Annotated in this window: 242 protein-coding genes, 3 pseudogenes, 2 riboswitches and 2 other annotated features (2 of these 249 only partly in view); of the genes and pseudogenes, 183 read left to right on the top strand and 62 right to left on the bottom strand. The window is 32.4% G+C overall.

Annotation, left to right across the window (positions count from 1 at the left end):
* From ACJDUG_RS00295 to ACJDUG_RS00315, 5 genes and pseudogenes are all read left to right on the top strand, one after another.
* Window positions 1-544: the 3' end of an efflux RND transporter periplasmic adaptor subunit gene (locus ACJDUG_RS00295; protein WP_406767880.1), read on the top strand. The gene continues 671 nt to the left of window position 1, outside the view; the window shows 544 of its 1,215 coding nt (coding positions 672-1,215); its start codon lies off the left edge, out of view; its stop codon occupies window positions 542-544.
* Between the two features lie 82 nt (window positions 545-626).
* On the top strand, window positions 627-1,070 hold the full coding sequence (locus ACJDUG_RS00300; RefSeq protein WP_406768668.1) for an ABC transporter ATP-binding protein: 444 nt from the start codon (window positions 627-629) through the stop codon (window positions 1,068-1,070).
* A pseudogene (locus ACJDUG_RS00305) lies at window positions 1,016-1,480 on the top strand (ABC transporter permease); the annotation flags it as partial. The gene ACJDUG_RS00300 and the pseudogene ACJDUG_RS00305, both read left to right, overlap by 55 nt.
* A gap of 96 nt (window positions 1,481-1,576) precedes the next feature.
* The gene (locus ACJDUG_RS00310) at window positions 1,577-2,542 is read left to right on the top strand and encodes a glycosyltransferase family 2 protein (RefSeq protein WP_406767881.1); all 966 of its coding nucleotides are present in this window, start codon (window positions 1,577-1,579) and stop codon (window positions 2,540-2,542) included.
* An 89-nt stretch (window positions 2,543-2,631) separates the two neighbouring features.
* Window positions 2,632-4,332, top strand: coding sequence for a methyl-accepting chemotaxis protein (locus ACJDUG_RS00315; RefSeq protein WP_406767882.1), 1,701 nt, complete (start codon window positions 2,632-2,634; stop codon window positions 4,330-4,332).
* 114 nt (window positions 4,333-4,446) lie between these two features.
* Here the strand turns inward: ACJDUG_RS00315 and ACJDUG_RS00320 are convergent, their stop codons facing one another.
* Window positions 4,447-5,592: an amidase domain-containing protein gene (locus tag ACJDUG_RS00320; protein WP_406768669.1), complete on the bottom strand. Its 1,146-nt coding sequence runs from the start codon at window positions 5,590-5,592 to the stop codon at window positions 4,447-4,449.
* Window positions 5,593-5,965: 373 nt separating this feature from the next.
* Between ACJDUG_RS00320 and ACJDUG_RS00325 the strand changes: the two genes are divergently transcribed.
* The 7 genes from ACJDUG_RS00325 (at window position 5,966) to ACJDUG_RS00355 (ending at window position 13,600) form a co-directional block, all read left to right on the top strand.
* Window positions 5,966-7,447, top strand: coding sequence for an efflux RND transporter periplasmic adaptor subunit (locus tag ACJDUG_RS00325; protein ID WP_406767883.1), 1,482 nt, complete (start codon window positions 5,966-5,968; stop codon window positions 7,445-7,447).
* 116 nt (window positions 7,448-7,563) lie between these two features.
* Complete coding sequence (locus ACJDUG_RS00330) at window positions 7,564-8,277, top strand: ABC transporter ATP-binding protein (protein WP_406767884.1); 714 nt, start codon at window positions 7,564-7,566, stop codon at window positions 8,275-8,277.
* Complete coding sequence (locus ACJDUG_RS00335) at window positions 8,274-9,467, top strand: ABC transporter permease (protein ID WP_406767885.1); 1,194 nt, start codon at window positions 8,274-8,276, stop codon at window positions 9,465-9,467. Before ACJDUG_RS00330 ends, ACJDUG_RS00335 begins: the two co-directional genes overlap by 4 nt.
* Window positions 9,468-9,589: 122 nt before the next feature.
* Window positions 9,590-10,288 (top strand): response regulator transcription factor, encoded by a 699-nt coding sequence (locus ACJDUG_RS00340; protein ID WP_406767886.1) that lies wholly within the window; start codon window positions 9,590-9,592, stop codon window positions 10,286-10,288.
* Window positions 10,266-11,792: an ATP-binding protein gene (locus tag ACJDUG_RS00345; RefSeq protein ID WP_406767887.1), complete on the top strand. Its 1,527-nt coding sequence runs from the start codon at window positions 10,266-10,268 to the stop codon at window positions 11,790-11,792. Before ACJDUG_RS00340 ends, ACJDUG_RS00345 begins: the two co-directional genes overlap by 23 nt.
* A 127-nt stretch (window positions 11,793-11,919) precedes the next feature.
* Window positions 11,920-12,903, top strand: coding sequence for a serine hydrolase (locus ACJDUG_RS00350; RefSeq protein ID WP_406767888.1), 984 nt, complete (start codon window positions 11,920-11,922; stop codon window positions 12,901-12,903).
* A gap of 16 nt (window positions 12,904-12,919) precedes the next feature.
* Window positions 12,920-13,600: a hypothetical protein gene (locus ACJDUG_RS00355; protein WP_406767889.1), complete on the top strand. Its 681-nt coding sequence runs from the start codon at window positions 12,920-12,922 to the stop codon at window positions 13,598-13,600.
* Window positions 13,601-13,783: 183 nt separating this feature from the next.
* On the opposite strand, the gene ACJDUG_RS00360 is transcribed toward ACJDUG_RS00355, so the two are convergent.
* Genes ACJDUG_RS00360 through ACJDUG_RS00370 form a run of 3 tightly spaced genes read right to left on the bottom strand, consistent with a single transcriptional unit; the run spans window position 13,784 to window position 16,017 of the window.
* Window positions 13,784-14,527, bottom strand: coding sequence for an amino acid ABC transporter ATP-binding protein (locus ACJDUG_RS00360; RefSeq protein WP_406768670.1), 744 nt, complete (start codon window positions 14,525-14,527; stop codon window positions 13,784-13,786).
* 17 nt (window positions 14,528-14,544) lie between these two features.
* A complete protein-coding gene (locus tag ACJDUG_RS00365) occupies window positions 14,545-15,186 on the bottom strand; it encodes an amino acid ABC transporter permease (RefSeq protein ID WP_406767890.1) in 642 nt (213 codons plus the stop codon).
* Between the two features lie 15 nt (window positions 15,187-15,201).
* Window positions 15,202-16,017, bottom strand: a complete 816-nt coding sequence (locus ACJDUG_RS00370; RefSeq protein ID WP_406767891.1) for an amino acid ABC transporter substrate-binding protein — start codon at window positions 16,015-16,017, stop codon at window positions 15,202-15,204.
* Window positions 16,018-16,171: 154 nt separating this feature from the next.
* Window positions 16,172-16,431: a binding site (T-box leader), on the bottom strand.
* Between the two features lie 182 nt (window positions 16,432-16,613).
* Here ACJDUG_RS00370 and ACJDUG_RS00375 point away from each other — a divergent pair.
* Both ACJDUG_RS00375 and ACJDUG_RS00380 read left to right on the top strand, forming a co-directional pair.
* Window positions 16,614-16,994, top strand: a complete 381-nt coding sequence (locus ACJDUG_RS00375; RefSeq protein ID WP_406767892.1) for a cytochrome b5 domain-containing protein — start codon at window positions 16,614-16,616, stop codon at window positions 16,992-16,994.
* 151 nt (window positions 16,995-17,145) lie between these two features.
* A complete protein-coding gene (locus ACJDUG_RS00380; RefSeq protein WP_406767893.1) occupies window positions 17,146-17,724 on the top strand; it encodes a UbiX family flavin prenyltransferase in 579 nt (192 codons plus the stop codon).
* A 30-nt stretch (window positions 17,725-17,754) separates the two neighbouring features.
* Here the strand turns inward: ACJDUG_RS00380 and ACJDUG_RS00385 are convergent, their stop codons facing one another.
* The 3 genes from ACJDUG_RS00385 to ftsH all read right to left on the bottom strand — a co-directional run bounded on the left by ACJDUG_RS00385 (window position 17,755) and on the right by ftsH (window position 22,841).
* The gene (locus tag ACJDUG_RS00385) at window positions 17,755-18,690 is read right to left on the bottom strand and encodes a polysaccharide deacetylase family protein (RefSeq protein ID WP_406767894.1); all 936 of its coding nucleotides are present in this window, start codon (window positions 18,688-18,690) and stop codon (window positions 17,755-17,757) included.
* Between the two features lie 193 nt (window positions 18,691-18,883).
* Window positions 18,884-21,019 carry a HelD family protein gene (locus ACJDUG_RS00390; RefSeq protein WP_406767896.1) on the bottom strand — a complete coding sequence of 712 codons (2,136 nt, stop codon included), beginning with the start codon at window positions 21,017-21,019 and terminating at the stop codon, window positions 18,884-18,886.
* Window positions 21,009-22,841: an ATP-dependent zinc metalloprotease FtsH gene (ftsH, locus tag ACJDUG_RS00395; protein ID WP_406767897.1), complete on the bottom strand. Its 1,833-nt coding sequence runs from the start codon at window positions 22,839-22,841 to the stop codon at window positions 21,009-21,011. Before ftsH ends, ACJDUG_RS00390 begins: the two co-directional genes overlap by 11 nt.
* 621 nt (window positions 22,842-23,462) lie before the next feature.
* On the opposite strand from ftsH, the gene thrS (ACJDUG_RS00400) reads away from it, so the two are divergent.
* The 5 genes from thrS (ACJDUG_RS00400) (at window position 23,463) to ACJDUG_RS00420 (ending at window position 29,318) form a co-directional block, all read left to right on the top strand.
* Complete coding sequence (gene thrS / locus ACJDUG_RS00400; protein WP_406767898.1) at window positions 23,463-25,400, top strand: threonine--tRNA ligase; 1,938 nt, start codon at window positions 23,463-23,465, stop codon at window positions 25,398-25,400.
* 448 nt (window positions 25,401-25,848) lie between these two features.
* On the top strand, window positions 25,849-26,460 hold the full coding sequence (locus ACJDUG_RS00405; protein WP_406767899.1) for a hypothetical protein: 612 nt from the start codon (window positions 25,849-25,851) through the stop codon (window positions 26,458-26,460).
* 23 nt (window positions 26,461-26,483) lie between these two features.
* Window positions 26,484-27,863 (top strand): VanW family protein, encoded by a 1,380-nt coding sequence (locus ACJDUG_RS00410; protein ID WP_406767900.1) that lies wholly within the window; start codon window positions 26,484-26,486, stop codon window positions 27,861-27,863.
* 89 nt (window positions 27,864-27,952) lie between these two features.
* Window positions 27,953-28,477 carry a hypothetical protein gene (locus tag ACJDUG_RS00415; RefSeq protein WP_406767901.1) on the top strand — a complete coding sequence of 175 codons (525 nt, stop codon included), beginning with the start codon at window positions 27,953-27,955 and terminating at the stop codon, window positions 28,475-28,477.
* 154 nt (window positions 28,478-28,631) lie between these two features.
* The gene (locus ACJDUG_RS00420; RefSeq protein ID WP_406767902.1) at window positions 28,632-29,318 is read left to right on the top strand and encodes a DUF624 domain-containing protein; all 687 of its coding nucleotides are present in this window, start codon (window positions 28,632-28,634) and stop codon (window positions 29,316-29,318) included.
* Between the two features lie 76 nt (window positions 29,319-29,394).
* On the opposite strand, the gene ACJDUG_RS00425 is transcribed toward ACJDUG_RS00420, so the two are convergent.
* The gene (locus ACJDUG_RS00425) at window positions 29,395-30,141 is read right to left on the bottom strand and encodes a 3'-5' exonuclease (protein WP_406767903.1); all 747 of its coding nucleotides are present in this window, start codon (window positions 30,139-30,141) and stop codon (window positions 29,395-29,397) included.
* Window positions 30,142-30,347: 206 nt separating this feature from the next.
* Between ACJDUG_RS00425 and ACJDUG_RS00430 the strand changes: the two genes are divergently transcribed.
* A complete protein-coding gene (locus tag ACJDUG_RS00430; RefSeq protein ID WP_406767904.1) occupies window positions 30,348-31,466 on the top strand; it encodes a ribose-phosphate pyrophosphokinase in 1,119 nt (372 codons plus the stop codon).
* A 125-nt stretch (window positions 31,467-31,591) separates the two neighbouring features.
* Here ACJDUG_RS00430 and ACJDUG_RS00435 read toward each other — a convergent pair whose 3' ends face one another.
* The 3 genes from ACJDUG_RS00435 to ACJDUG_RS00445 form a co-directional block, all read right to left on the bottom strand.
* Window positions 31,592-31,993, bottom strand: a complete 402-nt coding sequence (locus ACJDUG_RS00435) for a hypothetical protein (protein WP_406767905.1) — start codon at window positions 31,991-31,993, stop codon at window positions 31,592-31,594.
* Between the two features lie 255 nt (window positions 31,994-32,248).
* Window positions 32,249-33,088, bottom strand: a complete 840-nt coding sequence (locus tag ACJDUG_RS00440) for a CAP domain-containing protein (RefSeq protein WP_406767906.1) — start codon at window positions 33,086-33,088, stop codon at window positions 32,249-32,251.
* A 150-nt stretch (window positions 33,089-33,238) separates the two neighbouring features.
* The gene (locus tag ACJDUG_RS00445) at window positions 33,239-34,453 is read right to left on the bottom strand and encodes an alanyl-tRNA editing protein (RefSeq protein ID WP_406767907.1); all 1,215 of its coding nucleotides are present in this window, start codon (window positions 34,451-34,453) and stop codon (window positions 33,239-33,241) included.
* Between the two features lie 253 nt (window positions 34,454-34,706).
* On the opposite strand from ACJDUG_RS00445, the gene ACJDUG_RS00450 reads away from it, so the two are divergent.
* The 3 genes from ACJDUG_RS00450 to ACJDUG_RS00460 are packed head-to-tail and all read left to right on the top strand — an operon-like array spanning window position 34,707 to window position 36,815.
* On the top strand, window positions 34,707-35,699 hold the full coding sequence (locus ACJDUG_RS00450) for a D-cysteine desulfhydrase family protein (protein WP_406767908.1): 993 nt from the start codon (window positions 34,707-34,709) through the stop codon (window positions 35,697-35,699).
* The gene (locus tag ACJDUG_RS00455) at window positions 35,683-35,811 is read left to right on the top strand and encodes a hypothetical protein (RefSeq protein WP_406767909.1); all 129 of its coding nucleotides are present in this window, start codon (window positions 35,683-35,685) and stop codon (window positions 35,809-35,811) included. Before ACJDUG_RS00450 ends, ACJDUG_RS00455 begins: the two co-directional genes overlap by 17 nt.
* A 20-nt stretch (window positions 35,812-35,831) precedes the next feature.
* On the top strand, window positions 35,832-36,815 hold the full coding sequence (locus tag ACJDUG_RS00460; RefSeq protein WP_406767910.1) for a Gfo/Idh/MocA family protein: 984 nt from the start codon (window positions 35,832-35,834) through the stop codon (window positions 36,813-36,815).
* A 123-nt stretch (window positions 36,816-36,938) separates the two neighbouring features.
* Here the strand turns inward: ACJDUG_RS00460 and ACJDUG_RS00465 are convergent, their stop codons facing one another.
* Complete coding sequence (locus ACJDUG_RS00465) at window positions 36,939-38,300, bottom strand: 8-oxoguanine deaminase (RefSeq protein ID WP_406767911.1); 1,362 nt, start codon at window positions 38,298-38,300, stop codon at window positions 36,939-36,941.
* A gap of 190 nt (window positions 38,301-38,490) precedes the next feature.
* Entirely contained in the window at window positions 38,491-39,165 is a 675-nt protein-coding gene (locus ACJDUG_RS00470) for a uracil-DNA glycosylase (protein WP_406767912.1), read from the bottom strand.
* 717 nt (window positions 39,166-39,882) lie between these two features.
* On the opposite strand from ACJDUG_RS00470, the gene ACJDUG_RS00475 reads away from it, so the two are divergent.
* Together ACJDUG_RS00475 and thrS (ACJDUG_RS00480) are read left to right on the top strand one after the other, a co-directional pair.
* Window positions 39,883-40,155: a CD3324 family protein gene (locus ACJDUG_RS00475; protein WP_406767913.1), complete on the top strand. Its 273-nt coding sequence runs from the start codon at window positions 39,883-39,885 to the stop codon at window positions 40,153-40,155.
* A 126-nt stretch (window positions 40,156-40,281) separates the two neighbouring features.
* Window positions 40,282-40,511, top strand: a binding site (T-box leader).
* 214 nt (window positions 40,512-40,725) lie between these two features.
* On the top strand, window positions 40,726-42,492 hold the full coding sequence (gene thrS, locus ACJDUG_RS00480) for a threonine--tRNA ligase (RefSeq protein WP_406767914.1): 1,767 nt from the start codon (window positions 40,726-40,728) through the stop codon (window positions 42,490-42,492).
* A 74-nt stretch (window positions 42,493-42,566) separates the two neighbouring features.
* On the opposite strand, the gene ACJDUG_RS00485 is transcribed toward thrS (ACJDUG_RS00480), so the two are convergent.
* Window positions 42,567-43,799, bottom strand: a complete 1,233-nt coding sequence (locus ACJDUG_RS00485) for an MFS transporter (protein WP_406767915.1) — start codon at window positions 43,797-43,799, stop codon at window positions 42,567-42,569.
* 204 nt (window positions 43,800-44,003) lie between these two features.
* Between ACJDUG_RS00485 and ACJDUG_RS00490 the strand changes: the two genes are divergently transcribed.
* Window positions 44,004-44,504, top strand: coding sequence for a YybS family protein (locus tag ACJDUG_RS00490; protein ID WP_406767916.1), 501 nt, complete (start codon window positions 44,004-44,006; stop codon window positions 44,502-44,504).
* Between the two features lie 186 nt (window positions 44,505-44,690).
* Here the strand turns inward: ACJDUG_RS00490 and rfbB are convergent, their stop codons facing one another.
* A complete protein-coding gene (rfbB, locus tag ACJDUG_RS00495; protein WP_406767917.1) occupies window positions 44,691-45,743 on the bottom strand; it encodes a dTDP-glucose 4,6-dehydratase in 1,053 nt (350 codons plus the stop codon).
* On the bottom strand, window positions 45,744-46,637 hold the full coding sequence (rfbA, locus tag ACJDUG_RS00500; RefSeq protein ID WP_406767918.1) for a glucose-1-phosphate thymidylyltransferase RfbA: 894 nt from the start codon (window positions 46,635-46,637) through the stop codon (window positions 45,744-45,746).
* A gap of 227 nt (window positions 46,638-46,864) precedes the next feature.
* Here rfbA and ACJDUG_RS00505 point away from each other — a divergent pair, with 227 nt between their 5' ends.
* A complete protein-coding gene (locus ACJDUG_RS00505; protein WP_406767919.1) occupies window positions 46,865-48,430 on the top strand; it encodes a class I SAM-dependent methyltransferase in 1,566 nt (521 codons plus the stop codon).
* 211 nt (window positions 48,431-48,641) lie between these two features.
* On the opposite strand, the gene ACJDUG_RS00510 is transcribed toward ACJDUG_RS00505, so the two are convergent.
* Both ACJDUG_RS00510 and ACJDUG_RS00515 read right to left on the bottom strand, forming a co-directional pair.
* Window positions 48,642-49,301, bottom strand: a complete 660-nt coding sequence (locus ACJDUG_RS00510; RefSeq protein WP_406767920.1) for an acetyltransferase — start codon at window positions 49,299-49,301, stop codon at window positions 48,642-48,644.
* Window positions 49,302-49,343: 42 nt separating this feature from the next.
* Window positions 49,344-50,420 carry a DegT/DnrJ/EryC1/StrS family aminotransferase gene (locus tag ACJDUG_RS00515; RefSeq protein WP_406767921.1) on the bottom strand — a complete coding sequence of 359 codons (1,077 nt, stop codon included), beginning with the start codon at window positions 50,418-50,420 and terminating at the stop codon, window positions 49,344-49,346.
* 320 nt (window positions 50,421-50,740) lie between these two features.
* Between ACJDUG_RS00515 and ACJDUG_RS00520 the strand changes: the two genes are divergently transcribed.
* From ACJDUG_RS00520 to ACJDUG_RS00540, 5 genes are all read left to right on the top strand, one after another.
* Entirely contained in the window at window positions 50,741-51,910 is a 1,170-nt protein-coding gene (locus ACJDUG_RS00520; RefSeq protein WP_406767922.1) for an iron-containing alcohol dehydrogenase, read from the top strand.
* A gap of 94 nt (window positions 51,911-52,004) precedes the next feature.
* Complete coding sequence (namA, locus tag ACJDUG_RS00525) at window positions 52,005-53,045, top strand: NADPH dehydrogenase NamA (RefSeq protein WP_406767923.1); 1,041 nt, start codon at window positions 52,005-52,007, stop codon at window positions 53,043-53,045.
* A gap of 203 nt (window positions 53,046-53,248) precedes the next feature.
* Entirely contained in the window at window positions 53,249-54,319 is a 1,071-nt protein-coding gene (locus ACJDUG_RS00530) for an HD-GYP domain-containing protein (protein WP_406767924.1), read from the top strand.
* A 296-nt stretch (window positions 54,320-54,615) separates the two neighbouring features.
* A complete protein-coding gene (locus tag ACJDUG_RS00535) occupies window positions 54,616-54,762 on the top strand; it encodes a hypothetical protein (RefSeq protein WP_406767925.1) in 147 nt (48 codons plus the stop codon).
* Between the two features lie 227 nt (window positions 54,763-54,989).
* Window positions 54,990-55,078: riboswitch (cyclic di-GMP riboswitch) on the top strand.
* A 138-nt stretch (window positions 55,079-55,216) separates the two neighbouring features.
* Window positions 55,217-56,197: a hypothetical protein gene (locus ACJDUG_RS00540; RefSeq protein WP_406767926.1), complete on the top strand. Its 981-nt coding sequence runs from the start codon at window positions 55,217-55,219 to the stop codon at window positions 56,195-56,197.
* Between the two features lie 134 nt (window positions 56,198-56,331).
* On the opposite strand, the gene ACJDUG_RS00545 is transcribed toward ACJDUG_RS00540, so the two are convergent.
* Window positions 56,332-56,916, bottom strand: coding sequence for a hypothetical protein (locus ACJDUG_RS00545; RefSeq protein WP_406767927.1), 585 nt, complete (start codon window positions 56,914-56,916; stop codon window positions 56,332-56,334).
* 15 nt (window positions 56,917-56,931) lie between these two features.
* A complete protein-coding gene (locus tag ACJDUG_RS00550) occupies window positions 56,932-57,237 on the bottom strand; it encodes a hypothetical protein (RefSeq protein WP_406767928.1) in 306 nt (101 codons plus the stop codon).
* Between the two features lie 173 nt (window positions 57,238-57,410).
* Here ACJDUG_RS00550 and ACJDUG_RS00555 point away from each other — a divergent pair, with 173 nt between their 5' ends.
* The 4 genes from ACJDUG_RS00555 to ACJDUG_RS00570 all read left to right on the top strand — a co-directional run bounded on the left by ACJDUG_RS00555 (window position 57,411) and on the right by ACJDUG_RS00570 (window position 63,486).
* Window positions 57,411-58,109, top strand: coding sequence for a response regulator transcription factor (locus ACJDUG_RS00555; protein ID WP_406767929.1), 699 nt, complete (start codon window positions 57,411-57,413; stop codon window positions 58,107-58,109).
* 14 nt (window positions 58,110-58,123) lie between these two features.
* Window positions 58,124-59,569, top strand: coding sequence for a sensor histidine kinase (locus ACJDUG_RS00560; RefSeq protein ID WP_406767930.1), 1,446 nt, complete (start codon window positions 58,124-58,126; stop codon window positions 59,567-59,569).
* A gap of 191 nt (window positions 59,570-59,760) precedes the next feature.
* Window positions 59,761-59,846, top strand: a riboswitch (cyclic di-GMP riboswitch).
* A 154-nt stretch (window positions 59,847-60,000) separates the two neighbouring features.
* Window positions 60,001-61,860 carry an LPXTG cell wall anchor domain-containing protein gene (locus tag ACJDUG_RS00565; RefSeq protein WP_406767931.1) on the top strand — a complete coding sequence of 620 codons (1,860 nt, stop codon included), beginning with the start codon at window positions 60,001-60,003 and terminating at the stop codon, window positions 61,858-61,860.
* A 234-nt stretch (window positions 61,861-62,094) separates the two neighbouring features.
* On the top strand, window positions 62,095-63,486 hold the full coding sequence (locus ACJDUG_RS00570) for a L,D-transpeptidase family protein (RefSeq protein WP_406767932.1): 1,392 nt from the start codon (window positions 62,095-62,097) through the stop codon (window positions 63,484-63,486).
* A 177-nt stretch (window positions 63,487-63,663) separates the two neighbouring features.
* Here ACJDUG_RS00570 and ACJDUG_RS00575 read toward each other — a convergent pair whose 3' ends face one another.
* The 3 genes from ACJDUG_RS00575 to ACJDUG_RS00585 form a co-directional block, all read right to left on the bottom strand.
* Window positions 63,664-64,404 (bottom strand): VCBS repeat-containing protein, encoded by a 741-nt coding sequence (locus ACJDUG_RS00575; protein ID WP_406767933.1) that lies wholly within the window; start codon window positions 64,402-64,404, stop codon window positions 63,664-63,666.
* Window positions 64,405-64,575: 171 nt separating this feature from the next.
* Window positions 64,576-65,898: a hypothetical protein gene (locus ACJDUG_RS00580; protein ID WP_406767934.1), complete on the bottom strand. Its 1,323-nt coding sequence runs from the start codon at window positions 65,896-65,898 to the stop codon at window positions 64,576-64,578.
* Window positions 65,891-66,415 carry a sigma-70 family RNA polymerase sigma factor gene (locus tag ACJDUG_RS00585; RefSeq protein WP_406767935.1) on the bottom strand — a complete coding sequence of 175 codons (525 nt, stop codon included), beginning with the start codon at window positions 66,413-66,415 and terminating at the stop codon, window positions 65,891-65,893. The genes ACJDUG_RS00580 and ACJDUG_RS00585 overlap by 8 nt, the downstream gene beginning before the upstream one ends.
* 299 nt (window positions 66,416-66,714) lie before the next feature.
* Between ACJDUG_RS00585 and ACJDUG_RS00590 the strand changes: the two genes are divergently transcribed.
* From ACJDUG_RS00590 to ACJDUG_RS00610, 5 genes are all read left to right on the top strand, one after another.
* Window positions 66,715-67,953, top strand: a complete 1,239-nt coding sequence (locus ACJDUG_RS00590) for a C40 family peptidase (RefSeq protein WP_406767936.1) — start codon at window positions 66,715-66,717, stop codon at window positions 67,951-67,953.
* A 292-nt stretch (window positions 67,954-68,245) separates the two neighbouring features.
* Entirely contained in the window at window positions 68,246-69,724 is a 1,479-nt protein-coding gene (locus ACJDUG_RS00595) for a SpoIIE family protein phosphatase (RefSeq protein ID WP_406767937.1), read from the top strand.
* Between the two features lie 16 nt (window positions 69,725-69,740).
* Window positions 69,741-70,136, top strand: coding sequence for an ATP-binding protein (locus ACJDUG_RS00600; RefSeq protein ID WP_406767938.1), 396 nt, complete (start codon window positions 69,741-69,743; stop codon window positions 70,134-70,136).
* 16 nt (window positions 70,137-70,152) lie between these two features.
* Window positions 70,153-72,171, top strand: a complete 2,019-nt coding sequence (locus ACJDUG_RS00605; RefSeq protein WP_406767939.1) for a methyl-accepting chemotaxis protein — start codon at window positions 70,153-70,155, stop codon at window positions 72,169-72,171.
* Complete coding sequence (locus ACJDUG_RS00610; RefSeq protein ID WP_406767940.1) at window positions 72,161-72,439, top strand: STAS domain-containing protein; 279 nt, start codon at window positions 72,161-72,163, stop codon at window positions 72,437-72,439. The genes ACJDUG_RS00605 and ACJDUG_RS00610 overlap by 11 nt, the downstream gene beginning before the upstream one ends.
* A gap of 386 nt (window positions 72,440-72,825) precedes the next feature.
* Here the strand turns inward: ACJDUG_RS00610 and bcaP are convergent, their stop codons facing one another.
* The gene (bcaP, locus tag ACJDUG_RS00615; RefSeq protein WP_406768671.1) at window positions 72,826-74,226 is read right to left on the bottom strand and encodes a branched-chain amino acid transporter BcaP; all 1,401 of its coding nucleotides are present in this window, start codon (window positions 74,224-74,226) and stop codon (window positions 72,826-72,828) included.
* A 321-nt stretch (window positions 74,227-74,547) separates the two neighbouring features.
* Between bcaP and ACJDUG_RS00620 the strand changes: the two genes are divergently transcribed.
* Genes ACJDUG_RS00620 through ACJDUG_RS00635 form a run of 4 tightly spaced genes read left to right on the top strand, consistent with a single transcriptional unit; the run spans window position 74,548 to window position 82,410 of the window.
* Window positions 74,548-75,258 carry a hypothetical protein gene (locus tag ACJDUG_RS00620; protein ID WP_406767941.1) on the top strand — a complete coding sequence of 237 codons (711 nt, stop codon included), beginning with the start codon at window positions 74,548-74,550 and terminating at the stop codon, window positions 75,256-75,258.
* Entirely contained in the window at window positions 75,258-77,312 is a 2,055-nt protein-coding gene (locus ACJDUG_RS00625) for an oxygen-binding di-iron domain-containing protein (protein WP_406767942.1), read from the top strand. Before ACJDUG_RS00620 ends, ACJDUG_RS00625 begins: the two co-directional genes overlap by 1 nt.
* A complete protein-coding gene (locus ACJDUG_RS00630) occupies window positions 77,309-80,230 on the top strand; it encodes a glycosyltransferase (RefSeq protein WP_406767943.1) in 2,922 nt (973 codons plus the stop codon). The genes ACJDUG_RS00625 and ACJDUG_RS00630 overlap by 4 nt, the downstream gene beginning before the upstream one ends.
* A 5-nt stretch (window positions 80,231-80,235) precedes the next feature.
* On the top strand, window positions 80,236-82,410 hold the full coding sequence (locus ACJDUG_RS00635; protein WP_406767944.1) for a family 2 glycosyl transferase: 2,175 nt from the start codon (window positions 80,236-80,238) through the stop codon (window positions 82,408-82,410).
* Window positions 82,411-82,585: 175 nt separating this feature from the next.
* Here the strand turns inward: ACJDUG_RS00635 and ACJDUG_RS00640 are convergent, their stop codons facing one another.
* Both ACJDUG_RS00640 and ACJDUG_RS00645 read right to left on the bottom strand, forming a co-directional pair.
* The gene (locus ACJDUG_RS00640) at window positions 82,586-83,371 is read right to left on the bottom strand and encodes an ABC transporter permease (protein WP_406767945.1); all 786 of its coding nucleotides are present in this window, start codon (window positions 83,369-83,371) and stop codon (window positions 82,586-82,588) included.
* Entirely contained in the window at window positions 83,361-84,134 is a 774-nt protein-coding gene (locus tag ACJDUG_RS00645) for an ABC transporter ATP-binding protein (RefSeq protein ID WP_406767946.1), read from the bottom strand. Before ACJDUG_RS00645 ends, ACJDUG_RS00640 begins: the two co-directional genes overlap by 11 nt.
* Before the next feature lie 164 nt (window positions 84,135-84,298).
* Here ACJDUG_RS00645 and ACJDUG_RS00650 point away from each other — a divergent pair, with 164 nt between their 5' ends.
* From ACJDUG_RS00650 to ACJDUG_RS00665, 4 genes are read left to right on the top strand one after another with little or no spacing between them, the layout of a single operon-like run.
* A complete protein-coding gene (locus tag ACJDUG_RS00650) occupies window positions 84,299-84,811 on the top strand; it encodes an RNA polymerase sigma factor (RefSeq protein ID WP_406768672.1) in 513 nt (170 codons plus the stop codon).
* On the top strand, window positions 84,808-85,260 hold the full coding sequence (locus ACJDUG_RS00655) for a hypothetical protein (RefSeq protein ID WP_406767947.1): 453 nt from the start codon (window positions 84,808-84,810) through the stop codon (window positions 85,258-85,260). The genes ACJDUG_RS00650 and ACJDUG_RS00655 overlap by 4 nt, the downstream gene beginning before the upstream one ends.
* A complete protein-coding gene (locus ACJDUG_RS00660) occupies window positions 85,241-85,765 on the top strand; it encodes a hypothetical protein (protein WP_406767948.1) in 525 nt (174 codons plus the stop codon). Before ACJDUG_RS00655 ends, ACJDUG_RS00660 begins: the two co-directional genes overlap by 20 nt.
* On the top strand, window positions 85,758-86,063 hold the full coding sequence (locus ACJDUG_RS00665) for a hypothetical protein (RefSeq protein WP_406767949.1): 306 nt from the start codon (window positions 85,758-85,760) through the stop codon (window positions 86,061-86,063). The genes ACJDUG_RS00660 and ACJDUG_RS00665 overlap by 8 nt, the downstream gene beginning before the upstream one ends.
* A gap of 198 nt (window positions 86,064-86,261) precedes the next feature.
* On the opposite strand, the gene ACJDUG_RS00670 is transcribed toward ACJDUG_RS00665, so the two are convergent.
* From ACJDUG_RS00670 to ACJDUG_RS00685, 4 genes are read right to left on the bottom strand one after another with little or no spacing between them, the layout of a single operon-like run.
* Entirely contained in the window at window positions 86,262-87,077 is an 816-nt protein-coding gene (locus ACJDUG_RS00670; protein ID WP_406767950.1) for an ABC transporter substrate-binding protein, read from the bottom strand.
* Window positions 87,058-88,725: a recombinase family protein gene (locus ACJDUG_RS00675; protein ID WP_406768673.1), complete on the bottom strand. Its 1,668-nt coding sequence runs from the start codon at window positions 88,723-88,725 to the stop codon at window positions 87,058-87,060. The genes ACJDUG_RS00670 and ACJDUG_RS00675 overlap by 20 nt, the downstream gene beginning before the upstream one ends.
* A gap of 18 nt (window positions 88,726-88,743) precedes the next feature.
* Window positions 88,744-89,169, bottom strand: a complete 426-nt coding sequence (locus ACJDUG_RS00680; protein WP_406767951.1) for an ImmA/IrrE family metallo-endopeptidase — start codon at window positions 89,167-89,169, stop codon at window positions 88,744-88,746.
* Between the two features lie 26 nt (window positions 89,170-89,195).
* Window positions 89,196-89,570, bottom strand: a complete 375-nt coding sequence (locus ACJDUG_RS00685; RefSeq protein WP_406767952.1) for a helix-turn-helix domain-containing protein — start codon at window positions 89,568-89,570, stop codon at window positions 89,196-89,198.
* A gap of 274 nt (window positions 89,571-89,844) precedes the next feature.
* Here ACJDUG_RS00685 and ACJDUG_RS00690 point away from each other — a divergent pair, with 274 nt between their 5' ends.
* From ACJDUG_RS00690 to ACJDUG_RS00940, 51 genes and pseudogenes are all read left to right on the top strand, one after another.
* The gene (locus ACJDUG_RS00690; RefSeq protein WP_406767953.1) at window positions 89,845-90,069 is read left to right on the top strand and encodes a helix-turn-helix transcriptional regulator; all 225 of its coding nucleotides are present in this window, start codon (window positions 89,845-89,847) and stop codon (window positions 90,067-90,069) included.
* A 118-nt stretch (window positions 90,070-90,187) separates the two neighbouring features.
* Window positions 90,188-90,361 (top strand): hypothetical protein, encoded by a 174-nt coding sequence (locus ACJDUG_RS00695; protein ID WP_406767954.1) that lies wholly within the window; start codon window positions 90,188-90,190, stop codon window positions 90,359-90,361.
* Window positions 90,362-90,470: 109 nt separating this feature from the next.
* Complete coding sequence (locus tag ACJDUG_RS00700; protein ID WP_406767955.1) at window positions 90,471-90,602, top strand: hypothetical protein; 132 nt, start codon at window positions 90,471-90,473, stop codon at window positions 90,600-90,602.
* Window positions 90,603-90,607: 5 nt separating this feature from the next.
* Entirely contained in the window at window positions 90,608-90,736 is a 129-nt protein-coding gene (locus tag ACJDUG_RS00705; protein WP_406767956.1) for an aspartyl-phosphate phosphatase Spo0E family protein, read from the top strand.
* A 59-nt stretch (window positions 90,737-90,795) separates the two neighbouring features.
* Window positions 90,796-90,939: a hypothetical protein gene (locus ACJDUG_RS00710; protein ID WP_406767957.1), complete on the top strand. Its 144-nt coding sequence runs from the start codon at window positions 90,796-90,798 to the stop codon at window positions 90,937-90,939.
* Window positions 90,929-91,180, top strand: a complete 252-nt coding sequence (locus ACJDUG_RS00715; protein WP_406767958.1) for a hypothetical protein — start codon at window positions 90,929-90,931, stop codon at window positions 91,178-91,180. The genes ACJDUG_RS00710 and ACJDUG_RS00715 overlap by 11 nt, the downstream gene beginning before the upstream one ends.
* A complete protein-coding gene (locus tag ACJDUG_RS00720) occupies window positions 91,181-91,624 on the top strand; it encodes a hypothetical protein (protein WP_406767959.1) in 444 nt (147 codons plus the stop codon).
* Window positions 91,625-91,627: 3 nt separating this feature from the next.
* Complete coding sequence (locus tag ACJDUG_RS00725) at window positions 91,628-92,044, top strand: hypothetical protein (RefSeq protein ID WP_406767960.1); 417 nt, start codon at window positions 91,628-91,630, stop codon at window positions 92,042-92,044.
* The gene (locus ACJDUG_RS00730; protein ID WP_406767961.1) at window positions 92,044-93,189 is read left to right on the top strand and encodes a DUF2800 domain-containing protein; all 1,146 of its coding nucleotides are present in this window, start codon (window positions 92,044-92,046) and stop codon (window positions 93,187-93,189) included. Before ACJDUG_RS00725 ends, ACJDUG_RS00730 begins: the two co-directional genes overlap by 1 nt.
* Before the next feature lie 197 nt (window positions 93,190-93,386).
* Window positions 93,387-93,947 carry a DUF2815 family protein gene (locus tag ACJDUG_RS00735; protein ID WP_406768674.1) on the top strand — a complete coding sequence of 187 codons (561 nt, stop codon included), beginning with the start codon at window positions 93,387-93,389 and terminating at the stop codon, window positions 93,945-93,947.
* Between the two features lie 4 nt (window positions 93,948-93,951).
* The gene (locus tag ACJDUG_RS00740) at window positions 93,952-95,913 is read left to right on the top strand and encodes a DNA polymerase (RefSeq protein WP_406767962.1); all 1,962 of its coding nucleotides are present in this window, start codon (window positions 93,952-93,954) and stop codon (window positions 95,911-95,913) included.
* A gap of 14 nt (window positions 95,914-95,927) precedes the next feature.
* Window positions 95,928-96,689, top strand: a complete 762-nt coding sequence (locus ACJDUG_RS00745) for a hypothetical protein (protein ID WP_406767963.1) — start codon at window positions 95,928-95,930, stop codon at window positions 96,687-96,689.
* A gap of 19 nt (window positions 96,690-96,708) precedes the next feature.
* Window positions 96,709-97,740 (top strand): nucleoid-associated protein, encoded by a 1,032-nt coding sequence (locus tag ACJDUG_RS00750; RefSeq protein WP_406767964.1) that lies wholly within the window; start codon window positions 96,709-96,711, stop codon window positions 97,738-97,740.
* A gap of 27 nt (window positions 97,741-97,767) precedes the next feature.
* Entirely contained in the window at window positions 97,768-100,212 is a 2,445-nt protein-coding gene (locus tag ACJDUG_RS00755; RefSeq protein ID WP_406767965.1) for a virulence-associated E family protein, read from the top strand.
* Window positions 100,213-100,465: 253 nt separating this feature from the next.
* Window positions 100,466-100,744 carry a VRR-NUC domain-containing protein gene (locus ACJDUG_RS00760; protein WP_406767966.1) on the top strand — a complete coding sequence of 93 codons (279 nt, stop codon included), beginning with the start codon at window positions 100,466-100,468 and terminating at the stop codon, window positions 100,742-100,744.
* Window positions 100,741-101,397 (top strand): HNH endonuclease, encoded by a 657-nt coding sequence (locus ACJDUG_RS00765; protein ID WP_406767967.1) that lies wholly within the window; start codon window positions 100,741-100,743, stop codon window positions 101,395-101,397. Before ACJDUG_RS00760 ends, ACJDUG_RS00765 begins: the two co-directional genes overlap by 4 nt.
* A gap of 15 nt (window positions 101,398-101,412) precedes the next feature.
* Window positions 101,413-102,776, top strand: a pseudogene (locus ACJDUG_RS00770) (SNF2-related protein).
* A gap of 43 nt (window positions 102,777-102,819) precedes the next feature.
* Window positions 102,820-103,011: a hypothetical protein gene (locus ACJDUG_RS00775; RefSeq protein ID WP_406767968.1), complete on the top strand. Its 192-nt coding sequence runs from the start codon at window positions 102,820-102,822 to the stop codon at window positions 103,009-103,011.
* Window positions 103,012-103,052: 41 nt separating this feature from the next.
* Window positions 103,053-103,388: a dUTP diphosphatase gene (locus ACJDUG_RS00780; RefSeq protein WP_406767969.1), complete on the top strand. Its 336-nt coding sequence runs from the start codon at window positions 103,053-103,055 to the stop codon at window positions 103,386-103,388.
* Window positions 103,389-103,483: 95 nt separating this feature from the next.
* Window positions 103,484-103,906, top strand: coding sequence for a DUF1492 domain-containing protein (locus ACJDUG_RS00785; protein WP_406767970.1), 423 nt, complete (start codon window positions 103,484-103,486; stop codon window positions 103,904-103,906).
* 204 nt (window positions 103,907-104,110) lie between these two features.
* Window positions 104,111-104,317 (top strand): hypothetical protein, encoded by a 207-nt coding sequence (locus tag ACJDUG_RS00790; protein WP_406767971.1) that lies wholly within the window; start codon window positions 104,111-104,113, stop codon window positions 104,315-104,317.
* 52 nt (window positions 104,318-104,369) lie between these two features.
* Window positions 104,370-104,531 (top strand): PDDEXK family nuclease, encoded by a 162-nt coding sequence (locus ACJDUG_RS00795; protein ID WP_406767972.1) that lies wholly within the window; start codon window positions 104,370-104,372, stop codon window positions 104,529-104,531.
* An 85-nt stretch (window positions 104,532-104,616) separates the two neighbouring features.
* Window positions 104,617-105,399 carry a hypothetical protein gene (locus ACJDUG_RS00800; protein WP_406767973.1) on the top strand — a complete coding sequence of 261 codons (783 nt, stop codon included), beginning with the start codon at window positions 104,617-104,619 and terminating at the stop codon, window positions 105,397-105,399.
* A gap of 61 nt (window positions 105,400-105,460) precedes the next feature.
* On the top strand, window positions 105,461-105,973 hold the full coding sequence (locus tag ACJDUG_RS00805) for a terminase small subunit (protein ID WP_406767974.1): 513 nt from the start codon (window positions 105,461-105,463) through the stop codon (window positions 105,971-105,973).
* A 2-nt stretch (window positions 105,974-105,975) separates the two neighbouring features.
* The gene (locus ACJDUG_RS00810; protein ID WP_406767975.1) at window positions 105,976-107,328 is read left to right on the top strand and encodes a terminase; all 1,353 of its coding nucleotides are present in this window, start codon (window positions 105,976-105,978) and stop codon (window positions 107,326-107,328) included.
* 1 nt (window position 107,329) lies between these two features.
* Entirely contained in the window at window positions 107,330-108,844 is a 1,515-nt protein-coding gene (locus ACJDUG_RS00815; RefSeq protein WP_406767976.1) for a capsid protein, read from the top strand.
* A complete protein-coding gene (locus ACJDUG_RS00820) occupies window positions 108,828-110,588 on the top strand; it encodes a phage minor capsid protein (protein WP_406767977.1) in 1,761 nt (586 codons plus the stop codon). Before ACJDUG_RS00815 ends, ACJDUG_RS00820 begins: the two co-directional genes overlap by 17 nt.
* Entirely contained in the window at window positions 110,588-110,821 is a 234-nt protein-coding gene (locus ACJDUG_RS00825; RefSeq protein ID WP_406767978.1) for a hypothetical protein, read from the top strand. The genes ACJDUG_RS00820 and ACJDUG_RS00825 overlap by 1 nt, the downstream gene beginning before the upstream one ends.
* A 162-nt stretch (window positions 110,822-110,983) precedes the next feature.
* The gene (locus ACJDUG_RS00830) at window positions 110,984-111,292 is read left to right on the top strand and encodes a hypothetical protein (protein WP_406767979.1); all 309 of its coding nucleotides are present in this window, start codon (window positions 110,984-110,986) and stop codon (window positions 111,290-111,292) included.
* A gap of 115 nt (window positions 111,293-111,407) precedes the next feature.
* Entirely contained in the window at window positions 111,408-111,983 is a 576-nt protein-coding gene (locus ACJDUG_RS00835; RefSeq protein WP_406767980.1) for a phage scaffolding protein, read from the top strand.
* A gap of 14 nt (window positions 111,984-111,997) precedes the next feature.
* A complete protein-coding gene (locus tag ACJDUG_RS00840) occupies window positions 111,998-112,903 on the top strand; it encodes a capsid protein (protein ID WP_406767981.1) in 906 nt (301 codons plus the stop codon).
* Between the two features lie 10 nt (window positions 112,904-112,913).
* Window positions 112,914-113,144 (top strand): hypothetical protein, encoded by a 231-nt coding sequence (locus ACJDUG_RS00845; protein WP_406767983.1) that lies wholly within the window; start codon window positions 112,914-112,916, stop codon window positions 113,142-113,144.
* A gap of 36 nt (window positions 113,145-113,180) precedes the next feature.
* Complete coding sequence (locus ACJDUG_RS00850; protein WP_406767984.1) at window positions 113,181-113,534, top strand: head-tail connector protein; 354 nt, start codon at window positions 113,181-113,183, stop codon at window positions 113,532-113,534.
* A gap of 2 nt (window positions 113,535-113,536) precedes the next feature.
* Complete coding sequence (locus ACJDUG_RS00855) at window positions 113,537-113,860, top strand: hypothetical protein (RefSeq protein WP_406767985.1); 324 nt, start codon at window positions 113,537-113,539, stop codon at window positions 113,858-113,860.
* Complete coding sequence (locus ACJDUG_RS00860; protein WP_406767986.1) at window positions 113,857-114,240, top strand: hypothetical protein; 384 nt, start codon at window positions 113,857-113,859, stop codon at window positions 114,238-114,240. The genes ACJDUG_RS00855 and ACJDUG_RS00860 overlap by 4 nt, the downstream gene beginning before the upstream one ends.
* Entirely contained in the window at window positions 114,237-114,623 is a 387-nt protein-coding gene (locus tag ACJDUG_RS00865) for a phage tail terminator protein (RefSeq protein WP_406767987.1), read from the top strand. The genes ACJDUG_RS00860 and ACJDUG_RS00865 overlap by 4 nt, the downstream gene beginning before the upstream one ends.
* A gap of 10 nt (window positions 114,624-114,633) precedes the next feature.
* Window positions 114,634-115,086: a phage tail tube protein gene (locus ACJDUG_RS00870; RefSeq protein ID WP_406767988.1), complete on the top strand. Its 453-nt coding sequence runs from the start codon at window positions 114,634-114,636 to the stop codon at window positions 115,084-115,086.
* 14 nt (window positions 115,087-115,100) lie between these two features.
* Complete coding sequence (locus ACJDUG_RS00875; protein ID WP_406767989.1) at window positions 115,101-115,445, top strand: hypothetical protein; 345 nt, start codon at window positions 115,101-115,103, stop codon at window positions 115,443-115,445.
* Window positions 115,446-115,482: 37 nt separating this feature from the next.
* Window positions 115,483-115,782, top strand: a complete 300-nt coding sequence (locus ACJDUG_RS00880; protein ID WP_406768675.1) for a Gp15 family bacteriophage protein — start codon at window positions 115,483-115,485, stop codon at window positions 115,780-115,782.
* 43 nt (window positions 115,783-115,825) lie between these two features.
* The gene (locus ACJDUG_RS00885; RefSeq protein ID WP_406767990.1) at window positions 115,826-118,762 is read left to right on the top strand and encodes a hypothetical protein; all 2,937 of its coding nucleotides are present in this window, start codon (window positions 115,826-115,828) and stop codon (window positions 118,760-118,762) included.
* Window positions 118,763-118,772: 10 nt separating this feature from the next.
* Window positions 118,773-119,123 carry a DUF6711 family protein gene (locus ACJDUG_RS00890; protein ID WP_406767991.1) on the top strand — a complete coding sequence of 117 codons (351 nt, stop codon included), beginning with the start codon at window positions 118,773-118,775 and terminating at the stop codon, window positions 119,121-119,123.
* Window positions 119,124-119,138: 15 nt separating this feature from the next.
* A complete protein-coding gene (locus ACJDUG_RS00895) occupies window positions 119,139-119,384 on the top strand; it encodes a hypothetical protein (protein WP_406767992.1) in 246 nt (81 codons plus the stop codon).
* 19 nt (window positions 119,385-119,403) lie between these two features.
* On the top strand, window positions 119,404-119,778 hold the full coding sequence (locus ACJDUG_RS00900) for a hypothetical protein (protein ID WP_406767993.1): 375 nt from the start codon (window positions 119,404-119,406) through the stop codon (window positions 119,776-119,778).
* Window positions 119,779-119,808: 30 nt separating this feature from the next.
* The gene (locus tag ACJDUG_RS00905; protein WP_406767994.1) at window positions 119,809-123,705 is read left to right on the top strand and encodes a hypothetical protein; all 3,897 of its coding nucleotides are present in this window, start codon (window positions 119,809-119,811) and stop codon (window positions 123,703-123,705) included.
* Window positions 123,706-123,715: 10 nt separating this feature from the next.
* On the top strand, window positions 123,716-124,111 hold the full coding sequence (locus ACJDUG_RS00910; protein WP_406767995.1) for a hypothetical protein: 396 nt from the start codon (window positions 123,716-123,718) through the stop codon (window positions 124,109-124,111).
* 99 nt (window positions 124,112-124,210) lie between these two features.
* Window positions 124,211-124,411, top strand: a complete 201-nt coding sequence (locus ACJDUG_RS00915) for a hypothetical protein (protein ID WP_406767996.1) — start codon at window positions 124,211-124,213, stop codon at window positions 124,409-124,411.
* A gap of 37 nt (window positions 124,412-124,448) precedes the next feature.
* Window positions 124,449-124,703: a hemolysin XhlA family protein gene (locus tag ACJDUG_RS00920; protein WP_406767997.1), complete on the top strand. Its 255-nt coding sequence runs from the start codon at window positions 124,449-124,451 to the stop codon at window positions 124,701-124,703.
* Window positions 124,704-124,713: 10 nt separating this feature from the next.
* The gene (locus ACJDUG_RS00925; protein WP_406767998.1) at window positions 124,714-125,427 is read left to right on the top strand and encodes a peptidoglycan recognition protein family protein; all 714 of its coding nucleotides are present in this window, start codon (window positions 124,714-124,716) and stop codon (window positions 125,425-125,427) included.
* 14 nt (window positions 125,428-125,441) lie between these two features.
* Window positions 125,442-125,789, top strand: a complete 348-nt coding sequence (locus tag ACJDUG_RS00930; RefSeq protein ID WP_406767999.1) for a hypothetical protein — start codon at window positions 125,442-125,444, stop codon at window positions 125,787-125,789.
* Window positions 125,790-125,926: 137 nt separating this feature from the next.
* Entirely contained in the window at window positions 125,927-126,451 is a 525-nt protein-coding gene (locus tag ACJDUG_RS00935; protein WP_406768676.1) for a DUF4352 domain-containing protein, read from the top strand.
* A gap of 102 nt (window positions 126,452-126,553) precedes the next feature.
* The gene (locus ACJDUG_RS00940; RefSeq protein ID WP_406768000.1) at window positions 126,554-126,817 is read left to right on the top strand and encodes a hypothetical protein; all 264 of its coding nucleotides are present in this window, start codon (window positions 126,554-126,556) and stop codon (window positions 126,815-126,817) included.
* 30 nt (window positions 126,818-126,847) lie between these two features.
* On the opposite strand, the gene ACJDUG_RS00945 is transcribed toward ACJDUG_RS00940, so the two are convergent.
* From ACJDUG_RS00945 to ACJDUG_RS00955, 3 genes are all read right to left on the bottom strand, one after another.
* On the bottom strand, window positions 126,848-127,072 hold the full coding sequence (locus ACJDUG_RS00945; RefSeq protein WP_406768677.1) for a helix-turn-helix domain-containing protein: 225 nt from the start codon (window positions 127,070-127,072) through the stop codon (window positions 126,848-126,850).
* Between the two features lie 167 nt (window positions 127,073-127,239).
* Complete coding sequence (locus ACJDUG_RS00950) at window positions 127,240-127,473, bottom strand: helix-turn-helix domain-containing protein (protein WP_406768001.1); 234 nt, start codon at window positions 127,471-127,473, stop codon at window positions 127,240-127,242.
* 263 nt (window positions 127,474-127,736) lie between these two features.
* Window positions 127,737-127,976 (bottom strand): ABC transporter substrate-binding protein, encoded by a 240-nt coding sequence (locus ACJDUG_RS00955; protein ID WP_406768002.1) that lies wholly within the window; start codon window positions 127,974-127,976, stop codon window positions 127,737-127,739.
* Window positions 127,977-128,269: 293 nt separating this feature from the next.
* Here ACJDUG_RS00955 and ACJDUG_RS00960 point away from each other — a divergent pair, with 293 nt between their 5' ends.
* From ACJDUG_RS00960 to ACJDUG_RS01005, 10 genes are all read left to right on the top strand, one after another.
* Window positions 128,270-129,088: an alpha/beta fold hydrolase gene (locus ACJDUG_RS00960; RefSeq protein ID WP_406768003.1), complete on the top strand. Its 819-nt coding sequence runs from the start codon at window positions 128,270-128,272 to the stop codon at window positions 129,086-129,088.
* Between the two features lie 21 nt (window positions 129,089-129,109).
* Window positions 129,110-129,493: a hypothetical protein gene (locus ACJDUG_RS00965; protein ID WP_406768004.1), complete on the top strand. Its 384-nt coding sequence runs from the start codon at window positions 129,110-129,112 to the stop codon at window positions 129,491-129,493.
* Between the two features lie 102 nt (window positions 129,494-129,595).
* Window positions 129,596-129,805, top strand: coding sequence for a hypothetical protein (locus tag ACJDUG_RS00970; RefSeq protein WP_406768005.1), 210 nt, complete (start codon window positions 129,596-129,598; stop codon window positions 129,803-129,805).
* A 114-nt stretch (window positions 129,806-129,919) separates the two neighbouring features.
* The gene (locus ACJDUG_RS00975) at window positions 129,920-130,126 is read left to right on the top strand and encodes a hypothetical protein (protein ID WP_406768006.1); all 207 of its coding nucleotides are present in this window, start codon (window positions 129,920-129,922) and stop codon (window positions 130,124-130,126) included.
* A gap of 120 nt (window positions 130,127-130,246) precedes the next feature.
* A complete protein-coding gene (locus tag ACJDUG_RS00980; RefSeq protein WP_406768007.1) occupies window positions 130,247-130,690 on the top strand; it encodes a DUF4362 domain-containing protein in 444 nt (147 codons plus the stop codon).
* A 50-nt stretch (window positions 130,691-130,740) separates the two neighbouring features.
* Window positions 130,741-131,625, top strand: coding sequence for a hypothetical protein (locus ACJDUG_RS00985; RefSeq protein ID WP_406768008.1), 885 nt, complete (start codon window positions 130,741-130,743; stop codon window positions 131,623-131,625).
* A 200-nt stretch (window positions 131,626-131,825) separates the two neighbouring features.
* Entirely contained in the window at window positions 131,826-132,320 is a 495-nt protein-coding gene (locus ACJDUG_RS00990; RefSeq protein ID WP_406768009.1) for a hypothetical protein, read from the top strand.
* 16 nt (window positions 132,321-132,336) lie between these two features.
* On the top strand, window positions 132,337-132,486 hold the full coding sequence (locus ACJDUG_RS00995; RefSeq protein ID WP_406768010.1) for a hypothetical protein: 150 nt from the start codon (window positions 132,337-132,339) through the stop codon (window positions 132,484-132,486).
* Between the two features lie 155 nt (window positions 132,487-132,641).
* On the top strand, window positions 132,642-133,619 hold the full coding sequence (locus tag ACJDUG_RS01000) for a hypothetical protein (protein WP_406768011.1): 978 nt from the start codon (window positions 132,642-132,644) through the stop codon (window positions 133,617-133,619).
* 131 nt (window positions 133,620-133,750) lie between these two features.
* The gene (locus tag ACJDUG_RS01005) at window positions 133,751-134,530 is read left to right on the top strand and encodes a class I SAM-dependent methyltransferase (protein ID WP_406768012.1); all 780 of its coding nucleotides are present in this window, start codon (window positions 133,751-133,753) and stop codon (window positions 134,528-134,530) included.
* A gap of 116 nt (window positions 134,531-134,646) precedes the next feature.
* Here the strand turns inward: ACJDUG_RS01005 and ACJDUG_RS01010 are convergent, their stop codons facing one another.
* Window positions 134,647-134,952 carry a cytochrome b5 domain-containing protein gene (locus ACJDUG_RS01010; protein ID WP_406768013.1) on the bottom strand — a complete coding sequence of 102 codons (306 nt, stop codon included), beginning with the start codon at window positions 134,950-134,952 and terminating at the stop codon, window positions 134,647-134,649.
* Window positions 134,953-135,160: 208 nt separating this feature from the next.
* Here ACJDUG_RS01010 and ACJDUG_RS01015 point away from each other — a divergent pair, with 208 nt between their 5' ends.
* Genes ACJDUG_RS01015 through ACJDUG_RS01030 form a run of 4 tightly spaced genes read left to right on the top strand, consistent with a single transcriptional unit; the run spans window position 135,161 to window position 138,138 of the window.
* Window positions 135,161-135,979 (top strand): hydrogenase small subunit, encoded by an 819-nt coding sequence (locus tag ACJDUG_RS01015; protein ID WP_406768678.1) that lies wholly within the window; start codon window positions 135,161-135,163, stop codon window positions 135,977-135,979.
* 26 nt (window positions 135,980-136,005) lie between these two features.
* Window positions 136,006-137,418: a nickel-dependent hydrogenase large subunit gene (locus tag ACJDUG_RS01020; RefSeq protein WP_406768014.1), complete on the top strand. Its 1,413-nt coding sequence runs from the start codon at window positions 136,006-136,008 to the stop codon at window positions 137,416-137,418.
* The gene (locus ACJDUG_RS01025; protein WP_406768015.1) at window positions 137,409-137,897 is read left to right on the top strand and encodes a hydrogenase maturation protease; all 489 of its coding nucleotides are present in this window, start codon (window positions 137,409-137,411) and stop codon (window positions 137,895-137,897) included. Before ACJDUG_RS01020 ends, ACJDUG_RS01025 begins: the two co-directional genes overlap by 10 nt.
* A complete protein-coding gene (locus tag ACJDUG_RS01030; protein ID WP_406768016.1) occupies window positions 137,887-138,138 on the top strand; it encodes a DUF2935 domain-containing protein in 252 nt (83 codons plus the stop codon). The genes ACJDUG_RS01025 and ACJDUG_RS01030 overlap by 11 nt, the downstream gene beginning before the upstream one ends.
* 23 nt (window positions 138,139-138,161) lie before the next feature.
* Here the strand turns inward: ACJDUG_RS01030 and ACJDUG_RS01035 are convergent, their stop codons facing one another.
* Window positions 138,162-139,343, bottom strand: a complete 1,182-nt coding sequence (locus tag ACJDUG_RS01035) for an amidohydrolase (RefSeq protein ID WP_406768017.1) — start codon at window positions 139,341-139,343, stop codon at window positions 138,162-138,164.
* A gap of 247 nt (window positions 139,344-139,590) precedes the next feature.
* On the opposite strand from ACJDUG_RS01035, the gene ACJDUG_RS01040 reads away from it, so the two are divergent.
* The 7 genes from ACJDUG_RS01040 (at window position 139,591) to ACJDUG_RS01070 (ending at window position 145,138) form a co-directional block, all read left to right on the top strand.
* Complete coding sequence (locus tag ACJDUG_RS01040; protein ID WP_406768018.1) at window positions 139,591-140,262, top strand: response regulator transcription factor; 672 nt, start codon at window positions 139,591-139,593, stop codon at window positions 140,260-140,262.
* A gap of 1 nt (window position 140,263) precedes the next feature.
* On the top strand, window positions 140,264-141,277 hold the full coding sequence (locus ACJDUG_RS01045; protein ID WP_406768019.1) for a sensor histidine kinase: 1,014 nt from the start codon (window positions 140,264-140,266) through the stop codon (window positions 141,275-141,277).
* Between the two features lie 242 nt (window positions 141,278-141,519).
* Complete coding sequence (locus tag ACJDUG_RS01050; protein WP_406768020.1) at window positions 141,520-142,128, top strand: hypothetical protein; 609 nt, start codon at window positions 141,520-141,522, stop codon at window positions 142,126-142,128.
* A gap of 540 nt (window positions 142,129-142,668) precedes the next feature.
* On the top strand, window positions 142,669-143,175 hold the full coding sequence (locus ACJDUG_RS01055; protein WP_406768021.1) for a hypothetical protein: 507 nt from the start codon (window positions 142,669-142,671) through the stop codon (window positions 143,173-143,175).
* Between the two features lie 92 nt (window positions 143,176-143,267).
* Window positions 143,268-144,080, top strand: a complete 813-nt coding sequence (locus tag ACJDUG_RS01060) for an alpha/beta fold hydrolase (protein WP_406768022.1) — start codon at window positions 143,268-143,270, stop codon at window positions 144,078-144,080.
* Window positions 144,081-144,457: 377 nt separating this feature from the next.
* Complete coding sequence (locus ACJDUG_RS01065) at window positions 144,458-144,625, top strand: hypothetical protein (protein ID WP_406768023.1); 168 nt, start codon at window positions 144,458-144,460, stop codon at window positions 144,623-144,625.
* Between the two features lie 327 nt (window positions 144,626-144,952).
* Window positions 144,953-145,138, top strand: coding sequence for a DUF4177 domain-containing protein (locus ACJDUG_RS01070; protein ID WP_406768024.1), 186 nt, complete (start codon window positions 144,953-144,955; stop codon window positions 145,136-145,138).
* 218 nt (window positions 145,139-145,356) lie between these two features.
* On the opposite strand, the gene ACJDUG_RS01075 is transcribed toward ACJDUG_RS01070, so the two are convergent.
* Window positions 145,357-145,755, bottom strand: coding sequence for a hypothetical protein (locus tag ACJDUG_RS01075; RefSeq protein ID WP_406768025.1), 399 nt, complete (start codon window positions 145,753-145,755; stop codon window positions 145,357-145,359).
* A 732-nt stretch (window positions 145,756-146,487) separates the two neighbouring features.
* On the opposite strand from ACJDUG_RS01075, the gene ACJDUG_RS01080 reads away from it, so the two are divergent.
* Entirely contained in the window at window positions 146,488-147,255 is a 768-nt protein-coding gene (locus tag ACJDUG_RS01080) for an ABC transporter ATP-binding protein (RefSeq protein WP_406768026.1), read from the top strand.
* Window positions 147,248-149,221 carry an ABC transporter permease gene (locus ACJDUG_RS01085; RefSeq protein ID WP_406768027.1) on the top strand — a complete coding sequence of 658 codons (1,974 nt, stop codon included), beginning with the start codon at window positions 147,248-147,250 and terminating at the stop codon, window positions 149,219-149,221. Before ACJDUG_RS01080 ends, ACJDUG_RS01085 begins: the two co-directional genes overlap by 8 nt.
* Window positions 149,222-149,328: 107 nt before the next feature.
* Here ACJDUG_RS01085 and ACJDUG_RS01090 read toward each other — a convergent pair whose 3' ends face one another.
* From ACJDUG_RS01090 to ACJDUG_RS01100, 3 genes are all read right to left on the bottom strand, one after another.
* On the bottom strand, window positions 149,329-150,492 hold the full coding sequence (locus ACJDUG_RS01090; protein WP_406768028.1) for a MerR family transcriptional regulator: 1,164 nt from the start codon (window positions 150,490-150,492) through the stop codon (window positions 149,329-149,331).
* A gap of 257 nt (window positions 150,493-150,749) precedes the next feature.
* A complete protein-coding gene (locus ACJDUG_RS01095; RefSeq protein WP_406768029.1) occupies window positions 150,750-151,865 on the bottom strand; it encodes a tetratricopeptide repeat protein in 1,116 nt (371 codons plus the stop codon).
* Window positions 151,866-151,954: 89 nt separating this feature from the next.
* On the bottom strand, window positions 151,955-152,719 hold the full coding sequence (locus ACJDUG_RS01100) for a SagB/ThcOx family dehydrogenase (protein WP_406768030.1): 765 nt from the start codon (window positions 152,717-152,719) through the stop codon (window positions 151,955-151,957).
* Window positions 152,720-152,920: 201 nt separating this feature from the next.
* Between ACJDUG_RS01100 and ACJDUG_RS01105 the strand changes: the two genes are divergently transcribed.
* The 4 genes from ACJDUG_RS01105 (at window position 152,921) to ACJDUG_RS01120 (ending at window position 156,960) form a co-directional block, all read left to right on the top strand.
* Window positions 152,921-153,418 (top strand): cupin domain-containing protein, encoded by a 498-nt coding sequence (locus ACJDUG_RS01105; RefSeq protein WP_406768031.1) that lies wholly within the window; start codon window positions 152,921-152,923, stop codon window positions 153,416-153,418.
* Between the two features lie 176 nt (window positions 153,419-153,594).
* Window positions 153,595-154,398, top strand: a complete 804-nt coding sequence (locus tag ACJDUG_RS01110; RefSeq protein ID WP_406768032.1) for a hypothetical protein — start codon at window positions 153,595-153,597, stop codon at window positions 154,396-154,398.
* A gap of 12 nt (window positions 154,399-154,410) precedes the next feature.
* Window positions 154,411-155,541 carry an ATP-binding protein gene (locus ACJDUG_RS01115; RefSeq protein WP_406768033.1) on the top strand — a complete coding sequence of 377 codons (1,131 nt, stop codon included), beginning with the start codon at window positions 154,411-154,413 and terminating at the stop codon, window positions 155,539-155,541.
* A 3-nt stretch (window positions 155,542-155,544) separates the two neighbouring features.
* Entirely contained in the window at window positions 155,545-156,960 is a 1,416-nt protein-coding gene (locus tag ACJDUG_RS01120) for a vWA domain-containing protein (RefSeq protein ID WP_406768034.1), read from the top strand.
* Between the two features lie 135 nt (window positions 156,961-157,095).
* Here the strand turns inward: ACJDUG_RS01120 and ACJDUG_RS01125 are convergent, their stop codons facing one another.
* Window positions 157,096-158,031, bottom strand: a complete 936-nt coding sequence (locus ACJDUG_RS01125) for a metallophosphoesterase (protein ID WP_406768035.1) — start codon at window positions 158,029-158,031, stop codon at window positions 157,096-157,098.
* A gap of 182 nt (window positions 158,032-158,213) precedes the next feature.
* Between ACJDUG_RS01125 and ACJDUG_RS01130 the strand changes: the two genes are divergently transcribed.
* The 9 genes from ACJDUG_RS01130 to ACJDUG_RS01170 all read left to right on the top strand — a co-directional run bounded on the left by ACJDUG_RS01130 (window position 158,214) and on the right by ACJDUG_RS01170 (window position 168,308).
* Window positions 158,214-159,572, top strand: a complete 1,359-nt coding sequence (locus ACJDUG_RS01130) for a transglutaminase-like domain-containing protein (protein WP_406768036.1) — start codon at window positions 158,214-158,216, stop codon at window positions 159,570-159,572.
* Between the two features lie 142 nt (window positions 159,573-159,714).
* The gene (locus ACJDUG_RS01135) at window positions 159,715-160,245 is read left to right on the top strand and encodes a DUF2569 domain-containing protein (protein ID WP_406768037.1); all 531 of its coding nucleotides are present in this window, start codon (window positions 159,715-159,717) and stop codon (window positions 160,243-160,245) included.
* A gap of 24 nt (window positions 160,246-160,269) precedes the next feature.
* Window positions 160,270-160,896, top strand: a complete 627-nt coding sequence (locus ACJDUG_RS01140) for a metalloprotease family protein (protein ID WP_406768038.1) — start codon at window positions 160,270-160,272, stop codon at window positions 160,894-160,896.
* A gap of 63 nt (window positions 160,897-160,959) precedes the next feature.
* On the top strand, window positions 160,960-161,358 hold the full coding sequence (locus ACJDUG_RS01145) for a (deoxy)nucleoside triphosphate pyrophosphohydrolase (protein WP_406768039.1): 399 nt from the start codon (window positions 160,960-160,962) through the stop codon (window positions 161,356-161,358).
* A gap of 203 nt (window positions 161,359-161,561) precedes the next feature.
* Window positions 161,562-162,815 (top strand): sensor domain-containing protein, encoded by a 1,254-nt coding sequence (locus tag ACJDUG_RS01150; RefSeq protein ID WP_406768040.1) that lies wholly within the window; start codon window positions 161,562-161,564, stop codon window positions 162,813-162,815.
* An 831-nt stretch (window positions 162,816-163,646) separates the two neighbouring features.
* Complete coding sequence (locus tag ACJDUG_RS01155) at window positions 163,647-164,696, top strand: hypothetical protein (protein ID WP_406768041.1); 1,050 nt, start codon at window positions 163,647-163,649, stop codon at window positions 164,694-164,696.
* A 20-nt stretch (window positions 164,697-164,716) separates the two neighbouring features.
* Window positions 164,717-165,406, top strand: a complete 690-nt coding sequence (locus ACJDUG_RS01160; protein ID WP_406768042.1) for a hypothetical protein — start codon at window positions 164,717-164,719, stop codon at window positions 165,404-165,406.
* Window positions 165,407-165,966: 560 nt separating this feature from the next.
* Entirely contained in the window at window positions 165,967-167,082 is a 1,116-nt protein-coding gene (locus tag ACJDUG_RS01165) for a DNA cytosine methyltransferase (RefSeq protein ID WP_406768043.1), read from the top strand.
* Window positions 167,079-168,308 (top strand): DNA cytosine methyltransferase, encoded by a 1,230-nt coding sequence (locus ACJDUG_RS01170; protein WP_406768044.1) that lies wholly within the window; start codon window positions 167,079-167,081, stop codon window positions 168,306-168,308. The genes ACJDUG_RS01165 and ACJDUG_RS01170 overlap by 4 nt, the downstream gene beginning before the upstream one ends.
* Before the next feature lie 105 nt (window positions 168,309-168,413).
* Here the strand turns inward: ACJDUG_RS01170 and ACJDUG_RS01175 are convergent, their stop codons facing one another.
* Window positions 168,414-169,439: an HNH endonuclease gene (locus tag ACJDUG_RS01175; protein ID WP_406768045.1), complete on the bottom strand. Its 1,026-nt coding sequence runs from the start codon at window positions 169,437-169,439 to the stop codon at window positions 168,414-168,416.
* 237 nt (window positions 169,440-169,676) lie between these two features.
* Here ACJDUG_RS01175 and ACJDUG_RS01180 point away from each other — a divergent pair, with 237 nt between their 5' ends.
* The 11 genes and pseudogenes from ACJDUG_RS01180 (at window position 169,677) to ACJDUG_RS01225 (ending at window position 177,533) form a co-directional block, all read left to right on the top strand.
* Window positions 169,677-169,823, top strand: a complete 147-nt coding sequence (locus tag ACJDUG_RS01180; RefSeq protein ID WP_406768046.1) for a hypothetical protein — start codon at window positions 169,677-169,679, stop codon at window positions 169,821-169,823.
* A gap of 93 nt (window positions 169,824-169,916) precedes the next feature.
* Window positions 169,917-170,399: a hypothetical protein gene (locus tag ACJDUG_RS17860; protein WP_479723025.1), complete on the top strand. Its 483-nt coding sequence runs from the start codon at window positions 169,917-169,919 to the stop codon at window positions 170,397-170,399.
* 55 nt (window positions 170,400-170,454) lie between these two features.
* Window positions 170,455-171,420: a Mu transposase domain-containing protein gene (locus tag ACJDUG_RS17865; protein ID WP_479723026.1), complete on the top strand. Its 966-nt coding sequence runs from the start codon at window positions 170,455-170,457 to the stop codon at window positions 171,418-171,420.
* Entirely contained in the window at window positions 171,420-172,151 is a 732-nt protein-coding gene (gene istB, locus ACJDUG_RS01190) for an IS21-like element helper ATPase IstB (protein WP_406768047.1), read from the top strand. The genes ACJDUG_RS17865 and istB overlap by 1 nt, the downstream gene beginning before the upstream one ends.
* A gap of 38 nt (window positions 172,152-172,189) precedes the next feature.
* Window positions 172,190-172,387 (top strand): hypothetical protein, encoded by a 198-nt coding sequence (locus tag ACJDUG_RS01195; RefSeq protein ID WP_406768048.1) that lies wholly within the window; start codon window positions 172,190-172,192, stop codon window positions 172,385-172,387.
* An 82-nt stretch (window positions 172,388-172,469) separates the two neighbouring features.
* A pseudogene (locus ACJDUG_RS01200) lies at window positions 172,470-172,916 on the top strand (IS3 family transposase); the annotation flags it as partial.
* Window positions 172,917-173,193: 277 nt separating this feature from the next.
* Window positions 173,194-173,391, top strand: coding sequence for a cold-shock protein (locus ACJDUG_RS01205; RefSeq protein WP_406768049.1), 198 nt, complete (start codon window positions 173,194-173,196; stop codon window positions 173,389-173,391).
* Between the two features lie 139 nt (window positions 173,392-173,530).
* The gene (locus ACJDUG_RS01210; protein ID WP_406768679.1) at window positions 173,531-174,784 is read left to right on the top strand and encodes a DEAD/DEAH box helicase; all 1,254 of its coding nucleotides are present in this window, start codon (window positions 173,531-173,533) and stop codon (window positions 174,782-174,784) included.
* Window positions 174,785-175,188: 404 nt separating this feature from the next.
* Complete coding sequence (locus ACJDUG_RS01215; RefSeq protein WP_406768050.1) at window positions 175,189-175,674, top strand: RNA polymerase sigma factor; 486 nt, start codon at window positions 175,189-175,191, stop codon at window positions 175,672-175,674.
* A 4-nt stretch (window positions 175,675-175,678) separates the two neighbouring features.
* A complete protein-coding gene (locus ACJDUG_RS01220) occupies window positions 175,679-177,193 on the top strand; it encodes a hypothetical protein (protein WP_406768051.1) in 1,515 nt (504 codons plus the stop codon).
* Between the two features lie 73 nt (window positions 177,194-177,266).
* Window positions 177,267-177,533 carry a YkuS family protein gene (locus ACJDUG_RS01225; protein WP_406768052.1) on the top strand — a complete coding sequence of 89 codons (267 nt, stop codon included), beginning with the start codon at window positions 177,267-177,269 and terminating at the stop codon, window positions 177,531-177,533.
* 219 nt (window positions 177,534-177,752) lie between these two features.
* On the opposite strand, the gene ACJDUG_RS01230 is transcribed toward ACJDUG_RS01225, so the two are convergent.
* Window positions 177,753-178,115: a flavodoxin family protein gene (locus ACJDUG_RS01230; protein WP_406768053.1), complete on the bottom strand. Its 363-nt coding sequence runs from the start codon at window positions 178,113-178,115 to the stop codon at window positions 177,753-177,755.
* A 216-nt stretch (window positions 178,116-178,331) separates the two neighbouring features.
* On the opposite strand from ACJDUG_RS01230, the gene ACJDUG_RS01235 reads away from it, so the two are divergent.
* Window positions 178,332-178,781 carry an OsmC family protein gene (locus tag ACJDUG_RS01235; RefSeq protein WP_406768054.1) on the top strand — a complete coding sequence of 150 codons (450 nt, stop codon included), beginning with the start codon at window positions 178,332-178,334 and terminating at the stop codon, window positions 178,779-178,781.
* Between the two features lie 203 nt (window positions 178,782-178,984).
* On the top strand, window positions 178,985-180,007 hold the full coding sequence (splB, locus tag ACJDUG_RS01240) for a spore photoproduct lyase (RefSeq protein WP_406768680.1): 1,023 nt from the start codon (window positions 178,985-178,987) through the stop codon (window positions 180,005-180,007).
* A 150-nt stretch (window positions 180,008-180,157) separates the two neighbouring features.
* On the opposite strand, the gene ACJDUG_RS01245 is transcribed toward splB, so the two are convergent.
* Together ACJDUG_RS01245 and ACJDUG_RS01250 are read right to left on the bottom strand one after the other, a co-directional pair.
* Window positions 180,158-180,280 (bottom strand): ATP-binding cassette domain-containing protein, encoded by a 123-nt coding sequence (locus ACJDUG_RS01245; protein WP_406768055.1) that lies wholly within the window; start codon window positions 180,278-180,280, stop codon window positions 180,158-180,160.
* Between the two features lie 11 nt (window positions 180,281-180,291).
* A complete protein-coding gene (locus tag ACJDUG_RS01250; RefSeq protein ID WP_406768056.1) occupies window positions 180,292-180,432 on the bottom strand; it encodes a hypothetical protein in 141 nt (46 codons plus the stop codon).
* Between the two features lie 97 nt (window positions 180,433-180,529).
* Here ACJDUG_RS01250 and ACJDUG_RS01255 point away from each other — a divergent pair, with 97 nt between their 5' ends.
* The 5 genes from ACJDUG_RS01255 (at window position 180,530) to ACJDUG_RS01275 (ending at window position 184,910) form a co-directional block, all read left to right on the top strand.
* Window positions 180,530-181,336, top strand: coding sequence for a DUF1189 domain-containing protein (locus ACJDUG_RS01255; protein WP_406768057.1), 807 nt, complete (start codon window positions 180,530-180,532; stop codon window positions 181,334-181,336).
* Between the two features lie 180 nt (window positions 181,337-181,516).
* Entirely contained in the window at window positions 181,517-182,059 is a 543-nt protein-coding gene (locus ACJDUG_RS01260; protein WP_406768058.1) for a GNAT family N-acetyltransferase, read from the top strand.
* A 149-nt stretch (window positions 182,060-182,208) separates the two neighbouring features.
* On the top strand, window positions 182,209-182,592 hold the full coding sequence (locus tag ACJDUG_RS01265; RefSeq protein WP_406768059.1) for a DUF2750 domain-containing protein: 384 nt from the start codon (window positions 182,209-182,211) through the stop codon (window positions 182,590-182,592).
* A 171-nt stretch (window positions 182,593-182,763) separates the two neighbouring features.
* Window positions 182,764-183,114 carry a DUF2200 domain-containing protein gene (locus ACJDUG_RS01270; protein ID WP_406768060.1) on the top strand — a complete coding sequence of 117 codons (351 nt, stop codon included), beginning with the start codon at window positions 182,764-182,766 and terminating at the stop codon, window positions 183,112-183,114.
* Window positions 183,115-183,392: 278 nt separating this feature from the next.
* Complete coding sequence (locus tag ACJDUG_RS01275; RefSeq protein ID WP_406768061.1) at window positions 183,393-184,910, top strand: phosphohexomutase domain-containing protein; 1,518 nt, start codon at window positions 183,393-183,395, stop codon at window positions 184,908-184,910.
* A 40-nt stretch (window positions 184,911-184,950) separates the two neighbouring features.
* Here the strand turns inward: ACJDUG_RS01275 and ACJDUG_RS01280 are convergent, their stop codons facing one another.
* Window positions 184,951-186,150, bottom strand: coding sequence for an MFS transporter (locus tag ACJDUG_RS01280; protein ID WP_406768062.1), 1,200 nt, complete (start codon window positions 186,148-186,150; stop codon window positions 184,951-184,953).
* A gap of 281 nt (window positions 186,151-186,431) precedes the next feature.
* Between ACJDUG_RS01280 and cooS the strand changes: the two genes are divergently transcribed.
* Complete coding sequence (cooS, locus tag ACJDUG_RS01285; protein ID WP_406768063.1) at window positions 186,432-188,351, top strand: anaerobic carbon-monoxide dehydrogenase catalytic subunit; 1,920 nt, start codon at window positions 186,432-186,434, stop codon at window positions 188,349-188,351.
* A 408-nt stretch (window positions 188,352-188,759) separates the two neighbouring features.
* Window positions 188,760-189,632: a DUF1002 domain-containing protein gene (locus ACJDUG_RS01290; RefSeq protein ID WP_406768064.1), complete on the top strand. Its 873-nt coding sequence runs from the start codon at window positions 188,760-188,762 to the stop codon at window positions 189,630-189,632.
* Between the two features lie 143 nt (window positions 189,633-189,775).
* On the opposite strand, the gene ACJDUG_RS01295 is transcribed toward ACJDUG_RS01290, so the two are convergent.
* Together ACJDUG_RS01295 and ACJDUG_RS01300 are read right to left on the bottom strand one after the other, a co-directional pair.
* Window positions 189,776-190,195, bottom strand: a complete 420-nt coding sequence (locus tag ACJDUG_RS01295) for a DUF1523 domain-containing protein (RefSeq protein ID WP_406768065.1) — start codon at window positions 190,193-190,195, stop codon at window positions 189,776-189,778.
* A 142-nt stretch (window positions 190,196-190,337) separates the two neighbouring features.
* Entirely contained in the window at window positions 190,338-191,447 is a 1,110-nt protein-coding gene (locus ACJDUG_RS01300) for an MGDG synthase family glycosyltransferase (protein ID WP_406768066.1), read from the bottom strand.
* 320 nt (window positions 191,448-191,767) lie between these two features.
* Between ACJDUG_RS01300 and ACJDUG_RS01305 the strand changes: the two genes are divergently transcribed.
* From ACJDUG_RS01305 to ACJDUG_RS01320, 4 genes are all read left to right on the top strand, one after another.
* Window positions 191,768-193,165 carry an MFS transporter gene (locus ACJDUG_RS01305; protein ID WP_406768067.1) on the top strand — a complete coding sequence of 466 codons (1,398 nt, stop codon included), beginning with the start codon at window positions 191,768-191,770 and terminating at the stop codon, window positions 193,163-193,165.
* Window positions 193,166-193,313: 148 nt separating this feature from the next.
* Window positions 193,314-193,865 (top strand): VanZ family protein, encoded by a 552-nt coding sequence (locus tag ACJDUG_RS01310; RefSeq protein ID WP_406768068.1) that lies wholly within the window; start codon window positions 193,314-193,316, stop codon window positions 193,863-193,865.
* A 218-nt stretch (window positions 193,866-194,083) separates the two neighbouring features.
* Complete coding sequence (locus ACJDUG_RS01315) at window positions 194,084-194,908, top strand: class I SAM-dependent methyltransferase (RefSeq protein ID WP_406768069.1); 825 nt, start codon at window positions 194,084-194,086, stop codon at window positions 194,906-194,908.
* A gap of 107 nt (window positions 194,909-195,015) precedes the next feature.
* Window positions 195,016-195,261 carry a DUF4180 domain-containing protein gene (locus ACJDUG_RS01320; protein WP_406768070.1) on the top strand — a complete coding sequence of 82 codons (246 nt, stop codon included), beginning with the start codon at window positions 195,016-195,018 and terminating at the stop codon, window positions 195,259-195,261.
* On the opposite strand, the gene ACJDUG_RS01325 is transcribed toward ACJDUG_RS01320, so the two are convergent.
* The 3 genes from ACJDUG_RS01325 to ACJDUG_RS01335 form a co-directional block, all read right to left on the bottom strand.
* Entirely contained in the window at window positions 195,253-195,453 is a 201-nt protein-coding gene (locus tag ACJDUG_RS01325) for a hypothetical protein (protein WP_406768071.1), read from the bottom strand. The genes ACJDUG_RS01320 and ACJDUG_RS01325 overlap by 9 nt on opposite strands.
* A gap of 115 nt (window positions 195,454-195,568) precedes the next feature.
* Window positions 195,569-196,030 carry a phage tail protein gene (locus ACJDUG_RS01330; RefSeq protein WP_406768072.1) on the bottom strand — a complete coding sequence of 154 codons (462 nt, stop codon included), beginning with the start codon at window positions 196,028-196,030 and terminating at the stop codon, window positions 195,569-195,571.
* Window positions 196,031-196,126: 96 nt separating this feature from the next.
* Window positions 196,127-196,606 (bottom strand): GyrI-like domain-containing protein, encoded by a 480-nt coding sequence (locus tag ACJDUG_RS01335; RefSeq protein WP_406768073.1) that lies wholly within the window; start codon window positions 196,604-196,606, stop codon window positions 196,127-196,129.
* Between the two features lie 112 nt (window positions 196,607-196,718).
* On the opposite strand from ACJDUG_RS01335, the gene ACJDUG_RS01340 reads away from it, so the two are divergent.
* The 11 genes from ACJDUG_RS01340 to ACJDUG_RS01390 all read left to right on the top strand — a co-directional run bounded on the left by ACJDUG_RS01340 (window position 196,719) and on the right by ACJDUG_RS01390 (window position 207,832).
* Window positions 196,719-197,690 (top strand): helix-turn-helix transcriptional regulator, encoded by a 972-nt coding sequence (locus tag ACJDUG_RS01340; RefSeq protein WP_406768074.1) that lies wholly within the window; start codon window positions 196,719-196,721, stop codon window positions 197,688-197,690.
* An 82-nt stretch (window positions 197,691-197,772) separates the two neighbouring features.
* Window positions 197,773-198,678 carry a PhzF family isomerase gene (locus ACJDUG_RS01345; RefSeq protein ID WP_406768075.1) on the top strand — a complete coding sequence of 302 codons (906 nt, stop codon included), beginning with the start codon at window positions 197,773-197,775 and terminating at the stop codon, window positions 198,676-198,678.
* Between the two features lie 387 nt (window positions 198,679-199,065).
* Entirely contained in the window at window positions 199,066-199,590 is a 525-nt protein-coding gene (locus ACJDUG_RS01350) for an RNA polymerase sigma factor (protein WP_406768076.1), read from the top strand.
* Between the two features lies 1 nt (window position 199,591).
* Window positions 199,592-200,983 carry a DUF4179 domain-containing protein gene (locus ACJDUG_RS01355; protein ID WP_406768077.1) on the top strand — a complete coding sequence of 464 codons (1,392 nt, stop codon included), beginning with the start codon at window positions 199,592-199,594 and terminating at the stop codon, window positions 200,981-200,983.
* Between the two features lie 52 nt (window positions 200,984-201,035).
* Entirely contained in the window at window positions 201,036-201,260 is a 225-nt protein-coding gene (locus tag ACJDUG_RS01360) for a VanZ family protein (RefSeq protein WP_406768078.1), read from the top strand.
* Window positions 201,261-201,552: 292 nt separating this feature from the next.
* Window positions 201,553-202,392, top strand: coding sequence for a class I SAM-dependent methyltransferase (locus tag ACJDUG_RS01365; protein ID WP_406768079.1), 840 nt, complete (start codon window positions 201,553-201,555; stop codon window positions 202,390-202,392).
* A gap of 112 nt (window positions 202,393-202,504) precedes the next feature.
* Window positions 202,505-202,879, top strand: coding sequence for a BlaI/MecI/CopY family transcriptional regulator (locus tag ACJDUG_RS01370; RefSeq protein WP_406768080.1), 375 nt, complete (start codon window positions 202,505-202,507; stop codon window positions 202,877-202,879).
* 11 nt (window positions 202,880-202,890) lie between these two features.
* On the top strand, window positions 202,891-204,810 hold the full coding sequence (locus ACJDUG_RS01375) for a M56 family metallopeptidase (protein WP_406768081.1): 1,920 nt from the start codon (window positions 202,891-202,893) through the stop codon (window positions 204,808-204,810).
* Window positions 204,811-204,957: 147 nt separating this feature from the next.
* Window positions 204,958-205,464 carry a hypothetical protein gene (locus ACJDUG_RS01380; protein ID WP_406768082.1) on the top strand — a complete coding sequence of 169 codons (507 nt, stop codon included), beginning with the start codon at window positions 204,958-204,960 and terminating at the stop codon, window positions 205,462-205,464.
* 270 nt (window positions 205,465-205,734) lie between these two features.
* Window positions 205,735-207,084: an MATE family efflux transporter gene (locus tag ACJDUG_RS01385; RefSeq protein WP_406768681.1), complete on the top strand. Its 1,350-nt coding sequence runs from the start codon at window positions 205,735-205,737 to the stop codon at window positions 207,082-207,084.
* A 112-nt stretch (window positions 207,085-207,196) separates the two neighbouring features.
* Window positions 207,197-207,832, top strand: coding sequence for an oxygen-binding di-iron domain-containing protein (locus tag ACJDUG_RS01390; RefSeq protein ID WP_406768083.1), 636 nt, complete (start codon window positions 207,197-207,199; stop codon window positions 207,830-207,832).
* A gap of 148 nt (window positions 207,833-207,980) precedes the next feature.
* On the opposite strand, the gene ACJDUG_RS01395 is transcribed toward ACJDUG_RS01390, so the two are convergent.
* The 6 genes from ACJDUG_RS01395 to ACJDUG_RS01420 form a co-directional block, all read right to left on the bottom strand.
* Window positions 207,981-209,948, bottom strand: a complete 1,968-nt coding sequence (locus ACJDUG_RS01395; RefSeq protein WP_406768084.1) for a CoA-disulfide reductase — start codon at window positions 209,946-209,948, stop codon at window positions 207,981-207,983.
* Window positions 209,949-210,095: 147 nt separating this feature from the next.
* Window positions 210,096-210,563, bottom strand: a complete 468-nt coding sequence (locus ACJDUG_RS01400) for a 4Fe-4S binding protein (protein ID WP_406768682.1) — start codon at window positions 210,561-210,563, stop codon at window positions 210,096-210,098.
* Between the two features lie 118 nt (window positions 210,564-210,681).
* The gene (gene htpX, locus ACJDUG_RS01405) at window positions 210,682-211,590 is read right to left on the bottom strand and encodes a zinc metalloprotease HtpX (protein ID WP_406768085.1); all 909 of its coding nucleotides are present in this window, start codon (window positions 211,588-211,590) and stop codon (window positions 210,682-210,684) included.
* 17 nt (window positions 211,591-211,607) lie between these two features.
* Window positions 211,608-212,150 (bottom strand): LemA family protein, encoded by a 543-nt coding sequence (locus tag ACJDUG_RS01410; RefSeq protein WP_406768086.1) that lies wholly within the window; start codon window positions 212,148-212,150, stop codon window positions 211,608-211,610.
* Between the two features lie 130 nt (window positions 212,151-212,280).
* Complete coding sequence (gene rsmH, locus ACJDUG_RS01415; RefSeq protein WP_406768087.1) at window positions 212,281-213,345, bottom strand: 16S rRNA (cytosine(1402)-N(4))-methyltransferase RsmH; 1,065 nt, start codon at window positions 213,343-213,345, stop codon at window positions 212,281-212,283.
* A gap of 101 nt (window positions 213,346-213,446) precedes the next feature.
* Window positions 213,447-214,322, bottom strand: a complete 876-nt coding sequence (locus ACJDUG_RS01420) for a PHP domain-containing protein (protein WP_406768088.1) — start codon at window positions 214,320-214,322, stop codon at window positions 213,447-213,449.
* A 233-nt stretch (window positions 214,323-214,555) separates the two neighbouring features.
* On the opposite strand from ACJDUG_RS01420, the gene ACJDUG_RS01425 reads away from it, so the two are divergent.
* From ACJDUG_RS01425 to ACJDUG_RS01460, 8 genes are all read left to right on the top strand, one after another.
* On the top strand, window positions 214,556-215,440 hold the full coding sequence (locus ACJDUG_RS01425; protein ID WP_406768089.1) for a hypothetical protein: 885 nt from the start codon (window positions 214,556-214,558) through the stop codon (window positions 215,438-215,440).
* Window positions 215,441-215,568: 128 nt separating this feature from the next.
* On the top strand, window positions 215,569-216,402 hold the full coding sequence (locus ACJDUG_RS01430) for a methyl-accepting chemotaxis protein (protein WP_406768090.1): 834 nt from the start codon (window positions 215,569-215,571) through the stop codon (window positions 216,400-216,402).
* 216 nt (window positions 216,403-216,618) lie between these two features.
* Window positions 216,619-216,948: a PadR family transcriptional regulator gene (locus tag ACJDUG_RS01435; protein WP_406768091.1), complete on the top strand. Its 330-nt coding sequence runs from the start codon at window positions 216,619-216,621 to the stop codon at window positions 216,946-216,948.
* Window positions 216,948-217,655 (top strand): hypothetical protein, encoded by a 708-nt coding sequence (locus tag ACJDUG_RS01440; protein WP_406768092.1) that lies wholly within the window; start codon window positions 216,948-216,950, stop codon window positions 217,653-217,655. The genes ACJDUG_RS01435 and ACJDUG_RS01440 overlap by 1 nt, the downstream gene beginning before the upstream one ends.
* 226 nt (window positions 217,656-217,881) lie before the next feature.
* Window positions 217,882-218,346 (top strand): LytTR family DNA-binding domain-containing protein, encoded by a 465-nt coding sequence (locus ACJDUG_RS01445; RefSeq protein WP_406768093.1) that lies wholly within the window; start codon window positions 217,882-217,884, stop codon window positions 218,344-218,346.
* Complete coding sequence (locus ACJDUG_RS01450; RefSeq protein WP_406768094.1) at window positions 218,336-219,040, top strand: LiaF transmembrane domain-containing protein; 705 nt, start codon at window positions 218,336-218,338, stop codon at window positions 219,038-219,040. Before ACJDUG_RS01445 ends, ACJDUG_RS01450 begins: the two co-directional genes overlap by 11 nt.
* 16 nt (window positions 219,041-219,056) lie before the next feature.
* Window positions 219,057-220,007, top strand: a complete 951-nt coding sequence (locus tag ACJDUG_RS01455; protein WP_406768683.1) for an ATP-binding cassette domain-containing protein — start codon at window positions 219,057-219,059, stop codon at window positions 220,005-220,007.
* Window positions 220,000-220,770 carry an ABC transporter permease gene (locus ACJDUG_RS01460; protein ID WP_406768095.1) on the top strand — a complete coding sequence of 257 codons (771 nt, stop codon included), beginning with the start codon at window positions 220,000-220,002 and terminating at the stop codon, window positions 220,768-220,770. The genes ACJDUG_RS01455 and ACJDUG_RS01460 overlap by 8 nt, the downstream gene beginning before the upstream one ends.
* Before the next feature lie 69 nt (window positions 220,771-220,839).
* Here ACJDUG_RS01460 and ACJDUG_RS01465 read toward each other — a convergent pair whose 3' ends face one another.
* The 6 genes from ACJDUG_RS01465 to ACJDUG_RS01490 form a co-directional block, all read right to left on the bottom strand.
* Window positions 220,840-221,271 (bottom strand): hypothetical protein, encoded by a 432-nt coding sequence (locus ACJDUG_RS01465; RefSeq protein WP_406768096.1) that lies wholly within the window; start codon window positions 221,269-221,271, stop codon window positions 220,840-220,842.
* A 138-nt stretch (window positions 221,272-221,409) separates the two neighbouring features.
* On the bottom strand, window positions 221,410-222,708 hold the full coding sequence (locus ACJDUG_RS01470) for a LysM peptidoglycan-binding domain-containing protein (protein WP_406768097.1): 1,299 nt from the start codon (window positions 222,706-222,708) through the stop codon (window positions 221,410-221,412).
* A 78-nt stretch (window positions 222,709-222,786) separates the two neighbouring features.
* Window positions 222,787-223,581, bottom strand: coding sequence for a sulfite exporter TauE/SafE family protein (locus ACJDUG_RS01475; protein WP_406768098.1), 795 nt, complete (start codon window positions 223,579-223,581; stop codon window positions 222,787-222,789).
* Between the two features lie 25 nt (window positions 223,582-223,606).
* Window positions 223,607-224,173: a TetR/AcrR family transcriptional regulator gene (locus ACJDUG_RS01480; protein WP_406768099.1), complete on the bottom strand. Its 567-nt coding sequence runs from the start codon at window positions 224,171-224,173 to the stop codon at window positions 223,607-223,609.
* Between the two features lie 291 nt (window positions 224,174-224,464).
* Entirely contained in the window at window positions 224,465-225,112 is a 648-nt protein-coding gene (locus ACJDUG_RS01485) for an MBL fold metallo-hydrolase (protein ID WP_406768100.1), read from the bottom strand.
* A gap of 12 nt (window positions 225,113-225,124) precedes the next feature.
* Window positions 225,125-226,315, bottom strand: coding sequence for a multidrug efflux MFS transporter (locus ACJDUG_RS01490; protein WP_406768101.1), 1,191 nt, complete (start codon window positions 226,313-226,315; stop codon window positions 225,125-225,127).
* A gap of 185 nt (window positions 226,316-226,500) precedes the next feature.
* On the opposite strand from ACJDUG_RS01490, the gene ACJDUG_RS01495 reads away from it, so the two are divergent.
* From ACJDUG_RS01495 to ACJDUG_RS01510, 4 genes are all read left to right on the top strand, one after another.
* Window positions 226,501-227,061 (top strand): TetR/AcrR family transcriptional regulator, encoded by a 561-nt coding sequence (locus ACJDUG_RS01495; RefSeq protein ID WP_406768102.1) that lies wholly within the window; start codon window positions 226,501-226,503, stop codon window positions 227,059-227,061.
* A 79-nt stretch (window positions 227,062-227,140) separates the two neighbouring features.
* On the top strand, window positions 227,141-227,662 hold the full coding sequence (locus ACJDUG_RS01500; RefSeq protein WP_406768103.1) for a GNAT family N-acetyltransferase: 522 nt from the start codon (window positions 227,141-227,143) through the stop codon (window positions 227,660-227,662).
* A 292-nt stretch (window positions 227,663-227,954) separates the two neighbouring features.
* Window positions 227,955-229,595 (top strand): hypothetical protein, encoded by a 1,641-nt coding sequence (locus ACJDUG_RS01505; RefSeq protein ID WP_406768104.1) that lies wholly within the window; start codon window positions 227,955-227,957, stop codon window positions 229,593-229,595.
* Between the two features lie 231 nt (window positions 229,596-229,826).
* Window positions 229,827-230,686, top strand: the start of a protein-coding gene (locus ACJDUG_RS01510) for an alpha-mannosidase (protein ID WP_406768105.1). It continues 2,305 nt past the right edge of the window; 860 of the gene's 3,165 nt are visible here — the first part of the coding sequence; it begins with the start codon at window positions 229,827-229,829; the stop codon falls past the right edge of the window.

The following is a 230,686-nucleotide window of genomic DNA, read 5'->3' on the forward strand; positions in this document are numbered from 1 at the left end:
ATCCTTTGAGGGAACAGTGGAATCAATTGCTCAGACGGGTACTCCATCAAATAATGTTACAACCTATGATGTGGTGGCAGCCATTAAAAATCCTGCAGGAATAAAGCTTGGTATGAATGCAAATGTTACTATTTCAGTTGAAAGTAAAGATAATGCGCTAGTAATACCTGCAGATGCCTTAGTTGAAAATAATGGGCAAAAATTTGTTAGGTTAGTAAGCAATAACAGCTCAGCAGCTGTAACCAACGGTAATGCAAATTCACAAAATAGTCAAAGCAGTAATTTAACTTCAATAAAGACTGGACTTGAAACTGAAAACTATATAGAAGTAACTGATGGATTAAAAGATGGAGATAAGGTTCAAATAAAATTAATACAAGCAAGTACTTCAAATAGCAATAATAAAGGCAATGCGGTTGGAGGTTTCGGAGGAGACATGGGTGATTTTGGGGGACCTCAAGGCGGAAATGGCGGTCCAATGCCTCAAGGCAGCAATGGGGGTAACGGAACACAGGGCAGCAATAGCAGCGGTGCTAAAAATTAAGGTGTTTGGAGGTGTGGATATGGAGGATGGTTTTATTAATAAAGATATTATTACCATGACTAATATTGAGAAAGTATATAAAATGGGAAGCAGTACCTATAAAGCATTAGATGGTGTTACCTTAAACATTAGTAAAGGAGAGTATGCAGCTATTGTAGGGCCCTCTGGTGCTGGGAAGTCAACTCTTATGAATATAATTGGCTGCTTGGATAAACCTACAAATGGGGAATATATTTTAGATGGATTAAATACAAACTGCAGTGATAATAAACTAGCAGAAATAAGAAATAAAAAAATTGGTTTTATATTTCAAAATTATAATCTGCTCCCAAAACTTAATGTTTTTCAAAATATTGAACTGCCGCTATTATATTTAGGCTACTCTAGCAGCAAGATAAAGGAAAAGGTATTAAGGGCCATTGAAAAAGTAGATCTTGAATCACATATAAAGCATAAGCCTTCAGAGCTGACAGCACTACAAACACCAGAAGTTACTATAGAGTTATGGATCAAACTAGTATATTAGACACAGCAACGTCAACAACTCAGAGCATGACTTCCATGCTAGCTGGAATTGCAGCAATTTCACTAATTGTAGGTGGTATAGGCATAATGAATATTATGCTTGTTTCAGTAGTGGAAAGAACTAGAGAGATAGGAACAAGAAAAGCAATTGGAGCAAAGCGAAGAAATATACTTTTGCAATTTTTAATTGAAGCAGCAAGTGTAAGTGGACTTGGTGGGATAATAGGAGTTTTATTTGGATATTTAGGTTCCTATGTAGGACAGCGATTTTTTAATACAACAATATTGATTTCAGGCAATATAGTAATAGTTGCATTTTTATTCTCTGTAATAGTAGGGGTAATATTTGGAATATATCCCTCTAATAAGGCTTCGAAGCTAAATCCCATAGATGCGTTAAGATTTGAATAATACTAGCAGCATCCATATAACTTATTACATAAGTCATATGGATGCTACTTAATTATAAATAAATTGGGAATAATATCAATGAGGTGGTGTGTTAGTATGATTAATAAAATATATTCTTTAATAGTTCCACTTTATAATGAAGAGCTTGTTATTAATGAAAGTTACAGAAGATTAAAAGTAGTATTGGATGAGACCCATGAGGATTATGAAATTATTTTTGTAAATGATGGCAGCAAGGATTTAACTAAAAAAATGGTAGAAGACATATGTAAAAAAGATGGGAAAATAAAGCTTGTTAATTTTTCAAGAAATTTTGGACATCAGGCTGCAATTACAGCAGGTATGAATATGGCAGCTGGTAAAGCAATAATAGTTATTGATGCAGATCTTCAAGACCCACCAGAGGTTATATTGCAGATGATTGAGAAGTGGAAGGAGGGGTATGAGGTAGTCTATGGTAAGAGAGCTAAAAGGGAGGGAGAAAGCTTCTTAAAAAAGCTTACTGCTAAAGGATTTTATAGAATCTTGAGAAGTATGACTAGTATTGATATTCCTGTTGATACAGGTGATTTTAGACTTATAGACAGAAAGGTATGCAATGCCTTAAATTCACTTCCTGAAAAAAACAGATATGTTAGAGGACTTGTGAGCTGGGTTGGATTTAAACAGAGCTCAGTAGAATTTATAAGGCAAGAAAGATTTGCAGGAGAAACTAAGTATCCTCTTAAAAAGATGATGAAATTAGCATTCGATGGAATTACCTCCTTTTCAAACAAGCCACTTATAGTAGGCAGCTATTTTGGAGGAATTATATTTTCAATAGGAATAATTTCAGCCTTTGGTGTATTAATAAGGGCTTTAATTAATAAGGTGAATCCTATAAACATATATTTTATGTTTGCAATAAGCTTAACAATGTTTGGCCTTGTTTTCATATCTCTCGGAATGATGGGGGAGTATATTGGAAGAATGTTTGATGAAAGCAAAAATAGGCCTTTATACATAATAGATGATATTGTTAACTATGAAGAAAAACCTCAAATATATGAAGTTATCAGCTAATATTTAAATGTGACTTCAATTAGCAAATATATGCAAATTACTACTATATATGCTATAATAGATTAATAATTTGGATAATTGGGGGCGCAATGATGAAATCATTGAAGAATTTGAAAATTACCACTAGTTTTAAAATTATAAGTATATTTGCAGCAGTTTTATTAATAGTAATAGGGGCAGTGGGCTATTGGAGTATGAAAACTATTAATGACAATTTAAAATATGTATTGGATAATAATTTAGTGCCTGTAAGTATGACAGGTAATATGAGAAGTGACTTTCTAAAGATAGACTTAGAAGTAAGCAAGGCAGCATTAGGAGCGTTAGATATTAATACTTCCTCAACAGTAGATATGTATAAAAAGGATATGGAGAATTCTGAAAAAGAATATAGAAAAATAAATATTTCTAGTTTTGAAAAGACTAAGCTAGATGAACTAGATGGTTTCGAAAAGAGTTTTTTTGATATTTGGGATAATGTTGTAGTGCAAACAGGTAATTCTGAAAAGCTTAATGAATCTGATAGCTCTCATTTAGCAGACATAAGCACGAAAATTGAAACCTTACTGCAGAATTTAGCACAATATAATGAAAACCAAGCTAATACTAAAAGAACTGAAAGTATTGCGGCCTATAAAAGTGGTTTATACACTATGTTAGCCATAATAATAGCGGCATTTATTATGTTCCTCGTTATAGCTTATATAGTTATTAAGATGGTTCAAATGGCATCAAAGAATATGATATCTACTTTAGAAGCTGTATCAACCGGTGACTTTACCGTTCATATAGATGAATTTAGTAATAATGAATTCGGAATAATGAAAAAAACACTTAGAAAGACCTTAGATGGTGTTTCGAATATGATAAAAACCATACAAGATAAAATAACTTTATTGGATCAGGGTGCAATAAAGTTAAGTTCAGTTTCTGATGAAATGTCATTGTCTTCAAGGAATGTGGCTGCTGCTATTGGCGAGGTGGCTAGTGGTACCAGCTCACAAGCTGATGATTTAATGGAAGTATCAAAAGTATTATATGACTTTGGAAATCAGCTTGATAACATAGTTCATTCTATAGGGAATGTTGATAATAATTCAAGAAAAATAAATGAAATGACTAAAAGCGGCAATAATAATATGGTTAATTTGACACTTTCAATCGAAAATATCAGCAGTACATTTAATTCCTTTATAAATGGAATTATGAACTTGAATCAAAACATAAATAAGGTAAACGAGATTACTGGGTTAATAAATGGTATTGCAGAGCAGACTAACCTCTTAGCACTTAATGCTTCCATAGAGGCAGCAAGAGCAGGAGAGGCGGGAAAGGGGTTTGCAGTTGTTGCGGATGAAATAAGAAAACTTGCTGAACAAAGCAAAGTATCTTCTGATAACATAAGCCAATTAATTTCTGGAGTATCACAGGAAAGCAGTAATATTAAGAACAGTGCTTATACAGTAAATGATGAATTCAAACACCAAATGACATTAATAAATACTGCAGTTAAAACTTATGAAGAAATTTTAATGGCAATAAATGAGGTTATTATACAAATAGAAGAGGTTAATACTTCAGCCCAAAGCTTAAATGGCGGGAAAGATAATATTATAAATAGATTGGATGCGGTATCAACAGTTGCACAAGAAGTATCTGCTTCTTCTGAAGAAATTTCTGCATCAACTGAAGAGATGGAAGCCTCATCAGATGAGGTGGCAAATACCTCTAAACAGTTAAATGAAATGGCAAAAACTATTATAAATGAAGTAAGTAAATTCAAGTTATAATTAAAAAATGTTGTGTTTTTAGTTAAATAAATAAAAACACAACATTTTTGTTTAATTTATAAAATTAATAGCTATTACTTTATATACTAGAATAAAGACAAACAATTACATTTACTATCCGTTTATGTGGATTAATAAAAATCTAATCTTTTTATCTCCCCAGCCAAGATCCCAAGGCACGTGATATCTATCTGTGGTATGGGAATTTACCAAGGGATAGCCATGGCAATCAAAACCTGTGACTATTGCAAAATGATCTATATTACCTCTGCCTTTTTCATAGCAAATTAAATCGCCTATCTGAAGCTTGGTGATTGCGGGCGTGGCACCGTTTTGTGAGGTGGTAAGCTCTTTAAAGGTACCTATCTTAATTAAACTTCCCTTACCAGAATAAATGAGATAATTCTTAAACGCATCCGCATTTACCCACGCACTAGAATGAGGAACCCAGCCTCCGCTTAAAGGTAGACCTCCGCCGTTTTTATCTCCTAGTGCCTGGGAAACAAAATTAGTGCAGTCCCCACCAATTCCATTATAATCGTTATATTTTTTATTATATTTAAAATTATTTCCGCTGCCCCATGCAGCACCGCAGTACTTGTCAGCGTAGGCCGCTGCATTTTGTCTGTCATAATATTTTCTATTACTAAAAGAGAATAGATCTTTAGATAATAGTGAGAATTTATTAAAGGAGATTGCAGAGCTAGGTAATTCAATAGTGTAGGATTGGAGTGCATCTTCAAAGCAGTCAGTATACCAATCGTTATAAATGACCCAAGCACCGTTTTTATTAATAAGGCTCACTGTATGTCTTATGCCGACTCCAAAAGAATTAACAGGGGAAGCCTCATCATTATTATAAACATAGTCAAATTTATAGGACTCTTCTAATGCTATTTTGATAATATTTCCTCTTGGATAAATCTTTTTAATCCTAACATAAGATTCCACATTACCAAAGGTTATTTCTCTTTCATTTGCCCAATCATTAAGATATTTAATTCTTTTAGTTTCATGTTCCAGCGCCCATTTGCCATATTTTTGAGAGGTATCAAATAATTCTTTAACAGGAGACAAGTCTCCAGAGACAAAGGCAGAGGAGCGAATAGCATATATTCTCTCAACTTCAGCTTTAATCTGCTTATCATCAATAGATGGCTTTAAGGGCTCAGCTCTTACAGCTTCATATCTAATATTAAAAGTTGTTGTAAGTAATAATGAAAACAAAATTATCATTAAAATTTTATTTCTAACTTTTATACCAATTATCAAGCAAAACAACTCCTTTAAGTAAAGTAAATTCCAAAGATCCTATTGGAGATATTATTTAAGTAGTTTTAGTGTATCCAAACTTTCAAAGAAAATTGTATTGATTTTAAAAAAATTAAATTTGGGGACGGTTAATTCCTTTCACGTTTTTGGAGACGGTTAATGCCTTTCTGAATTTTAAATATAATTTTATAATAATAAAAGCAAAGGCAACTTAGTAATTAACCGTCCCCAAGTTTCTTCATAAATTGTTAACAATATTGCCACTAAAAAAACATTAAGGGGCAATAAAATAATTACATTGCAATAAGATATTAATTTTGGAATCATAAATCATATATTTTAATCAAATGGGAGGAACAATATGAAAAGTAAGTTAATTAAAACTATAATAGCGTGTGTTATAGTTGCTTGTGTAGGCTTTGGAGGCTATTATGGCTACAATAAATTTATTGCAGCAAAACCAGTTAAAGCTGCAAGTCAGTATTTAACTTTAAATGCTAAGACAATGAATATGCAGGTAAATATTCAAGGAACTGGAGCTGCATATGCAGCAGTATCTAAGGATATAATGGCTAATAATAATGGAACCTTAAAGGATTTAAATGTAAAGATAGGGGATACGGTAGCGGCTGGAGCAAAACTTTTTACTTCAGACAGCGATGATTTGAGGAAGAGTGTTACTTCAGCACAAAATAATTTAAATAAACAAAATCTAACTCTGGCAAGCGACAAGCAAGCTTTGACAAATGCTCAAGCAGCTGTTACAGCAGCAGCTAATACTACGGATTCAAGTTCTAATGACAAAAATGCATCACAAAATGGAGGGCAAAGTAATCAAAATCCTCAGGACTCTGTTACAAGTGCTCAAAATAAAGTATCTATGGATCAATTAGGTCTAACTGATGCCCAAAGTCAATTAAGCTATGCTAACGAACAATTAAGTAAAGCCGTAGTTACTGCTCCAATAGGAGGTGTAATTACAGCTGTAAATAATTCAAATGGTGATTCTGTACAACCTGGTAAGGCAGTGGTTTCAATAGTTGATATGAACTCACTTAAGATAAAAGTTCAGGTAGATGAACTTGACATAGATAAGGTTAAACTAGGACAAAAGGCACAAATTAACTTTGATGCTATTAAAGATAAAACCTTTGATGGTACAGTAGAAACAATTGCTCAGACAGGAACTAGTAATAATAATGTAACTACCTATGATGTTATTGTTGATATTACAGATCCAACTGGAATTAAAATTGGAATGAATGCAAATGTAAGTATTCAAGTTGATAGTAAGGATAATGCACTTGTTGTTCCATCTGAGGCTGTAATTGATAGAAATGGACAAAAATTTGTTATGGTTCCTTCAAGCAGCACAACTTCCAATGCAGGATCTTCAAATAATAATTCAAATACTCAAAACAACACTGGAAATAATGGACAATCAACAAATGGGAATAATGGACAATCAACAAACGGAAGTAACGGGCAACCAGCTGGAAGCAATGGGCAGCAAAGAAGCAGCGGTCAGAATAGAAGAACAGGAACAGGCAACAGCAGTTATGGCGCAACAAGTGGTGGTAAATTAGTAAGAGTACAAACTGGTCTTGAAAATGAAAACTATGTTGAAATTACAGAAGGTTTAAATGATGGAGATAAGGTCCTTATACAATTGCCTCAAACAAGCTCAAGTACTAACAGTTCAAGTAAAAATGGTTTAGGCGGCAGCTTCGGTGGCGGTGGCTTAGGCGGAGGTAATTTCGGCGGTGGTACCTTCATTAGACAAGGCAGCGGCGGTGGCGGAAACAATGCTGCAGGCGGAAATAATGCTGCAAAAGGAGACTAGAACAAATAAGGAATACAGGTAAAAGTCCTAAATGGACTTTTACGGGTAACCTAGCCGATGGAAATCGGCTGGTATAGGTTACCCAGTATACAGAATAAGGAATACAGGAGGGTCCTATGGCTGAGAATTCAAATAAAGAAATAATTAAAATGACCAATATAGAAAAAGCTTACAACATGGGCAGCAGTACCTTCAAAGCACTAGATGGAGTTGACCTAAGTATTTCTAAGGGGGAATACGTGGCTATTGTCGGACCATCTGGGGCTGGTAAGTCAACTCTTATGAATATTATTGGCTGTTTAGATACCCCTACCAATGGAGAATATATATTGGACGGGTTAAATACAAAATGCAGCGATAATAAATTAGCAGAAATAAGAAATAAGAAAATTGGCTTTATATTTCAAAATTACAATCTGCTGCCTAAATTAAATATATTAGAAAATGTTGAATTACCACTTATGTATCTAGGTTATCCCAATAAAGAAATAAGAGAAAAGGCAAAGGCCGCACTTGAAAAGGTTGGTTTAACCACTCATTTAAAGCATAAACCCTCTGAGCTTTCAGGAGGTCAAATGCAAAGAGTTGCCATAGCAAGAGCACTTGCAACTGAACCACAAATAATACTTGCAGATGAGCCAACAGGAGCCTTAGATAGTAAAACTGGTAAAGAAGTATTACAAATGTTAAAGGATTTAAATAAAGAAGGTAATACTATAGTTATGATAACACATGATAAGGAAATAGCTGCAGAAGCAAAAAGAATGATTACTGTTAAGGATGGAATTATAACCTCGGACACTTTATCAGTGAGTGAGGTGGGAGCATGAAATTTAGTAGACTAGTAAAGATGGCATTATCCTCTGTATGGAACAATAAAATGAGATCCTTTCTTACAATGCTTGGTATAATTATAGGTATATCCTCTGTAATTATATTAGTTGGAATGGGTCAGGGAACTCAAAAACAGATAAGTGATCAAATAGAAAAATTAGGAACAAATTTAATTACAGTAACTATTACTGGAAGAAGAACTGCCTCAATTTCAGATTCAGAACTTGCAGATTTAAAGACTCAGCCTGGCATAAAGGAAATAGCACCGCAGTTAAGTTCAGGCAGTGTAAATATTAAAGCAGGAGATAAAAGTGCAACAACTTCCTTGGAAGCTTCTACACCTAATTATTCTGAAATAAGAAAAATTAATGTAGCTTCTGGCAGGTTTATAAATCAAAGAGATGAAGATAATAGATTTAAGGTTGCTGTAATAGGACCTGAAACTGCACAAAATATTTTTGGTAATACAAATGTTGTTGGAAATACTATGTATATAAATGGAATCCAATTTACTATTGTTGGTGTTTTAGAATCTCAAGGTACCTCAGCTATGGGTTCAAGCGATGATAGAATTATAGTTCCCCTTTCTACAGGAGAAAGATTACTTCAAACAACAAAAATTAGTAACTATTATATAGAGGCAGAGAGTAAGGATACAGTGGATGAGGCAATGTCATATTTAACTTTATTCTTAAATAATAAATATAAAATTAGTAATGATAATAGTGTAAATTCAAGAAACTATTATAGAGTAATGAATCAAACAAGTATTTTAGATACTGCAAATGCTACCAATCAAAGTATGACAGCAATGCTGGGCGGTATAGCAGCAATATCACTGCTAGTTGGTGGTATTGGTATAATGAATATAATGCTTGTATCAGTTATTGAAAGAACAAGAGAAATTGGAATTAGAAAGGCAATTGGGGCAAAGAGAAGAACTGTTCTTCTGCAATTCTTAATTGAAGCAGCAAGTATAAGCAGCTTAGGAGGTATACTTGGAGTTCTCCTTGGATACTTAGGCTCCTATTTTGGACCAAAGCTTTTTGGCAAAGTAATATTAATGTCGAATAGTATCGTAATAGAAGCCTTTATTTTTTCAGTAGTAGTAGGTATAATTTTTGGTATATACCCTGCAAATAAGGCTTCCAAATTAAACCCAATCGATGCCTTAAGATTTGAATAAGTAATGATAAACACGGAATATAGGTTAAGCACCGAAGACGCTGAAGGGTATGTAGATATATTACTTTAAGAGTTTTGTGTAATAGGCTATATTTCGTGTTTTATTTTAAGGAGATTTTGAAAATGAAAGAAAAAATTTTGGTTGTAGATGATGAAGATAGAATGAGAAAGCTTATATGCGCTTATTTAATAAAAGAAGGCTATGAAACAATAGAGGCAGAAAATGGTGCTCAGGCACTTAATCTATTTAAAAGCCATAGTATACAACTTGTTATATTAGATGTAATGATGCCAGTAATGGATGGTTTTACAACCTGCAGGGAGCTTAGAAAGACTTCAAATGTACCAATTATTTTTTTAACTGCAAAGGCAGAAGACGAAGATAAATTAATTGGTTTTGAACTTGGAACAGATCATTATATATCAAAACCCTTTAATATGAAGCTGCTGCTCGCAAAGGTGAAATCACTGCTTAATAGAACTTATTATTCAGACACTCAACCTAAGAAGGAACATTTTTTTGATGGATTATCTATAGATGAGCTCTCTCATAAAGTATCCATAGATGGTTCTACTCTAAGTTTATCACCGAAAGAATATGACTTATTACTATATTTCGTAAACAATAAGGGAATAGTTTTAACCAGAGAAAAAATTTTAGATTATATCTGGGGTGTAGATTTTTATGGGGATTATAGAACAGTGGACAGTCATATAAAAAGACTAAGAGAAAAGCTTGGTGAAAAAGCTTCTTTAATTTCAACAGTAAGAGGCACAGGATATATTTTTGAGGGAAAACATGATGAAAAGAACTTTAATTAGTATAAGAAATAAAATCACAAATAATATGAGCATAACAAAGAAATTATTTGCAATAACAGCTCTTATTTTTGCAATATTTATTATTGGTACCCTGCTTATTCAATCTCTTTTCTTTGAGAGATTTTATGTATACAGGAAAAAAACTGATTTAGCAGTAACTATAGATAGGTTTAAAACAGAATACGACAAAACTAAAAGCGATGATGAATCAGCTCAATTAATTGATGAATATGAGACTAATGGAAATATAAAAATAGTTATTTTAGATAGCTCAAATAGGCTAAAATTTTTAACAAAAAGTTCTGAAATTAGAACAGACTTAAGTAAAACAAGAGAATTAACTCAATTTATCCAAGCCTTTGCAAGTGATAATGGAATGGTTGCAAACTTAAAGCAGAGTAATGGCTCCATTACAGAGATGCCACGTACCATAGACGGAACGGTAAAAGACATATTTTATATAACAGCAGATAAAGAGAAGAATGAAGTTATATTTGCTGTAACCTCCTTGCAGCCTGTTAATGAAGCTGTTTCAGTTATTAAAGATTTATATGGTTACTTTTGCATAGGAGCTATTTTTATAATTGTAATTCTCTCTTTAATATACTCTAATATGATTGCAAAACCCCTTGTAAAGATAAATAAAGTGGCAACTAAGATGGCCAATTTAGACTTCAATGAAAAGTGTGAAGTTAAAAGCAAGGATGAAATTGGCAATGTTGCTGCTTCACTTAACTTTCTCTCTGAAAATTTAGGTAATGCATTGACATCCCTTAAAGAAGCTAATGCAAAACTTGAAAAAGATATTGAAATGGAAAGAAATTTGGAGAAAATGAGAAAGGAATTTGTTGCCTCAGTATCTCATGAACTCAAAACTCCAATAACACTCATAGATGGCTATGCTGTTGGCTTAAAAGATAATATATTCGAAGATGAAGATAAGGACTATTATCTTGATATTATTATAGACGAAACAGAAAAAATGGGAAATTTGGTGTCCGAAATGCTTGATTTATCCCATTTAGAATCGGGAAGCTTTAAGCTTTCAAAACAAAAATTTAATATTACAGAGCTTATTAAACTCACCTTGAATAAATATGAAGCAATCTTAGATGAAAAAGAAATTTCTGTAGAAATAAACCTTGCTGAAGAAGTAATAGTTTTTGCAGATTGGAATAGAATGGAACAGGTGCTTACCAATTATATTACTAACGCTATAAGGCATGTTGAAGATAAGGGTCATATTTATATAAACACAAAAGAAGAAGAAAAGGATATATCAATTGGAATTGAGAATACTGGCTCTAATATTCCGGAAGAAGATTTACCTAAGCTTTGGGATAGATTCTATAAGGTAGATAAATCAAGGAATAGAAAACTAGGGGGCACTGGTATAGGACTTTCTATAGTTAAAAATATACTGCTTCATCATGGTTATAGTTTTGGAGCTAAAAATACAGATCTAGGAGTGATGTTTTATTTTAAAGTTCCAAAAGATATTTAATTATATTATATATGATGTTTACAATTTATTTACCTTATTGTGATACGTCTGTCATATGATTTAAATAATATAAAGTTGAAGCAAACATCTACAATTTTTACTTAAGCATTATAGGAGCGATGGGTTTATGGGGAAAATTAAATATTTAAAATGTCTGGGTATATACTTTTTTATTATTACCTTAATATATACTCAGACTGCATGTTCAGATAATAAGCTTGCAACTGACAGTTCAAGTGTAATTAAGGATAATGTTTCCACTTCAAATGGACAAACTATTAATGAAACAAATACTAATAATGATGATAATGACATTATGATAATGGAAAAAAAGGCACTGCTTGTAAGCTTAAATGAAAAGTCTGTTGAGTTTGAAAAAATGAGAACAGAGCTTGAAAATAATATTAAAGACTATTTAGGAAAAAATATCAGCAAGGTTGGCTTGTCCTATTATGATATTAATTCTGGTAAAGAAATAGTAATAAATGGGGATAAAACCTTTTTAGCAGCTAGTACTATCAAAGTTCAAATGAATATGATACTGGATGATATGATTCAAAATGGTACGGTGAAGGAAAACGAAAGCATACAGTACACAGAGGACAGCTTTGAAGAAGGAACAGGAATACTGCAGTCTCAGGATTTATCAAAGCCAATTTCTTTATCACTATTAAGTGATTATTCTATAATTTACTCAGATAATATTGCTACAAACATGATCATTAAAAGAATTAATTACTATAATATGAGAAATTTGATTGATGCAAAACTTGGACATGCAACAGATAAATCTGGTAACTTTATTACGGCTAATGATGAAACAACGTTATTAAAACAACTATATGAAAATGTAAATAATAACTCTTATTATTCTAAAATTATTGATGACATGAAAAATACAGAATTCCATGATAGATTAGATTTTTATTTGCCGCACAATATTGTTGCTCATAAAGTGGGTAACTATGACAGCTATGTAAATGATGTAGGCATAATCTATACTAAAAATCCTTATATTTTAAGTATTTACACCAATAACTTGGACAATGCTAATGAAGTTATTGCTCACATTTCGAAAATGATTTATGATTCTCAGGTAAATTTTAATTAAAAGGCGGAGGCTTAAAATGAAAAAAACAATTAGTTTAATAGCAATATTAATTTTAATTGCATCTTTATTGTTTGGATGTAAGGCACAGACCGTTGACAACCAAAATAACAATTCTAACCAAAATAGTACAGCTCAAAATGGTCAAAATCAAGGTAATTTTAATGGAAGAGGCCAGTTTCAAATGGCTGATTTATCAGGACAAGTAGTAAGTATAAAAGGAAATGCAGTAACAATTAAGGTAATAAAGCAGCCTCAGTTTACGCAGCAAAACGGAAATAACAATAATGGAAATAATGGTAACGGTAATAATAGTAACAATAATAACAATAACAATAATAACAACAACAATAATAATGGTAATAACAACAATTTTAATTCCAATAATGGGAACGGTAATAATCAAGGCCAAAGACCGAGAAGACAGCTGGAGTTTACAGGTGAAACAAAAACTATAACAATTCCTGATGGAACTTCAATTACTATAATGGTAAGGGGAAATCAAGGTAGACAAACAGAGCAGTTAAAGGTTTCTGACATAAAGGCTAATGATATCTTACAAATTTGGTATGCCGATAAGAATAAAGGCACCATTTCTAAAGTATCAGTGCAGGAATACAGCGTAAATGGCAATGGAGGAAATGGAAGTAACAGCAATAGCAACAATAACAGCGGCAATCAAAATAGTAGTTCAACATAATTAAATTTATATGAGTGCTTAAAACTTTAAGATTAAACAATTAATGAACATCAGATACTTAAAAACGCGGAAAGAATTTTTAATTTCTTCCGCGTTTTTCCGTGAATATTGCCTGCACAGTGTTAAAGATTACAATAGAGAGTCTGTGAATACTATTTACAATCCTATAATTTGAAATAGGCATTAATTAAAAATAAATTTTTTAATTCTCTCATTTCCCAAATTATTAAAGAAAGCATCCTTTTGACCTTCCTCAATAATTTCACCATTTTCCATAAAAATAATTCTATCTGCCACTCTTTCAGCAAACTTCATATCATGAGTTATAATGAGTACCGCCATGCTATCATTTGCTAGATTCTCAATTGATTTTGCTACACTTTCTGTAAGCTCAGGGTCGAGTGCAGAGGTTGGCTCATCAAAGCACATTACTTTAGGACTAAGTGCACAAGCTCTAGCTATAGCAACCCTCTGTTTTTCACCACCAGAAAGCTCACAAGGATAGGAGTTTACACGATCTTTAAGACCTAGGCTGCTTAATAATTCTACGGCTTTCTCTTTTGCTTCCTTTTTTGAAACTTTATAGGCGTTTATTGGTGCTTCTATAACATTTTCTAGGGCAGATTTTTGAGGAAACAAGTTGTAACTTTGAAAGACCATGCCAAGATTCTTAATCACATCACGTACATTTTTCTTCTTAGGATATAAGCTTTTATTATTCTCATCCTTACATAGAAACTTTCCGTCTATTTCTATAGATCCACTGTCAGATCTTTCAAGGCCATTTATACATCTTAAAAGAGTAGTCTTTCCTGCACCAGAGGGGCCGATTATTGCTAGTATTTCTCCTTCTCTTAATTCTAAATTTATATTCTTTAACACCTGATTTTGTTTAAAGCTTTTATTTAAGTTATCTACTTTTAAAATCATAATTGTCACACTCCCTAGTTATAGTATGAGTACTTTTCTTCAAATACTTTAAAGAATTTTGTTAAGACAGCTGTTATTACAAGATAAAATATACCAACTACAATTAAGGGAGTTAAGGTAGCATCTCTGTTTGATGCAATTTTACCTGCGCGAAGCAGCTCTCCAAGTCCAACTACATAAACCAAGGAGGTATCTTTTACTAAGGTTATAACCTCATTAGAAATTGGAGGTAGAGTCCTTTTAATAACTTGAGGGAGAATAATTCTAATAAAGGTTTTAAACCTAGTAAGCCCTAAAACTTCGGCAGCTTCATATTGTCCTTTGTCTATTCCCTCAATGCCGCTTCTAAAAATTTCTGCAAAATAAGCACTATAATTTAATACAAATGCTATAATTGCAGCTGTATATCTATCAAAGGTAATACCGACTACAGGCAGACCAAAGAATATAAATATTAATTGCAAAAGCAGAGGGGTTCCCCTCATAACCCAAATATATAGCTGCACTATTTTATTTAAAATCTGCAGCTTAGATATCCTTGTAATTGACACTATCACACCTAAGGGGATAGACAGTAAAGCTGTTATTAAAAATATTTGCATTGTTGTATTGAGTCCATCAAGCATGGAAGGTATTAAATTATAAATATAGTCCACTTGTAATCACCTTCCTTATTTTACAATATTAGAACCAAACCACTTTTTTGATATTTCTACGCTGGTTCCATCTTTCTTCATATTTTCTAATTCACTATTAACTTTATTGACTATCTCACTATCAGCTTTTCTAATTCCCACAGCATACTGCTCCTTACCAAAGTCCTCTTGAAGTACTTTATATTTTTCTATACCTCTTTCCTTCATATAGTATCTGGCTAAAACCTCATCAGCTACTACTGCATCTACTCTGCCTGCCTCTAAGTCCATAAAGGCTTCATTATTTGTATCAAATAGTACTGGCTTTCCTGAATTTAGGGATTTTAAGACCTCTGGCTCTTTGTTTAATGCATCTAAGGAGCTTGACCCATTTTGAACAGCAACTTTTTTACCTTGAAGATCCTTTTTACTTTGTATATTTGAACTTGCCAGAGTTATAATAAGCTGTCTATTTTCTAAATAGGGATTAGTAAAGGAAACCTTTTGCTTTCTCTCATCAGTTATTGAATATCCATTCCATATTAAGTCAATGTTTCCTGAATTAAGTTCTGTTTCTTTCATGGACCAATCAATGGATTGGAACTTAACATTTATACCAATTCTCTTAAATACTTCTTTAGCTAAATCTACGTCAAAGCCTACAATGTCTCCTTTGGTATCTTTAAAACCCATAGGTGCAAAGGTATCATCAAGGCCAACAACCACATAGCCTTTAGTCTTTAATTTTGAAAAGGAATCCACATTACTTGTCATATTTTTTGAACATCCTGAAAATATTGTTATGCCAAATACAAATAGAATTATTAAAACTACGAAATTTTTTGTTTTCATTATTTTATCTCTCCTTAACATTTTGTGATTTAAGCTTTGTGCATTAGCTGCAGCATATAAACTTATTATGAAAAATAGCTAACTCCTTTTTATTTCATAAATTTGCAGCGCTACAATTTTAAGAAATAAAAAAACTCTCGTCCTCTAGCTTTTGCTAGAGGACGAGAGTAATACTCACGTGGTTCCACCTCAATTTATTAATATCTCACAATATTAACCTCTTCGAGTACGACAATATATGCTTATACTCTAGCACTATAACGGGTGCAGGTAATCCGGAGGCAGTCTACTTCCTGTAGGGTTCGATGCTCAGCTCAAAGATGTGTTCAAAATATACTCTAATGTCCTTCTCACCAACCAGGAGCTCTCTGTAATAGAAAATATATTTTTACTCTTTCTTATCAATGCTATTATTTCTATAATTTATTATATTAGTATTGTAACGTGATAAAGTAAATTTGTCAACCAATTTTATAAAGGAGAAATCTAATTTATTTACAATTTGAAAATAAATTCACCTTTAAATTGACATAATTTAAAGGTATATTGATAATAAATATTATTCGATGATAATAATTATTAAAGGAGTGAAAGTTATGAAAAAAGTATTTATTTTTGGTATATTAAGCTTTATGCTAATTATAAGCGGATGTTCAAATAAGAATTCAGAGGTACAAAGCACGGTTAATCCAAATGCTAGTACTAAAAGTAGTACAAATTCTGTAACAAATTCAAATTCATCAGTAAACAAGGAATTCACTTTAGCTGAATTATCAAAGTATAATGGTCAAAATGGGAACCCAGCTTATGTTGCAGTTGATGGGGTAGTTTACGATGTAACTAATGCAAAGGGCTGGAGAAATGGCAAACATGTAGGTGGTGTTACCGCTGGAAAAGATTTGTCAAAAGAAATAGAACAGTCTCCACATGGAAAAGATGTTCTACAAGGACTTCCGGTTGTAGGAAAACTTAAATAATATTAATTTTTTATAGGATAGTATTACATACTGAAATCTGGAGCTAATATTGTATTTTATTCATGTATTGTTATACTATTAGTAGGAATTATTAAATTTAAGCTATACGGTAAAATACAATGCAGATTAATTATTCATAAGGAGAAACTAGATGCGTATTATTGTTGGAATAACTGGAGCAAGTGGAGTAATACTGGGATATCATTTGTTAAAGGCATTAAAAGCATATCCAGAGTGTGAAACTCATTTAATAATAACAGATGGTGCAAAACGGACTTTTAAAATGGAAACACATATAAACATATCAGAAGTTGAAGCTTTGGCAGATGTTGTACATGATAATAGTAACCTTGGAGCAAGTATCGCTAGTGGTTCCTTTAAAACAGATGGAATGACAGTAATTCCTTGCAGTATGAAAACATTGTCGGGAATCGCCACGGGCTATGCTGATAATTTATTAATAAGGGCTGCAGATGTGTGCTTAAAGGAAAATAGACGTATTGTATTGGTACCAAGGGAAATGCCTTTTGGGAAGGTGCATATTAAAAATTTGAAAGAAGCTTCTGACTTAGGCTGTGTTATCATGCCTCCAGTTTTAACCTTCTATAATTCTGCGGAAACTGTTGAAGAGCAAATTAGTCATATAATTGGTAAAATCTTAATGCAGTTTGGGCTAGACTATGAGAATTTTGTTGTGTGGAAGGGTGACGAATTTAATAAAGAGCAGTAAAGTTAAGTGCCGCCCCTTAACCCTTTAAAGTTAGTGGGAGGCACTATTTACTAAACTTTTAAAATTATTCATATCATATTTATTGCTTACGTAAAGTCTATGAAGCTTAAATAAACCATTTGATTTATTAGCAGTTCCTGTTATAGTTGAGAATGCCATTTTATAGCCAACATCTTCAACTATTTTTAGAGTATCATTATTAAATTTCCCATAGGGATAAGCAATATATGGAACTTCTCTTCCTAGAACCTTTTCAAGAGCAGCTTTTGAGTCTTTAAGTTGACTTAATTGAACATCATAAGTTAATTTGTTTAATTCAGGATGGGATACTGTATGCGACTCAATTTCCATACCAGACTTATCCATTTCCTGAAGCTCTAAACTTGTTAAGTACCTATTATCGGTGTCTATACAAGAAGTAATCATAAATACTGTTGCCTTAAGATTAAATTCTTTAATTACAGGAAGAGCATTTGTATAATTATCAACATAGCCATCATCCAGGGTAATAATTATGGGTTTCTTAGGCAGTTCGCTGCCATTAACTAGATGATCGTATAATTCATTAAGGGTTAGAGTGGTAAAGCCATTATCCTTAAGATACTTCATTTGAAGCCTAAATTTGTCTTTTGGTATTCTAAGTTCATTGCCCTTCTCATAAGCTATGGAATGATACATTAAAACAGGGATATCCCTTGACTTTCCTTCCCCTTTAACTGCTTCCAGAATCTTTATTTTTTCGGCTTGGAGTTTCTCGTCTTCTGCCTTTTTAGCCTCTTCAGTCTTCTTAGCTTCGTAAAGCTTTCTTTGATTCTCAGCTTCTTTTTCCTTTTCAGCTTGTGCCGCGGCCTGGGCCCTTGCTTTCTCTGAGGAATGTTTAATTGAATAAAAACCTAATGAACTTATTAAAAGGATTATAACAAAGATAATTGCGGATAGTACATATTTTCTACTATGTTTTCTCATAAAATATCCTCACTTTTAGAAATATGTAGTAAATAATAAAATTATAGCATAATTTGTATATGAATAATATACATGAAATATAAAAAATGTGATATGGATGTGGCAAGGACGTTTCTCGGACGTCCCATTGCCACATTAAAAAAGGTTAAAGCAAAATATAAAAATATTTGCTTTAACCTTATTATTTTAATTTTTAAATTTTATATACTAACAATTCATGTAATGCTCTAGTTGCCATTACATAATTAAGCTTGCTGTCACTTAAATTTTCATTATCCTTAATTAAAATAACGGCATCAAATTCTAAACCCTTAGCAAAGTAGGAGGGGATAACAACAGTCCCACCGTTATAAATTAAATCTTCTTCATCTAAGAGTTTAATGTAATCCTTTGATTTAAGACTTTTTCCTATCTTCTCAGTTTCCTCCATATCTCTACAAAGGACAGCAATATTTTCATATTCTTTAGCTTTAAGAGTTTGGAGGGCCTTATCAATAGCTTCGATTAAGTCATCTTCGTTATTAAAGCTTTTTTCTATTACTTTTTCACCATTTCTTACCAAAGGTGCTATTCTGTTATCACCTATAAATTTATTAGCATATTCCATTATCTCCTTAGTGGATCTATAACTCTTATACAAGTTAAAGTATTCAATATTAAGAGAGGGTAGAATCTTATGAAGGCCAAGCATTGGAGAAGTTCCATCAAGTGGTATAAGCCTTTGATTACTATCACCTACAATAGTAAGAGAATTGCACCTTGTAAGCTCTTTAATAACAAAGAACTGAATAGGGCTGTAGTCTTGTGCCTCATCTATAACTACATGCTTTATTTCTTCTTTTAAAGTTAAACCTTCTAGTTTTAATTTAAGATATAAAATTGGGGCTAAATCGTCTTGGGTAAGCTCTTTATCTTCATTTATTTCATTATAAAGCTCTATACAAGAAGGGTTATTAAGCCATTTCATTTCCTTTTTAGCCCTCATAACTTCATTAACTGCTTCTCTAATATTATTTATTCTAGCCATATTAAGAGAGGTTTCAAATAGCTCAAGTTCAGCCTTGGACATACTTCTGATATTTTCCTTATATTCACGCTGAATTGTTCTTATTCTATCATCTCTTAGCTCTTTAAGCTTTGAAAAAATAATTCTTTTTATTTTTTTAGAACGCCTGAAAAGAGGCATGGATTTATAATGAAAATTAAACAGCTTATCAATTTCTTTTATGTCAACTGCGGTTTTATCAAAGTAATTTACAGCTTTATAACTAAATAAGCTTAAGTCTAGCTTATTAGAAAACACATTAAGAGTATTTAAGTAATCTAATGAAGTTTTTCTGCGTACATCTGTAATAAAATCCACATCTTCTTTTAAGATCTTTTCCATGTAGGTTTTAAAATCCATTACAGTGGGAGTATCTAAAATTTTCATAGCAAAATTTCTAAAGGTTGTTTGTCTTACTCCTACTTCACCCAGACTTGGAAGCACTGTACCAATATACTCCATGAAAATACTGTTTGGGCCAAGTATAAGCACCTTATCTTGCAGTGTATCTCTGTGATTATAAAGTAAATATGAGATCCTATGAAGAGCAACAGTAGTTTTTCCGCTTCCTGCAACACCATCTACTACAATTGTTTTATCCTTAGGTTGTCTAATTAGCTGGTCTTGCTCTTCTTGAATGGTCATTATAATATCTCTTAATTTCGCAGAGGTATTGGAGCTTAATACTAACTGGAGTATGTCATCTTTAACATCTAAAGCTGAGTCAAATAGGCCTACCAGTTTAGATTTCTTAATAACAAATTGTCTTTTAAGCTTAATATCTACTGTTATGTTGCCTGCTGGGGCATTATAGGAATTCTCCCCAAGCCTATTAGCGTAGAAAAGAGCCGAAACAGGGGCTCTCCAATCAACTATTACAGGTTCATATTCTCCTTCAGGAGTCATACCAAATCTGCCTACATAAATTATTTCCTTATCATCTTCATCAGCTTCATTAAAATCAACTCTTCCGAAATATGGAGAAGCAGATAGTATGTTAAGTTCCTTTAATCTGGAATCAATATTTTTAAAGGACTCCTCTTTAACATATCTTTCATGATCAAAGTATTCAATAAGTTTATCTTCATCATCTCGATATTCTTCAATTGTCTTTTTTCTGTAATCTTCTATATAATTAGTAACATCTTTCCTTTTATTAATGTAGACTAATATTTCTTTATTAATTAAATCTATTACATCTGAAAGCTTTGTGCTTTCTAGGTTAAACTGTAATTCCTTTTGAAACTCAAGTTCTTTTTCTAGTGTAAATTCATTATTCTCCAATAATATCGCCTTCCTTAAGAACATTACTTTCTCTTACCATTTCCATAAATTCATCGCCCATTAAGGTTTCTTTATCTAGAAGCCTTTCTGATATTTTAGTCATAAGCTCTCTATTTTCCTTAAGTACGTTTATTGCTTTTTCATGAGCTTCTTTAATTATTTTTAAAGTTTCCTCATCAATAATTGAAGCAGTTTCTTCACTGCAATTTTTAACTGGTCTTCCATCTAAGTATCTGCTAGATTGAGATTCTAAGCCCATCATGTCGAAGCGGTCGGTCATTCCATACATACTAACCATGCTTCTAGCAGTCTGGGTAGCTTTTTCAATATCATTTGAGGCTCCTGTTGAAATTGAGTTAAACTCTACTTCTTCAGCCGCTCTTCCACCTAATAAAATTGAGATTTCATTAAAGAGCTCTTCCTTTGTTAAAAGGTACTTTTCTTCCTCAGGAAGCTGCATAGTGTAACCAAGAGCTCCCATAGTTCTAGGAACTATTGTGATTTTATGCACTGGATCTGTACCCTTTAAAAGAGCTGCAACTAATGCGTGGCCAACTTCGTGGAAGGCAACAGTCTTTTTCTCCTTTGCAGATAGAATTCTATCCTTTTTCTCTTTACCGGCTATTATAACTTCAATGGATTCTTCTAAATCTTCTTGAGCAATTTCTTTTCTTGAATGCTTTACAGCTCTTAGTGCAGCTTCATTAACTATATTAGCAAGATCTGCTCCAACAGCACCAGGAGTTGCCTTTGCAACAGACATAGTATCTAAATCAGGAGAGGACTTTACAGCTTTTAAATGTACTTTAATTATAGCTTCTCTTCCTTTTAAATCTGGTCTATCCACAATAACTCTTCTGTCAAATCTTCCTGGCCTTAAAAGAGCTTTATCTAAGATTTCTGGTCTATTAGTTGCAGCAAGTATTACAACGCCTTTAGAGGAATCAAAACCATCCATTTCAGCAAGAAGCTGATTTAAGGTTTGCTCTCTTTCATCATTGCCACTTAAGTTTCCATCTCTGCTTTTACCTATAGCATCTATCTCATCGATAAAAACTATACATGGGGCCTTCTCTTCTGCCTGTTTAAAAAGGTCTCTTACTCTTGAAGCACCCATACCAACAAACATCTCCACAAATTCAGATCCGGACATAGAAAAGAAAGGTACTTTGGCTTCCCCGGCTACTGCCTTGGCAAGAAGTGTTTTACCTGTTCCCGGAGGGCCAACTAATAGTGCACCCTTAGGAAGTTTTGCACCAATTTCGGAATATTTTTGAGGGTTATGAAGAAAATCTACAATCTCTACAAGAGATTCTTTTGCCTCTTCTTGACCTGCTACATCTGCAAAGGTTTTGCCAGTTTCGTTTTCTGCATAAAGCTTTGCTGTGTTTTTGCCAAAGGACATAACTCCACTGCCCATTTTCTTATCCAATCTTCCAAAAAGCAGCCTTCCAATAAAGGTAAATAAAACTATTGGCAGAATCCAATTGAACAAAAGGTTCTTCATTGGGTTATTATCAGGAACTGAGGCACCAAAAATTACTCCTGCAGCATTTAATTTATCTACTAGTTGAGGGTCATTCATATTACCAGTATAAAGTATTTTTTTACTTTCACCTGCATCAGGTTTTGGTATTATTACAAGTTTATCCGCAGATACCTGAACCTCTTCTACTTTTTTATCTGTAAGCATTTTTAAAAAATCATTATATTTTATGGACTGTGTCTGCATACTTCCTAGTACGTAATTTGCAATCATTAATAATATTGCTGCCCCAAGTATATAATAGGTAGCATACTTGAATTTTTTATTATCGAACATTTCATCCTCCTATAATGTTAAGCAGTGATTACCCTAATTTATTATTTTTAAGGAGTTTTTTTCTCTTAACTTTTAAAATAATAATCTATTATAAGTATCAGATTTAAAATTATATCATACTACAAATTATAAACCAAAAGCTACAACTTTAGATATAGAGTTAATAAAATATTAATAATAAAATTAAAGTTTATTGACATTACTTCTTATAATGGTATAATATTTTTAATAAAATATGTAAAACTATGATGAGAAGAGTAAGCTGTTTGAATTTGCAGAGAGAGGATATACTTGCTGAAAGTATCCTTAAAGGAAGATTGCCGAAGACCACCTCAGAGTGACTTTAATTAAGTCCGGTAATGCGTTATAATTTGTCAAGTGGTTTATATTATAGAATGGCAATTTTAACCTTATACATTGTTGATATAAAATTAGGAAGCTTAAACCCTATTTTATGTAACAGCAGTTAACTTTAGGAATTGAAATTCTAATAAACAATTTGGGTGGAACCGCGGGAGAATTTATACTCTCGTCCCATTTTCTATTGAATTTGGGACGAGAGTTTTTATTTTATGAAGTTTTGTTAATAATAAAAATTATATTGAGGAAGGAGAAATATATATGATAAAGATTAAATTAAAAGATGGCTCAGTAAAGGAATATGAAGCTGGTGTATCAGTTTTTGAAGTTGCAAAGGACTTAAGCGAGGGACTTGCAAGAGTAGCTACAGCAGGAAGCGTAAATGGAAAAACAGTGGATTTACGTTTCAACCTAAATGAGGACTCAGAAGTAAACATATTGACCTTTAATGATGAAGAGGGTAGAAAAGCCTTCAGACATACAACTACTCATATATTAGCACAAGCTGTAACAAGACTGTTTCCTGGAACTAAGCTTGCAATAGGACCTGCTATAGATGATGGTTTCTACTATGATTTTGATAAGGAAGGTTCCTTTTCAGCTGAAGATTTAGAGAGATTAGAAGAGGAAATGAAAAGAATCGTTAAGGAAGAGCTTGACATAGAGCGTTTCGAACTTCCAAGAGAGGAAGCAATTAAGCTAATGGAAGAGAAAGGGGAAAGTTATAAGGTAGAGCTTATAAATGATTTGCCGAAAGACTCAATTATTTCCTTTTATAAAATGGGAGAATTTGTAGATCTTTGTGCTGGTCCTCATTTAATGAATACAAAATATGTTAAGGCCTTTAAATTAACTCAAGTTGCTGGAGCATATTGGAGAGGCAGCGAAAAGAATAAAATGCTTACCCGTATTTATGGAACTGCCTTCACAAAGAAGAATGAATTAGAAGAACATTTAGCAAAAATAGAGGATGCTAAAAAGAGAGATCATAATAAGCTTGGTAGAGAATTAGAATTATTTACAACAGTAGATATTATAGGCCAAGGTCTTCCTCTTTTAATGCCTAAGGGGGCAAAGGTAGTTCAGCTTCTGCAAAGATTTGTTGAGGATGAAGAGGAAAGAAGGGGATACCTTTTAACTAAAACTCCATTTATGGCGAAGAGTGATTTATATAAGGTTTCTGGACATTGGGACCACTATAAAGATGGAATGTTTGTGCTAGGTGATGAGGAAAAAGATGAAGAAGTAATGGCACTAAGGCCAATGACTTGCCCATTCCAATTCCAAATTTATAACTCAAGACAAAGAAGCTACAGAGATTTGCCACTTAGATATGGTGAAACTTCTACTCTATTTAGAAATGAGTCCTCTGGAGAAATGCACGGACTAATAAGGGTAAGACAGTTTACAATTTCAGAAGGCCATTTAATTGTTAGACCAGATCAGCTTGAAGATGAATTTAAAGGTGTTGTTGATTTAATTAACTTTATGCTTGATACCTTGGGAATTAAAGAGGAAATCACTTATAGATTCAGCAAGTGGGACCCAAATAATAAAGAAAAATATATAGATGATCCTGTAGCCTGGGAAGCGACACAGGTTGAAATGAAGAAGATACTTGATGACTTAGGTTTAGATTATGAAGAGGCAATTGGTGAGGCAGCCTTCTATGGTCCAAAGCTAGATCTTCAATTTAAAAACGTTCATGGAAAAGAAGATACAATTATTACAGTACAGATAGATTTCTCACTTGCACACAGGTTTGAGATGACTTATGTAGACAAGGATGGAGAAAAGAAGTATCCATATGTTATTCATAGAACTTCTATAGGCTGCTATGAAAGAACTTTAGCAATGCTTATTGAAAAATATGCAGGAGCCTTCCCAACTTGGCTTGCACCAGTTCAGGTTAAAGTACTTCCAATATCAGAGAAGTATCATGACTATGTAGAAAAGGTAGATAAAGCACTTAAGCTTAAGGGTATTAGAGTCGAGCCAGACTACAGAGCTGAAAAAATTGGTTATAAAATAAGAGAAGCAAGAATGGAAAGAGTTCCTTATATGCTTATCGTTGGAGAAAAGGAAGCAGCAGATAATACAGTATCCGTTAGAAGTCGTAAGAATGACGATGAAGGTGCAGTAGATTTACAACAATTCATTGATAGAATTGTTAAGGAAATAGAAACTAAAGAAAAATAAATAACTTTAAGGCAGCTAATTTTTATATGCTTCTGATATGATAAACAGTTAAAATAATAAATGCTATTTATCATAAGTAGGAGCATATAATTTATTAGTTGTTTTTTTTTACGAAAAGACTCAATATTTTAGATAATTTGACGATATATATATTGTATTATAAAATTCTGATTTGTAAATTTTTTCTAAATTTAATGATGTATTAATTGGATGTGATTAATATGTTCTATTTATTAATGTTTTTATTTTTAATAGTTTTTTTCATTGCTAATATGCTAATTTGTAAATTTGTCATAAAATTAATTCAGTCCTATTTAAATAAAAGAAAATATAAATTAACCTACAAGTTTAATGTGACTTTAATTTATCTTCTTATATTTTCCGTAGGATGTGTTTTGGGAGCAGGAATACTTTTTAAAATTTTATAAAGGTTATAGGGGGAAATGTTATGTCAATGATGTCTGTTTTTGAAAAACTAAATTTGTTTGAAAAGGATGATGATGAAGCTGTTAATAAAAATGAAGAACAAGAAATTAATAGCGTAAGTATAAATGAGAATGAGCTTGAGAAATCATCTGATTATCAGTTGGAAATTAAGGAGATTGAAAATAATAACACTATGGCACAAAAGAAAAAACATGAGAGAAACATGACAATAAATGAAATATATTCAATATACAATTTAGAAAATAGTAATATAAATACTATTTTTATGCTTGGAAATTTTATAAATGCACTTCCCGAAAACCTGCCATTTGAAATTAAAAAGAAAACAGTTATGAATATTATTAGTGCATCTAACACTGATTTGAATAAACTAATGTCTGACGGAGAAAAAAGAATAAATGTTCTTAAGCAATTTTCAGATGATTTTTATTCTACTATTGAAGGGGATATTTCAAACTTACATACAGAAATTAAGAAACTCTCAGAGCTTATAGATAAGCATAAAGAGCAGATAAATATTAGAACAAATATGCTAGAAGAACAAAATCATGCAATTAAATATGAGGCACAAAAGATTAACGGTATTATAGACTTTTTTAGAAATGGCGATTAATCACTAGTCTAGAGGGGTAGTCTATGGACATAAAGAAAATTAATGTAAGAAAAGTCTTTATTATAATATTGCTTGAATTTATACTAAGCAGCACAGGAATTTTAGCTGGATATGGCTATAAGTTATATGAAGAGAATAAAAAATGGGATATGCTTCTATATCCAGGAATTAAAATTGAGGGCATAGATGTAGGCGGCAAATCTAAAGAGGAAAGTATAAATATAATTAGGGCTAAACTTTCGGAATCAGTTCTTAGTAAAAAAAGTATTTTACAGACCAGTAATAAAACCTTTGAAATAGAGAACTCAAAAATAATTGATAAATTTAATATTGAAGAGGCAGTTACAGAGGCTCTGGAATTTCCAAAGAGTATGGATCCTTTAAAAAAGCATTATTTAATTAAAAATGGTGTTCAAAAAGAATATACAATTGATGCTACCTATAATAAAAATGAAATAAATAATTTAATGAAGACTATTGAAAAGGAAGTTAACAAGGACCCCATTAATGCCAGTATTATTATAGATCCTACTGATACAAAAATTACTTATTATGAAGGGAAAGAGGGCATTAAGGTTAAAGCAGCAGAGCTTGAAAATAGTATAAAAGACTCCTTACTTGATAAAACTAACGAAGGCTCAAGTATAAAAATTCCAACTGCAGAGGTAATGCCAACTATTACATCTGATAATTTAACGAATATAAATAGCGTAATATCCTCTTTTATCACATACTATGCTGAATCTTCATATCAACGGTCAAATAATATTAAATTAGCAGCAAGCCTTATTAATGGGAAAATCTTAATGCCTGGAGAAACCTTCAGCTTTAATGATACAGTAGGGGAAAGAACTAAAGAAAGAGGCTTTCTAGAAGCTCCTGTTATAGTTGATAATAAGGTGGAATCAGGTTTTGGTGGTGGAATATGTCAAGTTTCATCAACTTTATACAATGCAGTATTATTGGCAGGTATGAATGCCACAGAAAGAACCCATCATACCTTACCATCAACTTATGTAAAACTTGGGATGGATGCCACGGTTGATTGGAATAACATAGATTTTAAGTTTAAAAATACACTGGAATATCCACTTTTAATTGATATGAGTGCAAAGAATGGAGTTTTAAAGGTGAGTCTTTTTTCAAATTCTGAAGTCTCAAAGAAAAAATACTTATTAAAAAATGATATATATGAAACCATTAATTCTAGGACAACCTTAGTAAGTGACTCAAATTTAGCCATAGGCAGCAATAAGGTCCTTCAAAATTCTTATACAGGTTTTAAGGTTAAAGTAATAAGAAGTACCTATGATAATGGGAAACTGGTTTTCTCTGAAGTTATTTCAAACGATTATTATTCTCCTGTTAATGGAGTTATTAAAGTAGGAGCTAAAGCTAATTAGAATATTTAATTAAAATATTATTTAGCAATATACCTTTTTACAAAATAATTCATATTATAGTATTAGTGAAATTATTTTGGAGGTAAATTATGCGAAATAATTATTGGTTAAATGAATATGACGGAAATTACTTACCTTACTATTGCCCATATTGCCAATCAAGTCAATTTGCTTATGACAGATTTTATGATGAGGATTTTTATACTGAATACAGTGATAACAACTATAGGGATTATGAGCCGACAGAGGATTATTTAGTAAGATACCCTATTTACGGAGGAGAAAATTATAGAAGCAGAAATGAAATTGAAGATACGGCTAAATCTGTCTTTTTGGATATAAGTAAGGATTTAACGCTTATTGAAAATATGCCAATTGCAAAAGAATTAATGCATTATATAATACTTGTTATAGGAGACTACATCAATAAGAATCATGAAAAATTCTTTGGACCTATAGAGAAAAAAATTTCCGAAATAGCTACAGCCTTAAGAAAAGATTTATATTGGATTTTTGATATTTTAGCATTTTTCGGAGTATCACCTGAAACTGCAGTAAGCTTTGTAGAAAATGTAGTCAGTAAGTTTCTAAGAGCTCTTATACCACAAAGTTGAGAAGGCCAAAAGTCACCCATGTGGTGTTAATTTAGTAGTATATTTTTTAAAGAAGTTATCATGAATTTATGATAACTTCTTTTTTTAAAAGGGAAATTAAGTATATTTGTAGAATATAAAAGTTATCTAGTTGTTTTAAGGAGAGTGCTTTTACATGTCCGAAAAAAAAGAGTTTGGAGATGGATTTATATTTATTTTAGGAAATTATGTATGGTGGTTTTTTGCAGCAAATATTTATTTTCTATTAGTTAATATGCCATTTATTTTCATAAGTTTAATTTCTGCTCAGATTGGTGTTTCAGGAGCAAATTTGTTATCTATAATTTGCTTACTGCCTATAGGACCAGCACTAGCTGCACTTTTCAGTATAATGGGCAAGCTAATAAGAGAGAAAGACATAGATGTAACTAAGGACTTTTTTAGAGCCTATAAGACAAATTTTCTAGAAGCATTATTTTTTTGGGTTATAATAGTGTTTATTCTTTCAGCCATATATATTGATATAACAGTATTAAAGACATCACAGACTTTTAATATAATATTTATTGTATTGGGATTTACTATAGTATCACAAGCCTTTTACATTTTTCCTTTTATATCCCGTTTTTATTTAAGAAAAATAGATGTGGTTAAACTGGCTTTTATATATTCAATTAAAAAAATTCATTTAACCATATTAAATTGGATATTATTAGCTCTGTTATCTATACTTATTACCGTAATTCCAATAATATTTATTATCTTTATCTGTAGTATTTATGCATACATAGTTATGTATTTTCAAAAGGAAATATTAAATGAAATTGAAGAGAAATTCTTAAATAGTAAGGAAGAAGTATAATAAAAAACTGTTAGTAATAAAGCTTGAATACCAATTATTTATTTATGGGGGAGGTTCAAAGAATTACTGACAGTTTTTACTTTTGAAATTGATTGGTTTTTCCCATCATATAGGCAAGTTTTATAATAGATTTCTCTTCCTTTGACATCTCTCTATTATACATTTTCTCAAATTGCATATAAAGCTTAATAAAATCAATTTTGCTGTTAGCTTTTTTAAGTTTAATAGTAGGTTTATTAAGATCATAAAACTTAGGAATTATAGCCTCATCATTAATTTTTCTGAAAACCTTTGATGTATATTTAGCATCGCTAAGGGCATCATGGAAGTTATTATTAATTGGGATATGCAGAAGCTCAACTGCATTTTTTAGCCCCATTAATACACCTTTTGGACAATTAAAATATTTAGATGCATATTTTTGAAGATCTATATATTCTTTAGGAAGTATTGAGATATCAAAGTTATGGTACGCATAATTTCGATAAAGTTCCTTAATATCTGCCTTTCCCCATACGCACAAAATACAGCTTCCTTTTCCTATAAATTGTACAAAGTCTTTATAAACAATGCTGTGTGAAGGAGCCCTTCTTAAAGTTTCTTCAGTAATGCCAGTAATTTCACTGATAAAAGGGCTGAGACAAGAATATATTTCTGGTTTAATAAAACTATTATAGGTGGATATTTTCTTGAGATTTTCATCAAGTTTTACTGCTCCAATTTGAATTATTTCAAAAGGGCAAAAAGGGTTGTTTGATCCTTTAGGATCTTTAGCAGAGTTATAATGTTGATTAAATTCCAAATCAAAAACTATATAGTTCATTTATAGTACCTCTTATATGAATATATTATATATTATGTCAAAAATATTACATATTAGTATATACTCCATTATATTTTTACAATAAATTTAATAAATATTTAATTAAATGTTGTAATATTAATGAGGATTTATTACAATTATTTATGGTAGTAAAGGTTATCAATTATAAAATATATTTTATCACATATAAGGAGGTCCACGGGAAGATGAATTTATTAAATTCAATGCCTTATGGCCAATTAGGAATAATAGCACTAGAAAGCTGCAAGGAACTAGGAACGAAAATTGATCAATATTTGCTGCAAAAGCGTGAAAACATGAAAAGTTGCCCAAAAACGTTTCTAATTTCTACAGATGAGATAAGGTTTTCTAATGGAGAAGGTAAGGTTAGGCTTGAAGAGACTGTAAGGGGTAAAGATATATATATTTTATGTGACGTTGGAAATTATAGCTGTACCTATGAAATGTATGGATTTATAAATCACAAAGGACCTGATGAACATTTTCAGGATATTAAAAGAGTTGTCTCTGCTATAGGTGGAAAAGCAAGAAGAGTAACAGTTATAATGCCTATGCTGTATGAAGGAAGACAGCACAAGAGAAAAGGAAGAGAATCATTGGATTGTGCAATAGCACTACAAGAACTGGAAAGATTGGGGGTCAGGGATATCTATACATTTGATGTTCATGATCCAAATGTTCAAAACGCTGTACCATTATTAACCTTTGAAAATTTATATCCTACTTATGAAATAGTAAAAGCATTTTTTAATAATGAAGATATAGAAATTGACAAGTCAAAGATGCTTACAATCAGTCCAGATACGGGTGCAATGGATAGAGCAATTTATTATTCCAGTGTTCTAGGTTTAGACATCGGTCTTTTCTATAAAAGGCGTGATTATACTTCAGTTATAAAAGGGAAAAATCCTATTGTACAACATGAATACATTGGAAGAGATGTTGAAGGCATGGATGTTCTAATTGTTGATGATATGATTGCCTCTGGAGAATCAGTATTCGATATTGCAAAAGAGTTAAAGAAACGTAAAGCAAATCGGATATTTGTTGCTACAACCTTTGCGCTATTTACTGAAGGAGTTGAAAAATTCAATGAATATTTTGAAACAGGAGTAATAGATCGTGTTTATTCAACAAATTTGACCTATATTTCACCTGAAGCTAAAGGAGCAGATTGGTTTAGAGAAGTTGATATGTCTGATTTTCTTTCAACTGTCATAGATTATATTAATAATGATAAGTCTATTAGTCCATTAGTTGATGCTACTTACGGTATAAAGCAGCTTGTAAGTCATTCTCTTTAAATTTATTATAAAACTTGTATTATAAATAAGACAAGTTTATTGCTTAAAAGGTAAAAGTATTTAGTGTGCACTTATTATAATTGAAAAAGCGACATATTTCCTAGGAAATGTGTCGCTTTAAATTTCTACCACCCGCTGCTTCCAACAGAATTATGAACAAATGCAGCAATTTTACATACTGGTATATCTACAATTGCACCAAGTGTATTTCCATTACAATCAAATCTGTTATTTATTCCTCTATCCGTATTTCTATCCATATTTCTTTCAGTTTCGCATTCATCAAATGAGAAAACATTATTATCAGATTGATTTCTGTTATTTCTTCTGTCTACATCACAGCAGCTTCCTAGTGCGCAGCCAGGAGCTGAGCCTATTTGAATTATTAATCTAACGAAGTCTTCATTTACAGAAGCAAGAATTCCTGTAAAACCACGACCTGATTCTCCACCACTAGTAGTAAAAATTGTTACAGTTTGTCCAATATGACGAGCTAAGTTACGTGCAATATCTAATCTGCTAGGCATTTCAAATATTCCCCTTTCATATATAAAATATTAGGACCCTTGTCCTGCTATATAATATGAAGTTTACTTGAAATTGTTACAAGATTAGTATGGTAAAGGGATGTTTGGTTTTGACACTTATACATAAAGTGTGAATATGAAAATATAAAATATGTAAAATAAGCAGAAGCTCATAGTGTAAGAATAGCCACAAAGCCTTAGTGTTGTTCATCTAAATGTCAACACTTGGTTTTGTGGCTAATTTTAATTTATTGATTATTTAGGCTTACTTACGAACATTTGTGAAAACATATTTCCATAAGGGCCGCCGCTTTTTATTCCTATTCCTATATGCGTATATGCTGGATTAAGAATATTTTGTCTGTGTCCAGGTGAGTTCATAAGTGCATTTTCAGCATTTTGTACGCTTTGATTACCGGCTATATTTTCTCCAGCCTCAACATAATTAATCCCAAAAGCCTTAAGCATATCAAATGGACTGCCATACTTTGGAGAATTATGGCTGAAATAATTATTATCTATCATATCTTGAGCCTTTATTCTAGCAACATTAGTAACTTGCATATCCGCCTGCAGTGGTGCTACGTTATTTTGGGATCTAGCTTGATTTATTAAATTCAGCATCTGCTGCTCGGAAGCTGTAAGTGTACTAGAATTGTTTTGTGTTGTAGGAGTTTTAGGTGCTGTGGAAGCAGTGGCATTGCCTTGTGATGCCTGAGGTGCTCCACCAGATGTATTAGGGGCATTTTTAGCCGCATTGCCTTCTACTACTACTGGCTTAGCATCTTGATTATGCACAAAACCTATTTGATTATTAGGTTGTTTTACAGCATACCAATCTGAAACCTGACTTACTACATCTAATGTACTATTCTTAGCAGGAGTGGAAACTACAGGGGAGTTAGTAGAACATCCGCTTCTAACATTTGAATTATCTGCAGTTAATTTTACTGTTTTCACATTTCCTGTTTCATAAGCAGAAGATTCAACACCTTGGATAGGCTGTGCATTCTTCTTTTGTTGCTGCTGTGTAGTACATGAAGTACTTAAAACTAAGGATGATGCTATTAAAAAAGTAAGAAACTTTTTACCCACAAAAAATTACCTCCTTATTAAACTGATAATATTTTTTACAATATTAATATTTGTTTAAATCAAAGCTTTTATAAGTGAAAGTTTTGTGAGTAAAACCATTTCTTAAGATTTAATCCAATTTATCGCAGTAAACAGGAGTATATTTATATATTACATATTAGAAGTCAATGTATTTTTGATTTTTGAAAACGCGTAATCTATAGAAGACTCAAGATTACTTATGCTTTTTCCGCCGCCCTGTGCAGAAAAAGGACTGCCGCCGCCTTTACCATCTATTAAACTAATTGCATCTTTTAGTAAATCATTCATATAAATTTTTTTGAAATTTTTAGAACACATAAATAAAAGATTTGCAATAGCTTCGGATTTTATCCCGAATAGAACTATAACATTTTCATAAGATACAAGTTTTGAGGCAAGTAAATTTACATATTTCATATCAGAATTTGCATATATGTTTTTTATAATTTTTATATTATTAATAACATCACAGGTATTAAGTATATTTTGTACTTCAAAATCTGCAATTTGTGATTTTAAATTTTTATTTTCAGCCATTAAGCTATTTATATCATTAGATATAGTATTTACCTTAATTAAAGCTTCATCCTCATTACAGTTTAATGTCTTGCAAATTTTGTTTGAAAACTTATATCTTTTAATTGCTTCCATAATGGCTCTTTTTCCACAAATAAATTCTAAGCGCATATTCCCCTTGTATTTTTCCTTTTTAAGAATTTTAATTACTTGAATTTCAAGAGCTGATTTAGGATGAACTCCGCAGCAAGCAGTTAAATCAACATCTTCGATTTTAACAATTCTGATCTGCTCATTATCAATATTAGGAACTTTTCGAAGGGATAACTTTTTTAGTTCAGATTTTGTTGGAAATAGAAACTCAACTTTTTTATCATCAAAAATATAATTATTAGCTAAATCTTCAACTTTTTCCAAGTCCTCATCACTTAGCAGCTTATCCAAATCTATAGTACAAATATCTTTTCCTAAATGAAAACCTACTGTATTACAACCAAAGGCTTCTATAAAAGCAGCAGAAAGGACATGCTGTCCTAAATGCTGCTGCATGCCGTCAAATCTAAAGACCCAATTAATGCTGCATTTAGCTTTATGTATTTTTATAGGTCTTTTATCCGAAACATGATATATGATACCATCTTTTTCATATACATAGGAAATAATGCTATCCTCAATTCTTCCTATGTCTGAGGGCTGACCGCCTCCTCCTGGGAAAAAGGCAGTTTTGTCAAGTTCAATATGAAATTCCTTATCTTTTTCAATAATATTTATTATTTCTGCTGTAAATTCTCTTATATATTGATTTTCATAGTAAAGTTTCTGAGTCATAATAATTCTCCTTTTAATTAGTGTGGCACGGGGGCGTTACTTCTACTACGATACTTTAAAATGATCCACAAGCGATACCACCATGGCTTAATTGAATTAATAATATCATATTGATGGTAATATTATCAATGAGAGACATCCAATTGTCTATTGTATGGAAAAATAGAAGGTGATAGTATTTATATTATAGGTAAATAATATAAAGCTAGTCTATATTTATTTACATGCAAAATACTGATTGGAGGAATTAATCATGGAAATACCCGAAAAATTAAGCCTTGCTAACCTGCCCACAAAAGTTGAAAGACTGGAGAGGCTTACAAGTATTCTTGGAGGCCCAAATATATTTATAAAAAGAGATGATCAAACTGGTACAGAAGTATCAGGTAATAAAATAAGAAAGCTGGAATTTGTGGTTAAGGAAGCTATTGATAAGGGCTGTAATATGCTTATAACTTGCGGAGGAATTCAATCAAATCATGCTAGAGCAACTGCAGCTGTTGCAGCAAGATTGGGACTTAAATCGTGTTTAGTATTGAGAGGAACTGAAGAGCTATCTCAAGATGGAAACTACTTTTTAGATAAGCTTTTAGGAGCAGACATTAGATTTGTATCTCCTGAGGATTATAGAAATAGAAGATTTGAAATTATGAATAATATTAAAGAAGAACTTGAGATTAAAGGCTTTAAACCTTATATAATTCCGGAAGGAGCTTCAAATGGAATAGGCTCCTTTGGTTACTTTAAGGCAATGGAGGAAATAATTCAGCAGGAAAAAGAAATGGACATACACTTTGATATGATAGTTTCTGCTGTTGGATCAGGGGGAACTTATGCTGGACAATTTCTTGCAAATAGAATGTTAAACAATAAAACAGACATTTGCGGCGTTAATGTTTGTGACAATGAGGAATATTTTAAAAATAGGATATATGAAATAGTGCAGGAAGGCTTGGGCTATTTAGATTGTGACATTAATTTTTTAAAAGATGAAATTCACATTATTGACGGATATGTTGGAAGGGGATATGCTTTAAGCAGACCTGAGGAACTGGATTTTATATATGATTTAGCTAAGCTTGAAGGCATAATTTTGGATCCTGTTTATACAGGCAAAGCGATGTATGGGTTAACTCAGGAGATAAAGAAGGGCAGTTTTAATCACTGCAAAAATATTTTATTCATTCATACTGGCGGTTTGTTTGGATTGTTCCCACAGAAGGATTTGTTTGAATTTCAAGGGTAGTGTGGCTTGGTTATGGCAGAAGAAACCTCCACAGATCACATTACAAATTAGTGATAAAATTAGTAAAAAGGACAATGTTTTAGATAGTGAAGCTACAGCGAAACATTGGTAGGTGTGGAAATGGGTGGTAGAATGATTAACTTTGGTATAATTGGTACAAATAAAATAACTGATATATTTATAAAAGGTGCTGACTTGGTAGAGGAGTTTAAATTAAATGCTGTTTATTCAAGAGCTTTTGAAACAGCAAAGGTTTTTGCTGAAAAATATGAAGTAACAAATATATTTACTAGTTTAGAGGAAATGGCAAAAGATGAATGTATAGATGCAGTTTATATAGCAAGCCCTAATTCCTTTCATGCAGAACAGGCTATACTATTTTTAAATAAAGGGAAGCATGTTTTATGTGAGAAACCCATAGCTTCTAATGTTGCAGAATTAGAATTGATGATTGCAGCAGCTAAAGCAAATAATGTATTGCTAATGGAGGCAATGAAAACTAGCTTCTTGCCTAATTTTAAGGTTATACAAGATAGTATACATAAGCTTGGGAAAATAAGAAGATTTATGTTTAACTACTGCCAGTACTCCTCTAGGTACGATGCCCATAAAGAAGGAAAACCTGTTAATACCTTTAACCCCGCATTTTCTAATGGATCAATCATGGATATAGGTGTATATTGCATACATCCTGCAGTAAGGTTATTTGGTATGCCAATAGATATAAAAGCTACAGCTTTAAAGCTTTCATCTGGTGTAGATGGGCAGGGAACTTTAACTTTTGTGTATGAAGAAATGGATGGAGTTATTATACATTCAAAAATAGCTAACTCATATATTCCCTGCGAAATACAAGGTGAAAATGGTTCAATGATAATTGATAGAATAAACAATCCGGAAAAAGTTCAGATAAGGTATAAAAGCGGAGAGTCAGAAGAATTATCAGTGCAGCAAATAGAAGATAATATGTATTATGAAGCAAAAGAATTTATTGAGTTAATTAAAAATAGCAAAGTAGAATCGGAAATTAATTCCCACAAAATATCGCTTAATGTAATGAAACTTATAGAAGATGCCAGAAAACAAACAGAAATAGTATTTCCAGCAGATAAATAGTTATCTGTTTAAAGCAAAATAAACTGAATATAAAATGAAAAAAAATAAACCCTTGTACTAATTTATATTAGGCAAGGGCTTCTTTATTGGTATAGAATGAACATACTTATTCCGGCTGAGAGTTTACCTATTTCTTTGCATTTCAACTATGTCCTTTGCAATTTTATTAGCACTTTTATATACTTCATTTGAATTTATAGTAAGGAGCCCTCCGTCCTTTGAAACTATTTTGCCGTTAACTATGGTCATTTTAGTGAAGCTGGAATTTCCAAGGCAAACTAGTGATACTAAGGGATCGTGACAGCCAGCATACTCAATTTTATTAAGATCAAATAAGATAATATCAGCTGCTTTACCAATATCTAATCTTCCAGTATCCTGCCTTCCAAGTACATCTGCTCCGCCTCTTGTAGCCACCTTTAATATTTCATAAGCATTTAGGCCATTAACTCCATATTTTAAATGATTTAATAAATAGGCTCTTCGAACTTCCTCCCACATATTTGAGCCATCATTGCTTGCACTTCCATCTACCGCTATGCTAAGCTTTCCGCCAGCTTTAACAATATCCGTAGTTCTGCAAATGCCGCTGTTTAGCTTCATATTTGAGGAAGGACAATGTGCTATACCAGAGCCATTTAGAGCATTTATTTCCCTGTCGCTTAAGTATATACCGTGAGCAAACCATACATCAGGACCTACCCATTCAAGATCTTCCATAAGCTCAAAAGGTCTTCTTCCGTATCTTTCAAGGCAGAAATTTTCCTCATCAATGGTTTCTGCAAGATGGGTGTGCATCATAACTCCAAGCTTCCTTGCTAAATTTTTAGTTTCAACCATTAAGTCTTTGGTAACTGAGAAAGGAGAGCATGGTGCAAAGGCTACTCTGGTCATTGCATAATCATTGGGATTATGATACTTACTTACAAGCCTTTCACAATCTTCTAATATTTCACTTTCAGTTTGAACAACAGACATTGGAGGAAGCCCACCTTGGTCCCTTCCTAGGGACATGGAACCCCTTGTGGCATGAAACCTAATTCCTATTTCTGCTGCAGCCTTGATTTGGTCGTCAATTAAAGTACTTGTTTGATTACTAGGAAAAACATAATGATGATCAGAGGTAAGCGTACAGCCTGTCCTAAGAAGCTCGCCAAAGCCAACCATTGCTCCATAGTAAACAGCTTCAGGAGTAATGTTCTTCCAAAACTCATAAAGTCCAATAAGCCAAGGGAAAAGAGGCTGTTCTTGAACTTCTTTTATGCCTCTAAATAAGGTCTGATATAAATGATGATGTGTGTTTACAAAACCGGGAAGTGCAATAAGACCTGTACAATCAATAACCTCACAATCATCAGGTACTGATAAGCCCTTACCAATAGCTGTGATTTTTGAGTCTTTGATGAGAATACTGCATTCTTCAAGTATTTCTTCTTTTTCATTAAAGGTATAAATGCAGTTAATGTTTTTTAATAGCGTGTTCATCTTTGTTACCCCCTAAAAATATATTATTGAGTATTTATAGTGGTTAACTCGACACTTCATACAGAGAAATGAAAAATTCAAATTATTAAGAAATGTATGCATTAATATTATATCAATTAAAGAGTGGTTTTTCTATACTATTTAAATAACTAAAGGGAAGTTCTTATGGCTGAATCAACCCCCTGTACTTTTATATATTTTCTATCTGCCAATCTATAGGTTTCTTTCCTATTGAAGTAAGAAACTTATTAGCCTTAGAAAATGGCTTGCTTCCAAAGAAGCCTCTGTGAGCTGATAGTGGACTTGGATGAACAGATTTTATAATATAATGCCTTGGATTATTTATTATATTTAGTTTAGATTGAGCATTACTTCCCCATAATATGAAAACAATAGGGTCTTCTCGATCATTTAATAAACTGATTATTTTATCAGTAAAATACTCCCAGCCCATGTTATGGTGGGAATTTGCCTGGCCCTCCCTAACTGTTAATGCAGTATTAAGAAGCATAACTCCTTGATCAGACCACTTCTTTAAGTAGCCGTTATTAGGTATAAAACAGCCTAAGTCACTATTAAGCTCCTTATAGATATTCATAAGAGAAGGAGGGGCAGGAACACCTGGTTTTACTGAAAAGCTTAAACCATGAGCCTGATTTGCGCCGTGGTAAGGGTCTTGTCCCAATATTACCACCTTTACATCCTTATAATTTGTATAATGCAGAGCGTTAAAAATATCATACATATTAGGATATATAGTTTTTGTCCTATATTCATTTATTAAAAACTGTCTAAGGTTTAAATAGTACTCTTTTTTAAATTCATTTTCTAATAAGTTGTTCCAATCATTTATTAATACTTGCATTTTTATCACCCAAATAGATTATACCATAAAAAAACACTTAAATTGTTAATGGAAAAAACAACTATAATCAATCTTTACCTTGAGATTAAAAGGATATTTATGGGATAATAAACTTGACCGGTCAATATGGTAGAAAAGGGGATGATAAGTTTGATCATATTTAAGAGGTGGCTTAAAGCCTAGAACAATAGGGTAGGCGTAACAATTAATAATTGTTACGTGCATAATAAGGAATACGAGGGGAGGGCAAAGCCTCCTCTTTAAATAAAGAAACAATTGAGGTGATATTTATGGTTGACATGGACTATGAATTTCTATATTATATAATTACAGGTAAAATATACAAGAAACAAATTCAGGTGAAGGGAGGGGTTAGTAATGATGTTAAGAAAAGAGGTTTACGATTATTAACTAAATATTGGAGAAAATAATAACCATCATCTGAGTTTTCATAGATAAATAGTTATATGAAAGTAGCAGGAGGATGTCCTGTTTTTTTTATTGTATTTTTTAAAGTATAAAATCCCGCAGATGGTTAGTTTCTGCGGGATTTTTATATATTTTTTTAAATTAATAATAAATATACAGATCTAAACTATTAATAATTGTTTAGATTTAATAATGAATACAAGGAGGCGTAGTAATGATAATGATTAATCAAGTATTAAGTGAAGTCGTTAACAGAGCAGTAGTAGAGGTAAATAGGAGGGCAAAAAATTGCAATATAAAAATGGAAAGGAAATATTACCATCGGAGTTATTGAGGGAACTTCAAAAGTATATACAGGGAGAATTTATTTATATACCAACCTTGGAAGCTAAAAGAAAGGGTTGGGGTGAAAATAATGGTACTAGAGAAATTATTAATAAAAGAAACCTTGAAATTTATAAACTTTATAAAAACGGATATACCATTGACTTATTAATGGTTACTTTTAATTTATCTGAAGATAGCATTAGGAAGATAATATGTAGAATCAATAAAGGATAATAAACGGGACGTCTAAACAATGTGGTGCTTATGCATTAGCGTATAAACGTCTCTTCAGCTAATAATTATTTGAAAATTATAAAAAGAGATTGACATTTTAAATTTACAGTCATATAATAACCATAAAGAAAGACAATGATGAGGAAAAGTAAATAAATTACTATTTTACAGAGAAAGAAGTTCATCGGCTGAAAGACTTCTAAAAATAAGTGTTGTTGAAAACCACCTCTGAGTTGATTGCTGAAGTCCTTATAGACATAAGCATATCCGCAGCCAGCGTTAATGGTATTAAGTGACAGTGATAGTGTTTTTAATTGCTGTAATTTGGGTGGAATCGCGATAAACTCGTCCTAAGTATGGGAGGAGTTTTTTTATTACATTTAAATTATAGCAAGGATTTGTTTACTATACCTGTAATTTGGGTGGAACCGCGAGAATACTCGTCCCATGTTTATGCATGAGACGAGTTTTTTATTTAAAAAAACACATCCATATATGGGATAAGCTGCAAGGCTACAGTAGTAACACTATAGATATTAATATTCTTATAAATAAAAGGAGGTAAAAATTATGTTAAAGGTAATTTTAAAAGATGGAAGTGTAATTAATGCAAATAAAGATGAAGGAAGAAGGGCACTAAGACATACAGCTTCACATATATTAGCTCAAGCAGTAAAAAGATTATACCCAGAAGCTAAGCTTGCTATTGGACCTGCAATAGATACTGGATTCTACTATGATTTTGATATAGATAAGCCTTTTACTCAGGAAATGCTGGAAAAAATAGAAGAAGAAATGAAGAAGATAATTAAAGATGACTTGAAACTAGAAAGATCCGTTATGTCAAGAAAAGAAGCGCTAAAGCTTATGAAAGATAAAGATGAAGCTTATAAGGTTGAGCTTATTAATGACTTACCAGAAGAGGAAGAGCTGTCCTTCTTTAGACAGGGTGATTTTATAGATTTATGTGCAGGCCCTCATGTACTCTCCACTGGGAAGGTTAAAGCTATAAAGCTTTTATCTGTTGCTGGTGCCTACTGGAGAGGCAGTGAGAAGAATAAAATGCTTCAAAGAATATATGGAACTGCCTTCTCCAAAAAGAGTGAGTTAGATGAATATTTAAATATGCTTGAAGAAGCTAAAAAGAGAGATCACAGAAAGCTTGGCAAGGAGCTTAAGCTGTTTGCACTTATGGAGGAAGGCCCAGGATTTCCGTTCTTCCTTCCAAAGGGTATGATTTTGAAAAATATTCTAATAGATTATTGGAGGGAGCTTCACAAAAGAGCTAACTATGTAGAAATTGAAACTCCAATAATTTTAAATAGACAGCTTTGGGAAACTTCCGGACATTGGGATCATTACAAAGAAAACATGTACACTGTTAACATTGATGAAGAAGAATATGCAATAAAACCGATGAATTGCCCTGGTGGAATGCTGGTTTATAAATCAGAAACACACTCCTACAGAGACCTTCCAATAAGAGCCGGGGAATTAGGAAGAGTTCACAGACATGAGCTTTCAGGAGCACTTCATGGACTTATGAGAGTAAGGGCCTTTACCCAGGATGATGCTCACATATTTATGATTCCGGAGCAGATTAAAGACGAAATTAAAGGAGTAGTAAAGCTTATTGATGAGGTCTATAGAAGATTTGGTTTTAAGTATAACGTAGAGCTTTCAACAAGGCCGGAAAATTCTATGGGAACTAATGAAGAATGGAATATGGCAGAAAGTGCTCTTAAGGGTGCCTTAGAAGACATAGGAATGCCTTTTAAAATAAACCCAGGGGATGGAGCCTTCTATGGACCAAAGATAGATTTCCACCTTCAAGATAGTATAGGAAGGACTTGGCAGTGTGGAACAATACAGCTTGACTTCCAGCTTCCCCAACGTTTTGATTTAAATTATATTGGCAGTGATGGAGAAAAGCACAGACCCATAGTGATCCATAGAGTCATATTTGGAAGCATTGAGCGCTTCATAGGAATATTAATAGAACATTTTGCAGGAAAATTCCCAACTTGGCTAGCTCCAGTGCAAGTTAAGGTGCTACCAATTTCTGATAAGTATAACTCTTATGCAGAAAGTGTATTGAAGATACTAAGAGATAAGGGAATTAGGGTTGAAATTGATGATAGAGCTGAAAAGATTGGCTTTAAAATAAGAGAAACTAGGAATGAAAGAGTTCCTTACATGATTATTTTAGGAGAAAAGGAACAGGCAGAAGGAACTATTACAGTAAGAAAAAGAGATGCTGGTGAGCAAAGCAGTGTTGTGCTTTATGAGTTTATTTCAGACATTAGAGAAGAAATAGATAATAAGCTGCTTAAATAATTATAATCAAATGGCATCCAGATAAGTTATTACTTATTTACAAGTAATAACTTATCTGGATGCCATTAACTTACCTATTCTTCTAATGCAAAGTTTCTTTCCTTAGCGGGCTCCTTCAATTTGATACAAATTATAACTGTTACAAGCATTAAAAGTATTAGTACATTCATTGGAAGGGTCATGGAATCTGTTTTAGTGGATTTAAGGGCATCCATACCAAATATAAAAATTATACCTGAAATTTGACCCATCATCATAAGTATACCGCTTGAGGTTCCTTCAGGAGCTGGATAGGCAATTTCAGCTCCATATTGAAAACCTAAGGGTGCACAGCTGAGCATAAAGAAACCAAGGCTAAAGGCAGAAATAAGAACAACAGGATAGCTTGTTGCATAGGTTATGCCTATAAGACCAGGAATAGAGCCTGTAATAGCTAATATAATAAAACCTACTCTATTATGAAGCTTATCAGAAAGCAGTGGAATTATAGCTGATCCGATAACTCCGCTTAAAACCATGCTTCCACCTATAATTCCTGCCTGAATTGATGTAAAACCGCGAGGTTTAAGTATATTTTCAATCCAAGTTGAAAGGCCGTTAAATACTCCAAGACCTATAAAAAATATAATCATTAGGAATATAAATTCTTTGTTTGTAAGCATTTGCTTTAACCCTTGAAAAACCAAGGATCTTTCCTCTTCCTCTGGTTTGCATTGAGGCGTCGGAGGATTTTCCCTTGCAAAGCCTATAAAAAGTACAGCTGAAATTAAAGATATTATTCCATAATAAAGCAGCATTCTTGGAATATTGCTGCCTATAATTAGGTAGGGTGTTAGAACAAGGCCTGCAATTAAACCTAGGTAACCAGCAAGCCAAGCTAATCCTGATGCTGTACCCCTTTCTTCAATAGGAAACCATCTAGCAGCAACTTTAGTAACTGCATTTTCTATAAATGGTTGTCCAATTGCAATGCCTATTTGAAATATTAATACAAAGGTATAATTTGAAGGAAAAAGTCCCCTGAGAAGGCCAAATACACCTGTTAAAATTGAACCTATTCCAACAGATATATGAAAGCCATAGGTATCTATAAGCCAAGAAGCAGGTATAGAAGCAAATATGTATACAATCATAAATACCATAGAAAGAATTCCTATGCTAAGCTCAGAAACCTTAAAATAAGCAGCTGCATCAGTAGTGATGGCAGCAAAGGTTATCCATAATAGCTGCTGCACAGCCATCATGAGCATGAACATAAAAAGAACTACCCATCTGTATTTGTAGGTTACAAGCTCTTTATTTTCCATTATAAAGCCTCCTAAAAATTAAATAATTGCATATATAAATATTATCACCTGTTTACAAGCCGTGCAATTATAAGTAAGTACATATTCTTTTTTAATAGCATATCTTGTTTAATATCATATACTATAAAGAACAGTACTCAACTTAAAAGCGTTTATAAACTGCATTTCTGCTGCAGCCAATAATTAAGAAGAAGGAGGGAAACCATGAGTAATACAAAAACTGTTGTAGTTGGCGCATTATTCGCAGTTTTAGCAGCTTTGTTTCAAGTAATTCCTGTTTTTCTTTCAGAGTTATTTGTTATTTTAACTATCCTTAGTGCAGTTCCAATTTATATTGTTTCTAGGTTAAATCCTCAAGTTGGACTATTATCTTATTTCACAGCTAGTTTACTTATTATGCTTATAAGTACCCATGAAGGAATATTCTTCTTATGTACTAATGGAATTATAGGAATATCACTTGGAGCATGCAGCTACTATACAAAGAAGAAGACAATTATTTGGCTTATAAGTTCTGTAGTCCTAACCATTACCTTAAGTTTTATGAATTACATCATAGGCATATCTATTTTTGGTATAAATATTCCTGGTGGAATAATTATTCAATTAGCCATATTATTTATATTTTCAGTAGTCTATAACATTTTTTATTATAGCTTTTCAAACTTTATTTTTAAATTGATTAAAAAGCTTAAAATCTATTGAAGAAGGTTCTTTGAATTTGGGAAATCCAAAATATATTAAGCTGGTTTTCATTAATTCTCTTATTTCTACCATAATAAAACAGCTTCCTATGATATTTTTATTTCAACATAGAAAGCTGTTTTTACAGACTCTTTTTAGTTTAGGGTTTTATTAGCCCTAATTTAATTAAAGTTTATGAGGTTACTACTATTTTTCATACATATTATTGTAATAATTTTCGTACTCACCAGTGGTAATGTTATTGATCCAATCTTTATTATTTAAATACCATTCAATTGTGTTTTGTATTCCTAATTCAAAGGGAGTTTCAGGATACCAACCTAATTCATCTTTTATCTTTGTTGGATCTATTCCGTATCTTTTATCATGACCTTTTCTGTCTTCAACATAAGTTATTAGTTTTTCTGTTATTTCTTTGTCCACTTTTTTGCTCAAGTAATTTATAATAGTTCTAACTATTTGTAAATTAGTTCTTTCGTTGTGTCCACCAACATTATAAACTTCACCTACTGTACCACTATTTATAACAATATCTATTGCGCTGCAGTGATCTTCTACATATAGCCAATCCCTTATATTCATTCCGTTGCCGTATATTGGTAAGCATTTATGGTTTAAGCAATTGTTTATTAGTAAAGGTATTAATTTTTCTGGGAATTGGTATGGTCCATAATTGTTTGAACATCTAGTTATATTTACAGGCATTTTATAGGTGTCAAAATAAGCTTTCACCATTAAATCTGCAGCTGCTTTGCTAGAAGAATATGGGCTATGCGGATCTAGTGGTGTATTTTCAAGAAAGTACCCGCTTTCACCAAGTGATCCATATACTTCATCCGTAGATACTTGTACAAACTTTTTACCTTGTTTAAAGACACCTTGTACTTCCCATGCATTCTTAGCTGCATTTAAGAGATTTACTGTTCCTAAAATATTTGTCCTAGCAAAGATCTCAGGTTCTTTTATACTTCTATCTACATGTGATTCTGCTGCAAAGTTTACTACATAGTCAATGTCATTTTCTGAAAATAAATTTTCTATTAACGCTTTATCACATATATCTCCTTGAATAAACATATAGCTTGGACTATTTTCAACATCTATTAAATTTTCTAAATTTCCTGCATAGGTTAGTTTATCTATATTTATAATTTTTATATCCGAATATTTATTTAACAAGTAATGAACAAAGTTAGAACCTATAAATCCAGCCCCGCCTGTTACTAAATAGGTTTTCATTTATAACTGCTCCTTTTTACATATTAAATCATTTTCTGCAATCTGCAATAAATACTTACCATATTCTGTTTTTATATAAGGCTCTGCTAATTTTAAAAGCTGCTCCTTATTTATAAAACCTTTCTTATAAGCTACCGCTTCAATACAGGCTATATATAAACCTTGTCTTGATTGAATTGTTTCTACAAAATTAGCTGCATCTAAAAGACTTTTGTGAGTTCCTGTATCAAGCCATGCAAATCCACTTCCTAAAAGCTCTACGCTTAAGTTTCCTCTTCTTAAATATTCATCATTTACAGCAGTTATCTCTAGTTCACCTCTTGCAGAGGGCTTAATATTTTTAGCTATATCAACTACGTTATTATCATAGAAATACAGCCCTGGAACAGCATAATTTGATTTTGGCTTTTCTGGCTTTTCTTCAATTGATACTACATTGTTATATTCATCAAATTCAACAATACCAAACTCAGTTGGATTGTCTACATGGTATCCAAAAATAATTGCGCCCTCTTCTTTATTTACTACTCTCTTTAGTATCTCTGGGAAATCATAACCATAGAAGAAGTTGTCTCCTAAAATTAAGGCTACTTTATCCTTAGCTATAAACTCTTCTCCAATAATAAAAGCGTCTGCAAGTCCTCTTGGATATTCCTGTATGGCATACTGTAATTTTAGACCTATATCACTTCTATCGCCAAGTAATTCTTTAAAAGTACCTATATCTCTAGGTGTTGAAATAATTAATATTTCATTTATACCTGCAAGCATTAGCACGGATAATGGATAGTATATCATTGGTTTATCATATACAGGGAGTATTTGCTTTGATATAACTTTTGTTACTGGATATAGTCTTGTTCCGGACCCACCAGCTAAAATAATACCTTTCATTTTTACCTCCTTATAAATTTTTGATTTTGCCTAATAATCAATGACTTTGATATACATATCAGCTCTAAATTTTGTCAATTTAAGATATTCAAATAGGACAAGCTTTGTGCCCTAGCATTAAATAAAGCTAGTAGAATTTTTAATTAAATCAACATATTATAAAGCGACAATAAAGGTTAACAAGTAGAATTAAGAAAATAAAAGAAAACAGGAGAGAGTGAAGGAATATGAAATGGGAATATAGTTTGTTTAACAGAGTCAAAGATATTCATAGCCGATTTTTATTTAATGGAATTGTAGAGGATGACTCATTAGCAATATGTTATATTATGTCATACTTGGCATATTACTTTAAACTAAAAAATTACGTTGAGATTGGAGTGCATAATGGTAGGATTCTTTTTTCTGTAGCTCAGACAATAAAGGATACTCAAGGAAAAGCTTATGGCATTGACCCCTATACCATTGATAAGGTGGAAGAACACCACACGGATAAAAAATTAAATAAAAAGGAAAATAAAATTTTTAAGACCATAGATTTTGAAGCCATTTATGCTAAGGTTTTAAGGGATACTGAGGCATTAGAACTTTCTAAGGTTGTTAAAATTATAAGAAAAACTTCAAAAAAAGCTGCTGAATACTTCAAAAGTAATGAAATAGATATGCTTCATATTGACGGTAACCATGATTACCAAAGTGTTCAGTCAGATTATAATATTTATTCGCCACTAATAAGAGAGGGTGGAATTATTGTATTTAATTGCATAAACTTGGATTCTGTAAAACGCTGTTATGATCAATATAAAAATAAATATAAAATATTACTGGAAACAAATAATTTCGGCATTCTGATGAAAAATCATAAAAATGTAAAAGGTGAAGCTGATATACCCCGAAAATTAGAGAATCTATATTTTAGATTGCTTGAGACAGAGAATAGAACAAAAGAGGATAAAATTACAGTAAATGTAGGGGTATTGGCATATAACCATGAAAATTATATAGCTCAATGCCTCAATTCAATAATAAAACAAAAAGGTGATTTCAACTTAAACATTATTATAAGTGAAGATAAATCCCATGATGGAACTGCAAAGATTGTTGAAGACTATATTAAAAATGTGAAAGCTAACAAAAACGTAACTTTTGAATTTTTTAAAGGTAAAGAAAATTTAGGAATGGTAGAAAATTTAAGAAGATTGTTAAAAGCTTGTAGAAAAAGCATGTATACTGCGTTAATGGATGGTGATGATTATTGGGATGATGAGAACAAATTACAAACTCATATAGAATTTATGGAAAGTCACCCCCAGTGTTCTATTTCATTTGATGATATAATATTTTTTGATGAAGTAGAAAATAAATATAACTTCTATAATATACAGCAGCAAATTAAAGGTGACATCTTTAATACAACGGATATAACAAGTGTAAATTTTATTGGTAATATCTCCTGTTGTTTTTATTATAGTAAGTATTTTGACCAAATTCCTAATGAATTTTATAAAATGTTTGTTGGAGATTGGATGTTAAATATTCAATTTTCAATGTTTGGAGAAATAGGACATGTCAAAGAAGCAATGACCATATACAGAAAGCATGTACAGGGTATTTGGAACGGAATGACTGAAGAGGATAAGAACAAAAAAACCATAGAATTAATTGATGCTTACAACAAATTTTTAGATTACGCCTATAATGAACAATTTACAAATATACGTGATTTTTGTGATTCAAAATCAGGTAATAGATATTTGGAACCTCTTATGTACAGGCCTAGTAGACTTGAATAATTTACACTTTAACGATAATTAACAAAATGTGATTATTAATAGCATCTCATCACAAAGCTATTAACGAAATTACTCCTAGAATACTATTAGAAGTAATATACAATAATACTATGGATATTTTTATAATCTGTACTTTCACTAAAGGGATTGCCTTTAAATGATTTGTAAGTCGTTTAAGGGCAACCCCTTTTAAGTTTCATAAGCTTTAATTTTATAAATATTTTTCCCCAGCGATTCTGCCTCGAATTACTTTAGCAGGATTACCATATGCTACAACGTAATTAGGAATATCTTTTACCACATTGGCTCCAGCTCCTATTATAGTATGCTCTCCAATTGTAATTCCATGAATCACTTTCGCACCTAAGGAAACAGCTGTAAAGGAACCTATTTTAACATTTCCACCAATAGTTGAACCAGGAGCTAAACTTGAATAATTTAGCATTTTACTGTTATGATCTAAGGATGAATTATTATTTATTATGCAAAAATCACCTACTGTTGCCTCACTACTTATAGTAGTATTTGCCATTACCACTGTGCCTTTTCCTATTAATACATTCCTGGCTATTTGTGCAGAAGGGTGAATTACCTTAATAAAGTTAAACTCTGGCATATCATGTGAAATTTTATTAGAAACAATATATCGAGTGAAATTATCTCCAATTGCAATAACGCCGCCCTCTATTTTATGAGCTTTTATTAAATTTTGTAAATCTTCTTCTTTTCCAATTACTTTATATCCGAAGGAGCTAGAACCCACTTCCTTAAATCTATCAATAAGTCCAATAATTTTATACTTATTTTCTCTTTCGATACAATCAATTACAACTTTTGCATGTCCAGAAGAACCAATAACGATAATATTCAAAACAAACATCTCCTAAAGTGGTATGGAGTATCTTTTTTATAGCTAGTCCATTTTATTTATAATACTTATAATATTTTTTTGTACCGTATCTTCTAGAGAATCATACAGAGGCAAGCAAAGGATTCTGCTTGAAATAAACTCTGAATTGGGTGCCATTTGAGTTTTATCTTTTATATAAGGTAAATTATTTAAGGATGGATAGAAATATCTTCTTGGATAAATATTATCATTTGTAAGAGCTGCTTTTACTTTTAGTAAGCTTTCTTCATCTTTAAATACTATGGGAAAATAGCAGTAATTTAAGCTGCTATTAATATTATGCTCTTGTGTAACCACATTTTTACTTAAATAGTTCATGTAGTTTTCATATACTTTTTTTCTATTTTCAAATATTTTGTCTATATCATCCAATACACATAATCCCATGGCAGCTTCAAATTCATTCATCCTTCCGTTAATACCAACCTCAGTTATATGCTCCTCATCACTTATTCCAAAATTAATCAATCTTCTAGCCTTGTCATAAATTTCATCATCGTTTATTACAAGTGCACCACCTTCAATGGTATGGAAAACTTTAGTGGCATGAAAACTAAGGGTAGAAATATCTCCATAGTTTAATAAACTGTTTCCCTTGTATTTAACTCCAAAAGCATGGGCTGCATCATAAATTACTTTTAGATTAAATTTTCTTGCTATTTCATCAATTTTTTCTATATCACAGGCATTTCCAAATACATGAACAGGAATTATAGCTGAAGTATTTTTTGATATCTTCTCTTCGATTTTTTTATAATCTATATTAAAGGTGCCTTTATCTATATCTGCAAAAACTGGAGTAATACCTTGCCATACTTGACTACTAGTAGTTGCAACAAAAGAAAAAGGTGTAGTAATTGCTTCACCTTTTAATTCCAAAAGATTATAAGCAATTTGAAGGGCTATTGTTCCATTTGAAACTAAAAGTATATGCTTTATTCCTAAATATTTTTCCAACCTATTCTGTAGTTCTTTAACTAATGGACCATTATTGGTAACATGACCAAGCTTGAATATTTTTTCTAGATATGCTTCATATTTCTTTAGTTCAGGAAGGTAAATTTTCGTTACATTAATCATTTTTTCTCTCTCCTATATTATTTAATTTTGGGGACAAGCTTTTGTATTATAGTATGTAAAAGCTGAGATTTTGCTTATGAAAGATTAAAATAAAAAAACAAGGAATATAAGTATAGATTCTAAGATGAATAATAAGTGGGTTATTATTTTCAATATTAATGGCATACATTTATTTAAACTTTATAAAAATAATATTTTATAAATTAAATGCAAATTATATTCTGTTGTGTAATAATATATTTAAGTATTACTAATAATTTTTAGTAAGTACTTATTTTTATCAATTAGCATTAAATTAAAATAAATTAGGAGGAATTTAAATGAACAATTTCACATTTTTAATCTCAACCAAAATTATTTTTGGAAAAGATACTGAAAGTCTGGTTGGAAGTGAAGTGAAAAAGTATTCCAATAGAGTGCTATTGTGTACTGGCGGCGGAAGTATTAAAAAAAGTGGACTATACTATAAAGTAATTAGGTCTTTAAAAGAAAATGAAATTGAATATATAGAGTTATCAGGAATTCAGGCAAATCCAAGATTGAGCCTTGTTTATGAAGGTATAAAGCTGTGCAGTGAAAATAAGCTTGATTTTATTTTAGGAGTAGGCGGAGGAAGTGTAATAGACACCGCCAAGGCAATTGCCGTAGGGGCTCCATATGAGGGAGACGTGTGGGATTTTTATTCAATGAAAAAGATACCTGAAAAAGCACTTCCTGTTGGTGATATTTTAACTATTCCTGCTACTGGAACAGAAGCAAGTATTAGCTCTGTTATTACCAATGAGGATGGCATGTATAAAAGAGGACTAAACACTGAACTAATCAGACCTGTATTTTCAATACTAAATCCTGAATTAACCTTTACACTTCCAGATTATCAGACAGCCTGCGGTGCTTGTGATATGATGGCTCATACAATGGAAAGGTATTTTACAAATGTAGAAAACGTGGATTTAACTGATAGACTTTGTGAGGCTATATTAAAAACCATAATAAATAATACACCTATAGCACTAAAAGACAGATCAAATTACGCTGCAAGAGCTGAAATTATGTGGGCTGGAACAAATGCTCATAACGGATTAGTAGACCCTGGAAGAATAGGAGATTGGGCATCTCATGGAATTGAGCATGAATTAAGTGCCTTATATGATATTGCACATGGAGCAGGTCTTTCCATAGTTTTTCCTGCATGGATGAAATATGTTTACAAACATAATATAAATAGATTTGTGCAATTTGCAGTTAGGGTATGGGATGTAGATCTATCTTTTGAATCCAGTGAAGCAATTGCCTTAGAGGGTATAAACAGAATGATGGAATTCTTTAAGAAAATTGGACTTCCAGTTACCTTAAGTGATGCCAATATACCAGAAGATAAAATTGAGGAAATGGCTGATAAATGTACAAATAGTGATACAAAAACTGTTGGTAACTTTGTAAAATTAAATAAACAGGACATAATAAATATATACAGTTTAGCAAAATAAGAACATGTTCTCTAAAGGACTTTACCGTTATAAATTTTAAATAGCAGGGAAAGTCCTTTAATTACTAAGTAGTTACAAGGAAGGAGACAAATAAATGTCAAAATTATTTTCGGAATATAATCTAAAAAATATGAATTTGAAAAATAGAATTATAATGGCACCTATGTGCATGGACAGTGCAGATAATTATGGGAATGTAAGCTCCTGGCATTATCATCATTATGTAACTAGAGCGGTAGGTGGTACAGGACTTATTATTCTTGAAGCAACTGCAGTAGAAAGCAGGGGAAGAATAACTGATAGGGATCTAGGTATATGGCAGGATTCACATATAAAGCCTTTAAAGGAAATTGTAGAGGAATGTAAAAGGCATGGTGCAAAAATGGGTATACAGCTAGCTCATGCTGGAAGAAAGTGTGAAGTATGTGAAGAAGCTATTATAGCCCCAAGCTCTATAGCCTTTAATGAAAAATACAAAACACCAATAGAAATGAGCAAGGATGATATAAAAAGGGTAATAAGTTCTTTTAAGGATGGAGCCAGAAGAGCTAGAGAGGCAGGTTTTGATGTAATAGAAATTCATGGAGCTCATGGATACTTAATAAATGAATTTATGTCTGGTTTAACTAACAAAAGAACAGATGAATATGGCGGCAGTAAAGAAAACAGAGCTAGGTTCTTAATAGAAGTTATAAAAGCAGTAAGAGAAGAATGGCCTATGAAAATGCCATTAATATTGAGGGTTTCAGCTGAAGAATATGCAGAAGGTGGCAATAAACCTGAGGATACAGCTGAAATTATTAACTTTGCTAAGAAAGCTGGAATAGATATTATTAACGTTAGCTCAGGAGGAGTAGTGCAGGCTCATATAAATACATATCCTGGCTATCAAATAGGCTTTGCTGAGGAGATAAAAAAACACGTAAGCTTACCCGTTATTGCTGGGGGCCTTGTTACAAGTCCTCTAATGGCAGAGGAAATTCTACAAAATAAAAGGGCTGATTTAGTATATTTTGGACGAGAGTTGTTACGTAACCCATATTGGCCGTTAATTTCAGCTAAAGAGCTACAAGATGATGTAGCTTGGCCAGTTCAATATGAAAGAAGTAAAGAAGTAAGAAAAGGAGGTTTCTAATTTAAATAGAGATTAAGCTGTATATTTTAGCAGTTAAAGATTAATTTTTATTATTAATTTGCTAATTTAATTACATTTTGCGAAATTTAGGGAAAAATAATAAAAACCTTTGACAAAATATTCTATTATTAGACAAAGGATATATGATTTTTCTATAGAATTGTATAAGTAATATTATGTATTAACTATGGAAGGTGTCATATATGGTAAAAGGGAAGCAGCTATTGTATGTCCATGAATTAACTCCAGGAATGATTTTGTCTAAGGAAATAAAAGCTAATGATAAGCTTTTAATTGCGGAGGGAACAATTGTAACCCAATATGCAATAAACAAACTGAAAGAATATTATATAGACAAAAAAATTGAAGTGTACTATGGAGACTCTGGGGCTGAGCAGGATTACGAGAAAGATACTGATAGAATTAGAACTATTGAGGAAGTTCAAGAAAGTCTGGAGGAACTTACCTTCGATGTGGAAAATATTTATGAGGATATGGAAAATTTAAAAGTAACAAGTTTAGAAGAAATAAGAAAATTTGCAGTAAAAATTCAAAGTGAGTTGAAATCAGTAAACTCAGTAATTAAAAATATTGTATTATATGGCAGTGGAAAAGATACTATTTACAAACATAGTGTTAATGTAACCGCTTTAAGTACAATTCTTGGCAAATGGATAGGGTTGAGTGGCAGTGATCTTAACCTTCTTACATATTCTTCAATCCTACATGATTTTGGTAAAGTTAAAATAGATAAAGGTATTTTAAATAAACCTGGAAATTTAACTCAAAAAGAGTTTAATGTAATTAAAAAGCATCCAACAATAGGTTATAACTATATAAAGGAGATACCTTTTTTAGATAAGTCTGTAAGCTATGGCGTGCTTATGCACCATGAACGGAATGATGGCTCAGGATATCCACTAGGTTTAAAGGAAGAAAATATTCATCAGTTTGCAAAAATAATTGCTATAGCAGACACCTTTGATGCTGTAAATTCCGATAGGATTTATAAAAATAGCAAGGGACCTTTCGAAGCACTTGAAATAATTAAGAAGGAAAGTCTAGGAAGGCTTGATTATGAGTATAGTAATATTTTCTTAAATCATGTGGCAAATTATTATATAGGAGAAATGGCAGTATTAAATTCGGAGAAGATTTGCAAAATAATAAAAATAGATGTAAATGATTTAACAAGACCTCTGCTTTTGGACAACTCCGGATTTCTAGATTTGAAGCATCATAAAGAATTAACAGTTGAGAAATTGGTTTTATAATTAACAAATATAAAGACATTCCAAATTTTATTGGAGTGTCTTTTATATTTTGTTTTTGTTATGCAAATAAATCATTAGTTTCATGGGGCTATATACAATGCTTGTATACCATACCCCCCTATATCATATAAATAAACAATTAACTATCATGTGAAAATGCTAACAATGCTAGCGCGTGAAACATTGTTAAATCAATATTTAACCTGTTAATGTTTTATTTATAGTATCTTTTTTATCTTTCTGTAGTATAATATACGTATAAGAGGTATGGGTAAAACAAAACGGGAGGTGTTGTGATGAATATTTTAATGTATGTTATCAGTAAGGAGTATAGGGATAAATTAAAACAAGATTTTAATAAAGATTTATCCAATAAATTAGAGCAGGAAGTAATTCAAAATGAATTTATTTACAAGAAGGTTTTAGAAGGTAATTTGAATTAACTTAAAATTTAAGCCCATAGATCTTAAATATGACTATGGGCTTCTTTTTACTTAATTATTAAGACATTATTCAATTAATAATGTCATTTTTTTTATAATTATTACAAGTTTATTAATGTACCACCTAAAAAATACAAATTATTTCGTATAATTATTATTAGATATATTGATTTCTCATTTAATATAGAATATAATGGTAATAACTTAATATAAATCAATTATTTTATATTAGTAAATAGCAAATCCATCGAAAGGTGGAGACGCAAAGCCGTGAGTCTAAAGCAAATTTATTTGCCATGATAGTCAGGTTGCCAAAAATATAGGGTAACAGTTGTATCTTTAAGATAGGCACTGTTCTGCCTGTCTTTTTTTAATGTAAAAGTTACTTGTAGCTTGAGAAGTTAAAAATGCTGTTATCTAAAAACAAAATGTTTTATTAATTGAGAGGTGCAGTATGGTAAAAAAGTGGAGTTTAGAAGAACAAAAGTATTTATCTGAAAATTGGGGACAAGTTGATCTTAGAGTTATTATGGAGGTTCTAGATAGAAGCTATGACAGCGTAGTTAGAAAAGCTCAAAGATTAGAGCTAGATACAAATAAATATCTCAAAGAGAATTTAACCAATAGGTGGTCTGAGCAGGAAGAAAATGTACTTAATAATTTTTATCAGGTTAAACCAATGAATGAATTAATGTTATTACTACCCAATAGAACAAGGGAGAGCATAATTAAAAAGGCTAAACAATTAGGCCTTAATTGTGAGAATCGGCATTGGCTTACAGAAGAAGTAACATATTTAGAAGAAAAATGGGGCGTAATGACAATAGAAAATATTGCAAAGAAGCTTGCCAGAACTAAAAATGCTGTTTTACTAAAAGCCCACAAAATAGGACTTAGGGAGCAGATAATTGCAAATGGCGAATATCTAACTCCAAAGGATATTTCTAACATTTTAGCTGTTGGAACAAGAACTGTTTATAATTGGATGGATAAAGATTATTTAAAATATAAGAGATTTAGAATAAATTCAATAAAAAAATATCAAATATCAATAGATAACTTTAAACTTTTTATAGAGGAACACGAAGATAAATGGAATACTAGAACAGCAGATATTAAATTTATTACATCGTGCTATACCACTTTCAGAGACATAGCAAATACTAAAGTACCAGAATGGTTGCTGCAAAAAATTAATGTAGACAAGCAAAAGAAACTTCCCTCATGCCGAAAGCAGTGGACAATTAAGGAAGAGAATAGGGTAAAGTCAATGATTAATGGAGGCAAAACCTGTAAGGAAATAGCACTATTATTAAATAGAAGCTTTTATTCAGTACAAGATAAAATAAGCAGCAAAAGGCATGAATATTTTCAAGGCAATAATATAACATCATCAAATTTAAAGGAAATGGACCAAATTTTAATAGGTGGATAAAGATTTACATAAAGTTGGTTACTATAAGCAGCCTTAGGTTGATAAACAAACTCTCACATAATAAATGAAGATAAAAGGGGGATTTTGCAAACTATTTTAAAGATAGTTTGCAAAATCCCCCTTTTATTTATACATTATGCACCTGCTGTAGAGGATTGAGCTGAGCTATTTGCAGAAGCACTTTGAAATAAGCTTAATAAGGAATCTAAATCAGAACTTAAATTAGTAAGTTTACTAATTCTTGTGTTTTGAATACTTATTACTTTATCTAAATCAGAAGCTGCTGCATCATATTTTTTGCCTTGCACGTCTGATTTAAATTGAGTAAAGGCTTGTTTCATGGTGCCATTGGTAGCTTGTAAGGTGGACATATCATTTTGAATTAATTTAAGTTGTGCTTCAATTTTACTTAAATCATCAGAAGTTAATTGTTTTTTACTTTGTTTAATATTATTAATGGCCGCTTTTACAGCGGCTCTTTTATCAGTTACTGTTTTTCTAAGTCCTTGAATGGTCTCATGATTTTTCTTTATTGTATCTTTTTTCTGAAGCATATTCGCTTTAAATTGCTGTCTTTCCTGAACTAACTGAAGGTGCTGCTGTTGTTTAATAAGTCCATCACCAAATGTAGTGCTTGTTCCTTGTGCATGAACAGCCATAGGCATTATAAGAGCTGCTGAAATCAATGATGAAATTACCTTAAGTTTTAATTTTTTCATTTTAAAAACATCTCCTTAATTTATATTATTTATTATTGACTCTGTTGTATTTATATCCGAACTATTATCTAGGCCATTTAAGGTGCTATCTAAATTATCTATCATATTAGAGGCTTTCTCCATTTCTTTATTTGTTGATGAGGCAGCATCAGCTGATCCACGCGCCGCATTAACATCTGCTGAAGTAGTATTATTATTTTGAACATGGCTTTGAGTAGTGGGTTTTGCATTATTTGCTGCAGTTGTTAATGTACCGCTTCTTTCACAGCCAGCAGCTAAGAAACATATAAGCATTAAGGTTATTAATAAAATCTTTTTCAATAATATCCCTCCTGTATTCCTAATTCTCCTTACAAATAAAGTTTACCATTTTAATATAGGTTAAATCTCCGATAAAATGTGGCAGAATTGTGGCAAGCTTTTAGCAGTTATATTACATATCAAAAGCAAATGTTATAATATATTGTAAGTTGTTTATATGAGGTGAAAATGACATGGAACAAAAACTTATATATATAGCAGATGATGAAATCAAGATTCAAGAATTAATAAAAATGTTTTTAGTTAAGGAAGGCTACGGAGTGGAAGCATTTACGAGTGGAGAGGAGCTTTTAAAGGCATTTAAGGAAAGAGCTGCTGACATGCTTCTTCTGGATATTATGATGCCAGGAATAGATGGACTTTCTGTCTGCACTCAAATACGAAAGGAAAGCAACGTACCAATTATTATAATTTCCGCAAAGGACGGAGAATCTGATAAGATTGCTGGATTAATGCTGGGCAGTGATGACTATATGACTAAACCCTTTAGTCCAGTAGAACTAGTTTTAAGAGTAAAAAGTATATTTAAGAGAATGGAATTTGAGAAAACTAGAGAGAGTAATTCAGAATTAATAAACATAATAGATGTAACTATTTATACTGAAGGCAGATATGCGGTTTGTAATGATCATGATTTAAAGCTTACTTCAATGGAATTTAATTTATTTCTTTATTTAGTGAAGAATATAAATAAGGCAGTATCTAGAGAAGAACTCCTAAATAAAGTTTGGGGCTTTGATATGGAAGTAGATACGCGTGCAACTGATGATATGGTAAAAAGAATAAGAAGGAAGCTTAATAATGAAGGTGCTGCACTTAAAATAGAAACCTTGTGGGGCTATGGGTTCATGATTTCTGGTAAACAGGAATAGGAAGGGTTAAATATATGAATAATTCTAAAAAAACTATTAGGAAAAGTATATTTTTATCACATATATCCATTATTATAATATTGGTAATTTTAACTTCCATAGTATTTAATATATGCATTAATATTTATGTAAGGTATCAAACAAGGAATCAACTTTTATCTGCTGCTCAAATTATTCAGAAATCATTAAACACCCAGCTTATAGGCAGTACAAAGGATAATACTTCTACTGATGAAAAAACAGAACTAAACTCTCTATTAAAAATAAATAGAATACTAAGACAAACCCAAACCTTTCTTGACATAAAATATGCAGTGGTAAACGTAAATAATAAGGTGATCTTTCCAAGGAATTTAGTAAGTGAAGAGGCGAATATATTAAATATTGACATACTACCTTCCTTAGGTAAGAAAAATATTTTAGGCAGTGGGCTGAAAAAGAATAGAATAGAATACTTTAGTGCTTCCAATATAAAGTATGCGGCGCTAATACATCCCTTTGCTTCAGAAAATAAAAAATCATTAGGAAATTTAATACTCTATTCAGATATGAAAAATAGTAATCAGCTTATACTTTCAATTAATATAATACTTTTTTCCATAATGCTTGTTGCTGCAATTATTGCATTGATAATTTCAAATACTGTATCTAAAAAGATTTCTAAACCAATTTCTCTTTTAAATGAAAATGCCAAGAAAATAGGTGACAGAGATTATAAAATTGTACCTGAAAAATATGAGGATAATGAAATAGGAGAATTGGCAGAGACAATGAAAGCAATGGCAGAAAAGCTTGCAGCTTATGACTCTACCATGAAGACCTTCATGCAAAATGCCTCACATGAACTTCGTACACCATTAATGTCAATACAAGGGTACGCAGAAGGAATAAAGCTTGGAGTAATAGAAGATACAAATAGTGCAGCTGATGTGATAATTGATGAGAGCAAAAGGCTAACGAATATTGTGGAGGAACTTCTATATTTATCTAAGCTAGATTCCATGCAGGAGGCTTTTAACCTTGAAGCCTTAAATACTGAAGACCTTCTTAAGGACTGTATAGATAGAGTAAAGGGGATTGCCCTGAAAAATGGTGTGAACATAAGACTAACTTCTAAGGATAAAGATTTAGTGATTATGGCGGATGAGGAGAAATTATCAAGAGCTATAATTAATATATTGGGAAATTGCTTGAGATATTCTAGAAAAGAAATTAGTGTAAGTCTTGAAAGTTTAGGTAACAGTATTAGTATAATCATAAAAGATGATGGGCCGGGCTTTGATGCGCAGGAATTAAAGAATATCTTTGACAGATTTTATAAGGGAAAAGGAGGTAAACATGGACTTGGACTTGCAATTACAAAGAGTATAATAGAAAAACATAATGGAAGGGTTACAGCTGAAAATAACAGCAGGTCAGGAGCATGTTTTAAAGTTATTTTACCTAAAGTAGTTGAATAAAGACCTAAATAGATTTAGTTAAATAATTTTGTTAATGGAGCTTGCAGAAGAGAAATAAACTTTTACTGTAGGTTCCTTTTTGATTTCATATATTATAGGTATGGTAAAATATTACTTCACAATATTGCTATATCTTGATATAATTTTAAATATAACTACATAATCTATCATAAATTGTTAAAATAAGGTACCATAGATAAAGGCAAACCTATTGAAAGATAGAGACGCAAAGCCACGGGCCTAAAGTTTATTAAGCTAAGGCAGCCGGGTTACCTAAATAGTATAGTTTACGCTTTTACTTATCTAACACCATGTATTAATATTGCAGTTAGGTATATCTATGGATTTGTTTGGAGGTGTATACCTGAGAGAAAATAGTGTCCATAGCTATATTTTATTATTAATTTTATTAATACAAGGGGGAATAAAAGATGGGGAAAAGAAAGTTACTAAGTGCTGTTACTGCAGTACTGTTTTTGCTTCAATTGATTTTTGGAGCTGGGTTTACAGGGAAGGTTAAGGCTGAAACAGCTAGCTCTTCTCTTCCAACGTTTATGGATGTTAGAAAAGAAACATTGGGCTTTGCTTATCAATATAAAAATAAGACAATTGTTAATAATACAGTAATTGTTGACAACAATATTAAATTCTTTGTTGAAGAGAACGGCCAAAAACATATAATTTCTGAAGACTTTAATCTTATAAGGCATTTAACTTACATAGGTGTATACAATGATAATGCTTATGTAGCTTCAAATAAAGACGATTCAAGCCAGCCATATGCAATATATAAGGCGAATTTAAATACCTATAAGATGGAACTTGTAAAAAATGTACCTATCTACGGTGATGGAAAAGCATACATTACAGATTACAAAATAGATGCAAATGGAGTATTCTGGTTTGCAGCACAGCAAAACAATATTCCAATCTATGATGCAAATGGAAGAATTATAGATTATAATACAAAATACATAATATATAATGATAAGGGATTTTCCCATGAGGAACTTGTTCTTCAAAAGGGATCTTCTTCATATAACACATATGGTAAGCTTCAGCAAGGCTTAGACGGAAGTATGTGGTTTTTTAAATCCCTTACGCTTGGTGCCGATAATAAAGTATATAAAATCTTAAAGGATAACACAATTAAGGAATATTCAATAAATAGTACAAATCATATTGAGGCAATTTATCCTGGAGCAAATAATACATTACTTGTATACACTCAAGAAATTTCTCCCGTTAACGATGCTGTAGTAAAAAAGGTTGTTCAAAAGTATTCAGTTAACGATAATGGTCTTAGCCTCCTGAAAGAATATGATGTATCTGCAAAACAATTTTTTGCATCAGGTGACATCAATGGGAACATGTGGATTGACATAGATGGGGTTGTTTCAAAGCTGGAGGACCAAGGTTTTGTAGATAAGTATATTGTTAATAGTGGTATGATGGGCCTTAATGTGTATGATGATCAGCATTTAGTTACATGTGGTATTGTAGGATTTGGTTATACACCAATATCTATAGATCAAGCTTTGCCAGGAGCTCCAACACTAGGAGATACTACTTCAGCAGCGCCTGCTTCAGAAAAATTCACTACAAGTATTAATGGCAAAGATGCCATCATAACATTAAATTCAAGTAAAATATCTAAGAATGCTGTAAATGAAATAACACCAGTTATACCTACAGTTGTACAAACTATAGAAGCTAAAATTGATGCTGCTTCTATAAATGGTGGGACAGGAAGCATAAAGCTTAATACTAATAATGTTATAGTCAACCTTCCATTTTTTGCTATAGATTTTAATGGATTAAGTCAAGGTGACTTTGTTAATTTAAAACAAAATTTAGTTGTAGGGGATGCTGCTTTAAATTCACTTAAAAGCATAGGAAAAATATTTGATTTTAGCCTTTCTGCATATAAACAAGACAGTACGAAAATAAAGGATATACATGCATTTAAAAGTGGAAATGCTAATATATCAGTAAAACTGTCTAAAGATGAAGTTAAGGGCTTAGATATTACAAAACTAGCTGCTTTCTACTATAACGAAAATACAAAGCAGTGGGAAAAAGTTGGAGGAAGCTATAATAAAGATACAATGACCTTTACCTTTGAGACTAGTCACTTTAGTAAGTTTACTATTGCTGAAGTAAATGGTTTACTTCCTCAGACAGGATCAGTAATAAATTTTAATAATTTAATGCTGCTAGCTTTTACATTTATAATAATTGGAGGCATTATGTTCTTTAGAAAAGATAAAGCAGTAAAAGCAGGTAATTAATAAAAGTAGAGTCTAATCTGTCAAAAAACCTAGAGAAAATTCTCTAGGTTTTTTAATTATTACTTAAATATTAACAATGGTTTTAAAAATAAATATTGCCTCATAAAATGAATTATGGGCTTTGCATTAAATAAAGGAAGTAATTCGTCTATATAATTAAAGAGCTTATAAATAATACATATGCATGGACAACCATTAATTGTTCAAGGCTAGTAATTCATAGGGGCTGGTATTATGGAAAAGGAAAAACAAGAACCTAAACCAAGAAAAATTTTATTGGTCATTTTAATTCCTCTTTGCTCTTTACTAATAATATATTTTGGAATAACTTTATACTTTATAAACCATTATTACTATGGTTCCTCCATTAACTGCATCAATGTTTCAGGAAAAACTGTAGAAGAAGTAAAAAGTGAAATGTCATCAAAGCTTCAAGATTTTACCTTGGAACTGAAAGAGAGAGGTGGAGCAAAAGAAGTAATAAGTGCAGTAGATATAGACTTAGGGTATACTTCAGAGGAGGAATTTAAGAAATTAAAGGATAAACAAAGTGCATTTAAATGGATTACTGCATTTAGTAATAAAAAAGCTAATGAAATTACTGTTGGTGTTACCTTTGATAGAGAATTATTAAAAAAGCAGCTTGATAAGCTTAACTGTCTTAATAACAGTAATATTGTTGAACCTAAGAATCCTAGCTTTAAGTATACAGACAGTGGGTATATTATTGTACCTGAAACCTTAGGAAATAAAATTAATAAAGATGTATTATATACTGAAGTTGAAAAAGTAATTTCAAAGGAAGGGACTTATTTAGATTTAGAAGCTATAAATTGTTATGTAAATCCACAATATACTTCAAAATCTGAAAAAGTAATTGAGACTAAAAATATTCTTAATAAATATGCAGCCTCCAAAATCACCTATAATATTGGAGATAAAAATGAAATAGTAGATGGAACAATAATAAATAAGTGGCTTAGTGTAGATGAAAACTTTACTGTTAGTCTTGATGAGGTAAAGGCAAAGAGTTATTTAACTGGACTCCTTAATAAGTATAATACCATTGGGAAAACAAGAAATTTTCCTACTACATCAGGAAAAACAATAAAGATTAGCGGAGGGGATTATGGTTATGCCATTAATACTGTAGCAGAAACGCAGGACTTTATTGCTGCAATAAAAGAAGGAAAAATTTTAACAAAAGAACCTAAATATTCTCAAACAACTTTTTCAGCTATTACAAGTGATATTGGAAACACCTATGTTGAAATAGATATGACAAATCAGCATCTATGGTTTTATAAAAAAGGCTCTCTTATGGCCCAGGGAGATATCGTTACTGGAAACGTTAATGCAGGGCACAAAACACCTTCAGGTATCTACAGGTTAAAATACAAACAAAAGGGTGCTGTTTTAAGAGGCCCGGATTATGCTGCACCTGTTACCTACTGGATGCCCTTTAACGGAGGAATTGGTTTACATGATGCCAGCTGGAGAAGCAGATTTGGGGGGAATATATATAAAACAGATGGCTCTCATGGCTGTGTAAATCTTCCCTTCAGCTTAGCCAAGACCATATTTGAAAACATCGACCCCGGAACTCCGGTGGTATGTTTCTATTAGGGACGGTTAATGACTTTCATCACTTTTACTTGTGTTACTTGGGGACGGTTAACATTTTATTGTACTTCTTAGTTGAATGTACATTGTTGTTAACCGTCCCCTTCTAGAGTGAAAATTGTTCTTAACCGTCCCCATTGGCACCATTGACATTGGACCCATAGGATAATAAATATTAAGTTAATATAGAGAGATTAAATTAGTACCAGGTATAGCAGCAAATATTCTTGAGGATACAAAATTATGGCCATCCCAAGTCAAAAAGTTTTGAATATAGCCTAAGGTATCACTGTTAGTAGTACCTATAATACGCTGAAAAGCAAGCAAATCAAAAGAATTACTTCTTTCATTATTTACAACAGGGATTAAGGCACCTATAGCAAGTACTTCTCCTTGAATAGGTTTCTTTAACCTGCCGTCTTCGTTATAATATAGAGATAAATAATCATAGCCTTTATAGCTAATGTCTAGTACAAAAAGTTTATTTAGCAGTACATTGGCTACATGGACTTTGTAGAAATCAGCATAATCAACTTTATATATATACTCCTTATTGTAACTGTCAAAGTTAAATATCTCCTGAAGATTATTATTCTTAAAAGAATAAATATAAAAGAATCCATAGCCGCCGCTGCCGCCTGCATCAATACTTACCTTTATATCATCAACCTTATCTTTAGTAAAGTCACCAAGAAACAAGCTTGCATTATACCCTGAATTAAACTCAGGAGTAATGGTTTCTCTTTGTTTTGTAGACCCATCCTCAATTACAACTGTAATATTATCAGCAAAAATTCCTTTAGAGCCATCAGGCTTGCTGCCAAATAGGGAAACCTTATCAGGAATGCCATCACCAGTTACATCTCCAAGCTTCATGTCCAGTAAATATAACCTTGGGGGAAAAGGATTTACAATACTCATTTTGTACCTTCCTGTATATTATTTATTATAAAAATATTATATGATGGCTCAATTTGTTATGCTAATAATTTTAACTTTAAGCACTACATGCTTATTTTAGCCCCTTAAATAGTTAACCTATTTAAGGGGCTTTTAAATGCATATTTTTTTAATAATGCCATAGACTTTCTCCTAAAACTGAAATTTCCATGGTCCTTTTAATATTGTATTAAATTCTGAAAGCTTTAAATTTATGCTTTCATCCTTTGGTTTAACTTCAAATTCAAAATAGTTTACAGTTCTATTATCACGGTTTAAGTTCCAGCTATAGCCCATGCTTCTATTGGAGTTAATTGCTTCTATTTTTAACTCACTTAAATTTTCTGCCTTGCTAGAATCAAAATTTGTATCTACATAAACTCTTATATGATTATCAGTTCGTACTACATTTTTTACAGTGAGAGTATAACCATTTATATTAAATTTCTTATTTACTTCAAGCTGGCCTTCCTTTGGTATAGGAAGCCTAATGCTTTTATTTATTTTATAGGTCAAGTTTACTTCAGGTATTTCAACTGTATAGTTTTTGGCATCACTCTTTGGTACAAAATAAAACTCTGACAAAGGTGGTGAATATTGCTGAGGATATTGTAAGTCATAAATTCTTCCTAAGTTATCCTTTAAGGTTATATCCAGCTTTCCATAATTATCAAGGTCAATTTGCTGCCCATAAGCTTCTACAACCCTGTTTTCTGAAGGATGCTGTACTAAGTTGAATGTAATCTTACCATCTTCATTTCCGGCCACCAAGGTTATACCTAGATTGTTCTTAATATCCGTTGGACCCATAGCTGCATAATTTTCAAAGCTTTTAGCTGGGCTTAAAGTAATGTGTATATTACTTTTGTCAGGTAAAATAATGCTAAAGCTATTCATATCCTCAGGTATATTATTTAAACTTAAGCCTCCGTTCCATATATCTGAGCTGATGGAGAGAGAGTATCCTAGCTTATTATAGCTTTTTCCTTTATCATCAGTAATAAATATATTTTTAAAATCTTCAAATCCCATGTGCTTATTACCTTCCATACCAATTGATAAGAAATTTCTATCTCTTACAGATGATTTCACAACTATTTCTCCACCATTATAGCTTAACTTAACTGGCCTAGGCAGCACATAAAGTTCCCATCCCTGATTTTGCTCTACCTTTCCAACTCCAGGAATAAAGTAAAGCTTTTTAACTATTTCAGCTACAACCTTTTGCCCTGAAGGAGTATAACCTGTGAAAATAAGGAGTGCTGCTACTGAAGCTGCAATAAACACTTTACTTAACTTGAAAATTCTTTTTCTTGGAGTTTTATTAAGCCTTCTTACAACATTATTCTTAATTCTATTTATCTGCTTATCACTTAATTCTTCCTCTTTAAAGTCAAGGCCTTGAATAAGCTTCATACTATCTTTCTCTGAAAGGCTGCTCATAAAATCAAATATATCCTTATCTTCTCTACTCATTTATACTCCTCCCTTCCATAAGGCCTAATATTTCTCTCAATTTCTTCTTTCCTCTCCAAAGTCTGTTGTCAACAGCCTGTCTGCTAAGGCTCATATAACTGCATATATATTCAATGCTCTGTTCCATAAAGTATCTTCTTAAAAACACCTCTTTGTCTATGGAATTAAAAGACATAATTGCTTCAATAATTTCATCTTTTTTTTCCTTAAACAAAAGGTTTTCTTCAATAGCTTCATTAGAAGAAAGCTGTAATTCTTCAAAATCAACAATCTTATTTTTCTTCAAGAGCGCCTTCTTAATATTTAAAGCCTTGTACTTGCAAAGTATTAAAAGCCATGTTTTCATGCTTCCTCTGCTTTCATCAAACTTATCTATGTTGTCCCAAGCCTCTATAAAAACATCCTGAACACATTCCTCAATGTCCTGCTCTGAGCCTGTATCAATAAGGATGCTTTTAGCTACCCCATAGACAGAGCCCATATATAAAGCCATGAGCCTTTCAATATCTGGTTTCACAGTATAATTCCCCCCAGCATAACCATCCCAAATTCTTCTTCATATATTACTACAATTTAAATTATAGATTTCTCCCATAGAATAACAACTTTTTTTAAATATAATTAGATGAAAGTTATCTGGCGTTAATAATCAGTAGTTTTAGCCTTAGATATCTCACTATGGTCTATAGTAAATTCTGTAAAAAATAAAAGTTTGTAAAGATTATACTTAATTTTATCCATAATAATCCGATAATAGAAAGTAGATGGAAATAATAAAGTTGAAAAACCTGAAAGAGATCGATGGGAGTTGTGGGAATGAAATTTACAAATAAAGTAACAAGTATAATATTATCTACAGCTGTGATAATAACTTCGAGTACAACCGTATTTGCTGATCCAACAGTTGATTCTCTTAATAACCAAAAACAGCAGCTAGAGAATCAAAAGAAGCAAGATAACTCGAATATGCAGAAAAGCCAATTAAATGCTGATAGTGCTCAAAAGGATATAAATAATCTTAATACACAGATTCAGATGTTAGATTCTAAAATAGAAAGTCTTAATCGGACTATAGAAGATACAAAGACAAAAATAACTGCTAAAGAAGCAGATATACAAACAGCTCAAAAGAATTATGATGAAGCTGAAGAAGAGCTTAAAGATGAACAGGACTTATTCAATAAAAGAATGAGGGCTATGTATATAGCAGGAGATGATCAATATATAAGTATTCTGTTATCATCAAAAGATATCAACGATTTTCTTTCAAAGGCACAAGCTATTGTGTCAATAATTAATTTTGATAATAAATTAATAAAAGATTTTCAAGATAAAAAAGAAAAAATTAAGTCTGCAGAAGCTACCTTAATGAAGGATAAAGATGAACTAACGACATATAAGAAGGAAAATGAAAGCAAATTAGCTGAAGTTCGAAGTAATATTGAAAATCAAAGGCAGTTAGTAGCAGAGGCAAAAAGTAGACAAGCTTATTATATTAGTCAAATAAGCGAATATAGAAATAAGGTTGCAGCGGAAGAGAAGCAAGTTCAAGATACAATTAAAAAATTACAAGCCTTAGCTCAGTCTCAACCGCAAAATAATGGAGTAGGAGTACCAGCAGCCCCAAATGCAATAGTAGCTTATGCTTATACCTTTCTAGGAGATCCTTATGTTTGGTCTGCAGAAGGTGAAATTCTTACTCAAGCAGTTATAAATGAGTATAAAAATACTGATCATGATTTAACTGGTATGGAAGGATATATAGGTAGACAATCCTTTGATTGTTCAGGCCTTATGCAGTATGTATACGCACATTTTGGAATACATATCAGCAGAACTACTTACACACAAATTAATGAAGGAACCCCTGTGAGCAGAAATAATCTACAGCCAGGTGATCTGATATTCTTTGGAACCTATAGTGATCCTCACCATGTTGGGATGTACGTAGGAAATAACTGCTATATACAAGCACCATATAGCGGAGATGTAGTAAGGGTAAGTTCTTTAGATAATGCAGATCAATATCTATGTGCTAGAAGAATATTAAAATAACAATAAGTTAGGAAGCTGCATGTAGTGCGGCAATGCCAATAAAGTAAAATGCCAGACACAGACTTTTATAAAGGTTATGTCTGGCTTTATATTACCCATGATAGTTGTTGCAAAATTCGAAAAATTGTGGAAAATGTATGAACTATGATGAATATTGTCAAATAATATGATAATATGATAATATGATAATATTAGATAATGTTGGATAATGTTAGATATTAATTAATAAATTGGAATCAGAACCGTAGTTTTTTTAATTAGTAGCTAATATTAGTGATAGGGGTGAAGCTAATTGAAGGCTGCTAATTCTTACAATGAACTTAAAGAATATGATTTAAATGTAATTATGGAGACTAGTAATTTTAATTACGCTGTACTCTTGAATGGAATATTAAAAGGTATAACAGATATAATCGGCGTGTACAAGCCTGATGGAACAATAATGTTTTACAACGATGTGGGGTATGCCTTTTTCAACACCACTCATGAGCAAGTTGTAGGTAAAAAGTGCTTTGAAAGCTTAGGTAGATCCTGCAGGTGCAAAGTTTGCACAACTGAAATGGCTTTAAAAACTAGAAGTTTAGTGAGAATAGAAAAATACATTCCTGAGCTTGATAAATACATGGATTGCAGATGTAACCCTGTCATTGATAGAGATGGGAAAGTAGTTCTTGTTGTTGAACAGCTAAGAGATATTACTGAAAGAAGAAAGCTGGAAAATGCAGTTAAGGAAAGCGAAGAAAGATACAAAAAGATTGTTGAACTTTCTCCTGATGGAATAGTTATTATAAGCGAAGACAAGGTAGTGTTAGCCAATAATGCTGCTGCAAAAATTTTGGGACAATCTATAGAAGAAATAATAAATAAAGATGTAGCTCAATATGTTGCACCTGACTATATACATATATTAAAGGAAAGAATGAAGCAGATTCTTGAGAAAGAAATTTCTATAAACCAATTTGATTATAAGCTGCTTAATTTGGACGGAAGCACAATTGATATACAGGTTTCTTCAAGCTTTTTGATTCATGGGGGTAAGCCATCTATACAATGTGTACTTCGTAACATTACTGATTTTAAAAAACAGCTAAATAATGCATCTAAGATCCAAAGACAGTCGCTTATAAAGGAGTTTCCTATAGCAAATAAAGCTCTTATGGAAACAATTTATTTACCTGCTAAAACTGTCAGTGGGGATAATTATTGTATTTATGAAATAAATGAGAACTTTGCCATAGGAATTATATATGACGTTAGTGGAAAAGGAATTACAGCAGCTCTCAATGTTTCAGCCTTTAACGTGCTTTTTAATGAGGCAATAATAAAATATAAAAATCCAATGGACATTTTAGTATATCTTAATCAAAAAGCATCGGATTACTTAGGTGAAAACTATGTTGCTGCTAACTGTTTCAGCTTTGATTTTATTAGAAAAGAAGCTGTTATTGTAGGGGCAGGGGTTAGTAGGTTTGCATTCTCTAAAAAAAATCAGTATTTGAAAGAGAAGATAGTTAAGGGTGCATTTATTGGAATGTTTCCCAATAGTAAATTTGATGAAATGAGAATTAGCTTTGACAAAGGAGATAGGTTTTGTTTCTTTACTGATGGTTTTGATGAACTCTTTGACAGCAAAGATGGTATATTGAATTTACCAAATGCAGAGACCTTAGAAAAACTTAAACAGGAGATAGATAACAATCTATTGAGTAAGTCCCTCATAGTAGAAAATGTAATGGACGATTGTACTTTATTAGCAATAGAAATTATATAAGAAGGTGATATTAGATATGGGTAAAAGCGGAAGCTATGTATTATACGGAGTATCAGAAAGAGATAAGATAATAAGTGATATAGTTGACAGCCTTGGAGCAGAGGATTCATGCTTTGATTTACGATTAATATTAACAGAAGGGCTTACAAATGCGTATAAACATGGAAATGAAGAAAATCCAGAACTACCAATTTACTTAAGATATTTTTACGAACCTGAAATTGTTACCTTTGAAATTGAAGACTCAGGAACTGCTTGTGGTGAAATAAAAATTATTGAGGAAATATCAAGCGAGAACCTTTTGGAGGATAGCGGCAGAGGCCTATTCTTGATTAAGTGCTACTGCGATGAGGTAAAGATGATAAACAATATTTTAATTATGCAAAAACATTTATATAAATCAGCAGTATGAATATAGGGGGTAAATCATGAGAATAAGTTTGAAAGCTAAGCTATCACTAATATTTTTCTTGTTAATATCTATACCTTTAGTATCACTTGGGGTATTTTCTTATTTTAAATCTTCTGGGGCTCTGCAGAGCATATCAGAACAAAATTTAAATAAAGCTACAAGTCTGACAGCAGAGAGCATAGTGGGTTCAATAAAATCGGTGAACGATTCTTTAGAGTTTATAAGTTTAAGTGACTCTTTAGTTACAGTGTTAGAAAATCCTAACGAAGAAAATAAAATAAAGGCATTTAAATATATATCACAGATTCAAAAGAATAAAAACAGTGAGATAGAAACTCTTCTTGTTGTGAACAAGACTGGAAAGTCTATTATGACTAATGAGAAACAAAATGATGATACAGATTTAAGTGATAGAGAATATGTTCAAAAGGCTCTTAAAGGTACTTCAGCTCAGAGTGATGTTATTACTTCGAAGATTACTGGGAATACAGTAGTTGGAGTTGCTTTTCCTGTTATGAAGGATAACAAATTATTAGGGGTTGTTGTTGGAACCATTAAGTTTGAAACTATATCTCAACATGCTGCAGAAATAAAAGTTGGTGAAAGTGGTTACGCATATATGTTAAATAAGGATGGAGTATTTATTTACCATCCTGATTCACAAAAGGTACTAAAAGAAAATTTCTTTAATACAAATGATAAAAATATACAAGTTATTGTAGAAGGCATGAAGTCTGGAAAAGCAGGTTCAGGCGAATATACATACGAGGGTGTGCGGAAATTTGTTGCTTATGCGTCTGTGAATGGATGGATATTAGCAACAACTGCAAATTACGATGAACTAATGAGTTCAGCTATAAATATTAGGAATTATACCATATACATAACATTAGGAGCTATTTTTGTAGCTATGATTATTGCTTATTTCTTAACTACAAATAATATAATCAAGCCAATTAAAAATTTGGAAGAATTAATGTCCAAGGCAGGAGATGGGGACTTAACAGTAAAATCTCATATTAGTACAAAGGATGAGATTCAGGTATTAGGCGAATCTTTTAATAAGATGATAGAAAGTCAGGTTAATATAATTAAGAAGGTTAGCTCTGCATCACAGGAGTTATCAGCTTCCTCAGAAGAAATGGCGGCATCTTCGGAAGAAATAACTGCATCAGTAGAGACCGTAACTGCTAGTATTCAGGGAGTTGCTGCTGATACTGAAAAGCAAAAGGATACTATCTTAGATACTTCTCAGGTACTGGTTCAGCTATCGAGTTTAATTCAAATTGCACAAAATAAAGCTTTTACAACGAGTGATAATGCTACAAGAACTGTAGAAGCAGCCAATGCAGGAAGAAATAAAGTTAAGGAAACAGTGTCAGCTATAAACACTATAAGTAGAACTACAGATGAAACTGAGAATATACTTAAGTCAGTAGAAGAGCTATCTAAAAAAGTTGAAGGAATAACTACTACTATAAATTCTATATCGAGTCAAACAAATCTCCTGGCCTTAAATGCAGCAATTGAAGCAGCAAGAGCTGGGGAACATGGAAAAGGTTTCTCTGTTGTGGCAGATGAGGTAAGAGTGCTATCTGAGCAGACCGCTTTAGGCTCAAATGAGATATCTCAGCTCATTAATGAGATGGTTAAGCAAATTGAGCTTGCAGTTAAGTCTATGGCAATCGGAAAGGCTTCCGTAGATAATGGAGTAGTTGTAGTTAATGAAACAGACAAGTCTTTCTTAAGTATTATTAATTCCATAGAGAGGATAGTAGAGGATATTGGCCAGGTTGTTGAAGTAACAAAAGAAGAGGTAGCTAATTCAGACCAAATAATTAAACTTATAGATACTATTGCGACCCTTGCTGAGCAAAACTTCAGCAGCAGCCAGGAAGTTGCTTCTTCAGCAGAAGAACAGACCGCATCAGTAGAAAATCTTTCAGCTTCAGCAACGGAAACTAGTACTCTTGCTTATGAACTTAACAATATAGTCGAAAAATTTAAAGTATGGGGTGAGCAAATTGAAGGATAAGATTATTGTAATTCCTGAGAACTTCGCAGTTGAAGAAGCTGGAGACCTCAGAGAAAAGCTATATTCTATGATTTTAAAAGGAGATAGTAACTTTCTATTAGATTTCAGCAAATGTACTTTTATTGACAGCACAGGACTTGGTGTACTGGTTTCTGTATATAAAAAGTGTGCTGAAAAAAATGGAACGGTAAAACTACGTTCTATTAATCAACAGGTTATGAGGGTATTCAAACTTACTAGATTAGATAATGTATTTGAAATAATTTAAAGTTTTACAAAAGGAGCTTCTAAGTAAAAGGTTGGGAGCTCCTTTGTCTACCGGTAACTCTTAAGCTTGGCTAGATTTTGCATAAGACAGGAATAAGACGAGCATTAACTTTTTATAAATGGCTCGTGCATATTTATAGTTTATGATCAATATATAAGTTAAGTTAGTAAGGATGTAATATAGCCAGACACAGCCTATTATAAAGGCTATGTCTGGCTTTTATATTACCCATCATGGTTAACTAAGTGAAATTGTATTTAACTATCCACAAAGGTGGATAACAGAATGAAAATTATCGTTAACCCTCCCTTAAGGTGATTAACAAAGTGTAAAAAGTCATTAACCGTCCCCATTGGGCATTGGATTTATGCTGAAGGTTGTATTGTTTACTCTGTCTTAACTTTATTCATTACACTATGCTTAATGCCATAAAGCATGTAAACAATTATACCTAATACAAACCAAACTATAAATCTAATTTGAGTAACATGCGGCAGTTTGATAATTAGGAAGCTGCAGAATAATATAGCAAGACCAGGAACTACTGGAACTAATGGACACTTAAAAGGTCTTTCTAAATCAGGTCTCCTCTTTCTTAGAAGAATTATTGAGAAGGCAACTATTATAAAGGCTGCAAGTGTTCCTATATTTGTTAATTCAGCAACTACTCCTATTGGAGTAAAACCAGCAAGCAATGAAGTAACTATACCAACAAGCAGTGTGCTCTTTACAGGAGTCTTATATTTAGGATGAACTTCACCAAACACTTTAGGAAGTAATCCATCTCTTGACATAGCAAAGAATACACGTGTTTGACCAAACATCATAACAAGTAAAACTGAGGTTATACCACAAACGGCACCTACAGATACTAAGGCTGCTCCCCAACTTATTCCTAATTGCTGCAGAGCAAAAGCAACTGGTGCAGCGGTGTTCTTATATACTGAATAAGGTAGTATACCGGTTAGTATAGCCGAAACAATTATATAGAGAACTGTACAAATTATTAATGAAGCAATAATTCCTTTTGGTAAATCCTTTTGAGGATTTTTAACTTCTTCTGCTGCAGTAGAGACCGCGTCAAAACCTATATAAGCAAAGAAAATTATTGAGGCACCTTGGAAAACTCCACCCCAGCCATAGGGCATAAATGGTGTCCAGTTAGCAGGTTTGACATGTCCTACTGCAAGACCAATGAACAATAAAACCATCAATATCTTTATTCCTACAATGATATTATTAAATTTAGCGCTTTCTTCTACTCCAATAATTAGTAGGCTTGTTATGCAGAATATAATAAAGATTGCAGGTAAATTAATAATGCCCCCTTCAGCTCCAGGAGCGTTTATTAGCTGTTTAGGAAGATGAATTCCTGCAGCTCCTAAAAGTTCCACAATATAACCCGACCAACCAATAGCAACCGCGGCTATAGCCACAGCATACTCAAGTATTAAATCCCATCCGATAATCCATGCCCAAATTTCTCCTAAGGCAGCATATCCATAGGTATAAGCACTTCCGGCTATTGGTACCATTGCTGCAAATTCAGCATAGCATAAAGCTGCAAAAGCACAGGCTAAGCCCGAAATAATAAAGGAAAGTATAAGTGCTGGTCCGGAGTATTTTGCAGCTGCAACCCCAGTTAACACAAAGATGCCTGTCCCTATAATGGCGCCTACACCAAGCATGGTTAATTCAAATGCACCTAGGGACTTTTTTAATGATTTTCCTGAAGTTGATTCTGCTAGTAATTCGTTAATAGGCTTTAATCTAAATAATTTTTTGATCATGTCATTCCCCCCAGTTCGAGTTATATTTTAATACATCATTGTTGTAAAGCGTTACATCAATGATAATATTATTAGTATATATTGAATATTTGCATTTTTCAACATAATTTTTATCGAAATATTAATAATTTTATAAAAACTTTAGTATAATTAACAAATATTATAGAATTTTGGAACAATATGAAAATTATGGGGAAAGTAAATGCAGCTATGAAAACTCTAGATAAAAAGCAACTATTTTTGTATAATATGAAATATAAAACTTAATGGCAGATTTTAAATTACAATATAACTATAAATAAAATAAGAGGTAAGAAGATGAGAGTTAATAATAGTTCTGAGGCTAGCAGGGATCCTAATATGGCTAAAAATGAGAAAACATATATAAAACTTAGCGAAGAAGTTAATAAGGCAAGAAGGTTACATACTAATTTTCTTTTTGCTATATTTATTTGCTTATTTTTTGGCTTCGGTAATCCAATATTCTTAATTGGTACAGCTGCACTTACGCTATATGTTTTTATAAGTAAAAATGCTAGACAAAGAAGGTTTGTAGCGGCTGCAGTAAGTAGTTTACAGTCTTCAAAGATAGCTAAAGCTAAAGATTATTTAGAAAAGGCTAGAAACATAGCTGATAATCAGTTAATTAAGGCCTTAGAAAATGATATTAATAAAATTGAAAATACAGGTAATAAGGAAACAGAAGTGGAAGATAATAATTTAAAATTTCAGACAGAAAGAAATTTTAGAGCAGAAGAGCTTGAAAAACAAGGTGATATAAAAGCTGCTTCGGAGCTCTATGAGGAAAATATCAAAGATGGCTTTCCTGGAATACAACCTTATGACAGGCTTCAGGCTATATATAAGAAACAAAAGAATTATAATGAGGAGCTTAGAGTAATAAATAAGGCTATTGAAGTTTTTGACAATCTATATCAGAATTGTGATATTAAAATTAAAAAAGAGTTATATTTGGAGACAGCCCAAAAATACAAGAAAAGGCTAAAGAAATTAAATATTGATGAATAGTGCGGCGAAATAGAGGTGAAATGAAATTAATGGACAGGTCTAAAGTAGTAGAAATAGAAAAGAATATATATTGGGTTGGCGGAAGCTGCCAGGAAGGAGGACTGCACTGCAATCCTTATCTTATTATAGATGGGGAGGAGGCAGTTCTTATCGATCCAGGCTCTGTTATTGACTTTGAATATGTTTATGAGAATGTGTGCAGCCTTGTGCCCTTAGAAAAAATTAAATATGTAATACTGCACCATCAGGATCCAGATTTTTGTTCAAGCGTTCCCTTGTTTGAACAGAGGGGAGCTAATTTTAAAATTGTAACTCATTGGAGAACTGAAACTTTAGTTAAGTATTACGGCATTAAATCTGATTACTATATAGTAAATAAAAATGATTTTAGGTTAGTTTTAGAATCAGGAAGAGAACTTCAGTTTGTCCAAACTCCATATCTTCATTTCGCTGGTGCCATAGTAACTTATGACTGCACATCGAAGGTATTGTTTTCAAGTGATCTTTTCGGTGCCTTTTCCTATGGCTGGAGTCTTTATGCCAAGGAGGACTACATAGAAAAAATGAAGACTTTTCATGAGCATTACATGCCTTCAAATGATATTCTAAGGCCGGTTATGGAAGTGTTTTTAGGAATGGATATTTCAATTATTGCACCACAGCATGGTTCAATAATTAAAGACAATCCATCAAAGTATATAAAAGTACTGAGGGATTTAGAATGCGGTACCTTTATTACTCCCATTAAAAAGGATATTTCAAAATCTGGAGGCTACAGCTTAATCCTAAGCTCAGTACTAAAAAGACTTGTCTCCATAATTAATAAAGAAGAGGTTCTAGAAGTAATAGATGACCTCAATATTACTGTTGATGAGACTTTTACCGTGACGGATTATAACTATACTGGCAGCGAGCTATGGAACTTGTTTTTTGAGAAGGCACTTGCAAGGAAGGGAATTTTGTGGCTAATAGTTATCGAACCTTTAGTTTATACCCTCTCAAAGGAATATGATATAGCAATTCCATCGGTATTTTTATCTAAGCTAAAAAAGGCTGAGGAAATAGCCATAACTTTAAGTAAAGAAAATGAGCTTCTTAAGGAAATTAATTCAAGGCTTCAAAAAAGTATAAAAGAAACTGAAGATAAGCTTATAAGATGCCATGTAACTGGGTTATATAATTATGAGTTTTTCAAAAACTATCTATCTAGTGATATTAAAGATATGATGCAGGATGCTAATGAGCAAAATCCTGCCTTAATAATCATAAACATAGATAATCTTGCAAAGATAAGGTTTTCCTATGGAGATAGTGAAGTAGAAGAGATTTTGAAAAATATTGCTTATATATTTGAAAGTATAAAAGAGGACAATGAATTATATTTCAGACTTCAAGGGGCCACTTTTGCATGTTATATTCCCCACTCAGCTAAAGAAAGGGCGGTAGAATTAGCTGAAAAAATTAGAAGTTCCATAGGCACCTCAGAAAAATTCATAGAAAAAATCACTGTTTCAATAGGAGTAGTGGATTTAACTGAATTAAGAGACTCAAAAACCTACAATAAAGGGTTGGAAGATGTAATGTACAACATTGCAATGATGAGGGTTAGGCTAGCTAAGGAAATGGGAATGAACATTGTTTGCAGCAGTTCTTCAGTGAAGGATTATCAAGAGGAACTTGGAAATATACTGTTGGTTGATACTGATTCGGTTAATATAGATGTTATAAAAACATTTCTTGAAAATCTTAATTATAAGGTAATAACAGCAGGTGATGGAGAGGAAGCTTTAAGTGCTGCAGAAAATTTCCCATTAGATCTCATAATTTCTGAGATAATGATACCTAAAATGGATGGTTTTCTACTTAGAGAAAAACTTTTATCACAATCTGCTACTAAGAATATTCCCTTTATAATTGTTTCTCTTCTTAAGGATGAGAATTCCGTAAAAAGGGCTGCTTCACTTGGAGTTGAGCATTACTTTAAAAAGCCCTTTATGCTTTCAGAGTTAATTGGAGTAATTCAGAATAAAATTAAAGGGGAATCTTACCTATGAGTGTAAGTTTTAAAGTATGGACTATTATTGCTGCACTGCTGATTTACTCATGCGTGATGGTTATATGCAGATTAATAATACTTAAGCTGAAAGATAAAAAAAGCAACAATTTTACTAAAGAACAGAAAAATATTTTTTTTAAGTATGATAAGAATATAAAGTTTAAAAATAAGACCTCTGTCGATAGTTATCTTGAAATGAAGAATGCAATTAAATTAGATAAGGATAATACAGAAAATATAGAAAAACATTTTGATATTAGTAAGGCTGAAAAAAGGTATATAAAAGGGCTTACATCAATTTTTAAAACAAAAAGAATTCAATCAGCAGCCTTTCTAGGTATGATTGGAACAGAAAAGGCAAGGCTAGCATTAGAAAAATACTTAGTTAAGGAAAAGGATTCTACAATTAAACTCTATATGGCAAACTCCCTATCTGACATTGGAAATAAGGAATCAATACCAGTACTTGCAGACTCCCTTATAGATTCCCACCGCTTTTATAGGGATAAAGTAAATATGCTTATATCAGACTTTGGAGAGGCTTTTAATTCCTATGTACCAAAGCTTTCTAAAAGCAATAAGATTGAAATTAAGGAGCTTATTGTAGATTTTTCTTCAGTGTATTTTTCAGTCTACGTTAAGGAATACCTTCTTGAACTGATTAACAACATGAACAGCGAAATAAAGGCATTTCAGGATCTTTATGATAATTATAAAAGTAAGGGTGAAAAAATGCCTCCTGTAAGTATTAATATTGAGGAAAACTACAGAAAGTTAGTTTATAAGGCATGTAATAATTTAGCGAAATATTACCCAAAAGTATTGACCGAGGACATGTATTTATATTCAGAGGATGTTGAAATTAGAAATATTGCAGTTAGAGCACTTTCTAGTTTTAATTCTATAGAAAATTTAGACAGGCTGATAGGTTTTCTTAGAGATGAGTACACCTCAAGAAGCGCTGTAAACTCCATTTCTTTAATTATTGTAAGAAATCCAGGTTATATAAATAGAGTGGTTATGGCCTTTCAGGAGGAAAGAGATAGGCTTGTAAAAAAAGAGCTTGCTAAGATTCTTTCAGGTAGAATAGAATATTTCATAATGAAGTTAACCTCTAAAAGTAATGTAGATGCCAAAGAAATAATTAAGGAAATACTACTTTTAGGAAGAACCAGTGAAGTAATTAATTTCTTAAATAAAAATAAGAATGTTGATATTGAAAATGAGCTCATTGCTATTATTAAAGAGGTTATTCCTAAGGGACTTGAGAAGGATTTTTCCATGTACCTTAAGGAAAAATTGGCAAGAAAATGCGGAATAACTCCTTTTCATGAAGCAGTTCCCAAAAATATAGAACATAGGGATAAGAAGCTAATAAGAAATCTTTATGTATTATTGATTTTATGTATTTTAATATCTCCAGTTATATATTCCATAAGACACAGGGACATTTTATTTACATTACCAATTATAGAGCAAGTTAAGCTTTTTATAATAGATTTTAACTATTATCTAGCCTATTATTCCTTGGCAATAAGTATAATTTATTTAGGGCTGTTAGTGCTTTCATATTTAAGTTCTAAGAGGCAGGTGAAGCTGTGGAGGATAAAGAGCAGGTCGCTGCTTTTTAAAAAGAGAATTCTTCCTGCAGTTTCAATAATTGCACCCGCATATGATGAAGAAAAAACTATAATAGAAAGTTCTAATTCCTTGCTTAATCTTAAATATCCTGATTATGAATTGATACTAGTAAATGATGGTTCTAAGGACAATACTCTTGAAGTACTAATTAACTATTACAATCTTACAAGAGTAGATTATATTTTTGATTACAAACTCAATACAAAGCCCATTAGAGGCGTTTACATGAATAGCTCCATGCCAAAGCTCATAGTTGTGGATAAGGAAAAGGGTGGAAAGGCGGATTCCTTAAATGCAGGTATAAATATATCCACCAAGGAATATTACTGCGGTATCGATGCAGATTCATTGCTTGAGGATGAGGCACTTTTAAAGCTAGCCTCCTTAACCTTAGATGAAGGAATTGAAACACCTGCCTTAGGCGGAAATATATTTCCTATAAATGGCTGCACAATTGTGCAGGGACAAATAAAAAATATAAGAATACCGAAAAATAAGATAGCAAAATTTCAGACAGTTGAGTACATCCGTGCTTTTATGACGGGAAGATTAGGCTGGGCTGATCTTAATAGCCTGCTCATAATATCGGGAGCCTTTGGACTTTTTAGAAAGGAAAGGGTTGTTAGCGTAGGAGGCTATCTAACCAGCAGTGGTAAATATGAAAAGGATACAGTGGGAGAGGACATGGAGCTTGTAGTGCGTATAAGCAGGCTTATGAGAGAACTGAAGCTAAAATACAGGATTTGTTATTCCTTTAATGCAAACTGCTGGACGGAAGTGCCAGAAGACATAAAAACTCTAAAAAAACAGAGATATAGATGGCACAAGGGCTTAATAGACATTTTAACCTTTCATAAGAAAATGCTTTTTAATCCAGGCTATGGAAGGACAGGCATTTTAGCTTTACCATATTTCTTTATTTTTGAGTTATTAGGTCCTATTTTTGAACTGGAAGGATACATTATGGTAGTTTTTGCTGTTATATTTGGGTTGTTAAATGTTCAAATTGCTCTTATATTGTTTACGTCAACAGTTTTAATGGGAGTACTTATATCCGTTTCTTCCCTAATTATTGCTGAAACAGATATAAAGTATTTCTCTCTAAAAGATGTGTTTATTCTTATAGGTTATGCAGTAATAGAAAACTTTGGACCAAGACAGGTTGTTAGTTTTTGGCGTGTAGGCGCATATTTCAACATGTTTAAGAATTCCCAAGCCTGGGATAAATCTGAAAGGAAGGGTTTTGAAGGTATTAACACTTCAGCTAAGGTGTGATGGTTATGAAGAAGAAAATTATAATGATTTCCCTTTACGTCTTTATGGCGGCCTGCACTTTGCTAATTGCTGTAGTGTTAAAAGGTATTATCACCCGCGATAGCAATATATACTCAATTATAGGTATTAAAAATAATGTAGCTAAAGATAATGGAATAGAGTATATTTCAAAGGTTTACGGAAAGGACTTTTATATTTATCAAAACGGAAAATGGGAAAAGAAGTTTTTAAAGGGAGTAAATATTGGAGCAGCCAAGCCAGGACACTTTCCAGGAGAACTTGCCATAACAAAGGAAGAGTATCTTCGATGGTTTAAGGAAATTAGTGCTATGAACGCTGACGTTATAAGGGTTTATACAACCTTAAAGCCTGATTTCTATGATGCACTATATGAATACAATAAGAGTGCGAAAAAACCTTTATATTTACTTCAAGGCGTTTGGATTAGTGAGGAAGACATTGCAGCAGTAGGTGATGCCTACGGGGATAATGAAAAAATAATGAAGGCCTTCATAAATGATTCCAAGGATTTAGTGGATATTTTCCATGGAAATAAAACACTCCCTAAAAAGGACGGTTTCGCTAGCGGAACCTATAAAAGCGATATTTCGCAGTATGTTATAGGATGGGTTTTAGGAATTGAGTGGGATCCAACCTTTGTTGATAATACTAATAAGAAAAATCCATCTAGAAGTAACTATTCAGGAAAATACTTGTATACTGATAATGCCTCACCTTTTGAAACCTTCATGTGCGAGGCAGGAGATAAAGTTTTGGAATATGAAGCTGAAAAATATAAAATGACTAGACCAATAAGCTATTCTAATTGGCTTACAACAGATATGCTAAGTCACCCTAATGAACCACTTCCAACTGAAGATATGGCACAGGTTAATGTAGAGCATATTAAGCCGCAGAAGAGCTTTAAGCAGGGTGTATTTGCATCCTATCACATTTATCCTTATTATCCAGACTTTATGAATTATCAAAGAGACTATGTATCCTTTAAAGATGAAACAGGTAAGATAGACACCTATAAGGCTTATTTAAGGGATCTAATGAAGCAGCATACCATGCCTGTTTTGGTAGCTGAATTTGGAATTCCGGCCTCTAGAGGAATGGCTCATCAAAGTCTATATTCAGGCTTTAACCAAGGCAATGTAGATGAGAATTCCCAAGGAGTTATGCTGCAAAGCCTTCTTAAGGATATTTATGATGAGGGGTACTGTGGAGCCTTAGTTTTCTCCTGGCAGGATGAGTGGTTTAAGAGAACCTGGAACACTATGGACTTAGACCTACCTGATACAAGATCACTTTGGTCAAATCCTCAGACAAATGAGCAGGAATTCGGACTTCTGGCCTTTGACCCAGGGGAAAAGGAAAGTGTTAGTTATATAGATGGAGATACTGCAGAATGGAAGGAAGATAAGCCAATTTACGTAGGTAAAGATGTGAAGCTTTATGCAAAATCTGATGAAAAATATATATACCTTATGGCAGAAACAAGTAAATTTGATTTTAATAAGGACAAGCTTCTGATTCCTATAGATACCATTACTTATCAAGGAAATAACGAGGATAAAGAAAATAAAGTGAAATTCACAAGAGAAGCTGATTTTGAATTATTAATTGATGGGAAGGATAATTCTAGAATTTTAGTGGATGCCTATTATGATTCCTTTAATTATCTTTATGCCGAGCAGCTTAAAATGATTCAGGCCAATACTTCATATAGAGTAAAGAACAGCGGAATTTTCAATCCAATGTATCTATGCCTTAATAAAGGATTTACACTTCCTCAGGACAAGGTAACAGTGCCTTTTTCAAAATATGAAACAGGAATATTAAAATATGGAAATGGGAATCCAAATGCTAAAGATTATAGTTCCCTTACAGATTTTTGCGAGAAAAATGGCAATATAGAAATAAGAATTCCCTGGCAGCTTTTAAATGTTATGGATCCTTCCACAAAGTCAATTATGGGAGATCTATATAAAAATAAGGGAATAAAGGCAGAAAAGGTTGAGGGCTTCTATTTTGGAGCTGGTATTCTTGGAAGAGAAGAAGGACAAATAGATATGGGCTATTTTACCTGGAAGCCTTGGGAAGTGCCTGCTTATCATGAGAGACTGAAACCTGCATACTACAAATTGCAGCAGTCCTTCGGGAAAATTAATTAGGGATGGTTAATGACTTTGTGCACTACAGGGACGGTTAACATTTTTATGTACTTCTAAATTGAGTGTACATTATTGTTAACCGTCCCCTTTACTTTCAATTCTTCCAAAGTGGAAATAGTCATTAACCGTCCCCAAATTTCAAAGTGAACAAAGGAATTAACCGTCTCCAAATTTCCTAATATTGATATTTCTTTTCCAATATATGAACCAATTCATACATAACGTAGGCTATGATTGAAAGTATTAGAATGCTCATCATAACCATATCTAATTGAGATACCTGTCCGCCATATACTATGAGGAAGCCTAAGCCTTCCCTTGCTACAAGGAATTCACCCATAATTACTCCAACCCAGGACAAGCCAACATTTATTTTTAGTGCAGAAATAAGAGTTGGAATGCAAGAAGGAATAATTAAATGGGTTAGTGTTTGAAGCTTAGATGCACCAAAGGTCTTTAATAGCTTTACTTTATCTTCATCCACTTCATTAAAGCCGCCAAGGACAGTGATTATTGTTACAACTACGGAGATTAAAAGTGCCATAACTATAATGGCTCCTACTCCATTTCCAATCCAAAATATAATAATAGGTCCTAAGGCTACCTTTGGAAGGGCATTTAAAACAACGATATAGGGGTCTAGCACCCTAGATAAAAACTTTGACCACCATAATATAACAGCTATTATTGTTCCAAGGAGGGTTCCTAAGGTAAAGCCCACTATGGTTTCGATGCAGGTGACTGATATGTGCCTAAATAAGGTTCCTTCCTTATAAATTTGTACCAAGCTTTTAAGCATTCTTGAAGGAGTGCTGGTTAAAAAAGGATCTATAACCTTTAAGTCTCCTAATACCTCCCATAAAACAAAGAAAACAATGAGAATTAAAAACCTTGCAATAGTAACCCTTCTATTTGTAGCTTTTACCTTTTTTATATATTGTAGCTGCTCATTACTTTCCATCTGAATTCACCTCCAGTTCCTTCCAAATCCCATTGAAGTATTCCCTGAATACTGGAGCCTCTCTTCGGCTAAAGGGTGTTTTATATTTTTCTTCAAAGATAACAGGTACATCATTTTTTATTCTTGCAGGACGCTTGGATAAAATTATTACTCTTGAGGACATTGATACTGCTTCCGAAATGTCATGGGTAACCATAATTGCAGTTTTACCTTCTTTTTTTATTATTTCATAAATTTCATCACTAACGTTTAGCCTAGTTTGATAGTCAAGTGCTGAAAATGGCTCGTCTAAGAGAAGTACTTCCGGATCCATAGCTAAAGTCCGTATTAATGCTACCCTTTGCCTCATGCCGCCGGACAATTCCTTTGGACGATGATGTTTAAATTCCCATAGGTTATATTTCTTAAGTAGGTTTTCTAACTTTTCTTTGTTTCTGCTATTAAGTTCATGTTTTATGTTTAAGCCTAGGGACACATTATTCCAAACGCTAAGCCACTCAAATAAATGATCTCGCTGAAACATATATCCAAGTTTCTCAGAATAGCTATGAATTTCTTCCCCATCCACCTTAACAGTCCCAGAGGAGGGTTTAATAAGCCCAGCTATTATATTTAGAAGTGTAGACTTACCACAGCCTGAAGGGCCAACAATGCTGACAAATTCTCCTCTTTCTATATTTATATTAATGTTTCTAAGGGCGGTGGTTTCTCCCTTTAAGGAGTGATAGTTCATATTCACATCTATTATCTCAACCTTACTCATAGGCATTCTCCTTTATAATAAACATAATTCAGTATATGAATTATAGGGAATTAGTGTTAAAAAAGGGAGGAATTAAAGAAGCATATTACTGTATGATAAAATAAAATATTGAAGTGTTTTTTGATTTTAAATCGTTATATTAAATGTAAGGATAAATGAAGGTGGTGGTAGCTATTGAAAAGGAAGGATTTGCAAGTTGTATAAAACAATATGAACGATTAATTATCACTATTTGTCTATCCTTTACTAAAAATTACTTTGATGCTGAAGACTTAGCACAGCAAACCTTTTTAGCTGCATACCAAAGCTGTGAAAGGTTTGATGGTATTAATCTTAAGGCTTGGCTTACAACAATTGCTGCAAATAAGTGTAAAGACTACATAAAGAGTAAAGCAAGGACAGCAATTAGCTTATCAGATGAAGAATATGAAGGCTTGGAGGATAGTGGAGATTCACCAGAGGAAGCTGTAGTGAAAAAGAATACTATGGAGAGAATTGAGCATATATGTAATAAATTAAAAGATCCTTACAGGACTGTAGCAGTAAGCTATTTTTGCAAAGGTATTAAGCTTTCACATTTAGCGAAAGAAACAGGCCAGAACATTAAAACCCTAGAAACGCAGCTTTATAGGTCAAAAAAATTGTTAAAGGATTTATGGAAGGAGGAGTTTATGTGAAGAGTACATTATTTAATAAAGATGGTCATTTAACTGATGAAACATTAAAGTCACTTAAATTTGACAATTTAAAGGATGATGAATTGATTTCAGTATTGGATCATATCAGTGATTGCCAAAAGTGTGCTGGTGCATTTGCAGACAGTTTTGCAGATAATGAACTTGCAGAGGCTCCTTTAGGTTTTGAAGAGAAAGTACAAATTGAAATAAGAGATAAGAAACGAAGTAATGTTCAGTTTAGTATTTATTGTGTTAAAGTTGCAGTTGCAGCTAGTATAGCATTAATTATGGTTTTTTCAAATGGATTAAATTCACTGGCTAATTCAACAATAAATTATGTGAAGCCGCCAGATTTAAGCATTGCAAGCTCAGTTAATGCAAAGCTTAATACTTTTTCAGAAAAAATAATCAAATTGGAGGTTTTTAATTATGATAAAGAAAAAAAGTAAGTTTCTAACTATAGTTTTTTCGCTTCTGCCTGGTGCAGGGCATATGTATATGGGGTTTATGAAAATTGGTGTATCTTTTATGTCAGTATTTTTCTTTTTAATATTTCTTTCTTCTTGGCTTGATACAGGTCCATTATTATTTATAGCTCCAATTATTTGGTTTTATTCGTTTTTTGATTGTGCTAATAGACTAAGCTTAGAAGAGGATAAGCTTTTAATTTTAGAAGATAAGTATCTGTTTTCTATTGATAGCTTAGTGAAATTAGATAAAGACATATTTGCAAAACGTAGATTTGCCGCAGGAGTGTTACTATTGTTTTTTGGTATCTATTTATTATTAGGAAATATAATGCGTTTTTTACAACCATATATTTCATATAAAATATATTCTATTATCTATAATTTAATAAGGCAAGCTCCTCAAATAATTATAGGTGTTGCAATAGTCGCACTTGGTATAAAGCTTATCAAGGGGAAGAAAATGGAGAGTGAAGCTTATGATTAAGGGACGGAGAGTAGGTACTTTAACCGCAGGAATGGTCTTAATTGTATTTGGGTTAATGTTTTTACTTAGATTAGTAACCGTTAATATTAATATTCTTATCATTACATCCCTCTGGCCTCTTATATTAGTAAGTGTTGGAATAGAAATTTTAGCAGCCTATGTAATAAATAAGGAAGAAAAAATACTATACGACTTTAGTGCAATAGTTTTAGTTGTTATTTTAGTTTTCTTTGCCATGGGTATGGGGGGAACAGAATTTATATTTAATCATTTGTCATATTTTAAAGGGACAATTTAAATAATTTTGCTAGAGCGTAAAGATGTTAATTTTCAACTAGCAATTTATAAAAAAGCTTGACTAAGAAGGTTTTCCTCTGTCATATTTGAATATCAAAAAGAAAAAGTCAATTGAGAGTATATATACTCTCAATTGACTTTTTCTTTTTGGCATGAGTTATTAACTTAAAGACAGTGGGTTTGTCTTTCTATTAAATAGCTATTTCACATTTTTTATAGCCTTATCTGCAAAGGTACTATTTACTACCTTGTTGTATTCAGGCCTTGTTTTTAGTAAATTTGCATCATAGGACTGAATTATATCCATTAGTCTGTTTAAATTTTCTTCCTTTAAGACTGGATCCTTTGCATAGGCATCTATATCCTTGTAGTTTTTAATAACTTGCACTATTAATGCTTCATCAGTACCTGGGAAAAAGGATTTTATAGCTTTTGCAATATCTTCATTACTATTTTTCTGAACCCATAACTGGCCCTCATATATAGCTCTTGTGAATTTATCAATTATATCTGAATTTTTATCCATATAATTCTTTGTAGTGTAGAAACAAGTGTAAGGCAAATCTCCTGCAGCAGCTCCTACTGATGCAGCCAAGGAACCACCCTGTGCTTTTACAATGGTACTTGCAGTAGGTTCAAATATTGCTGCATAGTCACCGGTACCGCCTTTAAAAGCTGCTGGCACCGTTTCAAAGGCAATATTGGTAATGAGTTTTATATCTTTGTTTTTATCAATACCATGGTTTTTTAGTACATATTCTAGTGCCATTTCAGGAACACCGCCTGGTCTGCCCCCTATAATTGTCTTACCCTTTAAGGCTTCCCATGAAAAATTATTTTCTACAGTTCTGGAAACAAGGAAAGATCCATCCTTTTGTGTAAGCTGAGCAAAAGCTATAGGATAATTTTCTCTCTGCTGATTATATACATATAAAACTTGCTCAGGACCTGAAAACCCTATGTCAACATTGCCGCTTAACAATTGCTGCATAGTTTTATCTGCTACTATCACCATAACACAAGTTTCGGGCTAATACTAAACCCCTTGGCGGAGTTTTACCAGAACCAATTATATTTACTTCTAACTTTTCATCTGTTCCATGCCACACAATACTTTCGACAATAGATAGAATTAATTCCCTTCTGTCTTCAAAATCTGTTGCGTAATCAATGGTGTTCTTGAAATTATTAAGTCTATTTATAATCTCATCTACTGAAATCTTATTTTCATTTGTAATAACGAGGTTTTTTGATATATCATTGATTTTCTTTTCAAGTTCATTAATTTCAAGCCTAATTTTACTTATTTCTGCTTTATACATACTAATGTAGGATTCATCTTCTTCTATGGCTAACTTTCTAATAAGGCCCTGAATTGTTTTATTGTTTGTATTAATCTCATTTTGGTAAATATCGATTTCTTTAGCTGAGTTGTTTATTGTGTCAATTGATGACGTTACTTCCTTGTAGCCCTTAATTAGGGTTTCAATGTTAATATTTTTAATTTTTTCAATAAGTAATTCTTCTGCTTTATAAGCATTGAGCATTTTACCAGGGCATCTATTTGCTGCTCTGTTTTTCAAATTACATCTATAGTATCTTTCCATTCTGTCATACTTCTTTAGATAATGGCTCCATGATGCCATACCACTTCCACAGCAGCCGCAAGTTATCATGCTGGCCAGTAAAAACTTACTTCCAGTTCCTAATCTTTGAGAGGTACTCTTTTCACTTTTTATTTTATTAATGTTTTGACATTGTATCCATGTTTCTGAATCGATTACTCCTAAATGCTGTCCTATTGAAAAAATCCACTCTTGTATAGGTCTGTCTTTCTTTCCACCTATACGCTTATTATAGACCATGAAGCCATTGACGTTTGATGATTCTCCATATATCCCGCCTACACCAAGGCTGTTAAAATATTTGAATGCTTTTGCATCTGCTATACAATAAACAGGATTGGTTATTATCTGTTGAACTGTCTTCCTTGAAAACTCACCATTATTTTTACCTTTATAATAGTTTCTGCAAAGGAAATTTGCTACAGAACTATAATTTTTCTTCTCAAGATATAGATCAAATATCAACTTTACAATTTTAATTTCATCATCTAATACAGTTAATTTATACATAGTTTTATCTTTTCCATTGGTATCAGAATATTTAATTGGCTCAGAACTATAACCTAAAGGAGCTGTTCCGCCTAACCATCTTCCTGTTTTTGCAAGTTCCTGCATATTGTCTTTTACTCTTTCAGCTATTGTTTCTCTTTCCAGTTGGGCAAAAACGGCAGCAATATTCATCATTGCGCGCCCCATTGGTGAAGATGTATCAAACTGCTCGCGAATGGAAATGAATTGTATATTGGTTCTCTTTAACTCTTCAATAGTTTGTGTAAAATCTGATACATTTCTGCTAATTCTATCAAGTCTGTAGCATATTAGAATATTGAATTTTTTCCTTTTAGCGTCTCTCATCATTTTTTGAAATTGGGGTCTATCTACATTCCCTCCGGAAAACCCCTCATCCTCATAGGTAACAAAGTCATTAACGCCTATGCTTCTTCCATAGTCTTGACAAAGATTAATCTGATTTTCAACAGATTCTCCTTTCTCAGAAAACTTTGATTTTCTTGAGTAAATTGCTGCAATAATGTTAATTCACTCCTTTCATTTAAATTATGATGAAAATTTATAAATTATAAATTCTTCTGGAACTTTTGCAAGTGCTGCAAGTTGTGAAATATTTAGACCTTCTATAATATATTTATTTAAGTCACTTAATAATAATTCGCTAGCAAAAAGATCTGCTTGTTTTTCACATTTTGATCGTAGTTGTAATCTGTTGGTTATGAAATTACTTAATGTATTCTCAGGACCGTGTATAAAATAATGACCAAGTTCGTGAGCCAATACCCATCTTTGCTTTTCATAAGATAAATTAATATTTAAAACTATGACATCATCCAACCTATATGCATCTAAAGACTCAGGGAGCTCATGAAATAGTATATTAATATTAATATCTTGTGCTATGAGAAAAGGATCATTTGTGCCATATTCTTCAATAACCCCCATTGCTAATGCTTTTATGTCTAACCACATTCAAATCCCACCTTAATTTTATAGCACTATTTTTTTGTCTTTTGTATTTCTTCAACGAATCTTAATGCCATTTTTATTGAATTAGCTAATTGTAACTTTGACTCATCAGTTAAAATTTCACCATGAAGCATAAGTTTTTCTTGATTTAATATTATCTTCATGGCTTCTTCTACATCAGTAATAGCATATTCTTGTTCTATTACCATATCGGTTAATTGCTCTACTGAAGAGTTTAATGCTTTTGCTATTTTACCCAATGTATCAGATCTTGGATTCTTATTTTTACCTGTTTCAATTTCTGATATAGTACTTTGAGCTACAGAGCTTTTGTCTGCTAAGTCTCTAACTGACATCCCTGCCAATTCACGAAGTTGTTTAATATTATCACCTAAAATAGTCATTTATATCTCTCCCTTATTCGGTTTTCAGAAGTATTATATCATCTAAATTCGGTAAAGTAAACTAAAATAATACGACAAATTAATAAAAACGAATTTATTAAAAATCAATTACGGAATATCGAACTACAAGGATTAAGAAAGAGAAAAACTTAGGAAACCGAACATAAATTCTCTATACGGTCGGAAATGCGAATTTTTGTGAGTTGAAAAATACGGTATGGTGAAATAAAATAAAAATGTAATCGGAATTACGAACAAGGGGTGAGAAAAAATCGTGAAAAATAATGTCAGAAAATATTTGTACAAGCGCATAGAATTAGGCAACTACACAGTAGATGATTTTCTGGAAGATGCGAAAGTAGGGAGAACCTCTCTATTTGAGATTATGAGAGGAAAGCAGATTCCAAGAATTGATACTGCAGCTAGAATAGCAAATGCACTTAAAGAACCTGTGCAGAAGGTATTCCCGATATTAGGAGGAGGTGAGAAACATGATTAAATTTGTAAAACGAATTATAAATGGCGTTCCTGTCATAGTGGCTATCAGACATAAACCTGTAACCTTTTCTAAAGATAATTCATAAAATAATTATTATTCTAAATTCGGAGGGTGCGGGATGGCAATTTCAATAGTAATCAACTATCCAGAAACTGAAGAAGGAATGAAAATGTTTGAGGAGAGACAAGCTCAGGCATTTCTTAAAATCTTAAGAAGGAAATTACCTAAAGAAGATTTGGATCTATTAATCAAGAGACTTGAGGAAATGCAAAGTACAAATATAAGGAATTAGTAAGCAGGGAAAAAGTGAATAAGTACATGGTAATCTTTTTGGTTAAAGGCATAATTAAATTTAAAAAATGGACAAGCAATTGCTGTAAGTTGAGAGGAGGCGAGAAAAAATGTTAGGGCATAAACATGAAACTGCAGATTTAGTATCTCTAGAAGCTGCTGAAACTTTGTACAAAGATTGCGGTGTAATTCTAGTGGTTACTGATGGTAAATACATTCAGCTTGGATCAGAAGAGAGGTGATATTAGTGGAGGCCCTCAGAGAAGAACTATATAAACACATAGAAAAATATGGACCATTAGATCCAAGGACAGTAAAGATAAGTCAACTTCTTGATGAAGAGATAGTTAAAGCTATGAAAAAAAAGGTAGCATAAGCTACCAAAAAGTAAAAATTCTCAAGTTCAGTATATCAGAAAGTGGGTGAAAGTTACAAGTGGAAGAAAAATATAAAGAAGCTCTAGAAGAAGTTCTTTATAACCTAAGGCAGATTGAAATGTCTAATGAATCAGATGGATATATTGATGACTCAATAAAAATTATTACTGATGTTTTGAAGGAGGGATCTGTTGAAAGATAAAGTTGCATTAATCAAATTTAATGGTTATCAGGACTTTATGGAATACTCATATCTCACTGATATAGAAGATCTAAAGGAAAAAGATATTGTAGTAGTACCAACGAATAATTCATATTCAATAGGCTACTTCTCAAGATATTCAAGCAATAAGCAGCATGTTAATAATGCAAGTAAATGGATAGTTCAGAAAGTAGATATTGAAACTTATGAAGAGAAGCTATTTTTAGGAGGGTTTGAATAAGTGGAAATACCGTTAAAGAAAGTCACTGTTAGACAAATTATTAAATCTAAAAATATAGGAGTTAAGACTCAGATTAAAAATAAAAGTTTTATAGGTACTGAGTTTTATTTCTTAAAGGAAGATATGGCCACACCGGGATTTATTAGTAGCATAAACAACCTAGGTGAACTTAAAGAAATAAAAGGAAGAGTATTTGAGTATTTAACTGATTTAGATGAATATGAATGCTCTGATGAAGATGTAAATTATAGACTTTTAGGGAAAGACATCATAGTGCTAAAAACCAAAATAGGAGATATAGGTGTTAACTATAACTATTACAGCTACTTTAAAAAGTTTGGTGTAAAGCTAAGATTCATTGGATCGGTTAATCCAATAGGTATGTTCAAGGATGATGAATTTGTTGGCATTTTATTGCCAGTAAGAATAAAGGAGGAAAAATAAATTATGAAAATTACAGCAGAATTTAATTCAGTAGAGGAGATTCTACACTTTACAAAGGCTTTTGGTGAAACTGGTTTTATTCCACAGCAGGGAGGAAATGTACAATCACCAATTAAAGCAGTAGTAAAAGAAAAACTAGTTGATGATACTCCAAAGGTTAATGCAGAGAAAGTTTCTGAAGAAGCACCTAAAAGTGGACCTATAGTTGATGTAGAAAGCACTCCTGTGCAGCAAGAAGATAATAAGGAAGATCCTAAGGTAACAAAGGAAATGGTTAGAGAAAGACTTGGAGCAGCAATGAAGGCTGGCAAGCAGAAAGAGGTTAAAGCTCTAGTTGCTAAATATGGAGCTAGCAAGGTACCTGACATAAAAGAAGAAGATTATGCAGCAGTATACAATGAAGCGGAGGCGCTTTTATAATGGCACAACATGCAATATTAAGTGCTAGTTCTGCTAGTAAGTGGATGAACTGTCCACCTTCTGCAAGACTAGAGGAAAACTTTGAAAACAAATCGAGTGAATATGCTGCAGAAGGTACACTTGCACATGAGCTTGGAGAATTGAAGCTAAGGCAAAGTTTAGGTGAGATTTCCACAAGAAAGTTTAATTCTGAGTTTAAGAAGATAGAAGTTAATGGCTTATTCACAAAAGATATGCCGGATTATGTGGATATGTATGTGGATACTTGCATGGAAAAAGTATCAGAAGCCAAAGCAAAAACACCGGATGCACTTTTTAAGATTGAACAAAGATTAGATTTTAGCGAATGGGTGCCTGACGGTTTTGGTACCGGAGACTTTGTAATAATAGCTGATGGAACAATGGAAATATGTGACCTGAAGTATGGCAAGGGTGTTCCAGTATCAGCTGTAGGAAATAAGCAAATGAGATTATATGCATTAGGAGCTATCTCTGAATTTGAGTTTTTGTATGACATTGAAAATGTAAAAATGACTATTATACAACCTAGATTGGACAGGATAAGCACTGATGAAATATCAACTGAAGATTTACTAAAGTGGGCAGAAGATTTTGTTAAGCCAAGAGCTCAATTAGCCTTTAAAGGTGAAGGAGATTTATGTCCAGGGGATCATTGTACTTTCTGTAGAGCTAAAGCAGTATGTAAGGCAAGAGCAGAGAAAAACTTAGAAATTGCTAAGTATGAGTTCAAGGATCCATTTATATTAGACAACTTAGAAATAGCTGACATATTATCTAGAGCTGATGAATTAGCTAAATGGGCAAAAGATGTACAAGAGTATGCATTAGATAAAGCTCTTGAAGGTGAAGAATATCCAGGCTGGAAAGTAGTTGAAGGCAGAAGCAATAGAAAATGGGTTGATGAAAACAAAGTTGGTGAAATACTTATTGGACAAGGTTTTGTTGAAAGTATTATTTACACCAAAAAGCTAACAGGCATTTCGAATATGGAATCAGCAATAGGAAAGAAGGAAGTTATAAGGCTTCTAGGAGACTACATAGAAAAACCTCAAGGCAAGCCTGTGCTGGTACCCGAAACTGATAAAAGACCAGTATTTAATTCCGCAGTAGAAGATTTTAAGTAAGGTGATGTATGTAGATGTTAATCGAATATACTCAACATCAACTTGATGAATTTGTAAAAGGTAAAAGGGACTGGATAGTCGTACAGCAAGACGAATTTGAAGAAGTAGATAACATTTTAGAAGAAAAAAATATTAAGACCTATTCATCACTTGATGCTGACGAAGTGATTATAGAAAAAATAAAGGAGAAATGTAAAATGGCAAATGTAAAAGCAAGTAGAACAGGAACAAAGGTAATGACAGGAAAGGTTAGATTAAGCTATGCTCACTTATTTGAGCCTCATGCAATAGAAGGTAATGAGCCTAAGTATAGTGTAAGTGTAATAATTCCAAAGAATGATAAGGAGACTCTTACTTTAATTAAAGAAGCTGTAGAACAGGCTAAGAAAGACGGAGCTGCTAAGTGGGGCGGAAAGGTACCTCCAAATTTAAAAACACCACTAAGAGATGGTGATTCAGAAAGACCAGATGATGAAGCTTATGCAAATTGCTACTTCTTAAATGCTAGCAGCAAGAATAAGCCTGGTGTAGTTGATAAAAATGTACAAGCTGTAATAGATGCTACTGAAGTATATAGTGGCTGCTATGCAAGACTTACTCTTAATTTTTATCCATTCAGTGCTTCAGGGAATAAAGGAATAGCAGCAGGGCTTGGGAATGTCCAAAAGCTTGAAGAAGGAGAACCATTAGGAGGATTTACTAGAGCTGAAGATGACTTTGATTCTGTAGAATCTGCAGATGATGATTTCTTAGGTTAAGACTATGGCTGACATCTTATGTATAGATGTTGAGACATATAGCGAATTAGACATAAAAGAAGTGGGTGCTTATAGATACTGTGAGCACCCATCATTTGAAATAATGCTATTTGCTTATGCTTTCAATGATGAACCAATAGAAATTGTAGACCTTATGAATGCCGAAGATTTACCACAAAGAGTTACTAAAGCACTAAGCAGTCCGGATGTTATAAAAACAGCTTTTAATGCAAATTTTGAAAGAAATGCAATTCTAAATGAAATGTTCTGGCCGCATGGTATGCCACCGAAGCAGTGGCAATGCACAATGATACAAGCTCTAAGAATGGGTTTGCCTGGATCACTTGATATGGTTGGTAAAGTGCTTAACTTTGAAGAAGATAAACAGAAGATGAAAGAAGGTAAAGCTCTAATTCAATATTTCTGTAAGCCTTGTAAGCCTACTAAATCAAATGGTGGAAGAACTAGGAACCTTCCAGGACATGATCCTGAGAAATGGGAAACTTTTAAATCGTACTGCAAGCAAGATGTAGCAGTTGAAAGAGATATTAGAAATAAATTAAGTAAATATCAAACTACAGAAAAAGAACATAGACTTTGGGAATTAGATCAAAGAATAAATGATAGAGGTGTGGGTACTGATATTGTTCTTATAGAAAATGCAATTTCATGTGATGCACAATATGCTGAAAGGCTAGAAAATGAAGCTAGAACCATTACTGGCTTAAGTAATCCTAATAGTCCAGCTCAACTAAAAAAGTGGCTCAGTGAACGTGTAGGATTTGAAGTTACTAGTCTTACTAAAGACAGTGTACCAACTCTATTAGAAAATGCTAAAGAAGATAATGTAAAAAGAGTTTTAGAACTTAGACAACTAATGGCTAAGACATCTATTAAGAAATACCAGACAATGCAAAACTCAAGATGTGATGATGGAAGAGTAAGAGGGTTATTACAGTTCTATGGAGCTAATAGGACTGGCAGATGGGCCGGAAGATTGGTCCAGGTTCAGAACCTTCCTCAGAACCATTTACCTGATATAGATAATGCTAGGAATTGTATTAGAGAAGGAAGATTTAATGATGCAGAATTTTTATTTGATAGTATTCCTGATACATTATCACAACTTATAAGAACAGCTTTTATACCTAGAGAAGGTAATAGATTTATGGTAGCTGACTTTAGTGCTATTGAAGCAAGAGTTATTGCTTGGATTGCCGGAGAGCAGTGGAGACTAGATGTTTTTAAAACTCATGGAAAAATATACGAAGCTTCAGCAAGTCAAATGTTTCATGTACCAATAGAAAGCATACACAAGGGAGATCCACTAAGGCAAAAGGGAAAGATAGCAGAACTTGCTTTAGGATATGGTGGCAGCGTAGGAGCTATAAAAAGTATGGATAAATCTAATAGCATACCTGAAGAAGAACTTCCAGAGCTTGTACAACATTGGAGAAGTGCTAATCCTAAAATAACAAAGTTTTGGTGGGATGTAGATAAGGCTGCTAAGAAAGCAATAAAGGAAAGAACAACAGTATGCATCCAACATGGTATCAAATTTATTTATGATCCAGGAGTTCTTTTCATACAATTACCCTCAGGGCGAAAGTTAAGTTATATTAGACCAAAGATAGAACCAGGAGCTTATGAGAAACCAATAATAACTTATGAAGGTATGGAACAGACATCTAAACAATGGACTACATTAGAAACTTATGGACCTAAACTTGTTGAAAACATAGTACAGGCTATTGCTAGAGACTGCTTAGCTGAGGCAATGTTTAAGGTTACTGCAGCCGGCTATGAAATTGTAATGCATGTACATGATGAATTAATAATGGATGTACCTAAGGACTTTGGAAGCCTTGAAGAAGTTAATTCAATATTTGGAGAACCCCTAGACTGGGCTCCAGGATTACCACTTAAAGCTGATGGATATGAGTGCAGCTACTATATGAAAGATTAAGGAGGGTGAGGTTAATGGGAGGCTGTAGCTATGGAGTATCCGAAATCCAATACCTAGAAGATAATTGGGGCCTAATATCAATACCAACAATGGCTAAAAAACTAAATAGAAGTGTAAGTGGAATTTTAAATATTAAAGGTAGGCTAAAACTTGGTTCCTTCCTTGAAAGTGGTGAATATCTAACAATGAACCAATTAGTTAGAGCTGCAGGAAGGAAGGGTAGCATTACATTTAAAAGTAAGCAATGGATGGATAAAGGCTTGCCATACAGAAATAAAAAAGTTTTAAATGGTAGCTTTAGGGTAGTTTACTTAAAAGATTTTTGGAAATGGGCTGAGGAGTATAGAATGAACATTGATTTTTCAAAGTTTACTGAAAATACTTTAGGATTAGAGCCTGAATGGGTAAAGGAACAAAGAGAAGCTGACATTGCATTTGCGAAGTATAAAACAACTCCATGGACAGAAAAGGAAGATAACCTTCTAAGAAGCTATTTAAGACTTTACAAATACACCTATAAAGAACTTTCCTTAACTTTACTCAGAACTGAAGGAGCTATTAAAAGAAGAGTTGTTGATTTAGACATTAAAGAGAGACCTTTAAGAGAAGATCCTCATGGCACCTGGAGCAGTGAACAGGTTGAAGTAGTTATAAAGATGTATCAAAAGGGCTACAGAAGTGAAGTCATTAAAGAATACATTGATAAGTCAGGACAAGCTATAGCTGGAAAAATAGAAAGATTAATAAGAGATGGTTTATTAACCAAGTGGAAATAAAAAGGAGAGTGTAAAAATAATGGATAAAATCAGAGACATTGCTATAAATGAGGCAGTACTTCACGTGCTGGACAATAATTCAGATGAACCAATTTTAAATAACTATATGATGGAGCTTAATGAAGAAGTGTACAGATTTATTCTAAGTCACTTAGAAAGAGTTCTTAAGGATGACAGTTTAAAGTATGCTTTCTTTAAATCTAAAAATGGAACTGTTAAGGAATTTAGCCAGGAATATTTAAATGGAAGAATAGATCTAAATGCAGCCTCAAAGGAAATTGTCAGTTCATTATTTGAAATTATGAAGGTCAATTCAAATATATCTTCTTGTGATTTATTGGTTGTTTCTTTCAGTACCGAATATGGCCCTATGCTTGGAATACTAAAGATAGACTACATTAAGCAATATACACATAAGATTGAATTTGTTGATGATTCAGTAGGAGTTTTTATTACCCGTATAGCAACTGGACTTCCTGATAAAAAGAAAGTGCAGAAAGCTGCTTTCATTAAGCCTATTAGAAATGGCCAGGATTATGACCTGCTAGTACTTGATAAAGGCACTGTAAAAGAAAGTGAAGAATATGGTGCTAACTACTTTGTAGAAAACTTCCTAGGCTGTAATATAATCAATAACGATAGAGATAAGACAAGAGCTTTTATGGATTTAGTTGAACTGTGGACAAGAAGTAATTTAAAAGGCGAAGCTTTAAGGGCAGAAAAAATAAGAACTTCAGTTAAAGAGATTCTTAGGGATAATGATGAAATAGACATATATGAATTAACCGAAGATCTCTTCACACCTTACGAACCTGAAGCTAAAAAAGCTTTTATAGCTTATATGCAAGAATATGACTTAGAAAAATTTGAGATAGACAAAGAATATCTGGAGAAGAAATTAAGCAAGGTAAAAATTAAAGTAAGTAGCGATATAGATCTAAACATTACAGAAGAAGCTTACAAGGATATTAATAAATTTGAAATTAGAGACAATGGTGATGGCAGCATCCACATGATAATTAAGAATATAGAAAACTATGTTGAAAAGTAATGAAAGCTCTTAAAAGTAGGTGGTAATTTGGAATATAAAGCAGAAGATAAGCAGCAGAATATAAAAATTAAATATGATGGTTCCATAACTCTAGCCACTGGAAAAAGTAAAAAAGAAACACACTGGAAAAATAAAAGCCTCCTGTACTCAGCATTAGTTGAAAAGTTAAGTACCACTACAAGAACACCTGAAACCTACGCTGAGTTTAAGAAACTTCCTAAGACAGACAGAGACAGGATAAAAGATGTAGGAGGCTTTGTAGGAGGTTCATTAAAGAATGGCCGCAGAAAAGCTGAGAATGTTGCAAATAGGACTCTATTAACCCTTGATTTAGATTATGTTAATGGAGATGTATGGTCCAGTATAGAGCTTTTATATGACTTTGGTTGTTTAATGTATTCAACACATACACATGCACCTGATAACCAAAGGCTAAGACTTATTATACCATTATCAAGACCAGTTTTACCTGATGAATATCAAGCCATTGCTAGAATGATAGCTGATGATTTAGGAATAGATCAATTTGATGATACTACCTACGAACCCTCAAGACTAATGTTCTGGCCAAGCACTTCATGTGATGGAGAATATGTATTTAAAGTTCAAGATTTACCTTGGCTTAATCTTGATGAAGTGCTTGCTAGATATACATTTGGTTGGCAAGATGTAAGTTATTGGCCTGAGAGCAGCAGAGCTAGGGCAAAAATAAACAGTGCTATAAAAAAGCAAGAGGATCCATTAGAAAAGAAAGGTGTCATAGGTGCCTTTTGTAGGACCTACAGTATTACTGATGCCATAGGAGAATTTTTAAGTGATGTTTATATATCTGGTGCAGATGAAACTAGGTATACCTATGCAGAGGGAAGTACCACGGGCGGAGTTGTAGTCTATGATGATAAGTTTTCATATTCACATCATGGAACGGATCCTACAAGCGGAATTTTATGTAATGCTTTTGACTTAGTTAGGATCCATAAGTTTGGTTCTTTAGATGATGATGCAAAAGAAGATACTCCAGCAAATAGACTTCCAAGTTTCTCTAAAATGAGTGAGTTCGCAAGTGCTGATAAAAAGGTCATGCAGACATTAGGCAAAGAAAGAATGGAGAAGGCTCAAGAGGACTTTGGCGCAGTAGAAGATGGAGAATTAAATACTGAATGGCTAAAAGATTTAACTTACACTGAACAAGGAAAGCTTAGGAGTACAATAAGCAACTTCCTTCTTATAATCGAAAATGAGCCATTACTTAAAAATAAGATTGCCTATAATGAGTTCTCTAATAGGGCTGTAGTTATTGGTAATCTTCCTTGGAGAAGCAAAGATAATAAATCAGATTGGAACGATACAGATGATAGTGGGCTTAGAGAATTTATAGAAAAGTATTATGCGATAAGTTCAACAGCTAAATGTGCTGATGCTCTGGCCTTATCCTTTGAAAAACATTCATTCCATCCAATTAAAGAATATCTCAATAGCCTTACATGGGATGGAACAGAAAGATTAAATACCTTATTCATTGACTACCTCGGTGCTGAAGACTGCAGCTATGTAAGAACAGTAACTAGAAAGATAATAACAGCTGCAGTTGGAAGGGTATTTGTTCCAGGAATAAAGTTTGATAACATGCCAGTACTAAGTGGACCTCAAGGATTAGGCAAAAGTACCATCATTAGAAAGCTAGGTCAGGAATGGTATTCTGACAGCTTAACAACTGTAAGTGGTAAAGAAGCTTATGAACAGCTCCAGGGAGTTTGGATGTTAGAAATGGGTGAAATGATGGCTACAAAGAAAGCCGATATTGAAGCTACAAAGCACTTTCTTTCTAAGACTGAAGATATTTACAGAGTAGCTTATGGAAGAAGGACAAGCAGATTTCCTCGCCAGTGTGTGTTTATTGGTACTACTAATGACAGCGAGTTTTTAAGAGATAAAACAGGTAATAGAAGATTCTGGCCAGTAGATGTAGGAGTAGCGCATCATAGTAAAAGTGTATTCAAGGATTTAACTAATTATGAAATAGATCAAATATGGGCCGAAGCTTTGGAGCTTTGGAAAAATGGAGAAACACTTTACTTGAGTAGTGAAGAAGAAAAAGATGCACAAAAACAGCAGGATTCACACTCAGAAGAAAGTGCAAAGGCTGGATTAATACAGGAATATCTGAATAAGCCAATTACTGATAACTGGTATAACTTAGGACTAGCAGAAAAAAGAAACTACATACATGGCGGAGATTTTGGAGATATACCTGAGGGCAGTTTAAGAAGAGATAAAACCTGTGTTATGGAGATATGGTGTGAACTTTTTAATGGAGATCCTAAGCAGCTTTCACCTATGAATGCCCGAGAGATAAATGACATTTTAAGTGGTTTCCATGAGTGGGAAAAAAGTAAAAATCCTATTAGCTTTGGTAAAATTTATGGAAAGCAAAGAGCTTATTTACGCAAAAATCACTGGCAACAAAGTTGATTTTACATAAATAGGTAATGGAAACAATGGCAACAGAAAAAATATCTCTGTTTTCACTATTGTTTCCAGTGTAAAGCTAAATAAATCAAAGGGTTAAAGGGTAATGGAAACAATGGAAACAAAAAATATTATATAAGTTGTATTTATATAATTAGGCGCATATACACATATACGTATATGCCTAATACACGGATATATATATATATAGAGAAAATTTGTTTCCACTGTTTCCACTCTTAAGAAGGTGAAGTTCATGAAAGAAAGTACTATTGAAAAAAGACTAAAAAAAGAAATTGAGTTGATAGGTGGTAAAGCATTAAAGTTTATTAGTCCAGGAGTGTCAGGAGTGCCAGATAGGATTGTACTTTTACCACATGGAAGGATTGTTTTTATAGAACTAAAAGCACCAGGTGAAAAACCTAGACCTATACAAGATTATAGGGCAAAAGAATTAAAAGCCTTAGGTTTTGAAGTTAAAGTTATAGATTCAATGGAAGATATAAAAGCTTTTATAGAGGAGGTGGTACTATGAACTTTAAAATTTGTACTAAGTGTTATAAAGAACTACCAGCAACTTCTGAATATTTTGGAAAAAGAAAAGATAGTAAAGATGGATTAAGAACAGATTGTAAGGAATGTCACAGTAAAATTCAGAGAGCTTATAAAGAACAACATAGAAGTGAACTTGAAAAATATCAGAAAGAATATAGAAATATCCATCAAGTTGAAAAGAAGGAGTATGCCAAAAAGTATTATCCAAAATACTACCAAGATAATAAAGAAGACATCACTAAAAGACATGTTGAATACAACAGAAGATATATAAAAACACCATATGGTAAAGAGTTAGATAGAGCTAAGAAACACAGGCATAGGGCATTAGATTATTTAAACGGAGGTTCTTATACAGTTGAGCAGTGGAAGGATTGTTTAAAGTATTTTAATAATACATGTGCTTATTCTGGAGAAAAGTTAAATTTAGATAATCTAAATGTAGATCATATAATCCCATTAAATAATGGTGGTACAAGTTATATATGGAATATATGTCCTTCAATTAATTATGTAAACCTATCTAAAGGCAATAGAGATATTGAGGAATGGTACAGGAGGCAGATATATTTTTCTGAAGAAAGATTACAGAAAATCTATAACTGGATTGAATATGCAAAACTTATGTATTAGGAAGAAGGTGGTACTATGGAATTTAAACCTTGGAATTATCAAGAATATGCAATAAATCACATTATTGATAATAATGCAGCAGGTTTATTTCTTTGAGGGTAGATATGGGCATGGGTAAGACAGTAAGCACCTTAACTGCAATAGATGAATTGTTATTCCTTGGTGAGGTAAATAAAGTTTTAGTTATAGCACCTCTTCGAGTTGCAGAAGATACATGGAGTACCGAGATAGGTAAATGGGATCATCTTAAGAATTTAAGAATATCAAAAGTTTTAGGAAGTCCAAAGCAAAGAATAAGAGCCTTGAATATGCCTGCAGATATTTATGTTACTAATAGAGAGAATGTAGAATGGCTTGTTAAGCAATGCTTTAGCAGCTGGCCCTTTGATATGGTTGTTATAGATGAATTGAGTTCGTTTAAATCTTCCAAAGCTGTAAGGTTCAGAGCACTTAAGAAAGTAAGACCATACTTTAAAAGAATAGTTGGACTTACAGGGACACCAGCACCAAACAGTTTAATAGATTTATGGCCACAAGTTTATTTACTTGATGGTGGATTGAGACTAGGTAAAACTATTACAGGATATAGAGAACAGTATTTCAGACCTGGACAAAGAAATCAATTTGTAGTTTACAATTGGAATCTTAAAGAAGGTGCAGAAGATGCAATTCATAAAAAGATAGGTGATATTTGTATTTCAATGATGGCTAAGGACTATTTGGATCTTCCTGAAAGAATTGATAACCCGGTAGAAATTAATTTACCTCCGGCTGCCATAAATAAGTACAAGCGACTAGAGAAAGATCTTGTTATAGAACTTGGTGAAGAAGATATAACAGCAGCCAATGCAGCAGTACTTACTAACAAACTTCTTCAAATGTCCAATGGAGCTATTTATTCAGAAAATCATGAAGTAGTAGAGATCCATGAAGAAAAATTAAAAGCTTTAGCAGATATAGTTGAAGCAGCCAATGGTAAACCAGTTTTAGTATTTTACACATACAAGCATGACTACACCAGGATAAGTAATTATCTTAAAGGCTATAAGATTAAAGGACTTGAGGATTCAAAGGATATTGAGGAATGGAATAAAGGTAATATTCCAGTGCTTTTAGTTCATCCAGCATCTGCAGGACATGGACTTAATCTACAGTATGGAGGAAGTATTATAGTTTGGTTTGGACTTACATGGAGCCTGGAATTATATCAGCAAGCTAATGCAAGACTTCATAGACAAGGTCAGAAGGAAATAGTTATTATACATCATCTTATTGCTAAAGGTACCGTGGATGAAGATGTTATGAAAGCCTTAAGCAATAAGGAAATAAATCAAAATATGTTATTAGAAGCTGTAAAGGCTAGAGTTAATAAAGACTGAATCTGAAACTATTATGAAACAAATTTAGAAGGGGGAATTTAAAATGGGTTCATCTAAAATGTTAGAAGAATTGAGAAGAAGTATAGAAATTATTCCTCGAAAGTTTACTTTTAAAATTGAAAGTATAGAAAAATCAATAGAAATAAAGGAAGTAAACGAAGAAATGGCTATGTATAGACTTAGAAATATGTATCCTTGTGGCAATGTAAAACTTATAGGAGAAGAATTTATTTAAGACACAATTCAATTATATTTCGAAGGAGGGAGTGAAAACGAGTGATAAAACTAGATGAATTATTAGAGCTTCAGAAGGAGCTTGATGATTTTATAATAGAGCAAAGAGATATTAAGCTTCAGCCTAAGGAGCTATTAACAGATACATTATTAGCATTACAAGTTGAAGTATCTGAGCTAGCAAATACAACTAGATGTTTTAAACATTGGAGTAATAAAGGACCTGATGATAAAAATGTTATCTTAGAGGAATATGTAGATGCACTTCATTTTCTTTTAAGTATTGGTAATCAGTTAAACTTTAGATCCAAAGAAATTGAAGATGCCTATTTTAAGAAAAGACAAATAAATATTAACCGTGTGAAAGAAGGTTATTAAGATGTGTTTGTTTTTATTAGGACTCTTTACAGGAAGTACAATAGGATCTTTCATTATAGCTTTATGTGTAGTAGCTAAAGAAAAGGAGGGATAGGATGGATAAGAAAGAACTTTCACAGCTTCATCACATTATTAAAGAAATTGAATTATTAAAAGTTCAGATAAATAATATTAATCATGAGACTGTAACCGATTCTGTTAAAGGTTCAGATCCTTACTTTCCATATGTCGGACATACAATGATAATATCTGGAATAGAAGTTAAAGGGCATGATAAAAAAGTAACCAGGCTTAAACGGAAATTACAAATCAGAACAGATGAACTTATGAATAAAGTTGCTGAATTAAATGATTATATTGCAAGTATAGAAGATAGCGAAATCAGACAGATTTTAACACTACGATATATAGAGAATTTAACGTGGAAGCAGATAGCTGATAAAATGGGAACTAAAGGTGAGGGGGATACCGAAAGAAAAAAACATGACCGATTCTTAAAAGTTTCCTACAATTCCTGAAAAAAATAATTTATAATTAAAATATAAAATTATATTAATAACTAAATAAAAGACACTTGGTTAAGTCCAAGTGTCTTTTAATGTTTAAAAATAAATAATATGGATATAATTTAAAATGATAAAATTAACATTGTTGTACTCCAATATTCTTGAGCGGTTGCTTTTAGCAGCTGCTTTTTATTTTGTGTTAAGTCAGGTGATAATATGGAAAACATGAACCATGAAATATGTGATTACTATGAGCCAGCAAAAAGAAAAGTAAATAAGTTATGTAAATACTTTAATGGTGATATTAAGAAAATGTATCAAATAGAAAGATGTATGATGCATTGTAATATATTAGAGGACAAGCAACTTATGGAAGAAGGACAAGTATTTAGAAGAGTTAAGGGAGCTTTGAGGAAGAAATAGGAGGATTATCCTTTTTTATATAGAATTAAGATATATGAAAGGGGATGAGAGTATGGAAGAATTGAAAATTAGCATCGATGATAGGTGCCCATATTGTAGTAGTGATAATATCAACCCATCTGGTAACAGCCATAAGGTTAAGGGATACCCAGAGTATGAATCTTTTGTTTGCAAAAAGTGCGGTCAAGAATTTAGAATTTTAAAAAATAAGTAGAGTCTGAAAAGACTCTTTTTATTCGACAATAGCATGAATCATCATTTTGGTATAGAAGTATAGTATTAGAAGGGGAGGAAATTTTATGAATCAGGAAAATATAAAAGTATATAACTTAAAATATGAAAAATTAAAATTACATACTAAGTATATTATTGCTATAAGCTTGGGCCTAATATCTTTGGTTATTATAAGCCGTGGTTATTCAAATAATATATTTATTGGACAAGTTGGGTTTGCGGCAACAATATCATCCATAATCTTATCCGTTATAGCTATTTTAATGACAATAATAGGAGAAACAAAATCAGATAATACTAAAGATAAATTAGTTAATGTATCTGATGAATTAGAAGTTATAACAAAAAGCATTGGTGATGCCACTAATAAACTAGAAGCTACCCTTTATTCAAGTCAAGAATTATTTTCAGGAATTAATAATATACAAAGTAATATTGACCAATTAATTAATTCTAAAAGCATAGAAACAAATGAAGAAATGGTAATGACTAAAATTGATACTGAAAATGAAGGTCATAGTTGTTATATTAATATTTTTGAAGATGCGGGAAAAAGATTAAATGAAGTAAACTATAAAGATTTAGCTCTAGTTTTATTTTATATAGGGGTAAAGAAGAAATGTGGTTTCAATAAAATATCGTATCAAGAATTTACTGAAGATATGAAAAATTTAAAAATTCAATTTAATGATCTACAAAGTTGTTGGTATGCATCATTATTATTTTCGAAAGCATTGTGGAAAACCGATGACTTTAATAAATTTATCTATAATACAATTAAGAATAGATATTCCTACGAAGTTAATAATATTAAGTCTTTAAGTAAAATTAATAGTACCGAAAAGTAGACAATTTAAGAGCTCTTAACAGGGCTCCTTTTTCATACATAAAATTAAGGAGGTGGCATTAATGGCCAAACTTACACCAAAACAAGAAATGTTTGTAGAAGAGTACCTTTTGGACTTAAATGCCACACAGGCAGCAATTAGAGCTGGATATAGCCCTAAGACTGCAGCCGAGCAAGGAAATAGATTGTTAACAAATGTTAAGGTTCGCACGTGTCTAGACCAAGAAATGGCTGAACGTTCAAAGAGGACTGGAATTAATCAGGATAGGGTAATAAGAGAGATTGCAAGGTTAGCTTTTATTAATCCTGATAATGTTATGAACCTAAATAGTGCCACAGTAAGAAAAGATGCTTTGGAAGAAGATCTAGCTGCAATACAATCTGTTAAAGTTAAAATGTCATCTTCTGAAAATGGTGAGATGGTAGAAAGAGAAGTAAGGCTTAATGATAAATTAAAAGCCCTAGAGCTCCTAGGTAAGCATTTAGGAATGTTTAAGGATAAAGTTGAAGTATCAGTGCTTACTGAAGAAAAGAATAAGCTTGATAGCTTACTAAATCAAATTAGGGGCACTTAACTATGAGTCAGGAAGTATTATTACTATCAGAAAAGTATAAGGCCTTTTTAAAACATACAGCTCCAGTTGAGTTCCTTGAAGGTACAACTGCAGCAGGAAAGACTACTGTTGGTATATTCAAGTTCATGCTATTAGTTGCGGAAAGTAAAAAGAAGTACCACATCATAGCTGCTAAAGATACAGGTACTGCAGAAAAGAATATCATAAATAAGGACCTTGGTATAATAGATGATTTTGGAATACTCACTGAGTACAATGGTAATGGTTCTAAGGATGAAAAAATACCACATATTGTTTATCATACAAACAATGGTGAAAAAGTTGTATATGTTATGGGTTATGGAGATAAAAAGAAGTGGCAAAAGGCATTAGGCGGTCAGTACGGATGCCTTTACATAGATGAAATTAATACTGCCGATATTGATTTTGTAAGAGAATCTTTCATGCGTGCTGATTATGTAATGGCTACACTAAATCCAGATGATCCTAACTTACCTATTTATAAAGAATATATAAACTCCTCAAGACCATTACCTGAATATAAGGATGATGCGCCTCAAGAAATAAATGATATGCTTAAGGAAGAACCAAAACCCGGTTGGGTACATTGGTTCTTTTCTTTTAAAGATAATCTAGGCTTAACTGCAGATAAAATAAAACAAATTATGTTAAATGTTCCTAAGGGCACAAAGCTCTATAAAAATAAAATCCAAGGGTTAAGGGGTAGAGCAACAGGATTGATATTCAGTAACTTTGAAAGAAATAACAATGTTATATCAAAGCAGAAAGCTAATACATTTAAGTTTATTCAATTTACAGCTGGATTAGATACAGCTTATTCTCAAAACAGCCCTGATACATTTGCATTCACTTTCTTAGGCATAACAGATAAAAAAGAGCTCGTATTGCTTGATGAAGAAGTCTATAACAATAAGGATTTAAGCATACCATTAGCGCCTTCAGACATAGCTCCTAAGTATTTTAAATTTCTAGAGAAAAATAGAAAGGAATGGGGCTTTGCTAGAGATGCATTTATAGATAGTGCAGACCAGGCAACCATAATGGAGCTTAAGAAATACAAAAGAGTTAATCCATGCTTATATAACTTTATAAATGCCTATAAGAAAATTGAAATTATAGACAGAATCCATTTACAACTTGGTTGGATAAATACAAATGGAAAGATATTTTATTATATTGTGGATACATGTATAAACCATATAGGAGAGCTTGAAGCTTATTCATGGAAGGAAGATAAATACGAGCCAGAAGATGCTAATGATCATACAATAAACAGCTGTCAATATGCATGGATACCATTTAGAAAACTCATTGGAGATTATAAGGAGGAATAACATGGGGCTTATAGGAGGTATAAAGAACGTGTTAACTAAAGCAGCTATAAAGTTATTAAATATACAGCCAGCACAAGAAAGCAGCATAACGATTAGGGAGCCATTATCCTTTCAAGGGAATGTTCTAAGAAATAGAATATGGTATAGGGGAGATCCTTCGGAGTTAGACCAATTCTTCAAACAATCTGCCTATGACTTGGTTAGTAAATCTAGATTTTGGGCTGCTGTACCAAGCCATGACCTAAACATAAGGAAAATACATTCAGGACTTCCAGCTATGGTTGCTGATAGATTAAGTGACATTGTTGTGGCAGATATAGACAACATAGAATTAAATGGCGAGGAGCAAGATAATCAATGGGAAGAAATAAGCCAAGATAATAAACTTAATGAAACCATAAACACTGCGATTACAGAAGCTTTAGTTGCTGGGGATGGAGCTTTCAAAATAACCATAGATACAGATATAACTAGATATCCAATTATAGAGTTCTATAGTGGTGAAAAAGTTGAGTATAACTATAAGCGTGGCAGACTCTTTGAGGTTATCTTCTATACAAGTTACTGTAAGAGCAATAAGGACTATACACTTATTGAAACCTTTGGTAAAGGCTACATAAATAATGAGCTGCAGGACAGTTATGGAAAGCCAGTACCTCTAGCAACACTTGAAGAAACAGCAGGACTGCAAGATGTAACTTTTGATGGCAGCTTTATTATGGCCATTCCACTTATGTTTTTTCAATCACCTAAGTTTGATGGAAGAGGTAAATCTATTTTCGATAATAAGACAGACAGTTTTGATGCACTAGATGAAGTTATAAGTCAGTGGATAGATGCAATAAGGGATGGAAGAGTTAAACAGTATATTCCTGAGGATCTATTACCTAAGAATCCAACAACAGGGGAAATAATAAAGCCTAACCCATTTGATAACAAGTATATTGCAACAGGCTCTAGCTTAGCTGAGGATGCTAAAAATGAGATAAGCCTGCAGCAGGCAGCAATAAACTATCAAGCATATGTAGATAGCTATTCTAATGCTATTGATATGTGCCTACAAGGAATTATATCACCTTCTACTTTAGGTATTGACCTTAAAAAGAAAGACAATGCAGAAGCTCAAAGGGAAAAGGAAAAAACAACGCTTTATACTAGGGGCAAAATAGTTGATACATTGACCGAGGTTATTCCAGAGTTAGTACAAACTGTGCTTATGGTTCAGGATATACTAAATGAGAAAGCTCCTGGAGAATATGAAGCAACTATATCCTTTGGAGAGTATGCAAGCCCTTCCTTTGATGCTGTAGTTGATACTGTAGGTAAAGCTAAATCCTACGGAATAATGTCTGTAGAAAAAGCCGTTGAGGAAATGTATGGAGATACGTTAAGTGATGAAGAAAAGGCAGAGGAAGTTCAACGTATTAAAGAACAGAATGGAATGTTGCAGGCAGAAGATCCAAAGGTAGTTGATAATGCAGACTTAACAGGTGGCGGAAATGGACAAGAAGGATAATAAAAATAATCCTGAGCTTTTAGGTGACATATTAAAAAATGTGAATAAACAATCTATACAAGATAATGCTGAGATAGAAAGACAAAAGGCTTATGATATATCTAGAATTTTTCAACAGATGGAATTAGATCTAATATCAAGTATGAAGAGAGCCTTTAGTTTTCACCAAATCGAGCAAGAAAAAGAAGGTTTTGTTTGGGAACAATGGCAGTTAAGTAAACTTAGAGCTATGGAGGAATTCCGCAAAAGAAATAGGGCTATTGTTGATTCTTATAGTGAACCTATTCAGCAGGCAATAGACAGAGAATTAAATAATAATTTTGAAGCTGGAGAGAAGAGAGCTGAGAAGCTAGTACAGAAGATAGAAGAAGCTGGAGTTATATTACCTAAAAGTGAAAGATCTAAAGAAGAACTTACTGACATCTTAGAAACTCCTAAGCTAGAAGAAAAACCTAATCAACCTCAAGAGCCACAACTAGAAGCTCCAAAGCATCAAGAAAATAAGCCTTTTAATCCTGCAAAGACACCGCCTCCAGAGCAAAACTTCTTTGGGGTAAATGATAAAAAAATAGAAGCACTGCAAAAGAGCGTTGAACATGATCTTAAAGAAGCACAGCATTCAGTATTGCGTAAGATGGATGATATTTATAGGCAAACATTATTTAAAACGCATGTGTATCTGCAAAATGGTGCTAAGACTTTAGAACAGGCTATTGATATGGCAACTAAAGACTTTTTAGAAAAAGGAATAGACAGCATAGTATATAAGAATGGTCGAAGGGTTAATATTGCTTCTTATGCAGAAATGGCATTAAGAACAGCAAGCCAAAGAGCTACTTTCTTGGGTGAAGGTAAAAAGAGAGATGAATGGGGCTTATATTTAGTTGTAGTGTCTGCTCATGCTAACACTTGTAAAATGTGTGAACCTTGGCAGGGAAAAGTATTAATTGATGATGTTTTTAGCCATCCAAGCAAAGAATTTATACAAGAGAATAGCAAATATCATCTGCTTAGTGAAGCTATAGCAGCAGGACTTCTTCATCCTAACTGCAGGCATACTTTAATAACATACTTCCCAGGAATAACTCAGCTTCCTACAGTACCAGATGGGAAGGATGCTGTTAAGACCTATGAAGCAGAGCAAAAGCAAAGGTATATAGAAAGACAAATAAGAATGTGGAAAAGGATAGTTGTTGGCTCCACCGATTCTGAAAATGTAAGCAAAGCAGATGCTAAAGTCAAGGAATGGCAAAAGAAATTGAAGCAGCATTTAGAAGATAACTCTCAACTCAGAAGAAATAATGCTAGAGAAGAAGTAAAAGGATATAAACCTATAAAAATAACAGGTGCACTAAATCCAGAAAGTAAGGAAGCTGAAAAGCATGCAATGCAGTATTACGAGTCAGTAAGGCATATGAAAACTGACGTCGGTAAGATAGCTAAAAATACTGGCTTCAGTGAAAAAACGATTCAATTAATTAAAAATCATATTTTTACTGAAGAACATAATCTTGGATATGGTCTTATAGGAAGATTTGATCCTGATTATGATATGGCCAGAAGTTGGCAAAGACTTATCGAAGGAAAAGAAATAAAAGCTATGGACATCATAATGTTAAGGCATGAATATCTTGAATCTGGACTAATGAAGCGTTATAATTATGAATATAGAGTAGCTCATGATATAACTGAGAGAAAATATAATTATTCTAAAGCTGTCAAAGAGGAAAGAGGTGGTTCATAATGATGCTACTAGAATTTATCTCTTTTGATAATGGTATAGTACGTTATTGGTACCAACCAGAGGAAAAAGGGAAAAAAGGCATTGTTGAATATAACACAAGAACAGAAGAGGGAAAAATAATAGAAGCTGCAGAGAATAATCCTGATTTTTGGAATAGTAGAGCTATTGCAAAATTAAGAAGATTATCCGCTGAGAAACAATATCCTGAAAAAACAATAATGGCCATTTATTAAAAGCACTTACTAAGTAAAAATAGTAGGTGCTTTTAATATGCATCAAAGCGAGGTGAGAATGTGAATACTGCAGTACAGATAACCTTAATAATTTGTGCAACCATAATAGTTTTAAATTTGTTAGGAAATAAAAAGAAATCTTAGAAAGCGAGGTGATAGAGTATGATAATAAATACTAATCGCGACGGATCTAAATGGGTTAATGTAACTAAAGCATTATTATTATTTAAGCCATATAAAGAATCAAGAATACATTTTATATTTTGGAAAGCACCAAAATTAAGTAAGTTTTATGGATTAAAAAATTGTAGATTTAATATTCATAAAGGTGCATCACATAAACCAATGAGTATTAAAAATTTAAGGGTATATATAAGATTACCGTTCTTTTATTGGGATAAACATAATTGTGGATGGGAATTTGGATTACCTAATTTATATCTATGGTGGCATGAAGCAAGAGTTAATTAAAGTCTTAGAAATAAGGCTTTTTTATTTTAGCCTTTTTGGTATTGAAGGCGAAAAAGAACAAGACATCACTGGCCAAGACCAGGATAAAAAATGAAGATGAAAGGATGATTATTAAATGACAAAGGATCAATTTATTGCACTAGGCTTAACAGAGGAACAGGCAACAAAGGCTGCAGAAGCTTCACAGGAAGAGTTAAAAGGATTTATACCTAAGAGCCGATTTGATGAAGTGAATGAGGCTAATAAGCAGTTAAAGGCTACTGCTAAAGAGCATGAAACACAGCTTGAAACCCTTAAAAAATCAGCTGGAGATAATGAAACTCTTAAAGCACAGATAGCCACATTACAAGCAGATAATACAGCCAAAGAGCAAAAGTACCAAGCTGATTTAAAAGACATGACACTTAATAATGCTATAAAGCTAGCTATAGCTAGTAAGGTACATGATGAAGATTTAGCAGCAGGACTGTTTGATAAGTCTAAGCTTATTCTTTCTGATGATGGCAAGGTAACAGGGCTAGATGAACAAATAAAGACTCTAGGAGAAACTAAAAAGTTTTTATTCAAAGAAGATACTACCCAACCTAAACCAGGTTTTAAATTGGGTGGTGGTGGCAATGGAAATGGAGGCGGAGCTACTATAGATACTCAGCTTGCTTCAATTTTCGGAAACAATACTAATAATAATTAAAGGAGAGATGTGAAATGCCAGTATATGATTATGCTGAACAATTTGAAAGAGAATTACAACAGAAGTATTCAAGGGAATTAACTTCCTATGCGTTAACTCAATCTAACCCAGGTATTAAATTTATGAATGCCCAGACTATTAAATTACCTAAAATAACTCTTAGTGGTTATAAAGACCATAATAGAAATACTATGGGATTTAATACTGGAACAATCAGTAATGATTGGGAGCCAAAGAAACTTTCCCATGATAGAGATATAGAATTTGCTCTAGATCCAATGGACATAGATGAAACTAATCTAGTAATAGAAATGGCTAATGTTCAAAATGTTTTTGAAACAGAGCAGGCTATACCTGAAAAGGATAGTTACAGATATTCTAAGTTATATGCTGAAGCAAAGGGTTATGTTGCTAATGGAGCAGTAATAGATAATACAGTTCTTACTACTACCAATATACTAGATTGGTTTGACACACAAATGGAAAAGATGGATGATGCTGGTGTTCCAAGTGAAGGAAGAATACTTTATGTTACTCCATCTATAAATAAGTTGTTGAAAAATGCAGAGGGAATAGTTAGAAATATTGATGTAAATAACAACAATGGTAGCATTGATAGAAGAGTTTATTCTTTAGATGATGTTACTATAGTAAAAGTTCCTAGTGCTAGATTTAAGACATTATATAACTTTACTGACGGATGTATACCTGCAGCTACAGCAAAACAAATAAATCTAATTCTTGTACATCCTTCTTGTGTTATATCAAGAGATAAATATGCATACATGAAACTATTTACTCCTGGTACTGACTCAAGAACTGCAGATAAGTACGTATATCAAAACAGATTTTACACAGATACATTCTTAATTCAAAATAAGGCTTGTGGCATAGCTATTAATGCCCAATCAGAAGTATAGGAGGGATATAATGGAAGCGGTAAAAGGCAATAAAGTCTACTCTGTAGATGAAACTAGTAAAGCTTCTTATGCTGCACAAGGCTATGACATCTTGGATGATGAAGGAAATGTTGTAGAATATGGTGCTGGTAGAAAAGTTGACTATAAAGAATATAAAGAGCTAGAAGAAAAGTGTGAAAAGCTTGAGAAAGAAAATAAAAAACTAAAACAAGATCTAAAGAAGGCTACAGAAGGTGCTTAATTGTACCTTCTTTTCTTTTAATAAGGATGTGATTATATGTCCTATGTAGATGAAGATTTTTACAATGGCTTTAGTGGTTTAATAACAGATAAGCTTGATAGTAAGCTGGAGAAAGCTACAGATCAGATTAATGCCCTTACTTATAACAGAATTATTGGCCTTGGTTTTGAAAATCTTACTTCATTTCAGCAGGATAAGGTTAAGAAAGCGGTATGTATCCACGCTGATTTTGTAGAGCAGTATGGAGAATACATCAATATGCCTTTATCTGGATTTAGCGCTGGAAGTATTAGTGTTAGTTTTAATGCACAGAAGATAAACGGAATTACTACAACCCAAGAAGTATTGAATTATTTAGGACAGACAGGTTTAACCTGCAGGAGGCTTTAACTATGGGTGTAAAATTACCATTTCCAAAGTTTTTAGCTAATATAGATATTAAAGTGCACAACACTACATTAGGCGAAGATGGAGAAGAAGAAAAGCTGCTGTATGAGGGCAAATGCATCTATACAGACAAATCTAAGCAGATAATGACCCCTGAAAGGCAGCTTATAACCTTAAGTGGAAAAGCAGTCATAGAAGGAGATATTAATCAAGGAAAATTAATAGAAGGTTATGTTGAAGTTAAGGGGACTAAGAAAAATATATACAGTGCTGAAAGGCCTCTTAATCCAGATGGTACAGTATTTTCTACGGAGCTTAACTTATCATGAGTGTAAAAGTAACAATTAAATTAGATAATTCTAAAATAGCAAAGCTTGAGGAAATTCAGAAACAAGCTTTAGAAATGACAGCTGAGGCAGTACTTAGTGATATTAAAACTTCTGCAGTAACTCCTAAAAATACTGGAGAGCTTGAAAGAAGTGGTTTTGTAGATAAATCTCAGTTTAATAATTTTATTACATCAATAGTCTTTGACACTCCCTATGCCAGACGAATGTATTACCATCCAGAATATAATTTTCGTACTGATAAGAATATTAATGCACAAGGCTTATGGATGCAGAGCTATATAGATGGGGACAAAAAAGACTTCATTAAAGAAACATATATGAAATTTTTAAAACAATTAAGTAAGGGGCTGATAACATGACCTTAACAGAGGTTAAAGATTGGCTTAAAACAAAAATAGATTGCCCTAACTGGTATACAGGTAAAGCAGATACAAGTAAACAACAATGCATAGCTGTTTACAGCATACAAGGACCATCTCCTAATATAGCCTTAGGTGGATTAGCAAATACATCTTATTCCACTAAGGCTATTTCTATATTGGTTCATTGGGGCAAAAACAATACTGCAGCAGAATTAAAAGCGCAGGAGGTTTATAATGCGATGTTTGGACAAATGGCAACAATTGCAGGACATAGGATGGTAAACTTTGACATGAAAACATCTGAGCCAATAGGAGTAGGCACAGATGAAAATGGAATTTACGAATATGTGATAAACACATATATAATTTATGAAAGGTAGGTAATGTGTAATGCCATTTAAAGGAGTATTTCCAGTATATAATTTAGTATTTAAAATTGGTATAAAAGGAGCAGCAAGTGCACAACCAACTGACTTTGTTCCAATAGCAGATATGGAGAATTTCGGTATTAAAATTGATGGTAAAGTAGAAAATTGGACATCAATGACCACAGCAGGATGGCAAAGGTCGTTAATGACAGGTAAAGCCTTTTCAATATCTCTAAAAGGGAAAAGAAGTGTAGGAGACCCAGGGAATGATTATGTAGCAGATACAGCTTGGAAAGATGGACTAGATTGTAGTTCAAAAGCTGAAATAGACTTTCCAGATGGAGGTAAATTAACTTTTGACTGTGTTATTAATGTAACCAATGTTGGTGGTGACGATTCTACTAAGGTAGCACCTTTAGAATTTGACCTTCAAGGTGATGGGAAACCAATCTACACACCAGCTATAGTAGAATAGAAAGGATGATATAGATGGGTAAAATTTATAATATAATGGACAGGCTTACAAATGATAAGCCACAAATTCAAGTAGATAATGATCACATCTATACTGTTAATAACAGTAAGAATCAGGCCATATTTATTAAGCAACTTTCTGATGATAAATCTATTGATGATCTCCAAAGAATGGACATGATAATTGAAGCCGGACTAGGGAAAGAAGCTCTTGACTATATTAACTCTCTTAAATTATCTGTACCTGTAACAGGCGTAATTATTAATACAATTATGGCTGCTATAGGTGAGGTTGAATTAGAGGAAATAGAAAAAGAAATAGAAAAAGAGGTAAAGAAACAAAAAGGCTTTCGGAAATAGAGAACAATGGTATGACTTATTTGAAGATTGGGGGCTTATAGAAGCCTCCTTCACAGCTCAGTATGGAATAAGACTCAGAAATGAAATAGATATGTCATGGGCTGAATTTAGCACTCTATTAGCAGGGATAATGCCTAAAACTCCACTTGGTCAAATTGTTAGTATCAGATGCGAAGAAGATGAAAATATGCTTAAAAACTTCACTCCTGAGCAACACAAGATAAGAAATGAATGGAGAAGTAGGCAAGCTAAAGAACTTGAAGAAAATATGACAGATAACGAGAAACAGGACAAGGTCAAGGAATTACAAGAAATATTTGCAAAAGCATTTAGTTAAAAGCTAAGTGCTTTTTTATTTTGTTTAAAAGTGAGGTGAGAACATGAGTGATAGTGTAGGAAAGATAAGTTTAGACGTAGAATTGCAAGGTGATTTAAGTAAGCAGATTAATGAATCTGCAGCTAAAATTGGAGAGCAACTTAAAGCCTCATTGCAAAATATAGGTAACTTTAATTTTGAAAAAATAACAGGTTCTTTATCAGATACACTTAAGATTGCAATGGACAAAGCACTAAGTGGAATAAATATTAGCGTAGAGAATGTATTTAATAACGCTGGAGATACAATTTCAGAAGTAATAAATATGTCCAAAGAAAATGCACTAGCAGCTATTGCAGAGATTAATAAAGCAGCTGCAAAAATGCTTGAAGGCGTAGCAGCTATGAGTAAGAAAATAAAAATACCTGTAAGTTTCCCTAATCCAACAAATACATCAGTTCCAAATACTGAAGGATTTATAAATCCGACTATACCCAGAGGACCCCCAATGCCATCTATACCAGTTCCTAAAATACCTAAAATAAATACTGGAATTAATTTAGAGATATTGAAGTCTCAAATAGATAACCTGTCACAAAGCTTAGATATTACAAATAGTAAGATAGAACAACAGAGGGAAAAGCTTGCTGGGTTAAAAGAATCATATGCTATGGCCTTTGATGGCGCAAGAAAGAATAAGCTACAGGAAGAAATTCTTAAAACAGAGTCTGCAATAAACAAACTTATAGCTACATCAGATAATGCTGGATTTAAGCTTGCGGACCTAGATGCACAGTTTGCAGTATTAGGCAATATGGCAAAAGATGCTACATCCGGAGTAAACGCAGTAGATAATAAATTGAAGCAGACTGCAAATTCTGCAACCAAAACAAGTGGTAGTTTAAAAGGACTAGGTAATTCAGCTAAAAATACAGGCAATAGCTTCAGTAACTCACATAACTCAATGAGTATGTTCTTTGGAACTATGGTTAGATGGGGAATTATATTTCCTATGATTATTAAGGGCATTACTGCTATTGGAACTAATTTGCTTAATTCTTTAAAGGTAAATGAACAATTTTCAAATAGCTTAAACTTAATAAAAAGCAATCTATATACTGCCTTTATGCCAATATACCAAGCTATTCTTCCAGCTATTAATACCCTTATGAGTGCTTTAGCAACTGCAACTGCTTATATTGCAAGCTTTATAGGTAATATTTTTGGCAAGACATATCAACAAAGTTTTAATGCTGCTAAGGCTATGCAATCACAAGTTGGGGCTTTAACTCAAACTGAAAAACAGGCTAAGAAAACAGCTACAAGTTTAACTGGTGTTGGTAATGCTGCAACAGCTGCAGGCAATGCCGCTAAAAAAGCATCTGGTGGATTGGCAGGGTTTGATGAAATAAATAAATTAGGCGGTAGCAATGAAAAAGGTTCAGGAACACCTGGAAGTGGAGTAATAACTCCAATAACCCCTATGACAAACATAGCACCTATTGAAGCAACTACAAGTAAATGGGCAGATGGTTTCAAGAAGGTATTAAGTAGTATATTTCAGCCTTTCAAGAAAGCATGGGCAGCAGTTGGACCTAGTGTTACTGCAGAATTTAATAAAGCAATAGAAGGATCTAAGGTAACTATAAGCAATTTCTTTAAAATGCTCGCTACTCCACCAGTACAACAGTTTTTAGAAAATATAGGAATACTGGTATTATCAATAATTAAACTAGGTTTAAGAATATATGATGGATTTATATTACCAATATTGAATTGGTTTATTCACATATTGCCTGGTGCAGCTAGTGGATTAAATCCTGTTGTTAATATGGTTACGGGATTTGTGAATTTCTTAAGCGGTACTGGATTTCCAGTAATACAAACTATTTTAGGTTTAATGATTGCATGGAAAGCAGCTACTATAGCAATGACAATAGCCCAAGAAGCTCAAAATGCTGTATTAGCTATCCAAGCTATTAGAGCAATTGGTGTAAGTGGTGCATTAGGGTTATTCGAGGGCGTTACAGGAAGCGCAACTGTGGCACAATGGCTTTTAAGTGCTGCAACCGGAGCATCAATAGTGGCACAGACAGCTCATACTATTGCTGTAGGTGCTTGGAATATTATAGCTACAATAGCTACAGGTGTAACTATGGCTTTTGGGGCAGCCATTGCATTCTTAACTAGTCCTATAACACTCACCATTTTAGCTATAGGTGCTTTAATAGCAATAGGACTTCTGTTGTATAAGAACTGGGATATAATAAAGGCAAAGGCTAGTGAAGTATGGATAGGAATACAAAATATATTTGCTACATTTAGCAATTGGCTAGGCTCAGTATTTACTACTGATTGGTCAAATAAATTTGGTTTTCTTGGTAATATTCTTAATGCCTATCTCGCAAATGTTCGAAATATATTTAACTCTGTAAAACAAATATTTAGTGGCATAATAGACTTTGTATCAGGCGTATTTACAGGTAATTGGAGTAAAGCTTGGAATGGTGTGAAAAACGTATTTAGTGGAATTGTAAATACATTTGGTGCAGTTATGAAAGCGCCATTGAATGGGATTATAGGATTGATAAATGGAACTATTGGAGGTTTAAATAAAATAAAGGTTCCAGGTTGGGTGCCTGGCTTAGGAGGCTCTGGAATTGATATTCCTAAAATACCTTACTTAGCTCGTGGTGGAGTTATAAACCAACCAACTCTTGCAATGGTAGGTGAAAGAGGTCAAGAAGCTGTAATGCCATTAGAAAATAATACAGGATGGATAAATAACCTGGCAGGCCAAATTTCAGCGCAAATAGATTCTAATAATACTGGAACAGGTAACAGGGAAATAATTGATATACTTAAGCAGATTTTAAAAACACTTTCTGGGCAGAGTGGAGATTTAATAATCAAAATTGGAGAAAGCGAATTTGCTAGAATAGCTATAAATGCTATTAATAAAAGGACTAGAATGACTGGCAAAACTGAATTAATTATATAGGAGGAGTAGCATGGCTGAATTTAAGATAAATGGAGTGGCTATAGCTGCTCCTAAAACTTTTAAGGTGAATATACTTGACTTAGACAGTGACAATTCCGCTAGAAATGCTAAAGGAGTGCTTCTTAGAGATAGATTAAGAATCATGAGAAAAATTGAATGTGAGTGGGGCCCACTTACAGGGGATGAAATAAAAAATATTTTGCAAGCTGTAAGTGCAACTGGTGTTCCAGTAAATTATCCGGATCCTTTAGTGGGAGGACAAAATACACTTACTATGTATGCAGGCGATAGAGTAGCGCCTGCATATGACTTTAGTACAGATAGATGGCAAGGATTAAGTTTTAATTTAACAGAATTATAGAAAGGATGATAATCTATGAATATTAATGAAAATGTAAATTTTAATGCACAGGTAACAGTTAAAGACGATAAAGGGGTAGATACAGTAGTTATGTATCTAGGAGCAACCCTGGACACAGCAAACATGAATACCAATATTAATTGTAATACAGTAAATAAGGTTCTTGCATCCGCAAATGCAGCTGATGTTAAGGCTCAATATGAAGAGTTTGAAACTGCTGTAAAGGCTAGAGCAACTGAGCTTGGATATGTAATATTTTAATAAGGAAGGATGATTAACTATGAAATTAAGTAATGAAAAAATTATAAATTCTATACAAGGCCTCAGTGAAATTGCTAAGAAGCCACTACCTGTTAAAGTTAGTTATGCTATAGCAAAAAACATAAGCAAAATTGATGCAGAATTAAAGATTTATGATAAGGAAAGAGCAAAGCTGATAGAAAAATATGCAGAGAAAGATAATAAAGAAAAAGTTAAAGCTGATAAAAATGGACAAATTATACTCAAAGATTTCGAGTCCTGGGATAAGGATATTAAAGAGCTTCTGGCCATAGAGAATGAAGTGGACATACATAAGTTTAAGCTATCTGAACTTGAAGGTCATAATATGACACCTGCTGAACTAATGCTAATAGATTACATGATAGAGGAATAAACCTTTTCCTTTAAGGGAAGGAGGTAAGCAATGTATAATGTTACACAAGCATTTAAAGATGCAATAAAACAAAATGGAAGGCAGTTTAAGAGTAGTGTCACTATAAGGAATACAACTTTTGATGATAACAGCATAATTGAAATTGGCTTAGAAGAGAATACAAATCCCACTGAAAGTTTTATCTTAGGCGGAGTTGGTAGCTCAAAACTTGATATAACTCTTACAAATGTTCCTGATACTTTAATATTAGAAGATGCTAATATTACAGCTACAATAAGTTTATTAGTAAATGGAGTCTATGAAGATGTACCTCTAGGAACTTTTACAGTAGATGAAATTAGCAAAGATAAGAACGTAGTTAAGCTAACATGTTACGATAATATGATTAAGCTTGAAAAGGCATATTTTAGTGATTTAAGCTATCCTATAAGTATTAATTCAGTAGCACAGGAGATATGTACTAAGGCAGGAGTACAACTTGCAACAGTACTTCCTAATATCCAAATTAATAAAATAGATGGTTATACATTTAGGGAAGCTATAGGATTTATAGCTTCTTTTTTAGGTGGTTTTGCAAGGTTTAACAGAGCTGGAAAGCTTGAAATATTATCTTATGTAGATAGTGGTTTTTCTGTAACTTCTGATATCTATTCTAAGCTTTCAACAAGCGAACAATTATTCACGATAGGAAAGCTTACTTGTAAAGTTGGAGATAGTATTCTTACTGCAGGTGCCAATGGAAATGAGATACAATTTGAAAACCCTATAATGATCCAAGCTCAGCTGGATAGCATTTATAATACTTTGAGGAATCTATCTTATATGCCGTATAGCATGAACTGGCACGGAAACCAAGCACTCCAGGCAGGAGATAAGATAACTATAACTGACTTAAAAGGTAATACCTACAATACACTTTTAATGGACAATAAAATCAGTTATAAGGGTGGATTGAGTGGAACTGCTTCTGCAGTAGGTAAAACTGAAACTGGCCAAAATTTCAATAGTTCAGGAAGCATAAAAAACAGTGTAGATAGGATGGTAATAGATCAGGCTAATATTAAATTAGTATTGGCTGAAAAGGTAAGTACAATAGAATTAGAAGCTAACTACGCCCATATGGTTAATGGTGTAATCGACAATGCAAGTATAGATGTTGCACATGTAACCAACTTATATGGCAATTACGCGCATATTGTAAATGGTGTTATAGAAAATGCAAGCATAGATGTAGCTAATATTAATAATTTGTCCGCAACATATGCAACTATAGTAAACTTAACAGCAGCTACGGGTAGAATAACATTAATAGAATCTGACACCGCTAATATTAAGACTATATTGGCTGGAAATGTTGGTGCTGCTAACTTACAAGTAGGAGCAATACAAGCAGGAAGTGCAGTAATTGCTAATGAGGCTATTGGATCATCACAAATAATTAGCTTAGCTGTTGGCAAACTTCTGGCTGGAGATATTAGTACTACTAAGTTTAGGATTGTATCGGATAGTGGCAATATGCTTATGTCCGATAATACAATTCAGATAAAGGACCCCAATAGAGTAAGGATACAAATAGGTAAAGATGCTTCCAATGATTATAGTATGTATGTTTGGGATGCTGATGGAAATCTAATGTTTGATGCACTAGGCCTTAAGGCCAGTGGTATTAAGGATAAGATCATCCGAAATGATATGGTGTCTGATACCGCCAATATTGATGCTAAAAAGCTTGATATAAACAGCTTGTTTGTACAAATCAATGGAGCTTCACAAACTATAAAATCTACTAAAATTTTCTTAGATAAACAAGCACAAACACTTGATTTGGCTTTCAATACTTTAAATAATACTGTAACTAGTCAAGGACAGACTATAACATCACAAGGTACTTCTATTACTGCAATTCAAGGTAATATAACTAATAAGATATGGAGTACAGACATTACTACAGCAATTAATGGCATACAAGTTGGAGCTAGAAATTTAATCGTATATAATAAACTTTTAGCATACAACGGTACTATAAATGCTGATTATAAAACAGGTATTGTTACTGGAAATGGTACTTATTATATAAGATTAAATAATGCTAACTTAAAACCAAGCACACAATACACTTTTTCAAACAGTTTGATTGATAATCCAACATCAAATACTGTTGGAAAAGTACAAATAGTAATATATGATAGTGCTATGACAGCTATAAAACAAACTGTTGGATATTTACTAAACAATAATATACTAACATTTACTACAGTATCTACAATATTACCTACTGATGTTTTGTTAATTTATCCAACCACCACTCAATCTACAACTTATACTATAAAAAACTTACAATTAGAAGTTGGAAATAAAATTTCTGATTGGAGAGCATCTCAAGAAGATGTACAAGGACAAATTGATGCTGTTAATACAAATATTACAACTAACTATAGTACAACTACACAAACCAATCAGTTAATAAGCACTCAAGTTGGTGCTGTAACTACTGATTTGCATAATAATTATAGTACAATATCAGCTACTACAGCAGCTATTAACACAGTAAAGGATTCTATAGCACTTACAGTAAGTAATACTGTAGCTCGTAATGCTTGTGTCAATTTAGTTGATAATGGTGGATTTGAAACTGACTTAACTGGTTGGTGTGCAGATTATGGAACAATTTCCTTAGATACCACTAACTATGTTAGTAGTCCAAACTCAATGAAGATAACGACCTCTCTAAATGGTGCATATTATTATGGTGTAGCTAATGTATCTACTGTAAAACAAGACAATCCAGACCATAAATACTATTTTTCTTGTATGTTTAAAAATGGTACAGCTACAAGAATATACTTATCTAGTGACCATATTCTATCAAGTTGGAATACAGACAAAACGAAGTTTACTAAAGCTAGTGGCATAACTCAGTTTTGGGGTGATGGTTTAGATTTATTGGTACAAGTTGATGGTACTGCTGCAGGTCAATATGCATATGTAGATGATATATTAATTGTAGATTTAACGGAAACATTTGGAGCAGGAAATGAACCAGATATTACTTGGTGTGATGCAAACTTAACCTATGGACAACTTGTAACTAATTCTCAATCTCCTGTTAGTAGTAGGCTTAGTGCTGTGGAGAGTAGTTTAAAGGTTCAAGCAGGAGAAATAACATCTAAGGTTAGTTCAAATGATTTTAATGGTAATAATATTGTATCATTAATTAATCAATCTGCTAGCAAAATTAATATGAGTGCCTTAAATATTGATTTAAGCGGGTATGTTACTATAAGTAGTTTAGGAGCAAGTGGAACAACTGTTATAGATGGTAGCCGTATAATTACAGGTGCTATTAACGCTTCATTAATAACCACAGGCTATTTAAGCGCTGATAGAATAAGTGGTGGAACAATTAATGGAATAACTATTAAAGGTTCAACAATAACAGCATTGAATACATTAACTATAGGAGCTGCATCTGAACCAACTCTTTCTTTACATACAAACGGAGCTACCAATAATACAAAACTAAGTGCTTCTTGTTCTAATGTAGGAAACGTTGGTTCAGAATGTGATAATGTATCTTTAGCTATAAATTCATCTGCATCTGCGCATGGTTCACTTGAGATTTATGGTTGGCCATATACAGAAGCAGATGTGTATATAAATGGTAGGCTTATTCTTTATGAAGGTACAGCAACAATATCAGCTTCTGGTGGATATAGTTATCTTGGTAAGAAGTCTGCTTTCTCTTGGGGTGGTACTATTGCAAGTGGTACATCTGTAACTATAACCCATAACTTAGGATATAAACCTATTGTATCAATTGGTGGAACTCTTGGAAATGTTATAATAACGTATCAATATGTGGACAACAATAGCATAAAGGTAAATGCCTACGCAAATGCTTGGACAGGCAGCGTTTATTTGTGGTAAGGAGAGCATTATGAGAAGATATTTAAAAATTAATATATCTAAAGGGGAAGTTGTTGAAACATTTCAATGGAATGATAACAGAGATTTCCCTGATAATATTATCATAGAAGATGGTTTTGAAATCCATGAAGTAGATCCAGAAATTCAGGATGTAGATATTTATTATACTTCAGATTTAAAAGGGAATTACTTTATACTTGATGTATCCGATAATGACCTAGAGCTTACAAGTCTAAAACAAGAATTAGCAGAGTATGAAGTTATATTAAGCGATTTTCAAGAAGCTACCTGGATTGCTATGGGAATTGATACAACTAAGTTACCTCAAGAGTGGCAAGACAGGTTAGCTTATAAGAATAATTTGAGAGAGCAAATAGCTATATTAGAAACACAGTTGGTAATATAGCTATTAAAACCTAAAAGATATTACGTTCATCAAGAACATGTGTTTGCATATTAAACAATAATATGATATAATTATCTCAAAATATTTGAGGTGGTTATAATGTTTGATAATGTATTGAAAACATCTTTAGCTACACATAAGATTATTACTATAATGTATCAAAAAGGCAATGAATTTACTCAGAGAAATATTAAAGTTATTAAAATTAAAGATAATGATATTGAGGCTTATTGTTATTTAAGACATCAAGTGAGACACTTTAAAAAAGATAATATATTAGCTGCTGTGTACACCCATTAATTGGGTGTATTTTTATTTTGAAAAAGCGAGGTGCATTATGAGCGAAAATTACAGCAAGGAGCTATGCGAAGAGAAACACAAATTTATAGAGGATACTTTAGAATTGCATAATAAAAGGCTAAATGAGCATAGCAAGAAGATTGATACCTTAGAGCAGGACAGTAGGGAGTATAAAACAGAAATTAAGAATTTAATAAAGAAAATGGATGATTTTATGGTAACTATAAGATGGGGACTTGGCATATTTGTCACAGTCTCTATTTTCGTTATAGGAATTTTATTAAAGAGGTAAGGAGGATATTATGAACTATATAGTAGATCAGCAACTAATTAATTATAATCGTCCAAAAACTGCTTTAGTTCCTCAAGGGTTTGTGGTTCATGCTACAGATGATGTAGGTGCTACAGCTCAAAATGAACATGATTATTTCAATTCTGGGAACAGAAGTGCATCTGCTCATTATGTTGTAGAGTGGACCAAAATTATTCAAATGATACCCGATAATGAACAAGCATGGCATGCTGGGGCTACTGCAAATAAAAAATATCTAAGCGTTGAAATATGTGAGCCTGCTAATAATAACGCTTCACAATTTCAAGAAGCATGGAATAGAGCGGTATGGCTTGTAGCTTCTAAGTGTATACAATATGGATGGGATACAAGTAAAATATATTCTCATGCAGATATTTCAAATCTTTATCACGAAACAGACCATACGGACCCAATAGGATATTTTAAGCAATATGGTAAATCAATGGATCAATTTAAAAATGAGGTTCAGAACCAAATAAACTTATTAAAGAGAGGTTATGTAGATATGAAAAAAATAGTTACTTATCTAGGAGATGCGGATGCATTTGCAGCTATTGTTGTAGCAAGGAAAAATCAATGTCCATTAATGTTAAAATCTGATTATGATGCTAGTGGATTAAAGGCTGACCAGGTGATACCTATAGGTGGAAAACCTGGTAGCGATAGATATAGCACATTTAAAGATGCTGCTAATTTAGTATAAGGAGGAATGTATAAATGGATATAATGCAAATATTATCACCTGCTCTAAATGCTATTTTAATAGCTATATTAGGAATAATCGGCAGAGAGGTAGTAAAGGTAGTGCCAAAGGTAATTGACCTAATTGTGGCTAAAATAGGCTTAACAAACTACCAAAAGACAAAAGCTATAGCATGGGATGTATGGAATGTAGTGGAGGAACATTTTAGAATAAATGAAATAATTGGAGATACAATCCAAGCTAAAGTTACTATGTTTCAATCTTTAATTAAACAGAAAATACCTGGAATAACAGATGCAGATATTGATGCTTTTAGACAAGCTGTAGCTGGAGAATTTAATAAGGATAAGGCTTTACAATAATATTAATCCTGGGGAGAAATCCTCAGGATTTTTTATTTTTTGTAACATTTAGAAGGATAATTAAAAGATTTGTAGAAATGTTAATAATGTGTAAATATATTTTAATTTGAGGGGTGGATATATTGAATAAGAAAAAAATAATTTTAGGCGTAACTACTTTAGTATTAGCAATATTTATTGTTGGTTGCAGTAATGGAAATACTCCTACAAAAGTAGGGGAAAATAACACAGCAACTACATCATCTAATACTGATACTAAATCTGAAACTAAGACATTCAAAGTTGGAGATGTTGTTCAACTTAAAAATCTTAAGATTACAGTGAATAAGGTTTATACAGTTAAACCTACTGATGTTTTTAAGCCAGCAGATGGAAAAGACTTCTTCGCTGTTGATTGTACAATTGAAAATACTTCTAAGGATAGTCAAGCAATATCTTCCATGATTATGTTTAAAGTCGTAGATAAAGATGGTAGATCTTGTGAATATTCTATTACTGGGCTTAGTGCAGCAAATGCAGGGCAATTAGACGGAGAAGTTGGAGCAGGAAGAAAAATGACAGGTGTATATGTTGTAGAAGTACCAAAAGGACAAACTGGATTAGAACTTGAATTTGATAGTTCTTTCCTAACTGGCGGACAAGTAATTGTAAAGCTTAATTAAAAATTAAAAAGCTCTGATTTTCAGGGCTTTATTTTTTACCTTGACTACGAACATATATTCTCATATAATATAGATAATATGCTCCACTTGGAAGGTGAAAAAATGAAAATCCTAGCTACACCTATAGATATGGTTTGTTGGTTTGAGAAAACAGGTATACCGCATCCAGTTAGATTCAAGATCTCAACTGAAGATAATAACGAGGCAGTTATTAAAATTGATAAAGTTAAATTTATAGATAAAGAAAAGATAGCTGGTAATGAAATGCTAATATTTAAGTGCCAGAGTGCAATAAATAACCAGCAAAGACTATTTGAATTAAAGTATGAGCTTAGGACCTGTAAATGGATATTATGGAAGATGTAAATATAAAGAATTATAAAAAAGCTCTGATATTCAGGGCTCTATTTTATAACATTTTATACAATCGCATTTCAATAATTCTTTTGGGCATATTTCTAACACTTCAGCTATTTTATAAATCATACGAATAGATGGTGTTTTTTTATTTGACTCTATTTCATATATGTAACCCGGACTTGTTTCTAATCTAATTGCTAGTTGAAATTGAGTTAAATTCTTTTTTATTCTCCAATGCTTCAAATTTATCAAAAATAACACTCCCAAGAAAGGACACAAAATGTGTCGAAAAATTGCATTATTTTAATAATACTATAAAAATAAGTAATATTAAATATATAAATGTTGGAAAATGTTTATTAAGATAACGCTTTGGGCGTGAGTTGGATATTAAGAATTAATTATATAATAAGCTCATGGGAGAATTGCTATTTACTTGGTTTATAATATTTTGTTTTTAAATTTGTGCGGCACAATAAATAGTCTAAAGTAACATTAAAAAAATCAGCAATTTTTATAAGCAAGTCAAAACTGGGTTCTCTATCAGTATTTTCATAATTGGACAGAGCAGTTCTAGTAATATTTAAAATTTTAGCAAGTTCTTCTTGAGTTAAATCATTATCTTGTCTTAAATCTTTTAATCTATCGCCAAAACTATTCATTGTAACCCCTCCAATTAAAATAGTATATCATGGAGGTTACAATATTTAGTAAAATGACACATTTTGTATCACAAAGGTGGTTATACTAATGACAAAAATTATCTATAAAATTATATGTATAAATGGGAATAAAAAACTAATAACAAAGTTAATAAATATTGTTGAAATAAAAAAGGAAAGGGGAAAAGATAATTTTACACAAGGACAATGCTAGTCCTTGTGTAATGTCATAAATAAAGGAAGTGTAGTTATCTCACTTGTGTTTATGTAAGGGTTAATTCTGCTCCACCGCCTGTAGAAAGTTCAATTTCTAAGCCTTCAGCTTTAAAGAAACCTTGATCTATAGCTGCATACATTGGTGCATAGAAAATTGAGCGAGTTACTTCATTAAGTTTTACCTTTGTTAATGGACTATCATTTTTTTTACTACAGCCTGTAAATAAAGTACCTACAAGCAGAAAAGATAATGCTAATGAAAATAAAATAAGATGATTCTTTTTCATAAGATACCTCCTAATAAAAGATGAAGATACTTTATATTATGATTTTGAGAAGGAATCTGTTAATGCTATAATAACATAAACATTGTGAGTGTAAATTCACTAAGATTGGAGCTCTAAATATGATGAATGTGGTAAAATCACTTGTTATTTTCAATGTAAAAATAGCAAGTGATTTTTCTTTTTGATTTGCAATAAAAAATAGTATGATATAATAATATAAAGATTGTGTAAGAAATGTAAAATAATGAGCAATAGGTCTATTAAAATCTTATAATAATAGAGTGAGGAAATTAATGTATACTAATGGTTTTGCCAAAATAAATGGAACAAGCCTATATTATGAAATAACAGGTGAAGGAGAATTTTTAGTTTTGCTGCATAGTGGTCTTACTGACTTAAGACAGTGGGATAATCAATTTAATTTTTTGGGGAAATATTTTAAAGTCATTAGATATGATATAAGGGGATTTGGAAAGTCTGATAAACCAAAGGAAGCATTTTCGCATTCTGAAGATCTAAAAGGGTTATTTGACTATCTAGGTATAAAAAATGCGCACATAGTTGGGGTATCCATGGGGGGAAGTATTGCTATTGATTTTACTCTTCAATATCCAGAGTTAGTTAAATCCTTAGTATTAAGTGGGTCATCTCTAAATGGGTATGATGTAATAGTAGACGAAGTAAGTAAAGAAAGGTCTTTTGCAGTAATGTCAATAGTAAAGAGAGATGAAAATTTCAATCAATCTATTGAGTTTATGCTTGATAATCCAATGTGGAAGCAAAGTAATCCAAAGGCTCGCCGGCTCTTAAGAAATATGTTTTTGGATACATCATTAGAATGGGCATTAGAAGATATAGAGAAATTAATCAATCCTCCTGCTTCAGAAAGGCTTTCTGAAATAACTAAAAGAACTTTACTAATTATAGGTTCAGAAGACTCCCAACCTATCAAAGAAATTGCAAGAGTTTTGGAATTAAACATAGCTATGGCGCAAAAGATTGAAATAAATGGGACTGGACATCTACCTAATTTAGATAAACCAGATGAATTTAACAAAAATGTGCTGGAATTTTTATTGAATTGTAAAGAAGTAAATTTTATCAATGATTGATAAAAAAGGGGTTAAAGGAAGATGAGTAGGCTAAATTATCCTGGAGGAAAATTAAAAGTTTTAATAATTATTCTTTTAATCAGCCTTATTTCCGTTGTATACGGAAAGGATAAAATATTTGTTATTGGTAGTAAACCATTTAATATTTCAAGATTAGATACTTTTGCTGAGAATACAAACAAAGGTAAGAGCGATAAAATTAGCATAATATCAATTTCAGGGTTTGCAACCATCAAAAGCACTACTTTATCAGCTAATGAAGAAAAGATTATATCTATCTCATCAAACAACCTCTCAGATAAATGCAAGGTAATTACTAAAACAAATTCAGACAATGAAATAATATATAGTATGACGTCTATTGAAAAACGTTCTGCGTACATTATTTTACAATATAGATATTAATTTTTAAATACATATTCATTAGTTTGTAACATTCTTCTATTGTTATAGAAAGGCTAAATTTGTGAAATTAGGATTATTAATATTTTGATTGGGGGTATGGGGATGAAAAGTATATTAAGGATTGATAAATTTTTAAATGTTATTGCTGCACTTTTGGTATTAGGATTTGTTATTCGGTTAGGTGCTGATTATTATAAGTATCAAAATTCTGGTAATTCTGCACCTTTCTATGTTTTTATAATTGGTAGAGGTATTGAATTTTTATTACCGAGCATAATTTGCTTTATCATTTCTAAATATGTAAAAAAATAAGATCACTTAAAACAAGTATTATTAAGCAAAAATGCAGTTTTAAGATTAATATAAATTAATCTCATTCATGGTGTCACAATTGTAAGAGAGCTTATCTCGAAAGAAGGAAATATAATGGAGAAAAACAAACTTATTAAATTTGCAGTAATATACCTAATAAGTTTAATTATAGGTAATTTAATAATATCTATAGTAGATAGAATAGGTGTCAGTAGAGGTTTGTCAGGTTGGACTATATGGAATTATTTAATCTTTAATGCATTAATTATATTCATTAGTTATTTATCCTATCGGTTTATGCCTAATGGTAAAAGAATATAGTTCTACTTGTATCTTAATTTGTTACTTCGGAAACTTGTTATAAGACACTTCAGTAAAATATTATAAACTTTTCTTGGAACATAAATATATTATTTATATAAACCTCATGGAGATGATAAATTGAAAAGAAAAGCGGTAGTGATTATAGGTTCAATTTTAATTATATCAATTGCTTTAACTACCTATTGGATATTATTAAAGCCTATTATTAATAATGAGAAATATTATAAATCTGAAAGTAAAGATGATACTATTACTTATAATCTTAAAGGCAATGTAAACGCTGATAGATTAACAAAGTTTGTTGATAATGTTGATAAAGATATAAAAGACAGGATTAATATAGTCAGATATACTACAGAAGGTGATCCTATAATTACGCAGCTAGATTTTGACGGCAAAGACATTCAAGTGTCCACTGATAACTCTAAAGATAAATATGGAGGACCGGATAAAAATAAAATTATATATAATACCATTAAAGGTGGAAACCAAATAAAAAGTAATTTATTAAACTATCTGAATGATAATCATCTATTGCCATATATTTATAAGCAAAACTAATTAAAAATCACTGGAGATAAACCCAATATATAATGAAAGAAGGTAAATCTATGAGAAAGAAGTTTTATTATTTACTTTGCTTAATATTTATTACTATTTTCACTTTATTTATTTCAGGTTGTAGTATAAATAAAACAAAGAGTAGTTCATCGAATGCAATCAATAATAAGTTTGAAGATAAGTTAACAGTTGATGATATTAAACAGAGCTATTCAAAAACTGATGAGAAGATATTAAATACTAAAGAATATAAAAATTATATATTAGTGGAAAGTCAAGCTCCAACCCTTGCTAACCATTTTACTCTATATGATTTAAAAACAGGGGACAAAGACAGCCTCCCAAGTGGAATTGATTTTATTGAGTCTGCAAATATAATTAATGAAAACAATATTATTCTCTATGCCAATGGGACAAACTCCGAATCTGAAGCACAAAGCTTTCCCTTCGAGATTGATTGCATGAGAGGCGCGGAAAATATTAATGTAGATAGTGATTTTATTCCAACATATAAGGATATAAAATTTCCCTTAAACAAACAAATCTCTTTAAAAGGCAAAAGCAAGGAAGAAATAACCGACATAAGAGTTACTGTTAATGGGCTACAGGTCTGTTTTGGCCCCCAAGGTGGAACAGAGGAAAGTTTCAATGCTGATTACGTAGATATCCCGGCAGCGGATATATCCTATGATAAAACATTGGGTGAACTTTCCCTAAAGCTGCAAGATACTTTATTTTCGAAATCATTATCTAATTCAATTTCACTACTCAAAAATAATACCTATATAAAATCTTTAAGTTTAAAGGAGAAGGAAAAATCGGCTATAATCACCATAAAACTTAATGATTCAGCAAAATATTATACTGGCAAGAAAGCTAGTATAGGAATAGGAATTCCATATATGGATATACAGTTTTTTAATAGTAATTTTTAATTATAGAACAATTAAAAGGGAGAAAAGCTTTGGAAAATAAAAAGTTAATTCCAATATCTATTTAGACGCATGGTTAAAGGAAGCTTCAAGTCATCGAACGCAATATGATACAACAAAAGGATGGATACTTCAGTAAATTGTATAATAGATAGTAAATTATGTAGTTTTTTAAGTTTTCATAAAACTGATGGGGGATAGATATGGATAGGCATGAGCAAATGAATACTGTATTAGGGAGTGCTTTATTATTTACAGTAATTACAAGCATATGCTCACTTCCTAGTAGATTAAGTACATTGATATTAACAAATGGCAGACTTATAGGTGGGCCAAATTCGTTTGTCGAAAATAATATTTTATGGATTGTTGTTGTAGCAATCATTATATTCCTATTAATTGTATATATTAAAAGATCAAATGAAACAAGATGCTTACGCTTATTACAAAATGAAAATATTCGTTTAACAACGGGTATATTAGTAGCAATAGATGGATTAATTAATTTATCTAGTTTACTACCTACCTATATTATGATTATACAATCATTACTTAAAATACCACATTATGCTGGGGGTGGTATGGAAGCATTGAGCAGCAAAATCATTACGGTAGATATAATTACCGTAGCAATAATCTTACTTCAAATATTTTTTGGTATCTATTTAGTTAAATGCAATAAAAAGAAGTTAAATTAAAGGGGGTATATGTAATATGAGTAATGCTATTGGGATATTTGGTGCCATTAGCTCCTTTGCTATAATAGAATCTATACTCAGAATGCTGGCATACATAGCAATTATTAGTGTATCATTTAAGGCAATTCAAGCACTAAACATTTATATAAATAAAAATTCAAGATAGATTTTACCAAGAAAAAACTGTGAGGATAACATTTGCTTCGGAATCTTCTTTTAATAATTATCAATCATTATTTAGTGATTAATGGAAAATCATGGCGTATGGAAAATTAATTATATAATCACAATAATGTAAGATTTTTTAATGGGGGTATTTATGTGAAAAAAGTAATTAATAGAGTTAAGCCAATCCTTGTAGTGTTAGGAATAATTGTTGTGGGGGCTTTAGCTGTTTGGGGATTAATATATTTAAAAGATATATTTTTAAATGGAAGTTCAAACACTTCAAACTTAATAGAAAGTAATAATTCAGTTAAAGTAACCATTGATCAAAATAAAAGTTCAGACGGGAATATAGCTTTTAATAGTTTTTATGAAGGCTTTGTGCTGGAGAAGGATATATTTGAATTACCTCAAGGTGCTGTTTTGTTAAATACTAAAAGTGAATGGGATGCCTTTAAAAATAAATATTTTAGTAAGAGCACTGATATGAATTACAGCACCCTGCCGCCAGAAGATTTCACTAAGCAATCCATAATTTATTATTCAATATTGGGTCCTTTACCATCAACCTTCTCAGAGAATTTTCAAATAGATAAAATTAAAATACTGAATAACAAATTAGATATAACAACAAGGTCATCTGCTAATACGAAAGTTACTGTTGCAAATTCTAATTCATCAATTCATAGATTTGTAATACTTGCAGCAGTAAATAAGCCAGACATAAAAAATGTAGTTGTACCAAATATCCAAAATACAAATAATAAGTGGGAATCTATAGATAGGTTACGATATGTTCAAGGAGAAATAATTTCCCTTAATAAAATATCCAATGGGAAGTCAATATTAAATTTAAAGGTGGAAAAAAACTACCACGATGGTACTGATCCAATTGGAGATGAAGATTTTCCTTTCAAGAGGGGAACTATCGCTGAATTTTATATAAATAGCCAGCCAGAAATAGACCTAACAAAAATAAAAAGTGTAATTATATATGAGAGTGATGCTGCAATTGATGGTAATGCTAGTATCCTTGCTGCAAGCATAAAATACTATAAAATTCACGGCATCTTTGTTGATAAGGATGGAAAACAAATAAGTTTACCACCAACAGAGTATCAAAATACTTTATAAGTGCAAAAGCCATTCAAAGGCGACGGTAATCAATATACTCTTGCTCTAAATATACTTATAAAACACTACATGAAATAAAAGATTTGAAACTAAAGCTTTATAAGCATAACTAACAATGGGGGAAATTAATAATGGGGAATAATCATGTTTTTAAAGACGTAATATCAGACTATGAAATAGCCCGCCCAGGGTATCCTACTCAATTGTTTAAGGACATTGTAGATTTTTCAGTATTAAAAAAGGATGCTAAGATATTGGAAATTGGTTCAGGCCCAGGTCAAGCCACAGATTATTTTGTAAAAAATCGATACTCCATTACTGGATTAGAGATAGAAGATAAACAAGTGCAGTATCTATTAGAAAAATATTCTGAGTACCATAATTTCAATTCTATCTGTTCTTTCTTTGAGGATTATGATGATTTAGAGGAAACCTTTGACCTCATATTCTCAGCAACTGCTTTTCATTGGATTAAGCCAGAGGTAGGGTATCCTAAAGCGTATAATTTGCTGAAAAAAGGCGGGGTAATGGCTGTTTTCTGGCATTTGTCATCTATAATCGAGCCAAAAACCGAGATGCTAATTGAAATAAGAAATATTTATCGAAAGCTTGCTCCTGAGTTTGATGACTATTTAAGTCCAGAAGATGCTGAAGACCTACATAATCTTAGATTATCAGAAATACAAACCAATAATCTGTTTGATAGACCAGTTTCTATGGTTTATAGGTGGGATGATGAATACACTACGGAAAGGTACTTAAAATTAATCAATTCTATCTCAGATTTTCATGATTTAGATTATGATAAGAAGAAAGCTATACTTGAGACAGTTGCAGATTATATAAATGGTAAAAATGGTAAAATAACCGTTCCACAGGAAGTAAGATTATATATGGCTAAGAAATATTAGTGTAAATTAATCATTATTTAGTGATTAAGAGAAATGGTAATTTAATGTGAAAATAATAAACACAGGATGGCTTTAAAATATAACCATCCTGTGTTTATTTATAAGCCTCACCTCTCTCATTTCTTCAAAATTCCTACCTTAGGAAGCTTAGCTAAAATGGCCTCATTACCATGGCAGCCTTGAAACTGAGAAGTAAAATCCTTGCCTGCAATAAGGCCGAAATGGCTTGCGCCCCCCCAGGCTGCTTCAGTACTGACATCATAAACAATTCCGTTAACCGCTACATAGGCTGGCTTTCCCATAGAACCATCATAATAAGCAAGCTCGCTTAATGTAAATTCTTGTAAGGTAATATAGTTGCAATAATTAATAGTATTTCTGCAATATTGGCAGGGGTTAAAAATAGGGATTGAGAAATACATTAAAACCTCCAAACAAACAGATTACATAATTATTTTATGTCTTTTAAATGAAGTGGCGCCTTCTTATTTAGAAATTATATGATGAATGTAATTAATTAAAGAATTCATTAATAAAATAATATGATATTTAATAAAGCCGGGGGAAGCAAAATTGAATAACTTATCAAACTGTCCTTTATCAGCTGATAAGGAATCATCAGCCTTAAGCATGGTTTATGAGGCTGTTAGAAGCATTAAAGGCGGGGGGCGTAAAAAAATAAATGCTATTTGGCTAGAGGCTGCTGGATGTTCTGGCAATATCATTTCTCTTCTAGATGCAGCAGATCCAGATGCAGTTTTTTTTCTTAGGGAGATGGTAAATCTAACCTACAATAACAGCATAATGGCTGAAGAAGGGGAAAGGGCCTTTGAAGAGTTTTTAAAAACTTTAGAAACAGAGTTTATACTATTAATTGATGGCGCTGCAGCATTAAAAAATAATGGAAACTACAATATTATAGCTAGGTATAAGGGTAAGAAAATAACTGCACTAGAGGCAATTAAAATGGCAGGAGAGAAGGCTAAATATGTATTAGCTGTAGGTACCTGTGCCTCAAGTGGAGGAATTTCAGCTGCAAGACCTAATCCTTCTGAATGTGTTAGTTTAAGTAATGAACTTAAAAGAGAAGTAATTAACCTCCCAGGTTGTCCCTGTAACCCTGCCTGGGTTATAGGGACAGTCGCCCATTTAATTACAATAGGAAAACCGGAAGTTGATAATATGCATAGACCAATTTTATTTTACGGAGTTACAATTCATGATAGATGTCCTAGAAGGTCTTTCTTTAATAATGGAATCTTTGCTAAAAAGCTTGGTGAAGAGACCTGTATGTTTAAATTAGGCTGCAGGGGACCTATTACTAGAACTGACTGCCCAACAAGAAGGTGGAATGGTCGTGTTAACTGGCCTATTGGAGATAATACACCCTGCATAGGCTGTGCTAATTATGCTTTTCCAGATGGTATGGAACCTTTTGTAAGATTCTAAAGGGAACACTGAATTGAGGTGAATTTATGAGTAGAACAATAACAGTAAATCCTTTAACACGAATAAGCGGTTTTATGGAGATAGAGGTGAAGATTGAAAAAAACAAAGTAGTTGATGCCAAAAGCAGCGGGCTATTATTTCGAGGTTTTGAAAAAATGCTTATTGGCAGATCACCTTTTGATGCTATTTACTTTACTGAGAGAATATGCGGAATTTGTTCAACGGCTCACTCAGTTACTTCTACACTTGCGTTAGAAGATGCACTAGAAGTTCATCCCAAGGAAAATGACAAGCTGCTGAGAGATATTATTCATGGCTGGGAGTTTATTCAAAATCATTTAAGACACTTCTATCTTTTTACTTTGCCGGATTTTGTGGTCACTCCAGAACTTGAACCGGTATCTTCTGCGGGAGGATATGACCTAAGGCTTCCTAAAGCTTTAAACAAGAAAATATCAGAGGATTACTTGGAGGCAATAAGGTTCAGCAGGCTAGCGCATGAAGGCTTGGCAGTACTTGGAGGAAAGGCCCCACATAATCATGGGATTTTTGTTGGAGGGGTAACAGAAGGTTTAGATGCTTCTAGGCTTATTCTTTTAAAGTATTTAGTTTCTGAAATTAAAGCCTTTATAAACAATAGAATGTTGGAAGATGTCAATATTATTGCCCATTATTATAAGGACTATTTTAAGATGGGCCGCGGATTTGGAAACCTGATGAGTTATGGAGTGTTTAACACTTACAGAGAAAAGGAAATAAGCTACGTAAAGCCTGCAGTTTTGATTAATGGACAGATAAGCCCATTTGAGCAGACAAAAATAACGGAAAATATATATAATTCATGGTATATAGGGGAAACACTTCAAGATAATCTATTTGGCAGCTTTACAGAAGATAATATGGACAAAGCTCAGGCTTACAGCTTTGTAAAAGCACCACGCTATGAAGGGCATCCTATGGAAGTAGGTCCTCTTGCAAGAATGATTTTAAGCGGCAACTATGAAAATAAGATATCTATGATGGATAGAACCATAGCTAGAGTTTTGGAGACCAAAAGGGTTATAGAAACAATTGGAGGTTTACTTGAAAGGGTCAGTTTTGAAGCTGTAGGACAAAGGCAATACGAGATTCCAGAAAGTTCGAAAGGCAGCGGACTTATGGATACAACTAGAGGGGCACTGGGACATTGGGTGTCTATTGAAAACAAGCTAATAAATCATTACAACATTATTACACCTAGTGTCTGGAACTGTTCCCCAACAGATTCAAAAGGAGTAAGAGGAGTGATAGAACAGGCCCTTATAGGCACTGAGATTCAAAACCCAGAGCAGCCTGTTGAAATAGGAAGAATTGTAAGATCCTATGACCCATGTATATCCTGCGCTACACATATTGTCAGTGATAGATTTAAACCAATGGAGCTAACAATATGTCCATAAAGATTGTTGCAATAGGAAATAAGCTTATGGGTGATGATGGAGCTGCTATTCATATAATTGAATGGCTTGGTAGAAGCTTTGAGGAAGGTGGTATTGAAGTTATTATTGGGGAGACAGACTTTGAGTATTGTCTTAGCAAAATCGAAGAAGATGACTATATAATCATAATTGATGCAACCTGGTTTGGAATTGAACCAGGAACTGTAACAGTTAATAGCTTAAAGAATATTTATAGGTTAAATGGTAATCAAAGTCTATTCTCACAACATGGATATAGCTTTATAAAAGCTCTTGGAAGTAATTATAAAGCTATTGATGGAATAATAGTGGGTATAGAAGGCAAAAGCTTTGATTTTACCTTGTCACTTAGCAGCAGTATTGAGGCTTCTTTTGATAATATATGCAGTAAAGTTCAGGAAACAATATGGAAGAGGGTTAATAACTTAAATAATAATACCATTAGCTATAATGTTAATTAATTATGACTTCCCAGAACTAAGAAAACATAATGAAGATGCAGATAAGAAAATGACATGCTTTAAAGAATTTTTGAAAGGATTGGAAGAAGGTGTTACTGAAAAGAAGATTCTTAGCATTCTTTCTCCATTGGTGCCAGATCATATGTATAGAGAAGAATGTTACTACCTGACTATACTTTCAATGGTTGCAAACACAAAAAACCCAGAATGTGATCCGACAAAGCCTAGAGTGCAAACTTAAAGAGTGGCATAAACCACTCTTATTTATTTAGTTATGTACTCAGTTAGATTTTTATTAGTATAGATTATTTTACCGTTAATTATTGTCATAAGTACTTTAGACATAATATTAAGTGGATCGCCATTATAAATAACGATATCGGCATCAAAGCCTTCCTTTAGGCTTCCAAGTTTATCGCCACAATCTAGCATTTCTGCTGGATTTGAAGTTATAAATCTTAAAGCATCAGCTTTGCTGAGACCCTCTGAAACTGCCAGAGCTGCGATAGCTCTAAATTGATCTATTGAATTATAAGGGTGGTCAGTGATTAGGGCCATTCTCACACCAGCTTCACAAAGTTCCAGTGAAGAGGCATAATTCCTTAACTTCAGTTCCATTTTTATCCTTGGAGTTAACATTGGACCAAAGGCCACAGAAACTCCTTTTTCACGGATGTAGTCTTTAATAAGGTGAGCTTCCGTTCCATGTTCAATGATTAATTTATTGATGTTAAATTCTTCAGCAATTCGTATAGCAGTTACAATATCATCTGCCCTGTGTGCATGTGCTCGAAGTATTATATCACCCTTTAGTACAGGCACAATAGCTTCAAGCCCGGCATCTCTATGATCAATTTTTCCATTATCCTTCTGAATCATGTAATCCTGAGCTCTTAGAAAATATTCTCTAATAAGAGCCGCAATACCCATTCTAGTTACTGGGCATTTTCCATTTTTTCCATATATGTAGAGAGGATCCTCACCAAAGGCTATTTTTAATCCAGATGGGCTTTTTACTACCATATTATCAATAATATTTCCATAGGTCTTCATAACTAAATTTAGACCACCGATTGGATTGTTACTACCAGGACCTGTCATTAAGGTTGTTACGCCGGCTTTTACCGCATCTTTAAAGGCAACATCTAAAGGATTAACACCATCAATAGCTCTAAGATTTGGTGTAACCGGATTTGAAGTTTCATTATTATCATAACCAAGCGTACCAGTACATTCTTCTAAAATTCCAATATGAGTGTGACAATCAACTAAACCAGGAAGCACATAGTTTTCTTTAGCATTTATTATTTTAAGATTTTCATTATCAAAGGTAATATTATCCTTTACAGCTTTGATTTTAGTGCCATCTATTAAAACATCTTTTTTTATATAATTTTTAGTTTTAAAATCAAATACAAGACCATTTTTTATTATTATATAATTCATACAATACTCCTGTATGCTTTTAAGATAATATAAGCATCATTAGCAATTAAACTTTTTTATCATAATAAGTATTTTTTCAAACATTAGATAATTTATTCTAAAATTCAAAAATAAGTATGAAGTACCATACCATAAGTAATTTAGGTTATCTCTACAGATGCTGGTACATGCAATTTATTAGAACCACTATAATTATGCTATAATAATGTTGTTATGTAGAAAGATGAGTAAGTAAGGGGAACTGTAAATGTATAAAATTCTTATAGTAGAAGATGATTTACTAATTGCAAAAACAGTGAAAAATTACATAAAGTCCTGGGGATATGAGGCAGAGTGTATAACTGATTTTAAAGATGTGCTTACTGACTTTGTTTCCTATAATCCGCAGCTTGTTCTTTTAGACATTACCTTACCTTATTTCAATGGATATCACTGGTGCAGTGAGATTCGAAAGGTTTCCAAGGTCCCAATTATTTTTATTTCATCTGCCTCAGACAACATGAATATAGTTATGGCTATGAATATGGGCGGAGACGATTTTATAGCAAAACCTTTTGATCTGAATGTGCTAACAGCAAAGGTGCAAGCTTTACTGCGCCGTACTTATGATTTCACTGGACAGACTAGCTTGCTTGAGCATAAAGGAGCAATACTTAATACAAGCGACTCTACATTAAACTATAATGGCTGTAAAATTGAGCTATCAAAGAATGAAAATAAGATAATGCAGATTCTTATGGAAAATAAAAGTAAAGCTGTGTCTAGAGATACTATTATGACAAAACTTTGGGAAACTGATAGTTATATAGATGACAATACCTTAACAGTTAATATAACAAGACTGCGTAAAAAGCTGCAGGAGGCAGGATTATTAGATTTTATTAAAACTAAAAAAGGTATAGGATATCTGGTGGAGTAATATGAAAAAAACAGATGTTTTTAATTTTATAAATTCTTATTTTATAATTCACCTTAAAGAGATCATTCTTCTTGCTGTATTCTGTTTTATCTTCGCTCTTGTGTTTTCACTATACAATCTCCCTTTAGAACCGGTGATTTACGCCATAGTGCTCTGCGCAAACCTATTGATTATTTTCCTTATTGTAGATTTTTCAAAACTATATAAAAGACATAAATTGCTTCAGAATTTAAAAAGCAGTGCTGCCTTAAATTTTGATAGTCTTCCAGAGCCTAAAGATATAACTGAAAGAGATTACTATGATTTGTTTGCTGCTGTATATAAGGAAAAGCTCCAAATTTCCTATAACGCAGAGGTAAGTCGAAGCAATTTAATAGATTATTATACTTTATGGGTTCATCAAATTAAGACGCCTATTTCAGCAATGCATTTAATCCTTCAGTCAGAGGAAAGTGAGCTAAGCTCAGAACTTTCCATGGAGCTTTTTAAGATAGAACAATATGTAGAATTTGTACTGCAGTATTTAAGGCTTGAGAGTATGTCTTCCGATCTTGTGTTAAAAAAGTACAGCCTAGATGATATAGTAAAACAGGCAGTGCGAAAATATGCAAGAATGTTTATAAGAAAGAAAATTAAGCTTAATTTTAAAGAACTAGACTGCATGGTGCTAACGGATGAAAAGTGGCTTGAATTTGTTATTGAACAGCTTCTATCAAATGCACTAAAGTATACTAAAGAGGGAACTATTTCAATCTACATGGATAGTCTTTCTGAAAAAACACTTGTTATTGAAGACACAGGTATTGGCATAAGGGAAGAAGACCTTACCCGTATATTTGAAAGAGGGTTTACAGGGTTTAACGGACGATGGGATAAAAAGTCTACAGGCCTTGGATTGTACATGTGCAAGCAAATTTTAGGCAAGCTTTCTCACAGTATTATAATAGAATCAAAGCTTGATGTAGGCACGAGGATAATGATTAATTTGGAAACAATTAAGGTAGATGTAGAATAATTTGCTCGATAGTCATTGCAATAAAAGCTTTGAAAATTGAATAAGCGGTGAAAAATAGTATGAAAATTTTCTGTGCTCTATTAGTTATAAAATGATATAATTAGGAGCAATTCAAACAGAATAACAAATTGTTGTACACAACATTCTTTAAAGTATTAACAGAGTTTTTAAATACTTTCATTATGGTGTATGATAAAATATTAATAATATAAGAAGAATTTAATTATGATGGAGTTGATTGTGTGAATAGTAAAGTTTTAACTTTGGCTGTTTTTGTATGTGTAATAACATTTTTAGGCGGTACATTCGCTTATAGTTATATTGGGAAAAAGACTATAGTAAGTAAATCGTCAGAAACAGCAGATAAGGTTAATAGTAGTGAAAATAAAAAACAGCCATCACAGTTAGAGAATAATAAGGAGTTAAAGCACTATTTTTTTATAAAAGAAAATAGTATGAATGCTATCAAGTTAATAGGCATACAAGGAAAGTTTGGGCTAACTGAACCTCGTAAACAAGACAACTTTGTTTATACAACACTTTATTTGTGGGGAAATGATAAAGATGTTCTGAATAAACAGCTTAAAATTGTTGCTTTAAATAGTAGTGGAAATCATATAGAAATTCCAAATTTATATAAAATAACAAAAGATGGTCATGGAGATGTTGTTGAAAAAAATACTCTTTCAACAGCGAGAGAAAATTTAAATATGAGATTACCAAGTGATGGATTATGGAATTTAAATATATATCTTGATGATGTTTTATTAGGAAATGCTGTAATAGATATTAATGATACAGGAAATAATCCTACAACCCCTGTCCCACTACAAAAAAGTTTGGGATTGTAGTGACTTTTATTATAACACAATCTTCTTACTTAACGTCACAACAATAACAAACGTATAATTATTTTGAACACCGCATTATTCATGGTTGAATTTTGCGGTATTTTTATGTGGTAATTCAAGTATTAGACTAAGAAAGAATATCATTTTTTATAGGGACTGCAAAGAATATAGACACCAACAACAATAATTATTAGCCCTATAAATGTAGATATGCTAACAACAAGGTCGTTATAATTACCCAAGAAATCAACTATATTATCCATAATTATTTCCTCTCTTATAAATGTTGATTATGTTTATTATTTCAAAAGATATATTTTGTATGTATATAAGCACTTTGGGATATAGTTTTAATTTTATATTCTCATATAAAAATCGCTTAATAATGAAGGTGATTAGTTGGATAAGAAAGTATATATTGAAGAGAATGTAAAAATATATAAAGCATGCGGTATGTTATTTTTAGGATGTTAGTATATTTAATAATTTTAGGGAAAGATAACTTTGCACAATAATTTTTAAATATACTAGGAGGAGTTTATGAAGAAATATTTAAGTTGTTTTTTAATTGCATGTACCGTAATAGCAGTCCAGGTATTCTCTGAAAGTAATGTGAGTGCTAAATCTATTGTCGATATTTCTACTACCGCGATAAGCAATGCGGAGCGAAATCAAGAATTCCCTATTCCGAAGCTTGTAAGTCTTGAACAGATTTCGCCAAATCAAATTCAAATTAGTTATGATAGAGATGTAGACTTAAAACTAGGAACAAAGGCAACTAACTACTGGATTCAAGATACAATGAATTTTACTCCTAAAGGCATAGCCACACTTGGTAAAAATGAAAAAGCAAATGCAAATAATTCGCTTACTGATAATTTAGTTAAAATAAACCCAGTAAATGGCTTAAGAAATACTTTTATATTAACTTTTAGCAAAAATATCCCAAGCGGGAAAGAGTATAAGTTAATAATTTGTTATGTGACGGTTCAAGGAGCTCCTCCATACAGCGGAGATAATGGATCAGCTACATTTGTTGGTAAATAGAACATACTCTATTAATGGATCCCTCAGCAATTCATAAATTTATTTTTAATTGAATAACCTAATAATAGTTAATTATTTATTGGAGGTTATAAATGGGGTACTATGTAAAAGTAGAACCTAATGTAAAAGTTTATGTTGAGGATCTTAACCCTAAGAGTACAAAGACAATTTTATTTCTACACGGTTGGCCTGGAAGTCATAAGCTATTTGAATATCAATTCAATCAGCTTCCAAAGATGGGATATAGATGCATAGGAATAGACACAAGAGGATTTGGAAATTCAGATAAGCCTTGGAATGGTTACGGATACGATAGATTATCAGATGATGTTCGGTGTGTGGTAGAAGCGCTTTCATTACATGACTTTACACTGGCAGGGCATTCAACAGGGGGAGCAATTGCTCTTCGATATATGGGACGACATAAAGGACACGGAGTATCTAAGCTTGTTCTTATTGATGCAGCAGCTCCTAGCCTTATAAAGCGTCAGGATTTTCCATATGGTTTAGAAAAAGAAGTTGTAATCAAAATTATTCAGGGAACATATACTGATCGTCCTAAAATGCTGAAAGATTTTGGCGACACATTTTTCTTTCAGTATATTACTGAACCATTTTCTGATTGGTTTTTTCAATTGGGATTACAGGCGGCAGGGTGGGCAACTGCTGCTATTGCAAATACTTGGATAAATGAAGTACTGTTTTCTGATTTAGAAACTATAAATGTTCCAACTTTAATTATTCATGGCATCCATGATAAAGTTGTTCCATTTTCACTTGGTGAAATACAAAATAAAAGTATCAAGAACTCAAAGCTTATACCATTTGAATTTAGTGGTCACGCAACATTCTATGATCAACAAGATAAATTCAATGAGGAATTAATGAAGTTTATTGAAGAATAAAGCTAGAAATATAAATACTGTATTTACCAGAAATGGATTTTACAGTATTTTTATTTTTAAAATTAAGGAGCTGATAAAGTTAAATGTATATGGCAACCTGTAAAGATTATAGGAATAAAATAAGTTCAGACCAAAGAAAGAAAAGAGGCTGCCTAAAAACAGCAAATAAAAAACTAACAAGAGTTTATTTACTAAAAAAGGGGGATCTACAACACTCATTATTCAAACTCTTGTTAGTGGAGTGAAACTTTGGAACACAATACCATTTTATGATTAAAACTTAAATATGTTACGCATTAAAAATATAGATTTTGTAACCAAACTAATAACTTCTTTATAGTATAAATTAGGACAAGCTAAAAAGGAGGTGATGATTTTTGAGGTGTAGAATTGAAAGTGACAGATTTTTAGATGATGACTTTTCTGATAGTTTTATTTCTGACAGATGTTGCTTTCATAGATGTTGCTGCTGTTGTTGTGTAAGATGCTGCTGTATAAGATGCCGTAGAAGAAGACGCCGTAGAAGAACAAGTTGTTGGTGGTAATATAAGTAAGTTACTTTTGTTTTAAGTTCCCTTTTAGCTGTAGAAACTTTTGAAGCCTACAGCTATTTATTATATGAAAAAGTAATGTAATAGCATGGAAAATATGAAACATGTGAGTATTATGAGCCAATAAAAAGAAAAGTAAATATACTTGGGATTTTTTATTTTTTGAAGAATTGTAAATTGAATGCAGAATATAATAATAACAGTTAGACGTATTGTTAAAGTATTGTACAACAGCATAAAAAGATGCTGCAATCTTATATTTTATATTTGCGCATCCTTATAATTTATGACAAAGTAATTTCAAAAAAATGGGGGGATACTATGTGGGAATATAAAACAGAGATAATTAGTTCGCTTTTTGATACTACACGATCACTTAAAGAGAAATGTGATACTATTCTTAAGAAATATTCTAATGAAGGTTGGGAATTTGTCCATACCCAATCTACAGATATATTTGGCTGTATGTTGATATTTATATTTAAAAGAGAAAAGAAGCAATCATAATGTTAATCATCATTAATTTTCTTTTAAGTTGGCTACATTGATAGTGTGATTATTTCACAAGCAGAAATTGATTTAAAGAAGAAACAGCTATTAGGTCCGTAAAATAAAAAGCTCTGATTTTTCAGGGCTTTATTTTTTACCATTAACTACAAACAAAATAAATTAGCACTATCAAATTTAAAACTTAATAGTGCCTTTATATAGGAGATTTCAACAAGTTACCATCCGCTGCTTCCTACAGAATTATGAACGAATGCTGCAATTCTATCTATTGGAATATCAACTATATCTCCGAAATTTCTTCCATTGCAATCAAATCTGTTTCTGTCATTATTTCTTTCAGTATTTCTATTTTCTTCATTGTCCATTTCACCGAGTTCATTATTAAATTCAGAGTTTCTTCTTATTCTATTTCTTCTTTCTTCATCACAACAATTGCCAAGGGCACATCCTGGTGCTGAGCCAATTGAAACTATTAATCTAACAAAACCTCTATTAACAGAAGCTAAAACTCCTGTAAATCCTCTTCCAGATTCTCCACCACTTGTTGTAAATATTGTTACAGTTTGTCCAATATGACGAGCTAAGTTATTTGCAATACTAAATCCATCTGGCATATTAAATCCCTCCTGATTTTATAGATATCTTGTCCCAGTACATAATATGCAGTTAGTTTTACATTGCCACTAAAGTTAATTGAATATAAAAAATAAAAATAGAAAATGTTCTGATATCGGATTTTTGTTTTTTCTCCAATAGTGATATAAGCTTTAACAGAAGGAGTGATTTTTACAAAACTTATATGTAAATGCGGAAATGTAGAAGATATTATAACAGACAAACCAGTAGAGAACTTTCATTTCAGAAATTGTGGTTATGGATCTGCAGCATTGGTTTGTAAAAAGTAGTAAAAGTATTACAAATGGCTATTTTAAATATATTCTCCTTAAATACTCATGAGTTAGGAATTATATCAACCTTACAAAGACGTAAGGTTAGAGGAAGAAATGTAAGCCAAAGTTAAGGCAGACATTTCTTCCTTTTGCTATACTGAACATGATAAGAGAAATGAGCACCATTAGAATGCCCAGTGTGACCAGTGAGGAGGTTAAAGTCCTAAATGGACTTTAACGGGCAGTTTACGAGTGGGAACGAGTAAGTTCAAACTGCCCAGTGGGCGAAGCCAAAGTCCTAAATGGACTTTAACGGGCAGTTTACGAGCGGGAGCGAGTAAGCTCAAACTGCGCAGTGGGCGAAGCCAAAGTCCTAAATGGACTTTAGCGGGTAGTTTACGAGTGGGAACGAGTAAGCTGAAACTGCCCAGTGTTTCAAGTGAAAGGAGAAAAGTTATGTCACTATTAGAAGTAAAAAAACTTAAAAAAATATATACCACCCGTTTTGGTTCAAATCATGTTCAGGCTTTAGACAATGTGTCCTTTTCGGTGGAAAAGGGTGAATATTTAGCTATCATGGGGGAATCTGGCTCAGGTAAGACTACTCTTTTAAACATCATTGCAGCTCTAGATAAGCCTACAAGCGGTGAGGTAGTTTTAAGCGGAATAAGCAGCATGAATATTAAGGAAAAGGAAATTTCTAGGTTCCGTCGTGATAATCTTGGCTTTGTGTTTCAAGACTTTAATCTTCTTGATACCTTTTCCCTGCAGGATAATATATTTTTACCTCTAGTTTTATCCGGCAAGTCTTTTGACGAAATGAGCAGCCGCTTAAAGCCAATAGCAGAGAAACTTAATATTAGTGAGCTTTTGCAAAAATATCCTTATGAGGTATCCGGAGGTCAAAAGCAAAGGGCAGCAGTTGCCAGGGCATTAATTACTAATCCACAGCTTGTTCTTGCAGATGAGCCTACTGGAGCCCTGGATTCTCACTCAAGTGATGAGCTTCTTCGTCTGTTTAATGATATTAATAAAGAAGGACAGACTATAATAATGGTTACTCACAGCACTAAAGCAGCCAGTCATGCAAGCCGTGTGCTTTTTATAAAGGATGGAGAGGTGTTCCATCAACTTTATAGAGCCTCCATGTCCCAAGAAGAAATGTATCAAAAAATTTCTGATACTCTTACTATAATTGCTACAGGCGGTGTTAGAAATGAGTAAGATATTATATCAGAAGCTGGCTGTAACTAATATTAAAAAGAATGGAAAGACTTATTTCCCATATATACTAACTTGCATAAGCACTATTGCCATGTTTTATATTATGCACTTTATATCGGTAAATGAGGGCTTAGATAGTATGTCTGGGGGAGCACAGCTTAAAGCTATTCTTAATTTAGGAACCTATGTTATTTGCTTCTTTTCCGTGATTTTTCTCTTTTATACTAACAGCTTTCTTATAAAAAGGCGTAAAAAAGAGCTGGGGTTATATAATATTTTGGGTATGGAGAAAAAGCATATTGCCAAAGTGCTGTTTTGGGAAACCTTTTTTGTAGCCCTTTTAAGCATGGCCTTGGGTGTTTTTTTAGGAATTGCAGTAAGCAAGCTTATGTTTTTAGTGCTTCTTAAGATATTACACTTTAAAGTGACTATGGGATTTTTCATATCAGTTCAGTCCTTAATTGAAACTGTCATTCTCTTTGGTTTTACTTTTCTATTAACTCTTATAAACAATCTAAGGCAGATTCATCTTTCAAAGCCTGTTGAGCTTCTAAAAGGCGGTGAGGTTGGTGAAAAAGAGCCAAAGACAAAGTGGATTCTTACTTTAATTGGAGTTCTAAGCCTAGGAGCAGGCTACTATATTTCATTAACTACAGAGTCGCCTTTAGCTGCACTTAATATGTTCTTTCTGGCAGTAATTTTTGTCATGATAGGAACCTGGGCATTGTTTACTGCAGGAAGTATTGCTCTTTTAAAAAAGCTTAGAAAAAATAAGAAATTTTATTATAAGACTAATCATTTTATAAATGTGTCTGGTATGATTTATCGTATGAAACAGAATGCAATAGGACTTGCTAACATTTGTATTCTTTCAACTACTGTTCTTGTGATGATATCTACTACAGTATCGTTATATATTGGTATGGAAGATGTGCTAAGAACAAGATATCCAAGAGATATTTCAATAAGTGCAGAAAACGTATCTAAAGAAAAAGCAGAGATGATTAATAATCTTATCAAAGCTCAGGCAGATGAAGATAATATTGCTATGAAAAATATAGTTAAATACCGATCTTTGTCTCTACCTATGATACAGGATAAGAATTGCTTCACAGATTCAAGCAATAACTTAAACGCAAACAATATAGGCTTCTTAGATTTTATACCATTAAGCGAATATAATAATAAGGAAAATAAGTCTATTTCTTTAAAGGAAAATGAAGTGCTGCTCTTTACTTATAGGGGAGAAATAGCTGGAGACAGTATTAATATTTTAGGCAATGAATTTAAAATAAAGAAACGTATTAATAACATGACAGTGGATGGGATTGCCTCCGCAGTAGTTGCTAATGGCTACTTTATTGTGGTACCTAATGAGAAAACAATTGAGAAAATATATGGTTCCAGCTCTAAAGCTAATGGCAAAATGGGGGATTTATCTTATTACTTTGCCTTTTATACGGATAGCAATGCAAAAAAGGAAATTGCTTTAGCTAATGAAATTAATAGCAAAATAAAGCAATTATCTGTTAATGGAAGTTGTGAAGGCTTGGAAGCATACAGAGAAACTTTCTTTTCTCTGTACGGAGGACTTTTCTTTCTAGGTATCTTCCTTGGAGCACTTTTTATTATGGCTACTGTACTAATAATATACTATAAGCAGATTTCAGAAGGCTATGATGATAAGGAACGTTTTGAAATTATGCAGAAGGTTGGCATGAGCAAAGAAGAAATTAAGAAGTCAATTGGCAATCAAGTGCTTATGGTGTTCTTCCTGCCACTTGTAACAGCAATTATTCATATTGCCTTTGCCTTTAAGGTTATAGTTAAGCTTCTTTCAGTATTAAATCTAACTAATGTTAAATTGTTTGTAAGCTGCACAGCAGGAACGATTTTTGTATTTGTCATTTTCTATGTTATTGTTTATTTCCTTACTTCACGAGTTTATTATAAAATTGTCAGCTGATTTATTTTAATAATGAAGACCCAAAATAGCAGCCTCCAATTGGGACTGCTATTTTGTTGAGATTTTTTCTATAATTAACACTATTTAAGGGTTTCTTATATGGGAGACTACTTATTATTTTTAGCATAAAACCTTAAGGCTTCTCCAATAAATATAGATGCACCAGCTCCATATTTCTCAACCAATACTTTTTTATAAGCAGACTCTGACAAATACTGCTCTGCCTGATAGCTCCAATAATTTTCTCCCACCTCTACCTTCAAAGTTTCATGCTGCAATTGTGTCTCATTTACTATCTCAGAAATAATTTCTTGAATTTCCTTTGAGAAAGGATCTTTATATAAATCAGCTGTAAGCTTTTTATATAGTGTTTCTATTTTAGGCTCATAATCGCCTAAATAAATTTTTAAAGCATTTCCAATAAATTTAGATGCACCATTTCCATATTTCTTATCAACTTCTTCTATCCAATCAGGAAATACTAAGTAAAGTCGTACCATAGTATACCAATAATAGTCTCCCATATTAGTTTTAAAAGCTTCATAATCTTTTGAAGCTGTATTAGTTATTTCACCAGCAATTTCTTGAATTTCCTTTGAAGAAGGATCTTTGCTTAAGTCAGCAGTAAGCCTTTTATATAGTTCTTTTAATTTAGGATGCTTATCATAAAGACAATCCTTTTTAAACTCATCAATTTGTTCTGCTTTAGTTATCGCAAGACTATTATTCAAATTTTTCTTTACGGCTTCAGCATATTTTTTTATACTTCCATATTCCTCTATGGCCATTTTGGCAAGCTTTGCTTCTCCAGCTTTTATTTTTTCAATCATTTCATCAAATTTATCTACACTTCCAAACTGCCTAATTACTTTATCCTTATTTTCTTTCTTAAATTCTTCTAGTACATTATAATATTCACTCATATCAAATTCTTTAAAACTCATCCTATTCTCTCCTTTTAAGGTTTTATTAATAAGCTCTATCAAACCATTTAATCTATCCCGTTTTAAAATGATTAATTTCTTATGATTTTCAAGTGCCTTCAACTTATCAAAGCCAGGACTCGTTATGACTTCTTTAATTTCCTTTAGTGGTAAATCAAGTTCCTTAAAAAATAAAATCTGCTGCAGGGTTTCAAGAGCTTCATCATCATAAAGTCTATAACCTGCTTCCGTTAATTTAGTTGGTTTTAATAATCCAATCTTATCATAGTGGTGCAGCATACGTACACTTAGTCCTGTAAAATCTGAAACTTGTTTTATTGTTCTCATAACTTCACCCCAAATTTTGATTTGAGAAGCTTAATACCACCTAATGCTCTGCCGGCACGAGCTTTATTAGCATTATGAACCTCTAATTTAATATTACACTATGACATAATGTCAGGGTCAACACTTTTAAAAAAATTAAACAGCGTTAATATTCACCTATATTAACACTGTTTTTGGTCACTCTGCTTATTTAAAAAAGGAAAATACTACATATACATAGGATTCTAATTAAATAGCAAAAGTATCATCGGAGGAAATTATTTATTTATCATAAGTAGATTAATTATTTCTATAATAAATAAAAAAATAAGAAGGATTACTAATTTTTTATTCTTACTATCTTGTTTGGCATTAAAGTTATAAGAAAGTATTTCGTCATCATTTATAGAAGTATTTAGATCATTATATTTTACCTTACTGCATTTATTTTGGATTAACAATTTAAACTTTTCTTCATTTTTTACTTTTTCATAAACTACATCTTCAATGTCTTGGTTATCAATACTGAGTCCTTTTTTCTCTAAGAAAATTTCGAAATTTTTATAAAAGTCATCATAGTTATCTTCTATAAGATTAATTTCAGCCAAAATTTTATGTGAGAAAAAATCATATGGATCTAGCTCAATAGCTTTTAAAGCATAATCTCTTGATAATTTAATATTTCCAATCATTTTTTGTAAGTAAGCATAGCTTTTATAAATATTAGCTTTTACCAAGGTTTCCGAAGCTTTCAAATTTATCTTAATTGCCTTAGATAGATATTCATGGGCTTTAGCATATTCTTCTAATTTAATATATATAGTACCTAAATTGTTATATGCAGTGCAGAGACTTTTTGATTTGCCTAAAAATTCTCCACTTACAAGCTCAATTGCTCTGTTTAAGTTCTCTATAGCTCTTTCGTATTCGTTTGTATGTAAATAGAACCATCCCAGGTTTGTATATGCAGCGCTAGATTTAGGTTTTAGCTCTACTGCCTTTGAAAAGTACTTAAGTGCTTTGTCATATTGTTTAAGCTCAGTATATACAACACCAACTTTTACAATATTAATTAATGGAAGCTTTTTAATTTTACAGGATTCCACTAAGTCCTGTAAGGCTAAATCAAATTTTCTTATTCTTAAATAAACCATTCCTCTATAAGCTAAAGGCAAGGCTCTTATAGTTTTATTTGAACTCTCTAATAATCTTGAAAAATGCTCTATTGCTTTTTCAGAATTGCCTCTATTTACAAGATAAGCACCCTTATTTATAGCTTTAAAGTTTCTAACAGTCATATAGATTATTATTAATGAAAAGATTAAAAGTACAGTTAAAAATCCCCAAAATGCAAACTCACTTTTTTTATAGGCGATTATAATAATTACAAACATTAACGCATAAAGCGCAAGAAATGATCTTCTCGTTTCAACTACCTCCTTATATTAATAAACTTGTGTATACTTATAATATATTTAACTTTTTAATTTCTTTTTTTACCAACAGCAGCAAGGTATACTATGAACTCTTCATACCCATCTAATCCTAGAAGTTCATCAATGGTTTTTTGGTCATATATCCCTATAGCACAAGTTCCTGAGCCGATAGACTCACTTGCTAAATAAAGATTTTGACAAATATGTCCTACATCTATTAGAATTTTCTTGTGAGCTGTTATATCAAACTTCCATTCAGATCTATATGGGGTAGTACTCCATGCAAATATTACTCCTGCTTTTCTAGCAAAGTTAGCCACAAAAGGCTGGTCAAGGGTAATTTCATCTACTTTCGTATCTACGCTTTCTAGTTCAAACATGAATAATAGCTTGTGCTCTATTGGGAGATACCTATAGACTCCCTTTTGTAGTCCTTTTACATTTATTACAAATAAATAGGTTTCAAAAGAATGAGTAGCACCACTGCAAGGGACAGTTCTAAGAGTAAGACCTCCCTTATTAGTTCCAGTAATTCCTTGGGTAGCCCATAGTAGGTAGGATAGCTCCTCAAGACTTATTTCTTCTTCACTATATAGTCGCGTACTTCTTCTATTTTTTATGCATTGATAAATATTTTGATTTTTTACAATGTCTTCATTTACCTTCGGAAGATCAACAACCTTAGAGTGCGTGTCATATTCTTTAACACTTATTGGCTGCGGTACTCCTTTCATTTTATCTGTCTTTACATTTTTAAATTCATTAAAATTGGATTTTAGAAAATTTCGTTGCTGTTCATATCTTATACCCATATTTATACCTCTTTATATTTATCTATTTACTTTAATGTTATAACATTAGATATGAAAATGCCAGTAACCTACGTTATATTTGTAATTTTTATGTTTTAAACATATTAATTTAAGGCTTTAAGCTTGCTTTGAGTGAAAAGATTGTACTAGAATGTTCATAAAGAGTGGTTATATAATTAAAAGTATGAGAGGAGCATTTGAATGTACACAGCAGATTATTTTGTGAAAAAATTAGATATGATATCGCATCCAGAAGGTGGATTTTATAAAGAAAGTTTTGTTTCAAGTGAAAATATATCAGATAGAAGATTAAATGTTGTAATTGAAGAATCAAGAAAGCTTTGGACTAGTATATATTTTTTACTTAGAGATGGTGAAGTCTCAAATTTTCATAGATTAAAATCTGATGAAATGTGGTACTATCATTCTGGTTCTTCACTAACTATTTATATGATTACACCTGAAGGAGAACTTATTACAGAAGAACTTGGACTTAATATTGAAAAGGGAGAAAAACCTCAAATATTAGTTCCTAAGGATTACATATTTGGTTCTGCAATGAACAATGAAGGTTATGCTTTAGTTGGTTGTATGGTATCTCCAGGCTTTGAATTTAAAGATTTTGAGTTGTTTGAAAGGAACTACTTATTGGAAATATATCCTGAGTATGAACAAGTAATTATTAAGTTAACGAAATAGAGTACTATAAATTCACCATTATTTAAAAGCCGCATTTATTGCGACTTTTTTGCGTTTATATGACTATTGTTTCTACTGCATTTATAGACCACTTTGCTATATAGTGGTATAATTCTATTGATAATAATTATTGATTATAAAGTAGATTATGAGTAATACAGAAAGAAAGGAACCCTATGGAGAAATTAAAGCTTTTTGAAATGATAAAGATTAATCCTAATACTATAGCAGCTATAGATAATCCAACAGATGAGATGAAATACTTAGCCATTAAAACTAATGGTCTTATGTTAAAATATATAGATAACCCAACCAGGGAAATGCAAGAATTAGCTATGGAAAATAACCCAGCAGCCATTAAATTTATTAATAACCCTACTGAAGAAATGATGATTAAAGCTGTAAAAGCTGGATGGCCGAACTTAGAGTATATTAAAAATCCAACTATAACTGTAATTAATTTAGCTGTAAGTGAGGCTGGATGGGCTATTAGATATGTTGATAATCCAAGTGAGGAGCTTCAACTATTAGCTGTAAGAAAAAATTACGATGCTATAAGGCTTATAAAAGAGCCCTTTGAGAGTGTGCAAGAAGAGGCAGTAAAAATAAGCTATGATGCACTAAGATATATAAAATCACCTACCTATAATACAGAGCTAATAGCTGTAAAAAATAATGAAGAGGCTATTAAATTTATAAACGATTTAGACAAGAAGAAGATACTAGAGTTTCTAAAGATTAATATTTTAGTGATTAAATATGTAATGAAGGAAGTTTCTAAAGAAGAATTAGAAGAAGTATTAAAGGGTGAATTATCAAAGGAAGATGTGGAAGAAAAATATGTAAGAGACTTTTTAAATTATAATACCCTAGATAAGAACAGTGACATTATGGAAATGGATAAGATAATGTTTATTTATAAATATGGAAGTAAGAAAGCAAAGAAAATGGCTGTAGATGAGAAGCTTAAGATAATATAGGAGTGAAATAAAATGAATTTTATAGATACATTAAAAAGTGTTGATCTGGTACTAGCGACAGGAGAAGTACCATTAATAGTTGGTGAAAGCGGAATAGGAAAAACTGCTTTAGCCAAGGATATTGCCAGGGAAAATAATTGGAGTTTAATTGTTATAGATGGAAATCTTCTTAAAGAAGGTGAAATAGGTGGTCTACCTACTATAGAAGCTTATGCAGCAGTTAATGATAAGGGAGAAATGATAGAAAAGAAAACTACTGTATATGCCATTCACAATAAGCTAAGGGAAATTGATGTGGAAATAGCTAAAGGAAAAACAGTACTTTTATTTATTGATGAGATAAATCGCTGTGAACATACAGTACAGCAGGAGTTAATGAACCTAATATTAAATAGAGAAATTAATGGATACAAGTTAAATGAAGGCGTAAAAATACTAGCAGCTATGAATCCTTCAAGTAAATATGGTTCGGATTTTGATTATCAAGTTGTGGATATGGATGCGGCACAAGAAAATAGGTTTGTGTGGCTATACATGGAGCCTGATTATATGCAGTGGTTAGATTGGGCAATAGCTGCAGGGCTTGATCAAAAGGTTATAGAGTTTATTGGGACCTTTCCCGAATATTTAAGTAAAACAAATGAAGATGATATAAGAGCAACCCCAAGAAGCTATGAAAGAATTTCTAAGCTTTATAAAATTTATAAGGAGAGAAGTGCTTCAATACCTAGAGCTGTGTTTTTAAATGTTATAAAAGGAAATGTAGGAAAACTTATTGCCGAAGAGTTTATTAGCTTTCTTGAAGCAGATTACAATCCATTAATATCCTATGAAGATGTTCTTTCAGGAGACTCCCTTAATGAAGCTATCACAGAAAGAGTAAGAAAGGAAAGCCATACAAGACTTTATCTAACTGCAAAGAATATTCTAAAAAGCTTAGATGCAAATGTAAAAAACTATGATTTTGACTCAAGTTATTATGTTAATAGGTTTATTGAGTTACTAAAAATATATCCTGTGGATTTAATGATAGGAATCATGAAGGACATTAAAAATAGCTATACAGAAGTATACAAATATGCCATAGAAAATGAAGCCTTTGTAGAAGCCTTTTTTCAGGCACACAGCTTAATAAGGGGATAACATATGGAAGGTAATTTTGAGAATACCGTAAAAGGGCTTTATGAAAGTGCCTATAAAATTATTGATGCCTTTCTAAAAGAAAACCGTAGAAATAATGATGCCCAAATTACTGTACCTGAAGACTATAAGTATGAGTTCTTTAGCCTTGTAAATAAGGTTAATTTAGGTCTTATGGAAGACAAAGATAATTTCTATGGGTATTTCTTGTTTCAAATGTCAAGAGAGATTAGATTTGATATAAGCAGTCCTACAGCTGTGAATTTTAAAAAGGCTAAATATGTTATATATTTTAATCCCATAATTTTTTTAACTCTTAATATAGAGCAAATGGAAAGTTCAATTAAGCATGAAATACTTCATGTATTATCTATGCATTTAACAAGAGCAAGGGAATTTAAGGGAAGGTACAGCAAAATAGCTATTAATATGGCTATGGATGTAGTAGTAAATAAATATTTAAATAATTTACCTCCTTATGCCACTACTTTAGAATGGGTAAATTTAAATTATTCCTTAAAGCTTAAGCCTTTTGAGCCCTTTGAATATTATGTGGAAAAGCTTCATACTGCTATTGCTTTACTAGAAGAAGACAAGGATGCTGCAGAGGATGATAGTGATATTGATGAGAGCAATAAAGATGACAATATAGAAACTCAATATAGTCCTGAAAAAACACATGACCTTTGGGAAGACTCAAATGATATTGATGAAAAAACACTTAATGAATTTACTGAGAAGTTTGTAAGTAATTCTGAAAAAGGTACAATACCAGCCTATTTAGAAGGTATGATTGCAGCACTTAAAAAAAGCAAGGGGGAACTTCCTTGGAATTTATATCTTCATCGGTTAATGGGAACTATTGAAAGTGATAAAAAGAAGACTATAACTAGAAGAAATAGAAGACAGCCTAATAGACTAGATTTAATGGGAGAACTTCGAAGTCATAAACCACAAATTGCTGTAGCACTTGATATAAGCGGGAGCATAAGTGATGAAGAATTTAAGCAGGCAATTAAAGAAGTACTGGGTATTGTAAAAAATTATAATCATGAAATTACAATTATAGAATGTGATGCTGAAATTAGGCGTACCTACAAAGCTAAATCTATAAATGATGTAAAAGAAAGAAGTAATGAAAGAGGCGGCACTAGGTTTTCTCCAGTTTTTGAATATGCCAATAATAATAAGGTTAACTTGCTAGTGTATTTTACTGACGGCAAAGGAGAAAATGAGCTTCAAGTAACACCTAGGGGATATAAAATTTTATGGGTTATTTCAGGAAGAGGAGAGAAACTTTCCTTAAAGGAACCCTATGGAACAGTTAAGAAGCTGAGTAATATTGAAATAAAAGATGATACACCGGATTTAAAAGATGTTATAAGAGATGGATTTTCAATGAATAATCAGGAGAGAATCTAATAAATAAAAAAAATTGGATAGAATTTAAATTTTCTAAATAAGCTTGCAAAAGGACTAGGATAAGAAATTAATATTGAGCTAAGATAGTATTTAATATAATTACACGCAGAGAGCATAAGTTCTGCGTGTTTTTAATTATTTATCACATGCTTGATTTTCATTACTATTTCTTAAATCAAATGTTTCAATTGGTTCTGGTCCCCTTAATATTTTTCTTTTTATATGTAGATCACCTGTGAAGTCAGTACTGACCATCCATTGAATCAACATTATTTTTCCATCTACTATTTCAATACCTTGTATTCCACTTGCCCTTACGCAGGATCCGTCATTGAAGTAAGGTAATTCATTGACTTTGGGGAAATGTGGTCTATGGGTATGTCCACAGATAATCATAATTTTGTTCTTTTTAATCCAATAACTATATATACGTTCAATTTTATGTATCTTATCAGCACTTCTTACGGGGCTAGCTGGATTTGTAAATCCTATAGAGTGAAGATATCTCCAAAAATATCTTACTGTAAGCCTTGTAAAGTGCCAAAACTTGTCATTCATTCTGTCTCCTTGATGACCATGAACAGTTAGTATTTCCTGCCCTGTATTTTTATGTTTAAATACTACTGATTCATATGGCGTTATTCCTGGAAATAATTCTAATTCTTCCTGATTATAATCATCATAGTATCCATAATAATTCTTTTCTACAAATTTCCTATACTTTAAGCATATATTGTGATTGCCATATAACATGATTAATCTTTTGGAGTCAAAGAACATTTTCATTAGAGAATATACCTCATCATGTGCTAGCCTTATAGGCTTAAAATTAGAGCTTTCCCAAAGTTCATCTCCATCGCCAACCTCCACATAAGTATATCCATTATTAAAATAGGTTTCTAATGCGAATAAAAAGATATTTTGATTTTTTGCAAATTCATCAGTTGGGGTGCTGTCTCCTCTATGACAGTCACTGAAAAAAATATATTTAGAATTATTATCAAAGTATTCAATTTGAGCATTATTATAAGCTTCAGTTAATCTCTTTGCTGCCAACTTCTTTTCTGACATCTTAGAACACCTCATTGAAGTAAAAATTAATTTTTGTATTAATATAAGAAAAATTTCACTTTACAGTTAATTTACCCTTTTATTTAAGAATATATTTAATGTAATACTTATGAAATAAATTGGAATAGTTAAGTCTAAACTGGTATAATATATAAAATTATATGATTTTTGGGGGTGGTTTTATGTATTCGTTAGAAGCACTGACTTTAGGGATTCCTGAGGATGTTGAGAGATATGTAATGTATGGAGACTTTGATTCTGCGGACAGGCTTATTAACATCTACATGAAAAGAAATATTCCAGAGCTGCTTAAAAAGAGACTTCATTATGAGAAAAGAAGAATGAGAAGACTTATTTTGGATTACATATATTCCTTTGATGAGGCACTGGAAATGGCTCTAAAGAAAATAGCGGATTTTAGTAGTGAAGAGCTTCAAAGAATGATGGATGAAAGGTTTGCTGACTGGATATACATAAATGGAAGGGTAATGCTTCATGAAAATTTTTTAGAAACTATTATAAAAGTGGTTCCCAATATATCAGATAGGCTTGTAGAAGATCATGAGGATAAGGAAACAGGCAATACAGATATTCTAAACGATGTTATTGAGGAAATAATTAATAAGGGTGAAAAAAAGTATTTTATACATGTAAAAGCTGGACTAAGGCTTAAAAAGGAAGCTGTAAGAGAAGGTGAAACAATCAGGGTGCAGCTTCCAATTCCAAAGGAAGCTCAGCAAATAAAGAATATAAAACTTATAAATACCTCACCAGAAGCAAAATTTATATCACCAGAGGATTATATGCAAAGGACTGTTTACTTTGAAAAGAAGGTTACAGGTGAAGAAGAGTTTACAGTGGAGTATTCCTATGAAAATCATATTAAATGCAACCTGCCAGATCCAAATATGGTTTCAGAAAAGCAGCCTGATTTTTATACTGATGAAATGCTGCCTCAAATTAGATTTACACCATATTTAGTAAATTTAGCTCATGAAATTGCTCAAGATGAAAAGAATCCATTGCTTAAGGCAAGAAAAATATATGATTATGTTACACAAAATGTTCAGTATTCCTTTATGAGAGAATATGCCTCCATAATTAACATACCAGAATATGCTGCCTACAATTTAAAGGGTGACTGCGGTGTAATGGCACTTTTATTTATAACTCTTTGCAGAATTGTAGGGATACCTGCAAGATGGCAGTCTGGGCTTTATGTAAATCCTACCCATGTTGGGAACCACGATTGGGTAGAATTCTATGTTGCGCCTTATGGCTGGCTGTTTGCAGATCCATCCTTTGGAGGAAGTGGCTATAGAACAGGAAACATGAAAAAATGGAACTTCTATTTTGGAAATCTAGATCCCTTCAGAATGGTTGCAAATTCAGATTTTCAGCAGGATTTAGTACCAGAGAAGAAGTTTTTCAGGGCTGACCCTTATGATAATCAGGTTGGAGAGGCAGAGTATGAAGATGGAGGGCTTTATCAGGAGGATGTGGAATATATAAGGGAAATTGTGGATATTTATGAGATATAAGGTTAATGGAGTGCTCAATAGCTGTAGGAGTCCACTGGGTAATCCTGCCCATTTAATTTATTAGGCTTATAATAATTCAAAGAATCCAGAAAAGTTTTTATTAATTATATAAAATTTTAATATTTTTTAAGGAGGATTTTTTATGGGGGAAATTAATTCAAACCAATGCAGTGAACCTAAATTAGAAGAAACTATTATTACCGAAGAGTCTAATAATAAGTATGACAAGATTGGTGGATGGCTAATTCTTGTTGCTATCGGACTTTGCATTTCAATAGTATTAAATCTTCCTACCTTTATAAAAACTATTAACTCTATTAATTCGAAAGCATGGCCCTTATTAACTACTATAGGCACCAAATATTATCAAGCTGGTCTTAAGGAAGCTATTTACTTTGAAATTATAGGTTTCTTTATTATCTTAATTACTAATTTGTTATGTATTATTTTCTTTTTTAAGAAGAAAAGGTTATTCCCTAAATTGATGATTTCACTTTTAACTTTTAATCTAATTTTTCAAATAACTCAACATATCATAGTTATATCAAATACTTCTTTTAATGCTAATAGTACATTAACTAATTTACAATTAGCTAAACCTTTTATAACTGCTTTAGTATGGATTCCATATTTTATACTTTCAGAAAGAGTTAAAAAAACTTTTATTAAGTAAAGTCACTTAATATTCCAAGAAATATTGGAGACTGTTATGAGATTGTCTGTAAATGAAATAGTCCAATCAAATGACTACAAGTATTATTACAAATTCAAACAATCAGAAGGAAAGTTGTTTCTAAATGAAAATATAAAAAAAATTAGCATCATTACGTACTCCTATTATTTATTCGTCATTGCAACAGTAACTGCGCTATTATTTTTTGTGTTTTTGAACGTATCAAGATTAGAGTTTGTTATGGGAGAACTCGGCATGGCAATTATATTATTTTTTCCTTCTATGGTTATTCACGAACTTATTCACGCTATAGTTTCTATTTTCTTGGGAGCAAGAACTGTGAAATTGGGATTTGAAAAGGGATTAATAGTAACTAAAATAAATAACTTTGTTATTTCAAATATAGAATATATCATAATTGCCATAACACCACTACTGACAATTATATTAATAACATTATTAGTCTTATTAATTACTAAAGGTAATTTAATTAGTGGAATAATATTTTTATTGTTACATTTATGGTGTAGCTATGGTGATATTGCTATTGTAAACTACTGCTGGTTAAATAGAAAAAATAATATTTATGGATTTAGTTCCGAAGACGGTTTTTTTTACTTCTATTCTAAACAAAGATATGGTCAACTATAAAATGTAGATTTAGAAAGGTCATATATTTTAATCAGTTATGCTAATGTTTTAGAGGTGCTACACATGAAGAAACTAGTAAAAGTTGTTGGTGCAGTAATAGAAAATGATAATAATGAAATCTTATGTGCTCTTCGCTCTCCAGAAATGAGTCTTCCAAGTATGTGGGAGTTTCCAGGCGGAAAGGTAGAGCCAAATGAAGAGTTAGCGGTGGCTATTGTTAGGGAAATAAAAGAAGAGCTTCAATGTGACATTGAATGTATAGGAGTGTTTAATAATAATACTCATGAATACGAAAACTTTATAATAAATTTAATTACAATGGAATGTAAGATAGTAAGTGGAATTCCAATAGCTAGTGAGCACGCCAAGCTTTTATGGCTTAGAAGGGAGTGCTTAGAATCACTAGTGTGGGCTCCTGCTGATATTTCAACTGTTACACAATTATTGAAGGAAAAAGTATAGACTTTAAATGGGCTATACTTTTATTTTTGTCAAATAATAAGACCTATAACACCTCTTTATTTAGGACTAGGCTTAATGATTCTCTTTAATAAGATTTGTCTAAATTTTGTATTATTTGGTGATATATAAATAATTTTATGATAATATTGACTTAAGATTCAATCTATATAAAGTTCATATGGACGAAGGGATGATTTGCAAAGATGTTTAAGAAATTCATCTGTGATAATGAATATGAATCATATCTTGATATTCTATTTAATTCACTGGAAGAAGGAGTGCTTTTAAGCAAGGCTATTTATAATGATGAAAGGGATCTTTTAAGCTTCATAATTTTAGGAGTCAATAAAACCTTTGAAAAAATATTTGGGGTTAGCAACGAAAAAGTCGTTGGAAAAACTATAGAGGAAGCATACCCGAATATAACTCCAGAATGGATTGAAACTTACAAGAGGGTTGTAAAATCAGGTGAAAGTGTTCAATCAGATATTTATCTAAAAATATCCGACAGACATTTCAAGGTTAATTTTATTAGTCCGGCGAAGGGACATATTATCACATTATTTAATGATATAACAGATACTATAAAGGCTAATGAATTTCTAAAGAAGTATTTCATTCTTTTCGAGAATGCACACGATATACTCCTGTATCTTAAATCCGATGGGAGCATAATGGATGCAAATAAGACAGCTGTGGACAGATACGGTTATTCCTATACTGAACTTTTGAATATGAATATTCAGCAGCTGAGACATCCGTCAATGGTTGTGGACTATAAAAAGCAAATGGAGGTTTCTGCAGCTAAAGGCTTAGTTTTTGAAGGTGTTCATGTTAAAAAAGACGGTACAAGCTTTCCTGTGGAAGTAAGCTCAAGAAGTATTGATGTAAATGGTGAAATACTGAGAATCCACGTTATAAGGGACATTACTGATCGAAAGGAAACTGAAGAAAAGATAAAGTATCTTGCAAACTATGATGCTCTTACAGGGATTGCAAACAGGGGATTTTTAATGAGGCAGCTTAAACAGACCTTAGAGGTTTCAGCAAAAGAAAATTTGAAGTTTGCAGTAATGCTTTTTGATGTAGATAAATTTAAAAATATAAATGATGTATATGGTCACAATGTGGGGGACGAGGTTTTAAAAACGGTGTCTACAAGGCTTAAAGAAGTGGTGGGGACCGCTGGTATAGTGGGAAGGCTTGGTGGGGACGAGTTTCTTGTAATTCAGACTCAAATTAAAGATGAACAAGAAGCTTTAGCTTTAGCTGACATAATCCTTAATTTGGTGTGCAAGCCTGTCAAACTAATCAGTACAGATTTGGAACTCCGTATTAGCATTGGTATTGCAATCTATCCCGAAGCTTCGAGGGATATGGAAGTACTGATACATTATGCAGACACTGCCATGTATGGCGTTAAACAAAAGGGCGGAAATTCCTATAATATTTATTAAGAAAAAGACTTACTATAAGCCGAAAGAACTATGATTTTCATAGTTCTATTTTTATGCAACAAAGCAAACCTCTAATGGTATATAGAGATAGAGGTGCTATCTATATCACAGAAAATGTGTATATGAGCAAGCTCGTCGTTTCACTCCTCACAAGGAGCCCCGGGGATTGTTAGCAAATTGTTAACAATTTGTTTTGCTACTATGAGTTAGCAGAAAAAAGCATTTTTTAGACCCTATATAGGCCTTGAAAGTGCTTTATATTTTTGTATGTTTACTGGAAAAGGTATAGATTTTATATAATCTATACTTTTTTGCTTTTATGTAACTTTAAAGAGGAATTCAACAATTAATACAGAATATACCATATATAATAATCAATAGAGGTGATTCGACATGCTGAAAGAAGGAGTATACGAACAGCTTATAAATAAAGAATTAAAAGCAAAGCTAAGGGAGTTAAATTTAGATAAATACCTAATAGAAAAGTAGTTTAAGCGAATATGAAGGAGCACACCTATCATATAAGAACTTTTAGTATCCTAAATCATCCAGTTGCAGTTTGAGTAAATTCTTTTTAGAAAACTAAAAATACATTTGTTCAATAAAATAAATGCGTAGATAGCTAGATTTATAAGTGAAGAAATTAGGATTTTGTATATCATTTAAATATTACGTGAAAATATTGTTGAAAATTTAGAAGTGTATTACAATATATAATATATGTGTAAATTTATATCAAATTTATTTTTATTTTAATAGAAAAATATTATTCATTATAATATTTCTATTAAAACCTTTATAAAAAATCACAGTTTAGGGGGGGATTCTAGTATGAAGGATACTATGTGTACAATTGCAAATTTTAACTGTACATTCAATGTTGATGGCGAAAGTAAACCAATGTTAGAGTATTTTCAATCAATAATATTGCCAGCAATGTCTAATCCTAAAATAATGAGAGAAACTAAAAAAGGTGAACAAATAACTGCAAAATATTTTTTATATGATGTGGAGCTAATTGAAATTAGTAAAGGTGAGTATGCATTAATTGGGAAACATGTAAAAAGAGCATTTCTTAGAATTGATCAGGATATTACTCCAGAAGAAGGAATAGTACCTATAGGGGAAACGAGAACAAGCGCACCATATTCAATATTTATTTTACTACTTAGAAACCATAGAGTAATTTATTTTAAAAATAGTGACCAAGGAGCACCTGATATAAGATCCTTTAGCAAAACTGTTAGGGAAATAGTAAGACAATTTTTACGAGGAAAAAGAAATGATTTAATAAATGAACTTAAGAACAGTAAGTTTATATATGATGAAGTAGAATATAAAAAAATTAGGGATTTTACTGAGAAAGTATTAAATAAAAAATATCCTGATTCAGAGATTAACATAGTACCAATAGAATCAAATGAATTAATTGAAGAGAAGTTTAAAGAAATTTATAAAATAAAAAAATTCAACTTATATGTATATAAGTTGAATTCTGAGAATCACTATGATGATTATCTTGACAGTGTATCTAACTTTGCAACTACTATAGGAACAGAAAAAATAGTACAAACTGCTAATGGTCCTAAAAATATAGGCGCGATAAAAAAGATGCTCTCCTCAGCAAGAGGGAAATTTGATTATCTAATTGATGCAATATCTAGAAAAGATGATAAAATAAAATTAAGACCTACAGATGTAAGTGAAAGTATTCCAATTAAATATGACGAAAAGTCTACTGATGAAGATATTGTTAAGAGTGTATATGAGCTTGTCAAAAGTAAATCTGAAGTTTCAAATGATAACAGTGAAATAAATGCATCATTATATAAAGGTAAGCAAACTTTATTTAGTGATTTATTATATAAGTTTAAAAATTAATATTAAAGGTGGTGTGTATTATGGATTCATGTTTTTATAAAATATTGAGAAAGAAAAACAGTATAGAAGCTAATGTATACCACCTTATTTTTAAAGTTTTTATTAACGAGAAAATTAAAGTTAAAACCATTATAACAACTATAATTTATATAAGTATTTCGGCTGGAATATCAATTGTCTTAGAAAGATGTAATAACACTATGAATCTATTTTCTAGTTTACTTACAGATGCTTTTACATTTTCTGTTGGAATAACTAGTTTTCTAATTGCAGCTTGTACTATTTTTTTTACATTAATAAAAAGTGAAACTAGCTATGTATTTTTACTTATAAATGATTCAAATTCAAGAGAGAGTAAATTTAAAACAATATTATATAACTTTATTAAGCCAATTATTTATTTTATTTTTTTGATAGTATACAACTTTATATTTAAAATATCGTATCAGATAGTTATTTCCTTATATGTTAATGTTAATGTTTACTTGGCTATTAAATATATTGCAATATACACCTTAATATATTTATTAATTAGATCTATCGTTGAATTATTATATTTAGTTTATAATATATATTCATTCGTTCTTATGATAAATTTAGAAAATGTTGCAATGAAAGAATTAATTGCAAATGGATTTACATATGAAAAATATATAGAAGATCTTGAAAATAAATTACACTCAAAATATATGAAAAGAAGATATAAATAAAAAACAGTTGGCAAAAAATAATGCCTCCTATTACTGAGTCGTTTAAAGAAAGTTAATCACTTATGAATAATATCTTTCTATGGTAAAACAAATGTATCATAGAGAGATGTTTTTATGTCAAGAAAAAAATAGTAAGAAGAAATATTATTCAAGCATTTAAAGAATGTGACATTAAGTGAACCATCAATATTCATGATATATTGAAGCTCTATCAGAAAGGATTATTCTAGTGTGCTTTAAGGTAAAGTATGGTGTTAGTATAAAGTTACAAATAAGAAGATATTTGTTAATCTGAACAGAGAAAGTTTGCTCAACTATGTACAGATAAATAATAAAGAGAAATAATTAAATTATGATGTGGAATACAGAGCAGTTGTAAAAAATTATATATGATATATAAGAAAAACTGTTGACTTCAATTTATCATCAAGTATAATTTAATATGAACGAGTGTTCTTGTTTGGGAAAATTCATTTAATAAAACATGTAGCAATTTATTCTTAATTTTTTAGGTAATTTTGATGTATCAATTGCTTAATGTATCACGGAGGAAATTATAAATGATTAAAAATAAGTTAACTGTTTTAGATTTATTTTGCGGATGTGGTGGGTTATCTTTAGGGTTTATAAAGGCTGGATTTAATGTTGTTTTAGGAGTAGATCATGATGAAGCTGCATTAAATACATACAGTTATAATCATAAAGAATCAGAAGCATTAAAGGCAGATTTATTTACTGATGATGCAATTGATGATATTGAAAAGCACATATATAGAATTTTAGGAGATGGAAAGAAGCTCGATCTAGTAATTGGTGGGCCGCCTTGTCAGGGATTTTCTCTAACAGGATCTCGTGACATAAATGATTCAAGAAACAAGCTGTATCTTGCTATGGTTAAGACTGTCAAGAGGATTCAACCAAAGGCATTTTTAATTGAGAATGTACCAGGGATGGCTACATTATATAATGGCATAGTAAAAGATCAAATTGTAAATACTTTTACAGACATGGGTTATACTGTTTCTGTTACGCCAAAGCCATTGATAGCTGCAGATTATGGTGTTCCACAAATGAGAAAAAGAATGTTTTTTGTTGGCATTAGAAATGATTTGGTTGGGAAAACTGGTAAAGTGTTTGCCTTTCCTGCACCTACCCATTTACCCTTCAATTATGTTACATGCAGTGAAGCAATTAGCGATTTGCAGAGTAGAGAATATGAGCTTGGAGTGGAAGAGGATGTGTATACTTCAGAACCTCAATCTGTATATCAAAGATTAATGAGAGAGGGCATTACAGTATTATATAATCATGTGGCTACTGCTCACACTGAACTGGTAAAGTCAACTATTGCTTTGGTCCCTGATGGAGGGAACCATAAAGATCTGCCTGAAGGATATGGTGAGAGTAGAAAGTTTAATGAGGCTTGGACTAGATATGCTTCAAACAAACCATCAAGGACTATAGATACTGGTCATAGAAATCACTTTCATTATAAGTATAATAGAGTTCCTACAATTAGAGAAAATGCAAGATTACAGTCTTTTCCTGATACTTTTAAGTTTTTAGGCAATAAAACTCAGCAAAACAGACAGGTCGGGAATGCAGTACCTCCTCTGTTGGCGTACAATATTGCAAAACAGCTGAAAAAGTATATTGAATATGGTGAGAACAAATGATGAAGAATAAATTGAATACTATAGAATTGTTTGCAGGTTGTGGAGGTTTGCTCGATGGATTCGAGCAATCAGGTTATTATAATACTCTCGCAAGCGTAGAGTGGAATGAGAAGCCTAATGATGTTTTAATAAAACGATTAAAAAGCAAATATGGATATCAGGATGCGGAACAGAAAGCTATGCGGTTTGATATCCAAAGAACCGATGAATTGCTTAATGGTTGGATTGATGATCCTGAGTATGGAAGCAGTATTGGTTTGAAAGCTATTTTAGGCAACCGAATAGTTGACCTGATTGTAGGAGGACCGCCTTGTCAGGCGTATTCACTTGCTGGTAGAATTCAGGATAAAGATGGTATGAAAAATGACTATAGAAACTATTTGTTTGAAAGTTATCTAAAGGTAGTTGATGCATTTAAGCCAAAGCTCATTGTGTTTGAAAATGTTGAGGGGATGCTTTCAGCAAAGCCTGATGGAATAAACATTATTGATAAAATTAAACAAGGCTTTATGGGTTTGGGATATGAGCTTATTGATGACATAAGAAGAGTTGCGCTATTAGACCTTTCAGAATTTGGAGTACCACAGCAAAGAAAAAGAGTAATTCTAGTTGGTTTAAATAAGTACTATTTTGGTGAAGGAATACAACAAATTTTATATTCTTTTTATAATGAAACTCTATGTAACTATAAGAGTAAAAAAATATATAATGTTACTGATGCTATAGGTGATTTACCAAAATTTTTTCCGGCTGATGATGAATATAAAATTAAAGGTAGAACATACTCACACAGGCCATTCAAATCCAACATAAAAGATCATTATCCACGATATCATAATAAGCGTGATATTGTAATTTTTAAAGAATTAGCTCAAGATATTGAATCAGGTAGAAATCAATATTCTAATACTAAGTCATTAATAGATCTATATACAGAAAAAACAGGAAAAGAGTCTAATATTCATAAATATAATGTGCTTAAATGGGATATGCCAAGCAATACAATACCTGCACATTTAAAAAAAGATGGGTTAAGACATATTCACCCTGACTCAAGCCAAGCAAGAACAATTACTGTTAGAGAGGCTGCAAGACTTCAGACATTTGATGATGATTTCGAGTTTAGTGGGAATATGAGTTATGATTATGAGATGATAGGAAATGCTGTTCCGCCTAAATTCGCAAAATGTCTAGCTACAGCATTATATGATTTTTTAAACATATAAAGGTTAGTAATATAAATATTTTTTTGTCAATTTACAGTCTAAAAAGAAATAACACTAATTATTATAGGTAAGGATATTATGATGTATCCTTACCTTTTAAGTTAATTATCTGTTTATAAAAGCACCATAAACATTTTCATTGTGCCACTTTAGTGCATCTGTATTAGGTTTTGCTCTATCATCTATAGGAATAAATATAGTTTGTCCATTTATTGAGCGCCATAAATCATTAGTATTTGAAACTTTATGATGAACAAGGATTTTATAATCTTGTGTTATGGTAAAAAACCCTGCATCAAAGGCCCAGTGAAGATCTCTACTAAGTGCAATACCGTTAGAAATATTATCACCGCCTCCAGATTGTTTGGGAATTATATGAGCAGCCTCAATATTACTTAAGTTACCATATGTTAAACCTAATCTTGTAATAGAGCACTGATTATTGTAATATTTAAGAACTCCTTTCCTAAAGGACGAATCTCGATTTATTCTATTTACGGATATGGTTGTTGAAGTTGTTTGATCGAAAATAGGTTCACTGAATAGAGCATCTAAATCTTCATCATTGATAAGTGTTGAAATATTTTGTTGAACTTCATGATTCTCTGCTAATTGGTTAGAAATATAGTTACATTCATTTATTTGATGTATATCTAATGTAATTCCGAGGGTTTCAAGGCTTGTAATTGGTACTAGTGCAGCAGATGCATTTCCAGATTTATATTGAGTTATTAATTTGTTTAATACAGAGTTATATTGATTATTTCTATCAAATAAATGCAAATTATATGAGTTCGTATCTTCTTTTTTTAGTATAACAATATCACCAGGTTCAAAATAGTTTCCATTAGGATTTATATCTTGATTCATATATAACCTATACTCATCTCTAGTTTCATTGGGGTCATTACTTGCAAATTTACTGTTATGGTATTCATACCGTACAGAAGCAGTTATATTTAAGGGTGTTTGAACTTCAAGTAAGGTATGATCATTTAGTATACTTTTACTTAAGCTAGGAAGGAAGTTTGTACATTTTTTTGAGATGAGCCAAAATGCACCTGCACCGCCAGGGATTCCATTTCTATAGCCTAGTTCATGGCTATTAAGTCTTTTAATAAAAACATTCATATGCGTTCCTCCAATTATGGTTTAATAACATATATTTTACCATAATATAGAATTGATTACCAATTTGATTTATTATTCACTGATAAAGTTCTTTTTAAATATAAGATAGTTGTATTTGTTAACAGATGTTTTTGGCATAGTTATGAAGAATGTAAATATGAATATGGTGCTAGTATAATATTGTAGACACAGAAAGCCGAACACTTTAAAATAAAGAAAAGAGAAGGAAGTGTTACAATGGCAAGAGGTCAAAAACAATATACAGAAGAATTTAAAAGCACAATAATAGAACTCTATAACTCTGGCAAAACATTAGCAGAGTTAAGTAGTGAATATGCCCTTTCTGTATTTGGTAGAATAGAAATCAAGCAGTGCGGAAGTTAAAAATCCCCGCAAAAAATGGAAAGATCCCATTGCAAGCACCTCTTGAAAATAATATCCTTTTTAGTGAACCAAACTGAAAAGGAGAATAAGGAGATGCTGACAATGGAACAAATATATCGTATCAGAAACTTAAGAAAATTTGAAGGGAAAAGCTTAAGAAAAATAGCGGAAATAACAGGATTTGATTTTACAACTGTAAAAAAGTATGTGGATAAAGAAAACTTTAATTTGGAGTTACACCCGAAGCAGCAAAAAAGCGGAAAATTATCACCATACAGGAAAATCGTAACCAAATGGCTTCAAGAGGATAAAAAGGCACCTCATAAGCAGAGACATACAGCCAAAAGGGTTTATGATAGATTGAAGGAGCTGTATCCAGAGTTCAATGTCAGTGACCGCGCCGTAAGAGACTTTGTTGCAAAGCTTAGAAACGAATTAAAAATAGATAATCAGGGATCTATTCCATTGGATCATCCACCTGGCGAAGCCCAAGTAGATTTCGGTGATGCTAGATTTATTGAAAACGGAGTTACATATGATGGGCAGTATTTAAATATTTCCTTTTCCATACAGTAACGCTGGATACACACAGCTTTTTAAGAGTGCAAACCAGGAATGTTTACTTGAAGGTATGAAAGCAATATTTGAGCATATAGAAGGAGTGCCTACGGCAATCTGGTTTGATAATATGTCTACTGCAGTTCAGAAAATAAAGGAACATGGGGAAAGGGACTTAACCAAAGGATTTATGCGATTTATGATGCATTATGGCTTTAACAGCAACTTCTGTAACCCAAATAGCGGAAATGAAAAAGGTTCTGTAGAAGCTAAAGTAGGCTATCATAGAAGAAACATATTTGTGCCAATACCGGAGTTTAGCGACTTAAATGAATATAACAAACAGCTCCTAAAAAGGCTTGATAAAGATATGGACAGGCAGCACTATAAGGGCATAGGATTGATAAAAGAATTGTTTAAGGAAGACAAAGCGGAATTCTTTAAACTTCCGGAGGTATCGTTTGAGGTATACCGTTATGAGTTTGCTAAGGCTGATAATTATGGTAAAGTCAAGTTTGAAACAAGGATATACTCTACTTCTCCGAATATGGCAGGAAGTCAGGTAATAATCAAGGCGGGAGCCTATGATTTGGAGATTCTCGACTGCGATTATAACTTAATTGTTAAACATAGCAGATTATACGGAGATCAAAAGGAATCTATGATATGGATTCCATATCTTGAATTAATGGCTAAGAGGCCAACTGCATTAAAATATACTGGGCTTTTTAATCAGCTGCCGCTGACACTGAAGACCTTTCTTGAAGGTTCTGACTATGAATTAAAGAAACAAACCCTCCGGGTATTTGCTAGAATGGTTCAGGACACCGATATGGAAAGAGCGTTAGATGCTTTAGAGGAAGGAATAAAGTGTGGTGCAAGAGATGCAGACGGACTTTGGGCCACATACTGTAGATTAAGTTCCGGAAGTTTGCCGGAAGTAGATATATCCCTACCAAATTTGGTTCCAAGGCTTAATACATATTCTCCAGATATAACAGCATACGATCAACTAATAGCTTCCGGAGGACTAAAATAATGGATTCAGACACATTGATAAAAGAGTACTGTAAAGAACTCCGCCTGGGAAAGAATTTGTATGAAAACTACTCGAAAATTCAAGCTGTTGACTTTGCTGTTTTCCTAGCTCAACTTCTAAAACTTGAAATAGAAAATAGAGAGGTTACCCGTAGAAATAGGAATTTAAATGCGGCAGGCTTCGATGTGATTAAAACATTTGAAGGCTACAGCTCTAATCACATTCAGGTGCCAAAAGCAATAGACATCGATGAATTAAAGAAAACAAACTTTATAGCTAAAAAGGAAAATTTGATTCTTTATGGGCCCGTAGGGACTGGGAAAACACATTTAGCCACTGCTGTAGGCGTTTCAGCCTGCAGCAGTGGTAAAAGAGTAAAATTCTTTAGAACAGCTTCGCTGGTAAACCAATTAAGCGAAGCAAAGGCAAAGGGTGACCTAAAAAGATTCATGAGACAGATTGAGAAGACAGATCTGCTGATCTGCGATGAGTGGGGCTATATCCCATTCGAAAAAGAAGGATCACAGCTACTCTTTCAGGTTATCTCTGAATGCTACGAAAGAAGGAGCATAATAATAACAACCAACTTAGAGTTCAGTAAGTGGAACGGTATCTTCTATGATGAGAAGTTAACAAGTGCAATTATTGATAGGATTGTACATCACAGTCACCTGTTTGTACATGCTGGTCCAAGTCATAGACTTACAAACTCAACCATGAAATCCCAGTAATGTAAGAGGGGTGCTTGAAAAATTAACTTCCGGAGTGCTTGAAAATCTACTTGCCAAAAGCAGCCCTTTCTAAATCAACCATAATTGGATGGATTAAAAAGAATAAGCCTGTAAATGTAGATAAAGATACAACTATAACAGCAGCAGACTATCAAGCAATGCATAAAAAGATGGCAAGGCTTGAGGAAGAGAATGAAATACTAAAAAAAGCTATGGGCATATTCGCAAGTAAATAACATCAGTATTTGAATTTATCACAGATAACAAGAAATATCATGATATTAAACTTAATGTGAAAAGTTCTCAAAGTATCTAGGAGGATGGTGCTATTTAGCATCAGTTATGGATCTTCATACAAGAAAGATAGTTGGATATTCATTCTCAAAAGCCATGGATACAGACTTAATTATTACAGCCTTAAAAAATGCTTACGAAACACAAAGGCCTAACGGCTCTCTTATTTTCCACTCTGATCTTGGAACACAGTATACTAACGAAGCATTTATAGAACAACTGAAAAGATACACTATTACAGCCTCTTACAGCGGTAAAGGTTGCCCTTATGATAATGCCTGTATAGAGTTTTTTCACTCTATTTTAAAGAAAGAAGAAGTTAACCGTGTAATATACTATGATTTTGCTGCCGCAAGGCTAGAGCTCTTTAAGTATATTGAGGGCTGGTATAACAGGCAAAGAATTCATGGCTCAATTGGCTATTTAACGCCTCAAGCTAAAGAAGATTTAGCTAGGGCGTCAAATTTATAATAAAATTGTGTCCAAAATATTGACCTAGGTCCACTTGTTATTAAGTGTAAAGGACATAGAAAGTTGAAAAATAAAACTTAGAAACTGATAAAAATTTAAAAAGTTTGCTTTATATAGTAAACTGTGCTATTCTTATTAAGAACTTAAATTAATAGTAAATAATTAAACACAAATATATTTCAATTGGTACTTATAATATAATAAGGTAAATCGAGATTTTATTGGTGAGTTGTTACAATGAGTTTAAGAAAAATAAAATTTCGGAGGTACACATTATATGAATGGTACAGTAAAATGGTTTAATGCAGAAAAAGGATTTGGATTTATTACAGGAGAAGATGGAAAAGATGTTTTTGCACATTTCTCTCAAATAAAAACTGATGGTTTTAAAACATTAGAAGAAGGTCAAAAAGTTTCTTTTGACGTTGCTCAGGGACAAAAGGGTCCTCAAGCTGAAAATATTACAGTTATTTAATTAAGGAATATCTTAACCCCTTAAATAGTTAACCTATTTAAGGGGTTTTTAAATGTTCATAATTAGATTTTGAATAATTAAAAATTATGGTCTAATAGGCTTAAACTACTCTGTGTGACCACTAGAAGGAGGAAAAGATATATTGTTTAAAAATTTAGATATAAATAAGTCCATTTTGAGGGCGATTAAAGAAGAAGGGTATATAAAACCAACACCAATACAGGAAGAAGCTATTCCGTATTTATTAAAAGGAAAGGATCTGATAGGCTGCGCTCAGACCGGTACTGGAAAAACGGCAGCCTTTGCTATTCCAATATTACAGAATATCTACAATAGAAAAAGTTTGGGAAAAGTGTCAGGGTATATTAGTGCTTTAATATTAGCGCCTACAAGAGAATTAGCTATACAGATAGGAGAAAGCTTTACAAGCTATGGGAAATATATAGATGTTAATAACTTGGTTATCTTTGGCGGTGTGCCACAAAATTCTCAGACAAGAGCACTTAAGAGAAGGGTAGATATACTAATTGCAACTCCAGGGCGATTACTTGATTTGATTGATCAAAAGTATATTGACTTGAAAAATGTAGAACACTTTGTACTAGATGAAGCAGATCGTATGCTAGATATGGGTATGATCAATGATGTGAAAAAGATTATAACAAAACTTCCGAAGGTTAGACAAAATATGTTGTTCTCAGCAACTATGCCAAAGGAAATCCTAACACTAACAAATTCTATTTTGAAAAATCCAGTAAGTGTAAAAGTTACACCGGTTTCATCCACTGTAGATACTATTAAACAAGAGTTATATTTTGTTAGTAAAAAACATAAAAAATATTTACTTATAGATTTGCTTAAAGATAAAGCTATGCAATCTGTGTTAGTTTTTTCAAGAACAAAGCATGGCGCAAATATATTAACAAAAGATCTTAATAAAGCGGGGATAGAGGCTCAAGCTATTCATGGTAACAAATCTCAAAGTGCAAGACAGCTGGCCTTAAATAATTTTAAGGAAGGCAAAATTAGAGTTTTAGTTGCAACTGATATAGCTGCAAGGGGCATTGATGTAGATAAATTATCTCATGTAATTAATTTTGACTTGCCTGAAGTTCCTGAAACCTATGTTCATAGAATTGGACGTACTGGAAGAGCAGGACAACAGGGAACTGCACTATCTTTCTGTGATGTGGAAGAAAAGGATTATCTTAAGGCTATTGAAAAACTTATATGTAAGAAAATACCGTTAATAGAAGAACACTCTTATAAAATAAGTTCTAATACGGAACCCTTTAAGTGCGATAAACTTACAAAGAAAACCACAACTACTAAAAAGACTAGTAAAAGCTTGAATTATAGTAGAGTTAAGAAACAACAAATGATGAAGCTATAACCAGAACAAAAGTACCTAGAGGGAGAAAATCTTCTATTTGCTTAGCTTAGTTATCTCCTAGGACCTCAGGGGATATTCCATCTGATGGAGGCTGCTAAGAGATAGTAAGGCAACCGGAGCTAAGCGATAAACAAGATCAATGTCGGTTAAAGGTATATGGCATAGGAGTTATGTTATATACCTTTAACTATTTTCTCATGTTTTTCTTCAAAGTTTTTATCAAAAATCAAACAGAAACTTCCAATTTAGCCTCTCTGTTTTTAAGTAAGATTATCAGTAATTAAAACAATGATATAATTAACTAAAGTAGCAAAATATAAATATATTTTCTAAAATCTTGTAACTTTTAAAGATAAAGTCGGTCTATACTAATGAAAATAAAACATATGTAAGGAGGCGTGTAGGTGTCGGATGTAAGGACGGAAATATATAACACTTACAAGAAGGATATTTTTAGTTATTTTTATAAAGCAATTCTTAATTATCATAATGCGGAAGACCTTACTGAAGATACCTTTTTGAGAGCCTTTAAATTCTTCTCTTCCTTTAGGGGAGAAAGCAGTGTAAAGACCTGGCTCTTTATAATAGCTAGAAATGTTTTAAATGATTATCTCTTAAAAAATAGTTCTAAGATTGAAGAAATAGATGAAAATACTCATGAAGATATTTCAAATGCTTACAACAAGTTAGAGGATAAGCTATTAATAAAAAAAATTATGTACAAGCTTTTGGAAGAAGAACGCACTTTAATTATACTTAGAGATGTAAATGGTCTATCTTATTTAGAAATAACAAAAATAATGAGCTTTACAGAAGGACAGGTAAAGATAGGCATACATAGGGCGAGAAAGAAATTTAAAGAGCTTTATTTAAAAGAGATGGAGGTGTAAAGACTTGAAGCTAAATTGTTCTATCGTTAAGGATATATATGTGCTCTATGAAGAAAATGAGCTAAGTGAGGAAGTTAAAGGATATGTAAGGGAACATCTTTGTGAATGTGAAGAATGCAGAGCAATATATGAAAGTGGGAATTCTCTGCCAGATCTAGTAAAGGAAAAGTTGCCAGAGCCTTCAGAAAGATTAGATGAGAAGATGATGATGAAGCTTAAGCTTTCAAGACTAAGGATAGCTCTTGTATTTATAATAGTTATTATAGGAATAACAGCTTATAATTTATATTCACAATCAAGGATGTATCTTACTCTGGATTTTCAGGAATATTCCGATACAATAAATCAATACAATTTTCAAATTGAGGATTTGAAAAAACATGTAAAAGCACAAGAGCCTTATAATATTTACAATTATGCTGTAGGCGAAATGCTTAATAAAATTAATGGCAGCTATGAACAGGCAGTAAGAAACTTTAATATCCTTGAAAAGCATGCAATTAAAGGCGACTATTCTAATCAGTGTTTTGACCTTTCAATGAGTACCTTGGTTTTAACCTTAAACAATAGATGGGAAAATGGACGCTTTAGTGAAAAGGATGAGGAGGCCTATAAACGGCTAACAAGCGAGATGAAAAATATTGCACAAATTAGTAATGAATATGGAATCAAGCTTAATAATAAATTTTTTATTATGGATACTAAGAAATTAAAGGATATTTTAGATAAATTGAATACTCTTGCGGAGGTTTATACAAAGTATAATAAGTTTCCTGAAGAGATTACGTATCTCTCTAATGATCAACTTAAAGCTAAAATAAGCTTTGTTATAGGAGAGCAGGCAAAGGACATAAGCTTAACAAAACTGCCAGATCTTATTTATAGTTTTAGGATGCTTGGCAAGGATGGGATTTCCTATCTTGGTGAGATAGATGCAGTGACAGGTGAAGTGTTAGAAATAAGAGGCGGCGTGCCAACTTTAAAGGGAGATTTAATTGAAGTAGATAAAGCCAAGAAAAAAATAAGGGACCTAACCATAAGAAATCTAGGAGAGGGATTTGACGTTAATGTTGAATACCTTGGTGTAAATGTTAATTTTCAATCTAATTCAGATGCGAAAGTATACTGCTTTAAGCTTCAGCCTACCTTCAAAGGATATAATATTTTCAGTGAATATAATGTTATGCTTGATGCTAGAAGCAATACTATATATAATTATTCAACTCTGATTTTAAGGGGGAATATTCTCATAGCAGGGGATAGGGCATTGAAAGCTGACGAGAAGTATAACCCAGAGGAAGCGCTGAAGAATTTAGCTGCAGATGATATTAATAAGGAGTTATTTAAATATAAAGACACTTATTTTATAAAGTCTATGTTTACAGGTGAGTATGTACTTGTTCATTATTATGAAGAAATGGTAGATACAAAAAAGGCAAATCCCAAAAAGCTATATATAAATACTGAGACAGGAAAAGAAGAGTGGATTGCATTTGCCGATGGGACAGTAAGTTATTAGTTAATTGTTTTCTGAGAAAGTTATATGCATATGATAACATCTTGAGGATAAAATAAGCTTGAGGTGATTACATATGAAAAAAATAGGCGTAGAAATAGGATTATCTATGATAGCAGATTATTTAAGCAATCAAGGCTATCAAGTTCAAATGCTAAGCGAAGGTATGGAAAACAATGTAAGCAAGTTTCAAAATCTAGACGCAATTGTTGTATCAGATATGAATTCTGATATGATGGGTTACAGTGACACTTCTACAAAGGTTCCTGTAATCAATGCAAGCGGGATAACCCCTGAGGAAGTAAAGAAATTAATAGATAGCAAGGCTACCGGAGCTAAGTGATAAACAAGATTGATGTCGGTTAAAGGTATATGGCATAAGAGTTAGGCTATATACCTTTAACTATTTTCTCATGTTTTTTTTCATAGCAAATTTTATCAAATATAGCTAAGCAGTTTCATAATATCCTTGCATTGGAATTAGCAAACATAAATTTCATGTATTGCTTTCTAACTTGAAATATAACGCTAAGTTTAGGTGTTTTCAGGACAGACCCTTTTGTTATAGTTTTTCTATGGAACCAATATAAGTCTTTTCTTTCATAGCTTTTCTAGAGAAGCCTAAGGTGAATTCAGACTTAATTCCGCATAAGGCTTCTATGTCTTGCCAAGCCTTATCGTTCACATCACCCAGTGCTGTGCAAAACAAGGCAATCCTTTTAAATGTAGCTTTGTTTTCTTCGATATAGGTTCTTACTGGCGTTGATACACGAGAAGCCCAAATTGGAGAACCTATTATAACTAAGTCATAATCTGAAGGATTATATATAGTTGGTTTTATAACAGCCAATCTGTTTTGTGAGGAATCTATATTGTATATTTTACTTATGTTAGCAATTATAAGCAATATAAATTTATGAAACACTTGAAAAGACAAGGTCCGCTATAAAATTAGTAATTATATACAGGTTATACTACCTAGTATGATTATATGTATTCATTCAAATAACAAGTTTATAATTAAATGTAATTTTTTATTGAATTTGATTTAAATCAATGTGATTTTAAAAAAGTATTTATATAATTTATATTAAACAATAGAGATAATATATTTAAAATATTATAAAGGTGGGAAAAATAAATGGAAACATTAAATATATCTTTTAATATTAAGGGCCGCTGGGATGGTGACCGAAATGGCAGTGGTTTAATGACTACAAATGGCGTTCAAGTTCCTGTCTCTGCTCCTGCTGGTTTAGCTGGACCGGGTATAGGTTCAAGCCCTGAAGAATTACTCGTAACTTCTGCGGCAACATGCTATATAATTACATTAGCTTCTATATTAAGAAAACGTGAAATTAATTATTCTCCTCTTGAAATTAATTCTGAAGCCATAGTGCAGAAAGAGGGAAATACACTTACTTTTAAAGAGATTATCCATAGACCTGTTATAATTTTAAATGATGGAAATGAAGAGAAAAAGAAAATGGTGGAGCAGCTTGCTCAGCGGGCTGAAAAAGCATGTTTTATTGGTAGAACATTAAAACCAGGGGTTACTATTTCTGTTCAGCCTGAAATTCGATTTGCCTAAACATTCCTTGGTTTTCGTTATATCCTTATTGTTTGCTGGTATATAGTTATAGTTTTATTTTTTTATAGTTATATTTTCCTCTTATAAAGGATAAGTTAAATTATTCAGTATATAAGCCCTGAGTTCTGGCTAATAATAAACATAGGATTTTAAGAAGAGGGAGAAAAAATCAGAGATTCTATACTGATTTGTTGATAAATAATATGTTTATACCAAAGAGAATTATTTTTGAAAAAGACGCGCTTGAATATGATATGGCAAAAGAAATCCTTGATAAATTTAAAAATAATAAAAATATAGAAATTATAAATTTAAGCTCTAATAAATACAAAGAGCATATTCCAGGAGAGGATTTATTTTCGCAATATAGAGAAGGAAAAAGAACTTTAATTGTAGGTACTAAGAAAAGTTTAAAGTTTCAAGGCTGCAAGCCTTCAGCCCATTATCAGCTTCCTTTAGTGTCAGGCTGCATGGGCCAATGCGAGTATTGTTATTTAAATACACAACTTGGTGATAAACCTTTTATAAGAGTCCATGTTAATATAGATGATATTCTTAAGCAGGCCGAAAAATATATGACAGAAAGACTTCCCGAAATAACTATATTTGAGGGCTCTGCCACTTCTGATCCCATACCACTGGAGCCCTATACTCATTCCTTAGAGAAAGTTATTAAATTTTTTGGGGAAGCTGAGCAGGGCAGGTTTAGGTTTGTAACAAAATATAATGATGTAGACTCCTTGCTTAATATAAAGCACAATGGGCATACGGAAATTAGATTCAGTATTAATACCTCAACCATTATAAATGAATATGAGCATATTACTGCTTCTCGTGACAAGAGAATTGAAGCAAGTATGAAGGTAGCGGAAGCAGGATATCCTACAGGCTTTTTGATTGCGCCTGTATTTATATATCCTAATTGGAAAGAAGAATACAGGGATTTGCTGCTTGAGTTAAGAAAGAAGCTGCCAGAGGCATTAAAGTATCCACTAACCTTTGAAGTTATATCCCACAGATATACAACTGTAGCTAAAAACAGAATACTTGAAATCTTTCCTGAAACTAAGCTTCCTATGAATGAAGAAGAACGAAAATTTAAATTTGGGCAGTTTGGATATGGTAAGTATGTTTATCCAAAGGAAAGCATGGAGGAAATAAAGGAGTTTTTTAAGAAGAATATAGAAGAGCTGTTTACCAATAAGGAAATCAAGTATATTATATAACAAGGAGGTAACTTCCAGTTACCTCCTATGACCTCCGAGGAGTTCCTTTTTTGATGCAGCACTTCTAGTTTAGCTTGTGTTTTAAATTGTATATCATACAAGTTTTTGTATACACCATTTTGTTCAAATAGTTCTTGATGAGCACCTCTCTCAACATTCCCTAATATCGGTACCATCTATTTTTATACTTCCCTCACAAACCTCATACAACCTTACAATTAAATTTGTTATAGTAGTTTTTCCTGCTACGCTGGAACCAACTAAGGCAGCCATAGTGCCTGAACTTACAAAAAGGATATGTCCTCCAGAGCTTTTATAGTTCTATTGTAAGAAAAACCTACATGATTGAATTCAACACTCCCTGCTATAGGTTTCATAACTTCAGCATTAGGCTTATCTATAATAGCAAGGGTAATATTTGACAAAGTTTGTTATTATTTAAGAGGAGCTCTAAAAAAGAGGAATTGACATAAAGATGCCGAATATTAGTTTGTAATGATTTGTATTTTAAGGGAGGATTTTATGGAAGATAAAATGGAGAAGAGAAATCTTAGTTTTGGGATGAGAATAATAAATAGCGTTCAAGGAATAAAGCATTATCAGGATGTATTAAAAGAAAGTACTGGGAAGGCAATATTATATTTGTTATTAATATCGCTGATTCTTGGATTTATTGGATCTATAAGAGGAGCTTTTGATGCAAATAAAGGTATATCAGAATTCATACAAATATTTAATGTTAATTGTCCAAATTTTGAACTTAAAAATGGTGAGTTAAGTGTTGATGGCAATATGCCAATAGTATTATCAGATGATCAAGATAATTATATTGTTATAGATACAACTAATAACACTAATCCTGATATTTTAGATTCTCATAGCAAAGGTATTCTAGTACTAAAAGATAAAATGATTAATAAAAAGAACGAATTACAAACTCAAGTAACTGATTTCACATCATTTCAAGGATTTACACTTGATAAAAATACAATAAATAGGTTTTTACCTTATGTCAAAGCTGTTATACCATTTATTTTTATTGGAAATATAATTTGGTATTTCCTAGGAGGACTCCTAAGTTCTCTATTCTTAGCGCTATTTGCTCTTATAATCAATGGGATTTTTAAAGTTAAGTTGAAATATGGACAGTTATATAGCTTAAGTATTTATGCACTAACTACTCCACTTATTATAAACACAATCTTTAAAATTTTTAGTATAGAGCATTTTAGTTTTTATTGGTTAGCATATCATATTATAGCTTATATTTATATTGGCTTCGCACTTAACAAATTAAAAGATAATCAGAATTATATTGCGTTAAATTAAGAAGATAAAGTAAATAGAATAATCAAGAAGCTCAACACTTTAATTTATAAAGAATCTCTGTAGGATGGGGATTCTTTTATTTAATTGAATATATTAAGTGGAGCAGAGGATATTTACACAATATGTTATAATTTAAGAGATAAATAACAGCTTTTAAATATTTAAAAATGGGGGGATACCATGATAAAACTAGAGCCATTACATAAGGAAGATTTTAAAAAGATTGTTCAGTGGAATGAGGGACATTCTGCAGAATTTTTACTTCAATGGGCTGGACCTTTTTATGAATACCCGCTAACTGAGGAACAAATTGAAAGATATTTTGAAAACTATGTTCTTAAAGAAAAAGATACCCTTTATGTCTATAAGATAATTAGCCTTGAAACCAATGAAATGATAGGGACTATCGAGCTATATCAAAAAGATCCTATAAATAAAATTGGACGAATAGGTAGGTTTTTAATTGGAGATGAAAATCACAGAGGTAAAGGAGCAGGTAAAGAAGCTTTAAAGGAAGCTATAAGAATTGGCTTTGAAAAGCTGAAGCTGAATAAGATAACTCTAGGTGTTTTTGATTTTAATATTAGTGCAATAAAATGCTATGAAAGTGTTGGATTTGCAATAGAAGAACTTAAAGAAAATTTCAGGAAAATAGGAGACAGTTATTGGAATCTATATGATATGGGTATAACTAAAGAGAAATGGGAAGAAATATATAAATAAATAATAAAGATGTATAGAAATTATGTTCTAAAATTAATTTGTACTAGTCATAATATTTATCTATTATATATTTAGTACAGAAACCTAAAAGAAGGATTTAATAATGTTTGAGTAATACTATATGTCATTAAATTTTCTAGGAGAAAGCTATGAATTACAGTGAAGTAGAAGACATATTTTGTTTAACCGAAGATAGAAAATATAAGTATTTTTTTAATAAAGTAGCAGAGTCTGAGCAGGTTTGTGGCTTGAAGGATAAAAACGGCTTTATAACTACTAAGGATGAGAAAGGGAGAACAGCCATGCCTTTATGGCCTTCTTATGACTTTGCAAAGTATTGCCAAGAAAATCAGTGGAAAGAGACTCAAATAGAAGCTATTGATCTCTATGAGCTTTTGGAATACTGGCTTGATGGAATGAAGAAAGATGGCTGTAGGGTACTTGTATTTGCTGATACTGGCGGTGGAGGAATATCTGTTGATGCTTTAGAATTAAAAGATGAGCTGCAGCATTTTTTAAGTACTAATAGTTAAGACAGAATGCAATGACTGCGGATAGACCATACAGAAAGGGATTTCCGCCCCTGGTAGCTGTAGATGAAGTAATAAGCCTAAAAGGAAAATATTATGATGAAGAGTTTTCACTTTTTACCCGAACATTTTTTGTGATATAATAAAAAAAAATCACATAAGCGAGGATGTATTATGACCAAACATAATATCTATACAATGAGTGTAGCAAGTGTCTATCCCCTTTATGTTACAAAGGTAGAGAGAAAAGGACGTACAAAAACAGAAGTCGATGAAATCATCCGTTGGTTGACAGGATATAGTGAGGAAGAGTTAGAAGCAGAGCTGGAAAAACAGACAGACTTTCAGACCTTCTTTAAGGAAGCTCCAAAGCTGAATCCTTTGCGTTCTTTGATTAAAGGTGTGGTCTGCGGTGTCCGAGTGGAAGACATTGAAGAACCAACTATGCAAGAAATTCGCTATTTGGATAAGCTGATAGATGAGTTAGCAAAGGGAAAAGCTATGGATAAGATTTTGCGGAAATAATAATTAAATTAAAGAGTACAACTTGCAAGTATTATTCTGCAGAGTTGTATTTTTTTGTTTCTAATATTCAATTAATCCCTTCTCGGTGCTAATTAAAGTGTTAATCTTTTCCTTAAGCTTATTAAGTTTTGCAAGTGCATATTCCCTTAAATTCTTTTACCTTTTTCACATAACACTTACAATTATTTGTAATTGTGATAAATAAAGTATATAATATTAGATAAAATAATAAAAGAACAATTATTATTAATAAAGGCTAAAGAACTGAGGTGGTATTAATGACAGATAAGCTGTATCAATTGCAAAATGGTACTGATATTAGGGGAATTGCAATTGGACAACCAGATTTTAAGGTTAATTTGACTAATGAGGCCATAAACGCAATTGCCTGCGCTTTTGCAGTTTGGTTAAGAAGCAAAAAAGAAATTAAAACTGGGAGTATTAAGATTGCTGTGGGGATGGATTCAAGGCTTACTGGTGAGAGCATAAAATCATTAGTTATAAGTGTAATAACCAGTCTAGGCTATGAGGTATATGACTGCGGTATGTGCACTACACCGGCAATGTTCATGACCACAATACTTAAAGACTACAAATGTCATGGAGCCATAATGATTACAGCCAGCCATCTGCCATACTACTATAATGGGTTCAAGTTTTTCACAGAAGACGGTGGCTGCGAAAAGGAAGATATAAAGAATATATTAGCTATTGCCTGTAAACAAGACTTTAAGTACTCAGATATAAAAGGGAAAGTTTCTAAAGTTGATTTTATTGAAGAATACTCAAATTTACTAATAAATTTAATCCGCAAAGGAATTAAATCCAATATTAATTATGATAAGCCGCTGTTGGGTTTTAAAATTGTTATTGATGCCGGTAACGGAGCAGGTGGATTTTTTGCCAATAAAGTTTTAAATAACTTGGGAGCAGATACTGAAGGAAGTCAATTTATTGAGCCAGATGGCAGATTTCCTAATCACATTCCCAATCCTGAAAATAAAGAAGCCATGGAGTCACTGCGTAATGCTGTACTAAAACATAATGCAGATTTAGGAATAATTTTTGATACAGATGTTGATAGAGTGGCTATTGTTGGTTCAAATGGAATTCAAATTAACCGTAATTCATTGATAGCTTTAATCTCTGCTATTGTCTTAGAGGAACATCCTAACTCAGTAATTGTAACTGATTCAGTAACTTCAACTGGACTTAAAGAGTTTATAGAGACAAAACTAGGTGGAATTCACCATAGGTTTAAGAGGGGGTATAAAAACGTTATAAATGAAGCAATTAAGCTTAATAAAGAAGGCACAGAATGTTATTTAGCAATTGAGACTTCAGGACATGCTTCACTAAAAGAAAACTACTTTTTGGATGATGGTGCATATCTAGTTGCGAAAATATTAATCAAGATGGCAAAGCTGCATCAAGAGGGAAAAACTATACAAAGTCTCATAGAAGATTTAAAAGTGCCTTCTGAGAGTTCTGAATATAGGATGAAAATCTTGGATGATAATTTTAAGGAATATGGTTCAGTTATATTAAACGAGTTAAAGGAACTTATAAGAAAGGAAAATGGATGGAGTCTAGTGCCTGATAACTATGAAGGAATAAGAGTGGTATGTAATACTGAAAATAGCAGTGGATGGTTTTTGCTAAGATTGTCATTACATGAGCCAATGCTGCCACTTAACGTTGAATCAGATGTAAGGGGTGGAGTTCAGGCAATCTTAGGTAAATTAATACCATTTTTAAAAACTTATGATAAGTTAGATCAAAGCTGCTTAAGATAAATAGAATGTGCTACCTAGCTTTTTTTAGGCAGCACATTTTTTAACGTCCAGAGGTTATATTTATTTTAGTTGACGAAAGTATTTTCAAAAGTATAAGAGCCAGGATAATAAAACATACTATAATGCCAACCACACCATTCCATCCATATAACGTAAAGAAGGTCCCGCCAGCAGTACCGCCTATACTTGAGCCTACATAATAAAAGAAGAGATAAAGTGAAGCAGCCTGTGCCTTGTCATGGGATGCAAGACGTCCAACAAGGCTGCTGGCGATAGAATGGCCGCCGAAGAATCCAAAGGTTAATAGAGCAACGCCTACAATTTTTAGTATCAGGCTTATGCTCAGTGTTATTGTAATGCCAATAAACATAATAAAAAGAGCACTAAAGAGTATCTTTTGCTGACCATGCTTGTCTGCCATACGCCCCATCCAAGTAGAACTAAAGGTTCCCATAAGATAGAGTATGAAAATAAAGCTTACAAGTGTCTGGCTCATTGAATAGGGCGGAGCAATCAATTGAAAGCCTATATAATTGTATAACGTAACAAAACTTCCGAGTAGTAGAAATCCAATGCCAAAAAGACATAATAGGCTTGGATTTTTTAGATGATTAAACAAAGATTTGTATAAGTTCTTTATCTCTAAAGTACGGGGCTTAAAATGTTTTGATTTAGGAAGCTCAATTACGAATATTATGCTTGTAACAATGCTTAATACACCTACACTTATAAGAGCAATACGCCAATTAAAAATATCAGTAACAATCCCAATGATAATACGCCCAAACATTCCACCTAGAGAATTTCCACTAATGTATATGCCCATTGCTGTTCCAAGGCTCTTTTCCTCAATTTCTTCACTTAGATATGCCATGGCAATAGCAGATAAGCCCGATAAAACAAAACCTTGCAGTATACGTAGCGCCAAAAGAACGTGAAAATTTGGAGCAAATCCAGTAAGTACTGCCAAGATAGATGCCGAAAACATTGAAAAGGTCATTATTGGTTTTCGACCTAATGCCTCTGATAAAGATCCAACTATAAGCAGACTTACTGCTAGTGTAATTGTTGCAGTTGAAAGAGAAAGGCTGGAGACTGCAGGTGTAATGTGAAATTCCTTGGCAAGATAGGGAAGCAGTGGTTGTGTGCTGTATAAAATTGCAAAGGTGCTGAAGCCACCTGCAAATAATGCAATGTTAGTTTTTTTAAAATCTTTTGAACCTTTCTGAATATAACTCATAAGTATAATTAAGCCTCGATTCTGTAAAATTAATTGTAGCTTTACTTCATTTAATTAAATACAATTTTACATTAGTCTTTTTTACTCATTAAGTCAAATTAGATATATACACTCCACAGAGCATTTGTTGGATAAATTATTAAAGAACGCCCTATATAAGTCTTCTAAATTAAATTTCATTTAAGTAAATTAAAATCAAATCCAGAATTTTTTTATTTACATAATAAAAGACTTGTATGGAGAAACTTACTATGTATAAAAACATAAGGAGTGAATAAATAATGTCTGAAACTATATTAGAAAAATCAGAAGGTAGAGTGAGCTATCATGATTCCGTTGAGGAAATGCTTGTAAGGATTCGACAAGATGGTATGTCTAATGCATTTGACAGGTATGCTGCCCAAGAGAAAATTAGATGTAAATTCTGTCTGCAGGGCTTAAGCTGTCAGCTATGTTCTAATGGTCCCTGTAGAATTAGTGAAAAAACAGGCCAGGACAAAGGTGTATGTGGAATTGGCCCTGATGCTATGGCAATGAGAAACTTTCTTCTAAAAAATATAATGGGTGCTGGTACATACAGTCATCATGCTTATGAAGCTTTTCGAACTTTGAAAGCTACTGCTGAAGGAAAAACACCATTTAAAATTACTGATGTAGAAAAGCTTAAGTTTATGTGCCAAAAGGTAGGCATAGAAACAAACCAGGAAGTAAATGACATGGCAATTGAGCTGGCAATTTTACTTGAAGATCAGCAGCAGATTGGGAATGTTGAGGAAAATATTATGGTTGCAGCCTTTGCTCCAAAGAAGAGAAAAGAACTTTGGAAAAAGCTTGATATTTATCCTGCTGGGACAGTACATGAGGAACAAAATTGTGTAGCAAGCTGCTTAACCAACGTAGATGGAAGTCATGTGTCATTAGCAATGAAAGCACTTAAATTAGGGATTGCTACCATATATAATACTCAGATAGGTTTAGAAATGGTTCAAGACATTCTATTTGGAACTCCAAAGCCTCACGAAGCAAATATGGATTTAGGAATTATGGATCCAAATTATATTAACATAGTGTTTAATGGACACCAACCTTGGGCTGGAGTAGCAACATTATTAAAAGCTAGAACAAAGGAAGTTCAGGATATGGCGAAAAAAGCAGGAGCCAAAGGACTTAGAATTGTGGGGTCCATAGAAACTGGTCAGGAACTACTTCAAAGGTTTGAAATGGACGATATATTTGTAGGTCACATGGGCAACTGGCTTTCTATAGAACCATTACTAGCTACTGGTACTGTTGATGTTTTTGCAATGGAAGAAAATTGCTCACCTCCTGCTATAGATATGTATGCCGAGAAATATCAGATTACTCTAGTCGCTGTAAGCACAATTATTGATTTACCTGGATGTAAATATAAATTCCCCTATGAACCTGCTGAAGTAGATAAAATGGCAGATAAATTGATTGAACTCTCTATAGAAAACTTTAAACAGAGGAAAGCAAGAAATATTCAGGCAAAGGTTCCAGCAAAGACACAGAAAGCTATTACTGGTTTTTCAACAGAAGCGGTCCTAGGAGCACTTGGCAATAAATTGGATCCACTAGTAGATGTAATAACTGCTGGAAAGATCAAAGGTGTTGTAGCCTTGGCTAATTGTTCAACTTTAAGAAATGGCCCCCAGGACATGATGACTGTAAATCTTACAAAAGAACTAATAAAGAGGGATATTCTTGTTGTTGCTGGTGGCTGCGGAAACCATGCACTGGAGGTTGCAGGAATCTGTACACTTGAAGCTGCTAATGAAATAGCTGGTGAAGGCTTAAAAGAAGTTTGCAACCTATTAAAGATTCCACCAGTTTTAAGCTTTGGAACCTGTACTGACACTGGAAGAATCTCAATGCTTGTTACTGCTCTTGCTGACCATTTAGATGTAGACGTATCAGATCTTCCAATTGCAGTAACTGCACCAGAGTGGATGGAGCAAAAGGCCACAATAGATGGAATTTTTGCCATAGCTTATGGTACATATACTCACTTATCGCCTACTCCTTTTATAACCGGCGCTCCTCAATTAGTAGAACTATTAACACAAAAGGCAGAAGATTTAGTGGGTGGTAAGGTTGCACTTGGCGATGATCCAGTAGAAGTAGCTAAAAATATTGAAGCACATATTATTAGCAAGAGAAAAGGATTAGGATTAAGCTAAAAGGGGTCTTAACCGGCCAGGAGGCACAAGGTTTTTAGTTAATTAGCTTCTATAATCAAAAGTATTTTCTCAAAAATCTTTGATTAATGCTGCTTATGAAATGAATTTTTTCCAAAAGCTGTGATTAGTTTAATTACTAACTCACAGCTTTTGTGTTTGTTTACTGCCAACTTTACATTAATCAAATTAGATGTGTTATGAAAATATTAGCATGAAAGTAGTAAGAATATCATATTATTGTAATACCTACAGTTCTCGAGGGTTTTTGTTTAAATTATTAAAAAATACAAATATTAATAGAGAAATCTTCATGGTAAGATAAATAGAAATTTGAACATTAGGTTGCACTGATTCCCATATAAATCTATAATCATTTTGTAAAGTCAAATAGAAAAGGAAGGTCAAGATATGAAGACTAAAACAATATTCACTAGATTATTATCAGGTTTTATGGCTGCAGCTTTGGCTATATCTGTTCCTGCAAAGGCAGTTCATGCAGATGCCTATAAAGTTGTAACCTTAGGTGGAGACCTGACTGATCAGCAAAAGAAGGATATGCTTAATTATTTTGGAGTTGATGCAAAGACTGCAAATGTAATTACAGTTAATATTGATGAGGAAAGAAAGTATTTAGCAGCTTCAGTAAGCAGCGATAAGATTGGAACAAAATCTATTTCTTGTTCTTATGTGGAGCCAACTACAAGCGGCGGCTTAAATGTGTCCACTAACAATGTATATTGGGTAGATAGTAATATGATAAAAAATGCTCTTATTACAGCTGGAATAACCAATGCAAATGTAAAGGTATCAGCACCATTTAATGTATCTGGTACTGCTGCACTTACTGGAATTATAAAAGGCTTCGAAAACAGCAGCAAGGGTACTAAAATCGATGAAAATAAAAAGGAAGCAGCTAATCAAGAGCTTGCAACAACAGCAGCATTAGGAGATAAAATAGGTAAGGATCAGGCTTCAAAAGTTATAAATGATATAAAAACACAGGTAGTAAAAGATAAACCTAAAGATGAAGCAGCAGTAAAAAATATAGTTCAAAATGTGGTAAAGAATTATAATTTGAACCTAAGCAGTGATGATATTGATAAAATTACGAAGCTCATGAATAAAATAAATGGCTTGAATTTAAATTTTTCAGATATAAAGGATCAGTTAAGTCAAGTTTCAAATCAGTTAAAAGGTGTCTTAACTAGTGAGCAAGCACAGGGCTTTTTCGCTAAGCTAATTTCTGCAATTAAAAGCTTTTTTTCAAAAATCTTTGGTTAATACTGTTTTATAAAACACGCTGTGATTAGCTTTAACTACTAATTCACAGCGCTTTTTATTGAAAGGGATAGTTAATTCTTATGGAGAAAACTACGAATTACAGGAAGTGGAGGAAATATAGTGAACTAAAAATTACGTAAACTTTAATTGAAAGGGATTAGTTCAGTTGGTATCCCTTTTGCTTTTACAATATTTTGATAATCTGAAAAGATAGGTATATTGAAACCATATGCTTTAATCTCGTATTTTCTATTAACCTCCATTGCCCAATATAAATCAGCTGAATTATATTTCATTTCAATAAAATTGTTCTTGATTCTAAATACTCTAATTTGACCATTATTAGTTACAGCATAAATAAAATACTCATTAGTATTTTTATGAGTTATTATTCGTTTATTTGTAATGGTTACTTCATAGGTATCTCTAAAAAAATGAGGAATGAGCATAATTACAAACACTATTATAAAAACAGCAAATATAAGTTTTATTATCCTTGCTTTTAAATAATTATTTTTTCTAAATTTATTATATCTAAAAATATTAGCAATATTTCTTGGCATATTAACTCCTTATTTTAGATAAATTGATTCTCTTATATACTTATTCTTAAAGTTTAGATATTAGTAGGTTGTAAATATAAATAATTTTTAATATATGAAATGAATAAATCCATGGCTAGCCATGGATTTTATTTATTTTATATTAATTGGATAATAGTTTAATTAGAAAATCTGCTATATCCTTTGCTACATTTGAGAGAGCATATTCTTTTTGTGCAGCCTTTATTTGATTCAATCCTTTTGCGTTATTTTCAAGAAGGCTTGCTATAGTCTTTTTTATATCTCTCGCACTATAGCAAACTACAGCTAGATTATGCTTTTCAGCAAATTCTGGGTTACCCTGCTCTTGTCCTGGCAAGGCACCCGTAATTACAAGGGGAATATTGCAGGAGATAGCTTCCATCATGACATTGGGGCTACCTCTAGTAAAGGCTATATCTGATGCTAACATTAAATCTTGAATGTCTTTGGTAAAGCCATAGATCTCAACTCTGTTTTCATATTTTTCAACTAGGGACTGTTCTAGTCTCTTTCTTAAAGCCATGTTGCGGCCTGCCACAATTTTCACTGTACAATTAAAGTTTTCAAGGAGTATTTTTGCTATTCTACTCATATTACCTACACCTTCTCCACCGCTCATAATTAAGCATTTCAGAGGGTTATTTATATCGTAGGCAGTATCTTCGGAGTTTAATTTTCTAGTGAATCTTGAACGTACAGGGAAGCCTAAAACTTTAATTTTGTCTGGTGAAACTCCATATTCAATGCATTTCACCTTGGCTTCTTCAGTTGGGCTAATAATATAATCAACTCTTGGGTCTGCCCAAAGCGGGTATATACTTACTAGGTCTGCAATAAGGGTAACAAAAGGTATATGTATTTCATTCTGCTCTAATACATCGAGAACAGAACCGTTAAAATTAGGATGAACAGATAAAATTAAATCAGGCTTTGTTTTTTCTATTAAATTAAGTAGATTGTCTTTTATAGCCATTTCAACTATTTCGTTTACAATTGAAGGCGTTTTAGAAGAAAGCTCCCAAATAAATTTCCATAAATCCTTTGAGGTTCTTGTTATAGGTCCATAGGATTTTCCAATAGAAAGCAAGGGTCTGCCTCCCAGAGAAAAACCATCTACCACATGAACCTTAACTGAATCATCCTTTGGGAAAAATTCGCTTATGCTTTCTGTAATACTTTTATGTCCGTGGCCAGTAAAATCCGAAGAAATAATTAATATATTCTTGCTCATAATGTTATTAGATCGTTCCTTTCAAATAATAATTAAGTCAGGATTATTTTTATGTTGTCCATAATATGCTAAATTATTTATAAAGGGATCGTATATATTAAGTTATAATTGCAGACTGCAATAAATCGACTTAAATATATCATTTCTGAGGAAGTATGTATATATTAAACAAAATATTTAATGTAAATTTAATGATTTTGGGGTATTATGTAGAAGATTATCAAAAGATAATGATATACTTCTAAGTTTTAAGGGTTAGGAAGAAAAATACTTAAAATTTGCTTGATAATATAAAAATCTCTTAAGGGGGCACAGAAACTTTGAATAAGACTAATTTTAAGACAGGTTATACAATATTTGTTTTCGTAGCTTTAGCAGCCTTTGACAATATAATTATAGGGCTTTTTCCACCGTTATTCTCTTCAATTGCAAATTCCTTGCACGTACAGGTATCTGCCCTAGGACTGGCTTCAGGTGTAAACATATTGGTTACATCCATATCCTCTATAATATGGGGGTATCTTGCGGGAAAATTTAATCGTAAAATACTAATAATTACTGGAACAGTTATTTGGTCCATAGCTGTATATTTTACATCTATTAGCAGCAGCTATGCTCAGCTTTTTATATTTCAAATTTTCACTGGTATAGGCCTTGGCTGCATTGCGTCAATTGGTTTTAGCGTTTTGACAGATTATATTCCACATAAGTCTAGAGGTATGCTTTTAAGCCTTTGGGGAATGTCACAGGGACTTGGAGGAATTGCAGGTGCTATTACTGCTTCACTTATTGCACCAACCTTAGGCTGGAGGAAGCCCTTTGAAATAGTCAGTATAATAGGGCTTTTACTGATAATATTGTATTTATTTATAAAGGAGCCTGCCTTAGGAGAGTCTGAGCCTGAGCTGGAAGAGCTGATTAAGAGTGGTTATGAATACAACTATAATATAGAATTTAAGCAGCTGCATGATATTGTGCTAAAGGATAGTAATATTTTTTTATTTCTACAGGCATTTTTTTTCAATATAGCAATTGGGACTTTAATATGGCTTCCAACCTTATATATTTCTAAAATTCAGCATCAAGGCTATAGTCTTAATACATCAATTGTTGCATCAGGCTACTTATTTGCCATATTTCAGCTTGGAGGCATGAGTTCCGCATATTTCGGCCATCTTGGTGATAAATATCAAAGGAAGACCTACAAAGGAAGGGCTATAATAACAGCTGCTTTTACCTTTATTATGGTGCCCCTTTATATTTTAATGTTTTTAATACCTATGAATAATCTTCAATTGCCTAATAATAGTAATGCTATATTGATACTGTTTGCTTTAATAAAGCAGATAATTGTAAACCCATGGATGACAGGGTTATTTATAATATCCTTTCTGGCAAGTGCGGCTCAATCGGCAAATACCCCAAACTGGCTGGCTCTAATAACAGATGTAAACTTGCCGGAACACAGGGGTACGGCCTTTAGCATTGCTAATCTAGCTAATGGTTTAGGTAGAACCATTGGAAACTCCGGGGTAGGAATTTTACTAATCATGGTCTCCTCCTATAAAGCAGAACCACAGAATTATATAATTACACTGGCGATTTTCCAATTGCTGCTTATTCCTTCTTCAATATGTTATATAATGATGGCGAAACGCAATGTAGAAGATATTATAGAGGTTAAATCCATTCTTAAAAAACGAGGAAATATTGCTTAGCAGCTAAGTAATTTGATAATACAAACCCTGTGAGAAAGTATTCATTGTATAGCAGTTACTTTGCAATTGTGTTAAAATGTGAATTATTGATTATTTATAAACTGAACGTCAGAGAATAAGCAGAGATGGAAGGAAAAGTGGAGGTATTATGAAAAAACGAGAGAGAATTGAAACAGCCTTATTATATGGAGTTTTCATTTGTTATATAATCTTTTTAATTAAGCTATTGTTCTTATCAAGGGTTTCACTTTTGGAGCTGTTTAATAGCCAAAGGACATTAGATAGGTCAATTAATATCATTCCTTTTCATAGTATAAAGGAATATATATTTAGCAGCTCATCCACTATAAAAAGATTTGCTTTTAGTAATTTGGTTGGCAATATCCTTATTTTTATTCCCCTTGGTATATATTTGCCATTACTCAAAAAGGATAAAAGAGTAATTACCAATCTGCTGCTTATTTTTATAGTGAGTTTATTTGTTGAAATCATTCAGGGGCTTTTAGGTGTCGGAGCATCGGACATTGATGACATAATTTTAAATTGTTTGGGCGGATTAGTTGGTATTTTAGGGTATAAGTTTTTATTGCTACTATTACGAGATGAGAAAAAAGTACGTACTACAATCACAATACTATCTGCTGTGATAGGATTACCTGCGCTATTATTTTTATTATTCATGGTGAGATTGAGGCTTTAATATCTTTATTGTATATTCAAGAATATATCCTACATAAAAAGAACGTAGAAATTAAGCATAAGCTACAGTAAGTTTCTTGTACAAAATAATAATTAATAATTTAATAAAGTTAGCGAAAGTAAATATATGGTATAATATCTTTGCAGCTGCAAATGGAATAGTTCAAAGAATGAAAGCTACTTTTATTTTAATGTCGAATAATAGAATGGAGTGATTATATGTCAAGAGCAAATGACAGAGATATTGTAAGACTTCAGTATAATTCAGACAAAAATTTATATGCTAGACAAGCTTTGCATAAAGGTTTCAGCACAAATAAATATGGTTGGGAAAGTTGGGTATTTGATCAATATATGTTTAAGCCAAATGATATTGTTATTGAATTTGGCTGCGGGAATGGAACTACATGGGCAAGTAATAGAAATAAGCTGCCAAAGGATATTAAGGTAACTCTTACAGATTTATCTGAAGGTATGTTAAGTACGGCAAAGGATAATCTATTAGGAATTGAACAAATAGATTATTCTATTATGGACATACAAAACATTAAATATGAAGACAGCTCCTTTAATTGTGCTATTGCCAATCATATGCTTTACCATGTACAAAATAGAGATTTAGCATTAAGTGAGATTGCAAGGATACTTAAATCAAATGGAGTTTTTTATGCTACTACTAATAGCGGCTATAACATGAAAGGACTTAAAGATTTAATTATGAATTTTGATTCTCGACTTGATTATACGTCTTTTTCTGTTGCAAATGAATTCGGATTAGAAAATGGAGCTAAGCAGCTATCTAAACACTTTGATTCAGTTGAAAAGCTAGTTTATGAAGATTCTCTCCATGTAACAGAGGCAAAGCCTTTAGCAGATTATGTACTGTCGCTTGAAGGTCATGTAAACATACAGGATATAATGACAGAGAACAGGATAAAAGACTTTTATGAATACATAAATAATATAATATTAAGAGAAGGAAGCATTGATATACCTAAAGTAAGTGGAATGTTTATAGCTAAGAAACCTAAAAAACTGGCATAGCCTTTATAAATAGAGCGTAGTCCCTTGGACTGCGCTCTATCTGTATTCTAATAACTGATATAACAATGCTATTTTATGCTGCAGCTTCATAACAAAACTCCTTTTGATTGTATATTTACAAAATAATACTAAATTCTAATGTGCTATCTGAAGAGTTCTTTAATCTTAGAGCTGGACTAGCAGGCATTATCTTACAGAAATTCATAAACTACCATGTAAAAGCTGCTCTTATTATTGAAGAAGAAGTAAAGCTTAATGAGAGATTTAAGGAAATGATTCTGGAGTCTAATAAGGGAAAAGATTTTAGAACCTTTAAGAATATCAATGATGCTAAAGCTTGGATTTTAAGTTAAAAATAACCCGCAAGAATCATCATCTAATTTGACGTGCTTGCGGGTGTATGAACCTTTGCCTTTCTTATTTTTTTCAATTCCTGTTCCCCTTGAAATTTCACTTGAATTAAATTTCCGACAATTAAGGTTAACCTTATTGACATCGATGGAAAAGCTTAAGTTCTTAGTGATTTTCTGCTTTGATTTTTTCATAAACCTCATCTCCTAACTATCTATTTATATTATATTATGATAAATTTTAATAAAATTCAATAGCTGCAAATAAAATAGCTCTAACAGAAGCTGTTAGAGCTATTTTATTTAGCATTTAATATTCTCCTTTGATTACGAAAAACGAACCTCTAATTGTTCCAGCTAGTTTAGACTTTTGCCTAGCAAACTTAAACTTACCTTCTAACTCCTTTGGTATCTCCATACCCTCAGAAAGCTTTAAACCAACTGCTCGCCTCGATGGATCATCAACCGTATACATGACGTTAATAGCAAGGCCGTCCTCGTAAAATACGTAGGCAAATTTGATATTTTCCACTTGAAACCGAGAGGTTTCTAAAGGCTTTGCCGCGAATTCAATATTACGTTCTTTCAAAATTTGATTTACATAATCAAGAGTTTCTTGGCTTTCACTAGCCGGTACAACAGTAAATTCATGCTTATATTTGTTCATATAGTAGCGAGCTTCATTAGCACGTAAACCTGCAAGCGCTTCTGCAGCAGGTGAAGACTCTAAGCCTACAGTAGATACATTTTTAAAATCAACAATATAGGACATTTCTTTCCTCCTTTTAGTCGGAACACGGGGTAATTTAACCCACTCGCTCCGCTCATAAATTACCCGTTAAAGTCCATTTAGGACTTTAACCTCCTTTTATTTCCTTACAACAGGAATCCATATTTCACCAAAAACTAAGCCATTTCGCTGACCCATCTCTACAGCTGCATTTGGGCCGCCAACATAGGCAAAATTACTTGCTGCTGGCAGCACTTGACCAAAGGCAATGCCAGCAAGTATATTATTTAATTCTTGGGATGTTTTTCCTTCACCTTTAACAACTAGGTATTCGCTTTTAGGAAATTGTATAACTCTAGCTTCTTCTGGTGCCGATGCCTCTGTCATGACGCCAGCATAGTGCATCATTTTATTATTTACCGCTTCATTAACAGCAAAAACGTAGTCATTTGCAGCTAAGGCTTTTAAAGTATCAAGCCTTCCATCTTGCCTTACAGATAGCCAAAAATCTGCCTTCTCCCTATTTAAGCCTGCGAAATCAGTGTAATGGCTCTTAAGCTCGGTTCCAAAACCTACGATTTTAAAGCTTTCTTTTTCTTCTAGAGTATAATTTGCCATATTCAAAACCTTCCTTTTTTTAAAATTAGTCAAATTACTTTATATTCTTCACTTGATAAGTATATAATATTCTTAAATCGTGTCATAAAATGATACTGTTTAGGAGGGCACCGTGAAAAAAGTTGAACGAATTAATATAATCATGAGGTATATTAACAATCGGGCACATTTTACAATTTCAGAAATTATGCAAGAATTTAATATCTCTCGTTCCACAGCTATTAGAGATATCAGAGAAATTGAGGATATGGGAATGCCATTTGTGGCTGAAGTTGGAAGGGATGGGGGTTATTTTGTCATGCACAACTCTGTTCTGCCTGATGTCCGCTTCACTGATAATGAGGTCAAAGCACTATTTATTGCCTTTATGGCTACAAGGAATCAGCAGCTTCCTTATCTAAAAAGCCGTCAATCATTAGCTGAAAAATTACTAGGGCTCATCTCTGAAAACCAGCAGGATGATCTTGTGCTTTTAAACCAAATCTTGCTTTTTGAGGGGACCAACCCTAATAATCCGGACCTACTTGAGCTTTCAGACCTTCCTCATCCAATGTTAGAAAAACTCATTGAAATCCTTCTTATGGATAGGTATTTATTAATTACCATGAAAGAAGGGGAGGTAATAAAGCCTTACCCAATTTATCTCCTGCATCTTTATCATGAAAAAAGCCTTTGGATTATTGAAGGTTTAGACTTAAAGGAAGAAAAGAAAAAGATTTTTGACATGGATCAAATCATAGATGTGAAACCTTACGATGTAAAAAAAAGATTAAGTAGGAAAAAGATATTAGAAGAGCTAAGTAAGAGGGAAGAGATTATTAACCTTGTTCTTGAACTTGGACCAAAAGCAATTGCCCAGTTTAAAAAGTATCATCCTCTAAAAGTTTCAATTTCCTATACGAATCCTTACCAAACCACAGCTATTTTAAAGACTTTTATCAATGTTAATGACAGGTGTGAATTGGCCGAAATAACAAACTGGCTGCTTTTTCTAGGTGAGGATATCAAAGTTAGGGAAGTGCCTAAAGAAGTCTTAGAAGGTTTAAGAGATATTGTATATGCATTTAAGCTAAATTATAATTAATTATATAAATCTAATATTAATTATCATAAACTCAATAATGGAATAAAATATATAAATTCACAATATGGTTAGGAGAAAAATTATGACAAGAAAATATAATTTATATCAAATTGATTCATTTACAAAGGATAAATTTACTGGAAATCCAGCGGGAGTAATAACAAATGCAGATGGGTTATCTAATTCTGAAATGCAGAAAATTGCTAGGGAGCTTAATAATTCCGAGACTGCCTTTATATTTTCTTCAGATAACAAAGAGTATGACGTGCATTTACGTTTCTTTACTCCAACAAATGAAGTGCCTATTTGTGGGCATGCTACCATAGCTGCCCATTATATCCGAGCTATTGAAAATCAGCTTAATACCTCAAGAGTTTATCATAAAACAGGTGCAGGAATTCTACCTGTAGATATAATAAGGGAAAATGAAGATTATAAAATTGTTATGACACAGGGTAAAGTTGAATTTGGTAACATTATTGATGGCATAAATAAAGAAGAACTCTTAAAAGCACTTAATTTAAAAAATAGTGATTTACTAGAAAACTATAAAATTCAGATTGTATCAACGGGTCATTCTAAGGTTATGATTGGTATAAAAAATATAGAAACTTTAAATAGATTGCACCCTAATTATGATGCTCTTTCCAATCTAAGTAAGAGTATTGGATGTAATGGATACTATGTTTTCACCAATGATTCGAAGGATAATGATATTTTAATACATGGTAGAATGTTTGCACCAGCAATAGGCATCAATGAAGACCCTGTAACTGGTAATGCAAATGGTCCTTTAGGTGCATATTTAGTCCACCATAATCTTGTTAAACGCAATAATTCTTTGTTTAAATTTAAAGCTAAGCAGGGTGAAGCTATAAAACGATCTGGAATTATTGAAGTCGAGGTTAAAATAGAAGATAAAGAACCGGTTGAAATTAAGGTTTCTGGAAATGCGGTGATTGTATTCAAGACTGAAATAACTATATGATACGCTTCCTTGAAAGTTAAGGAAATAACTTCCCATATAATCAATTATTAAGTAGTCTATGATCTTTGTAATCATGGGCTTTTTTATTGGTGATTTTATTCCATAAGTTGTATGATTTATATATTAAAGTAATTATGATTTGTAAATTATTACGGTCTAATTTAGAAAAAAATTGGATAATATTGAAGTCCATATCCAATATAGGTATGGACTTCGTTTATCAAGATATTTATTCAATAAGTATATAATGTACTATATTTTGGCCTTATAATCAGGCTAAAAAGATTTATAATTTTTTTATAGTATTGGGAACCTAAGGATTATTTTATAGGTCTAATTAGTAGATAAATATTTAAAATTATATTGATAAACGTTTGGGGGAAGGAAATGGATTATATTGAACTGGTTAAAGCTGCCAAAAAAGGGGACAGCAAATCATTCTCTAAATTAATAAAACTCTTTGAAAAGGATATGTATAGAGTGGCAAAAGCAATAATGGGGAATGATGATGATGCACTTGATTGTATTCAAGAAGCGGTTTTAAGAGCATTCAAAGGTATACGGAATTTATCAAAGGAAGAATACTTCAAAACATGGATAATTAAAATTCTAATTAATTGCTGCAATAACCTTATTTCTGATAGGCAAAAAACAACATCTTACATAGATTGTTTAAGTAGTGAGGCTGAAATTGAAGATATAAAAATAGATAAAATTGAAATTGATGAGGCTTTACAGAAGCTTGGAGAAGAAATGAAGCTCCCTATTATTCTTTTCTACTTTGAGGATATGAGCATATGTGATATAGCTGAAAGCTTAAGAATTCCCGAAGGTACTGTAAAATCAAGATTATCAAGGGCAAGAGCTAAGTTGAAACAATTATTAGATTATAAGGAGAGAGGTGTTATATAGTATGGATAAAAACTCTGATTTCGAAATAAAAAACTTTCTAAACTCTAATGAAAATTTAGAGGTTCCAGAAGAAATTTCAAATGGCATTAATAAAGTATTAAATAAGATAGAAAAAAGGCAAAAATTTAAGAGATGGATGAGGGGTGGCTCAATAGCAGCGTCTATATTAATAGCAATAACCATTGGCTTGGGAACAGCGTTTCCAGCTTTAGCTGAGCAAGCAGCAGCTATTTCTAGAATCCTTGGTAAGGAGTCTCTTTTTAACAAAGTATTTCAGAATAGTGCAAACAAAACTGATATAAGTAATGTACAGAATAATTCTATAGCTGTAGGTCAAACTTCCACTGATAACGGTATTTCTGTATCAATGAAAGAAATTGCTTATGATGGCACAGCATTATATGCTGTATACCAGGTAAAAAGTGATATTCCACATAATAGCAAGTTCAGAATCGTGGGTAATATAAGTATAGACGGCGAAACTACAGATTTTGTTGGCGACAACGTGATTGCAACACAAATTATTGATAACAATACAGTGCAGTTTGTAGAAATGTTTCTTATTAGTGGTGAAGAAAAGCTAGCGGATAAGTTTAATGTTTCAATTAAGTTTACGGAATTGGAATGGAGGAAAGGTAATTGGTCATTTAATATGACTCTTGATAAAAATGAACTGGCAAAGGATTCAAAACTCACAGATTTAAATAAAGTGGTTAATTTCAGTTCGGGGAAAGCAAATGTACGTAGATTAGCTCAATCATCTACCTTTGCAACCCTTACAGTAGACTATGATAACTTTAATCCTACTAATATAGATTATAATAACTTTTCATTGATAGATAATAATGGAACTGAACTTCAGCAAACAATGTATGAAATAAAAAAAGGAGAAAAGACAGAAGTTATAACTGTATACAATGTATCAAAGGATACAATCATAAAAAAGGTTGTAGCAAATCAAAAAATAATTGAATATTATTATCCCCAAGAATACAAAAACTTTACATATGTTAATTTAAATACTAACTTTCCTAAAACTGTAACAATAGGTCCTGGCAAAGAAATAACAATAAATAGTATTAGCTTAAAAGAAACTTATTCAACAATTCCACCTAGTGAAAGTAGTAAATACAAATATTATGTATTTACTATAACTGCAAAGGATTTATCTATTCAGGATTATGTTGATAAAGGAGGAATAACTATATATCATAAGGACAAGGCTAAGACTAAGCCTGATGCCTATGGCGCTGCAGCGGCTTATGTTGTAGGTAAAAACACATATGAAATTAGATTTTTAGGAGATGCATCAAAACAAACTACAAATTGTGTTTTAGCATTTGCTACATACGATGAAGTATTAGAACAAAGAGCTGAAATTGATATAAAATAATTAAAAATCAATGATACTACAAATAACGTGAGCTATTCAGTAATTTTCTTTAATGGTGGGCAATTGTAATATATTTAAAAAGTGCAATAAGATAAAAAATACTTTTTTAATTTCAGTTGGCGTAAGTCTGATTATAGAAGTAATACAATTAATATTTTATTTAGGAGCATGTGATATTGATGACTTAATCCTTAATATTTTAGGCTCACTTTTGGGCTTCGGTATATATTATTTGATTAAATATTTCACTAAAATAAACGTTGTAGATGTTTTATAATAATCATATATAGTGAATAAACGTAATCAAAGACAAACTATGGGAACTCTATATAGTTCCCTTTAAAAATACTAAATCAATTGTTAAGCAGTCTGTGATCATAATGATCATAGGCTTTTTTATTGGCGTTTTATTCCATAAGTTGTATAATTTATATATTAAAGTAATTACAACTTTTAGCAAAATATGTACTAAAGAAAGCTTTAATGTATAGGAGGTGGTTGTATGAATGAAGGTGACATTTGTGACATTACAGATATTTTATTATTAAACATTAAAAGGAGATGTTTTCATGAGTTACAACCCCGAAATACCAAGAAATCGTTATGACAATTATGGCGACAGAGAGTGGACTAGGCTTGAAAGGGACGCACAGGGAGAACTTTTATATCATGTTCATTTAGATATTTTAAAGAGATATATAAAACCATCGGATTGCGTATTTGAGATTGGAGCAGGGTCTGGCAGATATACGAAAGATATTGTAAATATGTGCAAAGAACTTACTGTTGCCGATATATCATCTCATCAAATTGGATTTAATAAAGAAAAGATGAAAGAATTATCATTGTACAATCGTATTAAAGATTTTCTCATATTAGATATAGTTAATATGCCAACCATTGAAAATGAATCATTTGATTGCGTAGTTTGCATAGGAGGTGTTATTAACTATTTGTTAGAAAAGGAACTAACCGGGATAGAAGAAATGCTTAGAGTATTAAGACCGGGAGGCAAACTGGTTATCGGAGTCATGAGTTTCATAGGTTCATCATTATTTTGTTTAGATGGTATCAATGAGGAAAAAAACTTATTTGGAATTGAAGCAACTAAATGGTTATTTGATACAGGGGTTCAAGATGAAGAACATTATCCAGTCCCAAGTAAGCACTATGTGCATATGATGAGAAGTTCTGAAATGGATACTCTCTTTTCAAATTTTCCAGTAAAAGTTGTAGAAAAAAGTTCGGCAGGTTTATTTTCTCAATCAAGAAATGACGCATTAGAAATTTCAAGACAAGATAAAGAGTTATGGGAGCTTATTGTTAAGCAAGAGATTGAATTTACAAAGTTACCAGGAACTCTTGACTGCGGAATGAATATAATTTATGTAGTAGAGAAAGCCCATTAAATTGCTTCTTTAACAGCTACTAATAAAATTTACCATTAGTGTTGACATTTACCTATTACAATTGTAAAATTAAATTATAATTACAAATGTAATCGGAATGAGGAGTGAGAAGATGCCTGAAACACCAAGAATATCAGATGCAGAATGGGAAGTTATGAAAATCATATGGAGTAATCCAAATATAACAGCCAATAAAATAGTTGAGAATCTTGAAGATAATGCAGAATGGAAGCCAAGCACTATAAAGAGTCTTATTAATAGGCTGCTTAAGAAGCAGGCAATTGGCTTTAAGAAGGTCGGTAAGGAATACTTTTATTATACTCTTGTGTTGGAAGAAGATTGTATTAAAGCTGAAAGCGAATCTTTTGTTAAGAAGGTATTTGATGGTTCCATAAACTCTATGATATTAAATTTTGTGAAGTCTAATAAGCTCTCTGAAAATGATATTGCAGAACTAAGACAGATATTGGATAAATCACAGGAGTAGGATGAAACCATATGAATAATATAAGTATAACAGATTGGATATTAGAAGCCACATTAGCAGGCAGTTTACTTGTAATAATTATAATGCTTGTAAAAAAAGCATTAGGGAAAAAGCTTAGTGTCACTGCTCATTATTATATATGGCTCCTCCTTATTATTAAGTTAATAATGCCATTCGGACCTGAAAGCAAAATTAGCATATATAATGTTATAAATCCTTCCTACATCTCTAATGCTTATGAAAATACATATAAAAAAACACCCGAGGCTCTTATAAATAATGGAGATGAGATTTATTCAGATAAAACTACCAATAATAATTTAGAATTTAAAAGCATCGAAAGAAAAGACACCACACCTACCCAAAATATATCCTATATCAAAATTGATTACAAGAAAATCTTTATTATCATTTGGGTTGTTGGAGCAGCCTTAGCCTTTGCACATACAATTGCAGGTTTAATAAAAATAAAGAAAATTATCTTAAGCAGCGCAAAAGATAATGAAAAAGTAAATAGCATATTAGAGGAAGCTAAGAGAATTGTAGATATTAAGCAAAAAATACAGCTAGGTTTTACAGATCAAATAAGCAGCCCATCATTGTTTGGCATTCTAAACCCCATAATTATAATTCCAAATATAATTGCAATGAATCTTACTGAGAAGGAATTGAAATACGTTTTTATTCATGAGCTATGCCATATTAAGAGGAAAGACATTATTATTTCTTGGCTTAGGGCTATATTTAAAACCATACATTGGTTTAATCCATTAATAGTTTTTGGGTTAAGCACTATGGAAAAGGACTGTGAAATGTTCTGTGATAATACAGTACTGTCCTACTTGGATAATTCAGAAAATAAAGCTTATGGAAATACTATTATAAATGTTTTGCAATTAGTGAATAGACCTATGTGGCTTCCAGGAGGTACTCCTATTATAATGAAGAAAAATGATTTAAAGAGGAGGATAAAAATGATATCGAACTACGGAAAGATATCCATTGGTTCAATATTTATAGGAATAGTGATCATTTTGATAGTCGCGACTGTGGGGTTAACTAATAAAATTGCAAAGATTGATGCTTCTAATAGTGCTCTAAATAACGCGAGCAGTGAAGCTAAAAAAAATATTAATGTTATGTCAACTAAATCACTTTCTATTACATTAACAGATAATATGGATGAGATTAACAAACTTAAAGGAAATTCATTTTTCACTAATTCGTGTCCTTATATAGTTAGCGCTGATGATATTAAGAGTATAACTAATGAGCTAAAAAACTTAAATGCAGTTAAAATATCTGTAAATGGAGAACAGATAAGTGACAGTAGCGAAATAAGTGCAGTTGCTCAATTCATTAAAATAAATGGTAATAAGTACAAATCTCCATTTGTTATTAAGGCTATATGGAATAAGAATATTCCATTAGATAGTTTATTAAAAGATAATAGTGATGTAAATAAGTTAAAATCACGTGGAATAGGCGTTAAAATAGGAGAAAGTATAGATTCAAGAGAAACCCAAGTTTTAGAAACTGACAAGCCAGTTGAAGTGTATAAAAACTCAGGGATAATCTTAAATTTGCATCGAAATGATAAAACTTCAACTGTATTTGCTGGTAAAAGAGAAATGAATTCTTTAATTAAACTACTTTCATTAGATACTACGAAAGAAATATACATTAATGATCAGTTAATAACCAATAAAACTGTATTTGAGGATACTCCAGAGCCAGGATATATTCTAGTAGACGGTAGAAAAGTGTCAACCAAAGAAACTATAAGTATCAAGGCTGTAGGTAACAAGGATGAATTATTTAATAAGCTGAGCTTTCCGGGTAATCTTCAATCTGAAGAAAAGTTTAAATTTTACGACATTAATTACAAGGTGTTTGGTGATAACGGAAATATAACTAAGGACATTAATTAAAATATTCATAATCGAGCCGAGAGAAAAACTTATTAATCTATTGAGAGTTTTAAAAAGATCTAATCTTAAGTGGATGTTCAAGCAATTAATGGCGTAAATACCCGAGTAAATGCTACATAATAAATGGTAAAAGGAATGTGGGATATAATGAATAAAAAAAGAGTGCTATATATTTTATTAGGAATGCTGTTACTTTTCATCGTAATAGCTACTATTTATCTTTCAGCCTTTATTCAACCAAAAATAGATTTTACAGCAGAGATTAATACAGTAAGTAATGAGGATTATACAAGGATACTAAATAATGCACAGGTAATGTACCCTAATAAGGATATTGAAAGATTTAAGCATATAAACATAGAAATAAAAGTTACCGCACCATTAGGAGTAAGGAATAATATAAAAATAGAAAGAGATATTCTCCAACAATATCTAAAAGACAACAAGAAAATACAGATACTCGGTGGGGGTTCTCTAGAATATGGAAATGGAAAAGAATACGCTGAAAATATTGAAATATACTTAATCGACTTATCTGTTGATGAATTAAGAAATGAATTAGAAGATTTTAGATATAAAGTTACATGGAAAGACATTTGGGATAGACCAAATGATAAAGTTTTTTATTTAAGAGACTATTTAAAGCTGAAATAATAAACAATATTCATATATTGTAAAGCAATAAAAAGGTGCTAAATTCAATAGATTTAGCACCTTTTAATTTGTGAAGACATATATCAGTACATATAAAGTATTAGTTTTCAAATACTTAATTTGAAGTTGTTTTAGCCAATAGCTTGTATTAAAATATAAAGTGGAAATTAAAGATTATTTTTTGTAACTTGGTTATTAAATGATAAATTATAGTTAAATCAATGCAAAGGAAGCGAATATTCTATGACATCACGAAAACGTAATATGGATATGTGTAGTGGTCCGCTATTTAATAAGATATTGATCTTTGCTCTGCCCATCATGGCAATGTATATCCTTCAGTTGATGTTCAATACTGCTGATATGGTAGTCGTAGGACGTTTCTCTGGAAGCAAGGCGCTGGCGGCTGTTGGCGCAACAGGTTCACTCATTAACCTCATCATTACCTTATTTATGGGTTTATCAGTAGGAACTACCGTAATTGTGGCTCAAGACTTCGGTGCTAATAATCGAGAGGCTGTAAGCAGGTCTGTTCACACTTCAATAGCTGTAAGTATAATCGGTGGACTGATTGTTATGGTGGTGGGTATTGTTTTTTGTAGACCCTTGCTAAGTATGATGGGTACACCAGAAGATATTATAAGCCTCTCAGTTTTGTATATGAAAATTTACTTCATTAGCACACCTGCTACAATGGTATATAACTTCGCTGCTGCCATTCTTCGTGCTGCAAGTGATAGCCGCCGTCCAATGTACTACCTCATCATTACTGGTACATTACACGTGATATTTAATCTGTTCTTTGTGATAGTGCTGCATATGAATGTAGCAGGAGTGGCATCTGCCACAGTCATTTCTGAGTATTTATCTGCCTTGCTTATTATGATGTGTCTGTACAGGTGCGACGGTGCAATACGATTCATACCTCAGAAGATGCATATTGATAGAACTAAACTGAAAGACATTGTTAGGATTGGCCTACCTGCAGGTATGCAAGGACTTTTATTCTCTATTTCCAATGTTCTTATCCAATCAGCAGTCAATTCCTTCGGCTCCACTATGGTAGCAGCAAGTGCCGCTGCAGGAAATGTGGAAAATTATATAGGTACCACAATGAATGCCTATTATAACGCGGCCATTGCTTTTACTGGACAGAACATGGGTGCGAAAAAGTATGATAGAATTGACACAATAGCAAAGGTGAGCACGGTATTAATTTTCGCCACATGGATTCTCTTGGGCGGTGCCATATTGCTTTTGGGAAGGCCCCTGCTTGGAATCTACACCTCAGACCCTGAGGTAATTAAACTGGGAATATTGAGATTAAATATTATGATAGCTGCATTCTTCACCTGTGGAATTATGAATGTATATCCGGGACTTACCCGCGGAATGGGTTATTCTATTCTGCCTATGCTTTGCACTCTGGTAGGTGCATGTATTATGCGAATTGTTTGGCTGGCTACAATCTTTACTTGGCATCCTACAGAAATTATGCTTTTTCTCTGCTATCCCGTTACTTGGGCCTTGGCTGGCCTTGGTCAGGTTATTATATACTTATATGCACGTCGTCAGATTCGTAAGCCTATAGTGCAAGCGGCTAAGGCTGTTGGTATATAAGGCGGTATAACTATATTAATGATTATTCTAATCAAAAAATGCTTTTATAATTGACTAATAAATTCACTATTTATATAATTGCTATAATAAGTAATAGATTGGAGGTTTTATAATGTCAGCAATATATGAAGATTTATATCAGTTCTCAAGTTATGTTCCAGCTATTGACCTTTCCTTTCATCAGTATTTATTAATGGGAGAGGAGCCAATGCTCATACATACAGGAAGTGTTCAGGCGGCAGAAGCTTTACTCCCGCAGTTAAAAGAGGTTTTAGGTGAAAGAAAATTAAAATATATATTTGTATCTCATTTCGAATCAGATGAGTGCGGCGGCCTTGCTTATGTACTAAAGCATTTTCCAGATGCAGTTACCATATGCTCAAGAGAAACTGCAAATCAGTTAAGAGGCTTTGGAATTATTAATAATGCTGTAGCAAAGGCACCTGGAGAAAAAATTATTTGTAAGGACTCTGAATTTGAATTCATTGGATATCCTTCAGAAGTTCATCTATGGGAAGGCTTGCTGCTTATAGAAAACAAGCGTGGAATATTCTTTAGCAGTGATTTAGTATTCGAATTTGGGAAAGCATCTGGAATAGTTAAGGAGGGAAGCTGGCAAAGTGAAGTTGAGAATATAACAGCTTTTCAAGTGCCAGATAAAGAAGCAAAAGCAAAACTTCAAGAGACATTATTAAAATTTAAGCCTAAGTTTGTGGCAGCTGGACATGGTACATGTATGAAGTTTTAATATTTTGGAATTTGTTGATAAAACGTGAGATAGAAAAGCCATTGTGAATTACACAATGGCTTTTTTCATATAAGTGATCTCTTTTTAGTAATAAAATTAAATTGATAGGCATGAAAGTCTAACATAGATCTTCATGCCTTTTTTGTATTCAATTCTTCTTTTTAATAAAGGCAATTACATTTCCTTTATCTTTACTTATATTAATTAGTACATTCTTAGATTTCTCACACCATGATTTTATATCATCATGAAAACCTGGGTCAGAAGAGGTTACTTTAAGAATTTCACCTGCTCTTAAGTCATCCATAGATGCCTTTACTTGTACAAGTGGACCAGGGCAGCAAAGACCGCAAACATCTATACTTTTATCGTAATTTGAAGTGTCAATTGCTGCTTCTGCTATTACTCGTTGTGTGTCTTGATCTATGATTTGTTTTTTAGAATTAATACTTTCTTCTTTCTGATGTTTTGGTACATAGTTTATGGCTGATAGGCTCTTATATCCACCAGTTACATTTTTAACCCTATATCCATTTTCTGAAAGAATTCTAGCAGCAACATAGCCCCTTAAACCAACTTGACAGTACTCAATTATTTCTTTATCTTTATCTAATTCATTTAGTCTTTCTCTTAAATTATCAACAGGAATATTTAAGGCTCCTTCAATGTGACCATTATTATATTCCATTTCAGTACGCACATCTAAAAGAATAGTGCTTTCTTTATCATAATTTAAAAACTCTTCAGGAGTAATAACATCCATTTTGCCTGTAATGACATTTTCGGCTACAAAACCTGCCATATTGACTGGATCCTTTGCTGAGGAGAATGGTGGAGCATAACTTAGTTCAAGTTCTGTAAGGTCAAAAACAGTTCCTCCAAGTCTTATAGCTGAAGCAATAACATCAATTCGCTTGTCAACGCCATCATAACCTATTGCTTGAGCACCTAATATTTTGCCATCATTATTAAATAATAATTTTAATGATAGTGATAGAGCTGCAGGATAATAGGAAGCATGAGAAACTGGATGAATAGTAATTGCTTTATAAGGTATATTAAATCTTTTTAGGGTTCTTTCATTATTTCCAGTACTTGCTGCCGTTAATCCGAAAACTTTAATAATTGATGTGCCTTGAGTACCTTTATAGATTGTATCTAACCCAGCAATATTGTTTGCAGCAATTCTTCCCTGTTTATTTGCTGGACCAGCTAGTGGTATAGTAGCATTTTGCTTATTAATAAAATCTACTACTTCAATAGCATCACCAACTGCATAAATATTTTCAAAATTTGTCTGCAATTTATTGTTAACTAATATATGGCCTCTAGCTCCAAGCTCAATCCCACTTTCTCTTAAAAAGCTTGTGTCAGGGGCAACTCCAATTGCTAAAATAACTAAATCTGCAGTGATTTTTTTATTACTGCTTAAATTAATTTCGACATTTTTATCAGTATCTATAAATGATTTTACACCATCATTTATAATAAGCTCTATACCATTTTCCGTAAGTTCTTTTTCAGCAATAACTACCATGTCTGAATCAAAAGGTGCAAGTATGTGAGGCGCAGCTTCCACTAAGGTAACCTTAAGACCTCTTTCTTTTAAGTTCTCTGCCATTTCAATTCCTACGAATCCGCCGCCTATAACCACAACATTATTGATGTCCTTCTTATCAACTAAGGCCTTTATTCTATCTGTATCAGGAATATTTCTTAAAGTTAATATTTTATCGCTATTTATACCTTCAATATTTGGTTTAATTGCCTTTGCACCAGGAGATAAAACCAAGTAGTCGTAGCTTTCCTCATAGGTTCCTTTATCTTTAGAGTTTACTTTAACAATCTTTTTAGAAGGGTCAACACCTACAATTTCACTATTTATTCTTACATCTATATTAAATCTATCATGCATACCCTCAGGTGTCTGTACTAAAAGTTTATCCCTGTCTTTAATTGTTTCACCTATATAATAAGGTAAACCACAATTAGCAAAAGATATATATTCATCTCTCTCAAACATTACAATTTCAGCATTTTCATCTAATCTTCTTAAACGAGCAGCAGCAGAGGCACCACCTGCAACACCGCCAACAATTAATATTTTTTTACTCATAGAAATTCCTCCCTTTATAACGGTAAATTAATCACATTAGTATATAAGTATATTATTATATAATAATGTTTTTGTCAATATAGAATTAATATTACCAATGTCTAATGATTTTACTTTTCCTCAAGCTTTTCTTTTGCAGTCTCAACTTCAAAGCCATCTACAAAGTTCTTTACGTCCTTTAACTTTGTGGATTCTGGAACTGTAGCAGGAATTTTTTATGCACTTGTCTTTTTCTCGGACAATTCTTGAAGGGCTAAGCTTAGAGAAGATGCCGTACACAGCACCCATAGGGCAAAGATATTTACAGAAGAATCTGTCGTAGAGCATTGAACCTATTATTGTAACAGCTAATAATATTAAACCTATTAAATATTCACTAGATAATGATTGCCAGCCAGCTGATATATGCCCATAAGCTGCCCATGGATCATATGGATCTGCCCATAAGCCTGCAGTTTTCCATGCAAATATTATTGTAATAACTAGCGCAACATATTTTATATATCTTAAAGGTTTGTCTACCTTTGAAGGAATAACAAATCTTTTATGAAAGATTTTACTTCCTATAAGTGAAAAAAGTTCTTGTAGTGTTCCAAAGAGACATATATATAATATTTGTAATTAATGATAGAAATTTGGGGGAAGTGTGATAGATTTGTGAATACTTCTAGTAATGCAAAAAATAAAAACAGCCAGTGAAAAAAAGCTGGCTGACTAGAAAAATTATATTATATTACATACTTCTTAAGCGCTTAATTCTTTCCTCTGTTGGTGGATGTGTTGAAAACCAGTTTCGGCCCTCTGCAAAAGGGTTTGAAATATAGAGACCCATAAGCTCTTTCCCACCGAGAGCTTCCTTTTGCCTATCGTTTATTTCATATTCTGATATCTTTTCTAAAGCTGAGGCAAGACCTTCAGGATAGCCTGTAAGCTGTGCCGCTGTAGCATCAGCTTGAAATTCCCTTTGTCTTGAAATTGCAGATTGAATGAGAGAACTTATTATTGGAGCTAGTATTGCAAATATTAAAGAAAATATAAGTAAAATTGCTCCAATTCCACCATTGTCATTCTTACGATCTCTGCTATTTCTTCTTCCATAGCCTGAATAAAAACCCATCCTTAAGAATACCCTGCTAAGAATTATTAATACCCCTCCAAGGGCAACAACGATGGTAGAGGTACGTATATCACGATTCCTAACATGGGACATTTCGTGGGCAATTACGCCCTCAAGTTCTTCTCTGTTTAGTTTATTAAGTATTCCACTGGTAACAGCAACAGCAGCATTTGATTGCTTGTAGCCTGTTGCAAATGCGTTTGGTACATCTGTGTCAACAATATATACTTCTGGCATTGGAACTCCTGCTGAAATACTAATTCCCTCAACCGTATTCCATAAAAAGGGGTTATCTTCTTTTTCGATTTTTCTGGCATGTGCAAGAGACATAACCATGTTCTTACCTTGACTTATACATATTAAACAGTAGACTAAAGCTATTATCAAGGCAAACAGCAGGCCTCCTGACTCAGAACCCCACCAGCTGCCAATTGCTAAACCTATTAATGATAAAATAGCTACAAATATTATTAATAAAATAATAGTTTTACGATCATTCCTGCGTATTTGTTCTTCAAGCAGCATTTTAATCATTCTCCTTACTAGAACTGAACTTTTGGAACTTCTTTTTCCTCTTCTTTTACTTCAAAATAGACATTCTTCTGGAATCCAAAGATACCAGCTATAATATTGCTTGGAAACACTTCAACTTTTGTGTTGTATTGTCTTACAACCTCATTATAATGCTTCCTAGCATAGGCTATTTTATTTTCAGTACCAGAAAGCTCCTCCTGCAAAAGTAGAAAATTTTTGTTTGCTTTCAAATCAGGATATGCCTCTGAAACGGCAAAAAGTGACTTAAGACTTTGGCTTATCATATTATTTGCATCTATTGCTTCTTCTTTATTTCCGCTTATAAGCATACTTCGTGCCTGCACTATTTCAGTAAGCACCTTTTCCTCGTATTTCATGTATCCTTTAACTGTCTCAATAAGGTTTGGTATTAGATCGTATCTTCTCTTTAATAGCGTGTCTATTTGAGACCATGACTCATTTACATAGTTTCTTAGTCTTACAAGACTGTTATATCCACCTATTAAGTAAAGTATTATAAGTGCTACTATAATGATTATTGCATATTGCATATTAATCCCTCCATTTTGTTTATCTAAAAATTTCTTTTAGAATAGTATCAATAATATATGATGAAAGTGAAACAACTATGTTGAATTTGTTAATAATGTGTAAATTAATATGCTGCTCCAAAGTTACATTCTAAGCTTTGATTGCCCATCGTAATTTAGCACAGCTTGCACGGCTATTAGCACGACATTCTTCAGCTGATGGACGAATTGGCTCCTTTGCTATTTCCGAATAAATGCCTTCACGAAAAAAGTATTGGAAAGATTTTTTAACTCGGCGATCTTCTCCTGAATGAAAGGTTAGTATGGCAACACGCCCACCTTTAGCAAGCACATTAGGAAGTTTTTCTAAAAATTCATCAAGCACTTCAAACTCATTATTCACATCAATTCTGAGGGCTTGAAAGGTTCTCTGGCAGGATTTTTTTATATCATTCTCTTTGATTTTTGGAACATATTTCAGAGCATCTTTGATGATATTTCGGAGGCCAGTTGTTGTCGTTATATCAATTCCTTTTTTTATGCTAGACAGTATAGCGCGGGCGATTACTGCTGCATGAGGCTCGTCTGCATTTTCTATTAACATATCCTCTATTTCAAATAGTGTCAGTTCTTTTAAAAGATCTGCTGCAGAGGTACCCGTTTTCGGATTAAGTCTTAAGTCCAATGGCCCTTCAGCCTTAAATGTAAACCCTCTTTCAGGATTGTCTATTTGCATAGAAGAAACACCTAAATCTGCCAATATAAAATTAAAGGACTCTGATTTGGATGTAATTTGATCTATATCAGAAAAGTTCATTTGCTTAATCTCTAAAATTTCGGGGCCATAACCCAAACGTTCTAGACGATCTCTGGTACGTGGCAATTCAAGAGGATCTACATCAATTGCATACAAGCGCCCCTTTGAATCTAAACATTTTAGCATCTCTAAAGTATGGCCGCCATACCCTAGGGTTGCATCTAAACCAATTTGGCCTGGTGTAATTTGTAGAAATTCTAATATTTCTTTCACGCAAATGGAAATATGCATACCCGCAGGAGTATTGCCCTTCTGAATAATCTTTGCAATATCATCAGCATATTTCTCTGGATTTAGTTCCTTATATTTTTCTTTATAATTCTTAGGATGAGTACCTTTATAACGAGTACGTCTTTGATGTTTGGACTCTTTCTTATCTAATATGTTATCTGGGCTCATTCTCTTCCCTCATTTATATATATTTTTGTATTCATTTTACGAGATATATGATAGCAGATACAATTTGCTAAAGCAACACCATCAGTTTAGTTTCTGGCTTCCTATAACACATTACTTGGAAGCCATTCTTCTAATATATTATAGGGAATTTTAGAATTAATTATACTTTCTCCCATTTTAACATTAGGCTTGAGTTTTCCATGATAATCACTTCCGCCAGATGCATATAGATTATGATCTTTGCAATAATTAAGCAGAAATTTTGTTCTTTCAACTGAATGCAGAGAATGATAGCATTCTATGCCATCAAGAGCATCTAAGGATATTATTGAATTAAGAAAATCTTCATGATTTTCTGCGAAATATCCATAAAGATGAGCAAGAAATGATTTGCCCCCTGCTTTTTTTATGAGGGCAGCAGTTTCTTCTACAGTAAGACAATCTTTCATTTGGTTCAGGAAAAATGGACTATCTGGATTATTTACGCAAGTTCTGTAAAATGCATTAAGACTTTCCCATATAGCTTTATCAAGATGTTTTTCGTTTTCAGGATAATTCCTTAGATCTGCATGCATTATTTGAGTTGCAAAATACTTTCCTCTAATTGATAAATTGTCACTATATTTAAGATTAAGATTTCTACAAACTTCCATCAATTTTTTTAGATAGGTATTTTCTCTTTCATAAAATTTTTCATCTGAAACAATTCCTGTTGAATTTATTACGTCTAAATCTATACCATATCCTAATATTTCAATTGGCATTCCATTGTGGACAGCAGAAAACTCACAGCCAGGAATAAGCTTTCCCTCATAGTAGTTATGTATATTTATATCCTTTAGCTTTTTATAAGCTCCAATTGAATCATGATCTGTAATAGATATATATTTTAACCCTAATTGCTCTGCCTTAATAAGAATATCTTTAGGTTCATCTGAACCATCTGACGTAGTTGTATGTAAGTGTAGATCTATCATAGTTATACAGCTCCTCTTTTGTATTTCTATTTATATATATATTTTATATAACTTTATATGTTTAAGGCAATAACTAAAAAGGTCTAATTCAAAATGCTGCAATAAACCTAACACAAATAACGTAGTTTTTGTATGTAATGCTAGGTAGTACATGCTTTATTTTCCATTGAAAAGGCTTGTCTAGAAATTTAAACTTAATATAAGTTTTAAATTAAGTTATAAGGAGAAGTCAAATGCTTTTTAAGACTAAAATAACTATATGTAGTTTAGTAATAATTGTACTTGCTGCAGTAATTTTCTTTACATTCTCGGGACATGCTTTAAAAAAAGCTGCAAAGTTAGGTAATTCCACTGATAAGCCAGCTAAGGTCAATACTTCTGAGCCAAAGGTTGTAAGAAATGATAATTCTAAAGATATTTCCTCTGCTAAGGCTAATGAAGCAAAAGCTGATGTGCAAGCAATGGCTCTTAGTTCAGACTTAAACAATTACGTGTTAAAGGTTATACCGTCCTATGAAGGGGGTAAATATCCTTATCTTTTAAATACCGATTATGATCATTATAATGGAGTAACTCAAAATATTATTTATAAGGGTTCTATAATGGCAAAGGCTGACCCGGATGGAAGCAGATCAAGCCATTGTGTAGGATTAACCTATGAGGTTTTCTTTAAGGCAATGCAGGAAAGAAACAAGGAAGCTGGTATATCTACAGATAACTTCAATAACATGACTATTAATAATATGAAGGATTTTATGCTGACCTGGTATAATGCAGAAGGAACACCTAAGTCAGACGGGGATCAACTGGCAGGGGCAATTGTCAAATATGGACTTGGTACTCAAATTAAAAGACTTGAGGATGCAAAAGCAGGAGATTTTATAGATTTTAGCAGAACAATGTCAGGCCATTCTGCAGTATTTATTAATTGGGTTAGGGATGACAAGGGAAATATAGTAGGCTTTAAGTACTGGTCAACTCAAGAATCTACTAATGGAATTGCCTATAAGGTAGAATACTTTAGCGATAATACTGAAAGTGCATTCAAGGGCACTGTAAATAGAAATGAACTATTTATTGGAAGAATTGGACCAATTTCTAATTACAAGTCCTTCTAATATAATGGGCTTAAGAATTTAATTAGTAAGAAAGTAATAGCAGATATACACCTTAAGTTTTGTGATAGCTATGCGATAAATAAAGCATAATAATTTCATTGCATAAAACTAAAGAATGAGGTGTAACTATGGATAATGGATCAAATGGGGGCGTATTGCAATCCTTTGAGGAAATTATGCAATACCTTCCAATATTTTTTGAAGATGATATTTCATTTGGAGTAACAGATACACAAAAGTACTTACTAGTGCAGAACTGCGAAAAACTACCTATCAATGCAAAGCCTGGCGATTCTATTCCAGAAGAAGGGGCAGCTGCAGCTGCATTAAAGTCTGGAAAGGTAATTATAAAGGATATACCTAGGGAAGTGTATGGAGTTCCTTTTAAATCCTATGCAATACCAATAATTGATAATCAAAAGAATACAATAGGTGTTATTCTTGCAGGTAAAAGTTTGCAAAGAAGAAATGAGATTTCAGCTTTATCTGAAAACCTATTAGCTTCTCTTCAACATATATCTGCGGCACTCCAAAATATTAATTCAGATATACAAAATGTAGTGGATTCAAATGTAGACATTGAGAATGAAGTAAATGCTGCCAAGGAGAGTACAAGAGGAACAGATGATATAATTAAATTTATACAAGGTGTTTCAAGTCAAACTAATATGCTGGGGCTTAATGCAGCAATTGAATCAGCAAGGGCTGGTGAGTTAGGCAGGGGATTTGGGGTTGTAGCTCAGGAAATAAGAAAACTAGCTGGTTCAAGCAGTGAATCTATTAAAAAAATTGAATATGTTTTAAATAATATTGAAACTTCTGTTAAAAACATTGCACTAAAAGTTAATACAACCAGCACATCAATAGAAAGTCAGGCAGCTGCCCTCGAGGAAATTAAGGCTTCCGTAGAGGAATTGACTTCTACTGCGCAGGTTTTAGAAGATCTTTCAAAAAGGTTATAAAAAAAAATAATATATAATTAAGGTTTTAAATAAAAGAAGAGGAGTGACATTAAATTTATGTCGCTCCTCTAAATTTGCGTTTTAATATAATAAATCCTTTATTTTAAGTATTACATAACTTAAATAAGAAAAATTTGGGAAAACTATTGCTTTATTACTACCTTGTGGTACAATATAGTTAAGAACTACTATGTACTACAAGGGAGGCGATGAATAGTGTATGATAAATCTCAAATGATGAGGGGGACACTAGAAGGGTGTATTTTAAAAATTATAAGTGTTGAGCCCACCTATGGCTATGAAATAGTCGTGACCCTTCAAAAATTCGGCTTTGAGGATGTAAAGGAAGGTACCATTTATCCGCTTCTTATAAGACTAGAAAAAAAAGAAATCATTTCATCGGAGTTTCGCTTATCTCCACTTGGACCAAGCAGAAAATATTATTCTCTTACGGAAGCAGGAAGAAACCTTTTGTATGATTTTACAGAGTGTTGGCACAGTGTATCTGGTACCGTTAATACTATTTTAAGATTGGGGGAAGAATAATGGGTAATTATTTTAATAGTGTGTTTAATTCCAATGGATTTGATATTCTGGTGAAGGAAAATAAATTAAGAGCTGTGTATCTGTCAGATGAAGATAAAAGTATCCTTAAGAAGCTTATAAGACGTCTTTCTGCTTCAAAGCTTTCGGCCTTTGATATACAAACCTCTAGGAAGGATTTTATAGGGATGGCCCTAGAAGCAGAACAAAGAGGAGAGAATTTGAATAGTGTAATAGGAGATGATATGAACTCCTTTTGCGAGGAAATTATTAATAATGGAAGAAATAAAGACTGGAAAGAAGCTGTAAGCCTTACCTTGCCATGGGTACTTTTTAATTTAACAGTTTATTATGGGGTTACTATCTACGGCGTTTATAATTCCTGGCCGCTTACTCTGAAGATAAATCTTCTTGACAGCATTAACTATCTCCTTTGGGCCCTCATAGGTATACCTTTGGGAAATTATTTAAGTGGGAGAACTGAATTTGAAAGTAAAATAAAAAAATCACTTCCCTTTTGGATTGTTTTTGGTATACCTCTTTTTTTGAAAGTTTTAAATAATAGCTTTTCTTTAAGACAGGTTGTCTTATTTGAGGTTATAGGCTGGGTTCCCTTAGCAGTTATGACTATTCTTTTGATGTTGTCTTATTTTCTTCGTAATAATTATCTCAGAAGGCTTGCTAAACAATACAATTGGAGCGATAACTAATTATATACAAGATTATTAAACTTATTTTTAGTTTTAGTAACAAAGTTAAATTGATGGGCAAATGACATTGTTTTAGTTTTTAATAAATAAAGTTATATTTGTGGGGGTGAAAATAGTATTTTACCCCCATTTTTTTACCTCTTACCACTTTTATATAACCTGTAAATGAGGAAGTCTTTTAATGTAGGCCAAAACTTTATATAATTTTAGTAAGGCAGGTGATAAGGTGAAAATACGCATTGAGATAATTAATGATTTGGAAGAGGATGAGGTGATAATACGATGTCCGCGGGTAGACGATACAATAGAGAAAATACACCATTATGTTTTAGAACAGTCTTTAAGCAAAACTAAAATTACTTTTTATAAAAAGAATCAGGAGTTTTATTTTCCACTTGAAGATATTTTATTCTTCGAAACTGAAGGTGAGCATATTTATGCCCATACTTCAAATGAAGCCTATACTGTAAAATACCGCTTATACGAATTAGAAGGTATTCTTCCAAGGTATTTCGTACGAGCAGCTAAGTCTGCAATAGTAAATATTAGGCATGTATATTCTATTACTCGCAATATTACAGCTTCCAGCCTTATAAACTTTAATGACTGTCATAAACATGTGTATGTTTCCAGATCTTACTACAGCGAATTTAAACATCGTTTAGATGAAAGGAGTAACTATGAAAAATAGAAATTGGTTTTGGGGAGTATTCTTTTTACTATCGGCAATATTTGTTATCTTAAGCCAAGTTTGGTTCTTTCTTGGAATTAGCGTTACAAGCATTTTGGCATCGGTTTTTCTTGCAGCCTTAGCCATTAGCAGCCTCTTACGACTAGAATACTTCGGGACTTTTATACCGTTATCAATACTTTATATTATATACAGCAAACCACTTAAACTCTTTTATATTTCACCTTGGCTTTTAATTTCTTCAGCACTTTTAATAAGTATAAGTTTTAGCTTATTATTTCCAAAACGTAAAAAGAAGAAATTACATTTTTATTATAGTTCAGAGAAAATTAATCATGCTAGTGAGAATATTGATAATAATAATCCTTACGTAAAGGTATCCTTAAATTCAGCCAGCAAGTATGTTCATTCTGATGATTTACATGGAGGACAGTTTATCTCAAATCTTGGGGTATTGGATGTGTATTTTGACCAAGTTAAAATTAGTTCAGAGGGTGCAAAAATATTTATAGACTGCAATTTAGGAAGCATTAATTTGTATATTCCAAAGGATTGGAGATTAAATGAGGAGCTTCATTCATATCTAGGGGAAGTAAAATATCATAACAATCCAACTAATCTTCCGGGAAATGCACCTAAGGTTACACTTACTGGTAAAGTAGTTTTAGGTGATGTGAAAATATTTTATATTTAAGGAGGTGGAAGCTTTGATTCAAACAGATACAGCTATTTCAGTAAGTGGTCTTGAAAAGTCTTATGGAAACCTAAAGGTACTTGATAAAATTAACTTTACAGTTAAAAAGGGCAGCATTTTTGCACTGCTTGGCTCTAACGGCTCGGGGAAAACAACAACTATTAAAATTCTATCTACCCTGCTCTCTGCTGACAAGGGAAGTATACAGGTCTGCGGTTTTGATGCTGCTATGAAACCACGTAAGGTAAGGGGAGCAATTAGTCTTACAGGCCAGTTTGCAGCAGTAGATGATGTTTTAACAGGACGAGAGAATTTACGAATGATTGGAAAGCTCAGGCATCTTCCTAATGTAAATAAAATGGTAGATGAATTATTGGAACGCTTTCAATTGTCAGATGCAGCAGATAGGAGAGTAAATACTTATTCCGGTGGAATGCGAAGAAGGCTGGATCTTGCAATGAGCCTAATGGGTAATCCGCCTATACTATTTCTAGATGAGCCTACCACGGGGCTTGACCCCCAGAGCAGGCTTTCTATGTGGAAGATAATTAAAGATTTGGCCAGTAGAGGTATAACAGTATTTCTAACAACACAATATCTTGACGAAGCAGATGAGCTTGCTGATCAGATTGCCATACTTGATAAAGGGAAAATTGTAGCTGAAGGAACCGCAGGAGAGTTAAAAAAATTGGTTCCCCATGGATATGTGGAGTTAAGATTTAACGAAAAGAATGATGCTGAATTGGCGCTCAAGCTCTTAAATAGCTATAAACCAAGCCTAAATGAGGAAGAATGTTCAGTATCTATAACAACAGATGGGAGCATCAAGGAAATAACCAGTATCTTAATCAGTATAGAAGCTGCGGGACTAAACGCTGTAAGCTTCTCACAGAAAGAACCTACTTTAGAAAATGTTTTCTTAACTATAATAGGTGAGAATAGAGAAAGGAGGGGCCCAATTGTATAGTAGAATCAGGGATGATATTTCAGATATGTCTGTAATAGCAGGACGCTGTCTTAGACATGCTTTTAGAAGCATTGATACGCTAATTACAGTAGTTGCTATGCCTATTATGATGATGCTTTTGTTTGTTTATGTGTTTGGCGGGTCAATGAATACAGGAAATGTAAATTATTCAAATTATGTGGTGCCAGGTATTGTTCTGATGTGCATTTTAAGCGGCACTCCCTATACCTCTGTGCGGTTAAACATGGATATCAAAAGGGGGATTGTGGACAGGTTCCGTTCAATGCCTATAGCAAAATCCTCCATATTGGCTGGACATGTATTAACCTCTGTAGCCTTCAATATGTTTTCTTCTCTTACAGTCATATTATTTGCCTTTATAACCGGGTTTAGACCAAAGACAGACTTCATGGGCTGGCTTCTTGCTCTTGGTATACTTCTGCTATTTACATTTGCGATGTCCTGGCTGGCTGTAGTATTCGGCCTTTTGGCAGATAGTTCGGAAGGTGCAGGAGTGTATGCATATATAATTTTAGTTATGCTGTTTATAAGCTCAGCTTTTACGCCAACTGATTCTATGAACAAAGCCCTTCGTGTGTTTGCGGAGCATCAGCCTATGACACCAATTATTGAAGCTGTACGGGCTTTATTCCTTAATGTACCTGTGGGAAATAATGTCTTGATTGCTATACTGTGGAGTATAGGTATTCTTATTGTTTCCTACATTGCTTCAATGTTAGTTTATAAGCGTAAATGGGCATAAACTAATGGCATCTATATGGGTTATTACTTATTAAAACAAGTAATAACCCATATGGATGCCTAATTAATTTTATTTATTTCTTAAATTAAATCCTAGAGCTTTAGATAAGTTATCAATATTACCGTGAAATTTGAAGTAAGAAGGTTTATTTTTATCCTCATAAATTATAAGAAACGGTGGCTTATTTTGAGGAACTATTATATATACTTCATTAACTTTTGCTGTTAAGCTTTTCTTATGCATTTCAACAGGAGGATTAAGGGTAACCCTAACTTTATATCCTTCAACTGTAAGAGGGCTGATTTTACCACAAAAATTGTCTATGCTGTTCACCCAGCTTGAAACTATATTATTTATTTCTGAATTCACCTGTACAGATTTAATTACAATATTTTGTTTTGTGTCTATAATATCTGCACATGGAGAACCCATGGCAAAGCTGGGTATTGATGGTAGTAGCATTGTAAATAAGAGTAGTATTACTAATACCTTTTTAGTCATATGAATCACCTCATTATTTATGTTTCCACAATGCATCATCATTATTCTTGAGGATATTCTTTGAACCTTTTTATAGGGAAAAAGGGCTAGAGCCCAAACTATAAAAGTCTGGGCTCCTGCGAGCTGTTTTTTTAATAATTATCTTTTTACTACATTGAAATTATCCTCGATAAGCAGCCAGTTTTGAGGGAATGGAATTCCTAATTTCCAATAGCTAATACCTCTGAGGTTTAGTTCCTTTATTAGATTAAATTTTGCCTGAACTGACCTAGCATCTTCAAACCATACTGTATGATGTTTTCCATCTGAAGCTGTATAGTCAAAATGGGGAGCCTCTGCAGTGGTATCATAGCTTATAGGTACATTATGGTTTGCTGCGAGTAAAATGGCATCCTGAGGGCTCACTGCCTTTGCTGTACTACCCTGTACAAAAGGAAGGGTCCAATCATATCCATACAAGTTTTGGCCCATCATGATTTTAGAACTAGGCATTTCTGTTAAAGCATATTCAATAACCTGTCTAACTTGAGGAATTGGAGACACAGGCATTGCCGGACCACCGCTGTAACCCCATTCATAGGTCATTATAACAACAAAATCTGCAATTTGACCATGTGCTCTATAGTCATGGGCTTCATACCATTCGCCTGCTTGGGTGGCACTTGTTTTTGGCGCCAAGGCTGTAGACATTAAGAAGCCCTGGGCACTTAACCTCGCTTTAGCCTTTCTTAGGAAAGCATTATAGTTTTCTCTTAATTCCTTAGGCAAATGCTCCATATCAAAATGTATATCTTTAAAGTTAAGGCGCTTTGCTGTTGCGATGATATTGTCAAGTAAAGTATTTTGAAGCTGAGGATTCGTTAAAATAAGTCTACCTAATTCCGTACTGAATTGTCCTTGTTCAAGGTTGGTAACTGCCATCAGTAAAATCGCACCACTGTTATCAGCAATTGTTCTAAAATTGTTTAGAGGAGGTTCTCTCAAGGTGCCATTTCTTTGGATTTGGAAACTGAAAGGTGCCAGATAGGTCAAGTGTGGAGCCGCACTTCGGGCTGACTGCTCTAATTCAGGGGAAACCCTACCAGCTATGGGTTCCACGTATGCATTTGTTTCTACACTCCTTCTCGGTTGAGGAGGAATATACAATCTTAATCCAATGGTGAGCGGGGTGGTTGGTGATATTCCATTAACTCTCGCAAGGGTCTGATAATTTATGCCGAAACTTCTTGCTATGCTGTATAAGCTGTCTCCTGATTGTACCCAATAAAAGCTTCCTACAATAGGAATTACAAGTGCCTGACCCACTACTAGGTTATTTGGATTTGGAAGTTCGTTTGCTCCAGTAATAGCGCCAACAGTAGAACTATATGTTTGAGCAATGCTAAATATAGACTGTCCTGCTTCAACAACATGAATTTGCATAGTATCTCCTTTCACTTATGAATTCATCCATTATTATTTTATGAATTAGCAGGAGAAGTGTACCAGTTTTCTTATAATTATTATGGAATTTAACTAGTGCTTAATTAATTCAATTACAGTCATAACCACTCCCATAGCCATAAAGCAAATACCTACAATTTTTTGCAGCGTCTTTTCATTTACTTTATTAGCATAACGTGAACCTAGAATTCCCCCAAGTACTGCCCCTATAGATAGGAAACTGCCAAATACAAGGTCTATACTGCCTCTAATCCCATAGCCAATGGTAGAAGAAAGAGCTGTTATAGCCATTATTAAGGTAGAAGTACCGATAGCCTTGTGAAGTGGATATGACATTAGAATTATTAAAGCTAAAAGTATCATAACCCCGCCGCCAGCTCCGAATATTCCACTTAATATTCCAATACCTAATCCTATAATTAGGGCAGCTAATATTTTTTGCCATTCTTTATTAAAATGAACCAATTTACTAATAGTATTTGATGTATCTTTTTTATCTTTATAGCTTTTACGTAACATTGATAAACCTGCTATAATTAACACAACTCCGAAGTAAGAGGATAGTTTACCTTCCGGCATTTTACTTGCAAATAATGCTCCAAATTGAGCCCCAACAATTGAGGTTAAAGCTATCCAAATACCTGATTTTATATCTATATTACCATTCTTGAAGTAGGAATAAGATACAGTTAAAGAGGCTATAACATCCACAAAAAGACTTGTGCCTATTGCAGTGTGGACACTAAGTTTAAAGAAAATAGTTAAAATTGGAACTATAATCATAACTCCACTGGCACCTATAAGACTAGTTATACCGCCAGTTACAACACCTATGGCAATAGCCAATAAAAAAAATATGAAATTCATAAAAATGTCACTCCTTTTGATACTTTTATCTCATTGATAGACTCATAAATCCAACTAAAAAATTGATGTTTTCTTTCTTATCCTTTGGATGAAGCTCTAACATTATTAATGTAGAGGCTAATAAAGCTTCTGCTAATCTAGTTTCAATCTTGAAACATTTATTAAGTGACTCTGCCGTATTAAAACATTTAAAGAAATTTTCAACTCTAGAAATTAAGCTGTTTTTTAAATTAATAATCTCTATATCATCTTTCAGCTCATCTACTGAAGTATTTATCAAAAATTTCCCTAAGCCATTTCTTGCTTCAACATCTTCATAAAGTGTGCTTAGGAATTTTGTAAGCTTTTCTTCTGTAGAAATAGTCAGTTCATTTATTATATCAAGCTCATTAAATGTATCTTGCCAGCTCTCTTTAAGTATGTTTATATAAAGCTGCTTTTTATTTTGAAAGTAATTATATAGAGTTCCAACAGCTACCCCAGATTTTTTTGATATCATTCTCATATCAACATTAATGTAACCGAGCTCAATAAATAAATCTATTGCAGAATTTTTAATGGTTTTCTCAACATCCTTTATTATTTTTGGCATAAGATCACTCCTTATTATGAACGATGGTTCAAATAAAATACAATATTATTATATGCCTTTGGCTTATAAATGTAAATAAATTTTAATATTCTGATTAACTTGTGTTACTGCTAAAGAATATGGAAAGATACCAATGGATAAATTACTGAAATTTAGGAGGTACATGTAAGAATGGAAGTTGCTACTGGAAAGGGTTTATCAATAAAAATAAGATAAATCATGGCTAGTGAACTGACTCCATGGCTGGTTGGAGATGTTCACTAGCCATAATTTTTTTGTTAAATACAAATCTTAATCATAATTAAGAACGGCAATACCCGAATAATCTTTTAAAGTTGATTTATTTAATTCCAATTCTTTATATTCTGCTGCCTTTAGTCCTGCAGCCGAGATGAATTTGTCAACCTTGGCAAATACAAGACCTACCGGCCCTAATGCTTTTGTCCTGTAGTGCATTGGTATTACTATTGTAGGATTTAGCTGCTCCAATACTTTTACTGCATCTTGAGCATCAATGGTATAACCGCCGCCAACAGGAAGCATTAATATATCCACAGCTCCTATTTCCTTCAATTGCTCTGAAGTTAGAATATGCCCAAGATCACCACAGTGACAAACATTTATATCCTCAATTTTAAAGTTATATATAATATTTTTTCCCTTCTTGGCACCAAAAACATTATCATGAAAGGTTTCAATTCCTTTTATCTCTATACCATGCTCGTTGAAACTGCCTAGTTTATTTATGTGCACAAAGCTGTTTTTTAATGCATTAATATTATTATGATCACCGTGCTCATGACTAGTAGTCACTATATCTGCTTCAATTTCATTCGGCAATTTGTAGCCTAACACATTTTTATAAGGATCTAGTAGTATTTTTGTACCTTTTCCTGTAGTTATCATAAAGCAAGAATGTCCGAACCATTTTATTTTCATTTTATCCTCCAATTAATTTATCTTAAAATTTTTATATACCTTTGAGTAAACCCACAGTGCATTTAAGAGCAGCAGTGCGCTTGTGATAAAGAAAACATAACTTATACCAAACCTTGCTGCCACTTGCCCACCTAAAACTGAACCTCCAAATATACCTAAGTATCCTGCTGATATAGTGAAGCCGAATATCCTGCCTGTAATAGAAGCTGGTGTAATTTTCTTTACCAGGGTATTTACAGAAGGATTTAATCCACCTAAGGTTAGTCCTAATAAAAATCGGAGCCCCATTAGCTGCCAGGGATTTTGGACAAAAGCCTGAGGAATATAGATTAGTCCCGAAGCAAGGAGAGATATTAGTATAACCTTATGTGCACCAACTTTATCAGAAAGTTTACCCAGGTTTGGTGCTGCTATTATATTGGCAAGGCCTGAGGCTGAGAATGCCAATCCTGATATAAGAGCAATATGACTTGTAGTTTTACTTAAGTGCGTAACATATACAGTTATTATAGGTTCAATTGTATATAATGCAAGAGTTATTACAAAAAAGGTGACAGATAAAACAATAGTTAAGCTTTTTTCAGGAACACTATTCCAAATTTCTCTAGCACTTTGAGGCTTCTTATTCTCACGAACAAAAGCTTCTTTTACAAAAAGAAGAGTAGTTATAAAGGCAACCAAGAGCAGTGCGCCTGTTATAAAAAATACGGGTTGCAGGCCAAAGCTATCTTCAATAAGACCACCGATGGTTGGACCCAGCAGTGATCCTGCAATGCTTGCAGTTGAAAGAGTACCTAAGGCATATCCTGCATTTTCCTTATCTGTCTGAGTAGCAATGAGTGTAGTGCAAGCTGTGCCATAGCCTGTAATAGTCCCTTGAAGCAATCTTAATCCTATAAGTACATATACATTTGGTGCAAGCCCCATGAAGAATATTACAATTGCCATGCCGAGGCTTGCCCTTAAAAGCATGGGTTTTCGTCCGTATTTATCAGCTGCATTGCCCCAAATAGGAGAGAAAATTGCTGAGATTATATAGGTAATACCAAAGGCAATTCCTGAAAGTTCCGCAACTGATGAAGCATTGGTAACTCCAAGCTGCTTTATATAAAGCGGCATTACCGGTGCAATCTGACTCATTCCTATACCTGAGACAAACATTCCAAACCAGCATATTATTAAATTTTTTTGCCACAATTTCATAAGCCGTCCCCCATTTCAATTCTCATGGCTGAAAACCATTTGCTTATATTATCATTATTTAATGAGCATAGATAATAACATAATTATAAATTATAGAAAATAGTTAGTAAACTATAACTTATAGTTTGATTAATTTATTTTGTATGATAAACTATATCTAATAAGGATTTTAGGAGGAAAGATTCATGCAAAAACGAAATCTGACAAGGGAAAAAATCATTCAAGCTGCTTTTGCATTGGCTGACGAAATCGGTCTTAATCAAATTACCTTCCCCAAGCTTGCAGAAAAATTGGATATAAAATATCCATCTTTATATAATCATTTTGATAATATGGATAATCTAAAAAAAGAAATGACAATATACCTTTTAAAGGAATTAAATTTGAAACTAATGCAGAGATTAATCGGCAAAAGCGGTGAGGATGCTATAAGAGAGTTTGCAAATGTTCACAAGGATTTTGCCTTTGAAAACAGAACCGGCTATGCTCTTATTATGAATATTCCAAGTAAGGAAGATGAGGAATTATACCGTTTAATGAAGGAAACTAATATGATTGTTAATCAGGTTTTAGAGTATTTCGTGAAGGATAAAACCATACTCATACATAAAAGCAGGGCGCTGAGAAGTCTTTTACATGGCTTTATTTCTATGACCTTTCTTGGTTATTTTCAAGGTGATGCTAAAATAGAAGATAGCTTTGCATTAATGGTAGATGATTTTATTTTGTCGCTGTCGAGAAAATAGAAGGATCAATATTCTATTAAAAGACAGGGAAGTTATATTGATAAACAATGATAATGAATACGATATTAAGGAGGGTATTATGCCAGATATTATAATAAATTTACTTGAGGAGTCAGATTCACAGGAACTTTTTACATTCGAACTTGAAAATAGGGCTTTTTTTGAGAGAGTAGGTTTTCCTAGAGGAGATAACTATTATGAATTAAATAATTTCAATGCAATAGTAAAGGAATCAATTGAGGAACAAAAAAAGGGATTAGTATATATGTATTTAATAAAGAACCATACCGGAATGATTCTTGGCAGAATAAATTTATTATCAATAGTAAGAGGAAGTTTTAATAAGGCTGAACTAGGCTATAGAATGGGAGAGGAACATCAGGGAAAAGGATATGCAACAAGCGCTGTAAAACTTATTTTGGATGAAGCAGTCAATAAGCATAAGCTTCATAGGATAGAGGCTGGGACATCACCTATTAATATAGGATCGCAAATAGTATTAATAAAGAATGGCTTTCAGTTTGCCGGGCGTTTTGGTAGGTATATCCATAAGAATGGAGAGTGGTGTGACAGCATTTATTTTGAAAGAATACTTGATTAAATATATTTTGTCAAATAGGGCTAAGACTCTATGAAATAGACAGTTATAAAAAACGTATTAAGTATCGTTTTAGCTGATTCTGTTTTATAGAGTCTATTTTATTTAAAAATTTTGCGGCGTTTTAATTAAGGTAAATTAGGTGTTTTTGGTAAATATTCATACTATATATGTTATAATTGGTATATTACGGGACAATAAAAAACGTAATTAAAGAAGTGTTTTTATTTTACGCAGCAAAATATATGTACATCTCTGGGTTATGTCTTGGAAATTATCGTAAGGAGGGTTATTTATGGGGACAACCTTTGCAAATATGCATATAAAAAACATTAAATCTAATGAAGTGGAAATATTAATACCAGAAATTTTAGTTAAACAATATAATCCAGAATGGGTTACTATAACATATCCAAATTTTCAGGTAGGTGCCATAGAGAAGTTAGCAAAAAAGGTATCGAAAAAAATAAATAATCCAGTTTTGACTGTGGAAGTTATAGAAGAAGAGATTCTTATACTATATATTTTTAGAGAAGGTAAGGCTGTGGCAAGTCATGTTTCCAGCAGCGGATATGGGCTAGCAAAAAACATAGGTAAGGCTTCACGGTTTGTTAAAGAGCTGGAGATTCAGGAAAGTTATACTGATTATTTTAAGTGGATTTTTAAATGCGAAGCTCCAGATAAGGCACTACAGCTCTTGGAAAAGGTTTTAGTACTGCCTTTATGGATAGATTTTAAAATGATAGTAGAAGGATATGTGGACCCTGAAAATTTTAAGCAGGACTTGGGGTTTGTAGATAGATATATTAAGGAAAAGAAGGTATCTGACAAAATTAAGAATTCTACTAAGGCAAAGCTCCTAATGGAGTTTGATGGCAAGATTTATGGCCCGTTTGGTTATCGTAAATATCTTGTTCATAAGCCTTCTGAGGATAATAATTATCATGGATTCAATGATCATTACATATATTCAGCAGCAGATAATGGTGAGCTAAAATGTTTATTTAGTGTAAGCATGTTTAATGCAGGTAGAGATAACAGCATTTTTATAACAAACAATAATGTTATTGCATTGGTTGAAGTTATTCCAATTAATATAAAAAGGGATAAAATAAGTTATTTGCTCCTGAATATGAATGGAGATGTCATTGGAGCAACGAAGCTTCCTAAAGAAGCGGGCTACCCGATTTCTGTTTTTGATGACGGGTCTATAATTTTTAAAGCCTATGCACCAAGCTCAGCTATAACTAAGTACAATATTCATGGAGAACAACTCCCCATAGATATTACTACTGAATATTATGAGCGACCTGTTCTTAAGAATGGATATATATATTTATGTCATACTAATGAAAAAACTAAAAGTTGGGAGCTTATAAAGAGAAACCATGATGGTGATACAGTTGCAGTTCTGCCTTTAAAGGAAAGGCCAAAGTGGAAGCAGTTTCTATTTGATAGAGAAGGTAATTTTTATTATTGTCTTGAGAGTTTTGATACTGGAAAATACTTTGAAAAGCTGCTTTATTTAGACAAAGATTTAAATATTAAAAATGAGATACTTTTAGATGTAATCACTAACAGAGCTTTACTGGATGATGCTAATAGCAAATTATATTTATCCGTTATGGATAAGGAATTATTGGCTATAGATTTAAAGGATAAAAATAAAATTATACGTAAGAAATACGAAGAAGATTGGTATTTAAGTTCCCTAGATTCTAAAGGAAACATTATAATATATAAAAGGCAGAATACATTGGAAATATTCAATCCTAAACTTAACATTGTTTCAAGGCATCGTTTAAAAGGCGGAATAAAAGACAACTATATTAATGCTGATGGAAATATGTGTTTTGTAACTTTCCAAATGCCTTACGATGCTTATACTAGTGATAATGTTAAGAGCGTTATTAGGGTTTATGAGATGGTTTATTAATAGTTTTAATAAGGCAAAAGTAATTACGGATAGTAAATTTAAAAGTAGCTATTTAAATATATAAATATTTAAATATTTACTGCTTCTATGCGGGTTTAGCGTATAAGACGTAATCTTTTTTTAAAATGTCACATGTGATAAAAACATGTGGCGTTTTAATTTATACTAAAATTGTAGTGTATAATTATTAATATACAAATTGAAAAGTTATTCTGAAGGTAGGTGGGGATTTTGTATTTTGATGTTGAAAGAATTGAAAAGATACTTAAAGAGCTTCAGGCACTAATTTTTTATAAAAGAGAACTAATTGATGAGGTTTATATTAAGGAAGGAGACTTTAAAAGCTGCAAAGCTGCAGATGAGTCTTACGAGGCCTTTATTAAATTTGGGCAATACGATGTTTGGGGAGATAAGTATAAGAGGTTTTGGTTTAAAACTGAATTTTCCATTCCAACAGAATTTAATGGCAAATATGTAGTTTTAGAAGTTGCTACTGGCAAGGAAGAGCAGTGGGATGCTGTAAATCCTCAATTTCTATGTTTCTTAAATGGCAAAGCTATCCAAGGACTAGATACAAATCACAGAGAAATTATTGTAAGTAAAGCTGCTTCAGAAGGTGAGAGATTTAGAGCTGATTTTCATGGCTATGGTGGTATGAATGACACTAAGTCAAACTTCAATGTATACATTAAAGCTCTTGATGAGCTAACAGAAAAATTATACTATGACATAAAGGTTCCTTTAGACACAGCAAAGTTATTAAAGAAAGAAGATAATAGAAGGATAAATATTTTAAAACACCTGATAAATACCTTGGAAATTTTAGATTTAAGAAAGCCATATTCTGAGAACTATTATAAGTCAGTTAATGAAGCTTTAAATTACTTAAAAGATAATTTTTATGAAGCTGAATGCGGAAAGATTAATGAAGGAACAGTTTCCTGTATAGGACATACCCATATAGATATTGCCTGGCTTTGGAATTTAAAACAAACTAGGGAGAAAGCTGTAAGGAGCTTTTCCACAGTTTTGAGTCTTATGAAGGAGTACCCGAATTATAAATTTATGGCATCGCAGCCTGTATTATATAA

The organism is Candidatus Clostridium stratigraminis, from assembly GCF_045310675.1.
Taxonomy (GTDB): Bacteria; Bacillota; Clostridia; order Clostridiales; family Clostridiaceae; genus Clostridium_AT; species Clostridium_AT stratigraminis.

Excerpts from the sequence above, each read along its gene's own strand:
- ACJDUG_RS00300 (WP_406768668.1), top strand. The coding sequence starts at position 627 with ATGGGAAGCAGTACCTATAAAGCATTAGATGGTGTTACCTTAAACATT.
- ACJDUG_RS00310 (WP_406767881.1), top strand. The coding sequence starts at position 1,577 with ATGATTAATAAAATATATTCTTTAATAGTTCCACTTTATAATGAAGAG.
- ACJDUG_RS00315 (WP_406767882.1), top strand. The coding sequence starts at position 2,632 with ATGATGAAATCATTGAAGAATTTGAAAATTACCACTAGTTTTAAAATT.
- ACJDUG_RS00325 (WP_406767883.1), top strand. The coding sequence starts at position 5,966 with ATGAAAAGTAAGTTAATTAAAACTATAATAGCGTGTGTTATAGTTGCT.
- ACJDUG_RS00330 (WP_406767884.1), top strand. The coding sequence starts at position 7,564 with ATGGCTGAGAATTCAAATAAAGAAATAATTAAAATGACCAATATAGAA.
- ACJDUG_RS00335 (WP_406767885.1), top strand. The coding sequence starts at position 8,274 with ATGAAATTTAGTAGACTAGTAAAGATGGCATTATCCTCTGTATGGAAC.
- ACJDUG_RS00340 (WP_406767886.1), top strand. The coding sequence starts at position 9,590 with ATGAAAGAAAAAATTTTGGTTGTAGATGATGAAGATAGAATGAGAAAG.
- ACJDUG_RS00345 (WP_406767887.1), top strand. The coding sequence starts at position 10,266 with ATGATGAAAAGAACTTTAATTAGTATAAGAAATAAAATCACAAATAAT.
- ACJDUG_RS00350 (WP_406767888.1), top strand. The coding sequence starts at position 11,920 with ATGGGGAAAATTAAATATTTAAAATGTCTGGGTATATACTTTTTTATT.
- ACJDUG_RS00355 (WP_406767889.1), top strand. The coding sequence starts at position 12,920 with ATGAAAAAAACAATTAGTTTAATAGCAATATTAATTTTAATTGCATCT.
- ACJDUG_RS00370 (WP_406767891.1), bottom strand. The coding sequence starts at position 16,017 with ATGAAAACAAAAAATTTCGTAGTTTTAATAATTCTATTTGTATTTGGC.
- ACJDUG_RS00375 (WP_406767892.1), top strand. The coding sequence starts at position 16,614 with ATGAAAAAAGTATTTATTTTTGGTATATTAAGCTTTATGCTAATTATA.
- ACJDUG_RS00380 (WP_406767893.1), top strand. The coding sequence starts at position 17,146 with ATGCGTATTATTGTTGGAATAACTGGAGCAAGTGGAGTAATACTGGGA.
- ACJDUG_RS00385 (WP_406767894.1), bottom strand. The coding sequence starts at position 18,690 with ATGAGAAAACATAGTAGAAAATATGTACTATCCGCAATTATCTTTGTT.
- ftsH (WP_406767897.1), bottom strand. The coding sequence starts at position 22,841 with ATGTTCGATAATAAAAAATTCAAGTATGCTACCTATTATATACTTGGG.
- thrS (WP_406767898.1), top strand. The coding sequence starts at position 23,463 with ATGATAAAGATTAAATTAAAAGATGGCTCAGTAAAGGAATATGAAGCT.
- ACJDUG_RS00405 (WP_406767899.1), top strand. The coding sequence starts at position 25,849 with ATGTCAATGATGTCTGTTTTTGAAAAACTAAATTTGTTTGAAAAGGAT.
- ACJDUG_RS00410 (WP_406767900.1), top strand. The coding sequence starts at position 26,484 with ATGGACATAAAGAAAATTAATGTAAGAAAAGTCTTTATTATAATATTG.
- ACJDUG_RS00415 (WP_406767901.1), top strand. The coding sequence starts at position 27,953 with ATGCGAAATAATTATTGGTTAAATGAATATGACGGAAATTACTTACCT.
- ACJDUG_RS00420 (WP_406767902.1), top strand. The coding sequence starts at position 28,632 with ATGTCCGAAAAAAAAGAGTTTGGAGATGGATTTATATTTATTTTAGGA.
- ACJDUG_RS00425 (WP_406767903.1), bottom strand. The coding sequence starts at position 30,141 with ATGAACTATATAGTTTTTGATTTGGAATTTAATCAACATTATAACTCT.
- ACJDUG_RS00430 (WP_406767904.1), top strand. The coding sequence starts at position 30,348 with ATGAATTTATTAAATTCAATGCCTTATGGCCAATTAGGAATAATAGCA.
- ACJDUG_RS00435 (WP_406767905.1), bottom strand. The coding sequence starts at position 31,993 with ATGCCTAGCAGATTAGATATTGCACGTAACTTAGCTCGTCATATTGGA.
- ACJDUG_RS00445 (WP_406767907.1), bottom strand. The coding sequence starts at position 34,453 with ATGACTCAGAAACTTTACTATGAAAATCAATATATAAGAGAATTTACA.
- ACJDUG_RS00450 (WP_406767908.1), top strand. The coding sequence starts at position 34,707 with ATGGAAATACCCGAAAAATTAAGCCTTGCTAACCTGCCCACAAAAGTT.
- ACJDUG_RS00460 (WP_406767910.1), top strand. The coding sequence starts at position 35,832 with ATGATTAACTTTGGTATAATTGGTACAAATAAAATAACTGATATATTT.
- ACJDUG_RS00465 (WP_406767911.1), bottom strand. The coding sequence starts at position 38,300 with ATGAACACGCTATTAAAAAACATTAACTGCATTTATACCTTTAATGAA.
- ACJDUG_RS00470 (WP_406767912.1), bottom strand. The coding sequence starts at position 39,165 with ATGCAAGTATTAATAAATGATTGGAACAACTTATTAGAAAATGAATTT.
- thrS (WP_406767914.1), top strand. The coding sequence starts at position 40,726 with ATGTTAAAGGTAATTTTAAAAGATGGAAGTGTAATTAATGCAAATAAA.
- ACJDUG_RS00485 (WP_406767915.1), bottom strand. The coding sequence starts at position 43,799 with ATGGAAAATAAAGAGCTTGTAACCTACAAATACAGATGGGTAGTTCTT.
- ACJDUG_RS00490 (WP_406767916.1), top strand. The coding sequence starts at position 44,004 with ATGAGTAATACAAAAACTGTTGTAGTTGGCGCATTATTCGCAGTTTTA.
- rfbB (WP_406767917.1), bottom strand. The coding sequence starts at position 45,743 with ATGAAAACCTATTTAGTAACAGGCGGGGCTGGATTTATAGGTTCTAAC.
- rfbA (WP_406767918.1), bottom strand. The coding sequence starts at position 46,637 with ATGAAAGGTATTATTTTAGCTGGTGGGTCCGGAACAAGACTATATCCA.
- ACJDUG_RS00505 (WP_406767919.1), top strand. The coding sequence starts at position 46,865 with ATGAAATGGGAATATAGTTTGTTTAACAGAGTCAAAGATATTCATAGC.
- ACJDUG_RS00515 (WP_406767921.1), bottom strand. The coding sequence starts at position 50,420 with ATGATTAATGTAACGAAAATTTACCTTCCTGAACTAAAGAAATATGAA.
- ACJDUG_RS00520 (WP_406767922.1), top strand. The coding sequence starts at position 50,741 with ATGAACAATTTCACATTTTTAATCTCAACCAAAATTATTTTTGGAAAA.
- namA (WP_406767923.1), top strand. The coding sequence starts at position 52,005 with ATGTCAAAATTATTTTCGGAATATAATCTAAAAAATATGAATTTGAAA.
- ACJDUG_RS00530 (WP_406767924.1), top strand. The coding sequence starts at position 53,249 with ATGGTAAAAGGGAAGCAGCTATTGTATGTCCATGAATTAACTCCAGGA.
- ACJDUG_RS00535 (WP_406767925.1), top strand. The coding sequence starts at position 54,616 with ATGAATATTTTAATGTATGTTATCAGTAAGGAGTATAGGGATAAATTA.
- ACJDUG_RS00540 (WP_406767926.1), top strand. The coding sequence starts at position 55,217 with ATGGTAAAAAAGTGGAGTTTAGAAGAACAAAAGTATTTATCTGAAAAT.
- ACJDUG_RS00545 (WP_406767927.1), bottom strand. The coding sequence starts at position 56,916 with ATGAAAAAATTAAAACTTAAGGTAATTTCATCATTGATTTCAGCAGCT.
- ACJDUG_RS00555 (WP_406767929.1), top strand. The coding sequence starts at position 57,411 with ATGGAACAAAAACTTATATATATAGCAGATGATGAAATCAAGATTCAA.
- ACJDUG_RS00560 (WP_406767930.1), top strand. The coding sequence starts at position 58,124 with ATGAATAATTCTAAAAAAACTATTAGGAAAAGTATATTTTTATCACAT.
- ACJDUG_RS00565 (WP_406767931.1), top strand. The coding sequence starts at position 60,001 with ATGGGGAAAAGAAAGTTACTAAGTGCTGTTACTGCAGTACTGTTTTTG.
- ACJDUG_RS00570 (WP_406767932.1), top strand. The coding sequence starts at position 62,095 with ATGGAAAAGGAAAAACAAGAACCTAAACCAAGAAAAATTTTATTGGTC.
- ACJDUG_RS00575 (WP_406767933.1), bottom strand. The coding sequence starts at position 64,404 with ATGAGTATTGTAAATCCTTTTCCCCCAAGGTTATATTTACTGGACATG.
- ACJDUG_RS00580 (WP_406767934.1), bottom strand. The coding sequence starts at position 65,898 with ATGAGTAGAGAAGATAAGGATATATTTGATTTTATGAGCAGCCTTTCA.
- ACJDUG_RS00590 (WP_406767936.1), top strand. The coding sequence starts at position 66,715 with ATGAAATTTACAAATAAAGTAACAAGTATAATATTATCTACAGCTGTG.
- ACJDUG_RS00600 (WP_406767938.1), top strand. The coding sequence starts at position 69,741 with ATGGGTAAAAGCGGAAGCTATGTATTATACGGAGTATCAGAAAGAGAT.
- ACJDUG_RS00605 (WP_406767939.1), top strand. The coding sequence starts at position 70,153 with ATGAGAATAAGTTTGAAAGCTAAGCTATCACTAATATTTTTCTTGTTA.
- ACJDUG_RS00620 (WP_406767941.1), top strand. The coding sequence starts at position 74,548 with ATGAGAGTTAATAATAGTTCTGAGGCTAGCAGGGATCCTAATATGGCT.
- ACJDUG_RS00630 (WP_406767943.1), top strand. The coding sequence starts at position 77,309 with ATGAGTGTAAGTTTTAAAGTATGGACTATTATTGCTGCACTGCTGATT.
- ACJDUG_RS00635 (WP_406767944.1), top strand. The coding sequence starts at position 80,236 with ATGAAGAAGAAAATTATAATGATTTCCCTTTACGTCTTTATGGCGGCC.
- ACJDUG_RS00640 (WP_406767945.1), bottom strand. The coding sequence starts at position 83,371 with ATGGAAAGTAATGAGCAGCTACAATATATAAAAAAGGTAAAAGCTACA.
- ACJDUG_RS00645 (WP_406767946.1), bottom strand. The coding sequence starts at position 84,134 with ATGAGTAAGGTTGAGATAATAGATGTGAATATGAACTATCACTCCTTA.
- ACJDUG_RS00660 (WP_406767948.1), top strand. The coding sequence starts at position 85,241 with ATGATAAAGAAAAAAAGTAAGTTTCTAACTATAGTTTTTTCGCTTCTG.
- ACJDUG_RS00665 (WP_406767949.1), top strand. The coding sequence starts at position 85,758 with ATGATTAAGGGACGGAGAGTAGGTACTTTAACCGCAGGAATGGTCTTA.
- ACJDUG_RS00670 (WP_406767950.1), bottom strand. The coding sequence starts at position 87,077 with ATGGTGATAGTAGCAGATAAAACTATGCAGCAATTGTTAAGCGGCAAT.
- ACJDUG_RS00680 (WP_406767951.1), bottom strand. The coding sequence starts at position 89,169 with ATGTGGTTAGACATAAAAGCATTAGCAATGGGGGTTATTGAAGAATAT.
- ACJDUG_RS00685 (WP_406767952.1), bottom strand. The coding sequence starts at position 89,570 with ATGACTATTTTAGGTGATAATATTAAACAACTTCGTGAATTGGCAGGG.
- ACJDUG_RS00695 (WP_406767954.1), top strand. The coding sequence starts at position 90,188 with ATGGCAATTTCAATAGTAATCAACTATCCAGAAACTGAAGAAGGAATG.
- ACJDUG_RS00700 (WP_406767955.1), top strand. The coding sequence starts at position 90,471 with ATGTTAGGGCATAAACATGAAACTGCAGATTTAGTATCTCTAGAAGCT.
- ACJDUG_RS00725 (WP_406767960.1), top strand. The coding sequence starts at position 91,628 with ATGAAAATTACAGCAGAATTTAATTCAGTAGAGGAGATTCTACACTTT.
- ACJDUG_RS00730 (WP_406767961.1), top strand. The coding sequence starts at position 92,044 with ATGGCACAACATGCAATATTAAGTGCTAGTTCTGCTAGTAAGTGGATG.
- ACJDUG_RS00735 (WP_406768674.1), top strand. The coding sequence starts at position 93,387 with ATGGCAAATGTAAAAGCAAGTAGAACAGGAACAAAGGTAATGACAGGA.
- ACJDUG_RS00740 (WP_406767962.1), top strand. The coding sequence starts at position 93,952 with ATGGCTGACATCTTATGTATAGATGTTGAGACATATAGCGAATTAGAC.
- ACJDUG_RS00745 (WP_406767963.1), top strand. The coding sequence starts at position 95,928 with ATGGGAGGCTGTAGCTATGGAGTATCCGAAATCCAATACCTAGAAGAT.
- ACJDUG_RS00750 (WP_406767964.1), top strand. The coding sequence starts at position 96,709 with ATGGATAAAATCAGAGACATTGCTATAAATGAGGCAGTACTTCACGTG.
- ACJDUG_RS00760 (WP_406767966.1), top strand. The coding sequence starts at position 100,466 with ATGAAAGAAAGTACTATTGAAAAAAGACTAAAAAAAGAAATTGAGTTG.
- ACJDUG_RS00765 (WP_406767967.1), top strand. The coding sequence starts at position 100,741 with ATGAACTTTAAAATTTGTACTAAGTGTTATAAAGAACTACCAGCAACT.
- ACJDUG_RS00775 (WP_406767968.1), top strand. The coding sequence starts at position 102,820 with ATGGGTTCATCTAAAATGTTAGAAGAATTGAGAAGAAGTATAGAAATT.
- ACJDUG_RS00785 (WP_406767970.1), top strand. The coding sequence starts at position 103,484 with ATGGATAAGAAAGAACTTTCACAGCTTCATCACATTATTAAAGAAATT.
- ACJDUG_RS00790 (WP_406767971.1), top strand. The coding sequence starts at position 104,111 with ATGGAAAACATGAACCATGAAATATGTGATTACTATGAGCCAGCAAAA.
- ACJDUG_RS00795 (WP_406767972.1), top strand. The coding sequence starts at position 104,370 with ATGGAAGAATTGAAAATTAGCATCGATGATAGGTGCCCATATTGTAGT.
- ACJDUG_RS00800 (WP_406767973.1), top strand. The coding sequence starts at position 104,617 with ATGAATCAGGAAAATATAAAAGTATATAACTTAAAATATGAAAAATTA.
- ACJDUG_RS00805 (WP_406767974.1), top strand. The coding sequence starts at position 105,461 with ATGGCCAAACTTACACCAAAACAAGAAATGTTTGTAGAAGAGTACCTT.
- ACJDUG_RS00810 (WP_406767975.1), top strand. The coding sequence starts at position 105,976 with ATGAGTCAGGAAGTATTATTACTATCAGAAAAGTATAAGGCCTTTTTA.
- ACJDUG_RS00815 (WP_406767976.1), top strand. The coding sequence starts at position 107,330 with ATGGGGCTTATAGGAGGTATAAAGAACGTGTTAACTAAAGCAGCTATA.
- ACJDUG_RS00820 (WP_406767977.1), top strand. The coding sequence starts at position 108,828 with ATGGACAAGAAGGATAATAAAAATAATCCTGAGCTTTTAGGTGACATA.
- ACJDUG_RS00825 (WP_406767978.1), top strand. The coding sequence starts at position 110,588 with ATGATGCTACTAGAATTTATCTCTTTTGATAATGGTATAGTACGTTAT.
- ACJDUG_RS00830 (WP_406767979.1), top strand. The coding sequence starts at position 110,984 with ATGATAATAAATACTAATCGCGACGGATCTAAATGGGTTAATGTAACT.
- ACJDUG_RS00835 (WP_406767980.1), top strand. The coding sequence starts at position 111,408 with ATGACAAAGGATCAATTTATTGCACTAGGCTTAACAGAGGAACAGGCA.
- ACJDUG_RS00840 (WP_406767981.1), top strand. The coding sequence starts at position 111,998 with ATGCCAGTATATGATTATGCTGAACAATTTGAAAGAGAATTACAACAG.
- ACJDUG_RS00845 (WP_406767983.1), top strand. The coding sequence starts at position 112,914 with ATGGAAGCGGTAAAAGGCAATAAAGTCTACTCTGTAGATGAAACTAGT.
- ACJDUG_RS00850 (WP_406767984.1), top strand. The coding sequence starts at position 113,181 with ATGTCCTATGTAGATGAAGATTTTTACAATGGCTTTAGTGGTTTAATA.
- ACJDUG_RS00855 (WP_406767985.1), top strand. The coding sequence starts at position 113,537 with ATGGGTGTAAAATTACCATTTCCAAAGTTTTTAGCTAATATAGATATT.
- ACJDUG_RS00860 (WP_406767986.1), top strand. The coding sequence starts at position 113,857 with ATGAGTGTAAAAGTAACAATTAAATTAGATAATTCTAAAATAGCAAAG.
- ACJDUG_RS00865 (WP_406767987.1), top strand. The coding sequence starts at position 114,237 with ATGACCTTAACAGAGGTTAAAGATTGGCTTAAAACAAAAATAGATTGC.
- ACJDUG_RS00870 (WP_406767988.1), top strand. The coding sequence starts at position 114,634 with ATGCCATTTAAAGGAGTATTTCCAGTATATAATTTAGTATTTAAAATT.
- ACJDUG_RS00875 (WP_406767989.1), top strand. The coding sequence starts at position 115,101 with ATGGGTAAAATTTATAATATAATGGACAGGCTTACAAATGATAAGCCA.
- ACJDUG_RS00885 (WP_406767990.1), top strand. The coding sequence starts at position 115,826 with ATGAGTGATAGTGTAGGAAAGATAAGTTTAGACGTAGAATTGCAAGGT.
- ACJDUG_RS00890 (WP_406767991.1), top strand. The coding sequence starts at position 118,773 with ATGGCTGAATTTAAGATAAATGGAGTGGCTATAGCTGCTCCTAAAACT.
- ACJDUG_RS00895 (WP_406767992.1), top strand. The coding sequence starts at position 119,139 with ATGAATATTAATGAAAATGTAAATTTTAATGCACAGGTAACAGTTAAA.
- ACJDUG_RS00900 (WP_406767993.1), top strand. The coding sequence starts at position 119,404 with ATGAAATTAAGTAATGAAAAAATTATAAATTCTATACAAGGCCTCAGT.
- ACJDUG_RS00905 (WP_406767994.1), top strand. The coding sequence starts at position 119,809 with ATGTATAATGTTACACAAGCATTTAAAGATGCAATAAAACAAAATGGA.
- ACJDUG_RS00910 (WP_406767995.1), top strand. The coding sequence starts at position 123,716 with ATGAGAAGATATTTAAAAATTAATATATCTAAAGGGGAAGTTGTTGAA.
- ACJDUG_RS00915 (WP_406767996.1), top strand. The coding sequence starts at position 124,211 with ATGTTTGATAATGTATTGAAAACATCTTTAGCTACACATAAGATTATT.
- ACJDUG_RS00920 (WP_406767997.1), top strand. The coding sequence starts at position 124,449 with ATGAGCGAAAATTACAGCAAGGAGCTATGCGAAGAGAAACACAAATTT.
- ACJDUG_RS00925 (WP_406767998.1), top strand. The coding sequence starts at position 124,714 with ATGAACTATATAGTAGATCAGCAACTAATTAATTATAATCGTCCAAAA.
- ACJDUG_RS00930 (WP_406767999.1), top strand. The coding sequence starts at position 125,442 with ATGGATATAATGCAAATATTATCACCTGCTCTAAATGCTATTTTAATA.
- ACJDUG_RS00940 (WP_406768000.1), top strand. The coding sequence starts at position 126,554 with ATGAAAATCCTAGCTACACCTATAGATATGGTTTGTTGGTTTGAGAAA.
- ACJDUG_RS00950 (WP_406768001.1), bottom strand. The coding sequence starts at position 127,473 with ATGAATAGTTTTGGCGATAGATTAAAAGATTTAAGACAAGATAATGAT.
- ACJDUG_RS00955 (WP_406768002.1), bottom strand. The coding sequence starts at position 127,976 with ATGAAAAAGAATCATCTTATTTTATTTTCATTAGCATTATCTTTTCTG.
- ACJDUG_RS00960 (WP_406768003.1), top strand. The coding sequence starts at position 128,270 with ATGTATACTAATGGTTTTGCCAAAATAAATGGAACAAGCCTATATTAT.
- ACJDUG_RS00965 (WP_406768004.1), top strand. The coding sequence starts at position 129,110 with ATGAGTAGGCTAAATTATCCTGGAGGAAAATTAAAAGTTTTAATAATT.
- ACJDUG_RS00970 (WP_406768005.1), top strand. The coding sequence starts at position 129,596 with ATGAAAAGTATATTAAGGATTGATAAATTTTTAAATGTTATTGCTGCA.
- ACJDUG_RS00975 (WP_406768006.1), top strand. The coding sequence starts at position 129,920 with ATGGAGAAAAACAAACTTATTAAATTTGCAGTAATATACCTAATAAGT.
- ACJDUG_RS00985 (WP_406768008.1), top strand. The coding sequence starts at position 130,741 with ATGAGAAAGAAGTTTTATTATTTACTTTGCTTAATATTTATTACTATT.
- ACJDUG_RS00990 (WP_406768009.1), top strand. The coding sequence starts at position 131,826 with ATGGATAGGCATGAGCAAATGAATACTGTATTAGGGAGTGCTTTATTA.
- ACJDUG_RS00995 (WP_406768010.1), top strand. The coding sequence starts at position 132,337 with ATGAGTAATGCTATTGGGATATTTGGTGCCATTAGCTCCTTTGCTATA.
- ACJDUG_RS01005 (WP_406768012.1), top strand. The coding sequence starts at position 133,751 with ATGGGGAATAATCATGTTTTTAAAGACGTAATATCAGACTATGAAATA.
- ACJDUG_RS01010 (WP_406768013.1), bottom strand. The coding sequence starts at position 134,952 with ATGTATTTCTCAATCCCTATTTTTAACCCCTGCCAATATTGCAGAAAT.
- ACJDUG_RS01015 (WP_406768678.1), top strand. The coding sequence starts at position 135,161 with ATGGTTTATGAGGCTGTTAGAAGCATTAAAGGCGGGGGGCGTAAAAAA.
- ACJDUG_RS01020 (WP_406768014.1), top strand. The coding sequence starts at position 136,006 with ATGAGTAGAACAATAACAGTAAATCCTTTAACACGAATAAGCGGTTTT.
- ACJDUG_RS01025 (WP_406768015.1), top strand. The coding sequence starts at position 137,409 with ATGTCCATAAAGATTGTTGCAATAGGAAATAAGCTTATGGGTGATGAT.
- ACJDUG_RS01030 (WP_406768016.1), top strand. The coding sequence starts at position 137,887 with ATGTTAATTAATTATGACTTCCCAGAACTAAGAAAACATAATGAAGAT.
- ACJDUG_RS01035 (WP_406768017.1), bottom strand. The coding sequence starts at position 139,343 with ATGAATTATATAATAATAAAAAATGGTCTTGTATTTGATTTTAAAACT.
- ACJDUG_RS01040 (WP_406768018.1), top strand. The coding sequence starts at position 139,591 with ATGTATAAAATTCTTATAGTAGAAGATGATTTACTAATTGCAAAAACA.
- ACJDUG_RS01045 (WP_406768019.1), top strand. The coding sequence starts at position 140,264 with ATGAAAAAAACAGATGTTTTTAATTTTATAAATTCTTATTTTATAATT.
- ACJDUG_RS01055 (WP_406768021.1), top strand. The coding sequence starts at position 142,669 with ATGAAGAAATATTTAAGTTGTTTTTTAATTGCATGTACCGTAATAGCA.
- ACJDUG_RS01060 (WP_406768022.1), top strand. The coding sequence starts at position 143,268 with ATGGGGTACTATGTAAAAGTAGAACCTAATGTAAAAGTTTATGTTGAG.
- ACJDUG_RS01070 (WP_406768024.1), top strand. The coding sequence starts at position 144,953 with ATGTGGGAATATAAAACAGAGATAATTAGTTCGCTTTTTGATACTACA.
- ACJDUG_RS01075 (WP_406768025.1), bottom strand. The coding sequence starts at position 145,755 with ATGCCAGATGGATTTAGTATTGCAAATAACTTAGCTCGTCATATTGGA.
- ACJDUG_RS01080 (WP_406768026.1), top strand. The coding sequence starts at position 146,488 with ATGTCACTATTAGAAGTAAAAAAACTTAAAAAAATATATACCACCCGT.
- ACJDUG_RS01085 (WP_406768027.1), top strand. The coding sequence starts at position 147,248 with ATGAGTAAGATATTATATCAGAAGCTGGCTGTAACTAATATTAAAAAG.
- ACJDUG_RS01090 (WP_406768028.1), bottom strand. The coding sequence starts at position 150,492 with ATGAGAACAATAAAACAAGTTTCAGATTTTACAGGACTAAGTGTACGT.
- ACJDUG_RS01095 (WP_406768029.1), bottom strand. The coding sequence starts at position 151,865 with ATGTTTGTAATTATTATAATCGCCTATAAAAAAAGTGAGTTTGCATTT.
- ACJDUG_RS01100 (WP_406768030.1), bottom strand. The coding sequence starts at position 152,719 with ATGGGTATAAGATATGAACAGCAACGAAATTTTCTAAAATCCAATTTT.
- ACJDUG_RS01105 (WP_406768031.1), top strand. The coding sequence starts at position 152,921 with ATGTACACAGCAGATTATTTTGTGAAAAAATTAGATATGATATCGCAT.
- ACJDUG_RS01110 (WP_406768032.1), top strand. The coding sequence starts at position 153,595 with ATGGAGAAATTAAAGCTTTTTGAAATGATAAAGATTAATCCTAATACT.
- ACJDUG_RS01115 (WP_406768033.1), top strand. The coding sequence starts at position 154,411 with ATGAATTTTATAGATACATTAAAAAGTGTTGATCTGGTACTAGCGACA.
- ACJDUG_RS01120 (WP_406768034.1), top strand. The coding sequence starts at position 155,545 with ATGGAAGGTAATTTTGAGAATACCGTAAAAGGGCTTTATGAAAGTGCC.
- ACJDUG_RS01125 (WP_406768035.1), bottom strand. The coding sequence starts at position 158,031 with ATGTCAGAAAAGAAGTTGGCAGCAAAGAGATTAACTGAAGCTTATAAT.
- ACJDUG_RS01130 (WP_406768036.1), top strand. The coding sequence starts at position 158,214 with ATGTATTCGTTAGAAGCACTGACTTTAGGGATTCCTGAGGATGTTGAG.
- ACJDUG_RS01135 (WP_406768037.1), top strand. The coding sequence starts at position 159,715 with ATGGGGGAAATTAATTCAAACCAATGCAGTGAACCTAAATTAGAAGAA.
- ACJDUG_RS01145 (WP_406768039.1), top strand. The coding sequence starts at position 160,960 with ATGAAGAAACTAGTAAAAGTTGTTGGTGCAGTAATAGAAAATGATAAT.
- ACJDUG_RS01150 (WP_406768040.1), top strand. The coding sequence starts at position 161,562 with ATGTTTAAGAAATTCATCTGTGATAATGAATATGAATCATATCTTGAT.
- ACJDUG_RS01155 (WP_406768041.1), top strand. The coding sequence starts at position 163,647 with ATGAAGGATACTATGTGTACAATTGCAAATTTTAACTGTACATTCAAT.
- ACJDUG_RS01160 (WP_406768042.1), top strand. The coding sequence starts at position 164,717 with ATGGATTCATGTTTTTATAAAATATTGAGAAAGAAAAACAGTATAGAA.
- ACJDUG_RS01165 (WP_406768043.1), top strand. The coding sequence starts at position 165,967 with ATGATTAAAAATAAGTTAACTGTTTTAGATTTATTTTGCGGATGTGGT.
- ACJDUG_RS01170 (WP_406768044.1), top strand. The coding sequence starts at position 167,079 with ATGATGAAGAATAAATTGAATACTATAGAATTGTTTGCAGGTTGTGGA.
- ACJDUG_RS01175 (WP_406768045.1), bottom strand. The coding sequence starts at position 169,439 with ATGAATGTTTTTATTAAAAGACTTAATAGCCATGAACTAGGCTATAGA.
- ACJDUG_RS01180 (WP_406768046.1), top strand. The coding sequence starts at position 169,677 with ATGGCAAGAGGTCAAAAACAATATACAGAAGAATTTAAAAGCACAATA.
- ACJDUG_RS17860 (WP_479723025.1), top strand. The coding sequence starts at position 169,917 with ATGCTGACAATGGAACAAATATATCGTATCAGAAACTTAAGAAAATTT.
- ACJDUG_RS17865 (WP_479723026.1), top strand. The coding sequence starts at position 170,455 with ATGAAAGCAATATTTGAGCATATAGAAGGAGTGCCTACGGCAATCTGG.
- istB (WP_406768047.1), top strand. The coding sequence starts at position 171,420 with ATGGATTCAGACACATTGATAAAAGAGTACTGTAAAGAACTCCGCCTG.
- ACJDUG_RS01205 (WP_406768049.1), top strand. The coding sequence starts at position 173,194 with ATGAATGGTACAGTAAAATGGTTTAATGCAGAAAAAGGATTTGGATTT.
- ACJDUG_RS01225 (WP_406768052.1), top strand. The coding sequence starts at position 177,267 with ATGAAAAAAATAGGCGTAGAAATAGGATTATCTATGATAGCAGATTAT.
- ACJDUG_RS01235 (WP_406768054.1), top strand. The coding sequence starts at position 178,332 with ATGGAAACATTAAATATATCTTTTAATATTAAGGGCCGCTGGGATGGT.
- splB (WP_406768680.1), top strand. The coding sequence starts at position 178,985 with ATGTTTATACCAAAGAGAATTATTTTTGAAAAAGACGCGCTTGAATAT.
- ACJDUG_RS01245 (WP_406768055.1), bottom strand. The coding sequence starts at position 180,280 with ATGGCTGCCTTAGTTGGTTCCAGCGTAGCAGGAAAAACTACTATAACA.
- ACJDUG_RS01255 (WP_406768057.1), top strand. The coding sequence starts at position 180,530 with ATGGAAGATAAAATGGAGAAGAGAAATCTTAGTTTTGGGATGAGAATA.
- ACJDUG_RS01260 (WP_406768058.1), top strand. The coding sequence starts at position 181,517 with ATGATAAAACTAGAGCCATTACATAAGGAAGATTTTAAAAAGATTGTT.
- ACJDUG_RS01265 (WP_406768059.1), top strand. The coding sequence starts at position 182,209 with ATGAATTACAGTGAAGTAGAAGACATATTTTGTTTAACCGAAGATAGA.
- ACJDUG_RS01270 (WP_406768060.1), top strand. The coding sequence starts at position 182,764 with ATGACCAAACATAATATCTATACAATGAGTGTAGCAAGTGTCTATCCC.
- ACJDUG_RS01275 (WP_406768061.1), top strand. The coding sequence starts at position 183,393 with ATGACAGATAAGCTGTATCAATTGCAAAATGGTACTGATATTAGGGGA.
- ACJDUG_RS01280 (WP_406768062.1), bottom strand. The coding sequence starts at position 186,150 with ATGAGTTATATTCAGAAAGGTTCAAAAGATTTTAAAAAAACTAACATT.
- cooS (WP_406768063.1), top strand. The coding sequence starts at position 186,432 with ATGTCTGAAACTATATTAGAAAAATCAGAAGGTAGAGTGAGCTATCAT.
- ACJDUG_RS01290 (WP_406768064.1), top strand. The coding sequence starts at position 188,760 with ATGAAGACTAAAACAATATTCACTAGATTATTATCAGGTTTTATGGCT.
- ACJDUG_RS01295 (WP_406768065.1), bottom strand. The coding sequence starts at position 190,195 with ATGCCAAGAAATATTGCTAATATTTTTAGATATAATAAATTTAGAAAA.
- ACJDUG_RS01300 (WP_406768066.1), bottom strand. The coding sequence starts at position 191,447 with ATGAGCAAGAATATATTAATTATTTCTTCGGATTTTACTGGCCACGGA.
- ACJDUG_RS01310 (WP_406768068.1), top strand. The coding sequence starts at position 193,314 with ATGAAAAAACGAGAGAGAATTGAAACAGCCTTATTATATGGAGTTTTC.
- ACJDUG_RS01315 (WP_406768069.1), top strand. The coding sequence starts at position 194,084 with ATGTCAAGAGCAAATGACAGAGATATTGTAAGACTTCAGTATAATTCA.
- ACJDUG_RS01325 (WP_406768071.1), bottom strand. The coding sequence starts at position 195,453 with ATGAAAAAATCAAAGCAGAAAATCACTAAGAACTTAAGCTTTTCCATC.
- ACJDUG_RS01330 (WP_406768072.1), bottom strand. The coding sequence starts at position 196,030 with ATGTCCTATATTGTTGATTTTAAAAATGTATCTACTGTAGGCTTAGAG.
- ACJDUG_RS01335 (WP_406768073.1), bottom strand. The coding sequence starts at position 196,606 with ATGGCAAATTATACTCTAGAAGAAAAAGAAAGCTTTAAAATCGTAGGT.
- ACJDUG_RS01345 (WP_406768075.1), top strand. The coding sequence starts at position 197,773 with ATGACAAGAAAATATAATTTATATCAAATTGATTCATTTACAAAGGAT.
- ACJDUG_RS01350 (WP_406768076.1), top strand. The coding sequence starts at position 199,066 with ATGGATTATATTGAACTGGTTAAAGCTGCCAAAAAAGGGGACAGCAAA.
- ACJDUG_RS01355 (WP_406768077.1), top strand. The coding sequence starts at position 199,592 with ATGGATAAAAACTCTGATTTCGAAATAAAAAACTTTCTAAACTCTAAT.
- ACJDUG_RS01360 (WP_406768078.1), top strand. The coding sequence starts at position 201,036 with ATGGTGGGCAATTGTAATATATTTAAAAAGTGCAATAAGATAAAAAAT.
- ACJDUG_RS01365 (WP_406768079.1), top strand. The coding sequence starts at position 201,553 with ATGAGTTACAACCCCGAAATACCAAGAAATCGTTATGACAATTATGGC.
- ACJDUG_RS01370 (WP_406768080.1), top strand. The coding sequence starts at position 202,505 with ATGCCTGAAACACCAAGAATATCAGATGCAGAATGGGAAGTTATGAAA.
- ACJDUG_RS01375 (WP_406768081.1), top strand. The coding sequence starts at position 202,891 with ATGAATAATATAAGTATAACAGATTGGATATTAGAAGCCACATTAGCA.
- ACJDUG_RS01380 (WP_406768082.1), top strand. The coding sequence starts at position 204,958 with ATGAATAAAAAAAGAGTGCTATATATTTTATTAGGAATGCTGTTACTT.
- ACJDUG_RS01385 (WP_406768681.1), top strand. The coding sequence starts at position 205,735 with ATGTGTAGTGGTCCGCTATTTAATAAGATATTGATCTTTGCTCTGCCC.
- ACJDUG_RS01390 (WP_406768083.1), top strand. The coding sequence starts at position 207,197 with ATGTCAGCAATATATGAAGATTTATATCAGTTCTCAAGTTATGTTCCA.
- ACJDUG_RS01395 (WP_406768084.1), bottom strand. The coding sequence starts at position 209,948 with ATGAGTAAAAAAATATTAATTGTTGGCGGTGTTGCAGGTGGTGCCTCT.
- htpX (WP_406768085.1), bottom strand. The coding sequence starts at position 211,590 with ATGCTGCTTGAAGAACAAATACGCAGGAATGATCGTAAAACTATTATT.
- ACJDUG_RS01410 (WP_406768086.1), bottom strand. The coding sequence starts at position 212,150 with ATGCAATATGCAATAATCATTATAGTAGCACTTATAATACTTTACTTA.
- rsmH (WP_406768087.1), bottom strand. The coding sequence starts at position 213,345 with ATGAGCCCAGATAACATATTAGATAAGAAAGAGTCCAAACATCAAAGA.
- ACJDUG_RS01420 (WP_406768088.1), bottom strand. The coding sequence starts at position 214,322 with ATGATAGATCTACACTTACATACAACTACGTCAGATGGTTCAGATGAA.
- ACJDUG_RS01425 (WP_406768089.1), top strand. The coding sequence starts at position 214,556 with ATGCTTTTTAAGACTAAAATAACTATATGTAGTTTAGTAATAATTGTA.
- ACJDUG_RS01430 (WP_406768090.1), top strand. The coding sequence starts at position 215,569 with ATGGATAATGGATCAAATGGGGGCGTATTGCAATCCTTTGAGGAAATT.
- ACJDUG_RS01440 (WP_406768092.1), top strand. The coding sequence starts at position 216,948 with ATGGGTAATTATTTTAATAGTGTGTTTAATTCCAATGGATTTGATATT.
- ACJDUG_RS01450 (WP_406768094.1), top strand. The coding sequence starts at position 218,336 with ATGAAAAATAGAAATTGGTTTTGGGGAGTATTCTTTTTACTATCGGCA.
- ACJDUG_RS01465 (WP_406768096.1), bottom strand. The coding sequence starts at position 221,271 with ATGACTAAAAAGGTATTAGTAATACTACTCTTATTTACAATGCTACTA.
- ACJDUG_RS01475 (WP_406768098.1), bottom strand. The coding sequence starts at position 223,581 with ATGAATTTCATATTTTTTTTATTGGCTATTGCCATAGGTGTTGTAACT.
- ACJDUG_RS01480 (WP_406768099.1), bottom strand. The coding sequence starts at position 224,173 with ATGCCAAAAATAATAAAGGATGTTGAGAAAACCATTAAAAATTCTGCA.
- ACJDUG_RS01485 (WP_406768100.1), bottom strand. The coding sequence starts at position 225,112 with ATGAAAATAAAATGGTTCGGACATTCTTGCTTTATGATAACTACAGGA.
- ACJDUG_RS01490 (WP_406768101.1), bottom strand. The coding sequence starts at position 226,315 with ATGAAATTGTGGCAAAAAAATTTAATAATATGCTGGTTTGGAATGTTT.
- ACJDUG_RS01495 (WP_406768102.1), top strand. The coding sequence starts at position 226,501 with ATGCAAAAACGAAATCTGACAAGGGAAAAAATCATTCAAGCTGCTTTT.
- ACJDUG_RS01500 (WP_406768103.1), top strand. The coding sequence starts at position 227,141 with ATGCCAGATATTATAATAAATTTACTTGAGGAGTCAGATTCACAGGAA.
- ACJDUG_RS01505 (WP_406768104.1), top strand. The coding sequence starts at position 227,955 with ATGGGGACAACCTTTGCAAATATGCATATAAAAAACATTAAATCTAAT.